This window comes from Pedobacter sp. KLB.chiD (genome assembly GCF_047040275.1).
In the GTDB taxonomy this organism is placed as follows: Bacteria; Bacteroidota; Bacteroidia; order Sphingobacteriales; family Sphingobacteriaceae; genus Pedobacter.
In genome coordinates, this window is the sequence record NZ_CP178207.1 from 3,805,100 (window position 1) to 4,035,785 (window position 230,686).

Here is a 230,686-nt window from a genome sequence, read left to right on the forward strand (position 1 = left end):
CGTGGGCAAAAGAAGTTCGGACCAATGATACCGTTACGGCCGATCAGTGATATGGAAAGCTCCAACCCACCGTTACTGTTTGATGCACGATTAAAAGAAGAAGTATTTACATCATAGCTTAATCCGAAAACCATATTCTTTAACTGTAAACCGACAAAAGCAATTGCAGCATCTTTATTACGATAGTTGCCCCCAAACAGAATATTAGCTGATGGATTAACGTTAAGCTGGGCATAAGCGCCTAGCAAAACTTCGTCTGTATTACCCTGATACATGAACATGGCATTGGGTACGATATCCAATAATTCTGAAGCCCTGATCCGTGCACCGCCATGCGCAGTAAAACGAACAGGAATGCGTGAATTTGTACCGGAGAAACGATCCATAGGCCTGGTTAAATGCGCTGCACTGGCACCCAAGAAAACATTCACATTCTTGTTCGGATCACCATCAAAGAACATAATACCTGCGTTTACATCAGGAACCAAAGATGATTGAGATGAAAGTGTTTCGCCGCTCATCATGCCACCATCATAACCCGAAATTGGATTAAACTGATTACCAAACCTGGCCTGAGAGAAATCGAAACTACGGTTAATGATACCGGCCTGTAAGCCAAAGCTCACCATCTGTAAACCCTCGGCACCAAACCTTAAACGGTACGAACCTGATACCAAAGCAGATAAGTAGTTAAAATCCAATTCTCCGGCCCTTTGGTTTAAAACAGTTGCGCCAAATGCGAAGTTCTTTTTCGGAGCCATATCAAATGATGCGCCACCGGTTAAAAAAGAGCTATTTAATGCGCTCCATTGTTGTTTAAAATTTACAGTTGCACGGTAATCACCATCTATTACCCCGGTTAAGGCCGGGTTGAGGTATAAGGGATTTGCATAATATTGTGAAAAATGGGGATCAGTTTGTGCAAAGGACTTAGCTGTAAACAGTAGCGATACCAGCACTGCAACATATATTTTTAAAGCCGATAGTATTTTCATGGTCTTTGATTTTATCTGTTTATTATTAATCCTCTTCTTATCTGATCAGCGTTACTGTACCTTTTCTCATGGATGTTGTTCCATTAGTAAAGGTGATATCAAACATGTACACATAAACGCCATTCGGTTGATTTACCCCTTTGAAAGTTCCATCCCATCCGTTTGCAACGTTATCTGACTGGAATATTAACTGACCCCATTGTGTGTAAATGCTCATTTTTGCACTTGATATGGTATTACCGTAGATTAAGAATACATCGTTTTTACCGTCATTATTTGGTGTAAATGCATTTGGTATATAAACCTGATCTCCAAAAGGATTAGCTGCTTTACCGGTTGCTGAACCATTTAAACTGGTCTGGCATTCGGTCTGACCTTTAGCTCTCACCAGGATGCTTACACTTTGATCTGGTTTCAGGCCTGTAACCAGGTAAGTTGTTCCGGTTGACCCGCTTGTTGGGTTAACCCAGGTTAAACCATTGTTCAAAGAAACCTCGTATGCCGTAGCGCCTGCCACCGCAGCCCATGCAAAGGTTACACTGTTTGATGTAGTAGTTTGTACAACTACTGCAGGTTTTTCTAATACCGGCAGTACAGTTACCGTAACAGCTGTTCTTGTTGCACTTGCACAGCCACCTGCCGCAATCGCTTCTACATAATAGATTGCGGTCGCATTTAAGTTCGGCGTGGTAAAGGTGATGCCTTCTGCCAACATTGTTCCGCCTGAGCTTGCAGCATACCATCTGTATACTAATCCGGCTACAGGATTATTTACAGTTAATATGGTTGAGTTACCTGCGCAAAGTGTTCCATTTGCTGTTGTTACCGATGCCGGAGCAACTGGTACTGGTAATGCAATTACATTCACAGGTGTTCTGGATGATGATACACAAGTTCCGTTTGCACCTTCAACATAGTAAGTAGTATTTGCGTTAACCACCGGCGTTGTAAAGTTTATACCTGTTCCAACTGGCGTTCCCCCTGCTGATGCGGTATACCAATTGTATGTAACACCTGCCTGAGGATTCGCAACCGTTAATATTGCTGAACTTCCTGTACAAACGCTAACTGATGTTGAAGCTACCGTTGGTATTGTTGGTTTTGTGTTGACCGGGACCGTTACTTTAACGCGGCCACCATTGTTGTTACAACCTCCTGTTCCAATGGCCAAAACATAGTAATCTGTGGTTGCTGATAAAGCTGTTGCAGCGAATGTTGTACCAGTGAACAGCAAATTACCACCAACCGCTGCGTTGTACCACTCGTAAGTAACACCTGCCTGAGCATTGGTTACAGTAAGTGTGGCTCCGTCACCTGCACATATACCTCCGTTTGGCGCTGATACTACCGGATTGTTTGGCAACGCATTTACATTTATCGCAACTACCCTTGCTGTTGCAGCGGTATTTTCACATTTGTTATCACCTTTAACTGTAACATAATAGGTTGCATTTGCTGTTAATACCGGTGTAGTAAATACCGCCCCGGTAAATACCACTGTATTTAAGGTAGCGTCGCTATACCAGGTAAATACCGGATTAGTAACTGTTGTGCTTGTAGCAGTTAATGTTGCTACTGTATTGGCACAAACTGATGTAGAACCGTTTAGGGTAATATCTGTTGCAGTGGCAACCTGATTAACTTTAATGGTTACCGCTACGGCATTGGCAGCTGTGTTTTCACATTTATTTGTTCCTTTAACGGTTACATAATAAGTGGTGGTAGCGGTTAATACCGGTGTGGTAAATATTGGTCCGGTAAAGGCCACACTGGTTAACGAAGCATCGTTGTACCAGGTAAATACCGGATTGGTTACGGTAGTTGAACCGGCGTTAATTACTGCTGTTCCTGATCCACATACCACTGTCGGTGTTGATAGCGTAATGTCAGCAGCTGTTGCACCCGCATTTACCATAACCGTAACCACTTTTGCATTTGCAACAGAACTTTCACATCTGTTATCACCTTTTACAGTTAGGTAATATTTAGTAGTTGCCGTTAATGCTGGCGTATTGAAAGTGGCTCCGGTAAATACAGGTGTTGTTAAAGCCGCATCGCTGTACCAGGTAAATACCGGATTGGTTACCGTTGTTGTGCTGGCTGTCAGACTTGCTGATGAGCCTGCGCAGATGGTTGCATCGCTCGCGGTAACATCCGTTGCCGAAGCTACCGGGTTAACGACAACATTTACAGATTTAGCTGTTACTGCGCTGTTTTCGCACTTATTATCGCCTTTAACCGTCACATAATAAGTGGTACTAGCGGTCAATGTTGATGTAGTAAATACCGCACCAACATAAGCTACGTCAGTTAAGGTTGCGTTGGTGTACCAGGTAAATACCGGATTGGTTACGGTTGCGCTGCTAGCAGTTAATACCGCTACAGATCCTCCGCAAATGTTAGTTGAGCCATTTACCACAATGTCTGTTGCAGTTGCTATTGGGCTAACCTTAATGGTAACAACTGCTGCGTTTGCGGCATTGTTTTCACATTTATCGGTTCCTTTAACAGTAACATAATAAGTGGTGGTAGTGGTTAATACCGGTGTGGTAAATATTGGTCCGGTAAAGGCCACACTCGTTAACGAAGCATCGTTGTACCAGGTAAATACCGGGTTGGTTACGGTTGTTGAACTGGCGTTGATTACTGCTGTACCCGATCCACATACCGAACCTGGTGTAGACAAAGAAATATCAGCAACTGTTGCAGCCTGGTTCACATTAACTATAACTACTTTAGCCGTAATACCTGAATTTTCACATTTGTTATCGCCTTTAACCGTAACATAATATTTAGTGTTTGCAGTTAATGTTGGTGTTACAAAAGAGGCACCCACATAAGCTACCGAAGTTAAAGCTGCGTCGTTATACCAGGTAAATATTGGATTGGTTACGGTTGTTGTGCTTGCTACCAGGGTAGTACCAGATCCTGAACAGATGGTTGCATCAGAAGCCGTAATATCAGCAGCGGTAGCCACCGGACTAACAGTAATGGTGATTACCCTTGCAGTACCAGGTGCATTCTCACATTTATTGTCACCTTTTACGGTTACATAATAGGTAGTGGTAGTATTTAATGGCGGTGTAGTAAATGTTGCACCAATGAAACTTACATTGGTTAAGGCAGCATCACTATACCAGGTAAATACCGGATTGGTTACAGTTGCCGAAGTTGCACTTAATACTGCCGACGAACCTGCGCAAGCTGTTGTGCTTCCGTTCAGTATAATATCCGTAGTGCTAGCCAATGGATTAACGGTAACGGTTACCGCTTTGGCGTCTGCTGCAGCATTTTCACATTTATTGGTCCCTTTAACACTTACGTAATAAGTTGTAGTAGCGGTTAAGCCGGTTACAGTGAAGGTTGGACCAGTAAATACCACGCTGGTTAACGAAGCATCACTGTACCAGGTAAATACTGGTTGCGTTACCGTAGTACTCGAAGCCATTAACATTACAGTAGAACCTGAACAGATCTGGGCATTACTCACTGCAATGTCTGCAGCGGTGGCAAAATCCTTAACGGTTACGGTAATTACCTTAGCGTTGGCTGGTGAATTTTCACATTTGTTATCACCCTTAACAGTTATATAATAGGTAGTGCTTGCATTTAATACCGGTGTGGTAAAGTTTGGACCTACGTAAGCTACTGCCGTTAAAGCAGCATCACTGTACCAGGTAAACACCGGATTAATTACTGTAGTTGTTGAGGCTGATAATGCCGCAGTTGATCCTTTACAGATTGAGGTATTTCCGCTTGCGGTAATGTCAGCATCTGTAGCAGCAGGATTAACGGTTATCGTAATAGATTTTGCAGTTGCTGCTGTGTTTTCACATTTGTTATCACCTTTAACCGTTACATAATAAGTGGTTGTTGCACTAAGCGTTGGCGTAACAAAACTCGCTCCGGTAAATGCTACCGTCGTCAAAGCAGCATCACTATACCAGGTAAATACCGGATTGGTTACCGTGGTACTTGTTGCATTTATGGTAACTGAAGCACCACCACAAACGGTACTTGTTCCAGCCAGGTTAATATCTGCCGGGGTAGCTACAGGATTTACCGTTATCGTAACCTCTTTTGCATTACCTGCTGTATTAGCACATTTATTTGTTCCACTTACTGTAACATAGTATTTGGTTGTTGCTGTTATGGCTGGTGTAGTAAATACTGCGCCTACAAAAGCGACCTGCGTTAAGGCCGCATCCGTGTACCAGGTAAATACCGGACTGGTTACGGTGGTACTGGCTGCTGTAAGCACTGCTGTACCAGAAGCGCATATTGATGTAGTTCCGGTCACGGTTACATCGGTAGGTAATGCCAATGGATTAACCGTAATGGAAACTTTTGTACGCGTTGAGTTTGAACAACCTGTTCCACTTACCGCTTCAACATAATAATCATATGTTCCTGCTGCAAGCGACGTAGAAGTAGTAAAACTACTGTTGTTGGTTACCAGCATATTTCCGGCTACCGCAGCATCGTACCAGTTATAAGTTACACCCGCAACGGACTGAACGCTTAAAGTAGCAGGTGAGCCAATACAAGTTGTAGCAGGGTTATTGGTTGAAAGAACCGGTGGTACTGGTGGTGTTAAAATGGTTACAGTTACTTTGGCTGCAGGAGTCTCACAACCATTTGCCGTAGCCGTTACTGAATAAGTATAGGTTCCGGCAGCTAAAGCAGGGTCTGTTGTGAAAGTTGCTCCGTCTTTACCTGCCTGGTAAGTTGCACCCAAATACCATTTGTACACTACACCTGCCTGTGGGTTTTGCACACTTAAGGTTGCAGAAGAACCTTGACAAACACTTACACTGCTTGTGGTAACGGTTGGCGTAGTGATTACCCTTTGGGCATAATCTAAGTTAACAGAGGTTAATGCGCCAAGAAGTCCTGAGTTTAACCTCAATTCCACACCGTCAAATCTGCTGGTTGGTACAAAAGTTAATATGGCCGACGTTCCGCCTGACAATAATTGTATGTTGATTAACGGATTAGCTATAGAAACCGCATCGTTATTGCTGGTAGTGCCTTGGAAGGTAGTTACGGTTAGGTTAGATAACACACCTGCTGAAAGTGATGTGCCAGGAGTGGTAATTTTCACTCTTAGTGTATCGCCAATATTTGATAAGCCTGTAAAACCAATCTGGTGATAAACAGAAGCACCTAATAAGCCCACCGGAATAACTAGGCTAGATCCGGTATTGATGTCGTTATCAACCGCAAAAGTTGGATTGAAAACTCCTGCCGATAAGGCTACACCGGTTACACCGGTTGTAACTGTTGCTGTAGCCGCCCCGCAAGGAGTAGTTACCGGGTTACCGTTAGGAATTACCGTAACCGTTACGGTTGCCCTGCTGGTTGCAGTACAGCCGCCCGGAATAGTTGCTTCTACATAATAAGTTGTGGTTGCACTTAATTGTGGCGTTACATAAGTTTCGCCGGTAAATACCGGAACCACACCATTTGCAGTAGTGTACCAGTTAATGGTTGCGCCTGCTGTACTCGAAGTTGCCTTCAATACGGCAACAGAACCTTCACTAATGGTAATTGATGGCGGCGTAATTACCGGAACATCGATCGTTCCCAATATGATTTTGGCCTCAGTTCTTGTTGATGGGCTACCGCAGCTGTTTACCGCCGCAACAAAGTAACTTCTATCTGCCGTAATTGATGGCGTGGTAAAATTGTCGCCAGTAAATAAGACGGTTGTTGAGGTGGCAGTATCGTACCAGTTATAGGTTGTACCTGCAATTGGATTTTTAACCTGGAGCGTAACTGATGTATTCGGACAAGTATTAACAGATGCTGAGAGTAGATCTGGTGCTACCGGTGCCGGACTTGTAGTTACATTAACGACTGTTTTGTAACTCACACACCCAGTTGCAGAAACTGCGGCAACATAGAATTTAGTATCGCCTGTTAACACCGGTGTAGTAAATATGATACCATCTTTACCGGTTAAATAGCTACCTGTGGCATCGTACCATCTGTAAGTTAAACTTGCCGATGGGTTGCTTACTTCAAGCTGTGCAGTTTGACCAACACAAGCGGTAACATTAGCTGATGCTACAGTAGGCGCAACCAAAATTCGCTGCGCGTAATTTAAGTTGATTGATGTTAAGGCACCTAATACACCTGAATTTAGCCTAACTTCTACCCCATCAAAAACATTGGTTGGAACAAAGGTGACTAAGGCCTGGGTATTACCACTTAACAATTGAACATTGAGCAAGTTATCATTTAATAATCTCGAATCACCATTACTGTTGGCGCCAACATAAGAAGTAATTGAAGCGTTTCCTAACAACGAAAGTGACAATAGTTTTCCTGGTGATGATACTAAAACGCGTACCGTATCTCCAACTTTAGATAGTGAACCAAAGCCAACTCTTTGATAAACAGAGGCACCAAGTGCTCCCACCGGCATAACCAATGAAGAAGCAGTTTGTGTATCATTATCAATAGCCAGTGTTGGATTAAACACACCTGATAATAAGGCTATACCTGTAACGCCACCAACTTGTGTTGTTGCTGCCTCGCATGGTACAGGGTTTGCAGATCCGTTTCCATCAACAGTAATGGTAATCTGAACACGGCTTGCTGATGTACAACCATTCGTAGAAACAGATTCTACATAATAAGTTGTAGTAGCCAACAATGGTGGTGTAACATAAGTAGCTCCCACATAAACAGGCGTAGTTGAGGTATTCGAAGTATACCAATTGAAAGTATCGCCAGGATCTGCCGAACTGGCTGTTAAAATTGCAGTTTGTCCGGCGCTTACTGTTGATGAACTTGCAGTTACAACAGGTAAAGCAGGACGGGGATTTACGGATACAGCTGCGGCGGCACGTGTAGCGCTTATGCAGTTCCCCTGAGCAGCCTCTACATAATAAGTGGTTGCTGCTGTTAATGATGGTGTTGAAAATACTTCGCCTGTAAAAACAAGGTTTCCTCCTGTCGCAGCATCATACCATTTATAGGTTACCGCAGCATCTGGGTTAGCAACAGATAAAGTTGCTGATGATCCCTCACAAACATTTGCAATGGCTGCCAATACCGGTGTTGGTAATGCTGGTGTTACCGTTACCGTTACCGGAATCCGGGTTGTATTAGGGCAACCGGCTTTGCTTACCTGAATATAATAAGTTGTAGTAGCTGATAAGGCTGGCGTGGTAAATGTTTCGCCAGTGGCCAATTGTGTACCACCTGTTGCTGCATCGTACCAGGCCAATGCTGTACCGCCGTTTGCCGTTGCAGTTAATGTTGCCGTGCTTCCTGCACAAATAGTTTGATTACCTGCAGTTACTGTTGGACCAGGATAAATTACAGTTGCCCCATAAACGTCTAAGCTGGTTAAAACGGTAGCTAACGCACCAAAACTAACCTGTACCCTATCGTATGTACCGCCCGCCAGTACAGTTGCGGCAAAACGATTACCCGATAAAAGTCGGAGATTTAATAATCCACCATTTAATTGTGCCGTTTTTACGACCGTAGTACCATTTAATACGGTAACAGTTATGTTGTTTAACAAACCTACGTCTGCCAAACCAGTAGGCAATGCTAAATCTAAACGAATACTATCTGTAGCTGTTCCAATCGTAGGGAAAATTAATTGCTGGTATCCCGATCCACCTACTCCTGCCGCTAGCGATATCCTGGTAAAGTTGTTAGGATCTGCATCGGTAGAGTTTCCCGCACCAGTTATACCACAGAGTAAACAGATTCCGTTAATTCCAGAGTTTTGCGCATTGGCTGCATTACATGCAGTACCGCCGCCATTATTTAATACTGTAACGGTTACCGGTACACGGTTCGCACTTTTACAACCGTTGGTATTTGTAGTTTCTACATAATATGTAGTGGTGGCAGATAGGGCCGGCGTTGTAAATGAAGTCCCGGCACCTACCTGTGTTCCTCCTGTGGCAGCATCATACCATTGAATGGTATTTCCAGCATCGGCCGTAGCCAATAATGTGGTAGACTGCCCCGCATTAATTACCTGGTTGTTAGTGGTTACCGTAGCCGCAGTTGCCGGTGGGTTAACCGAAACATTAACTGCAGTTCTCGGACTTACCGCAGTTCCGGATACTGCCTCAACGTAAAATACCGTTTGAGCATTTACTGCAGGAGTTACGAACACACCTGCGTTATTGGTCACCAATGGTGTACTTCCGGTAGAAGCATACCAGTTATAAGTTACACCAGACTGTAAATTGCTAACGCTCAAAGTGGCTGAACTTCCGGCACAAACTGTTGCTGCAGCAACTATAGGAGCATCAACCGTTACGGTTAAGCTGTAAGCAGTTGTTGCTTTGTTTCCGTTCGCATCTGTTGCAGTTAAAGAAATGGTAAAATTTCCACCTAAAGTTGGCGTTCCTGTAATTTCTCTTGTTGCCGTATTAAAGCTTAATCCAGGAGGAAGATTTGAGGCTAAATAAGTATATGGTGCTGTTCCACCTGTTACTGCTGGCAAAGTTTGCGCTGGATAAGGAGTCCCTACAACGCCGTTTGGTAAAGTCGCTCCTGGTAATGATAATACACCGATTACTTTAAGTGCATAATTATTACTGGCTGTTCTGCCTTCACTATCTGTAGCGGTAACACCGATTGAATAATTTCCTGCTTGCGTAGGCGTTCCTGAAATTGCTCTGGTTGTCGGATCAAAAGTTAATCCTGCCGGCAGATTGCTTCCTGCATAAGTGTAGGGCCCAACACCACCCGTTGCAGCTGGTAAGGTTTGCGTAGCATAAACTGTTCCTTCTGTCCCATCTGGCAAAGTTGCTGCTGGTAACAATAGAGGATCAACTACTACGATTGCATAATTATTGGTCACTGTTTTTCCATCAGCATCGGTCACCGTTACCGGTACCGTGAAAGTTCCGGACTGTGTAGGCGTACCCGTAATTTCTCTTGTAGCAGGGTTAAAAGTCAATCCCGGAGGAAGACCGGTTGCCGCATAAGTATAAGGACCTGTTCCACCAGTTGCAGACGGAATAGTTTGAGTAGGATAAATGGTACCGGTAGTTCCATTGGCTAAAGTTGCCGCAGGTAAAACCAATGGGTCGGTCACTTTGAGTGTGTAGCTGGCAGTAATCGTATTGCCATTGGCATCAGTTACCGTAACCGGAATGACGAAGGTTCCGATCTGAGTTGGCGTACCTGTAATTTCTCTCGTAGCAGGGTTAAAAGTCAATCCTGGAGGAACACCTGTAGCGGAATAGGTGTAAGGACCTGTTCCACCGGTTGCAGCTGGAATTCCATTAGTGGTATAAGCTGTACCCGTTATTCCATCAGGCAATGCTCCCGGAGCCAATGCCAAAGCTGGTGTTACAGTTAAAGTAAATGTTGCTGTTGTATTACAACCTTTTGTATCGGTTACTATAACATCGAATGTTGGGTTGCCTGTTGCAGTTGGTGTTCCGCTTAACAGACCACTTGTTGATAAAGTTAAGCCCGCAGGCAAAGAACTACCGGTTGCTAAGGCATAAGTATAGCCTGGTGTTCCACCGGTAGCTACCGGAAGTTGCTTAGTGTAAGGCGAAGCAATTGTTGCATTGGTTAAAATAGTACCTGCAAATACAATTGCCGGGTTAACGGTAATAACCACCGGTACCCTTGTGGCATTTGAACAATTTCCTTTACTGACCTGAACATAATAAGTAGTTGTAGCAGTTAACACAGGAGTAGTGAAGTTTGCACCTGTCCCCACCTGGTTTCCACCTGTTGGCGCATCGAACCAAGCTAAAGTAGTGCCGCCATTTGCAGTTGCACTCAATGTGGCCGTGCTTCCTGCACAGATAGACTGCGCACCGGCTATAAATGTCGGATTGGGATAAACTACTGTCGCGCCATAAATGTCGAGGCTGTTTAAAGCAGAAGCTAGTGCACCAAAGCTTACCTGAACCCTATCGTAAGTGCCACCTGCTAAAACAGTTGCTGCAAAACGGTTGCCTGACAAAAGTTGAAGACTTAATAATGCACTGTTTAATTGAACGGTTTTTACAACTGTGGTCCCGTTTAATACCGTAAGGGTTACATTATTTAAAAGGCCAGCATCAGCTAAACCTGTTGGTAAAGCCAGGTCTAAACGGATACTATCTGTAGCTACACCTGTAGATGGGAAAATCAATTGTTGATAGCCGGTTGCTGTAACCCCCACAGCAAGCGAAATCCGGGTGAAGTTATTTGCATCGGCATCAGTAGAATTGCCTGCGCCACTTACAGCACATAATAAACAGATTCCATTAATACCCGTATTTTGACTATTTGCGGCATTACAGGCAGTTGCCCCACCACCGTTAATCACCGTAACTGTAACCGGAACACGACTTGCACTTTTACAGCCGTTACTGCTTGTGGTTTCTATATAATAAGTTTTTGTTGCTGTTAAGGCTGGCGTGGTGAACGAAGTTCCCGCTCCAACCTGTGTACCTGCTGATGGGGCATCAAACCAGGCGATGGTATTTCCGGCATCAGCAGTAGCAGTTAACGTGGTAGTTTGTCCGGAATTGATAACCTGGTTATTTGTAGTTACGGTTGCTAAAGTTGCCGGTGGGTTAACGGAAACTGTAACCGATGTTCTAGAACTGGTTGCTGTTCCGGAAACAGCTTCTACATAGAATACAGTAGCCGAATTTACTGCCGGTGTTACATAAGTACCATTATTGCCAGTTACCAATGGCGTGCTTCCTGTTGATGCATACCAGTTATAAGTTACACCTGCCTGCAGATTACTGACTGTTAAAGTAGCCACGCTTCCGGTACATACTGTAGCTGAGGCCACAACCGGCGCATTTACGGTTACGGTTAAAGTGTAACTAGTCGTAGCCTTATTATTGTTAGCATCTGTAGCAGTTAATGAAATATTATAGGTACCACCCTGTGTTGGTGTTCCGCTAATTTCTCTTGTAGTTGGATTAAATGATAATCCCGGAGGAAGATTTGTCGCTGCATAGGTATAAGGAGACGTTCCACCTGTTACAGCCGGTAAAGTTTGTGGTAAGTAGGACGTACCCACAACCCCGTTAGGTAAAGTTTGTGTTGGTAAAGTTAAGGTACCATTTACTTTAACAGGATAATTGTTATTTGCTGTTTTACCCTGGCTATCGGTAACGGTAACAGCAATTACATAATTACCCGCCTGTGTTGGTGTACCGGTAATTTCTCTTGTGGTTGCGTTAAACGATAATCCAGCAGGAAGATTGGTACCGACATACGTATAAGGGCCAACACCACCGGTGGCAGCAGGTAAAATTTGCGTAGCATAAACTGCTCCTTCGGTTCCATCTGGCAAGGTTGCAGCAGGCAGTAATAAAGGATTGTTAATGTTAATGGTATAATTGGTAATTATCGTTTTCCCATCAGCATCAGTTACCGTAACGGGTATAGTATAAGAACCAACTGTTGTTGGCGTACCGGTAATGGCTCTGGTTGATGGATTAAAAGTTAAGCCTGGAGGAAGACCTGTTGCCGTATAAGTATAAGGTGTAGTTCCCCCCGTTGCGCTTGGTATAATCTGGGTAGTATAAACTGTTCCGGTAGTACCATCAGCTAAAGTTGCTGCCGGTAGTAATAAAGGATTGGTTACTTTTATGGTATAATTAGCAATTAGGGTATTGCCGTTTGCATCAACAACGGTAACTGGTACTGAATAGATTCCAGGCTGGGTGGGAGTTCCGGTAATTTCCCTTGTTGCTGGGTTAAAAGTTAAGCCCGGAGGAACACCTGTTGTAGTATAAGTGTATGGTCCTGTTCCACCGGTTGCAGCAGGAATGGTCTGGGTCGGATAAACAGTTCCTGTTAAACCATCAGGTAATGCAGCTGGCGTAAGAACCAATGCAGCTGTAACCGTTAAATTATAAGTTGCAGTTGCTTTGCAGCCTTTAGCATCAGTTGCAACTACAGAAAAAGTGTAGGTATTGGCCACCGTTGGCGTTCCGGTAATAGCACCTGCGGATGATAAACTTAAACCTGCCGGTAATGTACTACCTGCAGCCAAAGCATAGGTATACCCTGCGGTTCCGCCTGTAGCTACATCCAATTGTTTAGAATAGGCAAAACCCGGTGTGGCATTTGTTAATGTCGTGCCGTTAAAAATAATTTGTGGATTTACGGTAATTACAACGGGGATTCTTGCCGATTCGGCCGTACACCCTACCCTTCTTGCAGCCACATAATAAGTTTTGTTAGCTGTTAATGCCGGCGTAGTAAAAGTACCATTAAAAGCAACTGTTTGTAATGCGGCGCCGCCTTCTACCGCTTCATACCATCTCAATTCGTTAGTATTCGGCGTAGTAGCATTTAATGGCACCGTGCTATTGTAACAGGTAGCAATTGCCGTACTTGCCGGGGTTGGCCGGCCGGCAGAGCGGATTACACCATATAAATTAATGGTTTGTGTAAGGTTTAGGGCAACTACTGAACCCAGTGTAACCTTCACCCGATCGTATACTACATTGGCACCTGGAGAAAAAGGTATCGATACCGGCTGCCCGCTGTTGAGTAAGCCTAACAAGTCCAGGTTTAATAAACTTGCTGCCGAACCCGTGTATACCTGTGTACCGCCATTATAGGCCGTTATAGAAATATTCTGTAAAAGTCCTGCCGTTAGCAATGCAGGTGAAGCGCTGATCCTCAGATTAATATCATCGCCAGGATTTGACGGTGTTGCAAAATAGAAATTCTGGCTAATGGATGACCCCACGCCAAGTACCCCTAAACTCAGCTGAGAAAAATTATTTGGATCCGAATCAATTGCCCTTTCGCTGTTGATTACGCCAGAACTGCCCAGCTGTAAAGCATCAAGTGTAATTCCCGTTCCTTCGAATCCTGTAGCAAATGCCTGTGCACAAGGATCAGTGCCTGAAGTATAAAAAGCGTAATAAACCTTTGTATTATTGGCCACCGAAACCAGCAGTGCGTTGGTTACATCTCTAACAAATACCCTGTCATAAGCCTGTGTAGGCGTTATCGCAATATAAAAGAAACCATTTGCATCTTTTACCAACCGCAGATTATCTGAAGAAAACCCGTCGACGCTGTTACCGCCGGTTGGGGGAACTGCGGAAGCACCATTTCTGGCCCCTACCTGGAATGAATGGTTTCCAAGAACCACCGTTCCGCCAACATTAGCCAGTAAAGTACCTAAACTGCCACCTAACAACCTGTTCAGCACATCTGCATCAAAATCTATCCTGATATAAGATGTTATTCCTGCAGCAACAGCAGCCGGATATTTTAATTCCAGTTCTCCGTTATAGGCCCCTACTCCAACAGCAATTCCACCATAAGAATTAACAGTAGCAAAATTGTTATTATCTAAAGTTGCATTGGTTGCATTATCCACCCTGCTTTGTGCAGATACCGTGTTTGCAAAAATTTTAGTTTGCGCATACGATTTAGAGTAGAAGAGCGTTAATAGGATGATAACTGCAATACCGGAATTGCGGATGATCCATTTGCGGGATGATAAAGTAAGGGTTTTCATCATATCAGGCGTTATTTTAGTAGACATACTATGTACTAATGCTACTGCATGGTTAGTGTTCTTTCAGGCGCATTATATAATCATGACAAATCTAAATTTGAAATAGCTACCTATCTTATCCATTCCTATTCATTTTTATTCCGCCCCATTCATTCATTTTATTCATACCAGGCTTTCTGGGTGAATAGATTTCCTCAATTGTTAAATTATGATGACATTAGCGTAAGTCATCCCATCTGTTAATTCATGAATGCTAACGATCTCCTTATCGAACTCCGGAAATTTGTCCTCATAAAATCTGGTTTGAGAAATATCGACCCGGCTCATTGCAAGATTATTTCTGAATACGTCTATCAGGAAACTAAAAACTATGTAAGCGAAACAACGATCAAACGTTTTTTTGGCTTTGCAAACACCTTACATAAATTTTCTCTATTTACCTTAAATAGCCTTTCGCAATATATAGGTTATAACGATTGGGATTCATTTTGTAAGGACAAGGAAAATCAAACAAGCTCCGCTCAAAGCATCTGGCAGGATTTAAAGCTAAAGGCACATGCCATTACAGAAGTATCATTAATTGCCAAAAAAAACAATTCTGGTGTTCCGTTTAATACCACCGCCAACAGAAGTTTTTTTTATCCAGACTTTGATTATTTCTTAAAAAACAACTACCAGTTTACAACGGTAAGTGCACAGCCTGGACAGGGAAAATCGATACTGCTAGCCCATATGGTAGAGTATTTTTTCCTTTCAGAGAATGCCCTTTACAGAAACGATATTATTTTATTGATCAACTCTACCAGTCTTAATACCATTATCCAAAGCAGCGATACTTTAAAAGACTGGTTTTTAAGAGAATTCAAATTCGGAAGCCTTAGTGAGTTAATCAGTTTCTTTAAAAAAAATCCTGAAAAGCGGGAGGGCCGTTTTATTATCATTGTTGATGGCATTGATGAACATTTAGCCAAAAGCCATTATTTTAAAATATTTATCGACTTTTTATACAGCATAGAAGAAAACAGTTTTGTTAAACTCATATTTGGCCTGCGAACAGATACCTGGATTAATCTTCAGCCGGCCATTTATGGTTCTGCATCTTTAACTAAAACCTGGTATACGGGCTTATTTTATGATGAGGAAACCTTAAGTAACGTACCTCCATTAAATGTTGATGAGATACTCTACACTTTAAGCCATTTAGAAAATAAAATTATCAATCGGGCAGATGTAAGCCAGCCCCTTTTGACCCAATTTAAAACGCCTTTCTGGCTACAGGTTTATTTCAAGCTCAAAGATGAAAACCACCAACTTGAGCTAGATAATCCTTTATTATGTTATGAATTGATTAATTATTTTTTAGAAAAACGCGTATTCCTGGCAAAAAAAAGTACCGAAAAGATATTTCTGCTTAAAAAAATAAGTGAGTGCATTTCAGAAGGCAACAGGAAGTTAAGGGTTTCTAAAGAAAAAATCCTCAGCTACATCAATTGTTATCCCGATGCGTACGAAGAACTTTTGAATGCGGGCATTATCATTGAAGAAAAAAGGTTAAGCACAAGCATTCCTACAGAGATCGTCCGCTTTTTAAACAACGACATTTACACCTATTTTCTATTCATACAAATTACTGATAAATTTGACTACAAGCCTGATAAACAATTTTTCGAACACATCTTAAAAAGTTTCCCTGATCAAAGCCCCCAAAGAGACCATATCTTGAACTGGTCTATCAGATTTTGTATCAACCGCAACGAAATTGCTGCTTTAAAAAATATTTTTAAACTGCCATTTTCCAACCGCGAAAAAAACGGTGCATTCGATTTCATCTGTTATGTATCGAAGTACGAGCTTAGCAAACCCAATGGCAACTTTAATAAGTTGAGTATTGGTATAGATTTTATCGATATTATGGCTACAGGAAGAACCATGAGCAACCTGTACAGAGAAGCTATCCGAACCATTTCGGAGAACGTACTGAATGAAGATATCCAGATTATGCTGCATGTAATAGAATGCAATGTAAATCTTATTGATGTAGATAAAGTGGCATTAGCCAACACCATGCAGCTGCTTAAAAGGCATTATAAAAGATTAAACGAACTGTTCCCGATCAACCCCTATGATTTAATCCTTTATTTCTATAACAGCCTGAATAACAAACCCAATGAAAGTAAAAGCCTCGAAGATAAAATCATAAAACTTTGCAAGGAGATCGATCAGAGTATACCAAAGAAAAATGAAGAAATTACTTCTGCCGAAATACTTTCTTACCGATTGGTAGTAATCGCCTTATTTTCTCAAAAAAGTTATGCAGAATGCCACCGTTTTATTATGGCTATACTGCATAAGTATCCGAATATTTTTTATGTCAGACATTCGGTATTTTCTCCATTTTTATTGCTTCACCTAGGGCAAACCTATATTAAACTCAACTATTTTAAAAAAGCGCAGCGCATTATACAGTTCGTAAATAAAATTATCAGCAGCGACTATACCTACTATACCAATTTTATATTAGCCAGCTTTAATGTTTTTAAAGCAAACTTTTACAATGCCACCCATCATTATGAACAAGCACTTATAGAAACCAATATAGGTTTGGATATTACTAAAAAGAATAATTTTAAGGTGTTTGAAATAACCTTATTATTAAGTAAGATCGATATCCTGAAACATACCGAAGAATCAGAGGAAGTATCAAACGTAATTAAAGAACTGCTCAACTTTTTAACGGCCCATAAACTCTCTATGCCCGATTATTCTAACCTCAGCAGCCAGGAATTTGAGCATACCTTTAAGATTTTAAAATCTTACCGCCGGCACCAAAATCTATAACAGAGATTGTATTAAATCAGGTACGTCTATTTTTTATGAAGCGCAAAGCCTCTGCAAAACACGAGGCTTCATCCTATTTTTGAGCACTTAGCGTGGAGAGCCCCCGGTTTCTAGACCTGACAGCAGCCGAACACGAAGCGTAAAGGAGTAAGCGAATGGCGGGACTGAAAGTGCCGAGCACCAAAGCTCCATCATTTCCTTACCTTAAAACAATTATTTTTTAGAGCGCAAAGCCTGTGCAAAACAACAGGTTTCCCTCCCGTTTTACGCTTTTACGCTTCGCTGCCTCGCACCTCGTTGCTGCAGGGTAAAGCTTCAACCCCCGCCTGCAACGGGCAGGGGGGCTAAGTGGCTACTGAAGTATTCCGGTTTGAGGTTCCTCCAAGGGGCACAAACCCTGGTTCTTAAACCCGACAGCAGCGAACACGAAGTGCAACGGAGTAAAGCGAATGGCGGGACTAAAGCTGCCAGAAACTGTTAACCCCTTATTTCCTCATGCTAAATAGCCTTTTATATCCGGCTTGCAGCCTTCACAAATCGTAGAAGCATCCGCATTGTTAGCGTATGGCTATTTTATTAAGTTATAAAGCTCATCCAGTTTAGGCGAAAGTACAATTTCTATCCTTCTGTTTTTGCTTCTTCCATCTGCATTTGCGTTAGAGCCTAACGGCTGAAATTCTCCTTTACCTGTAGCCGTCATCCTTACACTTTCCACTTTTTCGTTTTCTGTCAGATAACGTACCACAGAAGTAGCTCTCAATACACTTAAATCCCAGTTATCTTTAATTTGTCCCAGGTTATTTATTTTCTGGTTATCGGTATGGCCCTCAACTGCTATATTAATTTCCGGCTGTTGTTTTAATACATTGGCCAACTGTGTTAAAGCCTGCTTACCTTTTTCATCAATAATGATACTTCCCGACGGGAATAAGAGTTTATCGGTTAGCGAAACATAAACCTTACCATTTTTGATTTCGACGGTTAAACCGCTTTTGGTAAATCCTAACAGGGCCTGTTGAAGTTTTTCTTTGAGTGAGTTGGTGGCTTCATCGCGTTTGCGCAGCACCTCTTCCACTTCTTTTAAACGTTTCTCGCGGGCAGCCAGATCTCCTGATAACTTGGTAATTTCAGATGAAGAATTGTTTTTAAGTTTTTTGTAGTTGGCATCAATGGTATTGTAACTATCCTGCAGGTCGCGAAGCTCTTCAGCCATTAACGTAGTATCCTTTTTCAATTGTGAAACCTCTTTTTCAAGATTTTCGATTTTGATTAAACTTTCATTAAACGCGGTATAAAGTGAGTCTTTACTTCCCAATAAGGCTTTATACTTTTTAGGAGATAATACCACGCAGGAAGTTAATGAAGAAAAAAAGAGGAGAATAGCAAAGGCAAGAAAGGTGTTTTTCATGTTTAAAATTTCAAGGGTTGGTATGTAGTAGCAAGTATCTAGTAATAAGTATTTAGTGGCAAGTATCTAGTAGCAAGTATCAAGATTGAGGCTTGTAAATTAATTTTGATAATTGGTTTATTTATTGGAAACTGACAACTGTACTGTCTACTGCTCTATCGCATTCCGTAAAAATGCAACTAAAGGTTGTACAGTTTTAAAAGAACTTATCAACTTATTAACGAGGTTTGGTTTTAAAAATTCTTCGTCATCGATTTTTTGAGTGGCTTCGAAGCTTTTCAGCTTTAAAAATTCGATGTTTGGGTCTGCAGGATCATAGCCTTTCGGCGCATTTTTAAGGGCATTATCAAAGCCCAGTTTAAAGTTTTTCTTAAAATCTTTTCCGTTAACAATTTCTTTAAAATCATCTATATTATAATCAATCTCCTGTCTGATCAATTTTAAATGCGGTGCTTCAGGCATCCAGTATCCGCCGGCGAGAAAACTTTTCCCAGGTTGGATATGCAGATAATAACCCGGCTCGTTGCCTCCTTTACTTTTTGCCGAAAACCAGATACCGAAATTATTTTTATAAGGATCTTTATTTTTACTGAAACGCACATCGCGATAAATGCGCAACAGACTTTTTTTAGGATCTGCCTCTGCTGAAAGCAATGGATCTACCTTAGCCAGCTCTGGGATGAGTATGGTTACCAATGCCAAAACATCAGCTTTTGCTGTTTCGTAAACCTCTTTATTAGCAGCAAACCATTCGCGGTTGTTATTTTCCGCTACGTTTTTTATAAACTGGAGAGTTTCTTTTTTTAGCATCATTTAGGGTTCATTGGTCATTAGTTCACTAGCCATTGGTTTAATGGCCCATACCTTTACGTTGTTTAAACATCGCCAAACGCTTATCGCTCACCGCTAAACCAATTGCTTCTTATCATAATACGGTTTGTATTTGATATTTGGCGATAGAACATGAAGCAATATTATCCTTGAATAACGGTAATTAAAGGGATACAGTACAAAACAGCCTGTAAAAATCACAATCAGGTAAGGCCAGAAAGTTTCATCGGTAAGCGGACCAAAAATTAAATAGGTCAGAAAACTTGTCAAAAGCATTTCAATCACATTCATGGCATAACTTACATACATGGCTGCATAAAAGTAACCCGGTTCAATTTCTATCCGCTGTGCGCAATGTCCGCAGATTTCTTTGGTGTGCTGAATGTTCCAGCCGTACATGCTGCCTGTAAAAATATCTCCCCTGCGGCAATGCGGGCATTTACAATGTACAATGGCATAGAGTTTTGAGGTCGTTTGGTCAGACATACTTTTAATTTAGATTAAAAGGTTCTTTCTTCATGTTGAGCTGAATATTCTTTTTACGGTATTTTTTGTACCACACCACGCCAACAATAACAGCCATTAAATAAGGAAGAGACAAAAGATACAATACACCTGTGTTTAAACCGGCAGTTTGTGTATTGCCATTTTTTACACCCTGTTCGGCATTAATGGTACACATGGAACATTGTGCATTAACATTGGGGCATATGGCAAAGGTAAATACCAATACAAACAGGATAAAAATTGCTTTTTTCTTCATGGTTTACAAATATAAGCATAAACGTATAGAGGGGTTTAAAAATTATGTCATAAAAAAAACCTCACTTTTTAGGGTGAGGTTTAAGTTAGGACGATTTTTGTTTTTATTGCAATGCCCCTGTAAAGGTAAATCCAGGATTTTCTACACTCTTAAACTGACCAAGCAAAGCTCCGGTAGTAGGGTGCGTAAAATAATCAATGGTAAAATTATTTGAATTTAACCGCTGGGTAGTTAATGGTACCATATCTCCAATAATCAAAGCAGCATTGCCTGTAGGTGTTCCGGCAGTAAACTTAAAAACTCCAGCTGTTGTTTTAGTATACGTGTATGGAAAATCAGCAACAAACCTGGATGTATTTTGGTAAATATCAACAGTAACTACCATGGTTTTTTGGATAGCGTTAAATTTGAAAGCCATCTTATCCAATCTTAATCTATATGGTCCTGCCAGCATTGACGCTGCAGCTGAGGCTCTTCTGGTTTGAAAATCAGTTGACCAACCTGGATAAGTAGTTCCATTTGGTACAACTATGGTGCTGTATTGAATACCAAGGATGGTATGTAACGGTAAGATCGGGGTTACCGAAGTTTTGATTTCAATACGCGTTCCATTAACTGTTGTAAAATAAACCTGCTTGGCTGCATCCCAGGTGAATTCACTGATGCTTTTACCTTTGTAAACCAATGGTTCTTTTAGCACAATCCCGGTAAGGGTGAAAGCAAAACCTGTAGAAGTTGTTTGTACCTCTCCGTTTTCTTCCCAAACCAAACTAAAAACCTTATTAATGTAATCAAAGGAAGTTTGAATCCTGGTTCCAGAATCATCAAGCTGGATATATAAATTTGGATTGGCATCCAGATAATTTACCTGTCTCACAATAGAATTCAATAATCCTTTTTCATTATATGATTTTTGTTCAGCCTGTGTGGCTTTTACTAAAATCAATTTACTTTTTAGCAATTTACCCGTCAGCATGATGGAATCGCCAGAAATTTTATCGAAAGTAAACTCAAAATCTGAATATACACCCCAACCGGCAGTACCGCCAAAGGTAGAAGGGTTAGGATCAGCTAATACATGCAGGTAACTATAAGTATCGAATGCCAGTGTAGGATTTTGAAGCGCTTTAACTTTATAGGTAGATTCCATAGACTCTTCAGCTGGATCATAATCTAAATCTGCGTACATGCTTACTTTGTTATCTTTACTGAAGTTAAGATAAAAAGAATAACCGCCACCGCCATCAGGATATAAAAATGCTTTCCAGCCAGTTGTACTTCCTGTTAACGCATTGGTATATTTGGTTACTGCTTCCGTAATCCGCTCTTCCGGTCTTTGTCCATCAACCAAAACCTCTTCTTTTTTACAAGCAGCAAATAAGGTTAAAGACAATAATGAATATAATAATATTTTTTTCATGTTGGTTTCTTTTAAATTAGTTGCCCATTGTTCCATAAAAGTATGAGTTGGCATTTGTGGTTTTATAGAATGCACCTAATGAACCCAGAAAGCCAATTTCTCCAGGAATAATCTGATTGATCCAGTTTGCCCTGAACGACCCTGTAGAAAAATAACTATTTACACCAGCCATCCTCGCATTAATTACACCCATGTTAGAATAAGTCGTGCCAGTTGGTTGAGTAGTCAATAGCGTAAATGTAGTAACACCAGTTGTAGTATTTAAGGCCATATTATAATCTGCATCTGCAAAGTATGTGGTAGTGCCGGCAGCGTTGGTAAATGTATATCTTAACGTCATCAAGTTATTCGCTTTAAATGTCATTGCAAAATCTTTCAAAACAAATCCCCCCGCTGTCATTGACGTTTTCGCGGCATTCCATAACCCCAAAAATTCTGCTGATTGGTTTGAATCTGTTGATGGGTTAGAATACAGTGTTGTATAACCCACACCTAAACCAATCATTCTTGAAAAAACAGGTGCAGAAACTTTAAACAATGCCAACTGTACTTCTTTTTGTAATTTGTAAAAATCAATATTGAATGCGGTTTTAAAGTAATCAACAACATATTGTTCTTTTTTCTTTAATTTCACTTGGGCATCAGCTGGTACGGTGGCAACAATACTATTGTATTGCACCCTGCCCATCATCAACATATTTGATGACTGCTCTGCAAAATCCTCAACAGGAGATACCCTTGCATACTGCGTAATAAATCCTAATGAATAGGCTTCAGATAATGGCCTTTGCGTCCAGTTGGCTTCATAACCGCCACGTGATACGGTTTGGTACTCAGTTGTAAAATCGACGGTCTGGTTTAGAATATGCGTATATTCATGCTGTATCACCTGAATCATTTGCTTCACGGATGAGATATTGGTTTTATCAAAAGAATTGATCACATAAAGCACAATTTTACGTCCGCCCTCTGCCGTACCCAAGGTAATCGAACCGTTGCTGTTATACTCGGCGCTACCAGCCAGTACAAACTGCCTTGGTGCAATACGCTTTATAAAATCTGCCCCACCAGCTGCTTCGTAAGGTTTAATCCATACATCGCGTACCATTTCCATGGCTGGAACCACCTGGTCTACCAGCGGTGGTGTAATATTTTTCCCCGATGGAAGCTCAAAACGGTCAAATCTATATTTGGTTTCGATATTATATGGATTCAGAAAATTCTGATCCAACCAAATGTCTGTAGAATTCTTATTTGTAATAATGTTCTGATCGATGGCATCTAGATTGGCATTTAATGTACCTTCTCTTTTGCAAGATGCCAGAATTGTAAGCGCGCACATTGCTACAATCCCCTTATTGAATATTTTTTTCATAACAATCATCTTAATTATCTTGGATTTTGTGCTACACCAGAAAGCGTAACTTGTGAAGGAAGCTGAAATAATTTACGGGGATCGTCTGCAGCGAGTGTAATCGTCTGAAATGAGCCGTTTACAGCAAAGATTTTGTGCTCTACAGGTAATTTATATCTCAGGATATCAAACCATCTCAAACCTTCCTGCGTAAATTCTTTCTTTTTAAAATCTAAAACAGTAGTAATTAGCCCGGCCTTAGGATCTGTTATACCATAATATGCAGCAATTTTAGCTAAAGTAACAGCATGTGTAGAGGGGTTATAGTTTAATATACGTGTACTGCAATACGTATTTAAATCAGCAAGTGCCAGGGCATTTTGTCCTAAAGCAGCATAAGCTTCAGCCCTGTTTAACAAGGTCTCATCAGCCGTTAACACAGGTACAATTGTATAGGGAAAACCAATAGTGGCATTAGGACTGGTTTTCACAAAGTACTCATTCCACTTTAGCATACTGTAATGTGGCTGACCATAATATGCTGATTTATAACACCAGCGTGCTCCTGTTACATTAGGCGTGAAAACTTCATTATTGATCACCTGGCCATAACCATAACGTGGGGTACGTGTTCTTGCCCATGATGATGCAGTTTCTATCAAAAGCAAAGTTGAAGGTTCAGATGCCTGCGTAAAATATACATACATTTCATCCAATGTATAGGTATTGTATCTGGTATTCCAAGGCCTTAAAATAGTAGCAAATGAATTTCCAGGCGAAACTGCACTTGCATATTCAATTACTTTCTCATAATTCTTTTTCAAAAGATAAAACCTAGCGGCAAATGCGTTAGCTGCTGCCACATTAAAATGGTATTTTTGTATTCTATAAGATGAGTTTTTAATAAGAGGCAGTCCTTCTAACAGATCTTTCTCAATGCTAGCATATACAGAGGCAACAGTACCTCTGCTATATTGACCAACCACAACCTTTTCAGGATCAGTCATATACGGAATTCCTGGCGAATCGTTACTGGTAGCAGGATCATAAACTTTAGAAAAAAGATTCACCAGCATAAAATGTGCATACGCTCTGGCCAGCAAGGCCTCTCCTTTGTACGGCAGAGCAGCATTACCAAAGTTATGGGTATTTATCGCTTCAAGTGCTGCGTTTGCCGCTGCTATGGCCTCATAAGCCGAATTCCAGTAATACGTTGGAGTATCAGTATCGTTATCATCATTATCCAACCAATAATAGGGCTGTGTAATGGTACGTGATTCGTTGCCGATCCCCGGTCCTTTATCTTCTACATTATCAGAAGAAGTTTCAGTAAAAGGAATATAATTTGCTTCTGGATAGGCACTGGTGAGCAGTTCTGCAACTTTTTCTACAGTATTTAATTGTGTTCTCTGATCAGGTGCTTTCTCCAAAAACTTTTTACATCCTGAAGTGGAGATGAGCGCCAATGCAAAGATTGATATATATAATTTTTTCATGATATAAAATTTAGAATCCAACTTTTAATGATAAAGTAAATTGACGTGGAATTGGCAATGCCACACCTCCAGACCCAAAAAACTCAGGATCCTGACCATTTAATTTTTTGTCAGAATAGATCAGGAATAAGTTGTTTCCAACGGCACTGATCGATGAATTTGTTAAGCCAAGTTTCTTTGTATACTTAGCTGGTATGTTATAACTTAAAATAATCTGTTTCATCCGCACAAAACCACCATCTGCAACACGCTCCGTTGAATAATTATAGTTATTGTAAGCATAGTTGCTACCAAAAGCCTGTGCTTCTAAAACATCTAATATAGATGGAACGTTGGTTTTCAGTTCATCACCCTGCATTTCCCAACGGCTTAAGAATGCTTTTGGCATAGCATCAAGATCACTATAGCTGGTTTTGAAAGATGGGGATAAGCGAACTTTGTTACCGGCAGCAAAAGTGATGAGTGCAGATAATGTAAAGTCCTTGTATTTAAAGGTATTAGAAAAACCTCCGGTATATTTTGGATCTACAGGCCCCTCATATTTAAGGTATTTAACCACATCGCTCTGTAAATAAACATCGCCGCTAACCTCGCCCTCGTCATTAATAAACCTAGGTGAACCGTTTTTTGGATCTAAACCCTGAAAATCAAGAGAGAATAAACCACGTTGCGCATAACCCTCTAAAGGACCACCATCTGCACCAATTAAACCAAAAATAGTTGGCTGATTTTTAAGATTGGTAATCTTATTTTTGTTGAATCCGAAAATAAGCTGTGTTGACCAGTTAAAATCTCTGGCTTTCAAAACCTTTGCCCCCAAAGAAGCCTCTATACCATCAGATTTCATATCGGCATAATTGGCAAATTTAACAGCTTCACCGCCTATACCACCATTTCTGAAAGCTCCGATCAAATCAAAACTCTTTCTTTTGTAAGCATCAACGGTTAAGGTTAACTTTTCATCAAACAAACCCAAATCTAAACCTACGTTCAACTCATTCAGTTTCTCGAAAGTAAGCTCAGAATTTTCTAAACCTGATATGTAAAGTTTAGTTTCTTTTTCTCCAAGATAAGGTCGGCGTGTACCCATGCTTTGTAAAACCAGACTTGAATTAGTTGCCGAACCCATGCTTGCCACTAAACCATAAGTAGCGCGCAGCGTAGCACGGTTTATAATTTTCTTGACCCTTTCACCCTGCATGAATTTTTCGGTATCGATGTTCCAGGCTCCCGAAACGTTCCAGGTTGGTAACCATCTTGCAGTTGGCGATTCTCCCAATAAGTTAGAACCATCGTAACGGCCTGTAGCATTGATACTATATTTACCTTTGTATGAGTAGGCTGCTCTCAATGAATAGTTTAAATAACGTTCATAGCGATAGCCCATGCTGTAGTAGTTAAAACCACTTTCTACATTCGATTTTACAATGTTAGGATCAATAAATGGAACTCCACCTTTATCATACTGATAACCGTAGCCATCAAATATTTTGTTCTGACGGTCGATATAGCGCATTTCCTGCGTGGCGAAAAAGTTTACCAAATGATCTTCATTAAACGTCTTATCATATTCTAAACTATTACGTACATAGTAATTTACAATATTATCGTCATTTGTTTTATAGAAACCGCCGTAAGGTAGAACAGAAACGGGCAGTGCATTGGGATCATCCGGATTGCGGTATAAAAATTTGTTATTTCCCCTGATGGTGGCATCATTTAGGCTTATACCAGCACGGTAAGCCTGGGCCATATTAGAGTTTTCGGTAATTTTATGTTCCTGACTTGTTTTTGCATAACGATAAGCACCGTCAAAAGCATATTTTAAGTCTTTTGTAATTTTATATTTTAAACCACCCTGTACTTTAAAATCTATTAAATTTAATTCCAGCGTATTGTTTTCCAGCTCGTTTAAGATATTGAAAGGTGCATAGTTTTGGGTAAAAAACTCTCGGTTACCATTTGCATCATAAGCGGTTAGGGTACGGCTTGTATTGAGTGCATAACTAAATGGATTGATATCAAAATCACGGTCGTATGTACCATACACCGGGTTTCCGTTTCTACCTAACGTACCTGGTGCTTTTTGATCACGGATAGAACCCTGGGTAATCAACTCTAAACTTAATTTATCGCTGATTTCGAAATTACCCCTGACATTTCCTGTAAAACGCTTTACATTATCTCCAACAGTCCAACCATTGTCCTGAAGATAACTTGTTGACGCATAAAATTTAGATTTTTGCGTTCCACTAGACACACTTAATGAGTGTTCCTGCATGAAAGATTGTTTAAACAAAATATCAAACCAATCCGTATTCGTATCAGCATAACGCTGCAAAAATTGCTTCTGACTCTGCGCATCATTTCTTAAAGCGTAAGTACCGGTTGCAGAATCATAAATATACATTTGATTGTACATTTTGGTAAAAACCCCACCATTGGCACTGCGTGAAGAGCTGGAGTGATTTAACCAACCTTTATTCTGCATTTCCAGATAAACATTCATCTGGTCAGCCGAATTAAGGATATCAAAGTTATTGTAAGAAGGTTTCATGTAACTTGAAAAGTTCCCGGTATAGGAGAAAACTGGTTTACCATCTGTATTTCTACCTTTTTTGGTGGTAATAATAACAACACCGTTCATTGCCCTCGCTCCATACTGTGCCGTTGCCGCTGCATCCTTTAAAATATTGAAACTTTCGATATCATCAGGGTTTAATCCTGCTACTGATGATCCAACTAAAGTTGACGGATCTCCAGTTGATAATTGTTCGTTAGAAATGTTTACCACATCCTCTAAGATGATACCATCTACCACCCATAAAGGTTTGTTGTCGCCCGAAATCGAGGTAGCACCACGTACACGGATTTTAGGTGCGGCTCCAAATGTTCCTGAAACGTTTTGTACCGAAACGCCGGCTACCCTTCCTTCAAGCATCCGGCTTACATCGGTAATACCATCTCGTTTTACATCTGATGCTTTTAAAGAAGTTGCTGCTCCAGTGAAAAGCTTTTTATTCAGATCCTGATAACCTGTTGATACAACGTTTACTTCTTTAAGTTGAGCTGCATCTTCCTCTAAAGTAACATTAATAGTTGTTTTCGTTCCTACCTCAACCTCAATTGTTTTATATCCAATATAGCTAAAAACCAAGGTAGCACCTTCTTTAACTGAGATCGTGAAATCTCCATTACCGCTCGTGGACACCGCGTTGGCAACTCCTTTTTCTCTTACACTTACTCCTGGTAATACTGCCCCATTTTTATCTCTCACTTTACCGGTTACCTTTACATTAGCAAAATAGCTCAGCATCTTATCGAATACCGATTTTTCTTTTAATGTAATCAGGATCGTTTTATCTTCAATAGCATAATTAAGGTCTCCACCTGCAACAATTTTGCCCATCACCTCTTCAATGGTTGAGTTATTAAAATCAACATTTAACGTGGTTGAAGTTTTAATTTTGTTGGTAGATAAAAGAACATCATAACCCGATTGTCTCCTTATCTCTTTAAAAACTCTTTCTAATGTTACATTTTTTTCTTTCAATGTAACCAATTGTCCGAATGAAGCTGCACTTACCTGCATTAACGAGGCCAGCAGAACAACCGTAATTAACTTCATCATGAGTAGCAATTTAGGTATGTAGCGTCGATGCGTACATAAAATTTCAATATAAATTTTGTACATTTAATAGTCTGTTTTTTTGTGCGAAGCGCAATGAAGTTTGGACGCATAATTGCGTTTCGCGGGTTATCCAAGAAATAATTGATTTTTAATCGATTCCGGTTTACGGAATAGCTAAACAGATATGAAAAGGGGTGTTACAAGCACTCCTTTTTTATGCGTTCAACTTTTGGATCGTCAGGAGTTTTGTCGAAGTTTATTCATGGTTGTTAGGTTATGGTTGATTAATTAGTTGCTTCTTATTTTATAGATAAAGGTTAGTTACTTCTTCATCTTTTTACTCGTTATTCTTTATACACAATCACTTTATTGTCCTTGATGTCAAAGCGAACCTGGCCGGTCTGCTCAAATTTTCTAAGCACTTTTGATATTTTTTCGAAGCGGCTTACCGTACCATAGTACATCACATCTTTGACTTCAGGATCGGCATATTCTATTTCTACATTATACCATCGGGCCACCTTGCGTAAAATGCTTTCCTGTTTTTCGTTGTTGAACATGAAATAACCCTTTTTCCAGGCAATGGCTTCATCCACATCTACTTCTTTTACATCTATGCCCGAATTGGTTACCAGCGATTGTTCTCCAGGCTTAAGCACTTCGCTTTCATTGTTATTTTTGTGAGAAACCCGCACACTACCTTCCAATAGCGTAGTTCTGGTTACCTTCTCATCCTTATAGCTATTAATATTAAAGTGAGTACCCAACACTTCAACAACCTGTTTATCGGTTTCTACAATAAAGGGGTGTACAGGATCTTTAGCTACTTCAAAATAAGCTTCCCCATCTACTTTAACCACACGCTGTTTTGCTGTACCAATGTTTAATGCATATTGAATGGAAGAGGCCGCATTTAACCAAACAGTAGAACCATCTGGCAACTTAATTTGCCATTCTCCACCGTTTGGGGTTGAAATGGTATTTAACCGATCATCGTTTACATTTTCAGATTCAGCAATATGGTACACCAACTGGCCGTCGTCAGTTTTGGTGATCGAGAAACCGGCTTCTTTTGCTACATCGCCTTTCATGGCGTCGGAAAGCGAGATTTTCCTCCCATCAGACAAGGTAAGAACAGCTTTATTTTTCCCGGGGGCTATATCGGTAGCAAAAACATGTTCTTTCTTCTTCTGCAGCGCATGGTAGGCCGTTAAAGAAAACACGGCAAATACCACGGCAGCGGCAGCCCATTTTAAGCTATTCATTAAAATCCGCCTCGGCGACCGCGTTGGTTTGTCTACCGTTAGAATTTTATGAAGAACCGGATTCCATTTTTCCTCATTAACATTAACTGCGTGTTCTTCTTCTGAGATAATCATTTTCACGATTTCATCAGAAAGTGACGACGTGCTGTTTTCTACCAAAAACAAAAGCTCCTCCTGTTCAGATTGATTTAAGTTTTTAGCGGTAAACTGCTTTAATAGATAATGTATACGTTCTTCCATAAAGATTCTGATACTAAGAAGCAACAAAAGAAAATTAGGACTATCGGAATACCATTTTTTTTTATTTTATTTTCAAAAAAACAGAAACAATTGGAAAAAAGAATACTATCCCATGCTGATCGAGGTGGGTACGGATGGATTTTAAAGCAATTACAAGGGCATTTTTCACTGTATTGGGTGAAATATTGAGGATTTCTGCAATTTCTGGTATAGTTTTACCATCACGCCTGCTCAGTTGGTATATATTTTTTCTTTGTTCAGGCAATTTATCTATAGCAACAGCAATAATTCTTGTCACTTCATTTAAATTAATAGTTTCTATAGTATTATTATGACTATCACGCTGTTTGGCCATAAATGCATCAACAACCCGTTCCTCTTTTAACTTTTTACGCAGATAGCTTAAACTTTCGTTAGCAACATATTTATATAGATAGGCTTTTACATTCTCTACTTCTGCCAGTTTATCACGATTTAGCCAGACCCTTAAAAATGCGTCCTGAATAATTTCTTCGGCGGCATCATCAGATTTTGTAAATTTTGAGGCAAAAATGTGGAGCACAGGAAGGTATTTGAAGAACAAAACAGAAAATGCTTGTTCATCTCCCTCCACGATTTTATCAATCAGGGTACGCTCTTTATCCACATTACTTACCGCCATAAAATAGTTTGTTAACCACCCTGTAATTATTTTGAAAGGGCTTATGATAGATTAAAAGATATGGAAAACTAAAACTATTTAGTTTAACTACAATACAACTTTATTATCAAATATACAGATTAGTAAATTTTGTGCACTAAAAAATGTATTAAAAAATAAAAGCCTTAATTTTAAGTTAAGGCTTCATTTATTTTTAAAAGGTCTCTTATTTAATTAGTATTGATAATATGGCGAGATCATCAAATAAACCACCACACCGGTTATGGCAACATAAAGCCATAAAGGAAATGTAATTCGTGCAATTTTTCTGTGACGATCGAAACGCTCGGCCAGCGCCCTCACATAAGTAACCAAAACCAAAGGGATAATGGCAATTGACAATAAGATATGGGTTAACAAAATAAAAAAGTAAGCATATTTTATCGCTCCATCTCCTCCAAATTTAGTTGAAGGTGTGGTCATATGATAGGCGATGTACATCACCAAAAACAATAAAGAGCAACCTATGGCTGTTTTCATCAAATTTTGGTGCAATTGTATCTTTCCATTTTTTATTGCCCAAACCGCAATAACCAAGAATACGGCAGTAATCCCGTTGATAGTGGCGTATATTGGCGGTAAAAAAGGCAGGGCAGGCGCATCAATCCCCAGATCTTTTAGCTTTACCACAAATAAAAAAGCTACTGCTACCGGTATAAAAACAGAGAGGATAATGATCCACTTGCTATATTTTTTCTCAATCGGGCTATTTTCCATGAGTTTTTTAATCTCTTTATTTTATTAACGCATATATAAATCTGAACTCAACGTGTAGACGGTGAACTCCGAACTTTCAACTCTAAATTAACTTATCGACCATCTTTAACATTTCTCAAATACTCGGCAATAAGCACTTTTATTTCATCCTCTAACCTGGCATTTGCCTCAGCATTATCGGCGTCGTAAATACCCCTTATCCGATGTAAGTGATCTATAAGCACTATTTTATTACTAAATATAAAGCTGCTTTTCCCTTTAGCTTCATTAGATACGACATCAAGTAATAAACCTTGCCTGATTAATGGATAAGTTTGCGCAGTATCTCCCGCCAAAACATCCCATTTACCTTCTCTGGCCTTAAAATCAGCAGCAATGTTTTTGAGCTTATTTACATCGGCCGGATCAACAGACAGGCTTACAAATTTAACCAGAGGTTTCTTTTCATAGCTATCGGAAAGTTGCCTGATGTATTGATTTGCCTGTTGGTTTCTGGCTCCGGCGTAGAATAAGTTTAGTACTACAATCTTATTCTCAAATGATTTCCAGTTGACGGTATCGTTGTGCTGGTTGATCAGTTTAAAATCAGGAACAACATGATAAATGGTATCTGGAATTTTCTTTCCCTTTACACTGTGGAAGGTAGTAGCCACTGTCTTTTTTCCAAAGATGGGTAAACTCTTATACCGGTTTTTTGCAAAATGTGGCAATAAGTAAAAAAACAAAAATCCCGGTATAGCTAAAATGCTTACCAGGATTAATACCTTTTTTATCGGGCTTCTTTTCATTAATGGTTCATCATGTGGATGTTTAAAAACCCACCTTCTATCAGCATTAAGACAATAAAGTAAATAATGAAAATGAACGATACTGTTAGGGCTAACTGTAGACCTAATTTCTCAAACTTTAAGTGCATGAAATAGGCTACAATATAAAATGCCTTTACCAAAGTTAATGCGATATAGATATAGTTACCTACATGTTGTGGAATATGTCCACCAGGGATAGCCCATAATGCGATGATAAATTCGATTGCGGTGATTAAAGTTAAAATACCTGCTACTTTCCAGATTTTTGCTTTATCCATTCCGGCATGTTCGCCATGCTCGTGTCCTTCTTCTAAATGCGAATGTTGTGACATGTTAAATATTTTTATAAATTGAAAATTAAACCAAATAGAAGAATGTAAATACAAACACCCATACTAAGTCTACAAAGTGCCAGTATAAACCCACTTTTTCAACCATTAAATAATGGCCTCTTTTTTCGAAAGTTCCATTGATCGTCATGATCAAAATTATCACATTAATCATAACACCACTAAATACGTGGAAACCGTGAAAACCAGTGATGGTAAAGAACAGGTTTGCAAACTGCTGTGCGGCAACTAAAGAAACAGGTCCGTCAAACAAGTGTTTCAATTCTTCAGCCGAAGGAATAGTTCCCCACCAGAAACCTTCATGATGCAGGTGTGTCCATTCTAAAGCCTGACAGCCTAAGAACATAAAACCAAAGATAATAGTAGCTACAAGCCAACCGATTACCTCTTTTTTTGCACGACGATGTCCAGCCTCAACTGCCATAACCATAGTTACAGAACTTAAGATCAGGATAAAGGTCATGATACCCACAAATACTAATGGTGCACCTGTATCTTTAATACCAGGAATAGATTGGAAAACCAAATCCGGATCTGGCCATGTTAATTTAGAAAAACGCTGAGCGCCATAGTAGATCAATAAAGATGAAAAAGTAAAAGCATCTGATAAAAGGAAAAACCACATCATGATTTTACCATATTCTACCGACCACGGAGAACGGCCACCATTCCATGGCCCGGTTTTAACTTGATCTAATTGTGATACTGCATTCATTTGGAAATAGTATAATAGTTTGTTAACAAATTTAACGGTTCAAAAGTAAAAAAACATACAGATATATCCATAATATATCTATAAAATGCCAAAAAATAGAAGCGATTTCCATTCTATACTGAACTTTGGCAACAGGCAGGCTTTTATAGCTACCGGCCAAAGCACTTATAATTAGCCCAACACCGGCAATAATGTGCAAAAGGTGCATACCAGATACTACGTAGATAAATGATATTGCGGCATTGTTTCCTACCAAAGTAGCTCCGGTTCGCACCATACTTCCCCAGGCATTAAACTGCATGATGCCAAAAGCAACAGCTAATATCACCGTAACCCAAAGCATGTTGCGCTGTAAGCTAAAATTAAGCTTCTTTAAAGCCCTGGAAGCTAACACCAGAGTGATGCTACTGGCCACGATAACCAAACTGGAGTAAATAAAGGCATCAGGTAATACTAAACCATGTCCTTTTCCTTTTGAGGCGGCAAACACCAGATAATAACTGGTAAAACCACCAAACATAATTGTTGATGATACGACAAATAACCAAACGATAAATTTTCGTGGTTTTGGGTCAAACGTATCCTGCATCTTTTCCATTGTTAGCACCATAAATTATTTTGCTATAAAATTTAATAATAAACCCAGCTGTACCGCGGGGATGTAAAAAAACGAACAGAACATCACTTTTTTAGCATCAGCCAGTTCTCTGCTCATTAAAAGTTTAAAAGCCAGCCAGCTAAAAATAAGTCCGGCTATTAAAGATAAACCTGCAATGTAATAACCGCCAAAACCATAAATGGTTGGCAATAAACTTACCGGAATTAAAATCAGCGTACTTAAAAAAGTTAAAAGTGCCGATATTCTATCTCTTTTCTTAGTGGGCAATAACCTAAAACCTGCCTTTTTATAATCGTCATCCAAAACCCATGCAATTGCCCAGAAGTGAGGAAACTGCCATACAAACTGAATTAGGAATAAAATAACAGCAATGTAATAATCAATTTCATGAAACATTTCGGCTTTTAAGCTCCCAAAAGCGGCCAGATAACCAATAAGCGGTGGCAAAGCCCCGGGTATTGCACCTACAAAAACGGCAATTGGCGATTTTCTCTTTAATGGTGTGTAGGCGAAGGCATATAACAAAATTGAAAATACCGATAACAAACCCGTTTCCAGATTTAAATGCCCCAACAGCCAGGTCCCTGAAAATGCCATGAAAACACCCAAAATCAATCCCTGCCCTGTAGTCATTCTACCTGCCGGCATCGGGCGGTCTTTGGTTCTGGACATTAATTTATCCAGATCTTTTTCAATAATCTCATTAAAGCAGTTTGCGGCAGCAGTTACTAAAAAACCACCAGCAATTAATATCAACCAGTTGCCCCAATCAATACTCGGGATATGGCCTCTGCCTACCTGCATTTTCTGCCCGATCAAAAAGGAGATCGACGCCGAAAGCACCACCGTAAACGATAGCCTGAATTTGATAAGTTTAGAAAAATCTGAAAGATATTGTTTCAATTTTCTTAAATATTATTGTTTATAGGTACTTGTTCTGTAAACCAACAAGTACAGGTAAAACTGTAAACTAAACAACAGCGTAGAAAACAAAATATGCAATGCCTGCGCTGCTGGCGGGAAAGCGATGTATGCCAAAGCTAAACCACTTAATAACTGAACAAAGAGCGTAACTAAAATAAACTTAGCAGTCAACAATGGAGCAGCTTTACCACTAAAACGATCAATAACCATTTTATAGACCACGCCGTTGGTAATAACTACCAATATGGCCAAATCGCGGTGATAAGAAAAGATACCTCCCACCCTCGAAATCCACGTTGCTTTTTCACCGTAGCCCAAAGATTTTGCAACTACATCTATGGCTTCTCTTACATCGGTGCCCAAAATAATCTGAACAATGCTCACCGCAAGTGTAAAGAATAAAAACCCTTTCAGCCATAATATTTTATACATAATTACCGAAGGCGCTTTATTGAGCTGTTTTGCGTAATTGTATGTGTAGATAGAAATGGCCAGGATAACCAGTGCTAAAAGCATATGTACCGTTACCACCCACTGTGCCAGATTAGTCGAAACTACTATAGATCCCAACCAGGCTTGATAACCTACCACGAAAATATTGAGTATGCTTAATACAATAATACGTTTAGCTGTTTTACGATAGGTAAAAGAATAAATGGCCGTAAGCAATAAGAAGATTCCAGCAGCTACGCCAGCCAAACGGTTCAGGTATTCAGTCCAGGTTTTGCCCGGATTGAATTCCTCTGGTATAGTAATGCTTTTATCATGTCTGATGCTGTCAGCAAGGGCTGCTTTACCCATACTTTCCAGATATCTGGCAAACTTTTCGTTCTTCTTTAACCTTCCAGCCACATACTTCTCCTTATAATCGGCAGGAAGTTGAGATACATGAGTTGGCGGAATGTAACGATCGAAACATTTTGGCCAATCCGGGCATCCCATGCCAGATCCGGTACTGCGAACAATACCTCCGGCAAGTACAACCAATAGCGTAACTATGATGGTTATAAGATTAATGCTAATGAAACGCTGTTCTGATCTGCTGACCATATATCTATTAAGATGAAAAGGGTATCCGGATAAGCAGAAACTTAATCAGATACCCCTTTAAAATTTTATGCTAAGCTTAAAACTAGCCTTTGTTTTCTGTAACAGGATTAGCTAATTCCCATTCTTGTTGAATTTTTTCTGCTTCCTCATTTCCCTCAAAATCGTGAGGTAAATTAGAGTTCATCGTTTGCGAGAAAGGAACAGTTTGAGGAATAAAATCTGCATCATGTCCTGGCTTGCTATAATCGTATGGCCATCTGTAAACTGTTGGGATTTCACCTGGCCAGTTACCGTGTAGGTGTTCAACAGGAGCGGTCCATTCTAAAGTATTCGATTCCCATGGATTCTGAGGAGCTACTTTTCCTTTAAAGATGGAATAAAAGAAGTTAAACAAAAACGCTACCTGAGCCAGAGCTGCCATAATAGCTGCCCAGGTTACAAATACGTTAACGGTTAACCACTTCTTCATAAATTCAAATTCGGTAAATGCATAGTAACGACGAGGTACACCATCTAAACCTAAGAAGTGAAGCGGGAAGAATACCAGGTAAGCTGCAATGAACGTTAACCAGAAGTGTAAGTATCCTAATTTGGCATTCATCATTCTACCGAACATTCTAGGGAACCAGTGATACACACCCGCAAGCATACCAAAAATTGCTGCAGATCCCATTACCAGGTGGAAGTGGGCAACAACAAAATATGTATCGTGTAAGTTAATATCTAAAGAAGCATTTCCTAAGAAGATACCGGTTAAACCACCAGAGATAAAGAATGAAACCAAACCGATAGCAAATAACATCGCCGGAGTGAAACGGATATTACCTCTCCATAATGTGGCCAAATAGTTAAATGTTTTTACTGCAGATGGTACCGCAATAATTAATGTGGTAATCATAAATACACCACCCAATAATGGGTTCATACCCGTTACAAACATATGGTGACCCCAAACGATAAACGATAATACGGTAATACCGATCAGAGAGTAAACCATGGCATGGTAACCAAAGATTGGTTTACGTGAGTTTACAGAAATAACCTCAGATGAGATACCCAATGCCGGCATGATTACGATGTAAACCTCAGGGTGACCTAAGAACCAGAACAAGTGTTGCCATAAGATCGGCGAACCACCTTCATTTGGTAAAATATCAGTACCCATCACAATATCTGACAAATAGAAACTGGTACCAAAACTACGGTCAAATACCATTAACACAACACCAGCTACAAGAACCGGGAAAGATAAGATACCTAAAATTGCAGTTAAAAAGAAAGCCCAAATGGTTAATGGCATTTTCCAAAGATCCATCCCTTTGGTACGCATATTCAAAATTGTACTCACGTAGTTGATACCACCCATTAAAGAGGAAGCTACGAAAAGTACCATACTGATTAACCACAACGTCATCCCTAAACCTGAACCCGGCATAGCCTTAGCCACTACAGATAATGGAGGATAAACCGTCCAACCACCTGATGCTGGTCCTGTTTGGATAAAGAATGATGACATCATGATCACACAAGCCATAAAGAAGAACCAGTATGAAAGCATGTTTAAGAATGGCGACGCCATATCTCTTGCACCTACCTGAAGTGGAATTAATAAATTACTAAAGGTACCACTTAATCCCGCGGTTAGTACAAAGAATACCATAATGGTACCATGAATGGTTACTAACGCCAGGTAAAAGTCAGGCTTGATACGACCTCCTTCAGCCCATTTACCTAAAAATGTTTCTAAGAAAGGGAAGTTCTGATCTGGCCATGCCAATTGAATACGGAATAAGATAGACAAGCCCATTGCAATTACCGCCATAATAATACCGGTAATCAAAAATTGCTTGGCAATCATTTTATGATCCATACTAAAGATGTACTTTGAAATCAAAGTCTCCTTATGATGCCCATGATCAGCGTGATCGTGATTGTGTTCGTCGTGTAATGCTATTGTTGACATAATTCGTTCGCTCCTGCTTAATATTATTTATTTAAAGCCATTTGGTTAGTTTTTACAGCTGCTGAATCTTTAGCTGCTGAGTCTGCTTCTGATTTTACAGGTGCAGGTGCCACTGGCAAATTAAATTGTTTTCTTAAATCGTCGTTTAAGTATGTTTTCTGTTCTGCAATCCAGGTTTTGTATTCAGCCTCCGATACTACCCGAACAACTTTTTGCATGTTATAATGACCTGATCCACAGATTTTAGCACATAAGAAAAGATAATTAAAGTTAGGATCGTTAGTTTCCTGCTGCATTTCTGCAGTTGTTTTTGTAGGTGTAAATTCAAATATAGTTCTCATACCTGGTACGGTATTTAACTGCACCCTAAAGTGTGGCATATAAAAACTGTGAATTACATCTTTACTGGTCAAGATAAGTTTAACTGGTTTGCCCACAGGAAGCACCATCTCATCTGCCATTTCATCATCACGGGAATTGACATCTTTAAAATCAATACCCAATGTATTGGTCGCTGTAGTTAACTTATAATTTTTGTTACCTACTATTCCATCAGCTCCAGGATAACGGATAGACCATTTAAATTGCTCCGAAGTAACTTCAATTTGTAATGGCTTATTATTTGGGTCTTCAACTTTGAAGAAGATAGATCTCCAGGTTAAGAAACCCATTAAAACCAAAACCGTTAACACTAAAGCCGGAACAATAGTCCAGATTTTTTCGATGGTATTATTGTGCGGATAGTAGTAAGCCTTTCTTTTTGCAGAATATTTATAGATGTAAGAAAATCCGAATAATAGGATGTGAGTCACTACAAATACAATAGTGGTAATGATTAACGTTAAGTTAAACATTCTGTCAATTTTCTTTCCATGCTCAGATGCTGCATCAGGAAGTAACATTGATCCATGTACTGTATATTCCCAATATACTCCATATAAACCGATCACCAGAAACAATGCAAACAAACTTGCATGTACCCTGTTCCAGTTGATACCAACAGGTTTACCTTGGGCTTCGCGGCTTAACTCATATACTTTTATTGCTTTACCAATAATGGCAATGAATAAGCATACCGCAAGGAAAACCAGAATATAAAATATTACCGATTTATAAACCTCGCCCATATCAACCTTCGGTGCCGCGGCAGCACCTGCTGCTGCATCTTGCGCAAATACGCTAGTGTTTGCAAAAACAGTAATCAATACTGCTAAAGCTGCGGTCGTTTTATTCGTTATAAACTTTCTTAAACTCATTTTCTTAAAAGTAGTACGCTGTACTGCTAATTATAATAATAATTAAATATTTGCTCTATCTTATCACCACTATAGTTGATGATGCAAACTTTCTTGTAATAATGGGTGATTCTTTGCAATTAAAGGCTTTTTGCTCAATGATGATAAAACCGTAAAGGTAAACAATCCCACGAAACCTAATGCAATACCGATTTCCACAATTCCAAAACCATTATGACCATCTTCAACCGCACCTGGCATAATCATTTGGTAATAATCTACCCAATGACCTAATAATACCACGATAGAAACGAATAATAATTTGGCATCGGTTCTTTTGTTATCCCTGTCCATTAATAATAATACCGGCGCTAAGAAATTCATGGCCAGGTTTAAGAAAAACCAGAACTTATAATATTCAAAACGTTTGTAGAAATATACAGTCTCTTCAGGCATATTGGCATAGTAGATCAATAAGAATTGCGCAAACCATACATAAGTCCAGAAGATAGAGAAACCGAAGATAAACTGGCCTAAATTGTGCAAGTGGCTATTGTTAACCCATTGCATATAACCTGCTCTTCTTAATAAAATCAGGATAACAGCAATTGTAGCTAAGCTGCTTACCCACATTGCGGCGAAGTTATACCAGCCAAACATGGTAGAGAACCAGTGTGCCTCTAACGACATGATCGTATCAAAAGCAAATACTGGCGTGGTAAAACCATAAATTACCAGGAAGATACAGGCATTTTTAAAGCTTTTTCTATATGAGTTTAAACCACCTGCCAAATCTTCGTTGTACGAAAATTTAACAAACATGATTGAAAATATACTGTAAACACCTAAGAATACCACTTGACGACCCAAGAAGAAAGGTACATTTAAAAATACCGATTTACCAGCAATAATGGCATCATAATTAGGGCTGTTTTGATCTGTTAATCCTTCAGCATGCCAGTGGTGATATAGGTTGTGTGAGAATAATCCTGCTGAAATAACCACTACTAGTATTACAGCTGCTATAGGCAAGGTTTTTGCCATAGCCTGTGGTACACGTAAAATTGATGCAGACCATCCTGCCTGCGCTACATATTGAACAGCCAGGAAAAATGTACCAGACATACAAACGCATGCAAAGTAATATGCCATAAGCAACAGGTTAGCAAAAGTACGTTCGTGCATTACTTTATCGCCAGCCAAAAAACCGAACAATACAGCTGCAATACCGATAACGATACCAACAATGCTTAACGTTTTTACTTTACCTGTAAACTCAAACTGTTCACTAAAATTAATATTGTGAGTTCCCATTTATATTTGCTTTACTATTGTCCTTTTTGTAATTGTTGAACATACATCACCACTTTCCAACGATCTGTTGGTGAGATTTGCGAAGCATGCGAGCCCATGTTATTTACACCGTATGTAATGGTATGATAGATTTTACCTGCGGTAAGGTCGACCATGTTACCACCTCTGGATGATGCACCGGTTTGATAAGCAGGTACACCACTAAATTTCTCAATTTTAACCAGATGGCCTTGTCCATCTCCTTTATCTCCGTGACAAGGGCTACAGAAAACGGTAAATAAGTGTTTACCCTGAGCCAGATTAACCGTATCAACCGGTAAAGGATTTACCATACTCACTCCTGCTGCTTCATATCCTTCTTTAGTATTAGGATACTCGTCATATTCGGTAAAACCAACTGGTTTTGTATGTGCAGGTGGTAACTGAGCAGTTTTACCATCTTTAAAATTTTTGTTTGGCTGATCCGGATTATAAGCAATCGGATCATACATGTTTCTGGCATATTCTAAGCCAGTACTGCGTTTATCTTTACAAGCAGAAAAGGTAGCTGCAAAAGCGATAGCTAAAAACGCTGTGTAAACAAATTTATTCTTATTCATAGCTAATGTACTTCCTTTCATTATACTTTATTTCTAAAGCACCTGCATCTTTTAATAATCCATCAATTACAGTATGTTCTGCATTGTCTTTTGCATCAACTGCAATTACAAAGCGATCATCAGTAGCACGTAAATCCATCACCCTTGGGGCCCTTCCTGGAAATAAGTGAGTAGATGCATAATAAGTTAACACCATACCGAAAGCACAGAATAATACGGTAAGCTCGAACATTATCGGAATAAAATCCGGCAATGCGAATGAGGGTTTACCACCTATGTTTACTCTCCAATCGATTACTGCGCAGAAATAAATCAAAGCGAATGCACAGCAAGTACCGGTAATACCAAAGCAAAATGCTGCGATATCGATTCTGGATCTCTTAATTCCTAATTTGGCTTCTATTCCGTGTATAGGCATCGGTGTATATACATCATAAATGCTGATGTTATTTTCCTGAAGCTTTTCGATGCCATGCATCATTTCGTCAGGATCGCCAAAGCTGCCTAAAATATATTTGATATCACTCATTGTTATATTTTTGCGTAATCTTCTTGTTTAACACTATCAAATTTTTCTAAAGACTCTATGTATTCAGCTACATATTCTTTATTCTCATGCCCTTCTTTAATCTGTTTCATTTTGGCTTGCTCACTTGCAGTTTTCAATAATAATTTAACCTCTGCAATAGCAATTGATGGCAATACCCTTAAGAACAATAAAAATAAGGTGAAGAATAAGCCGATCGAACCTACGAATACACTGATGTCAACCCAGGTTGGATAAAACATGGCCCAGCTTGATGGAATATAATCGCGGTGTAATGAAGTAACGATAATTACAAAACGCTCAAACCACATACCCACGTTTACTACGATTGATAAAATCCAGGTGGCTTTAATGCTCAAACGGATTTTTTTGAACCATAACAATTGTGGCGAAATTACGTTACAGGTCATCATCATCCAGTAAGACCACCAGTAAGGACCAGTAGACCTATTGATAAATGCATACTGCTCGTACTCTGAACCTGAATACCATGCGATAAAAAACTCAGTTAAATAAGCAACGCCTACGATTGATCCGGTTAAGATGATGATTTTATTCATCGACTCAATGTGGAACATGGTGATGTAGTTCTCTAAGCCCAATACCTTACGTGCAACCAATAATAAGGTTAATACCATCGCAAACCCTGAAAAGATCGCACCAGCCACGAAGTATGGCGGGAAGATGGTAGTATGCCAGCCTGGAATTACCGATGTGGCAAAGTCCATGGATACAATGGTGTGTACCGAAAGTACGAGTGGTGTAGATATACCCGCTAAGATCAACGACACCGCTTCGAAACGCTGCCAGGTTTTAACACTTCCGCTCCATCCAAAAGAAAAGATAGAATAAATTTTTCTGCGTGTACCTACCGCACGGTCGCGGATGGTTGCAATATCTGGTAATAAACCCGTGTACCAGAATAATAATGATACAGAGAAATAAGTGGAGATCGCAAACATATCCCATACCAGTGGTGAGTTAAAGTTTACCCAAAGTGATCCAAACTGATTTGGTAAAGGTAAAACCCAATAAGCTAACCAAGGACGGCCCATGTGAGATACCACATACGTTGCGGCACAGATAACGGCGAAAATGGTCATCGCCTCTGCCGACCGGTTGATGGAGTTACGCCAGTTCTGACGGAAGAGTAAAAGTACTGCTGAAATTAGTGTTCCGGCGTGACCGATACCTACCCACCATACGAAACCGGTGATATCCCAAGCCCAACCAACTGTTTTATTTAAGCCCCATGCACCGATACCATTCCAGAAAGTGTAACTAACAGCTACCACCCAAAGTAAAGCACCCAATGCTGAAACGATGAAACCAATCCACCAAGCCTTGTTAGGCTTATTTTCTACCGGCATTAAAATATCATCCGTAATTTTTGCATACGTGATATTATCGCCGGTAATTAATGGTTCTCTAAGTATTGATTCGTTATGTCCTGACATAATTTGTATTTTCTTTATACTAAAGCTTACGCTTGTACTGTTGTATCTGTATTTCTAATTTTTGTCATGTAGCCGATACCCGGTTTCACATTGATCTCTTCCAATACGTAGTAGATACGCTCAGAACGTAATGCTTTTGAAACCTCTGAATTTGGATCGTTTGCATCACCAAATACAATCGCATTTGCTGAACAAGCTTCCTGACAAGCCATTTTAATATCGCCATCTTTTAATGGACGTTTCTCCAGTTTAGCTTGTAATTTGCCACCTTGTATACGTTGAATACACATTGAGCATTTTTCCATAACCCCTCTCGAACGTGTAGTTACATCAGGATTTAAAACCAATTGGGTAAACTCGTTATTTAAATAGTTATCGAAACGAGAATCGTTCCAGTAGTTAAACCAGTTGAAACGACGTACTTTGTACGGACAGTTGTTAGCACAGTAACGTGTACCTACACAACGGTTATAAGCCATGTGGTTTAGGCCGTCACTTGAGTGAACAGTTGCCAATACCGGACAAACCGTTTCGCAAGGTGCATGATCACAGTGTTGGCACAACATCGGTTGGTGAACCACTGAAACATGATCTAAGTCTTCCAACTTAGCAATTTCTTTCTCTTTAGTTACATCACCATCTTTGGTTTCGTAGCTGTAATAACGGTCGATACGGATCCAGTGCATTTCACGGCGACGGCGAACCTCATCACGGCCTACAACAGGAATGTTGTTTTCGACGTTACAGGCAACAATACAAGAACCACAACCTGTACAGGCATTCAAATCGATTGCCATTACCCAGTTGTTACCTGGTTTTTCGTATTGATCCCAAAGATCATAATTTTTATGTTCACCTTTTTCGTTACCAGCTCCAGGATTTTTTAAGTACTCCTTAAAAGTAGCTTCTTTAATCACTGCACGGCCCTCGAAAGAGTGGTGAGTTTGTGTTTGAGCCAACTCATAATAACCACCTGTTGGGGTAATGGTTACATTTGTAGCATATTGCATGGTTCCGTTTACAAAAGAAACAAAAGGGAAAGCATTTTTACCTACATCGTTCCCTGCTTTACCCGCTTTGGTACGGCCATAACCTAATGCAATAGATGCAGTTCCCTGTGCTTGTCCTGGCTGGATTAAAACCGGAAGATCTACTGAATATCCGTTGCTTCCTTTAACCGAAACCACATCAAACTCTTTAACTTTTAATTTCTCTGCAGTTTTAGGCGCAAGGGCAACAAAGTTATCCCAGGTTACTTTTGATACCGGATCTGGCAACTCTTGCAAGAATGCATTATTGGCATTTTTACCATCGCGCATTGGTACGTTTTCGTAAACCTGTAATTCAATCTGATCGCCACCTCTAAAAGCTTTGCTGCTATTTGCGATTGAAGTAGCAACCTGAGCTAAAGATTGTGTGAATGAATAAGCACCAGCAGTTTTAGCAGTTGCCGTTACTACCCCCTTTTCTAAAACCTCTTCCCATTTTAAACCAACAGCTGGTAACATTTTGGCTTCCCAGTTGCTACGTACAAACTGATAGTAGTCTTTAACCGGCGCATCAGCCCATGTTAATAAACTTTCTTCAGCCTGGCGGCTGTTAAAAACAGGATTGATTGTTGGCTGAACGATAGAATAATAACCTTCATAAGCGTTTGCATCACCCCATGATTCCAAATAGTTATGGTTAATGGCAATCGCATCACAAGCCGTAGCGGTTTCATCTGCACGATCAGCAAATGAAATTTTAGCAGGCACCTTCGCTAATGCATCAGTAAATGCTTTTGTATTCGGAGCATCATAAACCGGATTAGTGTTCAAGAATAAAACAGCACCAACTTCACCACGGTTCATTTCAGCAACTAAGCCACTAAATTCGGCATCGTTACCTGCATATAAATAACAAGGATTATCTAAATCGATAGTCGTACCATAACTTCCGATAGCGGCATTAATGGCATTTACTAAAATTTGCGTAGAAACATCATTCGAACCACAAACGACAAGGCCTTTACCTTTAGCCTGTACCAATTCTTTAGCTACCAATTTAATTACTTTATCAGCAGTAGCATTGTTGCCCAATGTTCCCCCTGGTAAAGCATTACCGGTAATTGCATTATATAAAGCAATTAAAGCAGGTCCTTCTTCCGATAATTTAACCGGAACACGGGTATCTGCATTGGTACCTGTTAAGCTCATTCCACTTTCGAACTGAATGTGGCGGCTCATTTTTTTATTTTCTAGCGATTTGTAGTTACGGTTAGCGGTATATTGAGCCGTAAACTCTTCTCCGCTGATCCAGGTACCCAAGAAATCGGCACCGAAACTGACAATTAAATCGGCTTTATCAAAGTTATATTTTGGTAAAACTGCTTTACCGAAGCTGTTTTGGTTCGCCTGGATTATACCGGTATAAGAAACCGCATCGTACTGTACCAATCTGGTTGCAGGGTATTTTGCAATAAAAGCTGCAATAACGGCATTGGTTGACGGGCTGTTTACAGTTGATGACACCAAACGGATTTTCTTGCCACCTGCCTGTGCTTTTGCCAACTCACCTTTAACATAGCTATCGATTTTTGCCCAGGTAGTTTCTTCAACTTTTCCATCTTTTACTAAAGCCGGTGCTTTTAGTTTAGATACATCATACAAATCTAAAACCGAAGCCTGCGCTCTCGCATCGGTACCACGGAAAAATTGACCCGCATTTGGATTTGGTTCAATTTTAATCGGGCGGCCCTCTCTGGTTTTAACTAAAATACTCTGGCCATTAAAGCTCGAAGTATAATAGTTAGGAATACCCGGAGTAACCTCCTCAGGTTTTACCAGGTAAGGAATAGATTTATGAACAGGTGCAGTTTGACAGGCTGCTAACGTTACAGCACCTAAACCAAAACCTAACGCCTTTAAAAAGTCGCGGCGTGGGGTAACGGTACTTAACCCTGCTTCATTTAAAACATCTTCTATTGGAAGTGGCTCGGCGAATTCGTTTTTATTATTCTTAACAAAATCGGGGGTATTGTTGTACTCCTCTAAGCCTTTCCAGTATTTTTTGTTGCTTTCCATTTAAGCTATATTACTGTTTATTCGAACGTTCTTACTAAACTCTATCTATTAATAGTGGCATTTACCACACTCTAAACCACCCAATAACGCTGGTGTAATTTTCTCGCCTTTTTTAATCTTTTCGTGTGCCTCAATCACCTTAGCGTAGAAAGCATTGTTTTTCTGACCAGAAATATCTGTTTCCTTATGGCAGTTAATACACCATTTCATGGTTAACGGAGAATATTGGTAAATTTCTTCCATCGTATTAACCGGACCATGACAAGCGAAACATACAGGTTCTGTTGGCTGTAATCCTTTTGCTTTGCGGATGGCATCTTCTGCAACAACTACGTGCTGAGAGTGGTTGAAGTAAGCAAAATCAGGAAGATTGTGTACACGTACCCATTCCATTGGTTTGGCTTTACTTTCATCATATTTCTGTGTCTCCGGATCGTAACCTAAAGCATTATAGATTTTCTTGATCTCAGGAGAAACTTCACCATCATATTTATCTCTGGCCTGTACCGCTTTATGGCAGTTCATACAAACATTTAATGATGGGATAGATGCATTTTTAGATTTAAATGCGCCAGAGTGGCAATACTGACAATCAATCTGATTAATCCCCGCATGCAGTTCGTGAGAGAATTTAATAGGCTGAACCGGTTGGTAACCAGTATGAACACCGGTGTTCCACATGCCCATCCAACCGAATGAACCTAAACAGATGATTAAACACAAGATAAAGAACATGACAAATTTCTTGTTTTTGAACATCTTGCGCACCCCAACTTTTAATGGCACATCCTCTTCAATCTCGATACCTTGTTTCTGTAGGATCAAACGCTCCAGTAATTTAGAAGCACGGCCTAAGATTACCAAAATAACAATGGCCAATACAACAATGGCCACAATACCTGCGATTGATAAACCTGAAGTGCCCTGATCTTTAGCTAAAGTAGAAGAAGCGACACTTGGATCACCTGCCGGCTTAGGCTCGCCTTCTTTAATGTAAGCTAAGATATCTTTTACTTTGGTCTCATCTAACTCAGGAAAAGAGGTCATTGGTACTTTTCCATTCTCGTTAAAAAGTTTAACAGCTTCAGGATTACCGGAAGCTACCAGGCCTTGCGAATTTGGAATCCATTTTAAAAGGAACTCTTCCGAGTGACGATCACTGACACCCTTTAAGGCCGGACCAACTAATTTAGCATCTAATGCGTGGCACGAAGAACATTTAGCTTTGAAAAGCGTTCTTCCTTCTTTAGCATCCTGCGCATTTACGGTAGAAACCGCTATTACGGAAATTGCTGAAAATACGAATAACGACTTCCAAACGCTTTTTAAAATCATCGAGATATCTCTCATAATGAACACTTTATACTTATTTAATTTACTTTTTGTTGTGAAATTGATGCTGAACTAGGGGTAGCCCCACCAAAACTTGAACAAAAGTATAACTTATTAATAAATCCCATGACATAATAGTGACTTGAAATACAATTTATAATCATTCTAAACAAATGCCATTTCAAGCCATTCTGGCAATAAAAATGCCCATTTTTAAGATGTTATCTCCAATGGGCATACTAGAAACCAATTTGGTCTATTTATTTTTCTGATTATTGTTTTAATATCCAGGCAAACATTAACGGTGCTACAATTGTAGCATCACTTTCTACGATAAATTTTGGCGTATGGATATCCAGTTTACCCCAGGTAATCTTTTCGTTTGGTACAGCTCCGGAATAAGAACCATAAGAAGTGGTTGAATCAGAAATCTGGCAGAAATAACTCCAGAAGGGAATATTTTCCATTTCCATATCCTGATAAAGCATTGGCACTACACAGATTGGGAAATCGCCGGCAATACCGCCACCAATCTGAAAGAAACCAATTCCCTTACCCTCAGAGTTTTTAACATACCAGTCGGCAAGCCAGCCCATATACTCAATCCCGCTTTTCATTGTGGTTGCTTTAAATTCGTTTTTGATTACATAAGAAGCAAAAATGTTACCCATGGTTGAGTCTTCCCATCCCGGTACCACAATTGGCAAATTTTTCTCTGCCGCAGCCAACATCCACGAGTTTTTAGGATCGATTTCATAATATTGTTCCAAAACACCACTCAGCAGCATTTTATACATAAACTCATGTGGGAAATATCTTTCACCCGCATCATCTGCATCTTTCCAGATTTTGTGGATGTGTTTTTGTAAACGGCGGAAAGCTTCTTCTTCCGGAATACAGGTATCGGTAACACGGTTGTAATGGTTCTCTAAAAGATCCCATTCATCCTGCGGACTTAAATCGCGATAGTTCGGAACGCGTTTATAATGAGAATGTGCCACCAGATTCATAATATCTTCTTCAAGGTTTGCACCTGTACAAGAAATAATAGCCACTTTATCCTGGCGGATCATCTCTGCAAGTGAAATTCCCAATTCTGCAGTACTCATTGCACCAGCAAGTGTGATCATCATTTTACCACCTTCATCTAAATGCGTTTCGTATCCTTTAGCCGCATCCATCATTGCAGCAGCATTAAAATGGAGGTAATTACGCTCCATAAACTGAGATATCGGTCCTCTTGTATTGCTCATTTCGTTTTGTATTGTTTGCCGCAAAAATAGGTATTTAGGCCGAAAGCTGAAAACTTAAAAGCGTATAGCTTCTGGAGTATGGCGTTTGGCGCTTAGCGCATGGTGCCAATTAGCCGCTATAGATTAGCATATCATGCCCTCACGATTCGTCATCCTGAACCTCCGCCCGGCCGGTCGGACGGGTGTTTCAGCATTTTATTGAAAAAGCAACTGCGGCATATAAATGCAACAGTTCCCCAACTCGAGCGTCATCCTGAACTTGTTTCAGGATCTTTCACGGCAGATAAGCGATCACATCTTTTTTGGAAAGCAATGACAGTAGCTATTTTTAAAGTCAGCCCGGCTTTTTGGTACAAGTCCGCGGCTCGTGCCTCACCTGCGGGCTTTCCCCTACAATCCGGTTTAGGTGGCGGCGGGCATTGCATCAATTCCCGGCGATCGTCATCCTGAACAGAATAGAAGAATTCGTTTATCAAAAGTCGCTAGCAGTATACAAATGCAACAATCCCCCCAGGTCGTCATCCTGAGCGGAGTCGAAGGATCTATCATCCGAAGAGTTTATTATTATATTTTTTCGGAAAGCAGTTGCAGCAACCTTTATCAAAGTCAGCCCGGCTTTTTGATACAAGTCCGCGGCTCCTGCCTCACCTGCGGGCTTTCCCCAACAATCCGGTTTAGGCGGCGGCGGGCATTGCATCAATTCCCGGCGATCGTCATCCTGAACAGAATCGAAGGATCTATCATTAGAAAGGTAATGTAACCGGATCCAGTTTCCAAACTCAACATCAAGTTATTTATCTGAAACGGGCCAGAGACCCGCTCTCATTTCTGAATCCGTAAAGTCATTTGGAATTCTACGGACAGCAGGGATAATACACTTAAAATATATCTTTCCATTTAGCTCCTACGCCTATGCGTTTTTTTTACCCTTATTTAATACTGGATTAACATGCTCCATCTAATTTCGCGCATCCAATCCAATCAAATGAATAAAAAATTACTTTTTATAACCGCATTATATGCAGTTGCGGCCATTTCCTGTAAAAAAAACAAAGGAGAAGAAATTTCCGCTACAGTTAATTATCCTAACATGGCCGAAGTCAATTCGCCGGCTATACTTTTTACTACCGCCAGCGGCGTAAATGTATATAACGGGGGATTTGGTTCGGCCTTAGCTGCTGATCCGACAGAGCCAACTGTATTTTATATGCTTACCGATCGGGGTGCCAACGTAGGTGGGCAGGCATCAAACTCCATCATTATCGGCAAACCAGATTTTGCTCCACAGATTGGCAAGTTCAGACTCAAGGATGGTAAACTATATCTCGAACAAACCATAGAACTGAAAAATGCATCAGGAAACAAGTTAAATGGAATACCCAATCCCACTGGTATGGGTGCTACCGGAGAAACACCTTTTGATTTAAATGGCAATGCCATTAGTCCGAGTGCTGATGGAATTGATTCGGAAGGATTAGTTAGAGCGGCAGACGGTTCTTATTGGGTAAGTGATGAATATGGCCCTCACCTGGTACACTTTGATGCCAACGGAAAAACCCTTGAAAGAATCAATCCCTTCGGAAGTGGCACCGGCGGCCGTAAAATCCCAACCGTTTTTGCTAAAAGACGAGCCAACCGTGGCATGGAAGGCTTAAGCATAACGCCCGATGGCAAAACCCTCGTAGGCATCATGCAATCGCCAATGTATAATCCGTCAAAATCTGCGGTCTCCGGCTCAACGGTGATCAGAATCCTAACTTTTGATATTGCTACCGGAGATACCAAACAATTTGCCTACCTCATGGAAAGTGCTTCCTTAACCGGCGTAAGCGAAATTGTAGCCGTAAACAGTACCACTTTTTTAACCCTTGAGCGCGACGGTAATTACGGTATAGATCCCGGTAATACCGCTACACCGTTTAAAAAAGTATTCAAAATTGACATCAGCAAAGCCACAGATATTTCAGATGTGGCAAATGGCGAAAACGGAAAACTTTATGGAGGCAAAACCGTTGAGGAATTGTTAAATGCCAAAGGGCTCAGCGATGCCGGTATTGTACCGGTAAGCAAATCGCAGGTATTAGACCTGATTAAAGATTTACCAGGCTCCTATCCTCACGATAAAGCAGAAGGGCTGGCGTTATTGCCAGGAAACCTCCTGGTAATTTCCAATGATGATGATTTTGGCGTAGTAGATAATGGCGCCAGTGGATTTGCACAGAAGATTTTACCTGCTACAAAATCGGTAGACCGGAACAGGCTTTATTTCATTAAAGTAAACCTGTAAATACGATAAAACCGAGAAGTAAAAGGAGCGGAAGTGAAAACCCGCTCTTTTTTTTAATAGCCTGGGTATGGGTTTTCTGAATTCAGGGACAAAAGCAGCCGATCAAGAGAATAAAATGAGTAATTTGCGCCAATGAAAAAATATTATCTGGGCATTTTACTGGCGTTCGTTTCAGGAAGTTCTTTTGCGCAAATGAAACTGATCAGGAAAATGCTCTCGAACGAAAAGGATACCACACGTAAAGCCAGCTTTTTACCTTTGCCTGCTTTTGGATATAGTCAGGAAACCGGGTTCGAATTTGGTGTTGGCGCTATTTATTCTTTTTATATAGACCGTAAAGACACGCTGAACCGCAGTTCCAATTTTGCACTGAATACCACCTACTCTACCAAAAAGACAGCTAATTTTATGCTAAAGGGCGATATGTGGACTAAAGGGAATAAATACCATTTTATTGGGGATGTCCGTTTCAAAAACCAGCCCTTTAACTTTTATGGTATTGGCAACTATACCGCAAAATCAGATGAAAACAAATTAGATCAAAGGATTTTCAAAACACTTTTTGATGCCGAAATGAATACTTTGCCAAAGGCTTATACGGGTATCTCATTAGGTTTTGAGAACCATCATTTTATAGACAGGCAACCGGGCGGTATTTATTCCACTAACTCACAAATTCTAGATAGAGATGGTGGTGCTGTAGCCTGGATTGGTGCATCGCAAAGTTATGATACCCGCAATAGCAACAACTATCCAACCAAAGGTTTTTTCGGAAGGGCCACTTATCAATATGCGCCGGATTTTTTTGGCGGGGAAAATTTTAATGGCTCACAGATTAAGCTTGATCTCCGCGGTTTCTTCAGTATAGCTCCAAAGGTAGTGTTGGGTGTACAGGGCATTTATTATACCATACAAAGCAACAGCACACCATTTTATTTGTTGCAGCAATTGGGTAATGACCAAATGATGCGGGGCTATTACAGCGGCCGCTACCGGGATGAAAATTTAATGGCAGCACAAGCTGAAATCCGCTACCGTTTTATGGACCGTTTTGGTATTGTAGCTTTCGCAGGCACAGGCAAAGTATTTAGCAATGGTCAGTTTAATACTGATGGACTAAAACCTAATTATGGTTTTGGTGGTCGTTACTTTTTCGATCCGGCAAAAGGTTTAAGTGTACGGCTTGATTATGGTATTGGCGAAAAGTTACCCAATGAAAAACGCCAGGCAGGGTTTTACATCAGCTTAGCGGAAGCGTTTTAGGGGATGGATGAGGTAAGATGGAAAAGGGTTGATGGCATAGTGGCCTTAGCCTAGTATTCATCTTGAGCGGAGTCGAAGGATTTTTTAGCTACTGATCCACACAGATAGTTTATTGCCACGGAAACACCGAAAGCACGGAAAATGAAAATCTAATAAAAGATTAAAAATTTTCACCAAACAATCTGGCTTCCGAAGTTTTCAGATCCAGGTCAATACGATCAGCTTTAATCAGCCTAGCAATTTTATTTGAAGAAGCGGTAGCACCATTAGCCGAAATGGTATTATTTGTTCTGTTATAGGTAATTTTTGAACCATTAAGTTTATACCATTATAAACAACCATCGCGTCGCCAAATAAATAAATGATGCTTTTATCCCTGCTCATCTTAACAGAATCTTTAGCACGATATTCTACCTTCGCGTCGGCTAGGGATTAGTTGTTTGATTTTTGCGAGCATTCAGATTTTAGTTGGATTTATTTTTCTTCCGTTTAATACTATTTTTTTGTAGATTTCAGTTGATCCATTTCCTGTTTTAAATCGCCGATGGTACGATTTTGAATTTGGAGTTGGTCCTGCTGTTGTTTAATGGATTTGTGCTGATCAATCAGATGTAAAGTCAGTTCCTCAATTTTTTTCAACAGGATTTTGTTCATTTCACCCAGCAAAATACCATCCTTTTCAACAATTGCTGCTGCTGGCACACCGGGCAGGTGTTTATGGGCATTGATGTAATTTTCAGTTTCATCCAAATCGGGAAACTGATAACCCGCTTTAAAAACATAATCCGGCCAATCGCTGGTTTCCACTCTAATCTCTTTAGCCCTGATGTTGCCATTAACGGATAATAATTCTTTAGGTGTTGTAGTGCCAATTCCCACATTACCCCCGTTGATATAGCTGTTTCCATTGGTATTCAGGTAAACTACCTTATAACCCTGATGGCTTACGGCAAAACCATGTTCACCCGCTCCATTATGGGTCATCCACTCTAAGGTTCCATCCATAGGGGAATAGAGCTTTTTATCAGAGGCATTGAAATCAAAACCAATCCCACCCTTTACTGTTAATTTTTGATCAGGATTTTCGGTACCAATGCCTACATTGCCATCTGCAAGGTTCATTATCACGTTATTTCCAGCACCATTTATTCTTAGCGGTCTATTAGAACGAGATTGGATCCAGCTAAATCCTGTATTAACACCTATGCGAAGATTCGTTGAATTTGTATTTCCAATGATTAAAGACCCATCATCTGAATCCCGGGGAGGATCAACAATATGTAGTCTTGCACATGGTGCATCCGTGCCTATTCCTACATTCCCACCGTTGACATAGCTGTTTCCACTGGTATTTAAATAGATTACTTTGTTTCCTTGGTGGCTAACGGCAAAGCCATGTTCACCCGCTCCATTATGGGTCATCCATTCTAAGGTTCCATCCATGGGTGAATAGAGTTTTTTGTCTGAAGCATTAAAATCAAAACCAACCCCACCTTTAACGGTGAGTTTCTGGTCGGGTGTGGTGGTTCCGATCCCCACATTGCCATTAGTCGGAAAGGTATTCTGTGCCTGGACATTAATACCATAAGAAAATAAAATCAGAATAATCGATTGCGATAATTTCATATATGTTTATTTTAAGTTTGATTTGGTTTCCTTCTTTTCCAGTTCTTCTATTCTTTTCAACAGGCTTTGCATAACTTTATCCTTTTCGATCAGGTACAAAGTCAGCTCTTCAATTTTCTTTTGCTGCCGATTAAGCATATCCCCCAGCGCCAACCCCTGCTGCTCAATGTCTTTTGCTGCCGGAAACCCAGGCAGGCGTTTGTTATCCTTAATGTATTGCTCTACTTGCTGCAAACTTTCTAAAGGATAAGTTTCCTCGAATACATAATCCGGCCAATCGCTGGTTTCCACTCTAATCTCTTTCGCCCTGATGTTGCCATTTACCGAAAATTTGTATCCATGAGAAAGTGTTGTACCGATCATTACCTCGCCAGTTGAAGCAATCCGCATTCGTTCACTGGGGATAGCATTAAATGGATTCCACTCGTTACTGGTGTAAAATGCCAGATGAGCCTGTCCATATTGCGTAGGGCCTCCGGCATGTAATAGTTTGATGGCTGCCGCATGAGCGATGGAATAGTGTTTATAAAAGTTTATGCTGCCAATCACTTCATTATCAACCATAATCTCCGTGTATTTATCGGAAGCAATATTCATGGAAGGTATCCATTCTTTTATTTCCAGGTGTGAACGGGGTGTTGCCGTTCCTATTCCAACTTTTCCGGTATCAGGAAAGACATTCACTTGTGCATGCACATACTGAAGAAAAACAATCAGCATGGCTAGTAATATAAACTTTTTCATTTCCTTCGTTTGGTTTGATTTATTTCATTCTTTTGTACTTTTAATTGTTTTACTGATCAATCAGGTGTAAGGTCATCTCTTCGATCTTCTTTAGCAGCATCTTATTCATCTCCCCTGGTGATAGCTAAATTTGAATAGAAGAAATGACTTCGTCAACCTATTTTGACGAACGGGCATTTTCGAGTGATATTCTGGCCTTTTGGAGTGACGAAATTTTCGTAGTTTATAAAAATGAACAGGTAAAATGGGCCATAAACCTAAAAGTCATAACCATCGTCCGGACAAAAACCGATAGAAGATTTCCATTTTAAAGCGAGCCTGCTCCCGGTATGTAGTCACAGGAGCTTAACACCCCTGCCGTTGCAGGCGGACGATTTTTCATCGAACGCAGAAACGGGCGCGGAACTGAAGACCACCAAAAGAATTGATCTGTTCATTTCCTACTTTCAATGTGTTTTTTATTTGAAAACGAACGGCTTCCGGTTCTTGGCTGCTGTAGCCCCGCCATCCGCTTTACTTCGTTGCACTTCGTGTTCGCTGCTGTCAGGTTTATGACTGAACGGCCTGTTCCCGATAGGTAGCCAAAAAAGCTTGACCGCTGTAACTAAACCCGATCGAAGCGGGATGCGACCGATTTTTCATCGGCGCAGAAGCGGGAGCGGGACGGAAGCCCGCCAAAGGAACCGAACCCTTCATTTCCAAAAAACTTCTGTTATTGGCCGGAATAAATCTTTTAACGGCACCCTCTCCTGTTAATAATGATGTATTTTAAGGTCCTTCACTGCGTTCAGGATGACAGGCATAAAAGATTGCTCCACCTGGCAATGCTCTGGTTAAGATGGTGAATTGCTATTTGCTTAGCCCCGCCAATGCATTAATCGTTAATGCTACAATTACGGTATTAAAAATGAAAGCAATTAAACTGTGTAATAAAGAAAGTCTTCTGATTTCACGGGAAGAGATTTCCACATCCGAAACCTGGAAAGTCATGCCCAATACAAAGGAAAAATAAGCAAAATCGATAAAATCAGGTTCCTCGTCTCCCGGGAAATCAAGCCCGGAACCTTTCTGACTTTCGCTATCACCGTAATAAAGATGAGCATAGCGCATACAGAAGGTAGTATGCACCAGGAACCAAGACAGAAACATCCCAGATATTGCAGCTATAATATCAACAGGTTCTACATCTTTATTAATAAGCAATAAAATAACTGCCAGGAGTCCGGCGAAAGTGGAAATAAGCACAATGGCAAAAATTTCCCCGCGTGTTTCATCCTGCATCCGCGCCTTGAGATGCGTTTCTGCTACTGAAGTTTTAAAAAACAGATACCAGTGTAAAGAAATCAACATCAGACAAAAAATATCCCAACCCAACATCATATGTGTCAGTACACTTACTTTAAACAGCAGAGAACCCAGATAACCTGCAAGCCCAGCGATAAAACTTAAGACAAGAATATACAAGGCCGATTTTTTCTGTATGCCTGTTAACTTCACATCCAGTTTCATTGCTTGAATTTTAATTTAAAATGTTCTTTAGCCTGTCCCTTTTTGAAATACACCAAACCAATCCAAAACAAATCGATGGTCACGGTAACATCAGGATGGTTTTTAATTTCGGTCCAGGCCTCTTTCATACCTTTGCTCCAGTAAATATCGTCAAAAATGAGCAAGGAATTTTCGGTTACTTTTGGCAGGCACCATTTAAAATAATTCAAAGTAGCATCTTTACGGTGGTTTCCGTCGATGTAAACAAAATCGAGGCTAGGCTGTTGGGCAATAATATCGGGCAAAATTAAATCAAAATTCCCCACATGAAGTTGGATATTTTCTAAATTCAGGTCCCGGAAGTTTTTTCTGGCCACCTCCGCCGTTTGTGGACACCCCTCTATTGTAATTACCTGGGTTTGGGCGTCTGTTTTTGCCAGATAAGCAGTTGTAATGCCCAAACAAGTCCCCAATTCAATCACACTTTTAGCTTTGGTGTTCTTGGCCAGCCGATAAATAAGCTTGGCTAACTTTGGGCTTTTTAATGCATTTTTGGCAATCTGACTTACTTTCTTTGTTCGGTTTTTATTGAGGTGGGAACCCGCCCCAAGGTCGGTAACGGTAATGATGGAATCGTCATTAAAAAGTTTTTTTCGTTGATTCTCTATATTTTTATATTCGGATTTGTCACTAAAATCGTAAATTACCTCATCGGCGAGCTTATACACAAATGGCGAATGCGTTCCGTGCCGGCTCTTGGCTGTTAAACGGTGTTTAAGATAATCTGTAATAAATTGAAATAACATAATATTGCAAAAGTAATTAAACGCCGCAAACGTATGTATGTTTTATGGAAAATATAGCAGAGATAAGCGCTTTAGTTAAATTGTTGGACGATCCGGACGAGGAAGTGTACCAGCATGTGGAGAAAAAACTGCTTGAATATGGTGGTGAGGTCATCCATTATTTAGAAAATGCCTGGGAACAATCTTTCGACGGACTGATGCAGGAACGTATTGAAAACATTGTCCATCAAATCCAGTTTAAAACCGTTAAAGAAGATTTAAACCTCTGGTATTTAAGTGGTGCTTTCGATTTATTGCAGGGCGCTTTGATTATCAACCGTTACCAATACCCAGATTTAGACGAACAAAAGGTAATTAACCAAATTGAGGAGATCAAAAGGGAGATCTGGCTGGGTCTGCAATACGAAATGAGTTCTGTTGAGAAAGTAAAACTGATCAACCATGTTTTATATCAGCAGTATGGCTTTGGTGGCAATACCAAAAACCACCACGACCCGCAAAACTCCTATCTTAATCAGGTTTTAGAAAGCAAAAAAGGGAACCAGATTTCTTTGGCCATTATTTATTCTACCCTTGCCCAAAAGTTGGATCTGCCGGTTTATGGGATCAATTTGCCGCAGCACTTTATTTTAGGTTATATTGATGACAGCAAGCAGGAAGGTACCGAGTATGGTGTGCTTTTTTATATTAATGCTTTTAACAGGGGTAACATTTTTGGCAAACACGATGTAGACCAGTTTTTACGACAGCTTAACTTAGAAGCTTTGCCCGAATATTATAAACCATGCAGTAATACCGATATTATCCGCCGGGTAATCAGAAACCTGATTTCGGCTTATGAAAATGCCGGCGCGACCGAGAAAGTAGCTGAATTAAATGAACTCCAAAGCATTTTAGCAGAAGATAGCCAATAAAATCTCCCAACCCGTGTTCAAAATTATCAGTAGTCTGCCTGGAATTTGCCTTTTAATGCTTTTTATGCTTTTCGCTGGAAGTCTGAAGGCTCAAAAAATAGTTAAACCAAATGTTATTGCCTATTACACTGGTCAGGGCGGATCCGTTATTGATAGTTTTCCGATTGAGAAGATAAGTCATCTGATTTACAGTTTTGGACATTTAAAAGGTGACAGTTTAAACATCGCTTTAGCCAAAGATTCGGCTTTGATTTTTAAGATGGTGGAGTTGAAAAAACGTAAGCCTGATTTAAAGGTGATGATCGCTTTGGGTGGCTGGGGTGGTTGTGCTACTTGTTCGGAGATATTTAGCAGAAGTGACGGGCGAAAAACATTTGCTGAAACAACCAAATCGCTTCTGGATTTTTTTAAGGCTGACGGCATAGATATCGATTGGGAATATCCTGCCGTTTTGGGTTATCCCGGACACCGGTATACACCTAATGACAAGCATAACTTTACATTGTTGATAAAGGAACTAAGAAACAAACTCGGTAAAAAAGCAGAGATCAGCTTTGCGGCAGGCGGCACAAAAAACTGCATTGATTCCTGCTTTGAATGGGATAAGGTAATGCCTTTGGTAAACCGCGTAAATGTTATGAGTTACGATCTGGTAAGCGGGTATGCAACACAAAGCGGACACCATTCACCTTTGTATTCCACTCCTTCGCAAACTTTATCAGCAGATTATGCGGTAAAAGCTTTAATTGCTTTAGGAGTGCCTGCACAGAAAATTGCATTAGGTGCAGCATTTTATGCCCGTATTTTTGAAAACACTACAGATTCGGACCATGGATTATATCAGCCAACAAAATTTTTAAGAGGTGTTTCTTTTAAGGATTTCAGCAAACAGTTTTCAACCGAAAATGGCTATACCTATTATTGGGACGAGACAGCCAAAGCACCATATTATTATAACAAGAAAACGCGATATCTGGTAACCTTTGATGATCCTAAATCCATTTCATTAAAAACCAAATATGTAATTGATCAAAAATTAAATGGTATCATGTTCTGGGAATTAACAGATGATGCTTATCGCAATGGCTTACTGGATGTAATTGATAAAACAATAAATGATTATAAAGGATTATTGAAGAATTAACCCTGTTTATGTCAGAATCACATTCCACAAAAAGCCCGACCACAAATCTTGATCAGACTTTTCCCATATTTATTAAACCCTATTTACAGTTATAAACTAAACTTATTGTGGTTAAAGATGTATCATTTGCGCTTCCACCGTTATTGATATAGCTTTTGATCACAATAGATGTTGCATTCCCTTTATTATCAAAAACATAATTGAATTCCTGTGTATCAACACTAGACAGCTTATTAGAAGTTGTAACAGTTTTTTTGAGTACGTTTTTAGATATTTTTCCAAAATAGCTACCAGGTACATAATCTACAATGGCAGAAAGCGGATCGGCCATCTGGTATGCGTTTACTGCCACCTCTGCAGAGTATTCGTAAGTAATGGTCTCTACACTCCCATCTTCGGCATAGGTCACTTTCTCTTGTGTCAAATTACCACCTGTGTAGCTTAGTTCGGCAGTTGAATTCAAAACATTCCCTAAATAGCTTTTAACAACCGTTAGATAACCATCAGTATTATAGGTATAGGTTCTTGTTGCACTTACCCCCGGAAAAAAATCAGACATATAACTGGAAACAGCCCTACCATTTGCCAAGGTAAGTTCTGTTTTTTCGCCATTTTCCAGCGTACCTGTAATTTTATTAGCAGAATAAGTATAAGTCATGGTTTCCCCATCACTTGTTGCGCTGATTAGTCTACCAGATGCATCATATTTGTAGCTGATTTCAACCTCACCCAATGTACCAAAGTCGGTCTTTGAATTCATCAGCTGGCAGCCATTGCCATTAGGATTGGGCCTGGCATTCCAGTTAATTTCTTTTTTACAGCTTGCCATTGCAATGATCGCAACCAAGGCTACCATCGCATATTTAATTATTTTTTGCATTAAAATTTGTAGTTAAGAGGTTAAAATATCCTGCAAAGATATTAAAATTTCTCCTTTTTTAACCAGTTAGCCAACAAGTTAAACCAATCCACATCAGAAGTTTTGTTAATCAGGCCAAATCCATGTCCACCTTTTTCGTACAGGTAAATATCGGTATCAATATGATGTTGCTTTAGTGCTTCATTCATTAATATGCTGTTCTCGTAAGGAACAGTTTTATCGTCTTTGGCATGTACAAGGAAAACCGGAGGTGTTTTTTTGTTCACATTTTCATTGGCTGAAAAATAATGTTTCAAACTATCGGCAGGATTTGGTCCCAATAAATTTTTCATGGTACCGGTATGTACTGATTCTTCGAAACTGATGACGGGATAAATTAATGCAGCAAAATTCGGCCTCAGGCTTATATTTTCCGGGTCAGGAATTTTACGATCGTTATAATGCGCCACCAGAGTTGAAGCGAAATGCCCGCCAGCAGAGAAGCCCATAATCCCAATCTTATTAGCCTTAATCCCATATTGCTTTGCATTTTTTCGAACCAGATAAATGGCTTGCTGTGCATCCTGCAACGGGCCATAGGTTTTATCAACCATAATTTCATCGCTCGGCAAACGGTATTTCAACACGAAAGCAGTTACACCAATGGCATTAAAGCGTTTGGCAACATCAGTTCCCTCATGGCTGAAAGCTAAACCACTGTAACCGCCACCGGGACAAATAATTACTGCTGTTCCGGTGGCCATTTCCTTTGGCGCGATGAAAACCGTCATCGTTGGAACTGATACTTTAGTCACGTTCAGCGTGCCATTATTGCGCACTTCGGTATGTTCAACATAAGTTGCCGGCGTAGGTTTTGCACCTGGAATATCACCCTTGTACAATGGGATTACTTCCTGTGCACCTGAGTTTACAGCCATGAGTAATGTGGTGATTAAGATAAAGTACTTTGTCATTTTTATGAATTAAAATTCCATTAAATATGCCTTTAAAAAGTCGTTGATATCGCCATTTAAAACCGCATCGGGATTAGAGGTCTGGTAATTGGTTCGATGGTCTTTTACCCGTCGGTCGTCCAAAACATAACTTCTGATCTGAGAACCCCACTCTATCTTTTTCTTCGATCCTTCTACTGCGGCAATGGCTTCATTACGCTTACGTTCTTCTATTTCGAACAATTGCGACTTCAGCAAACGGATGGCATTTTCTTTATTCTGTAATTGCGAGCGCGATTCCTGGTTTTTGATGATAATGCCAGATGGTTTGTGGTACAAACGTACTGCAGTTTCAACCTTATTTACATTTTGTCCACCAGCACCGCCTGCCCTGAAGGTTTCAAATTCAATATCGGCGGGGTTGATATCAATTTGAATGGTATCGTCAACCAAAGGATAAACATATACGGAAGCAAAAGAAGTATGTCGCCTGGCATTCGAATCAAAAGGAGATATCCTCACTAAGCGATGAACACCGTTTTCGCCTTTGAGGTAGCCGTAAGAAAAATCGCCGTCAAACTGGAGGGTTACCGATTTAATACCTGCAATCTCCCCTTCCTGACTATCCTGTTCGGTAATTTTATAGCCGTTTTTCTCGCCCCACATCAGGTACATGCGCATCAGCATGTAAGCCCAGTCGCAACTTTCGGTACCACCGGCTCCGGCAGTAATCTGCATGACGGCCGAAAGCTGATCTTCTTTACTGCGGAGCATATTTTTAAGCTCAAGATCTTCTACAGCTTGTTTACCGATTTCGAACTGTTCTTTCATTTCAGCTTCCGAAGCATCTCCGGACTGAAAAAAATCAAACATCACGGCTGCATCCTCAACCGCATTATGGGTTTGGTTAAAGCCGTCAGTCCATTTCTTCTTTGAGCTTATTTCTGCCAGAATTTTTTCTGCTTTTTTCGGATCGTCCCAGAAATCGGGCGCCATGGTTAATTTTTCTTCTTCGCGGATGGCGTAAAGTAGCTCATCAACGTCAAAGATACCTCCTCAGAGACGCTACTCTGTCTCTTAAATCCTGAATCTGTTCTTTTGTCATGGAAACAAAGATAGGAAATCGCTTTGAGCATAGCACATGGCAGAAAGCGATTTAAATTAAAACTATCCGTCGACAGCCAATTGACTAAACTTATTTTCTGTAATCAATCAGATATGTTCAGGAATGAACCAAATTCTATTTCTTCATAGTCATATAATCCAGCGTGAGGTTGGAAAGTAATTTAACTCCTAATGCGAAACCACTTTCATCAAGGTAAAAATCGGGAGTATGATGGGATGGCGCCTTTAAAGGATCTTTACCTTTTGGCATACCACCTAAAAACACGAACAAGCCTGGTACCTTTTCCTGAAAGAAAGAAAAATCTTCGGCGCCAGTAACCGGCGGCTTTAACTTTACATGTGCTTTCCCTGCCGTTAGCTGCATACTGGGCAGCATTTTTTCGGTGAGTGCGATATTATTAAAGGTAACGGGATAATGGTTACTATATGGTATTTTCACTACTGCTGTTGCGCCGCCTGCCTCGGCTGTTTTAGTAGCAATGGTTTTGATCCGTTCGATAAACATGGCCTCATCTTCTTTGCTGAAATTGCGAACGGTCCCCAGCATTTCCACTTTTTCAGGTATGATATTCGACCTAACACCTCCATTAATGGCACCAATGGTAACTACCCCCGGGTTTTCGGTTACATTTAAATTGCGGCTAACAATGGTTTGCAGGTTATTGATAATCTGTGCTGAAACCACCACAGGATCGATACTGCTCCAGGGATAAGCGCCATGCGCCTGCCTACCCGTAACCGTAATCTTCATATCGTTTACAGCGGCCATGGTACCGCCAGGACGATAGGTTACATCACCAACTTCGGTTTGCGAATTGATATGAAGGCCGAAAATAACATCGACTTTAGGGTTTTCGAGCACCCCTTCTTTAATCATAAGCGCTGCTCCGCCTTCATCTCCCTCAGGTACACCTTCTTCCGCAGGTTGAAAAATAAATTTAACCGTGCCCGGTATATCTTTTTGCATAGCGGCCAACACTTCTGCTACGCCCATTAAAATCGCAACATGACTATCGTGTCCGCAGGCATGCATTACCCCAACCTCCTGACCATTATATTGTGTTTTTACTTTCGAGGCAAATGGAACATCAACCCGCTCGGTAACAGGCAAGCCATCCATATCAGCCCGCAGCGCCACAACAGGTCCGGGCTTACCCCCTTTTAATAGACCAACTACCCCTGTTTTAGCCACGCCTGTTTTTACCTGTATACCCAATGATTCTAAATGTTTTGCAATGATACCAGCCGTTCTCACTTCATTATTCCCAAGTTCAGGATGTTGATGAAAATCACGTCTCCAGGTAATTACTTTTTGCGCTATGGCGTCTGCTTTTTGGGAGACTAATGGCCGTAAATCTGATTTTTGAGCAAAAGCATTTAACGAGAGAATAAAAAAACCGATCAGGTATGTTTTTTTCATAAATGGGTAGTTTAGTTCAGGTGTTCTAAGCTAAACAAATTTATAGAAAGATCGAATAGTATAAAATGACAAAAGCCATCCTGATATAGAATGGCTTTCAAATAAATTTAAAAATCTAACCCTTTTTAAATACGATTATCCTTCTGCCATAAACATCGCAGGCCAAAACATCTCCGTTTGGCGCAACAGTTACATCTACTAAATTCAAAAATGAACCGGAACCTATTTTTTCTTGAATATCTCCATTCTCATCGGTTTTGATTATAACACTTTCGCCAGAATTGGCAATATAAATATTATCGCCAAAAGCACGTAGGCCAAAAAGGTAACCCTTTACGGCAAAAACTTTTAAGAATTTACCGTTCTTGTCAAAAACTTCAATACGATTATTCCTTGTATCTGAAACATAAATTTTGTTTTTGAAATAGCAGATACCAAATGGGGCATCAAAGTCCCCTTCTGCTTTTCCCTGCTTACCAAATTTCAGCAATAAATTTCCATTTTGATCATATTTTTTAATCCGATGATTCACTCCGTCAACAATCCAAATATTTTGTTCATCATCAAGTGTTAAACATTCTATATTACCAAAATTACTATCTCCTGTTCCGTAAGTACCCCATTCTCTAATTAATTGTTTGTTTGAGTTAAATATCTGAACATAACTACTACTCTGTGTTCGGGTAGCAACATAATTTCCATTATTAAAAAATGCTATGGCTCTGGCTGCCGATCCACTATAAAACTGCTCTATGAAACTGCCGGTAGCACTAAATTTTAATACCCTATTCAGTTCTTCATCACTTACATAAATATTTCCGGTTTTATCAACCTCAATGTGCATATTAAACTTAAATTGTGAAGCCCCATATCCTTCAGAACCAAAAGTAAGTGCTTTATAATAGTTGGACGCTGAAGTATAACCGAAATCTGCATCACTAAATCTACTAAAAGATTTTGCACTGTTATAGGTTCTTACCTTGTAAAAATTCTTGGTCAAGGATTTACTGATTGCTGTATCATCGAAGGTGGTATCGGCTAACTCTTTCAGTAAAGTATATTTCTGGGTTGTAACATCAAACTTGAATAATTGATATTTCTGAGCCAAAGGCATCGGTGTCCATGATACTGTAATGCGCGAACCATAAATACCTTTTGTTGCTTTTAAATTTATTGGACGATCAACATCAAGGGTATCAATAATTCTTAGCGTATCTATTTTAGTTACCCCTTCCTTTTCGCATGAAGAGAAAAAGAAACAAGAAAGAAACAGGCAGCAGGCGGCCAATAGCGAGAGCGATCTAAGCATATTTTTTATTTTTTTTCAAAGGTACTTATTTTAAAGTACGTAGACATAAGTATCTGAAATTCTCTATACAATTAAGTTTATTAATCATTATGTTTCGCTAGTCTGACGAAAGTAAGATTAATCGCTATCGAATTCCTCAATAACATCCCACATCGATTGTCATCCATTAGATCGATGAACAAACAGCATGGCAATATTATTTATATTGAAATTTCTTATCGATTTAGCACATTAAAAAGACCATTTTAAATTTTTGCTTTATTACTTTTACAAAAAAACAAAGATTATGTTACCTAAAATAAATTTCACCGAAACAGAGGCCTACAAATATTTGGCCGACCATTTTATAGATATTAATCAAAAAAGCATTAAAGATCTTTTTGCTGAAGATGCAGACCGTTTCAATAAGTTTTCTGTTTTTTTCGAAGATATCCTGTTGGATTATAGCAAGAACCGCATCAGCGATGAAACATTAGCACTCCTGATTCAGTTGGCTCGGGAGTGTAAATTGGATGAAGCCATTACATCAATGTACAATGGTGATAAAATTAATGAAACCGAAGACCGTTCCGTGCTTCATATAGCATTACGTAATTTAAGCAATGCCCCAATTTTAGTGGATGGTAAAGATGTGATGCCTGAGGTAAATGCTGTACTGGCCAAAATGGAGAAGTTTAGCAACAGCATCATCAGCGGTGAATGGAAAGGTTATACCGATAAAGCCATTACCGATGTGGTAAATATTGGTATCGGCGGATCAGATTTAGGCCCGGTAATGGTTACCGAAGCTTTAAAACACTATAAAAATCATTTAAATATTCACTTTGTTTCAAATATTGATGGTACTCATATTGCTGAAACTTTGGCCAACCTAAATCCTGAAACCACTTTATTTCTAGTCGCATCCAAAACGTTTACTACCCAAGAAACCATGACGAATGCACACTCTGCCCGTAGCTGGTTTTTAGAAAAAGGCGGAAAAGAAAGTGATATTGCCAAACACTTTGCCGCATTATCTACCAATGCTAAAGACGTTTCTGCTTTTGGTATCGATACGGAAAACATGTTCGAGTTTTGGGATTGGGTTGGCGGTCGTTACTCTTTATGGAGTGCTATCGGTTTGTCCATTTCGTTAAGTATAGGTTTCGAAAATTTCAGACAGCTACTGGCTGGTGCCCATGCAGTTGATAACCACTTCAGAACTGCGGAATTTGAAAGCAATCTTCCTGTGATATTAGGTTTACTAGGTGTATGGTACATTAATTTTTATAATGCAGAAACGCAGGTTATTTTACCTTACGACCAATACATGCACCGTTTTGCCGCTTATTTCCAGCAGGGCGATATGGAAAGTAATGGTAAACATGTGGATAGAAATGGTAATGAAGTTGATTATGAAACCGGACCGATTATCTGGGGCGAACCGGGCACAAATGGCCAACATGCCTTTTATCAGTTAATCCATCAGGGTACCAGGATTATTCCTGCTGATTTTATTGCGCCGGCACAAAGTTTAAATCCATTGGGTGATCATCATCCTATTTTATTATCAAATTTCTTTGCACAAACTGAAGCTTTAATGAACGGTAAAACTGAAGAAGAAGTAACAGCCGAATTAAAGAAAGAAGGCAAATCTGATACAGAAATTGAAAAAATTGCACCATTTAAAGTTTTTGAAGGTAATCGCCCAACCAACTCTATATTATTGAAAAAAGTAACCCCATACACCTTAGGCAGCTTAATAGCCATTTACGAACATAAAATATTTGTTCAGGGAATTATCTGGAACATTTTCAGTTTCGATCAATGGGGCGTAGAACTGGGTAAACAATTGGCTAAAAAGATTCTTCCCGAACTGGCGGGCAGCGAAAAAATTTCCAGCCATGATAGCTCTACCAATGGTTTAATTAACCAATATAAGGCCTGGAGATAAGCTTTTAATTAAATAATTTCCCCCGAAAGCCGTTCTGATGTAAAATCGGAACGGCTTTTATTTTTTCATCAAAGGGCAACCATTCCAGCTAAGGCTACGTAACGGTTAATATTTCGATTGCACCACAATCAAACATGGGGATATAGAGAAAATGAATCCATCAGCAATTTTAACCTTAATTACATAGCTATGAAAAAAACAAAAGCAATCTTTTTATCAGCCACAATTACGGCGCTACTTTTTGCCTGTTCTAAAAGACAGGCAGAAGAATTGAAACCAACAAACCCATCGGGTCCAATTGCTGTAACCACAGCCAATGTAACCTATAGTAATTTTGCCGGCGCACTTTTCCAAACCAAATGTAACAGCTGCCACGGTCCGAACGGGGCAATCAAATCAGTTTGGCTATTTAATGGCATAGCCTCCATTAAAAGTGATACCCGTGTAGCCAATAGTGTATTGGTTACGAAAACGATGCCCAAAGGAGGATCCTTAACCACAAGCGAAAGAGAACTGTTACAGGCATGGTTTGATAAGGGCATGCCAGAATAACCTATCAAGATAACGCCGGTTTTATTTAAACATAAACACATTACAGATGCAAAGATTATTCTTAACCCTAACAGCGCTATTGTTATGCACAGGCATAAAGGCGCAGATTTTGGTCAGTAAAAGCGTGAATTCCTCTTTTTTTTCTTCAACACCTTTAGAAGATATTGATGCCCAGAGCAAAACAGGCGCTTCGGCTCTTAATACCCAAACCAACGATATCATCTTCAAAATCAACAATACCTCTTTTCAGTTTAAGAAAAAACTGATGCAGGAACATTTTAATGAAAATTATATAGAAAGTGATAAGTTTCCTACTTCTGATTTTAAAGGAAAAATTATAGAGCAGATCGATTTTTCAAAACCCGGTACATACCCGGTTACGGTTAAGGGCAATCTGCAGATCCATGGCGTAACGAAAGCATATACCACAAAAGGATCACTCGTTGTTACCGCCGATGAAGTGAAAGCTACGTCTACATTCAACGTAAAACTGGCCGACCATGATATCAAAGTCCCAACGATCGTTTTTAAGCAGATTGCAGAAACCATTCAGGTGAAAGTAACCGCCATTTATCCATCCAAAAAATAAAATTATGAAATTTCATCTAAAATCTCTTTTATATCTGTTACTTATCCTGCTGCCTACACTGGTTTCTGCACAGGATTCGCTGGAGAACGCATTGCAGCTGCCTACCGAAAAAAGTAAGGTTAAGGCTACTTTTAAAGCACCCAAACTCATCAACATACAAACCAATGAAACCATTTATAAAAATGAGCTGGATTTTAGGGTAGATCACCGTTTTGGCGATATTGCAGGCAGTGCAGGTGGTACCAAAAACTTTTTTGGGCTCGACCAATCAACAGATATCCGAATCGGTTTTGAATACGGAATCAGCGATAGGCTATCCGTAGGCTTGGCAAGGGCAAAAGGAGCTGGTGTAGTAACACAGCTTTACGAAGGAAACCTGAAATACCGTTTGCTGGAGCAAAATACTGACGATGGAATACCAGTCGCGGTAACTTTATTCGGTAGTACTACCCTTTCAGCAGCGAAAGCTTCAACCGATCCTACAGCTGCAAATGCATTTGGCGGATTCAAAGACCGGTTAAACTATGTATTGCAGGCGGTGATTGCCCGTAAGTTTAACTCAAACTTTTCATTGCTGGTGATGCCATCCTATATACACCGTAATTTTACCGTTTTTGGCGATCAGAACGATATGTTTGCCTTATCTGTTGGCGGCCGTATCAAAATTACCAAACGCATGGCTTTTGTGGCAGATTATACCATTCCATTCAGGGATAAAAATAAGGAAGCTTATCTCGAAAGCACATTGGATACAAAATATTACAAAACGCTTGGTGCCGGACTTGAATTTGAAACCGGTGGGCATATTTTTCATCTTAATTTCACTAATGCCACCGCCATTCAGGAATCGCAGTTTATTACCGACACCAATACTTCCTGGCTTAAGGGACAATACCGCTGGGGTTTCAGTATAGCCAGAAGATTTTCATTGGATAAGAAAAAAGCGAAATAGACCGACTTTAATAAACTTCTTAAATTAAATGGCTGTATCATAAACAAATAGTCATCCTTGAACTGGTTAAAGAGCCTATTTTGGAATACCTGAGAGGTCATTTCAATAGGGCCAACCTTACAGATTCAAGGTGATTACAAATATGATACAGCCTGTATTTCAAGATGATGATTAAACCGTTACATTTTGTCCTTTAACATCAAAGGCATCTCGTAAACCTATTGCAAGTACGTTGAAGGCATAAACTGTAAACATAATGGCTAACCCGGGCAAAACAGCCAGATACGCTGCATCCATAATAATGTAGCCATAATGCTCTTTAATCATGCTTCCCCAGCTTGGCATGGGCGGTTGTGCACCAAAGCCCAAAAAGCTTAATCCGGTTTCCAGCAATATGGCCGATGCAAAATTAGATGAGGCCACAACCAGTATAGGCCCCGCAATGTTCGGCAATATATGCCTGATAATGGTTCTGGTTGTACTAAAACCCAGGGCCCTTGCTGCTTCTACAAATTCTACTTCTTTTAAAGCCATCACCTGCCCACGCACCAGTCTGGCCACATCTACCCAGGTTGATAAACCTACAGCAATAAAGATCTGCCAGAACCCTTTCCCCAGGGCAAATGAAATCGCAATAACGAGCAATAATGAAGGTAGCGACCAAACCACATTCATAAACCAGCTAATGGTAGCATCTATCCTGCCACCGAAATACCCGGCAATGGCCCCTAAACTCACCCCGATAAAAAGTGAAATAAGCACCGCCATCAAACCTACAGACAACGAAACACGGATGCCCAAAATCAGGCGGCTCATTAAATCGCGGCCATAAATATCTGTTCCCAGAATATAGGTGCGTGTATAGATGTTATTTTTTTCGAAGAGCGCTTGTGTTGATGCTGTTTTCGAAGGCAAAACACAACGAGGGCATAAGTCTTTTAAGGCATAAATGCTTTCTTTAGCTTTTTCATCCTCTCCTATGTACTCCTGCACAAAAACCGCATTGCCTTTTATCTTGTATGAGGTGATCGGAATGCTTTTAAACATAGGGGTTTGTCCATAGAGCATTCGCTCCAAAAGGTTAACCTCTTCTACCTTGGGATTTCGGCTGATGATTAAGAATGTAAAGCTGCTACCTGGTTTCTTTTTGTTTAACTGGAGCGTTTGTACATTTGCGTTTGGAGAATCATCGGGCATAATTAAATAGCCCAAAATTCCCATCAGCATCAACAGTAAGATAAAGATCAAACCGCCGAAGGCCAGCTTATTCCGTTTAAACTTTAACCATACTTTTTTTGACGGGCTATTATCCATTATCTAACCATTCTGCCTTTCCAGTTGTATTTTCCGCTGTTTCCGGCAATGCCGATGTACACCATGTAAATCACATGAAGCACATTTAAAACAGGTATTAAAATGAGTAAGTTGCGCCTTTTGGCAAACCCCGTTACATCCCATAAAAATAGTGTTTCTAAAACCATTTTAAACAACAATTGATAAAATGTAATGGCTAAAAAGCCCGGAATAAAAAGTCCTGTGATAAAATTTGCGAGAATAGAAAGGTTAAAGATCCAAATCAGCACGCCCAATACAATAATAGCCTTGTTTTTATAACGGGTACTTTTCGAAGCCCAGCGTTTGCGTTGCTGGATAAATGCACCCAGTGTCTCTTTTGCATGTGTATACACAATCGCTTCCCTGTTTTTGAGAAAACCGATTTGATCCGGGTATTTGGCCGCAATTTTATGCAATAGTAACTCATCATCGCCTGATGCCAGATCATCAATCCCCTGAAAGCCGCCAACTTCATAAAAGGTTGTTTTCTCGTAGGCCAGATTTGCACCGTTACAGGTTGATGGCTGTTTATTCCCGATAGTAGAAGCTCCCAAACCAATCAAATAAAGAAATTCTAAAGATTGCAACCGCTCAAAGAAACTCTTCTCCTGAAAATAAGCAACGGGCGAAGAAATCATTTTATAGTTTTTTTCTTCATACAGATTAACAATCGTAACCAACCAGTTTGGACCCATCCTGCAATCAGCATCTGTGGTAATAATCAGATCGCCAGTGCAGGTACCGATAGCCGTTTGTATGGCTTTCTTCTTGTACGAATTTAACGCCCGGTCTTCGTTTAACTTAATCAGTTTTACATTACGATTGGCATAACTTAACACGATTTCTGCTGTGCTATCCGTAGAATGGTCATCAATAATAATAATCTCCGTTAAAGCTTTAGGATATTGCTGAGCAATCAGATCATCAATCGTTTTATTGATGTTTGCTTCCTCATCCCTTGCGGCCACAATAATAGAAACTTTGGTTTGAGGATCGGATTTTTGTGGTATAAAATAGATCAGCTTATGCCATCCTCTTATAAAATTAAGCACCAACAACCCGTAAATTAAGGTGAGCGCCGCAGAAAAGAAACTAGTTAGATTTAAAATTTCCAAAAAAATTGAGTTTAAAAACGAAATAAGTGCCTAAGATAGCAGGAATTATAATATTAATGAGCCAAATACTGGCAGTACATGCAATAACCGCTACATGCTGATCGGTTACATGTTTAAATAGCTCAACCGCAGTAACACTTCTGATACCCACATCAAAAAGATCAAGTGAAGGCAATGCCGACTGTACCAAAAACAGCAGGCAGGTCATCATTATAATATCTCCATAATGCAGTCCCGGCACCAGCCATATAAATAAGATAAAATACTGAGAGCTAAATACCAGGTAACGGGCAAAACAGTAAGTAATAATTTTGAATAACTCCCTTTTTCTGTACCGGGCTAAAATGCTATAAAATTTCTTGTATTTCCTGGTGAATCTGAAGGATAATAAAATCCCGTTTAACCAGCGGATGTTAAAATAAAAGATCAGAAAAAAAAGACAAAAAATAACTGCAAAAAAAACCAGGGCAATAAACAGTACCCGATCAATAGGGATAAAGCGGTACACGAAAAAGCAAGCTGCAACAGCCCCAAAAATATTGGTTAATACCAATTGACCGATACTGCCCACACTCATGGCCACTATCCCTACAATTCTTCTTCGCGGGGAGAGGAAAAACACGCGGCCTCCATACTCACCTAACCTGTTGGGTGTAAAAATAGCCAATGTTAAACCACAAAAAACAGATTCTATGGCCCTGTAAAAGCCAATAGGCTCAATGTGGCTCATCAGGTATTTCCATTTGCCTGCCTCTAAAAACCAGTTTACAAACATCAGTAAGACTACCACACCGATTACAATGATAATTTCCAACTGAGGAATCCCCTTTAACAGGGTACTGAAATCATGAAGATTTTTATTGGCAACCAGTTTATGATAAATAAACCAAAAGGCAAATATTACAATTGCAACTTTGATAAAAAGTGATAATATTTTTTTTTGCCTGCCTGTCAAGATTCTATTTTTTATTTGCAAATATGCTTAATATTGCCGTAATGTTGAACGAAAAAAAGGAACGGGTAATTATGGGCATCGATCCGGGCACTGCGGTGATGGGTTATGGCGTAATTCTGGAGAAGGGTAATAAAACGGAACTGATTAGTTTAGGCGTGGTTAAAATGACTCATTTAGACGACCCTTTTCTTAAACTTCAACGCATATTTGAAAAAACGGTGGTATTGATGGAGCAATATAAACCTGATGTATTGGCCATAGAAGCTCCATTTTATGGTAAAAACATCCAGGTACTGTTAAAACTTGGCCGTGCACAGGGCATTGCCATTGCAGCCGCACTTTCCAGAAATGTACCTGTAACAGAGTATTCTCCAAGGAAGATTAAACAATCCATTACCGGTAGCGGAAACGCCACCAAAGAACAGGTAGCGGCGATGTTGCAACGTTTACTCAACTTTAAAGAAACACCCGAATTTTTAGATGCTACAGATGGATTGGCCGTGGCAGTTTGTCATTCCTTTCAGAAGATTACCGCAGGTGGTAAATCTAAAACCTATTCGGGCTGGGAATCTTTTGTAAGCGATAATAAAACAAAAGTGACCGGAATAAAAAAAGCAAATACCAGGCTAAAAGGTTAGTTTACAGTGCCTCAAACTGCCATTGCAAAACGGAAGCCTTGCACATGGTGAAAGAGTGAAGCAATCTTTCCGGGTAGAAAAAACAACGACATGGCCCGTGCATACACGAACCATGAAGAAATTTATACCTGATTATTTTAAAGATTTTTTGTGGCCAGTTCCCTGGTCATTTTATTCTTTCTGATACCATGTTTTATCACTAAAAACACCAGAATGACAGCCAATATTAACATCCAGAGGTTGGATATCGCAATAATAATCTCTTTAAAAATTGTCCAGCCATTTACTATACCCAGCCACAGCCTGTTGATAAATGCCGGGCGGTAATCATACAGATTGTCATTGGCAACGATCATCGTTTTTACCGTATTATCCTGATAAAAATTAAGGGTAATGGTACTGAACTTTACACGGTTATCCATCTGCATATTCGCGATTCTTTTATCTACATAATCATCTTTGATGTAAAGTGATGATTCTATGTTGGCACTTTTCTTCGAAGCTACCTGATTGATTTTTTCAATCGCATCAAGTCTATTCTGAGCCTTTAGTTTGTTGGCCAAATAAGCCATGCTCTGATCGTCCATCTTCATCGACTGATTATCTACAAAAACAGCCAGTTTTGAGACTATATTGGTAAAGTCATCCAGCTTATCTGACGGTATTTTAGCCACCAGATAACCCTGGGTGTGATAAGAAGTAATTTCTTTTAATGAATCTGTAGATTGTTTAATCTTATCGGTTTCCTGAATGGTACTTTCGATAGAGAATTCTGCAACAGTTCCGCCTTCTGCTTTAATGGTTTTGCTTAGCTGCTCTTTGGTATGTTGCACATCTTTAACCCTAAACCGCATATCGGCAGTTTTGATAATTTTCTCAGCGGCAGTACTATCTGCAGATTCCCTACTCAAGGGCTCCAGTGCTACAGTATCGGCACTTGCATATTTTTTATTTTCATTTTGGCAGCCAAAAATGGTTAAAACTATGGCTATAGCAATAATATTCCTTTTCATGATTGTGTGGTTCTAAATAAATAATCACTTTAAATATTTGCTTCAAATGGCCATTAGAAGTGCAGCGTTCTGGTTAGCTTTTAACGCTGTGTTTTTCCTTTAATACCAAAATTAGGTTTAGGTAACCCAATGCGATGTTTAGCATCGTTATAAAAGAGTTTAGATGGCTTTTCGTTAAGGATAACAAAGGTTAACTCCAGTAATGTAGACCTGACAAATGTGGGTGTTCAAAATTTATTTTATTTTTTCGGAAAGCAAATACAGAAGCCCCTGGGCTATAGCAGTCCCGCCATTTGCTTTAGCCCTGATGAAAAACCAGGGGCTGCCGCGGCTGTCGCCCGCCTGCACGGGCAGGGGTTTAACATAGAAAGGGCTGCCCAGGTAATCTAAACCTGACAGGAGCGGGCACGAACGCAGTGAAGTAAAGCGGATGGCAGGGCTTTCGCAACCGATGCCCACAGGAACCTGCTTTTCAAAAAAAAAATTGGATTTTCAACAACAACCTTTGATACCCCGAAACCATCTTATTTTTTGGAAAGCAAATACAGAAGCCCCTGGGTTATAGCAGTCCTGCCATTCGCTTTAGCCCTGATGAAAAACCAGGGGCTGCCGCGGCTGTCGCCCGCCTGCACGGGCAGGGGTTTAAGATAGAAAGGGCTGCCCAGGTAATCTAAACCTGACAGAAGCGGGCACGAACGCAGTGAAGTAAAGCGGATGGCAGGGCTTTCGCAACCGATGCCCACAGGAACCTGCTTTTCAAAAAAGAAAATTGGATTTTCAACAACAACTATTGATGCCCCAAAACTATCTTATTGTTCGGAAAGCAAATACAGAAGCCCCTGGGCTATAGCAGTCCCGCCATTTGCTTTAGCCCTGATGAAAAACCAGGGGCTGCCGCGGCTGTCGCCCGCCTGCACGGGCAGGGGTTTAAGATAGAAAGGGCTGCCCAGGTAATCTAAACCTGACAGGAGCGGGCACGAACGCAGTGAAGTAAAGCGGATGGCAGGGCTTTCGCAACCGATGCCCACAGGAACCTGCCTTTCAAAAAAAGAAAATGCCAATTTACTAAACCTTGCACGTTTTTGTTCAAAAACAAAAAAGCCGATCAAGTATATTCATGACCGGCTTTATATTTTGATAGTAGAACGCTTATGCGTCTAATATTTTGAATACACCTTTAATGGCAATAATTGCACCGATGAACAGAACAATCCAGGATGCTAATGAAACCTGCCACGAATCGTAAGCGAAACGTGCGTAAGTACCCACTATGCAAACCAGTACACCAAAAATCATCAATTTATAAATTCCTGGCTGGTTAGCCGTTTTCATACTTTCTGTATTGTGCTTTAATTCGTTGTTCTCCATAATGCTTATTTTTATGATGCAGCAAAAGTAATACTTATTGCTGAATATTTATAAAACTTAGAAACTTTTTAATCGCTCTAACCTTTGTTTCGCTTTATCTTTATCACTAAGTTTTTCACCCTGATATAAAGGCTTTTCCCAATCTCCGTACATCGGATTTGGCAACACAATATATTTTGTTCCAAATAGGTTCTGGCTGGCGTTTACCTGTTCGAAGGTATTTTTATTTTCGCGGTAAAAAATGTTGCTGAAATCGCTTAAATTATCGCCACATAACAATAGAATATGGTGCGTTGAGCTAATTTTTTGGCGACGTGGTTCTTTATTTGATGTTCCTTTCGAAACTATTAAATGTGCGTCATCTGCATAAGGAAAGCCAAAATGCTGCAGATTTTTTAATGTAGCTGTATAATCCTTTTCATCGCGGTTACTCACATAAAAAGTTTCGATATTTTTTGAGGCGGCAAATTTCAGAAAAGCCAATGCACCTGGAACGGTATCGGCCTGAGCCAGATTGGTCCATTCAGTCCAGTCTGCAGGTACATAACTCACCCCCTTTTTAATTTCGTGCCCCTGGAAAGCAGCATTATCTAAAACCGTTTCATCAATATCAACAATTACACAGTTTGGTTTTTTACTGGTATCGGCCCACAAAGCTTCTTTTAACGATAAGCGGGCAAAATTATAGGCCTGAAAACATAAGGCTCTGTATTCACCCGAAGTTTGTTGCCAAAGTACTGCATTGGTATAATCGCGGGCAGGATTTTGGGCTGCGGCAAAAAACGGAATGAGTGATAGGCTGATGAGGATGTATTTTTTCATGTATTAATATTATACAACAAAGATATGTTTAACCGTTCAAAAAAGTTCCCCTATCAGCTTTTGATATTACTAATGTTTCTACATCGGGGTAAGCATTTGTAAAAGTAAGCGGAATTTTATTTTTCCCTCTTTCGCTCCATTTAAATTCAACAGCCAAAAATTTCTCCTTAGTTTTTTCAATATAATCAATTTCCTGTTGTTGCGTAGTACGCCAGAAAAAGCATTCCGCTTCCATCTGGTTCTGGTGCAAAAACTTCATCCGTTCAGCAATCATATAATTTTCGAAAAGTGCGCCCACATCATTTCGATTGGCAAGGGGATTAAAATTCCTTGTGATGGCATTTATAATACCAGTATCATAAAAATAGATTTTCTTATTTTTTTTAATTTCATTGCGCACATTACCCGCAAAGGCTGGCAGGGTAAAAATAACAAATGATTTTTCGAGCAGACTGATGTATTTATCAACCGTTTTCTGATCAGCCTTTACCAATTGTGCCAACTCAGAAATGTTAACTTCGCTCCCAACCTGCAACGCCAGGGCCTTTACAATTTTTTCGAAAAGCAATGGCTTTTTAACATCCTCCAAAGTAAAGAGGTCGTTATATAGATAACTATCTGCAAGTAGTTTTAAATGTTCTTCTGCGTTCTGCGGATCGTTAATGATTTCTGGATAGGAGCCATAAATTAACCGCTGTTCCAACGACCGCTCTTCGGTAATAAAATCAGTTTCATTTACCAGCTCTGTGTATGAAAACGGCAAAAGCATCATTTCGTATTTTCTACCGGTTAGGGGCTCGTTTATTTTACCTGATAACTCAAACGCTGTTGAACCCGTAGCAATAACCTGAACCGGTTTAAAGCGATCTACAATAATTTTAATAAGTAAGCCTATATTGTTGATCCGTTGCGCCTCATCTATAAAAAGTACTTCGTAGCCTAACAGTATTTTAGCTATTTGTGCCGCATTAGGCTTAGCTAAAGTTTCACGTACATCAGCATCATCACCATTTAGGTATAAGGTCTTTTTATCAACCTTAGCCAATAACTGCTCTACAAAAGTAGTTTTGCCCGTTTGGCGTGGTCCAAAGATGATAAAGGCTTTCCCCTTAAAAAGCCTTTTAAAAGCATAATTCAACTGTTTACGAACAATCATAATAAAATAAGCCTGTACAAAAGTATAATTATTCTGGATTATAATCCATATAAAACATAATTATTTTGGATTACAATCCATAAATAACATAATTATTTTGGATTATAATGCTTACATATACAAAAAAACCTATTTCAGTTAAGAAATAGGCTGTTATATTTTGATATTAAATTCAGGATTATAGCTCCAAATGCCGATTTAATAATTATCCTTCAAGCGCTGCTGCACCACTTACAATCTCGGTTAACTCGGTTGTAATTGCTGCCTGACGTGCCTGGTTATATGAAAGTTTTAAAGCTTTTAATAACTCACCAGCGTTTTCAGTTGCTTTATCCATTGAGGTCATACGTGCACCATGCTCAGATGCGTGCGAATCCAACACGGCTTTGTATAACTGGATCTTAATTGATTTAGGGATTAGCTGCTCAACGATTTCCTCTTGCGAAGGTTCCAGAATATAATCAATGTTAGTGGTCCTTTTATCCGCTTTTGTTTCAGCTACCGGCTCTGCTTTTGGTAAAGGCAATAACTGTTCAGTTGTAATAAACTGTACGGCTGCATTTCTGAAACGGTTATACACCACTTCAACTTTATCGAATTCGCCTTTAACAAAACCAGCCATAATTGCATCCGTAATTTTAGTTACGTTTTCGAAAGTTAAGGCCGAAAAGATTTCATTATTGTTACCGATAACGTTGTATTTACGTTTCTCATAAAAATCCTGAGTTTTCTTACCAATAGAAATAATGCTCACATTACCTTTTTTCAACTGTTCGCTATATTTCTCAGCAATTAAATTATTGGCCGCTTTAATTACGTTCATGTTAAAAGCACCGGCCAAACCACGGTTGGATGATACCGTCACAATTAGAACCTTATTGGGCTCGCGCTCCTGAATAAAAGGTGATGAAGACCCCTCTAAACTTGCCGACAGATTACCTAAAATCTCTTTCAGTTTAGTTGCATAAGGACGTAAAGCGATAATTGCATTAGTAGCACGTTTCAACTTAGCCGCCGAAACCATTTTCATAGCTTTGGTGATCTGCTGTGTTGATTGTACCGATGCAATCCGGTTTCTTACTTCTTTTAAATTAGCCATTCTCTATTTAGATGTGAGATGTGAGATGTAAGATGTGAAACATTAAGTCCCCATCTCAAATCTCAAATCTCATGTCTCAAATCTTATTAATATTTACTTGAAATCTCTTTTGCTACGGTATCTAAAACACCCGTAATGCTGTCATCAAATTTACCAGCTTTTAATGCTGCTAAAGTTTCAGGGTGACGTAATTCCAATTGAGTTAAGAATTCCGTTTCAAATTCTTTTACCTTGTTAACCGGAACACTACGCATTAAGTTTTTAGTACCAGCGTAAACAATGGCAACCTGTTTCTCCACAGTGAATGGAGAGAACTGCGCCTGTTTTAACATTTCTACGTTACGTGCACCTTTATCCAATACCGATTTAGTTGCAGCGTCCAAATCAGAACCAAATTTAGAGAAAGCCTCTAACTCACGGTACTGGGCCTGATCTAACTTTAAAGTACCTGCTACCTTTTTCATCGATTTGATCTGTGCGTTACCACCCACACGTGATACTGAAATACCTACGTTGATTGCCGGACGGATACCAGAGTTGAATAAATTCGACTCTAAGAAAATCTGACCGTCAGTAATCGAAATTACGTTGGTAGGAATATAGGCAGAAACGTCTCCCGCTTGTGTTTCGATAATCGGAAGTGCCGTTAACGAACCACCACCTTTAACGATATGTTTAATCGACTCAGGTAAATCGTTCATATTTTTAGCGATATCGTCGTTAGCGTTGATTTTCGCAGCTCTTTCCAACAAACGACTGTGTAAGTAGAAAACGTCACCAGGATAAGCCTCACGGCCCGGTGGACGACGAAGTAATAAAGATACCTCACGGTAAGCCACAGCTTGTTTAGATAAATCATCATAAACAATTAACGCCGGTTTACCTGTATCACGGAAAAACTCACCAATTGCAGCACCCGCAAACGGAGCATAGAACTGCATTGGAGCAGGATCTGCAGCAGAAGCAGCCACAACAACAGTATACGGTAAAGCACCGTTTTCCTCTAGTGTACGTACAATGTTAGCTACTGTAGAGTTTTTCTGACCGATAGCTACATAGATACAGAATACAGGCTGGCCTGCTTCATAAAATTCTTTCTGGTTGATAATGGTATCAATACAAACAGCAGTTTTACCAATCTGACGGTCGCCGATCACCAACTCACGTTGACCACGACCGATTGGAATCATTGCATCGATTGCTTTAATACCAGTTTGCAAAGGCTCGTTTACCGGTTGACGGTAAATTACGCCTGGTGCTTTACGCTCTAAAGGCATTTCGTAAGTTTCACCCAAGATCGGACCTTTACCATCTAAAGGCTCACCTAAAGTGTTCACTACACGGCCAAGCATACCTTCACCAACTTTAATAGAGGCAATTTTTTTGGTACGTTTAATGGTATCACCTTCTTTAATCTCGTCAGAAGCACCTAAAAGTACCACACCAACGTTATCTTCTTCAAGGTTTAATACGATACCCTGAAGTCCGTTTGCAAATTCAACCAACTCTCCTGATTGAACTTTAGTTAAACCGTAAACGCGGGCAATACCGTCGCCTACTTGCAACACGGTACCAACTTCTTCCAGTTCGGTTTCTGATTTGAAGCCCGCCAATTGCTGTCTGATAATTGCCGATACTTCGTCTGGTCTTACCTCTACCATAATTTTACTTTATATCTTTTTATAAATGTTTAGTGCTTAGCGCATGGCGCCTGGCATTAATTCGCCATCCGCTTATCGCAATATTCTCTGTGTTTGGCGGTTTGCGTTTGGCGTTTTAACGCTATACGCTTATCGCCTAGCGCTTACTGCGCAAATTCTTTTTTAAGTTTACTTAACCCGCTGGCAATACTGGCATCAAATTGCTTATCGCCAACTTTTAATATGAAACCGCCAATTAATTTCCCGTTAACTTTTTCGTTAACAATCACCTGATTGGCACCCAATTCTTTTTTCACAATGGCAACAATCTGTTCCCTGGCTTCAGCGCTTAAAGCCGTAGCGGATATAACATCAGCAGTAACGATACCTTTAATCTGATTGTATTGTTGCACAAATTGTTTTGCAGTAGCAAATAAAATAGCTGAACGGCCTTTATTAACAACGGTTTTGAAGAAAGTGATGGTTAATTTCCCCACTTTATCGGCAAAAATACCGTTTAAAATTCCGGTCTTTTTATCTAAAGGTACAATCGGGTTATTTAATATCGCTTCCAGCTCAGGGGTTTCATCAACCACTTTTTCAAATAAGACCATATCGGTATAAGCATCTTGCAGTGCATTATTCTCAATGGCAAGATCTATCAGTGATTTGGCGTATCTGCTTGCAACTTTAATTTCTGACATATATTTAGGATTGGCGCTCAGCGTTCGGCGTTTGGCACGCTTAGCGCTTTACGCAATACGCTTAGTTTAATTCAACGTCTTTTAACAAGTTAGCTACTAAAGCTTCCTGTTTGGTTTTATCATCTAACTGGGTACGCAATACACGTTCAGCAATTTCTAATGATAAAGTAGAAACCTGATCTTTAACTTCGGCTAAAGCTGCTTTCTTTTGGTTTTCAATCTCGATTTTAGCTTTCTCGATTAATTTAGCACCTTCAACCTGGGCTTGTTTCTTAGCCTCATTTAAGATACTATCTTTTAAGGTTTTAGCTTCCTTTAAAATTTCGTCGCGCTCAGCACGGGCCTGTTGCATCAAATCCTGGTTCTGGCTGGTTAAACGGGCCATTTCCTGTTTGGCCAATTCTGCTTTGTTTAAAGCCTCATCAATGCTTTGCTCACGCTCGTGAATTGCACCTAAAATAGGTTTCCATGCAAATTTTCTAAGTAAGATCAATAAGCAGATGAATGCTAATGATGTCCAAAAAACCAATCCTATGCTTGGGGTTACTAATTCCATTTTTATCTAATTTTTAAAAACAATCTTTTAATAAGGCAGGGTAAATAACCAATCGTTAAATACCCAGCCTAATTTTTTCAGTGCTTATTAACCGTTTAAGCCTAATAATGCAACTACCACACCGAATAAAGCAGCACCCTCAATAAGGGCAGCAGCGATAATCATTGCAGTCTGAATTTTTGATGCAGCTTCTGGTTGACGAGCAATACCTTCCATTGCTTTACCACCTACTTGACCGATACCGATACCTGCACCGATTACTGCTAAACCGGCACCGATTGCCGCGATTGAACCTACCATAACTAATTTAATTTATATTAATTTGTAAAAAATAGTTTTCTGTTAATGATGTTCTTCTACTGCCATGCCAATAAACAAGGCAGTTAATAAGGTAAAAATAAAGGCTTGTAAAAATGCCACCAGTAATTCCAATACATCCATAAACAATACGAATGCAACTGAAACCGGGGCAATAGCCAATGTTTCGAAAATAAAGATTAAGGAAATTAAACTTAACACGATAATGTGTCCAGCGGTGATGTTTGCAAACAAACGCACCATCAAAGCGAAAGGCTTAGAAATAATACCGATTAACTCCACAGGAATCATGATCGGATATAACCAAAAAGGAACATCTGGTCTGAAAATATGTTTCCAATAGTATTTGTTACCATTGATGTTAACGATAATCAAGGTACCTAAGGCCATTACAAAAGTTAGGGCAATATTACCGGTAACGTTGGCACCACCTGGAAAAATTGGAATTAAACCGAACAAGTTGTTAAATAAGATAAAGAAAAATGTGGTCAACAAATAAGGCATAAACTTCGCATATTTATGACCAATGTTGGGCTTGGCAATATCATCTCTTACGAAGAGAACAACCGGCTCAATTAAAGACTGTAAACCTCTCGGTGCTTTACCGGCACGTTTTTTATAAGCTCCAGCTACTGAAATAAATACAATCAGGATAACTAGAATGGCTACAAACATTGCAGCAACGTTTTTAGTGATCGAAAAATCTAAAACAGACTTACTTGCTTCTTCATCCACTTTACCGTCAGCACCAACCACTTTGATATGATCCTCTTCTAAACGATAGTTATTGTATTTACCGTTATAGTCGTGCTCGCCGTGATGAAAATTACCTGATGAGAAAACCTCTAAACCGTTAGGTGTATATAAAATTACCGGAAGAGGCAATGACGTATGTCCCCAAAGATGCCACATGTGCGAATCGGCAATGTGTTCCATAATTACTTTGGTAGGCTCGAATTTTTCTTTACCATGACCGGCTTCAGGTCCGTGCTCGCCAGAAACCGCTTGAGCAGACTCGGCAACAGCACTATCAACAGGTACAACAGCGCTATCAACTTGAGCGAAAGTATCAATTTTGATAGATAAAAACGCGATTAAAAGCGTAAAAACAATAGTTAGCCTTTTAACTTTAGACACAAAAACTCGGTTACAATCCATTTATTGGCAGTTTTTTACTTTAAATTTTGGTGGCGCAAGTTACGTAACAAACAGTAAACTTCAAAGACCGTAAACAATAAATATAAAGAAAAAAAATTAAGCAGAAATACAGGCCCAATTCCCTTTGCTTTTATACTGTAAATCAACACAAAAGCCATACAAAAAATCATCTTCACCGCTATCGATCCCATAATAGCCATAACACCTACTTCAGGATCACGTTTTATACCAATATCAACCAATATGTAAGCGATATAGGTGATACCAGCCAAAAAGCCAAACATTACCCAAAAGTTGTTCACCAAAAGCTGTTGATCAGGAAATACCATAGGCAAAACGGCTATAACACCAATTAACAGGCCCACGAAAATGAAATAGATACTGGTAAATTTGGCTAGAGTCAAGGTATAATTTCTTAGCAGATAAAAACTTGTGCAAAGATAAGGTTTTTAAAATCAACTCGCTAGTACAGAATGATTAAATTGGTTAACCCGGCAGATAAATAGACTCACAACTCCGAATCTTAACTCCAAACTATCCTTTAGTAACCTGCTTAATAGCCTGGTAAAGTGCAATTCCAACACCGGCCAGCGCAAAGGCTGCAGTAATTAAATTGGTTTTGCTTTTTCGGTGTTCATCAATTTTGTAACCTATAAAAGTAAGCAGGCCTATGGTAGCGATCATCTGGAAACCAATGGCAGAATACTTTGCTGCTGCATTCACCTTTTTCTTTGTATCTTCTTCTTGCGGATTTTCCATTTTTTAATGCAATAATTAAATTAACTTTGAATAATTAAAATTTGTTGCCAAATAAAATATTTTTCTATATATATTGTTTATTATACATTACTTAAGAGATTTATCATACTTGAAAAATTACGCTAACAAAAACTTAAATCCCTTCCTCATCCTCATCAGTATTTTTATTTACGGCTGTGTTGCAAATAAAGATACTGCGGTAGATCGTAGGTTTCAGAACTTAACCGCAAAATACAATTACATCTATAACGCCAATGTTTTACTAAGCGAATACAATGAGAGTTTGCTGCAAAATTATGCCGACAATTACGAAAAGATCCTACCTGTTTATCTTGATCCTGAGCCACAGATAAATTTAGTACTCACACCTGGGGCCGCCAATAAACAGCTTGATGATGTAATTACCAAAGGACAAACCATTATCAACGATAAAAGTTTCAGTAACTACATTGACGATGCCTACATGCTTTTGGGCAAGGCGAATTACCTTAAAGGCAATTATTTTATCGCATCAGAATACTTTGATTATACGGCTAAAACCTATAACAGCGACCTGAATACCTTTATTATGGCCATGAACTGGAAAGCACGTAGCCAAATGGAACTCAACAATATGGTACTGGCCGATAAAATTATTGATACCATGCTGCGCGCTGCCGATCAATTAAAAAAAGACCTGGCCGAACCATTGGCCACAACTGCTCAGATGCGTATTTATCAAAAACGCTATAAAGAAGCCATCCTGTTTTTAGAATCGGCCATTGCTTTACCTGAAGAAAAACAGTTACGTATCCGTTGGCGTTTTATATTGGCTCAGTTACAGGAAAAAGAAAAAAATATCCAGGATGCTTATACCAATTTCACCAAAGTTGAGAAAAGCAATGCACCTTTTGAGATGTATTTTCATGCCAATTTAAACCGGATTAAACTGAGGGCCTTATTAAATGGAGAAAAACTTAATAAGGAACAGCAACTTTTGGCTTTATTGAAAGATGATAAAAACACCGATTATACTGATCAGATTTATTACCAGGTTGGGGAACTCTTCTCTGCCGAAGGAAACTTTGTAAAGGCAGAAGAGAACTACCATAAGTCGGTTTTAAAAAGCACCAGAAACCAAACGCAAAAAGCCCTATCTTATTTAAGAATTGCCGATTTAAACTTTAAGGAGTTTAACAACTATATCAAAGCAAAACTGTACTATGACAGTACCGTGATGATTTTGCCCAAAAACTTTCCTGATTACGATAATATTCTTAAAAAGGCAGATAACCTGCAATATTTAACCGACAGGTATACCATTATTGCCAAAGAAGACACTGCCCAGGCCATTGCCAAACTTCCGGCTGCCCAGCGTGAAGCTAAAGTTAAAGCTTATTTAACACCAAAGGTTGAAGTGGTTAGTACCGGTGGTGTACTGAACAACCAATTTTTAAATGATCCGGATTTTCCGAACAGAAGTTTAAATACGACAAACAATATCGCCGGCAACACCTTTTATTTTAATAATAATGCAGCAATCAGCAATGGCTTCGGCGATTTTAAAAAACGATGGGGAACCAGACAGTTGGAAGACAACTGGCGCCAGAGCATACGCTCATCTGCACAGGAAACCAACCAGGTTTTAGCCGGTGGAAAAGTAGCTACAGAAATTATACCTGCCAATGGACAAACCGACCCAACGGCCACAGACCAGACTTCCGTTGAAAAACAGTTTTTGGATGCTTTACCAACCACGCCAGCACTATTGGCCGCATCTGATCAGAAAATTATTGATGCTTATTTCGAAATCGCGAGCTTTTATCAGCAAGAATTGAATGATAAGCCGGAGGCAAATAAAATATATTTAGAACTGATCAAAAGATATCCGGATAATAATCATCTGGTTGCTATTTACTATAGTTTATACCTGAATTATAAAGGCATTGATGAAGTAAAATCTGACCAGTATAAGCAATTGGTACTGACCAGATTCCCGGAATCTAATTTTGCGAAAAATATTTTAGATCCATCGTACTCTGCCAAGCAAACACAGATGGAAAATATTGCCATCAACAATTACAATCTAACTTTTGATGCTTACTTAAAAAAAGATTATGCCAATGTGGTGAAACAGGCTGACGATAATATCACGGCTTTTCCCGAAAGTGATCTGGCACCACAATATGCTTACTTAAAAGCCATCGCTGTTGGACGTACAGCAAAGGTTGATCCGCTGCTTACCGAATTTAACCTGATTACCGAGCGCTATCCCAATGATAAAATTATTACGCCTTTGGTACGTGATCACTTAAAGTACATTGAGGCTAACCTCAACGAATTTAAGCAGCGCCCGGTAGCCCTGGTTGATTTTGATGCCAACGCGCCTCGTTTTATAAGCCAGGCCGCAACGGTTGCCATCCCAACAAAACCGCTACCAGTTGAAAATTCTGTAGCAAAAAACGCTGAACCAACTCCGGTAGTAAAACCAGTTGAGGTTAAACCAGTTGATCCAACCAAACCCGTTAGTATTTTCAGTACGGCAAAATCAGAAGAGTATTATTACGTGATAGATGTAGCCGATGCCACTTTAACCTTGAGTTCATCACGTTTTGGGATCGGTCAGTTTAACCGAGGAAATTACCCTGATAATGATCTGGAACATAAATTGGTCGAGTTGGATAACGACCAGTTGATTTACATTACCAGCTTTATCGATTTTGAGGATGCAAAACTTTACGAATCGAGCATTGTTGGTCAGTTAAAGAACATTATGAAAGTTCCTGCCAACCTGTATAAAGGCTTTATCATCAGCAAAGAAAACTTTGAAAAACTGACAGACAGGGCAAGGATAAACGAATATCTCGAGTTTTTAAGAGACAATTACAAATAAGCGAAGGTAAACGGCTAAGGCTTAAAGCGAAAGGGCTAACACCAAACCTTAAATTTGATTCTATAAAAAATTAATAAATTTGCATCCAAAATCGCCTATCCCGGTGTTTTGGAAAATAATAACACAAAATGAACAAATCCCTTTCTCCACAGGATACAAAAAGATACAGTTTACTCATTTGGAAATTATTGATTGGTGGAATTGCCCTCTTTGCCATTTTCATTTCGATGATTGGATTGGGGCTATTTGGTGCTCTACCCTCTTTCAGGGATATTGAGCATCCAAAAAGTAATCAGGCATCAGAAATTATTGCCGAAGATGGCCGTCCGTTAGGTACCTACTTTGTTCAAAACAGATCGAATGTTACTTATAAAGATATTTCTGAGAATGTAATCAATGGATTAATTGCAACAGAAGATACCCGGTTTAAAGAACATTCAGGCATAGATTTTAAACGCACATTTTCCATAATCGGTTATAACTTGATCGGTAAAAAACAAGGCGCCAGTACCATTACCCAACAGCTGGCTAAAAATCTTTTTCCACGCGAATCGAACCTCAATTTTTTCTCGCTGGTATTAACCAAGTTTAAAGAGTGGATTGTTGCTGTTAAACTGGAGCGCAACTATACCAAGGAAGAAATTATTACGATGTATTTAAATACAGTAGATTTTGGTAATCAGGCTTATGGGATTAAATCTGCAGCAAGGGTTTATTTCAATACCACCCCGGATAAGTTGAATTTAACGCAGGCTGCAACTCTGGTAGGTATGCAAAAAGGTATTACCATGTATTCACCCACCCGCCATCCTGAGCGCTCCAGGGAACGCAGAAATACGGTTATGGCCTTAATGGTAAAGGCTGACCTCTTAAGCCAATCAGAATTTGACGAACAAAAAGAAAAACCTTTAAACCTGCATTTCAATGCCGCAACTGTTAACGATGGTATTGCACCATACTTCCGTTCGGTATTGAAAAATGATATCAAAAACATTTTCCAGGAGCAATCCATTACCAAACCCGATGGCACACCATATGATTTAGACCGTGATGGTTTAAAAATTTATACCACCTTGAACTATGATATGCAGCTATATGCTGAGGAAGCACAAAAAGAATATATGAAAGTGCTACAGGCACAGTTTATTGCCAGTTGGAAAGGCAGAAATCCATTTAAGGATAAAACTTTGCAGATTGAACAGGGAATCAAACGGTCTGACCGTTATAAAGCATTAAAACTGGAAGGTAAATCGGATGAAGAAATTAAAAATGATTTCAACACCAAAACAGAGATGACCATTTTTACCTGGAAAGGCAATATCGATACGGTAATGAAACCGATAGATTCGGTACGTTATTACAAAATGTTACTCAGAAATGCGATGATGACCATGGACCCAACCAACGGACACGTTAAAGCATGGGTTGGTGGAATTAATTACGAGCACTTTAAATACGACCAGGTTAAAATGGGAACCCGCCAGGTAGGTTCAACAGCGAAACCATTTACCTACGCAGTAGCCATCGAAAATGGTTATTCGCCTTGTTATACGGTACCCAACGTTCCGGTAACGATTGAAGGTTATGGTGAGCCATGGACACCAAGAAACTCGGGGAAACCGCTACCCGGCAGCATTACCTTACAAAAAGCACTGGCCTACTCACAAAATTATGTTACGGCGTACTTAATGAAACAGGTTGGTCCGGTGGCCGTATCTACCTTGGCTACAAAAATGGGCATTCCTAATGTTCCGGCATTTCCATCCATTTGTTTGGGTACCTTCGATTCTTCTGTTTATAACATGGTGGGTGCATATGGTGCTTTTGCCAATAAAGGAATTTATACCAAACCCATTTATCTACTGAGAATTGAGGACAAAAATGGGGTAGTATTATTTTCTCAAAAGGAAATACCAAAACCGATTATGAGCGAGGAAGTGGCGTACGTAATGACACGGATGCTTAAAGGCGTGGTAACCAATGGAACAGGATCGAGATTAAACTATAAATATAAAGTGAATGCACCAATCGGAGCGAAAACCGGTACTACCCAAAATAACTCAGACGGTTGGTTTATGGCCATTACTCCACAGTTGGTAACCGGTATCTGGACAGGTTGTGAAGACAGGGCTTTCCACTTTATCAGTACCAATCAAGGTGAGGGGGCAAATACAGCACTCCCTATTTTTGCAGGCTTTATTAAAAGGGTATATGCCAATCCGGCGCTAAAAATTAGTCATGCTGATTTTGAGGCACCAAAATCTGGCGTTTCGATTACTTTCGATTGTAACCAATACCAGCAACAGGAAGAAGGTACGAGCGAACTGGACGAGAAGCTGGGATTTTAACCATCAACTTCTGCGTGAAGGATAGCAGCGGAAATCCTTTTGCTGCAATATTGAGCGTAGCAGAAACGCAGTAAAAGGATGCAACGGATAGCCTGAACCTTTTCCCGAACCTTCGGGATTGGGGCACGCCCAAATTATAAATACATTAAATCGGGGCATTCCATCGAAATTTCCCCTCCCGAATCCTATTTTTGTAATCATGAGCAGTTTCGACCATAAAACAGCATTAACCGCAATCCCACATAAACCCGGCGTGTACCAGTATTGGGATGCCGATGGAAAGCTCATGTACATTGGTAAGGCAAAAGACCTGCGTAACCGTGTAGGTTCTTATTTTAACAGCGATAGAAACCAGTTTAATGGCAAAACGAGGGTATTGGTATCCAAGATCCGGAAAATTACCTTTACCATTGTAGATACGGAGATTGATGCCTGGCTATTGGAAAACAGCCTGATCAAAAAGCATCAGCCCAAATTCAACATCAATTTAAAGGATGATAAAACCTATCCATGGATTATCGTAAAAAATGAAAATTTTCCGCGCATTTACTGGACACGTAAAGTGATAAAAGACGGCTCTACCTATTTTGGCCCTTATGGCTCTATCGGTATGATGCATACCATTTTGGATCTGATCAAAGAAACCTACCCTTTACGCACCTGTAACTTACCCCTGACCGAAAAAAATATAGATGAAGGCAAATTTAAAGTTTGCCTCGAATATCAGATCGGTAATTGTAAAGGCCCCTGCCAAAACTACCAGACCGAAGCCGATTACGATAAAAATATTGGCGAGATCAAGGAAATCCTGAACGGTAAAATCGGAAATGTCATCCGCGATGTTAAAGGCGTCATTAAATCGGCATCAGAAAACCTGAACTTCGAACTCGCGCATCAATACGCAAGGCGATTAGAAATCCTGGAAAAGTACCAGAGCAAATCGACGGTGGTAAACAGTGCCATTACGAATGTTGATGTGGTGAGCATCGCTTCAGACGAACGTTATGCTTTTGTGAACTACTTAAAGGTAATGAACGGAACCATTATCCAAACACAGACCATTGAGGTTAAAAAGCAGTTGGATGAAAGTGATGATGAGATTTTAACCTTAGCGATGTTGGAATTTAGAACCAAATTCAACAGCACCTCAAAAGAAATCATTGTTCCGTTTGAGCTTTCACTCGAAGACGAAAGTCTAAAATTCACCGTCCCGAAACTGGGTGAAAAGAAGAAACTTCTGGAGCTCTCGCAAAAGAATGTACTATTCTTTAAAAAAGAAAAGCTTAACCAATACGAAAAGTTAAATCCTGATTTACGCACCGATCGGATTTTGACCACCATGCAAAAAGATCTGCGTTTAACGCAGCTTCCAAAACACATCGAATGTTTTGATAACTCTAATTTTCAGGGGAAATATCCGGTTTCGGCGATTGTAGTGTTTAAAGATGCCAAACCATCCAAAAAAGACTACCGTCATTTTAATGTGAAAACGGTTGAAGGCCCCAACGATTTTGCAACCATGGAAGAAGCTGTTTTCCGTCGGTACAGAAGAATGTTGGACGAAAACCAAACCTTGCCTCAGCTCATCATTATTGATGGCGGTAAAGGGCAGCTTTCATCAGCTGTGAAGAGCTTAAAGTTATTGGGTATAGAGAACAAGGTAACGGTTATCGGTATTGCTAAGCGATTAGAAGAATTGTTCTATCCCGGTGATTCCTTCCCGCTATATTTAGACAAGAAATCAGAAACCTTAAAAGTAATACAGCAATTGCGGGATGAGGCGCACCGCTTCGGAATTACCTTTCACCGTAAAAAACGCGATCAGGGTACACTTAAAACCGAGCTTGAACAGATTGAAGGTATCGGCAAAACGACTGCGGACAAACTGTTGACCCATTTTAAATCGGTTAAAAAAATTAAAGATGCTACAGAAAAAGAACTTGCAGAAGTACTCAATAGAAAACAGATAATTGCCCTGCTTGCACATTTTAAAGAAGCGTAAATCCGTTATTAAAATAGATGCACCGGTAAAAATATTAACACTTTGTTAATCTTGATCGCATCTACTCAAATCCTTTTTTCCTACTTTAGGGCTGTTAATACGCTCCTAAAAACATCCCTATTTACATGAATAACAACATCTTGGTTGCCATAACCAAACTTCTGTTGGGCGTATGGTATTTTACCGAATCTGAAAGCCCTTTTAAGGCATCAGAAGCCGGTCTTGAAACTTATTGTATTTCGATTCCCATCTGAAAGCCATCGGATGGAGTAGGAAGTAACGAACCTACCTAAACAAAAAAGGCTCCGATTGTTATCGGAGCCTTTTTTATGAGATTAGTATTCCCAAAGACCTTGTTCGTAATCGAGAACAGATTTTTTTATCCTTTCTGATTCGTACAACCGCTGTTTAGGGTCTGCAATAATATCCCTGATCTTGTTATCACCGGGATTCGATTCTTTTACAATATAACTGCTAAACAAGCGGCGGATAAAGAAATCATCAAAACTTAATGACGATGCATCATTATTGGTATTGATCAAACGTTTCTTTGTCAAAATTTCTCTGGCTTCAGGATAGTATACCCAAAATACAGGCTGCCATTGTTTTGAAACTTCATTGTATTTTAATGGTGCAATACCTACAATCCGAGGTTCGAAAATAGAACGTTTGGTATCAAAAATCCAGTCTTCTTTTATTCTGAATTTCAAGAACAGTTCCGGGTTAAAATCATTAACGACCGTAGTAACGGTTCCGGTTTTATTATTCGAAACTTCTGCCGTTCCTAATGCAGACTTAGCTGCTGAGTCTGCAGACATTGGATTATTAAAAGCATCATCTTCGTTTAAGGCACTATCAATCGGAGAATATGCTGTTAGCTCCTCCTTTTTAATTGCCGCAATCAAAACATCAATCAATCTCGATTTAGGTGATTTTAAGACCGAATTAACCGTATCACGTAAATCAATCTCTCTCCATATCCGTTTTGCATAAAAAACATCCTCCTCTCTTACATCAGCCAAAGGAACCATTTCAGTACTGTCAATGTCTTTACGGGCATAGAAACCATCTTTAGGGGGAACCTTTAGTTTCTTTTTAGCTGTTTTAACAGGGGCTTTAACCGTATCAACTGCAGGAGCAGCAGCAACAGGCGCAGCTTTTTTGGGAGCTAACCTGGTTGGCTTTTTTTGTGCAAAAGCAAATGTGGTTAACAAAACTGAAATAGCAATACTTAAAATCCTTTTCATCTTCTTTTTATTTTACACTAAATGCCAACGAAGGTAAAATTCTTTGCCGCCCGTCAGGACCTACAGAAACAATATCTTCAAAAAACACCCTTGTTCCAGGAGTAATTGAGTTTATAGCGCCTTTAACTGCACCAGCAAAACTTCCGCCACTACCGGCAACAGTAACAGCATCAGAACGTGGTTTAATAACGGTTAATTTATAACGTTGTATTTTGAATTTAACATCGAAAGGAAAATCATCAAGATCTGCCTCAATCTCGGTTTCGCTCTTTAACTGAACCGAAGCAATATCACCACCTGCGCGTCCGCCAACCTTTGCCACCGGCGCCGGAATGGCTTTCACCCTGAACTTTTGTGAGCCCAAGCTAACGGTTTTACCCGCATTGTTGGCTGATACATTGATGGATACTTCCTGACCTACCATGCTGCCCGGAACATTGACATTGTAATTTCCATTACTACCAGACATCGAACCTCCTGAAATTGAAGCACGCACACTTTCTAATGGAAACCCGGCTGCCGAAACGGTAAAGGGATTGGCAATACCAGCATAAATAACATTCAGTTTGGTTGAAGAAACAGATGCCGACGGTTTCGCTACCTGATAAGTTTGTGGCTGCGTTTTGTATTCCTTTATCTGGCCATCAGTTTGGCGAACACGGATCGTACCTACCCAGGTAAACTGACCAACACTACCGGTACCACCTGAATAAGTTCCTTTGCCATCTTTAACGGATAATTTATTTCCATTAACAGTGATATCTGGAGTTGATCTCGAATCGCTGGCCGTTAAAAATACTTCAGCAGTATAAGGTTGACCTTGAATTACATAAGAAGTAGGTGCTACTGCAACTGCCGCAAACTGATCCAGATTAACTTGCGCCTTATCCATATTTCCGAACAGTTTCTTCACAACCTCTGCTTCAGCATTTTTAGTGTCTGCTTGCAGTTTGGTCAAAATGGTCATGGCAGCTGTCAATGGCGTTCCCTCACCAAAGTAAGTTTCCTGCCAGTTGCCCTTTCTTTTTCTTGCCGGGTCTTTAGCTTCAAGAGAGAAAGAAACATTTGTCCGATCTGCAGGATCTAACAAAGAGATCAATTTTTCTCTCGTCGCATTGATTCTCTTCTTTAACTCATCCGCTTTCTTTTGGTTAATCATGATATTCTGTGCAATATCCTGATTGGACCTATTTACCAGGTCTTCTGTTTCAGGATCAATTCCGTCTCCTGCCTGAGTAAGTTCTTTTTTAATGCTTTCAATATAGTTATTCAGTTCATCAGCCGCTTTCTGAGCTTGTTTAGCCTTATCATAAATAGGCTGAGCACGTGCCGGCTCTTCTTTCAACTTCGAATTTTCGAAGGCAGAAAACAACTGGTTAATACTTGTATTTACATTGTTTTTAGAAGTATCCAAACTATCGTTGATATTTTTGAATGCATCTAAAATGGTATCTGATACGTTTAAGGCAAGCATGGCCAACAATACCAAATACATGATATTGATCATCCGCTGCCTTGTTGTTTCTTTTCCGCCTGCCATGTTTAATGTAGCTTTTCTTTAAAAATTAAAAACTAAACAAATTATACACGTGGGCCGTTCATAGCCGATAGCATATTGCCATAAATTGCATTAAGCGATGATAGGTTTTTAGCCAGCTTATTCACCTCTTCTTTAAACTGCTTGGAATCTTCCATCGATTCGTTAAAGTTCTGCATGGTTAAAGATAAGTTTGAATAGAATTTGTTCATCGATTTTAGATGTGCACTTGAATCTTGTAATTCCAATTCATAAACTGCGTTTAAAGCCGATAAGTTCTTAGCCAAATTGTTAACCTGATCATGGTAAGCCTGAGAATCCACATTACTTTCGCCCATTGCTTTTAAATTAGCAGTTGCCTTTTCAAAAGATGCGCTCAGATTATCAAAACCGGCTGATGCGGTTTTAATTTTACCAGTTAATTCATTTGTTGCAGTAGATGCATCTGCAACACTCGAAATTGCCGCTACCTTATCACCGAACGTACGTAGACCTGTACCTAAACTTTCGATCAACTCCGGTCCAATTTTAGCATCTGATAACATTTTATCTAAAGCTGCCGTATTAGATGAAGCCACTGCGGCCACAGGCCTGGCCGAAGCTGTTGGTAATTCTCCTTTAAAATCTGCTTGTAATTCAGGATAAACTCTTTCCCATGCGGGTTCCGGTTCCGGTGGAAAGAAACCTGTTAAGAAGAACAATAAAGCCTCTACCCCTAAACCAACGCCTATAATTAAATTTGCCCATGATCCACCAAGGTGTGTAATTTTAAATAATGCTCCGATAATTACAATACTTGCTCCCCATGAAATCGCTACGTGTAACCAGCCTGGTTGTTTCTTTGATGCCATAAATTTGATGTTTTTCTTTAGTTTTTTAGTTTGATTGGTTTAACGTCTTAAATCGGTACCAGGGTAAGATGAAACGCATCTGAAGCCAATATATGACCTTTGCGTATCCTGATATTCATATGTTGATACTGCATTTTGCAGGAAATAGCCTGTATCTTTCCAAGAACCACCTTTTACCACTTTACGTTTTTTGTATTTGCTGTCATTTGCACCAGCATCATAAGTAAAGTTAGGGTTTAGGTCGTGTAACAGCGGACCAGCACCTTTATTATAAGCCGTAATAGTCCATTCCGATACGTTTCCGGCCATGTTGTACAAGCCATAATCATTAGGAAAATATGATCTGACACCAACTGTATAAATACCGCCATCGCTAGAATAATCCCCACGGCCAGGTTTAAAATTGGCTTGTAAACATCCTTTAGTATTTCTAATATAAGGACCGCCCCACGGATATTTTGTTTTGGTATTACCGCCCCTTGCGGCATATTCAAATTCTGTTTCTGCTGGCAACCTGTAGTCTGATCTAGATCCTGAAGGTAGTTTCCTTGATGTCGCAACACCATCGTACAACCTGGTTCTCCAGTGAGCGAAAGCTTTTGCCTGCTCCCAGCTTACCCCAACTACAGGATAATCATCGTAGGACGGGTGGTTATAATAACCACGCACCATCGGATCGTTTTGTGAATAAGAATAATCTGTTTTCCAAACCATGGTATCAGGATAGATAGCAACGGTATAACGATCGATATAGTCCTGGCGTTTGCTGTTTGGGTCTTTATGCCCGATAGCGGCCTTCTCCATATTTAATTCAGCATATGAATATTCGAATTTACGGACATCTAATTCCTTCTTCCCCGGAAGGGCATCCAGGCCAGAATAATACATACCGTCTAGTTGGCTCACTTGAGCCGCCGCTGCCCCCCTGCCTTTATTGCGCCAGATATTAACACCATTTGGACCAACCTTTTTCCAGTCGATGTATTTCTCTCCGCCAAGAGCTGTTGCGGCATTTCCTCTTGGAGTAATCATAAATTGTTGCGGGTTGCCCATCATCAAAATCGCAATCGAATCGCGCACCCAATTCGTAAACTGACGGTATTCCGCATTAGAAATCTCAGTCTGATCCATAAAGAATGCACTAATGGTAGTCATTCTGCTAGGTCCGTTCTGAGAAAATGTAATATCTTCGTCCGATCCTCCCAATGGTGTATGCCCTGGCGGAATATAAACCATTCCTAGTGGGATTCTATCATTTTTAAATTTTCGGTTATAAGCACCAACCAGCTCACCCTGGCCACCGTGGCCACAGCTTGCTAGCATTACAGTTATACCTACAATAGCTAGAAGGTAGATTTTCTTCATATTTTTAAGGTTGTGCAAAGCACGATTAGGAGCAATTTTATCAAAAATCACAGAAATTATCTATAAAAGCAAATATTTTACATTAAATCATCACTTAAAGGCAATTAAAGTTAGGTTAACAATTTTCCAACAGCCTTACAAGTTTTTCAACAACATGCGTAACTACTTAGTAAACAGTAAAGTTACGCATTTATTGTATTGACTTATAATAAATTATTCGTTGTGTTATTTATTAGATATTTTGATATAATTTTCAATGGCCATCGTCATCGACGGGACACCTGGGGTAGGAGCAGCAATATCTACGATCAGATCCATGTCTGTACAGGCCTTGCTGGTATTGGTTCCAAAAGCAGCAATACGGGTATTATTCTGTTTAAAATCGGGGAAATTTTTAAATAAAGACTGGATGCTTGAAGGACTAAAAAATGCAATAACGTCATAAAATACTTCAGCCAAATCAGACAAGTCGCTCACTACTGTTCTAAATAAAACTGCTGGAGTGAAATTATATCCACTTTTTTCCAAAAACTTCATCGTATCTTCGGTTGCCATATCAGAACAAGGATATAAAAACTTCTCGTTTGCATGTTTTTTTAACACTTCGGCTAAATCGGCTGCAGTTTGTTTACCAAAAAAGATCTTGCGCTTACGATACTGAATATACTTCTGCAGATATAAAGCGATCGTTTCGGATAAACAGAAATATTTCAATTCTGCGGGCACCTCATAACGCATTTCTTCGCAGATTCTAAAAAAATGATCTGCTGCATTTCGGCTGGTAAAAATCACAGCCGTAAAATCTGCCAGATTAATCTTATCCTTTCTGAAATCTCTTGCGGGTACACCTTCAACGTGGATAAAAGACCTGAAATCAACTTTTAAGTTGTGTTTTTTAGCCAAATCGTAGTAAGGAGATTTTTCTGTTTCAGGTTTTGGTAAAGTAACCAAAATACTTTTTACTTTGCGGATTCTAGAGTCGTTCTTTTCTTGCATTTTTCCTTTTTCCTGCTACAGTCCTATCGTTTTAATTAGTATAAGGACGGGACATATTTCGAGGGCGCAAAAGTACAAAAATAAATGCATTTTAGAAAACTTATTGTTAGAAAGTATGGTCACCCCTGCCCGTAGCAGCTGAAAGGCAAAAATAACGCCTAACAATAAGAAAGCCAATACGATATAAACTGAGCCATATTTAAGTGGTGATAGTGCAAAGGCAACCACTAAAGGAATAAACAGTAACGACGCGTTGAAGTAGCTGAGGTATAAAATTGAAATATATTCGCCTACCGGTTTCTGCACATTAAACAGGTAACCTAAAAAGCGCAATATCACTAATTTTAGCGCATAAAAAATAATAATGGTAATAGATATGCTAAAGAAAAACTTAAACCCGTCTTTAGCTTGATACATATCATTCCACTGTGCTACCAGAAAAAAGAACATCCCAAAAACGAAACCGAACTGCACAAAAAGCAACAAAAAAGGCCATGAACTAAACAGGTTATCTTCTTTATTGATATTATTCAGGATCCTGTTACTAAAAAATGCCTGAACAATTGCCGATAACTGCTTGGAAAAAGCATTTTTTAAAATGGCGAAGATGATCAGCATACCAAAAATAAAGCCTAGTAAACCTACGTTTCCCTTTGGAATTTTAGTGCCCAACTGATAAGGATTTGCTTTTTTCTTTAAATGCCGGTACTTATTTTGCCATGCCCATAAATCCAGTTTTGGAGAAAGATATTCCTTTTCAATAGTATCTAAAAGTGCGTTTTTATTAATTAAATGATCAGGAAGTACCCAGGTATGACGAATTAAGGAATCGGTAGAAAACCGCTGCCTGGCCAAAGTTGCCGAGTCGGGCCGGTATTTCCGATATTGGTATTGCTTCACGGCTACGCTATCTGTTTGAACAGGAATTTCCTGTGCTGCTAAAAAATTAGCAGACCATACAAACGCAAACAAAAAGAAAATAAATTTCGACATGCTGTAAATCAAAACTTCCGGTTGCAAAAGTAGTCGAATAATCAAGTTTTACCTAAAGAAAATAAGGAATGATGAATAACTTTGTTTAAGCCCCTTGTGCCTGCAGAATCATTGCTTCATCTTTATGACAATAAAGAAAAATTAACTTCACTATCTTTGCATGCAATGTCTGGTATCTATATCCATATCCCCTTTTGTAAAAAAGCCTGTCACTATTGCGATTTTCATTTCAGTACTTCTTTAAAATATGCTGATGAAATGGTAGAAGCCATTTGTAAGGAAATAAAAATGAAAAAAGACCGGACTAACGGACAGGTTGGGAGTATTTATTTAGGTGGAGGTACACCATCTATCCTGCCGGAAGCTGCACTGCAAAAGATTTTTGATGTGATTCACCATACGTTTTCGGTAAATGCCGGTGCAGAGATTACCATTGAAACCAATCCCGATGATTTAACAGCCCAGAAATTAAAGGAGCTGAAAAAGTTGCCCGTTAACCGCTTTAGTGTAGGAATCCAATCTTTTTATGATGAAGATCTGATCTGGATGAACCGGGCACACCAGGCCAAAGATGCTGAAGATTGTATCAAAAGAAGTCAGGATGCAGGTTTTGAGAACTTAACACTCGATTTGATTTATGGCTACCCTTTACTTACAGACCATAAATGGCTAAACAATATCCAAAAAGCAACCGAGCTTGAGGTACCCCATATTTCTGCCTATGCCCTAACGGTAGAACCCCGGACAGCTTTGGCCCATGCCATCAAAAACAAAAAACAAAGTCCCCCGAATGATAACCAAAGTGCGGCACAGTTTATAATGTTAATGAAAAAACTGGCAGATGCCGGATTCGAACACTACGAAATTTCGAATTTTGCCAAGCCGGGCCATTATGCCGTGCATAACACCAATTACTGGAAAGGTGTTGATTATATTGGCATCGGTCCATCTGCTCATGGTTTTAATGGCCAAAACCGGTACATGAACCCGGCAAACAACGCTTTGTATCTGGAAACTTTAGGACAAAACAAACTCCCTGAAGTTGTTGAGGAGCTGAGCTTAAACGACAGATTTAACGAATACATTATGACTTCGCTCAGAACCATGTGGGGGACTGATTTACAAAAAATAAATTACGATTTTGGAGTTGATTTTCTGGAAGAAACAAAACATAACCTTAAAAATTTTGAGGATAAAAACTGGCTGCTGATCGAAGGGGATAACATTTATTTAAGCCAGAATGGGAAATTATTTGCCGATCATATTGCCTCTGAACTGTTTATTGTTGAGAATGATTAAATAACCAATTACATATTTATGTCAAAAATTATCTGGATAACGGGCGCATCATCAGGTATTGGTGAAGCCCTGGCATATGAATATTTTAAAGCAGGTAACAAACTGATTATTTCAGGAAGAAACCGCGATGAATTGTTCCGCGTTAAAGGAAACTGCCAAAATTCCTTTAATGTCCATGTGTTACCATTCGATTTAAGCGAAACTGCTTTACTCGAAAACAAAGCTGCTGATGCCATCCGTATTTTTGGCAAGATCGACTTATTGATTAACAGTGGAGGTGTAAGCCAGCGGAGCCTGGCCTTAGCAACCAACCTGAAAACTGAACAACAAATTATGGACACCAATTTTTGGGGCACCGTTACACTCAGTAAAGCGGTTTTACCATCAATGATCGCTGCCGGCGGCGGCCAGATCGTTGCAATTAGTAGCCTGGTCGGAAAATTTGGCACGAAATTCCGCTCTGCATATGCCGCTTCAAAACATGCGTTGCATGGTTATTTAGATTCCCTCCGATCTGAAGTTTACGACAAAAATATCGACATCACGATCATCTGCCCGGGCTTTATCAAAACGAATGTCACCTACAATGCGCTTACCGGTGATGGTAATCCACTTAATATGATGGGCGAAGCTCACGAAAATGCCATGACACCTGCCGAATGTGCCAAACAAATCGTGCAGGCCGTTAACGACAAAAAAGAGGAAGTTTATATCGGCGGAAAAGAAACCAGGGCAGTATTATTGAAACGTTTTTTCCCAAAGATTTTCTCTAAAAAAGTGAGAACTGCGAAAGTGAATTAGGAAGCGGTTGGCGGCAAGCGTAATTAGCGAAAGCATCTTTTTCAACAAAAAAATAAATTAATAAACTGATAATCAATAACTTAAAAAATAATTTTTCATTTATAAAAACCAAGTATCTGTAAGCCGTCGTAAATGGAATCAAATAACAGAAACTTAAAAATTAGCAATGATGAAAAATTTAATCCTATCAGTTTTTGCCGTGATGACCATGGCATTTACCACTCAAGTTTACGCTCAGAAAAATCCAATGGTTGGTGGCACGGCAATGTATCCAACTAAAGATATTGTTGATAATGCAGTAAATTCAAAAGACCACACTACACTGGTAGCGGCCGTAAAAGCTGCAGGTTTAGTAGAAACTTTAAAAGGTGCTGGTCCTTTTACCGTTTTTGCGCCAACAAATGAGGCTTTCGACAAACTGCCTGCAGGAACTGTTGACAATTTGGTTAAACCAGAAAACAAAGCAACCCTTACCAAAATTTTAACTTACCATGTTGTTGCAGGCAAGATGGACAGCCAAGCAATTGCAAAGGCAATAAAAGCTGGCGGCGGCAAAGCAGAATTAACAACTGTTGAAGGAGGCAAACTTTGGGCCTGGATGAAAGGCAAAAAATTGGTGCTAAAAGATGAAAAAGGTGGAATGAGTACGGTTACCATTGCAGACGTTTACCAAAAAAATGGTGTAATCCACGTGGTTGATACTGTTTTAATGCCTAATTAACATTTAAGACATCCTTATTATTGGTAAGAACGTTCTGGCGAAAGGCAGAACGTTTTTATTTTTTAAACAGGTTATTCCAAATCGCCGGATACAGCATGATTTAGTTATTAATTTATTCATTTTGATTCTGTTACCGAATTAGCTGACATCTACAACCCTGACCTGCATCGAAGCGGAAAACTACGAAGTGAACCGGGCCCAAAGCGAGCGCACTGAGGCTAATTCATTTTTGGGGCTTTCCTGCTGGCCGACCACGAAGTAGCTGCAAGGTCATTGAAAATATTATTTCTACTTATAAAACAAATCCGATAGCTTTAGGATCAGTATGATGAATTGGTCAGGGACGGGATATTTAAGGGAAAGTATTTTAATAAATAATTATCAAGTTTGGTTTATTAAATACATTTATACCTTCTGACTTTTTTTGATGAATTGTCAGTCTTTTTTCAAGTTTTAGCTATTATAATGTGTAATATTTTTAACTATATAATTTTGCGCTATTAATAGTTTCTTAACATGAAATTCAATTTATCTCCCATAGATATAGTTGAAGATATATCTAAATCAGATTTCGAGCTGAACTATCTTAAACCACGCAAACCATTAGTTATAAAAAATATGGCTAAGAAATGGCCAGCTTATCAAAAATGGACGATGGAATACATGAAAGAAGTTGTAGGTGATAAAACTGTTCCACTTTACGACAGCTCTAAAGCTGATCCATCCAAGCCTATAAATGCATCTGCTGCCCAAATGAAATTTGGTGATTACATAGACTTGATTAAGGAAACGCCAACTGACCTGCGGATCTTTTTGTTCGATCCGATAAAGTTTGCGCCGAAGCTTCTGGAAGATTACGTTGCGCCCAAAGATTTAATGGGTGGTTTTTTAGATAGTTATCCTAATATGTTCTTTGGCGGTAAAGGTTCAGTAACCTTTTTACACTATGATATTGATTTGGCACACATTTTCCACACTCACTTTAATGGACGAAAACATGTAATCTTATTTGATTATAAATGGAAAGAACGTTTGTATCAAATTCCATATGCCACTTATGCCTTGGAAGATTATGATGTGGAAAACCCCGATTTTGATAAATTTCCGGCATTAAAGGGTGTTGAGGGTATCGAAGCCTTTTTGGAGCACGGCGATACCTTGTTTATGCCTACCGGTTACTGGCACTGGATGAAATACCTGGATGGGTCTTTCTCGATTAGCTTAAGGGCATGGGATAAAAGCTGGGGCGTGAAAGCAAAAAGCTTGTATAACTTAACTTTACAGCGTAAATTTGACGACTTTATGAAAGCAAACTATCGCGAAAAATACATGCAGTGGAAAGAAAAACTCGCCATTAAAAGGGCTAATAAAGCGTTGGAAAAAAATTTACCGAAATAACGAAAAGAATAAAGCTAACGATTAAGTAGGATGATGAGGTTCCGGCTCCAAACTCAATACTCCAAACACAGAACTCAAATATGCATTCCAATATTATAAAAATCCAAAAAGAAATAGCGCCACTCAGACAAGAGATTATTAACCATAAGGTTTATTCGGCAATTAGTGAAGTGGAAGATCTACGCACTTTTATGGAATATCATATTTTTGCGGTTTGGGATTTTATGTCGCTGCTAAAAGCATTGCAGATAAATTTAACCTGCACAAGCTTACCTTGGTTTCCGGTAGGAGACCCTGTTACCCGACAATTGATCAATGAGATTGTAGCTGGGGAAGAATCGGATGTGGATGCTAATGGAGACATAAAAAGTCACTTCGAGCTCTATCTCGATGCCATGGAACAATGTAACGCAAATACAAAATCTATCCATAGCTTTTTAGCGGAACTAAGAAATGGACAAAACTTTAATGATGCTTTCGAAATTGCAAGGGTACCAGCAAGTGCTAGAGATTTTGTTCTTGCTACTTTCGAAACCATTAACAGTGGAAAAACTTACCTACAGGCAGCGAGCTTTACCTTTGGTCGGGAGGATTTAATTCCAAACATGTTTTTTAGCATGGTAAATGACCTGAACAGCACCCAACCTGATCAGGTTTCGATCTTCAAATATTACTTAGAGCGCCATATAGAAGTAGATGGCGATCACCATAGCCATTTAGCACTCAGTATGACGGAGAAGCTTTGTGAAAAAGACGAAGCCTTTTGGATAGAAGCAGAAGAGACTGCAAAAAGGGCGCTACAAAAAAGAATAGACCTGTGGGATGCCGCGTATGCCGAAATTGTCAAAAATAAAGTTGGAGCTTAATTATTAAATTGTTAAGTATTCACTAATTTTAGATTACGTGATTTTAGTCACATTTACCTGTTTACAACAATTTTATAAAATAAAATTTACACATTTGTTGTTCGGCACAAATAACCGATTTTTAAGCTCATGAGTTTCATTTTAAAACCTGTTGATATCGTTGAGAGCATCACTCCCGAAGATTTTAAGAAAAATTATCTGAAAACTAAACGTCCGTTAGTCATCAGGGGCCTAACTAAAGACTGGCCTGCCAGAGAAAAATGGACTACTGAATATTTAAAGGAAATTGGCGGAGAGCTGGAAGTTCCGCTTTATGATAACTCTAAGGCAGATCCGTCTAAGCCAATTAATGCCGCTACCGCACACATGAAATTCGGCGATTATCTCGACCTGATCAAACGGGAGCCAACCGAACTGCGCATATTCTTTTTTAATCTGTTTAAAAAAGTGCCGAGTTTAATCAATGATGTAAAAATCCCCAAAGATTTAATGGGCGGTTTTATCGAAAGTATGCCTGCGATGTTTTTTGGCGGATCTAACTCCGTAACCTTTTTACATTACGACATCGATTTACCGCATATTTTCCATACCCACTTTGGTGGCAGAAAACACATTATCCTATTCGATTATAAATGGAAAGATAGATTGTATTGCCTTCCAAATGCAACTTATGCTTTGGAAGATTATGACGTGGCAAATCCTGATTTCAAAAAATTTCCGGCACTGAATGGTGTAGAAGGTTATGAAGTTTTCTTAGAACATGGCGATACTTTGTTTATGCCAACCGGTATGTGGCACTGGATGAAATACGTGGATGGTTCGTTCTCTTTAAGTTTAAGAGCTTGGGATCAATCGGTTACACGTAAAATAGCGAGCGTTTGGAGTTTATTTACCCATGGCGCCATTGACAGTTTGATTAAAATGACTTTCAAAGAAAAATATGCCCATTGGAGAGAGAAAAGAGCAGTTAAAATAGCTGAAAGGGCTTTAGCCAAAGGCAGACCATAGCGATTGGAAAAAATTAAATTCAACGGGGCATCGGTAAACGATAGCCCCGTTTTTTATTATTATTGCGGATAACAATAAGTGCATATTAAAATCAGATGATTAATGAATACCAACACACTTACCGAAAAACAAAAAATGCTGGCGGGTAAAGCTTACCAGGCGGGTGATGCAGAACTGGCTAGAGAAAGATTAAAAGCCCGCGAAATAGTCTATGAGTTTAATCACCTGGCTCCGAAATTGATTAAACAACGCAAGGAATTACTGAAAAGACTTTTCGGCAAAACAGAAAAGATGTTTTATGTAGAACCGCCATTCAGATGCGATTATGGTTACAATATTGAAATCGGTGATCATTTTTATGCCAATTTCAACCTTGTTATTTTAGATTGTGCAAAAGTAAGCATTGGCAATAACGTTTTTATTGCGCCAAATGTAGCCATTTATACTGCTGGGCATCCAATTCATGCTCATCTGCGTGATCAGGAATACGAATGGGCACAAGAAATCACCATTGGTAATAGTGTCTGGATCGGTGGGAACGTAGTCATTAATCCGGGCGTTACAATAGGATCAAACGTAGTAATCGGATCAGGGAGCATTGTAACCAGAGATATTCCAGACAATGTATTTGCTGCAGGAAACCCCTGCAGGATAATCCGCCAGTTAACAGACGCAGATAAAGATTACTATTACAAGGATTTTAAACTGGGAGAATAGAGAGTAGTGCCAATTTGTAACCGGGGATGCACGAGAATGGCGATTGTATTGCCATGAAAACTACTTCCTTTAGCATTTAAAATGCTAATCTCCCGAATCCCCATTACAAATAAGGAAGATACAGGTTATCCATCTAAAACAGATTTCTTGACTTCGTGTCACCCGGCCCGAAATGAGTACTCTGGGAGCGCTTCATTACCGGCAAGTTTGTTCACTCTTAGCCATTTTACATCCCACCTTTTCCGTAATTAGCTGCTATGATCTACAACCACTTTCCATTCTCCCTTAATTTTTTTAATCAATAAGGTGAAATACCCTTTAAGTTCATCCTTTTCCCGTTTAACATTCCAGCTGCCCAATACAAAAGCCAGATCGGGTTTTAAAAAATCGACTTTTTTTATACCAAATACCAAAAAGCCCATAGCGGCCTTATCAGGATAACCTCTTTTATAATTATCCAATGTTTTTTGCCAGCCGTAAGTGGGTCCGCTTTTACCTACAAAAAGTAAACTATCCGATTTTTCATAACCCTGCATAAAAGCTTCAACATCACCATTGTTCCAATCGGTACGCTGCTTTTCAAGTAGATTAAGTATAGCTTGCTTATCTTTTGCATGTTGAGCTAAAGCACTGAAAGAAATAAAAAACAATGCAATTAGAAGTATTTTTTTCATGATGATCTGGGTTAAGTTAAAAATTAAAGATATGAAACAAATTATTTTGTTCAATGGCTAAAAATTCTTTATTTACAACTCTATAAATCTGCTATGCAAAATAAAGTAATCACAATTGGCGAAATACTCTGGGACGTTTTTCCGGAAGGCAAAAAAGCCGGCGGCTCCAGCATGAATGTTGCCCTTAATTTACACAAACAAGGTATAGAAAGCCGCTTTATTAGCGCCATAGGCAAAGATGAAAACGGCAAAGAACTGGTCAATTTTTTAGCAGCCAATCATTTTGGGACGGATTTAATTCAGATTGATGATGAGTTACCCACCAGTACGGTTGTGGTGCAACTAGATGAAAACCATCAGGCTACATATACCATAAAACAACCCGTGGCATGGGATGATATCAAAATTACAGAGCAGAATATTACAGCCGTAAAACAGGCAGATGCATTGGTATATTGCAGTTTAACCTGCAGGGAAGAAAAATCTAAAGCAACCATCCTCAGGCTTTTGGAAAATGCCAAGATTAAAATATTCGACATCAACCTCCGCACGCCCTTTTATTCAAAAGAGTTGATCGGTGAGCTTTTGGCAAAAGCAGATATCTTAAAAATAAACGAAGACGAACTAGTCTGGGTAAAAGAATCCTTTGGGTTAACGGGTAATACTGAAGAACAACTGTTAAAACAGCTTTCTGTTCAGTTCAATATCGAAATCATCTGCCTTACACTTGGCGATAAGGGTGCCTGCGTATTAAATGATGGCAAATTATTTAAACATACAGGTTATAAAGTCCAGGTAGTGGATACGGTTGGTGCCGGCGATGCCTTTTTAGCCACCTTTATTGCCTGTTACCTGCAGGGTTATACCATGGAAAGCACTTTAGACAATGCCTGTAAGGTGGGTGCTTTTGTAGCCTCGCAACCAGGTGCAAACCCGGAGTACAACAAAAAAATCTACCACATGTCGCTTTAATAAACATTTTGCTTCCAGTTGTGAGTGAACAGTTGGCAATTTTCAGTTTGTAGTTTCCAATTTACCATACTTTGGTCTTTCAGCTATTACCTTTCTTGTTGCCGCCAAATATGACACCGCGCTTAAATTAATGCTAAGCGAAACTTTTATCTTCGATAAATCGTTAATACAAGCACATGAGAGGTTTTCGTTTTTCTGATTATAAGCCGGGCGATACGCCAAAGGGTGGGTTTGATGAGTTGCTGAAATTATTTAGCGAACTGCTGAATTATACAGCTGGGGATGCAGCAGAGGCTTTAAGCTGGCTGAACGAACTCGACAAACAATATAAGTTAACCAATAACGATTACGGTATTGGTAATTTTATCGACGACCTGAAAGATAAAGGCTACCTAACGGAAGACAATCAATCCGGAGCATTTAAAATTACAGCCAAAACAGAACAGACCATCCGCAAATCGGCCTTGGACGAAATTTTTGGCAAACTCAAAAAATCTGGTCGTGGTAATCATAACAGTAACCAATCTGGAATCGGCGAAGAAAAAAATGCCGACAGGCGGGAATATAATTTCGGTGATAGCTTGGATCAGATCGATATGACTGCTTCGATACAAAATGCACAGATTAACCATGGCATTGGCGATTTTACTTTAACCGATCGCGACCTGGAAGTAGAGGAAAAGGATTTTAAAACCTTAACTTCTACGGTGTTGATGATCGATATTTCGCACTCCATGATTCTATATGGTGAAGACCGGATTACACCAGCAAAAAAAGTGGCCATGGCCCTGGCCGAGCTGATTAAAACAAAATACCCAAAAGATACCTTAGATATTGTGGTTTTTGGAAATGATGCCTGGCCCATCAGTGTTAAAGACCTGCCTTATTTACAGGTTGGACCATACCACACCAATACTTATGCCGGATTAGAATTAGCTGCAGATTTACTTCGCCGAAGAAAAACCCATAATAAACAGATTTTCATGATAACAGACGGGAAACCAACCTGTTTAAAGGAAAATGGCAGATATTACAAAAACAGCATGGGACTGGATAGGAAAGTTATCAATAAAACCTTAAACATGGCGGCCCAATGTAAGCGGCTGAAGATTCCGATTACGACATTTATGATTGCAAAAGATCCTTACCTGCAGCAGTTTGTCCGGCAGTTTACAGAAATTAATGGTGGCAGGGCTTTTTATAGCTCTTTAAACGGCTTAGGCGAATACATTTTCGAAGATTATATTAAAAACAGAAGAAAAACAGTTAAGTAAGGATGGAGGTAGAAGATATTAGGCTTAAAGTAAAAACTATCGCCAATGCCTACCCCAATCAACCATAAAACACTAAAAAGAGGTATAGATTTATAGAAGAGGCTTGTACACTTTGCAAACCTTATCGCTTAAACCCTATGCCTTAAACCAATTTAAAAGATGCAAAACACAACATTAGGCCAGCTTAAAACCACAGGATATAAGTCGAGATCGGTAAAAGAAGAACTCAGGGAAAATCTGATTAAAGTTTTACGCGATAAAAAAACAGAGTTTGAAGGCATTATCGGCTATGATGAAACGGTAATCCCAGAGCTGCAAACAGCCATTTTATCTCGTCATAATATTTTACTTTTAGGTTTACGCGGACAGGCAAAAACGCGTATTGCCCGTTTAATGGTAAATTTATTGGAAGAGTACGTACCATATGTAGCCGGGAGTGAAATTTTTGATGATCCGTTAAATCCAATTTCCTGGTATGCCAAAAATGAAATTGCCACAAAGGGCGATGATACTGAAATTGCCTGGTTGCACCGAAGTGAAAGATATACCGAAAAATTGGCCACACCTGATGTTACCGTTGCTGATTTAATTGGCGATGTTGACCCTATCAAAGCTGCTACGCTGAAATTGACCTACAATGATGAGCGCGTAATCCACTTTGGTCTGATTCCACGTGCACACCGCAGTATATTTGTAATTAATGAGCTGCCCGATCTACAGGCCCGTATCCAGGTGGCGCTATTTAACATGCTGCAGGAAAAAGATATTCAGATCCGTGGTTTCAAACTGCGTTTACCACTGGATATCCAGTTTGTATTTACAGCAAATCCGGAAGATTATACCAACCGCGGAAGCATCGTTACACCACTAAAAGATAGGATTGAGAGCCAGATTTTGACCCACTACCCAAAAACGGTAGAAATTTCGCGTAAAATCACTTTCCAGGAGGCCAGATTAACTGCTGATCAACGAGCCAATATAGAGGCCGAGGGATTGGTGAAAGATTTAATAGAGCAAATTGCTTTTGAAGCCCGTAAGAGTGAATACATTGACCAAAAATCGGGTGTATCGGCCAGGTTAACCATCTCTGCTTATGAAAATCTGATCAGCACAGCCGAAAGAAGAATGCTGATCTCTGGCGAGAAAAACACTTTTGTACGTTTATCTGATTTTGCAGGAGTTATCCCGGCCATAACCGGTAAAATAGAATTGGTTTATGAAGGCGAACTTGAAGGCCCGGCGCATGTAGCGACAACGTTGATTGGCAAAGCCGTTAAAACCTTATTCGTACGTTATTTCCCCGATCCTGAAAAAGCAAAGAAAGCAAAAACGGCCAATCCGTATACCGAAGTAACTGAATGGTTTACCGACGGCAATCATGTTGATATTACGGATGTTTTAACCAATATGCAATATAAAAAGGCGCTGATGCTGGTACCAGGTTTATATGATCTGGTGAAAAAGTTTCATCCCAAGTTAAGTGAGAACCAAACTTTACTTTTAATGGAATTCGTATTACACGGTTTAGCTGAATATTCGCAATTGAGCAAAAACTTTTTGAATGGCGGCTTCGGCTTCTCCGATATGTTTGGCAGTTTATTCAATGCCGAATTTGACGAAGAAGAGGATGAAGACGACTTCAGATAATATTGAATTTATCTAATTTGATTAGCTTTGACAAATTCTTCGCTTGAAGGAGGATTTGCCAAAGCTTTTTATTTAAAAACCCGAATTACCTAATGGGAAGATTACCTTTCATCATTGCGGCCTGCATACTTATTACAGCCTTCGATATTTATTTCTTTAAAGCCATTGTTTCCGTTTTTAAATGGAAACCAAAAACAAAAAAAATCTTCGGTATTTTATACTGGAGTTATAGCATTCTGCTAATTATTGGCGTTTTTGCAGGAATTTACCTTAATCTTTTCCTTACGCTTAGAGCCATCATTTTAGTGGCTTTCTTTTTAACCGTAGCGTGTAAAATGGCGATGCTGCCATTTCTGATTCTGGATGATTTACGAAGATTATTCATTAAACTTTTCAGAAAAAAATCAAGAATAAAAGACCAGCCAATTAGCGGGGCAGAGCCAATATCACGTTCAGAATTCTTAGTTAAAGCAGGATTGGTAGCAGCAGCTGTTCCTTTAACTTCACTAAGCTGGGGAATAATTTCAGGCGCATACGACTACCAGGTGAGGCGCGTCAATTTAATCCTCCCTAACCTACCCAAAGCTTTTGATGGTATTACGATGGGACAGATTTCTGACATCCATTCTGGTAGCTTTTATAATAAAACAGCCGTGAAAGGTGGGGTAGAAATGTTATTGAAAGAGAAACCTGATTTTATTTTTTTCACAGGTGATTTGGTAAATAACCTTACCAACGAAGTAAAGGATTATCAGGATATATTTTCGAAAGTAAAAGCACCACTAGGTGTCTATTCCTCATTAGGGAATCACGATTACGGTGATTATTATTTCGGTAAGGAATCGTCTCCGGCCAAAGTAAAAAACCTGAAAGATATGGTTGATGTGCACAAAATAATGGGCTACAATCTTCTAATGAATGAAAACCGGAGATTAAAGGTAGATGGTGAAGAAATCGGGATTTTAGGCATTGAAAACTGGGGAATGGGTCGTTTTCCTAAATATGGAAAAATGGAACTCGCCGTTCAACATACGGATGATTTACCTGTAAAATTGTTATTAAGCCACGATCCTTCGCATTGGCGTGGAGAGGTTTTACAAAAATACCCACAAATAGATGCCATGTTCAGCGGCCACACGCATGGCATGCAGTTTGGCATACGTTTAAAAGAGATGCAATGGAGCCCGGTGCAATACATTTATAAAGAATGGGCTGGTTTGTATCAGGAACAAAAACAGCAACTTTATGTTAATGTAGGTTACGGCTTTTTAGGTTATCCGGGCAGGGTTGGTATTTTACCGGAGATTACGATATTCACCTTAAAGAGAGCATAGCTAATGTTGAATGAGAGCGTGATGGAATGAGAGAATAGGGCGATACGCCTGAACATTCTCTCATTCAAAACTCAATCATTTTCTTATCCGGCATTAAAGCGGTAACCTACCCCCCTAACGGTTTGCAACAACTGTGGATTATCAGGGTTCAGTTCTATCTTTTTACGCAAGCGTACAATATGCATATCAAGCGTTCTGGTATTGACATCAGAATTGTAGCCCCATACTACTAACATCAATTCATCACGATTGATTACTTTGCCCGGGTTGCGCAGAAAATAAAGGAGAATACGGTTTTCCAATATCGTTAATTCGATTTTCTTTCCATCTCTGAATAACGTGTGAATGTTTGGATGGTGTTCCATATTACCAAAACGATGGATCTCGGCCGAATCTTTATTCACGATAAATTTCACCTTGCTCTCCAACATCGCCACCAATACATCCATATTAAATGGTTTAGTGATATAATCAGATGCACCAAAATTATAGGCATCAATTTTATCTACATCCTGAGCCTTTGCGGTCATCATAATCACCAGGTTTTCGAAACCCTGTTTACGCACATGCTCACAAACCTCTGCACCCTGCTTACCTGGCATCATCCAATCCAATAAAACAATATCAGGCTGATCAGCTAAAATCATTCTTTCACCAGCTTCACCATCATTGGCTTCCATCACGGTATAACCTTCAGCCTTTAATCGGTGGGCTACCAGAAAACGAAGATTCTCATCATCTTCTACAATTAATATTTTTACTTCTTTAGACATTTATGTGTGTTTTAATGCGGTTGTGAGGTTGAAAAGTTTAAGGTTAAGTTTAACATTCCAACCTTTCAACGTTTGATATTTCAACTATTAAATTTAACTATTATAGGGCAGCACGATTTTAAACTCCGTACCACTTCCTACTTTACTTTTTACAGAGATTTCTCCTTCCATAAAGTTAACCAGTTCTTTGCAGAATGCCAAACCTAAGCCTACACTGCCCATTTGGTTATATTCATTCTGGATCCTGAAAAACTTCTTAAATATATTGTTTAATTCAGACGCAGCGATACCTATTCCTTTATCGGCAAAGCGAAAAACCAGTACCCCCTTTATCAGTTTTGCACTAATGTGCAGTTTTTTATGTTCTGGTTTTGAATATTTGTAAGCATTCTCTGCCAGGTTATCGAACAAACTTCCCATCAGTACCGGATCGGTAATAAAGGTTTTAAATCCGGCTACTTCATAAGTAATCTTAAAATCGGGATGTTTTAAGGTATGCGACTCAATTGTACTTTCGATAAAATCGACAATATTAACCTCTTCACGGTTGAGTTTAATGGCCTTATTTTCGATTTGTGTAAAAGCCAGTAATTTGTTCATTAAACCATTCAGTTTGTCGGCCTCTTCATCCAGTATCTTGCCATAGAGCTGCTGCTCCTTCTGGCTTAATGCGGCAGCACTTTTAATATTGTTTCCTGCAATCTTAATTACGCTAACGGGTGTTTTAAACTCATGTGTGAGGTTATTCACGAAATCGTACTGCAGCTTAAACATTTTACTGTTGATATTCAGGTTACGGTAAATCAGAAATGCAACCAGTAAAAGCACACCGTAAACCAGTAATAATACCAGGGCAATAGGCATGAAATAAATAAAAATTTCTTTCTTGATGTAAGATTTTGATGAAATGAGGTATAATTTAAAATCAGAAAATGGCCCTGGCAGGGCAATCTCGGTATTGATATTTTCATCTGAAGTATCTATCGGATCATAAGTTAAGGGTTCAATCCTGATTATTTGATATAATAATGGCCTGGTATTGATGATTTTGATTTGATGTGCATCAAGCTTAAAAACCATTATATCCTGTTGATATACCGGTGCCGGATTTAACTTCCGCCTGATCATATCTTTATATATCCTTAAATCTTCGCGGCGGGGAATATTTAAATAAGTGATTTTGTTTTCATTGGAATTAACGATAGAAAAGTTGGTAAACAACTCTTCTTGTGTGGGTACCGATGCGGTATCGAGATCTTCAACAAAAGTAGCCAGTTTTATGGCAATGGCATTAAAATCACTTCCCACGGTAAAAGATTTTGTATTATTTTCTGAGTACAGCTTTACCGAATCAGGCTTTACCCCTTTCCCAAACTGAAAAATCGATTTTGGCCCAATGCCCAGATGATTTGCATTGATCCCATCTTTCACAGGAACATTCTTCACTTCTGTATCGTAAAAAGTAACTTTGGAGATGAAAGGATATTTTAACATCACGGTATCTACAAACTTTGCTGCAGTAGAAGAATCCAAATAGCCGTTATAATAAGAAATCTCGGGCATTTTGTTCTGAAAAAAGTCATTGTACGGCTTAATACTCTGTTCCAGTACATTTACTTTCTCTGAGACAAAATCATTCTCTATCGTTTTTTTGCTATAATTAAAGGCAAGGAAAAGTGATAGGATAAAAAGAATGGAGATGAGTGTAATGAAAGTTACACCTAAGGTAAAGTTTTTACGGTAGCTGCTTTGTTTATCTAAGGCCATACCTATTTTTTACCAAGGTTTTCATTTAAAAACTCTTCCAAGGCTTTGTACAAAGCTGTCCTGCTCTGTTGACGTACCAAAGGGTCTGGTCCCTCCTCTTTTTCGATATAAGTAACCTGAACATTCCTTTTTTTAAGTTCTTTGATAAACTGCACGCCTTCTGCTACGTTAACACTAGGGTCTTTGGGATTTTGGGCAATAAAAACAGGTGATTTAAAGCGGTCTGCATGAAACACAGGTGAAGCAAAGCGCATATAATCGGTATCGGTTACCGGATTGCCTATAATTTCGTAATACATCTGCAATTTGGCCTTTAAAAACGGAGGGAAAGTTTTCAGGTAACTAAACAGGTTAATTACACCAGAATTTGATCCACCACATTTATAAAGTTCGGGATTTTTATACAAACAATTTAAAGCAATATAGCCCCCAAAACCATTACCATAAATGGCAATTTTTTTCGGATTGGCAATTTTCTCCTTGATCAGCCATTTTACCCCATCGTTAACATCATCCTGTATTTTATCGCTCCACTGTTTAAAACCTGCAGCATAAAATGATTTCCCGTAACCGGTAGAACCCCGGTAATTTACCTGCAAAACGGCATAGCCACGGTTGGCCAAAAACTGTACTTCCGCATTATAACCCCAGCTATTTCTTGATTTCGGTCCGTTATGCGGCACCACCACCACTGGTAAGTTAACCGCCTTTTTATTTTTAGGTAAAGTTAAATAACCATTAATGGTTAAACTATCCCGGCTTTTGAAGCTGATGGGCTTCATGGCACACATATCCCCCGGCTTAATAGAAGGACTTACATCAGTAAGCTTTTTAAGCTTCTGATCTGCGGCAGTATACAGATAATAAGAACCCGGATTTTTATCGGTAAAAGTCCGTATTACAAATACCTTATCCGTTTTATCCTTGTCCATAATTACCCATTCGGTACCAGGCAAAAGTGCATCTATCTTCGAATAAGCTATTTTTGTGCTATCATCAAGGTAAAATTTTTCTCTTTTCCAGGTTTCGCAGGTTGCAAAAAGCATTTTTTTCCGGAAACGGGAGTATGTTGCATCTACCACATTTAAGGTATCATTTGCAAAAAGCACCTCTTTTTCTTTCCCTTTTTTTAAATCAAGCGCTACTAGTGCGTTCTTATCGCGGTTAATGCTGGAAATGGCATAAAGTACATTAGGCTGATCTTCAGAAAATGCAATGGGCTGAAAAGTAGTTTCAAAATTATTGGTAATTACAGGCACAAAAGATTCATTTTCATTTTCGCGGTACAATAAGGTTTCGTTCACCCCATCACTGGCAACGGCAATTTTAAGTACACCTTTACTATCAGTCATCCATCTGGTGATATTGCCTGGATTTTTGGCCGCAATCTCCATTTTCCCGTTCCGTACATTCAAGCGATATACATCAAAAACCGTCGAATCACGTTTATTGGAAGCTACAATTATATATTTATCATCAATCAGCTGATCTTCTATTACCCTCAATCTGTTTTTCTCATTGGCACTCAATTGCACCTGCTTACTCCCATCTTTATTGATCACGAAAATATCTGACCTGCGTTCCTTAGATCCGTCTTCGGTATAATAAATCAGTTCATTATTACTGGTCCAGAAATGAAAACTGATATTCTTTCCGTTTAAATGGGTTAACTGAACACTATTTCCGGTGGCAATATCTTCAGCAAAAAGATCCAGTTTTTGATCATGAAGCTTTAAATAGGAAAGACTTTTCCCATCCGGAGAAATACGATAGTAGGCTTTATCCTGCGTTTTAAAAAAATCGTCTACGGGAATAGTATCATCTTCTGTGCCTTTGCAAGCCCAGATCAATGCGACCATCAACAATAGGGAAATCCTTTTAAGCATAAATAAATCCTTTACGGGAAGACAAAAATAAGTATCACAACAATTTAACAGCGATTTACACCAACAATGTTACTCATGTGATCAATAATAAGTATCGGTTCAATTTAGTATTTATAAAATATCTACAAAATAAAATACAGGTAACATTTAAAATACGTTTAATATCCATTATTGGTTTGGTTAACGATGTATTAAAAAGTTACATTTAAAACAGCTAATTTAGGATTTATGAACCGCTTGTTTTTCATCATATTTTTGTTGCTGTCGTTTGGAGCCAGTGCACAGACCTTTCGCCCTAATCAGCAGATTGCATCTGATGAAAGTAGTTTGGCTATCCAGTATTATCAGGATGGAGCATACGACAAGGCAGTGGTGTTACTGGAAAAACTTTATTCCGCCCCGAATAACGAAGTGTATTTTGATATTTACTTTAATGCACTGCTAAAATTGAAACGCTATGATGTGGCGGAAAAAGTAGTTAAAAAGGAAATCAAAAAAAATCCACAGAACGATATCTATCCAATCGCTTTGGGCAAGCTTTATCAGGAGAAAGGCGATATGCAGGCGGCCAATAAAATCTTTAATGATGTAATTGCTAAACTACCAAAAGAGGAATTTAAGATCAGAAATCTGGCCAATAGCTTTTACCGGTTCGAAAACTACGACTATGCCGTACAGACCTTTAAACAGGGCAGAAAACTATTTGGAGACGATCAGATGTTTGTTTTTGAATTATTAAACATCTATCGTTTTAAAAAAGATAAACCTATGCTGATGCAGGAATATCTGGATGCACTTGCAACCATGCCGCAGCTTTTACCACAGGCAGAAACCGTAATTTCTTCGGTTTTCGAAGATAAAAACGATTATCAAACCTTCCAGGCGGGCATTTTAAAAAAAATACAAAAAGCACCTGATGCCGAAGTTTACATCCAGTTACTCACCTGGAATTATATTCAACAACAGGAATTTGATATGGCACTACGCCAGCTTATCGCTTATGATAAACGCACCAAAGCTGACGGGGGGACTTTATTTAATGCCATTTATACCTTTGTTGATAATGGTGCTTACGAAACAGCGATTAAGGCTTACGATTATCTGCTCACTAAAGGAAAAGACAACCCCTATTATCTTCCTTCCAAAATAGAAATGCTGAATACCAGGTACAACCTTCGCACCAATGGGAAATATACCGTTGCAGACCTGGATCTGCTTGCGAAAGACTATCAGACACTATTGGATGAAAACGGGAAGAACAGGAATACGCTGTTTGCCATAAAAAAACTGGCCAACTTACAGGCTTACTATTTAAATCAACCCGGCAGTGCCGAAAAAGAGCTGGAAGAAGCCATAAAAATGCCTGGCATTAACGATCAGGACTTAGGGCAGCTAAAACTTGATTTAGGCGACATTTACATTTTAACCAACCAGCCCTGGGAAGCTTTTTTAGTATACGAGCAGGTGAGCAAACGGTTTGAAGGACAGCCTGTAGGAAATGAGGCCCGCTTCAGGAGCGCTAAACTTTCTTTTTATCAGGGAAATTTCGAGTACAGCAATAGCCAATGTTTGGTTTTAAAAGCGGCTACCTCACAATTGATAGCGAATGATGCATTGAACTTAAGTTTATTGATCAGCGATAACATCCAGACACCAGCCGATAGCAATGCCTTAAAAATGTATGCTGATGCAGAAATGCTTTTATTTAGAAACCTGCCCGAAAAAGCCATAAAAAAAATGGATAGCATTGCCATTGCTTACCCTCAAAATAGCTTAACTGATGCCATTATGATGAGTAAAGCGCGGATTTTTATTAAAGCAAACGATTTTCAAAAAGCGGCCGATATCTTAAAAAAGGTAACAGAAGAATTTAAAGACGGGATCTGGACAGATGATGCGCTATTCACCCTAGGCGACCTGTACGAAAAGAAACTGAATGATGTTGCACAGGCCAAAATATACTTCCAAAAACTGATTACGGATTATCCCGGCAGTATGTTCAGTGCTGACGCGAGAAAAAGATTTAGAAGTTTACGGGGAGACGGAGTTTAAAGGATTCAATGGTTCATTAGTCATTAGTTCAGTGGCAACTGCAAATTGAGAATTGGAAACTAAACTTTGGTTAATCGGTTAACTGAATTACAAACTGATTAATGGTTGATAGTTAATAGTCAAATCGGTTAAGTAAATGCAAACTGCCAGCAAATTAACTAATTCAACTTGCCCTAAACATATGTAGAGAATTGATATATAGTTGAAAGAATCAGTGCAAAAATATCAATAATCAAATTTCTTTTACCATGCGCCCTGTCTGAAGCGCATAACCAAAAACCTGTTCTCCATGAGCCAGTGCTTTTATGTTTCTTAAATAAGCTCCGATTAAATTAAGATGAAAACTATATTCATCAATTTTTAACATCTATATATTTATCTACCTTTGTTGTATGTTTTTATATAATGTTACGCTCATCCTCGAAGATGCAGCAGCCGAAGAATGGTTACAGTGGATGCAGGATGTTCATATTCCACAGGTTATGGCTACAGGTATGTTTGTGTCTAACCGTTTATTAAAAGTTGTCGATTCACCTAATGAAGGGGTAACTTACTGTTCACAATATGTTGTAGAAACATTAGATCAATACAATAAATACCAGGAAACCTTTGCTCCAGCTTTACAGGCCGAATTAAACGAAAGGTATAAAAACCGTTTTGTTGCCTACCGTAGCCTAATGGAATTTATTGCTTAGACTTCGGACTCCTGACTTATCTAAGCTTCTCGTTATTCTTATGCCTGTGGGCATCACGGATGCTTTTTTTCGCCAGGTTCTTTTCCAGAGCATCGGTGAGGTTAATACCGGTTTGATTGGCCAGGCAGATCAGCACAAACATTACATCGGCCATTTCATCGGCCAGGTTTACCTCTTCGTCGCTTTTTTTAAACGACTGCTCGCCATATTTACGGGCCATAATCCGGGCCACCTCCCCAACTTCTTCCATCAAAATGGCGGTGTTGGTTAGTTCATTAAAATAACGGATCCCTGTGGTTTTTATCCAGCTATCTACTGTTTCCTGTGCTTCGTTAATGGTCATTTTTTTCTGCTTCTATTTCTGATTTTATGATACCGGTAACTTCTTTTTTTGCGCCTTCCAGTAAAAAAACTGCCGCACCTTTTTCTCTGGCATAAGGATTTTTCAATTCGCCAATTTTAGTAATTTTATCAAATAATGGTTGCTCTCTCTTCCTTTGCGGATCTTCATCACCAGACCATTCAATTAAAATTAAATCTTTTACAGGCTTATCCATTTTAAACCAATACAGGTAATCGGCATTGTACGATAACGCATTGATATTTGTATACTTCGAATAATAATTAATTGCGCCTGCCTGTCCATAATTATCGGCACGTATCAATACGGAAGATTTATCTTTAACCTTTCCATAAGCGGTATCAACAAGTGCAGCCAGTTCTTTCCAGCCCTGCATATCTGCATAATCCTGAGGCAACTCATGGTTCTTTCCATCTTCCCAGCGTAATGCGCCTACCCGTTCGAACCTTTTATGACGGGCGATAATTTGCGAAGGACTGTAAACCGGCATCAAAAGTGGCAGCAGATAAATAAACGAACCTATGTTAAAAACAAACAACAATCCGGTTAATACATATTTTTTAGCTAAAACCCGACTTAAATAAACAGCACCAAAAGCCAGTAACACGGGATATAAGCCCAGGGCATAATAATCTTTTGCTTTAAAATAGCTAAATACGAGGAGGGTTATGATATAAGTAAAAATAATCCAGTTGTATTTCCGGAATTCTTTATAAAAAATTAAACTCCCGATCCCGGCCAAGAGGATAAAAATGGAACTGATAAAAAAGAGGAACTGCCCGATAAAAAAATCGATACGGTTTACATACACCAATTGGGTAGACTGCAGGGCCTTCATATGGATGAGAACCGGAAAGTGATGGCTAATCTGCCAGATCACATTAGGTGAAATCAAGAAAAGCGCCAATAAAATAGCCACATAAAGGCTTTTATCCGTAAATATTTTCCGGTTTGGTGTAATGATGATGGCAGGTAACAAACCAATGATCAAAAATAAAATATTATACTTATTTAAGAAACCCAGCGCTACAAAAACAGCAAAAGCATAAAGATATCTGGCTTCGTTTTTATCGAAATATTTTAACAGATAATGAAATATCGCTGTCCAGGCTAAAACATCAAAAGAATTTGGTTGGTACAGCGTATTTAACCTGAGCAGAGCAGAACAGATGCAAGCTACAGCAACCAGGCATTTGGCCAATAGGTTTCCTTTTAAAAAATCAACAATTTTCCAGCAAAACAATATGGTGCAGGCACCAAACAATGCAGGAATAAGCTTTACCATGAAATAGCTATTGCCAAAAGCTTTAATCAGCCACGAAAACAATGAAGTTAGTGGAGGAACAGAGGTAAAGCCTGCGTCAAGATGGTTTGCCTGATCTAAATGCAGGAATTCATCGCGATGTAATTCATAAACCGAATTAACCAGCATAAAAGATAAAACTACCTTCAAAATCAGAAAAGATACAAGAATAATGTATTCCGCCGGTTGTTTAGGATTTTGATCCTTCATGTCAACTTGAGTTCAAATTTTAATAGCTGGATTTAATCATGATCTGACGGTTTGTTGCTGGATTAGTTACACAAGGACTATTAAATTTCAATCATTCTTTATTTTTAGTGTCAATTATAATCGTAACCGGACCATCATTTAATAAAGCTATTTTCATATCGGCACCGAAAATCCCTGTTTTCACTTTTTTCCCCAATAACACCGAAAGTTTATCGATCATTTTCTCATAAAGCGGAATTGCTACATCCGGTCGGGCTGCCCTTGTAAAGCCCGGACGGTTTCCTTTTTTGGTAGAAGCAAATAAGGTAAACTGACTGATCAGTAGGATATCACCTCCAACATCGGCAAGCGCCTTGTTCATCAGTCCGCTTTCATCACTAAAAACACGCATACCGATAATTTTCTGCGCCAACCATTCTAAATCTTCTACAGTATCTGCATCTTCAATACCCAACAATACCAGAAAGCCATTTTGAATGGCACCTGTTATATTACCTTCAACCGTGCAACTGGCCTGTGTAACTCTTTGTAAAACTGCACGCATGTTATACTATTTTTGCTTAAATCTATTGTATGCGTAAGATAGGTATTTTAGTCGTTTTTGTAATTCTCTTCTTCGGGCGTAAACAAAAACGGCTTTTTCACGCTGCTTTTTTTATTGTGGAACGGATTACCTTAACAAAAAGAGACTTGTTATCTTAGCAATAAAACACTCCTCGGATATCGTATGTATCATAACTATTATCCTTATTATTTTACCCTAATGTGCTTGCCATTTTCCTAAATCCTAAACCCTACCACCTAATCAGCGCACTGGCCCAGGTAAAGCCAGATCCAAATGCGGCGAGGCAAACCAGATCGCCACCTTTGATTTTACCTGCCTCCCAGGCTTCGCATAAGGCAATGGGAACAGAAGCAGCCGTGGTATTGCCGTATTTTTGAATATTGTTAAACACCTGATCGTCATTTAATCCCAACAATTGCTGCACATACTGACTGATACGCAGGTTGGCCTGGTGCGGCACCAACAGATCGATGTCTTTTTCAGTTAAATGATTGGCCGCTAAAGCCTCTTTTATGACTTCTGGAAATTTCACTACCGCTTTTTTGAAAACCGAAGGCCCGTCCATATAAGGTAAAGCAGCCCCGCTTTCCAAAATTTCCTGGGTCATAAACAATCCGCCCAATTCCTGTTCCGGATAGGCTGGTTTATCCTTCAGCCATTTATTGGCATGAGACCCGGGATAGTACATGGCCAGGATTTCAGCATCCGCACCATCACTGTGTAAATGCGTACTCAAAATTCCTTTTCCGGTTTCATCTGTAGGCTGTAATACAACAGCACCTGCACCATCGCCAAAAATTACCGATACATTACGGCTACGGGTTTCGAAATCCATGGCGAAAGAATGTTTCTCGCTTCCTACCACCAGCACATTTTTATACATGCCGGTTTTCACAAACTGATCCGCTACTGAAAGCGCGTATACAAAGCCTGAACATTGATTCCGGATATCCAAAGCACCGATTTCGCCCATACCCATTTCCCGCTGCAACAATACGCCACATCCCGGAAAATAATAATCAGGACTTAACGTAGCGAAAACGATAAAATCGACATCTTTGGCGGTAATCCCGGCTCTTTCGATGGCAATTTTGGCCGCTTCAATACCCATGGTAGTAGTTGTTTCCTCATTACGATCGGCAAAACGACGTTCTTTAATCCCTGTACGCTCCTGGATCCACGCATCGTTTGTATCCATAAAACGGCTCAGATCATCATTGGTATACACATTTTTCGGAACGTAGTAACCTATTCCTGCAATTTTAGATTGGTGCATGCTCGTGTTTATATTAGTTGATTAACAAATGTATTAAAAGAGACGTAAGATGTATGAGGTAAGATGGAAAATGTAATGCAAAGTCCAAAAACTCTACGTCTATAGTCTAAAATAATCACAACCATCTTCCATTTAACATATTACATCTTACATAAAAATAGTTATTTTTGCACCATGTCTACAGAAACCAAAGAAGAGACCTTTACGCTCGAAGAGATTTTAACTTCCTTAAAAACCGTACATCGCCTTATTTTGTGGAATGATGATATCAATACTTTCGATCATGTGATTTATTGCATGATGAAGTATCTGGATTATAACGAATCGCAGGCCGAAAAAATTGCATGGAAAGTGCATAACGAAGGTAAATGCCCTGTTTTAGAAGGCTCTTTTACCGAAATGGAAGTATATCGTAAAATATTACAGCAAGAGGGCTTGACGGTTTCGGTTGATTAAAAGGATTATTTTTCTCGCGAACGCGCCTCGCAACATCGTCATTTCGAGCGGAGAGAAACGTAGTTGAGAAATCTATCTAGGCAGATCTCTCCCCGCCTGTACGGGCAGGCATTTCACTGCGTTTCAGTCGAGATGACGACTATTCCACAAAAATTAACTCTCCAATCCTTTTAAAACCGCAATTAATCCTGCCTGCGTAGTTTGGGTTTTATCTTTGGCATACCAGCCGTGAAGTTTTTCCGCCAAAATCGGCATCTCGGTGCTTTCTTTTCTCCACTCTTTTAAAAGTTCCTGTAAAATTTGTGGTCTCGGTCCCCAGGTTGCTAAAACCTGGTCTGCTGATTCATTCAAAACAATTAAAATTGGAATTGCTCTACCCCCATTGGTTAAATGCGCATCAATTAACGGGAGATTTTTGTCTCTAAGTACAAATTTCAGATCAATTTTACCTAACGAAGCCGTTGCGATTTTATTGAACATCGGAACAATCTGAGCAGCATCGCCACACCAGCCCTCGGTAATCACTAAAAACTTATAATTTTTTTCAAGGTGACCGATTACGGATACCAGTTCATCATTTAAGCTAATTGTTTTATCTACGCGGTTCATGCGCTGCACATTCATTTTAGTATAGTGCAGATCGTAAGCTACATCACCAGTGGCTTTTCCCTCCAGCAGAAGTTGATCAACCAATGCCCGGTAGGTTTGATAATCCATGCCCTGTTCGAAAATTTCGCGATAATTTATCATAAGATTTCTTAAAAGTACAGCGCAAAGGAAAGGAGAAATCAGTTGAAAATAATCATGATTTTGCAAGAAAGCGCAAGCGGGTGATTACACCGGTTTTGGGACGACACAGATTTTAGCTTTTCTCTTTCACCCTGTCATTCAGAACGCAGTGAAGAATCTCTTAATTGCGGTTAACAGGGCAACAAGAACATCACCCTGCTTTGTTGCAGTACCGGAGGTTAGATAAACGCGGTTGGAGTGAGCACGACTCCCGGTTTAAATATGGATTTATTGTTTTCCAATGGTTTCACCGGGGAGGAGTAAAACGGAAAACGGGGCTACCGGAACCGAAATGCACCGGAGCATGCTTTTCAAAAAAGTAAGCTTCACAAATTGTTGCTGATTAAACCGCCATCAACTTGGTTACGTGTTGCGTTAAGGCTACAAAATCAGCAACGGTTAACTGCTCGGCGCGTTTCTCAAAGTAGATATGGTTGTCCATTTTATCTTTTGGCATCACTGCAGAAACAGCATTGCGTAAGGTTTTTCTGCGCTGGTTAAAACCGGCCTTAACTACCCGCCAGAATAATTTTTCATCGCAGTCTAAAGTTTCCACCTCATTTCTGGTTAAACGGATCACTGCCGAGTGCACTTTTGGCGGTGGGTTAAAAGTACCTGGTTTAACCGTAAACAGGTATTCAATTTTATAATAAGCCTGCAGAAACACACTTAAAATACCATATTCTTTGCTGCCGGCCGGTGCCGCGCATCGCTGTGCCACCTCTTTTTGAAACATGCCCACCATTTCTACTACTTTATGGCGGTTATCTAAAATCTTAAATAAAATCTGCGATGAGATGTTGTAAGGAAAGTTACCGATGATGGCAAACTGAAATGGAAAAATAGCATCAAAATCGAGTTTTAAAAAATCGCCATTAATTAAACGATCGCCTAATTGCGGATACTTTTCGTTCAGAAAATGGAAAGATTCGGTATCGATATCAATCAGATAAGTTGTTAAATCCTGACGTTGCAGCAAAAAATCAGACAAGATTCCCATCCCTGGGCCTACTTCTAAAACCTGATCATACTGATCGGTATTCACCAAAGCCTCAACAATGCGGTTGGCAATGCCTTTATCGGTTAAAAAATGTTGCCCTAAATGTTTTTTTGCTTTTACTAAACTCATACCCCGTGCCCCTGAAGGGGATTTTAAAATTAAATTTGTGAGCAAAGATAGGCTTATTATTTCTTTGCAGATCAATCTGCGCGCATTGCGGTTTCATTTTTTTTAAAGGGTTTAAGCGAAAATCAGTAATTTGCGCTAAAATTTTCCGGTAATTATGAGCAATAAACTTAAAATTGGCATCAGTATAGGCGACGTAAACGGCATAGGTTTAGAGGTAATCATTAAAACATTATCCAACCCGGCCATTTTAAATTATTGTACTCCAGTTGTTTACGGACATACCAAGATTTCATCTTTTCATAGAAAAGCGAATAATCTGGGCGATTTCAGTTTTAATGTAGTTAGCCAGGCCAGCCAGGCGATGCCTAAAAAGGCTAACATGATCAATTGCTGGGAAGAAGATGTAAAAATCGAATTGGGCCAGGTTACGGCGACAGGTGGAAAATACGCGCTTTTATCATTAGAACGTGCAACGGCCGACCTTGTGAACGGCGATATTGATGCTTTGGTAACCGCCCCCATTAACAAACATAATATCCAGTCAGAAACTTTTTCCTTTCCGGGCCATACCGAGTATTTACAGGAAAAAAGCAGAAGTAAAGATGTGCTGATGTTTCTGATCAGCGAAAATTTGCGTGTTGGTGTGGTAACAGGCCATATGCCGGTAAAAGATGTTCCGGCGGCCATTACAAAAGATAAAATTATAAATAAATTAAAACTGATTAACGAAAGTTTAAAGAAAGACTTCTGGATCGAAAAACCAAAAATTGCTGTTCTGGGATTAAACCCACACGCCAGCGATAATGGCTTGTTGGGTACAGAAGAAGCTGAAATTATTTCGCCAGCCATTCAGGAAGCTTACGATAAAGGCATTATTTGTTTTGGTCCATACCCTGCTGATGGCTTTTTCGGTAACGGCAGCTACAAACAATTTGATGCCGTTTTAGCCATGTATCACGATCAAGGTTTAATTCCTTTTAAAACACTGGCTTTCCACAACGGCGTAAATTATACCGCTGGTTTAAACTTTGTGCGTACTTCTCCCGATCATGGAACAGGTTATGATATTGCAGGTAAAAATTTAGCTGATTCGACTTCGTTTACCGAAGCTTTGTTTTCGGCCATCCACATCGTTAAAAATCGTCGCGAGCAGGAGGAAATGCTGGGCAATCAATTGCGTTCAGGTGGAAAAGTAGTTGAAACGCAGTTTGATATAAAAGATGATGCGTCTTAAAGGTTTGAAGGCTGAAGGTATAAAGGTTGAGGGTTCTTAAAGAGCAGAAAGAGTAAAGCTTAAAGACCAAAGAATGGCATAGGTGCTCCTTTTTTTTTGCAAAGCAAGGCCTTGTGTTTCATCGGTTCTGAAAGCCCTGCCCGTACTGCAGGCGGGCGTTCCAATCTTTTTGGTGATTGCCTTATTAAGCTTGTCGAAGTACTGCAAAAAAAAGGATTTCACTGCTATCAGGTTTATTTTAGGTTAAATTGTGCTGTACACTAAAAAAATGAAACGCGTAAGAGCAAGCGGTCATATTCTCCCAATAATCATTACTGCCCAGTTTCCCTGCACTTATTTATAGTTTGCAAGCAATGGAATATTATCCTTAATTTGGAACGTATCATCAATAAAAAAATAAAATGAAATCACTATCACCCATCATAAAACCCGAAGAACTAACCTGGCTAAACCAGGATGATGAAATCGTCATTATCGATGCCAGTGCAGGATCAAAAGCCAGGTATGATGAACAACACTTAGCAGGAGCATTTTTTGCCGATGTAAACGAAGATTTAGCCAATATAGGCGATTTCGCCATTGGCGGACGCCATCCCCTACCAACTCCTGAGCAGTTTTCTGCTGTATTACAAAGGCTCGGGATTACCGAATATAGCCATGTTATCGTTTATGACGATAAAAACGGCGGTAACGCAGCAGCAAGGTTATGGTGGATGTTAAAGGCTATAGGCCATGAAAAAGTACAGGTAATTGATGGAGGCTTTCAGGCGGCTGTTAAAGCAGGTTTCCCAACCACTGATAAAGTAGAAATTCCAAAATCTGTTGCGCCTTACTTAGTAAAAACATGGGGTTTACCGCTGTCAGACCTTGATGAAGTGGAAAAAGTAGCCAAAACCGACGATTATATGGTGATTGATGTACGCGATGCCAATCGTTTTGCCGGCCTTACCGAGCCAATAGATTTAATCGCCGGACATATTCCCGGTGCCATCAACATTCCTTATACCGAGAATCTAGACGCATCTGGAGTTTTCCTGACTCCTGAAATATTAAAAGAAAAATACGAAGAAGCCTTGGCACATGTGAAGCCTGAAAATGTAATTGTACATTGTGGCTCAGGCATTACCGCTTGCCATACCCTTTTAGCTATGGATTATGCTGGTTTACCCATCCCGAAACTTTATGTTGGCTCCTGGAGTGAGTGGAGCAGAAACAATAAGGAAATGGTGCTGGCAAATCAGTAATTGTTAAATCAGGATACAAATTCCGACTAACGGACTAACTGGAAATCCTATAAGGCCTAAAAATCAAGAGTTAACATCAACAATTTTTAAAAAAACATTTTTAATCTAATATTTTATCCCTACATTTGCAGGCTAAAATTTTACAGTACTTTGAACCCATTAAAACAATTTTCATTACCGTTTACCGGCTTAAAATTGGGAACTCATCAGTTTGATTATGAGCTTGATGATCGCTTTTTTAACGCATTTGAGTATTCGTTAATTAAGAGTGGGAATTTAAGCGTAGACCTGGAACTTGAGAAACAAGAGACCATGTTACTGCTAAAATTCAAAGTTATCGGTACAGTTAATTTAGATTGCGATAAATGTTTATCTGAATTCCCATTGCCGATAAATCTTTATGAAAGGCAGATTGTAAAGTTTGCTGAAGATGAACTGGAAAGTGATGATGAAGAAATTATTTCGCTAAGCCGTAAAGAAACCGAGATTGATATATCCGGTCCTTTATACGAAATGATTAATGTTGCGGTACCTTATATCAAAAACTGCGAACAGGCAGGCAAAAATTGTGATCAGGAGATGATTGACCGTTTAAATCAGTTATCGATCGAAAACCAGGCTGAAGAAAATGAACAAACAAGCGACCCACGTTGGGAAGCCCTTAATAAGTTAAAAAAATAATTAGATTATACACCAATGGCACATCCAAAACGGAAAATCTCGAAACAGAGAAAAAATAAAAGAAGAACACACTATAAAGCTGTAACTCCTTCTTTGGCAACATGCTCGGCAACAGGTGCTATCCACGTACCTCACCGTGCTTACAACGTTGATGGTAACTTATACTACAACGGCAAACTGGTTATTGAAAATACTCAGATAGGGTAATTTTCTTAAAAAATTGTTTGTGTTTTCAGCGGCTTTAGTCATACCTTAGTCAACTGAAAATTCAGGATTACACCTGACTTAACACAAACAGATTTTTTCTATGAAAATAGGCCTCGACATAATGGGCGGAGACTATGCTCCCAAAGCAATTGTTTTGGGAGCAATAGCTGCTCATCAATCGCTTAACGCCGGAGAGCATTTAGTTCTTATTGGCGATACCGAACAGATTAAACCCATTCTTGCAGAAGAAGGTTTTAATCCGGATCATTTTGAATACGTTCATACTGATGAAGTAATTGGTATGGGCGAACATCCCACCAAAGCAATCGTTCAGAAACCAAATTCGAGCATAGCTGTTGGTTTTAACCTTTTAAAAGAAGGTAAAATCGATTCTTTTGCAAGTGCCGGTAACTCTGGAGCCATGCTGGTTGGCGCAGTCTTTAGCGTTAAAACCATTCCGGGCATTATCCGCCCTTGTTTATGTACAATTCTTCCGAAAATTAAAGGTGGCACAGGCCTGTTATTAGATGTAGGCGCAAATGCCGACTGTAAACCTGATATTTTATTACAATTTGGCGTTTTGGGCAGTTTGTATGCAGAAAATCTTTTGCAGATCAAGGATCCTAAAGTTGCCCTGATGAATATTGGTGAAGAAGATGAGAAAGGAAATATGCTAAGCATGGCTACTTTTCCGTTAATGAAAGAAACCAGCCTTTTCAACTTCGTCGGAAATGTGGAAGGCCGGGATTTATTTAACGATAAAGCCGATGTAATTGTTTGTGACGGTTTTACCGGAAATGTGATGCTAAAATTAGCCGAATCGTTTTACGTGCTTACCATCAAAAAGGGATTAAAAGATGAATTTTTCGATCGTTTTAATTATGAACAATATGGCGGAAGCCCAGTTCTAGGTGTTAATGCTCCTGTTGTTATCGGACATGGAATTTCCAGTCCGCTGGCTGTTAAAAATATGGTTCTACAATCCAGAGAAATGATTACTACCGGATTGGTAGAAAAAATTAGAATGGCATTTAAATAATTGATTAAAATTTTTAAAATGAGTAAAATTCACGCTGCTATCACAGCAGTAAATGGTTATGTCCCCGACTATGTGCTTACAAACGCAGAGTTAGAAACCATTGTTGACACTTCGGATGAATGGATTACCAGCAGAACGGGAATTAAAGAACGTAGAATTTTAAAAGGCGAAGGTTTAGGTACTTCCGATATGGCTGTTCATGCGGTAAACGGCCTGCTTAAAAAGAGAGGAATTGATGCAAAAGAAATTGAACTGATTATCTTTTGCACCACTACTCCGGATTTTACTTTCCCTGCAACAGCAAACGTTTTAGCGGATAAAGTTGGTGCTACCAATGCCTGGGGTTACGATTTACAGGCTGCTTGTTCTGGTTTTTTATTCGGTCTTTCTACCGGCGCATCATTTATCGAATCAGGAAGACATAAAAAAGTTCTGGTAGTTGGTGGCGATAAAATGTCGTCAATCATCAATTATGAAGACCGTACCACCTGCATCATTTTTGGAGATGGGTGTGGCTGCGCCTTACTGGAGCCAAATGAAGAAGGCTTGGGTATCCAGGATTCTATTTTAAGAACAGATGGTTCCGGAAGAGATTTTCTGGGCATGAGGGCGGGTGGTTCTGTTAAACCAGCTTCTCACGAGACCATTGATGCCAAAGAACATTTTGCCCACCAGGAAGGACCTACAGTATTTAAATTCGCTGTAACGAATATGGCCGATGTTGCTGCCGAAATTATGGAGCGCAACAGCTTAACTGCTGATGATGTAGCATGGCTGGTACCTCACCAGGCCAACAAACGCATTATTGATGCCACTGCTAACCGCATGGGGGTTACCACTGATAAGGTGATGATCAACATCGAACGTTACGGAAATACCACCAATGGAACCATCCCTTTGTGTTTATGGGAATGGGAAAGCAAGTTGAAAAAAGGCGATAACATCGTTTTAGCTGCATTTGGTGGCGGCTTTACCTGGGGCTCGGTGTATCTTAAGTGGGCTTACGACACTGAGTAATTGGATTGAGCGCCTGGAGTTGAGCGTTAATGAGTTGCTTGATAAATCATCACCACTATTAACTATCAATTATTAAACCATCAACCTTAAACGGTTGCAAAGAAAATAAAACAAAAAAAAGTATAACTTAGTTAATTCAATAAACACTATTTTTTACATAAAAGCCTAAAAAATGGATATCAAACAAATACAGGAACTGATTAAATTTGTTTCTCGTTCTGGAGTAAATGAAGTTGCTATTGAGCAAGAAAACTTCAAAATCACGATCAAAACAAACCAAGCACCGACAGTTGTGCATGCTACCGTACCACAGGCTCCGCTTGTACAGGCTGCAGCTCCTGTTGCCACAGCTCCTACTGCTCCTGCTGCAGCAACACCAGCTGTACCTGTTGCAGAAGACACATCAAAATATATTACGATCAAATCGCCAATGATCGGTACTTTTTACCGTTCAGCCAGCCCTGAAAAACCGATGTTTGTTAATGTTGGGGATGAAATCAGCGCAGGTAAAGTAGTTTGTATTATAGAGGCAATGAAGCTTTTCAACGAGATTGAAAGTGAAGTTTCAGGCAGAATCGTTAAAATATTAGTTGATAATGCATCGCCAGTAGAATACGACCAACCGTTATTTTTAGTAGAACCTATTTAGTTATTAATTACACAGATTAACTAGATAACACCGATTACAGCTGATTAGGGTGGTGATTATTTACCGGATAAATCTGTATAATCATTAAAATCGGTGTAATCAGAAAAGGTAAAATTATGTTTAAAAAAATACTTATTGCCAACAGGGGTGAAATCGCTTTGCGTATTATCCGTACCTGTAAGGAAATGGGCATCAAAACGGTTGCTGTTTATTCCACCGCAGATCGCGAGAGTTTGCACGTACGTTTTGCTGATGAGGCTGTTTGTATTGGCCCGCCACCTAGTAAAGATTCTTATTTAAATATTCCAAATATTATTTCTGCGGCAGAATTAACCAATGCGGATGCGATACACCCAGGTTATGGTTTCTTATCTGAAAACGCCAAATTTTCTAGCATCTGCCGCGAGTATAACATCAAATTTATTGGTGCTACGCCAGAGCAGATTAATGACATGGGTGACAAAGCCTCGGCTAAAGCAACCATGAAAAATGCCGGTGTTCCAACTATTCCAGGTTCGGAAGGTTTGCTTACCAGCGTTAAAGAGGGTATTGCAATTGCCAACGAGATGGGCTATCCGGTTATCCTTAAAGCAACTGCCGGTGGTGGTGGTCGCGGTATGCGTGTGGTTTGGAAAGATGAAGACTTCGAAAATGCCTGGGATAGCGCCCGTCAGGAATCTGGCGCAGCATTCGGCAATGATGGTTTATATTTAGAAAAATATATCGAAGATCCACGTCACATTGAAATTCAGGTGATTGGCGATCAGTTTGGCAAAGCCTGTCATTTATCAGAACGTGATTGTTCAATTCAACGCCGTCACCAAAAATTGGTTGAAGAATCGCCTTCGCCATTTATGACCGAAGAACTGCGTTTAAGAATGGGTGAGGCTGCCATTAAAGGTGCCATGGCTGTAAATTATGAAGGCGCAGGTACTATTGAGTTCCTGGTTGATAAACACCGTAATTTCTATTTCATGGAGATGAATACCCGTATCCAGGTAGAGCATCCGGTTACCGAAGAGGTCATCAACTTCGATTTAATTAAAGAACAGATAAAAGTTGCAGCCGGTATTCCGATTTCAGGTAAAAACTATACTCCTGAAATGCATGCAATTGAGTGCCGTATCAATGCCGAAGATCCGGCAAACAATTTCCGTCCTTCACCGGGCAGGATTACCAATTTCCACTCTCCGGGGGGGCATGGTGTTCGTGTAGATACACATGTTTACGCCGGGTATTCAATTCCTTCCAACTACGATTCAATGATCGCAAAATTAATCTGTGTGGCTCAAACCCGCGAAGAAGCCATTTGCACCATGGAACGTGCGCTAAGCGAATTTGTAATTGAAGGCATAAAAACCACCATTCCTTTTCATTTACAGTTGATGAAAGATCCTAATTTCAGGGCAGGAAATTTCACTACAAAGTTTATGGAAACCTTCGAGTTTTCGGAGTAATATAAACGATTATAAAAATTTAAATCCCATTTTGATAAAACAAAATGGGATTTTTCTTTGTCGGAGAATTAAATTTATTTCAGTGAATTTTATTTTCGGGGATGTGTTCAAGTAGAGTAGATTCAGAACTCAGAATTATCTATCAGGTCAGGAAGTTGAGCAAATCATAAGAATTTGCTCATTAAGTAGGCACTATCAATAATTAACATATTGATTTACACAATATGTTAAAGCATTTCTCATAATAACATAAACTATTTCTATATTTAACACGTAAATACCATTCTATTCAAATAGAATGGTATTTTTGTTTTCAACATGAGCGACATTAAAAAAACTTTACTTACAAAAGCTATCGGTCAAAAGAGCACCAATTTAGAGGCAGAAATGTCTTTTTTCGATCATCTGGATGTTCTCCGTAAACATTTAATCAGAGCCGTAATTGCCATCGCCGTTTTTACGGGTATCGCTTTTTACTTCAATGAAGAAATTCTGGATAAAATAATTTTTGGCCCCAAGAAACCTGATTTTTGGACCTATCGGATGATGTGTAAACTGGTAGAACATTTTCCGTCATTAGGTAAGGATATGTGTATTACCAAGATTAATGGTGAAATTATCAATACCGAAATGGCTGGCCAGTTTAACCTTCAGTTAAATGTTTGCGTAATGTGTGGTATCGTGGTGGGCTTCCCTTACTTATTATGGGAAATCTGGCGTTTTGTTAAACCTGCCCTACACGATAATGAGCGGAAATCGGCGAGTGGTTTTGTATTTTTCGCCTCTTTATTGTTCGTTATTGGTATCTTTTTCGGCTATTTTGTAGTTTGCCCTTTATCGGTTAATTTTTTAACCGGTTATACCGTTAGCGCTGAAATTAAAAATACTTTTACGGTTGATTCCTACCTGTCATCCGTGGCAACCCTTACCTTGGGTACAGGGATTATCTTTGAACTTCCGGTTATCATTTTCATTTTATCCAAACTTGGTTTAATGACCCCGAAACTGATGCGTGCGAGCAGAAGGTATGCCGCCGTAATTATTTTAATTATCGCTGCCATTGTAACACCTACACCAGATATCATGACGATGTTGATTGTAGCTACTCCATTATTCTTATTGTATGAACTGAGTATTTTTGTTTCGGCTTACATCGAAAGGAAGAAGAAAAAAGCCGAAGCTGCATTTTATGCAAACTAACAAAAACATTACGAACTGGATTCACAATTCTCTATACATTTGAAAATGTCTGATACAAAAATAAAAATTGCTATTGGCGCGGATCATGCCGGATTCGAATACAAAGAAATATTAAGAGATTTTTTGCAGGATTACGAAGTAAAAGATTTTGGTCCTTACTCTGCAGATTTGGTCGATTATCCTGATTTTGCACATCCTGTTGCCAGTGCTGTTGAAAACGGAGAATTTACCTACGGCATTTTACTTTGCGGCTCGGCCAATGGTGTGGCCATAACAGCCAACAAACATCAGGGTATAAGAGCAGGCCTCTGCTGGAAAAACGAAGTGGCTTCATTAGTACGCCTTCATAATAACGCTAACGTACTGTGTATCCCGGCCCGTTTTGTATCCGCAGATGAAGCCAAACAAATTACCGAAACCTTTTTAACCACGGCATTTGAAGGTGGCCGCCACCAGAATCGGGTGGAAAAAATTTCTTGCTAAACAGAACTCAACTAACTATTATCATTATGAATAAAAAGTTTTTAACCCTTGGTTTGGCTACACTTGTTACGGCAAGTTGTTTTAGCCAGATTAAACCATTACCCGCCAATAAAGACGCTATTAAATTTAGTAAGGCCATTAATCCTGATAATGCCTATAAGCACCTTTCAATTTTAGCATCTGATGAATATGAAGGCCGCGAAACAGGCACCAAAGGTGCCTGGATGGCTGCAGATTATATCCGCGATTATTTTAAATCAATTGGCTTAAAAGGTCCGGTTAATGGCAGTTATTTCCAGAAAATTAACCTGGTAAATGTTACTTTGAAAGAAAGTCATGTAACCGTTAACGGCCAACCAAAAGAATATCAGAAAGATTATGTTATTTCGCCAAGCTTAATCAGCGATAACGGCTTTACTTTTTCTACTGATCAGATTGTATTTGTTGGTTACGGGATCAAAAAAGACAGCTATAACGATTTTGCCGGAATTGATATTAAAGGCAAAGTGGTAATGATGTTTAACGGCGGCGATCCGACCATTAAACCAGGCACCCGTGTGGACAGGGCTGCTTACCGTGCCATGTTAGAAAGCAGGGCAAAATACTTTGCGGAGAACAATGTTAAAGCCATTATCCTGATCGATCCAGGTGTAGATAGAATTACCGAAAATACGAAACAGGCTCAAAATAACGGCCGTGTAATGGTCAAAACAAATGCCGCTATCGAGGCTCAAAAACAAAATGAAATACCACGCATTTCCATTTCTGTGGCCCTTGCGAACGATTTGTTAAAATCTGTCAACACCACTGCAGCTGATTTACAAAAGAAAATTATTGAAAGCCTTACGCCTGCTTCTCAGGTAGTAAATATTCCTTTTTCAGCAAGTGCCGCCAAAAACGAAGCATCGGTTAGGTGCGAAAACGTTTTGGGTTACTTAGAAGGTTCTGATCCCGTACTTAAGAAAGAAGTATTGATCTTGACCGGTCACTATGATCATATCGGTTTAGAAACTGATCCTAATGCGAAAGATAAAGTAAATAATGGCGCCGATGATGATGGATCAGGTACTACGGGTGTTTTATTAATGGCAAAAGCCTTTACCGATGCCAAAAAAGCAGGTAAAGGTCCTAAACGTAGTATATTATTTATGACTGTGGTTGGAGAAGAAAAAGGCCTTTGGGGTTCTGAATGGTATTCTGAGCATCCTGTTTTTCCGGTTGCCAACACCATTGCCGATTTAAATACCGATATGATCGGTCGTATAGGTGAAGAGTATCTGGGAAAACCAGATTCAGCAAACTACATCTATTCAGTAGGTTCGAGAATGTTAAGCAGCGATCTGGCTAATTTGAGTGAGCAGGTAAATGCCACTTATACCAAAATGAAACTGGATTATAAATATGATGATCCGAAAGATCCTGAGCAGATTTACTACCGCTCAGACCACTATAACTTTGCCAAATTAGGGATTCCGATTATCTTTTATTACGATGGAATGTTACAACAGGATTACCACAAACCTGGTGACGAGGTAAGTAAAATAAACTTTCCACTATTGGCAAAAAGAGCAAAATTAACCTACTTTACCGCATGGGAACTGGCAAACAGGCCTAAACGTCCGGCAGTAGACATGGATGGCAAAGGGAATCCAAAGAAATAATAAACAAAATATTCAGCCTCAACGATATGTTGGGGCTTTTTTATACACATTACTTTTGGTGCCTGCATAAATTCCTATCTTTGGTTTTAGATGAAGCAAAACTAAAAGTGGTTAATCTTCGTTACCCTATAATAAATTGCCATTGATGAAAACTGCCGAGGAATTTTTAGAGAAGTCTGATGAGAAAGCTTTCGATTTACCGCATCGTAAAACCATAAATTATAATATTGGTAAATACAATGCAGCAGTCGAACGCGGCTTATCGAAATTCGAAAACCTCGAGGCCTCTAAGAAAAAAGCACATGTGATCAAATGGCGGGTAATGGAAAACCTCGACAAATTCTTACCCGAATTTGAGTCAAATTTCCAGCGTCGTGGCGGTAAAGTAATCTGGGCAAACGATGCAGCAGAGGCCCAGCAGGAAATCCTCAATATCATTAAAAGAAACAATGGAAAAACGGTCATCAAATCTAAATCGATGACCACTGAAGAAATTCACCTGAACGATTTCCTGGAGCAGAATAATATTGAATCGCTGGAAAGTGATCTGGGCGAATACATCGTGCAGTTATTGGGCCAGGCTCCCTATCACATTGTAACTCCGGCCATGCACTTAAGTGCAACCGATATTGCACAGCTATTTCACGATAAATTTGGTACCCCGCTTGATGCCACGCCACCGCAGCTGGTGCAAAAAGCAAGGGAGCTCCTCAGAGATAAATACTTAAATGCTGATATTGGAATTAGTGGCGGTAATTTTCTGATTGCCGATACCGGAAGTATTGCCATCACCGAAAATGAAGGTAATGCCAGGTTAAGTACCACTTTCCCTAAAATACATATTGCCATTGTTGGTATCGAAAAGGTAATTCCGTCTATGGCAGACCTGGACCTCTTCTGGCCTTTACTGGCTTCGCACGGTACCGGACAAAACCTAACAGTTTACAACAGTATCCTGAGTGGTCCCCGCCAGCCAAATGAAACGGATGGACCTGAAGAAATGTACGTTATCCTGCTGGATAATGGACGCACCAATTTATTGGCGCAAAAGGATCAGCGACAAGGTTTGTACTGCATTCGTTGTGGTGCCTGTTTAAATGCCTGCCCGGTATATAAAAATATTGGCGGACATACCTATAATACCACCTACAGTGGCCCGATTGGCTCGGTAATTACGCCACATTTAAAGGGCATGGAAGAGTTTAAGCATTTGAGCTATGCTTCCAGTCTCTGCGGAAAATGCTCGGAAGTTTGTCCGGTAAAAATCGATATCCATAAAATGTTGTTGCTCAACCGAAGAGATGCTGCAGCTGGTCATGAAAACGGCAAACAGGAAGAAATAGGCTGGAGTATGTTCAGCAAGATGATGCAAAAACGCAAATGGATGGATTTCTTCGGCGGAAAGTTTAAAAACTTTATGCTCAAAACTTTTTTCAAAAAGAGTTGGGGCAAATACCGTGAAATGCCAAAAGTTGCCGATAAATCATTTGCCAAACAGTTTGAGGAAATGAGAAAGGAACGGGAATCTTAATCAGAAACCATTAGTCAAACAACCAAATATGCATTTTAACCGAAGAGATAAAGACGACGAATTCTTACTGAATTTATATAAAAAGCTGCTTTATCCCCGGATGGTGGAAGATAAAATGCTTAAATTACTACGGCAGGGACGTATAGGCAAATGGTTTTCAGGTATTGGACAGGAAGCCATTGCTGTTGGCAGTACAGTGGCTATGCAGCCTGAGGAATATATATTACCCATGCACCGCAATTTAGGCGTTTTTACCTCGCGTGATATTCCGCTAAAGAAATTAATGGCCCAATGGCAGGGCAAGTTGACCGGCTTTACCAAAGGCCGAGACCGCTCCTTTCATTTTGGCACACAAGATTATAAAATTATCGGGATGATTTCCCATCTGGGTCCGCAAATGGCGCTTGCCGACGGCATTGCCCTGGCTGATTTATTGGCCAATAAACAGCGTGCTACCCTGGTTTATACGGGTGAAGGTGCCACCAGTGAAGGCGATTTTCATGAAGCCGTAAATGTGGCGGCAGTCTGGGGCCTTCCGGTAATCTTTCTAATCGAGAATAACGGTTATGGACTGTCAACCCCAACAGCAGAGCAATACAGATGCAAAAATTTGGTTGATAAAGCGATTGGTTACGGCATCGAAGGACGGCAAATTGATGGCAACAACATTCTTGAAGTTTACGATACCATCAATCAGCTGGCCATGGAAATCAGAAAAGATCCCAGACCTGTTTTAGTTGAATGCATGACTTTCAGGATGCGTGGCCACGAAGAAGCATCAGGCACCAAATATGTTCCGCAAGAACTTTTTGATCAATGGGAGAAGAAAGATCCTTTAAATAATTACGAACGATATTTGACAGAGCAAGGTATTTTAAATGCAGATGCTGCAAAGGCTATTAAAGCTGAAATTAAGTCGGGTATTGAATTAGAAATTGAAGAAGCTTTTGACGAACCCGAACCAAATGCAGACGTCAAACAGGAAGAAGCAGACATGTACTTCCCTTATAAGCAGGAAGTTATCGAACCTCAACAGTCTGCTACTGAAAAACGATATCTGGATGCAATTAGCGATGCACTCGATCTCGCGATGCAAAAATACCCTAATCTGATTTTAATGGGACAAGATATTGCAGATTATGGCGGGGCTTTTAAAATTACAGATGGCTTTACAGCTAGATATGGTAAAGCCAGGGTTCGCAATACGCCTATTTGCGAATCGGCCATTGTTGGTGCGGGTTTGGGTCTGTCTATAAATGGTTATAAAGCCGTCGTAGAAATGCAGTTTGCCGATTTTGTAAGCGTTGGCTTTAACCAGATTGTAAACAATTTGGCCAAAACGCATTATCGCTGGGGGGAAAAAGCAGATGTGGTGATACGCATGCCTACTGGCGCTGGGACGGGAGCCGGACCTTTCCATTCTCAGAGCAACGAAGCCTGGTTTACCAAAACACCGGGTTTGAAAATAGTTTACCCCGCATTTCCGGAAGATGCAAAAGGATTGCTATTGGCCGCAATTGAAGATCCGAATCCGGTGATGTATTTCGAACATAAATATTTATACCGAAGTTTAACGGCGCCCGTTCCGGAGGGTTATTATACCACGGAAATTGGTAAAGCAGTTACATTGAAAACAGGGAGTAAGTTTACCATCATCACGTATGGTTTGGGCGTCCATTGGGCGCTGGATTACTTTAAAAATAACCCCGAAAGTGATTTCACATTAATTGATTTGAGAACCTTACAGCCCTGGGATCAGGAATCGGTTCGTGAAGCGGTAAAAGCAACTGGCAGGGTATTAATCTTGCACGAAGATACGCTGACCAACGGTTTCGGCGCTGAGATTTCGGCTTGGATTGGAGAGCATCTTTTTCATTATCTGGATGCTCCTGTAATGCGTTGTGCAAGTTTAGATACCGCTATTCCGATGAGCAAAGTACTGGAAGATGATTTTTTAGCTAAAGCCAGGCTGGCAACAACTATTGATAAATTATTAAAATACTAAGTCCTATTGTCATGCTGAATTTATTTCGGTATCTCTGACTAAGACCCTGAAATGAATCCAATAGTTTTCGGATTCGGGTGATGATGATTAAACATTAAAAACAAATGAGCACATTCAAAGTCGAAGGAAACATTGTCAATATCACAAAGCGAAATATTTTCTTTGGCGAAATAACGGTTGAGGCCGGAAAAATTAAATCGATTACCAGAATTTCGGAAGAACGCCCAGGCAGTACCTTCATTACTCCGGGTTTTATCGACAGCCATGTTCACATCGAAAGCAGCATGCTCATTCCGAGCGAATTTGCCCGTTTGGCTGTGGTACATGGTACCGTGGCTACCATCAGTGATCCGCATGAAATTGCCAATGTTTGCGGCATGGAAGGTGTTGAATTTATGATTGAAAACGGTAATACCGTACCGTTTAAATTCAATTTCGGTGCACCAAGCTGCGTACCGGCTACTACCTTTGAAACTGCAGGTGCCGAGTTAAACCACACCGATGTTAAAGCGCTTTTGGAACGCCCGGAGATTAAATACCTCAGTGAAATGATGAATTTTCCGGGCGTGCTGTATCAAGATAAAGAAGTTATAAAAAAGATTGCTGCTGCACACCAGCTTGGTAAACCTGTTGACGGGCACGCACCAGGCTTACGCGGCGATGCGGTCCAAAAATATATTGATGCAGGTATTTCTACCGATCACGAATGTTTTACTGCTGAAGAAGCACAGGATAAACTGCAGCGTGGCATGAAGATATTGATCCGTGAAGGCAGTGCCGCCAAAAATTTTGAGGCATTAGTTCATTTACTTCACGACTGGCCCGAAATGATGATGTTCTGCAGTGATGATAAACACCCAGATAGTTTAGTCGAAAGCCACATCAACGGAATTTGTGCCAGAGCCGTAGCTAAAGGAGTCGATGTTTTTAAGGTACTTCGCGCAGCTTGCATCAACCCGATTTTGCATTACAAACTGGACGTAGGTACTTTACAGGTAAATGATGATGCCGATTTTATTGTAATGGAAGATCTTGTTAATTTTAAGGTAAAACAAACCTATATAAATGGTCTTCTAACAGCAGAAAATGGTAAAATGGCAGGCAATTGGATCAACCATGTACCCGGCAAAGAATCGATTAATCATTTTGATTGCAGCACTAAAAAAGAAGAAGACTTCATTTTTAAGTACGCAGATCAGCAAGAAATTCCAGTGATTGAAGCCCTAGATGGCCAGTTGATTACCAATAAAATACAGGCAAAACCAAAGGTCGAAAATGGTAATATTGTTAGTGATGTAGCCAATGACATCCTCAAAATGGTGGTGGTTAACCGCTATCATGATGCGCCCATTGCCGTTTCCTTTGTTAAAAACTTTGGTTTAAAAAAGGGGGCAATTGCCTCTAGTGTGGCGCATGATAGTCATAACATTATTGCCGTTGGGGTTGATGATAGCAGTATCTGTACTGCTGTAAACCTGGTCATTAAAGAAACCGGTGGTGTGGTAGCTTTAGGCCATGGAAAAGAAGAAGTGTTGCCGCTGCCGGTTGGCGGCTTAATGAGTAACCATAATGGTTACGAGGTTGCTAAATGCTATACCGCTATCGATCAGTTTGCAAAAGATTTGGGTTCAACTCTTCTTGCTCCTTTTATGACACTTTCTTTTATGGCACTTTTGGTTATTCCACATTTGAAATTGAGCGATAAAGGGTTATTTGACGGGGATGAGTTTAAGTTTGTGTAATGATGTACCCTTAATTTCTTAGGATCTTAACAGTTAGTTGAAGATACCGAGACACCCTTACGGGCGGCCGCTGGATTTCGGCAGGAGGCTAGTTGATAAATTATTCCAACAAAAACACTTCAGCAAGCGGATTAAACAGGTAAACCCGTTTATCATCTAAACAAACACAACGATAACGTTTTCTGATCCGTTCGCCTTTGGTAAAACGCCGTCCGTCTTTGATTTTAAAGGTGGCATTGATTGGCAGTTGCTCTACGTGCAAGGTTTCGGTTGTATTGCTATCGTATTTTTTTAAGGCCCGCGATAAATGTAAGTCAGAACAGCTTGAAGCGGCTGGGTTAGACATATAGTTATCTATCGCCTGATGGATATCCTGAGGAAAAATATTCATATCAAAAAAAGGAACCATCATCCTTTGAAAGTTTTTTTTCCATTCGGTTCCGTGTGGCTTTACCTTATTCCTAAAATCATTCCAGGTTAATAAATGGGCAAATTCGTGTACTGTGGTTACCAGGAAAGCATAATGATTGAGGTTAAAATTAACTGAAATGCGATGGCCTTTACCGCGGAAAGGATGGCGATAATCACCTAGTTTGGTAGAACGTGTTTTAGCGATTTTAAACTCGCATTGAAAATAATCAATCCATTTGGCAATTAGCGGTGCCGCTGGTTCTGGCATGTATTGCGCTAAAACTTTAACCTTTTCCACGAATGCTAAGATAAATATTTTTAAATTTTAACCAGAAAAGGCTTAAAGTTTTATAATGAAAAAACAGATTTTACTCACAATTTTTAACCACAGAGCAGACGTAGTTTACATTAAAAAACAGCAATTATTTTAATAAACATTAACAATACGCTTTTAGATTGTTTGAGAGAGATTTAATAATGGTCGTCCTTTAGATTTGTTTTGAATATTTTATTAAGGAGAAGAAATTTCTACTTTGGAAAAAAAATATAATTCAGATTACCTAAAACGGTAGCGGCACATTAAAAGTTCGTCAAGGTTTTTATGCCTATGAGATGATGCAATCCGCTACCGTTTTTTCCCTTAGTGACCAGATAACAATTAGGGTATTCCCCATTATTAAGGACTAGGATCGATGGGGTAAAATTTAGGTAATCTTTACAAACATAAAAAATAACAGGATGATTGCCACTACAAAATTTTTTATCGGTATCGATGTTTCCAAACCGCACTTTGATGTTGCAATGATGGCTGTTTTGAACCATGTGAAACAGGAGATAACAACCGCACGGTTTGATAATACAGCTCCCGGCATAAAGCTGTTCGAGAAGTGGTTGAAATCGCAGAAAACCACATTTAATTCGGGCTCCTTGGTCGTTATGGAAAATACCGGGATTTATCACCGTTTGATATGGAGTTTCTGCAGCAGGATAAACCTGCCCATCCATATTGGCAATGCAGCCCCACATTAAATGGAGTTTCGGGATAGCCAGGGGGAAGAATGATAAGATAGACAGTATACGTTTATGCAACTATGCATTCAAGGAAGCGGATGAACTAAAGGCTACGGCTGGGCTTGATCCCGAACTGATGCTGCTAAAAGACCTGGTATCAGCGAGGACCAAATTGCTCAGGCAGAAGGCTGGTATCAGTGTATCGGTAAAAGAACTTGGCAATGTCAATGGAAAAGAGCATCAGAAACTGATTGAGAAAGCACTTAAAAGTGCAATTGAAGGTATTGCCAGATCAATCAGGGATGTTGAAGAACAGATCAAAAAAATTATCACGGGAAACCGGGATTTCAAGCAGAGCTATAAACTATTGATGAGTATCTCTGGAATAGGCCATGTTACAGCGGTATACCTAATCGGCTGTACGGGAAATTTTGCAGGCCGGCCGAGCGGTAAGGAACTGGCCTGTTACGCAGGAGTTGCACCATTTGAACAGACCAGCGGCATAAGCATCAAAGGCAAGCCAAAGGTTCACCGGATGGCCAATAAAGAGCTTAAAAGGCTATTGCACATGTGTGCATTATCCTTAATTCAGCACAATCAGAAATTCAAAGCGTACTATAATAGAAAAAAGGATGAAGGGAAGCATAGTATGAGCATAATTAATGCCATTAAAAACAAAATAGCATTAAGAATTGCTGCAGTTATAAAAAATCAAACCAGCTATAAAAATAATTATAATATAGCTGCTTAAAACTTGTTTTTATCATAACAATCATCTCGACTGGAACGCAGTGGAATGCCTGCCCGTACAGGCGGGGAGAGATCTATCTCAAGATAGATTTCTCGACTTCGTTGTACTCCGCTCGAAATGACGGCACTGTCTTTAACATCAGATCTTAGACCTAATCATCTAAACAAAACTACTCCTCTGATGGAAACAACGACGCCAGCACCATTTTGATCTCGCCGAAAGAATAATCTTTACCTAAAAACTCCCTGATGGTCGACATCGATTTTGTTTTCTGGCTTTCTACAGCGTCTGTAATATTCCTGATTTTATTGGGTTTAACCAGCTTTGTAACATCCAGTTGCTGCGTAGAAATATAATAAGCCAAATGGCCTTCAATGGTGCCGATAGACAGCCCCCGCTCCTTTGCAATTTCATCTAATGTTTTGCCGGCGTTATACCATTCAAAACTGATCAGTTTGGTATCAGGCTTTGGCTCTTTCTTTTTCTTTTCTGTTGCAGTTCTTACCTTTAGTGCCATACCTTTGAGGGTGATTGCCTTTTTCAATTGTGCTTCCCTCTCAACAGTGTTTAAAAGTGCATCGGTATCGGCCTTGCTAAACTCTTTGCCATCAATAATGGCTTCGAGCAACGCCTTACTTTTGTGGATTTTCTTTAACTGTTCATAAATCAAGATCTCCAGTTCAAGCAGTTCGGTCAGGTAAGTTTTAACCTGCTTTTCTTCCTTTATCGTTTCAATTTGTGCTAAAAATTTATCCGATACCTCTTTAATCAACGGGCTGAAATATTTGACCGCAGCCTGTACCCGCTTGGATACATTGAACAAAGTATGTTCGGTTTGTTGGGCAAACAAATTTTTAAGCTGATTGATAAAAGAATCGGCGGTTGCTGTAATTTTCTGGAAATCCTTATACAGATCCATTGTCCAGTCATCATAGCGTTGCTTGGTTGATTTAGCCTCACTTTTATCAAAAGTTTGCATGTGTTCCTTAAAATAATAGCGCACCATATTGAGATCAAAAGCCGATAGCAGATAGGTCTTGATAAAATCATAACTTTCGGCACTGATCTGCTGGTTGAGCGCTTCAGCAGGCTGCTTGGTTTTAGAAAAGTAATGGATGTTCTGGTCTTGCTGCAAACCACTTTCGCGCAGATGTGAGGTTAATACCAAACCATTAAGCGAGCGCAAACGCGAAAGTGCGACATAAGCCTGTCCGGGAGCGAAAGCATCTCCAATATCGATAATGGCTTTGTCGAAGGTTAAACCCTGACTTTTATGTACCGTAATGGCCCAGGCCAGTTTAATTGGATATTGCACAAAAGAACCGGCTACATTCTCTTCAATTTCATTTGTGGCTTCGTTCAGTTTATATTTTACGTTCTCCCAGGTATAAGGCGAAATCTGGATCACCGTTTTATCTTCAGGCAGTTCAATTTCCACCACACCTTTTTCAATATGGTGCACCACACCTATTTTACCATTATAATAACGTTTTTCGGCAGTCATATCGTTTTTAATAAACATAATCTGCGCACCAACCTTTAACTCCAGACTTTTTTCGTTGGGATAAGCGTATTCGTTAAATTCGCCGCTTACCTTAGCCTCAAAAAAGTACGATTTGGTTTTAAGCTGCATTAATCTTTCACGGTTAATGCTATCGGCCTTATGGTTATGTGTAGTTAAAGTGATGTAATTTTCATCAGCCGCAGGTTTAAAATCCCGGATAAAATGCTGTTGCAATAGTGCCGTATCCGCTGGCGTAATCTGGTTGTTCCGCAGGTTATTCAACAGGTCAATAAAAACAGCATCATCCTGGCGGTAAATTTTATCCAGCTCGATGTAAACCGGTGGATTATTCTGTAGTGCAAGTGCATCAAAAAAATAAATGCTTTTATAAAATCCGGCCATTACCCGCCATTCGTCGTTTTTAACCACGGGCGGCAACTGATGCAAATCGCCAATAAATAAAAGCTGTACACCTCCGAAAGGTACATTTTTACTCCTCCTGATGTAGCGTAGTGCGAAATCAATGGCATCCAGCATATCTGCCCGCAGCATACTTACCTCATCAATCACCAATAGTTCCAACTCCTGAATCAGGCGCCTTTTATTGCCCTGCATGTTTAAATGCTTGGCCAGCGTACGAGGCGTATTAAAGTTAAAGCTAATCTGCTGGTTGATGATATTTCCAGCCGCATCAGGGAAAAAAGCACCAAAAGGCAGCTGAAAAAGGGAATGTATGGTAACACCGGCAGCATTAATGGCCGCTATGCCTGTTGGTGCGCAAATAATCGCCTTTTTATGCGTAAGCTGAATCAGTTTCCGTAAAAAGGTCGTTTTACCTGTTCCCGCTTTTCCTGTTAAAAAAACGTGTTTAGAGGTATAATTCACAAATTTAGCCGCGATCTCAGCGGGCATAGAAGTTTCTTCTAATGTAGGCATCTGCAATAAAATTTTAGTTTGCTAAACAGGGAGGATAAATAAAGCTAAACATTTTAGCACAAAACTAAAGAATGATTAATGAGAAATTTTAATTTTAGGCTGATATTTTTAGTCTAGATCTTTAATTAATCCATTGTTTCTTAATTGGCGAATTCAAAAACCTTAATAGAATTACTACAGAATCTGCATAAACCTGACAGGAAACGGCAGCCTCCGATTTCTTCAATCGGAGCTATAGTGGATGGCAGGACTGTAATAACGGCAGTACCACTGTAAGTGCTTTTCAAATTTTTGCCCATACATAAAGCTATCAAACACAAAACAGTACAACAACCTAACAATTAATGATAAAGCTTTTTCTTATCTTTGCAGCCTGATGAAACAACAATATTCAAATCTTATCGCTGTTAAATTCCTTTAACAAGGTTTCATTATCTTTTATATCCAAAATTTTATTATGCTTAACCCTGAAATAGAAAAACGTAAAACCTTTGCCATTATTAGCCACCCCGATGCAGGAAAAACCACACTTACAGAAAAGTTTTTGCTCTTTGGCGGTGCCATCAATACGGCTGGTGCGGTAAAAAGAAACAAGGCCAACCAAAGCAATACTTCAGATTTTATGGAGATTGAAAAGCAGCGTGGGATCTCTGTTGCTACCTCGGTAATGGGTTTCGAATACAGTGGTAAACGTATCAACATCCTGGATACACCTGGTCACAAAGACTTTGCTGAAGATACTTACCGTACGCTATCTGCTGTTGATAGTGTGATTTTGGTGGTCGACTGTGTAAAGGGAGTGGAGGAACAGACCGAGAAGCTCATGTCTGTATGCCGAATGCGGAATACGCCTGTAATTATCTTCATCAACAAAATGGACCGGGAAGGTAAGGAAGCTTACGATTTATTGGATGAAATTGAAGAAAAACTAAACATCAGCCTTTGTCCGCTTTCATGGCCGATTGGACAGGGACATACTTTTAAAGGCGTTTATAGCATATATAATAAACATCTAAATTTATTCAATTCTGATAAAACCAAGGTAACAGATTCGGTTATTGCCGTTAATGACCTGAATGATCACTCGCTGCTGGATTACCTGAAAGAAAGCGAGATCAATACTTTAAAAGATGATGTTGAGCTGGTTGACGGTATTTATGGCAAGATTGATAAAGATTTATATACCGATGGTTTGGTAGCGCCTGTTTTTTTTGGAAGTGCGATCAATAATTTCGGAATTAAAGAGTTGCTCGATACTTTTATCGATATCGCGCCTAGTCCGAAACACCGGGAGGCTGAAGAGCGTGACGTATTGGTAGAAGAAAAAAACTTCAGTGGTTTTGTATTTAAAATTCACGCTAACTTAGATCCTAAACATCGTGACCGGATTGCCTTTTTGAGGATTTGCTCCGGCAAATTTGAACGCAATAAATTTTATTACCACACCCGTCAGGATAAAAAACTAAAATTCTCTAATCCGATGGATTTTATGGCCAACGAAAAAAGCATTGTGGAAGAAGCCTGGCCAGGTGATGTGGTTGGTTTGTACGATAGTGGTAATTTTAAGATTGGCGATACTTTAACCGAAGGTGAAAAACTGCAATTCAAAGGAATCCCGAGTTTTTCTCCGTCTATTTTTAAAGAGGTAGAAAACATGGATCCGATGCGTACCAAGCAATTGGAAAAAGGTATTGAGCAGTTAACAGACGAAGGGGTGGCGCAGTTATTTGTGATGCAGCCCGGCAACCGGAAAGTAATTGGTGCGGTAGGCGAGCTTCAGTTTGAGGTGATCAATTTCCGTTTAGAACATGAATATGGCGCAAAATGCCGTTTCCGCACGCTAAGTTATACCCGTTCGAGCTGGGTAACTTCAGCAGATAAAAAGAAACTGGACGAATTTGTAAAACGCAAGCAACAACACATCGGCTTTGATAAAGAGGCGAACCCTGTTTACCTGGCTGATAGTGAATATATGATCAATCTAACCAAACAGGATTATCCTGATATTGATTTCCATAAGACGAGCGAGTTTAAGAGCTAGTCCTCGTTGGGAGTCAATATATAGGCCGTCATTTCGAGCGAAGTAAAACGAAGTCGAGAAATCTATCTTTATAGATTTCTCCGTTCCGCCACCGATGAAAAACCGGCTGGCTTCAGTCGAAATGACGATCCTTCTACGCAGCCCGTCAATGATAACCTGTCGAAGGCCCTACCTTAAAACTGCTTGAGGCGTTTCGACAGGCTCAACGTGACAAACTATTATGTTGTTATTCCCTACTCAAATTCCAGATCTTTAAACGGCTTAAAGTACTTTTTCCGTCTTTTGAAAACACCGTAATTCCGGTTGCCTTTTCATCAGGAAAAATCATAGTCGAAATCACCTTTTCACCACCATTACCAAAAACTTCAAGCGATGATTGATCAATCAGGATCTGAATGTTCACTTTAGTCCCAACAGGATTTATTTTAGCGGTTTGAATGATGTTCTTATCGTTTTTAATGCCTCTTTCAGAACGCGAGCAATCTACATACAATTCATTTCTATCCGCCTCATAACCCACTTCAATCTCTTTAATCACTTTTCCCTGCCCATCCTTTAATTGAGCCAGCTTAAAGCCCGCATTTTTAACCTCATGCAGATCAAACTCTGCTTCAATCCAGTTTGCATTGGTAATTTCACCCAGTTTCAATTCGCCGTTAATAGCCAGATTCTGTTTGGATACTAGCCGGTTTTGGGCCAGTTTTTTAAGATTGCCTGCAATAACAGCACTCGGCTGCTGAAACAGTCTTACTCCATCGGGCGTAGTTTTTAAGGCTAAGTCTCTTGGAATAGACATCTGCCCTTTCCATGGAAAGGTTTCCTTACCACCCGGTTGCAACCAGCCCAAAAGGATGCGTTTATGGTTTGGTGCATTATTCCATGGAATGGCCGCATAAAATGAATCGCCATCATCTACCAGCAAAGTTAGCTCGCCATTATTCTCATTTTTAAAAGTTTTGCCGTCAAAATCACCTACAAAATACTGCATAGTGGGACCTTTTGGTCCAAAGAGTGAAATCATGAGTACCCATTTGATGTTGTTCTGATCTCCATCAACGGCCAGCGGAATGATGAAGGGGCATTCCCAACCACTGCCCTGGTTGCCCTGCTTACCAAAATCGCTCAGTATGTTCCAGTCTTTCAGGTTTTTGGAACCGTAAAACCTTACCTGATGCTCATCAACCATTGCTACCGTCATGATCCATTGTTTAGAAGCTTCATGCCACCATACATTCGGATCGCGGAAATCTTTTTTATTTAAATCGATAATCGGATTTTTCGCATAATTGGTAAAAGTTAAACCACCATCGTTACTATAGGCCATGTACTGCGATTCGTTACGTTGTTTAGGTAAATCAGCCGTATAAAAAGCCAGAATCGGTGCTTTACCCTTGCCCAAACCACTCACATTTTGTTTATCCAGAACTGCCGAACCTGAAAAAATCATGGTAGTGGTATCTTTGGTGATCTTCTCAGGGATGGCAACGGGCAGGTGTTCCCAGTTAACCAGATCTTTACTTTTTGCATGTCCCCAACTCATATGTCCCCATTTATTTTCGAACGGATTGTACTGGTAGTACAAATGGTATTCGCCATTTAGAAAAATTAATCCATTAGGATCATTAAGCCAATTGGTTGGGGCAGTAAAATGATAACTGGGCCGCCATTGCGGGGTAGCTTGCTGCGCAAATACGCCCGAAGAACAAGCCATCAGGATAGATAAGATATATTTAGTTCTGCTCATATTGGTTAGTAAGCCCTTAAAGTACAAATAAGAAACCAGATACTAAAACGTTTAACTCAATCACAATCCTCAAGACCCTGGCTCTTGTTTTTCCCCTGTTAGTTCATATTGTTTGTAGGTCTGTTCTAAACGGCGCTTAATTTTAGCAATCAGCAACCTTGGGGACCGCACTTTAACGCATTCACCAAAACCCAATATTTCGCGCTCCAGTTCATAATTCAGCACCACATCAATCCTGATCGTAGTCGTAATGGCATTTTTATTCAACACGATCTGCGAAGTATGCAAAGGTTTGGTGATGACATACGGGGCATGGTCGTTCGTAAATTCCAGAATAACTTTTTGCGGTCTGTCTCTTTCGCTCTTGGTTACCCCAATCAAATCATCATAATAGCGGTCGAAATCTACTCCTTCATAGGCAACAAAAGTTTCATTCGGCAATTCCTGAAATTCTACAATACGGTCTAAAGCCAGATTTAAAATCCCAGGCCTTTTTTTAGCCTTACAGATTAAAAACCAGCGGTTGCGGTATTCTTTTAAAAGGTATGGGTAATAAATGCCTTGCTGGGCCTGTTGCGCTTTGAACGATTTATATTCAATCAACAACGATCGTTTGTTTAAAACCGCCTGATAAAGCGGCGGAATACATTCCAGCCCCTTTACCAGCTTATTGCTTTCTAACTGGATATTGTTGCCACTCTGTTTGGTCGATTTATAAAGGTTATTTTCCAGACGGGCAATCATATCGCTCATTTCGTCGAAATAATTAAAAGCATTAAATTGCTTCAAAACCCCCACAATTTCTTTCATTTTATCTACATCAGCATGGTTAATGGGGGCCTTTGTAATACTAAAACCCGGATCTTCATAAGCATAAAACCGCTTGTCTTTTACCACTATAGGGGCATTGTAACCCAATTTATCGCTTCGCATCAGCTGAATGTCGGCCTGGATGGTGCGTTTGCTCACCCCGCTGGTTATTCCTTCCAGCTCGTAAAGCGTTTCGGCAACCTTTTCAATCAGGTCATCGAGCGTCCATTTGCGGAATCGGTTTCTCAAACAATCGTCGATGGTTTTGTAACGGATAAGGGCTAATTTATTGATGGCCATTTTATGGTTTTTAGGGTCAAAGTTAAAAATCCGGCGTTTTAGTCTATGCTAAAGATAACTATCTCTTCTCAACTACGCAATGTAATTGCGCAGTAAGTTTAAAAAGATACAAATTCTGGTGAAATTTAAATTTTATCAAACTAAATATCAAATAGTTAAATAAATTAAAACAAAATCTTGTCAACTGCGCAATTCCTCCGCGCAGTGTTGCTGGCATCTTTGTAATGTCGCCAGTCGATAATGAAGTTCTTTGAAAATATCAATAATAAAAAACTGATTTACAGCACAAATAAACTGTTTTAATAATACGCGCTCTCATGGGTACTACTCAATTTACGAATAGTACTTGATACGAAGCCCCTGTTCCGAATCTGCGGAACAGGGTTAACGGCAGCATTTAAGCAGTTTAGGTAAATCAGTACATAAAGAAATTCCGGTTAACAACCGGGATGGCAATACTACATCAAAACTGATCCCGGTTGCGGGTTTCTGTACAGCTCCAAAGTATTCGTGCAATTGCATGGAATATACTGATCAGGGTTGTGATAGTTTGTCTAAACACGTTGTGTGTCGTGGGTTCGAATCCCACTTCCGGAACAATCCGGAATAACTCAGAGGTTAGAGTAACAACCAAACATGCAGGTTCGAATCCTGCTTCCAACCATCACTTGGAATAGCTAATTGGTAAGCGTTTAGGACTCAAAATCCAAAACAAAAAAGAAGAGTAACTTTTCAAAATGCTCAAAAAAACTGCCTTGCAAAACCACATTCTGCTTAAGGGTTCATTTCTGTTCCTGACAAGCAAATTTGCTTTTTGCTTTGAAAATAAAGCGATAAATGAACTGATTTAAAAATCAAGTTATTTTAAACGTTAGGCCAAATCTCCGGATTCCGTATAACTGAAAAAATAATTTCATTCTTAAACACATCAGCATTCGATTTATTTCCGCAAATACCAGGTGAATGTGCTTTTACAAGGCTTTGTAAACAAAAAAATGAAATCATTATAAATCTTAACATCAAAAAACATGAAAAGAGTAACCATTAACACCAATGATGTTGGATTGGTGTTTAAAAAAGGAAAATTAAAAAAAGTATTAACCGCAGGAACTTACTGGTTAGGTTTTGGAGAAGAGATTACTTTGTACGATATGGGGAAAGAGTATTTTTTTACCCTTGCTGAATTGGAAGTGCTGCTCACAAACACTGCTTTTACCAGCCTGGTACATGTAGTAGATGTAGCCGATAATGAATTGGCCCTGGTTTACCGGAACGGAAATTTCAAAAGTGTTTTAACTGCAGGCAAACATGCCGTTTGGAAGGGTTTGTCTACATATCACTTTGTCAAAGTTGATTTGAGTAATACCAACATTGATGAGACGGTGGATAAAAATTTATTGGAAAAAGCTCCATTGTTAAATTATATCAGGGCTTATAAAGTGGAATCATTTGAAAAAGCCTTGCTATTTACAGACGGCAAATTTGAAAGGGTAATGGAAGCAGGAAATTATTTTTACTGGAAAAATGCCACAACGATTCAAGTTTTAAAAACCGATATGAGGCAATTGAATATGGAGATTACCGGACAAGAAATCTTGACTAAGGACAAAGCACAATTGAGGGTAAACTTCAGCATTCAATATAAAGTTGATGATATCATCAAAGCTCTATTGGAAAATAAAGATTTTGATAAGCAATTGTACATTACGATGCAATTGGCCTTAAGAGAATCAATTGGCTTAATGACTTTTGATGAACTGATGGAAAGTAAAGAGAGAATTGCCACACAAGTAGTGGATTTAACCTTGGCTAAAGCAGCCGATTTGGGTGTAATATTAATCACCTGCGGGGTTAAAGATATTATTTTGCCAGGTGATGTGAAAGAGATCATGAATCAGGTTTTAATTGCCGAAAAAAGGGCACAAGCCAATATCATTACCAGGAGAGAGGAAACGGCCTCGACCAGAAGTTTATTGAATACTGCCAAATTGATGGAAGACAATAACATGTTATATAAATTGAAAGAGATGGAGTATGTGGAGAAAATCGCAGAGAAAATCAATAACATCAGCTTATCGGGCAGTGGACAAATTGTGGATCAATTGAAGCAAATCTTCGTAAAATAAATTAAATTTAGAAGCCCCTCGGCCAGGTGAATGTTGCCTGCCGGGGATTAATTAAAAATGAATGAAAACCACCATCATAAACAAACTTGCTGAAATAGAACGGTCAAATGAGATCAAGATGTTATTCGCCTGCGAATCAGGAAGCCGCGGATGGGAATTTCCATCACCAGACAGCGATTTTGACGTTCGGTTTATTTATGTACGCCCGATTAACCACTATCTTTCCGTTTCGGACAAAGATGATCAGTTGGGTTTTCCGATCAACGATGAACTTGATATTTACGGTTGGGATTTAAAAAAGGTGCTGAAACTAATCCGAAAATCGAATACTACACCTTTCGAGTGGCTACAATCGCCCATTGTGTATAGAGAACAAGATCATTTCAGAAATGAATTATGGACATTATGCCAGTCGTATTTTAATAAAAAAACAAATATCAACCACTATTTAGGAATAGCACATAGCGCATTGGAAACGATAATCAATGGCAACGAAATCAAGATTAAAAAGCTTTTTTACGTACTCCGCCCTTTGCTTTCTGCAAAGTGGTGTTTAGAGAAAAATGCAATTGCACCTATGACAATCGGACCACTCTTAACCCTAATGCCAGAACATCTTCAACTTTTGGTTAAAGATCTGATTGCATTAAAATCTAATTCTGCTGAGGCTTTTATCATCAAAATAGAACCTGATTTACTTAGGTATATAGATGATGAATTTAAAAACTGTGCTGAAAAGACTAAAGATATCCAAAACGAAAGTTTTGAAACCGAAATGCTTGACCGCTTTTTCAGACATACGATAAGCTATTATGACAATTAAAGATTTGAAAGATCAAAACCTGCTTTTATTCGAGTGTTTAAGTGGCAGTAAAGCTTACGGATTGGATACGCCGCAGTCGGATACTGATATTAAAGGGATATATTATATGCCAAAAGATATGTTCTTTGGCCTGAGGTATATCCCGCAAATCAGCAACGAGAGCAATGATGAGGTTTATTATGAAATTGGTCGTTTTGTAGAACTACTAATAAAGAATAACCCGAATATCCTGGAGATTTTAGCAACACCTGAAGACTGCATTTTGTATAAGCATCCGGTAATGAAGAAATTAAATATTACGATGTTCTTATCTAAATTATGTAAAGATACATTTGGCGGATATGCTTTAACCCAGATCAGAAAGGCAAAAGGATTAAATAAAAAAATATTAAATCCAATGCCTAAAACCCGGAAAACAGTATTGGATTTTTGCTTTATCACAGTAAACTACTCATCCGTAAGAGCGAAAACCTGGTTTACAAAAAACAGCATTTCGCAAGCGGATTGTGGATTGTCAAAAATTCCCAATGTTAAAGAACTTTATGCCTTGTTTCATGATGCGGAGAAGAAATTGCATTATAAAGGCATTGCGAACAAAGAAGCGGCAAATGATGTTTCTGTCTCCTCAATTCCTGCAGGAGAACATGAGATTGCCTATTTATTCTTCAATAAAGATAGCTATTCGCCTTATTGCAAGGAATATAATGAATATTGCGAATGGGTAGAAAAACGAAATGAGGATCGGTATAATTTAAATAAAAACCATGGTAAGGATTATGATGCGAAAAACATGATGCATACCATCAGACTGTTACAAGTGGCACTTGAAATTGTTCGCGATGGAGAGTTAAATGTAAAAAGGCAAAACCGTGACGAGTTGCTCATGATTAAGAGAGGGGAACTCGATTACGATAATGTATTAAAAAAAGCAGAAGTTCTGATGGAAAAAATTGAACAGGAAACGGTTAAAAGTAAGCTTATGGATAAACCAGATGCAAGCCTGATAGAATCTTTACTTGTTGAGATGAGAACAGAACTCTATGCTATTAAAAAATAAAAAAAAATGAAAAACAATATAACAGGAAAAGACCTGATTGAAACAGGTTATACCGAAGGAAAAATACTGGGCATGGCTTTGGATATTTTGAAGGAAAACTTTGCAGATACCGAAGAAAAAGAATTGCTGGCCCTATTTAAAAAAGTAAAAGATTACCCGGAAAGTTTTTTGGATGATCCGGTTTTAAATACATTGGCAACAGCCATGATTGAAGAAGCAAATACTCCAAAAGACGAAACCATCGCGCTCGTAAATGAGGCGAAACCCTATGCGGTATTTGGCCCTGATTATATTGAAGAAGGTGCGAGAAACCAAATGGATATTGCCATGAAACTGCCGGTAGCCATAGCGGGCGCTTTAATGCCTGATGCACACCAGGGTTATGGCCTGCCTATAGGCGGTGTATTGGCTACCAAAAATGCCATTATCCCATACGGTGTAGGCGTTGATATTGGTTGCCGGATGGCGTTGAGCATTTTCGATATCCCAGAGAAACATTATTTTGGTAAAGATGCCATGTACAAGCGGGAACTGATTGCTTTTACCAAATTCGGAGCAGGCAGAGAGTTTAGGGGTTTGGAAAGAGCCGAACACGAAGTATTGGATAGTGAGGCTTTTAATTCAACTACTTTCCTTAAGAATTTACATGGGAAAGCCTGGGCACAATTGGGTACATCAGGTGGGGGTAACCATTTTGTAGAATGGGGGATTATTGATTTTGCCGAACGCGATGAGGTTTTAAATATAGATAGGGGCCGTTATGTGGCTTTGTTAACCCACTCCGGTTCACGTGGTTTAGGTGCTACCATTGCCGGTCATTATACCAAACTGGCCAAAGATATTTGTAAACTTCCGAGAGAGGCTGCAAATCTGGCTTATTTGGATTTAAATACCGCCGAAGGACAAGAATATTGGATTGCCATGAACTTGGCTGGTGATTATGCCTCTGCCTGTCATGAGGTAATCCATAAAAGATTGACCAAGGCCATTGGAGCAAAGGTTTTAGCCAAGGTAGAGAACCACCACAATTTTGCCTGGAAAGAACTGATCGATGGAGAGGAAGTAATTGTTCACCGTAAAGGGGCTACGCCAGCCGGCAAGGGTGTAATGGGGATTATCCCCGGCAGCATGACTGCGCCAGGATTTTTGGTGAGAGGAAAGGGAGAAACCAGTGCAATCAATTCAGCATCGCATGGTGCCGGCAGACAAATGAGCAGGACGAAAGCGATTCAATCCATCACCAAATCAGATATGAAGGCAATTTTGAAAGACCACAACGTGACCTTAATTGGTGCAGGTTTAGATGAAGCGCCAATGGCTTATAAAGACATCCATAAAGTAATGGCCGCACAAACCGATCTGGTTGATGTAGTGGCTAAATTCGAGCCCAGAATGGTGAGAATGGCTGATGATGGAAGCAGGGAGGATTAGTTTGGAGTCTTGAAAGCATCCAATTAGAGGAGTCGTCATCTCGACTGAAGCGCAGCGAAATGGAGAGATCTACAATAGATTTCCCGACTGCGTTGCACTGCGCTCGAAATGACGATCAAAACAAAACCCCTCTCCAAATTGAAGAGGGGTTTTATAATTTATAAATAAGTATCTATTTCAACTTACTTAAAGCTGTTTTAATTCTCGGTAACATGTCTTTAATATCCTGTAAAGTACAAGCGCCTACCGATGCCCTGAACCAAGGCATACTGTGTTCGTTTCCGAAAGCTGAGAATGGCACCAATGCAGCGCCGGCTTCCTTAATTAAATAGAAATTCACATCAGCACTATCTTTTAAAAGCTGACCATCTTCGGTCGTTTTACCGATGTAGTCAATTTTAATCGTAAGGTAAATGGCGCCCATCGGTTCAACCGCATCTACATTAAATCCTTCGGCCTTTAGATCATTAAAACCATTGTAAAGTGCGTTTAAGCTATCCTGGATCTGCGCTTTGAAGCTGGTCAAGAATGTATCAACCTGAGGCTTATTGTTAAAATAGTTTGACATGGCCACCTGTTCTGCTTTTGGTGCCCAGGCACCCATGTGGCCAACAAGCGCTTTCATCCGGTTTACAATATCCTCCGGACCAAATCCCCAGCCTACACGTACACCTGTTGCAGCCAGGCATTTAGAACTGCCATCCACAAAAATGGTAAACTCACGCATTGCCGGACGTAATGAAACCGGATTTACATGCACTTTACCAAAAGTTAAAAGTGAATAAATCTGATCATACATCAGGTACAATGGTTTTTCATCTGCTCCTCTGGTTGCATTTTCCTCCAAAACGGCATCACAAATCTCAGCCAAAGCATCAGCATCGAACATCGTACCTGTGGGATTTAAAGGTGAGCATAATGCTAATAAAGTAGCGCCTTTTAAATGTGGTTTTAACTGTGCGGCTGTTGGCATAAAATGATGCGCTGCATCGGTTTCAACTGCAATGGCATTTGCTGATGTTAGATGGCAATAGTGGTTATTATTCCACGATGGAGCCGGAAACACTACCGTATCACCCGGATCAATCAGGGCCAGAAAAGTAGCATAAATTAAAGGACGTGAACCACCTGAAACCAGAATACTGTTGGTATTATAGTCTAAACCAAACCTATCTTTCAACAATTCCGAAACCGTTTCGCGTAACGGCAAAACACCATCAGCAGGAGGATAATTGGTTTGATTGGCGTTGTAAGCCTCCACAATGCCGGCTTTTAACTCGGTCGGTATAGGGTAAATATTTGAATCGAAATCGCCAATGGTCAGGTTAGCAATTGATGCGCCTTTGCGCTTCATTTCGTTAACTTCGTTACCAATTTTTATAATTTCTGAACCAATTAAGGAATTGGCTATTACTGAAACTTTCATATTATGCTATTAAATCTGCTATTGCTTTATTCACCTTCTCGAAACCAAATTGTGCTAAAACAGCGTTCATGGTATCCGTAATTTGCTCGTTGCAAAGGTTGCCTATGCTGCCTTCGTGGGTATGGTGTATTTGGCTCGATGGTGCAAAAGTACCACTTTCAATCTGTTCGCCAACTATTTTGTAAGCTTCTCTAAACGGTACGCCCTGTAGCGCAAGCTCATTTACTACTTCAACGCTAAAGAGGTAATCGTATTTTTTATCCCGTAAGATATCATCCTTTATAGTGATGTTCCGGAACATAAATGTGGCGATTTCCAAACATTCGTTAAGCGAAGTAATGGCCGGGAAAAGATTTTCCTTTAACAACTGCAAATCGCGGTGATAGCCGGATGGCAGGTTGGTAATCATCATCGCAATTTCATTCGGCAAAGCCTGAATTTTATTGCAACGGGAACGGATCAGCTCAAAAACATCAGGATTCTTTTTATGTGGCATAATGCTCGAACCTGTGGTGAGCTCAGGCGGAAAACTAATGAACCCGAAATTCTGGTTGATAAAAAGGCAAACATCCATCGCCATTTTGGCAAGCGTTGCTGCTACAGCACTCATGGCCTGGGCCAAAATCCTTTCGGTTTTACCACGGCCCATCTGTGCATAAACCACATTATAGTTTAGGCTTTCGAAACCCAATAGTTTAGTGGTTAAAGTTCTGTTCAAGGGGAATGATGAACCATAGCCCGCTGCCGAACCTAATGGATTTTTATTGGTAATTTTCCAGGCGGCCAGCATCAGTTCCATATCATCAGCAAGACTTTCGGCATAAGCACCAAACCACAAACCAAAAGATGATGGCATGGCAATTTGCAGGTGCGTATACCCTGGCAATAATTTATCTTTATGGGTATTACTCAGTTCGATCAATTGGTTAAAGAAGATGGAAGCCTGATTAACCATATCTTCAATGCAGGCACGGAAAAAAAGCTTTAAATCGACCAAAACCTGATCGTTACGTGAACGGCCACTGTGGATTTTTTTACCCGCTTCGCCTATTCGTTGTGTAAGCAACCATTCTACCTGCGAATGAACATCTTCAACGGTATCTTCGATGGTAAAGTTTCCCGCTTCGATTTCAGCGTAAATATTTTTAAGCTCCTGCTGAACGGTTTTCAGCTCATCAGTGGTTAGCAGTTTAATGGATTCCAACATTTGCGTGTGAGCCAAAGACCCCAATACGTCAAATTTTGCCATTTGTAAATCCAGTTCACGATCTTGCCCAACCGTAAAGCGCTCCACAAATTTATCTACATCAATATTTTTTTGCCAAATCTTCATTTTAATTTATTTAACCGCAAAGAGCGCCAGACTTTTCGCAAGCACGCTAAGCTATTCTATTTTCTACTAAAGCGTTCACTGAGTTTTCACAAAGCATACCAGGCATTCAAACATTCAAGTTAGGCACCCAAAGCTTGCCTTCAACCTTAAAACCCTCAACCTTGAACCACTGGTTTCAACATATTCACATACCCTTCTACTCCTTCTGCAACCTCCCGTACATACAAAAATTCATCGGCCATGTGCGAGCGACCAGAAAAACCTGGACCAACTTTTACTGAAGGAATATCCAGCAAAGCCTGATCGGAGGTAGTTGGAGAACCATAAGTTGTTCTGCCCAGCGCAACACCGGCCTGAACAACCGGATGGTTTTTATCTATTGATGAAGGTTTTAAACGGATAGACCTCGGAGTGACATCACAATCTACGTTTGCGCGAATAATTTCCAATACCTCTTCATTGGTATAAGCATCCGTTACCCGTACATCAACCGTAAAAGTACAATTAGCGGGCACTACATTATGCTGCGAACCTGCATTGATAATGGTTACCGTCATTTTTAACGGACCAAAAACTTCCGATACCTTAGGGAACTGGTAGTTCCTGAACCATTCTATATCTTTCAATGCCTTATAAATGGCATTCTCCCCTTCTTCGCGGGCCGCATGCCCTGCTTTACCGTGCGATACACAATCCAATACCAGCAAGCCACGTTCAGCAATGGCCAGGTTCATTTCAGTAGGTTCGCCTACAATACCAAACTCAAGCTCGCCTAAATCAGGCAATACCAGCTCCAGACCATTATTACCTGAAATTTCTTCCTCTGCGGTAGCGGCCAAACAGATATTATATTTTAAATTTTCCTGATCGTAGTAGTACAAAAATGTGCCGATTAACGAAACCAGACAGCCACCAGCATCATTACTCCCCAGGCCAAAAAGCTTATCTCCTTCAATTGCGGCATCGTATGGATCGCGGGTATAACCCGAGTTCGGTTTAACCGTATCGTGATGTGAGTTTAACAATAAAGTTGGCTTATTAGCATCAAAATGCTTGTTATAAGCCCAAACATTATTCATCTTACGCTGGGTTTTGATCCCTCTCTCTTCCAGAAACTGCGCAATTAAATTAGCTGTCCGGTCTTCTTCTTTACTAAAAGACTGGATACGGATCAATTGCCGCAATAAATCCAGACTTTCCTTTTGTATATTTTCTAGCAACATAGTATCAAGTACTTAGCGTGAAGCATTAGGATAGCGTTAAAACCCTACACCTTCTACCTCACACCTTTAACCTTCTTTTGTGTACAAATTTCCTGCTTTTAAAGCCGAAAGTTTAATGCCTTTTATCAATGATGAACTAAAACCATTATGCTCCATTTCATTTAAGCCGGCAATGGTACAACCTTTTGGCGAAGTTACCTTATCTATTTCTGATTCCGGGTGTGTTCCATGTAATAAAAGTAAATCTGCCGCGCCTTTAGCCGTTTGAACAGCCATCTTTAAAGCCTCATCAGCATGGAAACCAATTTCTACACCACCTTGCGAGGCAGCCCTGATTGCCCTCAAGAAAAAAGCAATACCGCAAGCACAAAGTGCTGTTGCGGAGGTCATCAGATCTTCATTAATTTTTACTACAGATCCAACAGTTTCGAACATTTTGGTCACATCAGCGATATTTTCTGTTGAAGCATTATCGCTCGCCATGCAGGTCATCGATTGACCAATGGCAATTGCCGTATTTGGCATTACACGTACTACTTCAACACCCTCCCCTAGTTTTTCCCTAACAGCAGCACAGCTCACCCCCGATATTACCGAAATCACCAGGTGTTTAGCCTGAACAACGGAAGTTTGAATTTCATCTAAAACCGTATCTAATTGCTGGGGCAGAACGGCCAGAATTACCACATCAGCATCAATCACCGCCTGTTTATTGTTATTGCTAACTTTAAAACCAGCTTCGGCAAAAGACTTTAAATGATCGGTATTTCTTCGGGTAAGGGTAATGTCGGCAGCCTGGGCAAAATTGGCTTTAACCAATCCTTTAGCTAAAGATAAACCGATATTTCCACTACCAATGATGGCTATTTTTTTATTCATGTTGATTATAGTTTGTTTCAGATTGTTAATACAGCTTTTTCGTTTTCCGGAAAGCAATTTCAGTAAGGCCATTTAAAGGCAGTTCCTGCTATCCGCTTTACTTCGCTGCGCTCCGTGTTCGCTACTATCAGGTTTATAGGGCAATAACAGTATATTATCGGTTAATTTCCATGCAACGTCTCACCCTCTACCTTCAACCTTACTGCCTTCCGCCTTATTTCAGCATTTTGGTACCAAAAGCCCCGCTAGCCAATTCAGCCAGTTCATCTGCTTTTCCAATATACACCGCCGAAACGCCTTTTTTAATCGCTTCGAAAGCATTATGCAGCTTAGGGATCATTCCACCTGCTACCGTTCCATCAGCCTTTAAATTCTCAAAATCAACTGCTTTAATTTCCCTCACCACAGAACCATCATCATTTACATCCTTTAATACACCTTTTTTCTCAAAGCAATATACCAATCGTGTTTCGTATAATGCCGACATGGCTACCGCAACTGAAGATGCAATTGTATCGGCATTAGTGTTTAACAACTGGGTTTCTCCATCATGGGTAATTGCGCATAAAACGGGAACCAGTCCTGCTTTTAACAAACTGTCTAATGTAACCGAAGCAACTGAATTTTCATCTAAATCGCCAACAAAACCATAATCGATATCTTTAACCGGGCGTTTTTTCGCTTTAATAATATTTCCGTCTGCACCCGTTAAACCGATGGCATTGCTACCTTTCGCCTGCAACTGTGCAACCATATTTTTATTGATTAGTCCGGCGTAAACCATGGTTACAATCCGCAAAGTTTCGATATCGGTAATCCGCCTGCCGTCAACCATTTTGGCTTCGATACCCAGCGATTCGCCTAGTTCGGTTGCAATTTTTCCACCGCCGTGTACTAAAATTTTATCTCCGGGCAATGCCGTAAAATCCAGTAAAAACCGGTGCAGGTTTTCTGAATGATCAATTACATTTCCACCTATTTTTATGATTGTGAGTTGTTTCATTTTATTGAGCTTAAAGCTTAAAGCAAAATGCTGAAAGCTTTGGTCTTTTAGCTTTAGTCTTTCTTTTCTGCTTTACAATTCCTCCAGCATGGCTTTAATTACTGCCTGTGCTGCCCATAAACGGTTTCCTGCTTCGTGAATCACCAATGAATTTGGACCATCTAAAATCTCAGAAGATAATTCCAGATCGCGTCGAACAGGTAAACAATGCATAACTTTTGCGTTGTTGGTAAATTTAAGCTTTTCGTTATTCATCATCCATCCGTCAGGGTAGGTTAACACCTTACCGTATTCTTTATAGCTGCTCCAGTTTTTCACGTACACATAATCGGCACCAGCCAGGGCTTCTTCTAAATGATATTCAATTTTAGCGCCTGGTGTAAAATCTTCTGACAGTTCATAGCCTTCTGGCTGGGCAATCGTGAAATCGATCATACCTTCTACCTGAGCTTTGCACATCCACTCGGCAAATGAATTTGGCACAGCCTGCGGTAAGGCCTTAACATGTGGCGCCCAAGCTAAAACTACTTTAGGTTTGCGACCATCTGGTTGTTTGTTCCAGGTTTCATGAATGGTAATGATATCGGCAAAACTCTGCAAAGGGTGGCGGGTTGCACTCTCCAAACTCACCACCGGCACTGCACAATATTTTACAAATTTGTTAAAAAAATCTTCACTGTAATCTTCCTCACGGTTATTCAATTTCGGGAAAGACCGCAGTCCCAAAATATCACAATACTGGCCCATCACTGCAGCAGCTTCGCGGATGTGTTCCACAGTAGAACCATTCATCACTACACCATCCTGAGTTTCCAAAGCCCAGCCCTCTTTATCCAGGTTCATGACCATTACATTCATCCCTAAATTTAAGGCTGCTTTCTGCGTGCTTAAACGGGTGCGTAAGCTGGGGTTCATAAAAACCAAACCCAGGGTTTTGTTCTTACCTAAATGCTGATATGAATAAGGATTGGCCTTCAATGCCAATGCATCATTAACAAATTGTTTGATGCTCGGAACGTCATGTACGGAAGTGAAAAGTTTCATTTTTAATCTAAATTAATTATCCCGATCCGTCACCCTAAACTTGTTTCAGGGCCTCTTCAACAAGAGATGCTGAAATAAATTCAGTATGACGAATGAACTGATACACAATAGCTATTTTACTAATTTTTTAAACGCATCCAAAAACTCATCTGCATGCGCTTTGGTTAAATTTAACGCCGGAAGCAAACGGATTACGTTAGGTTTTGCCTCGCCGGTAAAGATAAAGTGCTTAAACAAAAGCTCTTTTTTAACATGAGCCAGTTCTTCTGGTAATTCGATACCAATCATTAAACCACGGCCACGAACCTCTTTTACCTGCTCAAATTTCTTTAATTCGGCAATTAAATAGGTTCCGATTTCTTCGGCGTTTTTCATCAGGTTATCCTGCTTCATAACTTCAAGCACAGCTAAAGCCGCCGCACAGGCCAAGTGGTTACCGCCAAAGGTTGTACCCAATTCGCCGTGCCAAGGTTTAAATTTAGGTGCAATAGCAATTCCGGCCACCGGAAACCCGTTGCCCATTCCTTTTGCCATGGTATACACATCGGCTTCTACACCCGCCCAATCGTGCGAATAAAATAAACCTGTTCTGCCATAACCACATTGTACGGAATCAGCAATATAAACCGCATTGTACTCATCGCATAGCGAACGGATTTTTTGCAGGAAACTTTTCGATGCTTCTTTAATTCCACCAACACCTTGTATACCTTCAATAATTACCGCACAAATTTCGTTACCCTGCGCTTTAAAAGTTGCTTCTAAAGCCACCTCATTATTATGCGGCAAAAAAATTACATTTTCGGTCTGGTTAACCGGCGCTACAATTTTAGGGTTATCGGTTACTGCAACGGCTAAAGAGGTGCGGCCATGAAAAGCACCATTAAAAGCGATTACCTTTTTTCTGCCGTTGTAAAATGAAGCGAGTTTAAGTGCATTTTCGTTTGCTTCTGCTCCTGAATTACATAAAAATAATTGAAAATCCTTTTTGCCCGATACTTCGCCCAGTTTCTCGGCCAGTTGTACCTGCAGAGGAATTTTAACCGAATTGGAATAAAAACCTACTTTGTTTAACTGATCGGTTAAACGGTTTACATAATGCGGATGGGTATGCCCAATTGAAATTACAGCGTGTCCGCCGTATAAATCTAAATATTGCTGTCCGTTAGCATCCCAAACATTGCTGCCGGCTGCTTTGGTAATTTCTATATCATTAAGTGGGTAAACGTCGAATAGTTGCATATTTTTAATAAGGTTTGAAGGTTGAGGGCGGGAAGGTAGAAGGTTGATGTTCTCTAACCTTTTCCACCGTTTCTCAAAAATTTAATAAATGCGATTAACATCGCCTTAATTTCATTAACGCTTTTATTTACGGCTTCGTAAACTTCCAAACTGACGTAAGCTAAGTCGCGAAGGAGAATAAAAGCATATTCTATTTCTTTGGTAGAGCCAAGTGCGTTATCAAGATAATGGACAAAATCCTTATCTGTGTTTTTACCACTTCCTTCTACAATATTTAGAGGTATTGAATAGGCGGCCCGCCGAATTTGTTGGGTTAAAGCAAATTTTTCTTCAACAGGCATGATAGGTAGGATTTCCTTATAAACCTGCAAAGTAAATAAGTGAGCCTTTTTCCAAACATCTAATTTTTGATAATCTCTCATAACTCATAAATATTTTGTATCCCTGCACCCAGGCCTTCCAGCCTTCAAACCTCCAGCCTTCCGCCTAGAAATTAGCAGCTTTAAGCTTCAAGCCGGCATCTTCCTTCAGTCCAAACATTAAGTTCATATTCTGAACCGCTTGTCCGCTGGCACCTTTTAACAGGTTATCAATAATGCTGATGATAAATAATTTATTGCCATGTTTTTCTACGTGCACCAGCGCTTTATTGGTATTTACCACCTGTTTTAAATCAACATTTCGCCGGCTTACATGGGTAAAAGGGTGATCGCTATAATAATCTTCGTAAATAGTTTGGGCTTCTTCTAAAGTTAAATCACTTTCCATATACATGGCCGCTAAAATACCCCGGGTAAAGGCACCTCGCTGCGGAATGAAATTTAAAGCATCGGCCAGCGAAGGTTGTAACTGCAATAAACTTTCACTAATCTCATTCAAATGCTGGTGTTCAAATGCTTTATAAATAGAGAGGTTATTGTTTCTCCAACTAAAATGAGAAGTTGTGGCTAAGCTCTGACCTGCACCTGTAGAACCGGTAGTGGCATTAATGTGCACTTCTTTCTGAATTAACCCTTTAGCAGCCAATGGCAATAAACCCAATTGAATACAGGTTGCAAAACAACCCGGGTTAGCTATGTTGCCTGCTGATTTAATTTTATCACGGTTCAGTTCTGGTAATCCATAAACAAATTCGCGGTTTTCGAATTTAGCTTTTTCTTTCAACCTGAAATCCTGAGATAAATCGATGATTTTAATACTTTCGCTGATTGGATTGGCAGCTAAAAACTTATTCGCATCGCCATGACCAACGCACAGGAAAAGCACATCAATATCTTGTGAAATGTCGCTTACAAATCTTAAATCTGTATCACCGATTAAATCGGTATGCACATCAGAAATTAAATTCCCAGCATTACTTGTGCTGTTTACAAAAGCAATTTCAACGTTTGGATGGTTAACCAGAATACGGAGCATTTCGCCTCCGGTATAACCTGCCCCACCAATTATTCCTGCTTTAATCATTGTTTTTAAGGTTTAGGGTATAGGGATTAAGGTGTAGGGAACGGGCGTATTAACCTTACGCCTTTTTACCCTAAACCTTAACCCTCGAGGCTATGCCTCATTATTTACTTTATGCCAGATCATTACCTGGTTACCGAATATTTTAGAGAAACCTTTTACATCTTCACCGCTCCAGGCGTTGTTCATTTCGCCGTAGCTGCCAAATTTGTTGCTCATCAAATCGTGGTCAGATTCAATACCTATAATCTGAAAGCGGTAGGGCAATAACTCAACAAAAACCTTTCCGCTCACAAATTTCTGTGTATCGGCCAAAAATGCCTCAATATTCCGCATAATCGGATCATGGAACTGACCTTCATGCAACCAGTTACCATAAAAAGAAGACAGTTGTTCTTTCCAGCTTAACTGCCATTTAGTTAAAGTATGTTTTTCTAACGTGTGGTGGGCTTTGATAATAATTACCGGGCCCGCAGCCTCGAAACCCACTCGGCCTTTAATACCGATAATGGTATCGCCCACATGGATATCGCGACCAATACCGAAAGGTTGGGCAATGGCCTGTAATTTTTGGATGGCTTTTACCGGGGGCAATTTTTCGCCATCAAGCGCTACCAGTTCACCTTTTTCGAAAGTAAGTTCAATTTTACGCGATCCGGTTTCTGAAACCTGGGTTGGCCATGCACTTTCTGGTAAGGTTTCGTTAGAGGTTAACGTTTCTTTACCCCCTACCGAAGTACCCCATAAACCTTTATTGATTGAATATCTCGCTTTTTCGGCACTATATTCAACACCATGACCGGCTAAATATTCAATTTCCGCTTCGCGTGACAACTTCAGATCACGGATTGGCGTAATAATTTCGACACCAGGAATCAGGATATTAAAAATCATATCGAAACGAACCTGATCGTTACCTGCTCCTGTACTGCCATGTGCCACATAATCAGCACCAATTTTCTTTACATAATTAGCAATTGCAGTAGCCTGACTTACACGTTCTGCACTCACAGAAAGCGGGTATGTTGCATTTTTTAACACATTGCCGAAAATCAGGTATTTAATACAGTCGTCATAATAGCCTTCTGTTTCATCCACCACTGCGTGCGATTTTACCCCTAAAGCGTAAGCCCTTTTCTCAATTTCCTGCAACTCCTCATCAGAAAAACCACCGGTATTTACAATCACCGAGTGAACTTCCAATCCACGGTCTTTCGCCAGATAAATACAACAAAATGAGGTATCTAATCCTCCGCTAAATGCTAAAACAACTTTTTTCATGCTATTTAAATAAAAGGGTAAATAAAAATAAAAGGGCTTTTAAGCCAGTTTTGGGCTTTTGTTTAACAACCAAACGTTGTTTGATGCGCATAAAGCGCTCATATAATTTGGGTTTTTTCTGCAGTTCTTCGGCAAACTGCTTGGCTACTTCGTGTTTCTTTTCGGCAGGATCGTAAAGCATGGCGGTACACATGCAGTTTTTACGCTCCTTCATTTTTAAAATTTCGAAGTTTACGCAGCTCTGGCAGCCTTTCCAAAATTCTTCGTCCTGGGTAAGTTCGCTGTAGGTTACTGGTTCATAGCCCAAGTCTGAATTTATTTTCATTACGGCCAAACCCGTTGTTAAACCAAATATTTTTGCTTTGGGATACAACCTTCTTGATAGACCGAAAATTTCATTTTTAATGGCTTTAGCCAATCCGGCCTTACGGTATTTCGGACTTACGACCAAGCCACTGTTGGCTACAAATTGTCCGTGACTCCAGGTTTCGATATAGCAAAATCCTGCCCATGAGCCATCTTTGTGGAAAGCAATAACCGATTTGCCCTCTTGCATCTTATTAGAGATGTATTCTGGCGAACGCTTTGCGATACCTGTACCACGTGCTTTCGCAGATTCGGCCATCTCGGTTACAATTTCTTCTGCAAATACACGATGTTCAGGAAGTGCGACCTGCACTATAAATTCGTTAATATCCATTCGTTTTCTAACGAAAAATTATAAGTATTCTTGTTAATTGGGTTTTTAGAGAGGATCAATTCCTCGTTATGTTTAGTTGAGTACTAAATACGTGGAGTGAAATTTTGCCGGCTTGTGGGATAAAAAAACACGGATTGAAAATGATTAATAAACAAACCTCTTCCCGACACTGTTTGTGCGGTGGAAACTGAAAGTTTATGTAAAATTTGTTTAATCATTTCTTGCGTATTAAAACGGCTTTAACTCTATTGAGGTGCAAAGGTTTAAATAAAAATCGAGTTACGCAATAATATTGTATTTTTTTTATGTTAAGCTTTCTATTTTATTGGATTAATCTGACTTACGTTAGTGCTTAATCCTCTGAAAAACATGCAGATTTTACATTTTAGTTTATCGGTTCAATACTCAATTTTCAGCGCTTTTAACAAAAGATACTAAACTTTAACATCTGCTTAACATCATTTAACATCTTCAAATAGTGTTTAAACCCAATATTTACATGCCTGTAGCGAATACCGCCTGGTTATCGTTTTATGGGTACTCCTTAACTATTAAATCAAATTTTAACTATATGACTAATTTTAAACCATTTCATTTCAAACCGATCTTTTTATTTGTGTTGATTGCTGTTACAGCGCTAACTTCATGTAAAAAAACCGAAACTGTAGATCCTACCATATCGTATTTAAGGGTAATTAATGCATCTCCATCTTTGGCCACTTACAATGCTTATTTTAATGGTAATATGGTCAATTCGGTAGCTTTGCCATTTGGAGGCGCTATTAGTTATCTTTCATCTGCTGCCGGCACTTACAGTTTAAAATTTACAACAGCCAGCAGTGCAGAGAGCTTATTAACCAAAAACATTAATTTGAATGCAAGTACCTATTACTCCACTTATTTGATTAATAAACCTGGTGCATTAGATGTTTATACCATCAGTGATGATCTAGCTATCCCATCAACAGATAAAGCCTACATCCGTTTTATCAACTTATCGCCTGATGCCCCTGCGCTAGACCTGGCCAAAACCAGTGCAACTACTTCGTTGGTTACCAATAAAGCCTATAAAAATACAAGTGGCTTCATTGCGGTAGATGCCGGAACGTATACATTGGACGCAAAGGACACTTCATCAGGCACAGTCAAAGCTACTTCGCAGAGCACCAGCTTTACGGCAGGTTATCATTATGATGTTATTTGTGGTGGTTTGGTAACACCTGCAAATGATACGGAACGACCATTGAGTTTACAGGTTATGATGATCAAATAACAGAAATAGCATTCAGCTCTTATGAAAAACGGCAATTTTCGATATGAAAACTGCCGTTTTTGATTTGTATTAAAGTAAGGAAGTATGTTCCCGTTAAGATGGGAGGAATGATTCTCTATTTTTTAGTTACATCAGGGAATTTAACCTCCACAACATAAGTACCCTCCATTTTGAGTCTCCAAGACCATCTTGGGTTTACAGAAAAACCAGGAGATGATGGAAAGCCATCGATAGTTGCAAATTGGCTGGGAATACGATAATACATTAAATATCCCCAATCTGTAGTTGACGTTACATATTTGGTTAACGGGAATGGAGCAATCTCAAAATCACAGATCATCGCTGTATCAGTTTTGATCACAGGATTAAACTTAGCATAGTTTTCAAAAACCGGACGGTCTCCTCGTTGTATAATCTCTCCGGCTTTCGGATTAAATACTTTTCCGTTTTTATCCACCATTTTCAAAATCGCCCTCGCGCCTAAAGATGAAATTTTCGTACAGGTGATGGTAGGTCTTCTCATCGGCGTTACGGAGCCATCAGCATCGTTAAATGCGTTAGCTACGTTATCAGTAATCTCGAATAGATCATCTATTGTTGGCTCTACCACATTGATCGTTGCCAGCTTAGGAAATAACTTAGTTCCTGTTCCGTTGCTCATTTCTACGTCGAATACATATCTTCCCAATGGTAAAAATCCAGAAGCCCTATTAAACGTTAATTGGCCACTCAACTCATTAAATTCCATCGGCTTCCTTTTTACCACCTCCCTTTTCTTATTTAGCAGCTCAAGGGTAACATCTGTTTCAGGATCAAAATTAGCCCCCGTTTTAAAAACAGTAATTTCATATTCTTTAGAGAATTCTGCAGGTGCAGGAGAACCATCTTCTTTTCTTAAATTGAGCAATTTATAGGTAAAAGGTGGTGTCGAACCATCTGCATTAATTCTATCCGATTGAAAAAGAGGCAAGCCTCTCTTCGCATAGATATTGTTGTCTTTATATCGGATGGCATCACTTAGAAAGCCATTTTGTATTTTTTTACATGCTACTACGCCCAACAAGAGTAATAAGCCTAAAATATATTTCATTTTCATAATTAATCGCGATTAAATTAATTGCCCAAAGATTGCGCATTAAAAAATAGCCTGTGGTATCCATTTAATACATGAACAATACCGTTGGTAGTAACAATTCCTGATGTCTGGCAGTCCACAGCCTTGTCTTTTTGTGAATCTGGAATGGTACTTTGATCCGCCTCCTGGTCATCACGGGTTCCGATCACTTTCGTATAAGTTACATAGTCTACATAATTAAGATACTGTGTATATTCATAAGAACGTCTCAACTTGATTAAATATTGAACATTTGGAATGGAACCCAATAAACTATTATAAAGCTTACCACCAACCGTCATCTGGTCCCTGTTGATCTTGCCCGCAAATAAATAGGTCTTCAATGAATCATTTAATTCCTGTGCCGGAATATCTTTGATACCGAAGTCAAAGTTTTCTGTTCCAAGCTGGATCGATTTCTGATATTTTTTAGCTTTTACATACTCAGCTATGCCATAATTTGTAGTTGCAAAAAGGGTTACATTGCCATTTACCACATCCTTTAAACCTGCCCTATCTATCACTTTTACTAAAGAATCGAAATTGCGGTTAGACTTTAGGTAATCGTAAGTACTCAAGTTTACGTTGGGATTACTTGGGCCACCATCCCTTTTATAATCATTTTTTTTACAGGCTGTTAGTGCCAGTAATATCAATGAAAGATATGCTAATATATTATTTTTCATATTTTTTAATCTCTAATAAAAACAACTTATACTTTACCCAACCAAAACGGTGTTTGTTTCAATAACGGATTGTTTCTAAACAATGCTGGGTCTACCGGCCAATAAAAACCTTCCCTTCTGAACCTGCTTTCGGTAAGCCAATCTACAATGAGTCCGTACCTTCTGGTCCTGAGCAAATCATAAAACAAATGACCCTCGAGGTACATTTCTTTACCACGCTCATAAGCATATTCATCCATTACCTGACTTACAGAACTTCCAGCCGGAATTAATACCGGATTTGGGTCATTTCTTTTTCTAAAATCATTGATAATACCAATAGCTGTCGCTGCATCCTTTTTGTAAAGTGCAATTTCTGCCTGAAGTAGTTTCATGTCACTCAGTCTGAAAATGATAATGTTGTTACTGAGATAAGGGTCTAATTTTTGGCCAGGATTTCTGTAACTTACATTACTGTATTTTACACACATTGGTCTATTCGGATTAGTGAGGTCAAATCCCTTTTTGTAACGGATATCGGTAGTGGTTTCGAAATGGTCATTAAGATATACAGGGGTTGTATAAAAACGTGGGTTGTTTCCATAACCTCTAATATAATTTTCATTTAAAAAATATGAGCCTATAGAAAAATTAGAACCTTCCAACGTATTCTCGCTAATGTTTATTTCAAAGATTCCTTCCGAAGAACGGCCAATAAAAGTGTTTTTATAATTAGCTGTATCTGCTAAAGCATACCCCCCTTTGCTAATCAAAGTGTTGATGGTGGTATCAGCACTGTTCACATCAGTCAAATTAGGTGCATCTACAGAAACATCAGACATGGTTGCTCTCCAAAGATATAAATGGGCTAAGAGGGCATATGCCGAGCCTTTATTTGCAGTAACCTTTGCGTCGCCGGAACTGGTGTAATTCCAGCTTAATAGATTAATGGCTTTTTTACAATCGCTTTCAATTAACTTCATCACCTCCGATTTCGGACTTCTTGGCAATTGTGGTGCATTGATCGGATCGTCATAAGCTTCTGTAACCAATGGTACATCACCCCATACCCTTACCATCATAAAGTAACTTAATGCACGAAGGAAATAGGCCTGACCAATTGCTGAATTCCGGAATTGTGCAGGATCGTCTTCAGCAGACAATTGCGTATCGTTCATGGCATTCACTTTCTTCAAAATCAGATTGGACATGGCAATACTTTTATAATACAGGCTATAATTTGCAAGCGTATTAAGGTTGTATTGAAAGGTAAAATCTCCATCCTGAATTCCTTCTAAACCATCTCCGGAATACTGGATCGTAAAATAGTTTTTGGCGATAGCATCACCATACATAAAGTAACGATTGTTTTTACTGGTAATCGCACTACGCATCATGGCATAATTACCGGCGAGAGCACTTCTTACATCCTTAGATGATTGCCAGAAGGTTTGCTCGTAAGGTGCATCCTTAGGTTCCTCATATAATAATTTTTTACAGGAACTTAGGGTAACCGCCGTAGCCACTGCGATAAGTACACCGATTTTTGTGATTATATTTTTCATTTATTTGACGATATTAAAATTGAACTTGTACACCTAAAGTATATTTTCTTGGAATAGGATATCCATTTCCATTATACTCCCCATATCCGTTTACGGCTTCAGCATCAGGTAATTTTTTTGATTGCTGGAACATATATACGTTATCAGCAATCGCGTATAATCTCACCTGACTTAAACCCAGTTTTCTTACGATTCTAGGACTAAAGTCATAACCTAAATTGATACTTTTGATCCTTGCATAACCACCTTTTTCAAGAAAGAAGGTTTGTGCACCGGTATAATAATAACGATAAGTACCCAAATCAAATTTCGCATACTCTGCCTGGTCACCAGGATTTTTCCAGATGTTTAAACGATCCAAATCCGGTGTAGAAAAACTGGCAAAATTATATACTGCATTGGCATCCTGAGAGTTTGCAAAACGATCCGAATCAAATAAGTTTAAGACGTCACGTTTGAAAGTGAATGTTACAAAAATCCCCAAAGAGAAATTTTTGTAAGAAAAGTTATTGGTCCAGCCACCGGTAAAACGTGGGTTAGGATCGCCAATTGGACCTTTATCCGGATTGATACCATCATTAAAGATATCCACAAAATAATCTCCATCCAGATCGGCCAGATAAAAATCACCAGGACTAAATGTACCGTTACTGTTTCTGTACCGCTCTCCGGTGTAAGGATTCTGCGGAATATCTGCTGAAGTAGAAAACACACCTTTTGTACGGTATAAATAGAACGCATTGATCGGACTTCCTACAGAAAGCACGTGGGTTTTATCAAATCGGTCTCCACTCAAAATAATGTCACGACCACCATTTGGCAAAGTCATGATCTGATTTTTGTTGTAAGAGATGTTAAAAGAGCTATTCCATTTAAACTCTTTACGGATAGGATTAGCCGTTAAGGTTAACTCCATACCTGCATTGCGTACTGAAAATGCATTGGTATAAGCATTGTCATAACCTGAAGTAACCGGCAAATCAACATTGAAAAGCTTTTGTTTTACTTCTTTATTATATACATCGAAAGAAAGGGCATATTTACCGTTATCGATTTCCAAATCGGTACCGATATTCCATTGTGTAGATTTCTCCCAGCTTAAATCCCTTTGTGCTACACCGTTTATGAAATTAGGCGTAATAGCAGTAACTCCGTTGTAAGAAGTAGCCCCGTTAACGCCATAGAATACACCATTAGCCATCCCGTTTCCTAAAAACCCACCATTATTAACTAAATATTTGTTGTATTGCACATAGGCATTTCTTTTATCCTCATTCCCTGTAGCACCATAACTTCCTCTGATTTTGATGAGTGTAAAAGGGTTACTGGATAAGTTTTTCATAAAGTTTTCTTCTGAAAGAAGCCATCCTGCTGAAACGGAAGGGAACACGCCATATTTATTATTTTCTCCAAAACCAGATGAACCGTCAGTTCTGATCGTTCCGGATAGAAGGTACTTGCCATCATAATCATAATTAAAACGGCCATAGTAAGCTACTAATCCATGTGCGATGTAGCTTGAATAAGCAGAAATATTTTGCTGTTTAAAACCGGTAACTGTCTGAACATAATCTGATGCCCCACCATAACCTGATGCCTGGGTAGATTGAAACAAGTTATACTCTATATCCTGACCCGCTACAGCACTAAAAGAATGTTTTTTAATGGCACCATTATAAGCCAGATAATTCGATGTTCTTAACCCAATTGCACTGGATGAGAAACTGGAAGAACTGTTGCCAAAACCGTTATTCAACAAACTACTCATACTTACATCCCTACGGGTATTGTCATTCGTGTAAGAAGATTGTGAATTTAAAGTAAAATGTTTATTAAACTCATATGTTAAGTTTAGATTGGCCCCAAATTGATTTGACACATTTCGGTTCAGGTTTTCACCGTCTTTACTTACGAAATAATCCAGTTTTTCAGGAGATATATTAAAGAACGAGGAAGGCAAATTCCCTGAACCGACTTTGGTAGGCTTAGATGGATCATTTGGATCTTCATTTCCCCTACCTCTGCTGGCACTTGAATAATAAAATATAGGGTTGATCATTAATTTTTTATTCATCGCTCTGGAAGTAAGGTTTAGGCGTGTGGTATACCGTTTAAAACCTGTTCCTTTTATAATACCATCTTCATCATAGTAACCTCCACTAAAACGATAAGTTGTTCCGTTATCGGTTCCACCGCTTATACTCAGGTTATTATCATTTATTTTACCTGTCTGATAAAATAAATCCTGCCAATCGGTATGGCCATTGAATGCCGGATTTAAGCTATCAGTAAGGATATAAGGCAATTGTACACGCTGATCGTAACTAAGCTGTCTTTGAAGCACTTCCATTTTTTGCCTGCGTTCCGTAGTACCCATGGTTGCCTGCCTTAAGTTAGGGCGTTGTACCATGCCATAATAAGAATTAAAGGTTACTCTCGTATCGCCACCGGTACCTTTTTTGGTTGTAATTAAAATTACACCATTGGCTGCTCTCGAACCATAAATAGCCGCTGCAGAGGCATCTTTTAATACGTCAATAGATTCAATGTCATTCGGATTTAGACCAGCCATATAGTTGGTACCTGTACCTGTACCTGGCGGTACATAATCATCAGAAGATTGAGGAACACCATCCACCACATAAAGCGGTGATCTCACTACGTTAAACTGATCATAACTCGTGCTACCTGTCGAGTTACCCCTTACCGATACCGTAGGTGCCACACCTGGCTGGCCAGTAAAGTTCTGAACGTTCACTCCGGATAAACGGCCCTGTAATAACTGATCAAAACTTGCCGCGGGTAAGTTAGCGAGTTCTTTACCAGAAATACTTGAAATTGCCGCAGTGGTTTTTTTTCTGGTAATTTTTTGGTAACCAATAGTAACCACCTCGTTGAGTGTATTATTATCCTCTTCCAAAGAAAAATTTACCGTACCGCTTGCGGATACCGGTTTTTCAAGCGAACGATAACCCACTATCCTCGCCATGATAATGGCATTATCTTTTTGTACTGTTAAGGTAAACTTTCCCTCAGCATTGGTGGCAGTACCGTTCTTGGTACCCTTTTCAATGATTGAAACCCCGGGAATTGGTTTTTTGTCCTGATCTACAACTGTTCCCTTGATGGTTTTCTGGGCGAAAGCCAGCCAGGGGATAAGTAGAAAAAACAATGTTGCTTTTAAAATTTTTACATAGCAATGTTTTGTAGAAGTTTTTTCCATTGATGTCTAGTTAGTTTAGTTTAATAATATTTTAAAAGTATCAACATTTTTACCTGGTGGTTAACAACTTTTTAGCTAAATAAACCCATATTTTAACTTAAAAATTTAACATTAATTAACCTTTACTTTTAGAACATCACACTTTTACAATTAAAAAAGTGCCTCTACGTGATGCTAATGGCTATTTTTAAGAAAATAAGTCTTATTTTAATCCTTTTTCGGAATACCTCTGGCTAATTAATTAGCAATCAAATTTTGATAGGCGATATAGAAAAAATGTCTCAATCGTACACGCTAAAACGATAAACTAATGTTTTAGTAAATCAGTATTTTCCAGGATGGGAAAGCTGCCTAAATACCTGCAGATTTGCCCAATTTAGAATAATTCAAAATAATTTGGATTATATGATTTTGTGATGTTATTTTGCGACTGTTTAGATTTAATCCAAATAAACATCAAAATGTTCAAGATCAAATTATACAGTTTTACTTTACTATTTACTTTTATCAATATACTTTGCTTTGCTCAACAATCTGCAACAATTAGGGGTACGGTTACTACATCTGATGGAAAAACAGCCGCATATATTTCGGTAGGCTTGAAAGGGAAAGGCCTTGGAAACATGACCAATGATCAAGGTATCTTCGAAATACCAAGAGTTAAACCGGGTTCGTATATTTTACGCGTATCAGGCGTTGGCATCCAGAGCATCGAAAAATCGGTTACCATCACTGCGGGAGAAAACAAAACAGTTGATTTTGTGATCAGCCAGAATTCGAACCAACTCCATGAGGTGAATATCAATAAAGGCAAAGCCAATAAATATAACGTCCAAAAAAGCGATTACGTAGCTAAAATGCCGATCAGCAATCTGGAAAACCCTCAGGTTTATACCACCATTACCAAAGAAACATTTAATGATCAATTGATCTTTTCTGTTGATGATGCTACCCGTAACGCAGTTGGTATTCAAAAAATGTGGGAATCAACCGGACGTGGCGGTGATGGTGGCGCATATTACGCATCAAGGGGCTTTATCGTACAATCGAAACTGAGAAATGGAATTGCTGGTAATGTAACCAGCCGTAACGATGCAGCCAACATAGAAAGTGTTGAAGTTATTAAAGGTCCATCAGCCACTTTATTTGGCAGCACCTTAACCTCTTATGGAGGTTTAATTAACCGCATCACTAAAAAGCCTTTCGAAGGTTTGGGCGGAGAGGTTACCTATTCGACAGGTAGCTACGATTTAAACAGGTTAAGTACCGATTTTAATTTTCCTGTTGATAAAACCAACCATATTTATGCCCGTATCAACGCATCTTATAACTATAAAGGCTCTTTTCAGCAAAACGTATTTGACAGGGGTTTCTTTGTGGCACCAAGCTTGGCCTACAGGGTAAACGATAAGTTGGATTTTACATTCGATGCTGAAATCGCAAATGGTAGTAACACCTTAAAACCATTTGTTTTCTTCTATTTTCCGGTAAAAGACCTCGGTTTTGATCGGGCTGATCAGGCTGGTATACCTTACGATAAATCGTTTACAGGTGATGTGATGAAGCAAAAATACAACAGTACAACTTTCTTCGGCCTGGCCAATTATAAATTTAACGAAAACTGGTCATCACACACCAGTTTTTCATCCAGCTATAGTTTTTCTAATGGCCGCGGCACTTACCTGTTCTTAGTTCCAAACAACTATCCGCCATTAGGCAACCCAGCTGCTACACCAGGTGCCGACTTCATTTCAAGGGCAGATCAATCAACTGATAACAGTAAACTTTACAACTACGAAATTCAACAAAATTTTAACGGCACTTTCAACCTGGGATCAATGAAGAACAGGCTGGTTTTAGGTTTGGATTATTTACGTCAAAATTCCGATCAATTGTTTTATGGAATCGATAGTTTCGATTTAACCAATAAAAACGGCACGGGCAGCAATTATAATAATTTCACAGAGTTCAATTTGGCAGCCGTTTATGCAGCAAATACCTATTCCAAATATCCCATTAATTTTAAATCGAATACTTATAGTGCCTATGCCTCTGATGTAATTAACCTAACCGACAGGTTAATTGCTTCAGCTGCCATTCGGGTAGACCGTTTTGATAATAAAGGTAATTCTGACCGCTCAGGTTCGGCCCCAAAAGGAGCTTATAAACAAACCGTTTTCTCACCAAAATTTGGTTTGGTATTTCAACCTGTTAAAGATCAGTTATCATTGTTTGCCAATTATCAAAATGGATTTAACAATCTTAACGGTATAGATTATAAAGGCGACGCATTTAAGCCCGAGCAAGCCAATCAGATAGAAGGCGGTGTTAAAAGTAATCTGTTTAATGGTAAGTTAACCGGATCGGTATCTTATTATTATATCAAAGTGAAAGATATTGTAAGGGGCTACAATGGCGATCCCGCTAATCCAAATGCACAGATTCAGGATGGAAACAAAATCAGCAAGGGTATTGAAGCTGAAATTGTAGCCAATCCTTTAAATGGTTTAAACATTATTGCGGGTTTTGCTTATAACGATAACCGCTTGGAAAATGCATCTCCGGATGTTGAAGGAAGACGTGATGCCTATTCAGCTGCGCCTTATTCTGCAAACTTATGGATCAGTTACAAGTTTGCTGCAGGTCCGTTTAGGGGCTTTGGTTTAGGTGCGGGTGGTAATTATGCCAGCGATAACAAAATTGTAAACAGCGTAAGCCAGGGCGTATTTATCTTACCTGCCTACGAAGTTTTTAATGCTTCCGTATTTTATGATCATCCAAGGTTCAGGATCGGAGCAAAAGTTGACAACTTGACCGATCAGAAATATTGGACAGGTTATAGTACCATGAATCCACAGGATTTAAGAACCTTTACCGGAAGTGTTACCTACAAATTCTAATAAAATCCGATAATTATTTAAGATAACTGTTTAAGATGAATAAAATCAAAACCATTGGCTTAACGTTCCTTCTCTCTATTTTAAGTATTTTTTCTTTTGCACAACAATTTGGAACCATAAAAGGTAAGGTATCTACTTCTAACGGAAAACCTGCAGCTTTTATCTCCATCGGACTAAAAGGGAAAGGGTTAGGTGCTACATCTGATGAAGATGGTTCATATACAATCAATAGGGTTAAGGCCGGCACCTATACCATCAAAGCATCGGCTGTGGGTATCGATCCATCAGAAAAAAACGTCACCATTACCGCCGGTCAAACCCTCCAGGTCGATTTCACATTGAAAGAGAACGACCAGGTACTGGAAGAAGTAATCGTTGCCGGCATCAATAAAAAATATAAAGTAAGTTTACCATCTGCAACACTTCGGTTGAACGAGCCATTGTTGGAAGCACCTCAAAACATTCAAATTGTAAGCAATCAAATCATTAAAGACCAACAGATTATCAGCATGAGTGATGGTCTGATCAGAAATGTGAGTGGCGCGGTTCGTTTAGAGCACTGGGGCGATCTGTATACCAATATTTTGATGCGTGGCTCGCAGATTCAGGCCATGCGTAATGGCTTTAATGTAGTTTCTTCCTATTGGGGTCCGCTTACCGAAGATATGAGCTTTGTTGATCATATCGAATTTGTGAAAGGTCCGGCCGGCTTTATGCTGGGCAACGGCGATCCGAGCGGAATGTACAATGTAGTAACCAAAAAACCCACTGGCTTAAATCAGGGTGAAGTTTCCTTTACTGCCGGCAGTTTCGATATGTATCGTACGGCTATAGATTTCGATCGCAAGTTAACTGCCGACGGTAAATTTTTATTTAGATTGAATGCTGCTGCCCAGAACAAAGGTTCATTCAGACCTTACGAAAAAAACGACCGTTATAGTTTTGCGCCTGTTTTAAGCTATCAGATTACACCTAGCACTAAACTAACAGCAGAATACACTTTACAAAATGCTAAAATGACCGAAGTAGGCTCGTATTACATTTTTAACACTGCCGGATATGCTACTTTACCGCGTTCGTTTACCTTAACTCAACCAGGTGTGCCACCAACCAGAATTAATGACCATAGCATCACGTTAAACCTCACTCAGCAATTGGGACAGAACTGGCGATTGACTGCACAGTCCGCATATTACAAATACCTGCAAACCGGCACCAGCTCATGGCCATCGGCTGTAAATACCAATGGTACCGTGATCCGGAATGTGGGCATTTGGGACGCTGAAAGTTCGATGAAATTAGGACAGTTATTTGTAAACGGAACGGTTAAAACCGGAGGTATTGTACACCGTATTTTAGCAGGTTTTGATGGCGGCAAGAAAAATTATATAGCCGATTGGGGCCAGTCGCATAATTTGGATCTGGCCAGTTCCCCTTTTAATTTATACCATCCCGACTATGGTTTCCCATCGAACGGCTATCCTCAATTTGATCGCATTACGCCTTTATCGGAAAGGGCACTTGCCGCGGGTGGTTTAATGGATCAGAAATACCTGAGTGGATATGTTCAGGATGAACTGGGTTTCTTTAATAACATCGTTCGATTAACCCTTGCCGGCCGTTACACCTATGTGAGTCAATCGGCATGGGGTGGTGCTCCCGATAAGGCCAAACAAGTCACCCCACGGGTTGGTTTAAGCGTTTCCGTTGATAAAAACACCTCTGTTTACGCAGTTTACGACGAAGCTTTTACGCCTCAAACAGGTTTTTTCCGTGATGGTTCTACCGCAAAACCGATAACTGGTGATAATAAGGAATTCGGCATCAAAAAAGACTGGTTTAATGGCAGCTGGAATACCACCTTATCGGTATACAGAATCACCAAAAAAAATGAAATCACTTCCGATCCTTATAACAAAGCCGGAGAAACTTACAGCATTGTAATCGGCGAAAAAAGGGCACAAGGTATAGAGTTTGATATCCGTGGCGAATTGGCAAAAGGTTTAAATCTAATTGCAAACTATGCATACACCGACGGTAAAGTTACCAAAGTGGCCGATGGCGTCACAGGCGTTTTTGTCGGCCAGGTGGTACCAGGTTTTTCTAAACACACCAGCAATGCCTGGTTAACCTATACCTTACAAAATGGCGCACTTAAAGGCGCAGGCATTTCTGGCGGCTTTACTTATTTAGCCGGAAGAGCGATAGGCACTTATAGCGGAGAAAATTCAAACGAAAACCTCCCCGATTATTTCAAACTTGATGGTGGCCTATTTTGGGGAAACAAAAAGCTAAAAATAACAGCCAATGCATTTAACATTTTAGACAAGTATTTATATAGCGGCGCTTACTATACCAATTACTGGAATGCGCCTGACTATAATCAGCCTGTTTATTCATGGCAAGCGGAAGCGCCGAGAAACTACCGAGTAAGTGTAGCTTACAAATTTTAATTAAACCCCGTCAGCAGCAACTGGATCAGATCAGTTGCTGCTGATTAAAAACCGAAAACATGAAAACTAAAATCTCATTATTGGCCTTGTTCCTTGCCTTTAGCATCTCGAATGTATTGGCACACGCCTTATGGATAGAAACTGCTTCGATGGGCAAAAAAGGACAGCCACAGGATGTAAAAGTATTTTTTGGAGAATACGAAAGCAACGAGCCGGATACCGCAGCAAAATGGTTCAGCAATTTGAAAGACTTTAAATTGGTTCTAACGGCGCCTAATGGCACTACTAAAGTTTTAACGGCTTCGCCGGATGTACTTTTTTACAAAGCCAGTTTTACACCAGACCAGGATGGTACTTATAAGATTTCTATTGTACATGAAGTCGCTTCCGTTTATGAAAAGGCAAAAATAGAATACTACGCTTTTGCCGATGTTGCTGTTGGTACCTCAAAAGTTAACACCACTTTTCCGGCTGGGGCTGTTTTAACCATCAGGCCAGTTAAACACGGTTTAAAAGCCGGAGAAACGGCCATTCATGAGGTGATTTATCATAACAAACCTTTTGCGAACCAAAAATTAACCGTTGTTGGTCCAGATAAAAAAGGCCAACCCACCAAAACCGATGTGCAGGGTAAATTTATCTTTAAACCTGCTGCGAGAGGGAATTACTTTCTTGAAGCCTTTACTGAAGATAAAATACCCGGCAAACTCAACGGACAGGATTACGAAAAAACCTGGCATTTGGTAACCTACACTACCGAAGTGAAGTAACTACCAGATCAACTCAAATTTCTCGAACAATTGGCGGCAAAAACGTCAATTGTTCTTATATTAAATCAAGCTTAATGTCGCCAGCAAAACCTTTACAGAAAAAAACTAAGAAATCGCGGATCAGAAGAATCAGTGATTGGCTGCACTTGTGGTTGGGCATCATATCAGGCCTCGTGGTTTTTCATTTGGGCATTACCGGCTGTATTTTTGCCTTTCAGAAAGAGATTACCGAGTTGATCCATAGAAAAGAGCTTTTTGTTGAGGTACCGGCCAATAAAAAAACAATTCCTTTAAGTACGTTAAAGGTTATAGCCGAAAAAGCCTTGGGCGAAAAAAAGAAGATAACTTTCATGTCGAGCTATACCCAGCCCGACCGCGCCTGGGAGTTTGGCACTTATAAGCCTGGTAATCCTAAAGCATTCTGGTATTTCGACGCGATAGATTATTACGATATCGTATGGATCAACCCCTACACGGGCAAGGTTACGTGGGTTTCCGATTATAAATACGAATTCTTCAGCATCATTAAAATGTTGCACTGGAGTTTTCTGATCAACCATCCCATCGGACAACAGATTATCGGTTGGAGTACCCTTATTTTTGTTTTTCTTTTGATCTCGGGTATCGTGATGTGGTGGCCTAAAAACCTTAAAAAATCAAACTTCGATAAAAGTTTCAAAATTAAATGGAAAGCCAAATTTAAACGCATCAACTATGATATGCACAATGTACTTGGTTTTTATGTAATGATTATTTGCCTGATGCTGGCCCTAACCGGTCTGGTGTGGGCTTTCAAATGGTTTCAGGCCACCGTATATGTGGTGGCATCAGGAAGTACCAGCCCACCAAAAGCAATAATAGCCAAATCAGATTCGACCCAAACCATTAAAGCCATTCCTTTTGATGTGGCTTTCGAAACCGCGCAAAAGGTGTTCAAAAATGCAGAACGCATTGGGATGTCGCCAGCCGAGGGAGGTTCAGCAAGCATTTATGCAACGGGTTATAAAGGCGAAGAAACTTATTGGAATTTCGATGTTCTGGTGTTTGATCAGTATACCGGAAAATTGCTCGCCCGTAAAAATCAAAGTGATAAAAATGCGGGTGAGGCAGTTATCGGGATGAATTATGATATCCATGTTGGTGCTATTTTAGGGCTTCCCGGGAAAATAATGGCATTTTTTGCGAGTTTGATAGCTGCAAGTTTACCTATAACCGGATTTATCATTTGGTGGGGCAAAAAGAAAAAGAAGAAAAATAACGCAGCTCCGGAAAATTAACCCTAATCTAACTCACTATAAAAATGAAACTATTAAACCTAATCTTAGTATTAATCGGTTTAATGCCAGCTAATACTCATGCACAGACTGAAACAGATTCTCCGGAAGAAAAACTGGAAAAGGACAGAAAAGCAATAAAATCATTAGCAGGTTTTTATCAAGTGAGTTTTAACTATGCTGAAGTTAGCTCGCCAGATCCCAATTACCAATTCAGCAAACCTTACGAAAACCATGGTAATGAATGGGCCGAAATTATTGTTGACGAACCTAAGAGAATTGTAATACAGCACATGTTGGCTATCAATGATACCACAATAATTAAACATTGGCGCCAGGACTGGACATATGAAGATACCGATATCATACTTTATAAAGAAGGTAATACGTGGAAAAAAGGCAGTTTGACGCCAGCCGATGTGAAAGGCAGATGGACACAAAAAGTGTATCAGGTTGATGACAGTCCGCGGTACCAGGGTTATGGAACCTGGAGCCATGTGGGCGGGCATGACGCCTGGCAAAGTGAAACCGATTCTCCGTTACCCAGAAGAGAATCGACCGTACGTAAAGATTATAATGTATTAAACCGTGGCAGCAGAATTACCCTTACCAAAAACGGCTGGATGTTTGAGCAGGACAATAAAAAGATTATACGCACGGCCAGTGGCGATAAGCTGTTAGCTATTGAAAAAGGTTACGAGGAATTTTCCAGAATAGAACCTGAAATTTTCGCCTTTGCACAAAAATGGTGGGCCAGCCAAAAATCTTACTGGGCAGATGTTCGTAGCGTTTGGGGCGATATCACCGGATCTCAAAACACCTTTAAATTACAGACCATGGCCAATGGCAAATTGCTTTACGAAACACTTTTTAGCTTAGGCGACCAGTCTATCAAAGAAAAATGGACGGCAGAGCAGAACAAAGAAAAAATTAAAACTGCTTTACAGCCTTATCTGGTGAAGTAAAAAAGATTCATTCATGCCCAGCAGTTTTTAATCCCCCTAAAGAATTTTTGCCTGCCTGGATGATAAATCCGGATCAACAATTACTTTATTTTAGTAAATTCCGTCATGAAAAAATTTGGTTTCTTCATCTTCCTGTTTTGCGCCTTTAACAGCTTTGCACAAGATTCTACTTATACCAGAGGGATCATCAATACGCTTACCTCAAAAACTTTCTGGGGCAGGGGCTATACCAAAGATGGGATGAAAAAAGCGGCCGACTATATTGAAGATGCCTATCAAAAAATTGGCTTATTGCCAATGGGTACAGCATATAAACAGACCTTTAATTTTCCCGTGAACACCTTTCCCGGCAAAATGATGGTAGCCATTAACGGCAAAAAACTCATTCCAGGTAAAGATTTTATTATAAATAATGAAAGTCCGGGCATTAAACAAAAAGCCAGGTTAAAACAAATCGATAGCCTTAATTATCAGGCTACGCCTTCATTCATTATTTCACTAAAAGATAAACTTACCTGGTCTGTAGCAACCGAAGTTGGAGAGTTAACCACCATACAACTCAATAAAAAAAACTTTACTGCCATTCCAAAAGAAATCAGCGCTGATATTGAAAACAAGTTTATTCCCAATTTTCAGGCAGCCAATATTTGTGGTTGGGTTAAAGGAACTAAATATCCTGATTCATTGTTAATGATTACCGCACATTACGATCACTTAGGTGGTATGGGTGCTGATACCTATTTCCCAGGTGCAAATGATAATGCAGCCGGGGTGGCTACCCTGTTAAGTTTAGCCAAATATTACGCCGCCAATCCCCAACCCTATTCTATTGGTTTTATCTGTTTTGCAGCTGAAGAAGCAGGGTTATTAGGATCAGCATATTTTGTAGAAAATCCATTGGTTCCCCTAAATAAAATCAAATTCCTCCTCAACCTCGACCTTGTTGGAACAGGCGAAGCCGGAATCACCGTCGTGAATGCATCTGTTTACCCCAAAGCTTTCGCGCAGCTTAATGAAATTAACAATGAACATCATTACATTTCCAAAATTAATTCGAGAGGCAAAGCAGCCAATAGCGATCATTATTTTTTTACGGAAAAAGGTGTTCCTACATTCTTCATTTACACTCAAGGCGGTCCCTCTGCCTATCATGATATATATGACAGACCGGAAAACTTACCGCTTACCAAATACCAAGATCTGTTTAAACTAATTGTTGGTTTTAATCAAAAATTGATGGAATAACTACGTTTTTTAGGACGAAAACCATAAACCGCTATGCAAACACTTTATTCTGTATCCTCAGTTTACTCATCTCCTTTTTGCCGATTGGGATAATATTACAAACGTTTGGGATAACTAAATTTAGCATTAGGACCTGCAAACTCATCTTTGAATCAAACAAAAACGAAACAAAGTTATGAGAACCTTGCAAAAATTTATCCTTGCATTACTACTGCTTGTGGCATTTACAGTTAAACTGAATGCCCAGAATCAAATCGAAATTGTTATAGTAGGCTCCGCCCACGACAATTCTAAATCGACCATAAATTTTCAGTCTATCATTGATAAGCTTAAAAACTTTAAGCCCGATATGGTTTTTGGCGAATACCTGCCAAAAGAAGATTATGCTAAACTGGAAAAAAATAACTGGGCAGTAGAAGCTTTTAAAAAAGGACACGATTACATCGAAAAACTAAATCCGGAAACGCCTAAAAATATTCCAGCGCTGATTAAAAAACAGCAAAAAGCACTCTCTTCTTTCGCATACTATCATAAAACGCGTATGAATTTAGCAGTCAACTATGCTAAAAATTGGGATAGAGGCAATACTGATTATCAAATCTTTGTGCTGGAGAATTATATGAAACAGAATTTTGGCAAAGAAGAATTAGCCACCTATAATAAGATGTTTGGCGGTACAGATTCATTGAAAAAGATAGGTTTTTACAGACCGGGAAGCGAATACAGCAAAATTTATTTTCCTCTTGTTTACCAGCTAAAACAAGATCAGATCTACAGTATGGATTGCCAAACTTACGATAAACCCTGGGGTGAGGCCTGGGCTAAAACAGATTCTTTGTATAAAATTTTAATGGACAAAGCGAAATCAGATAGTAGCTCGCAGGAGGCCGCTACCGTTAAAGCCATAGAAAAATACTGGTCTTACAGTAAAGATGAAGCAAAAGTATTCAATACGGACCCTTACGCAGGTATGAATACGGTAAAATATGGCATTTTGGATGAAGCCTGGAACTTTTATGGCGGGCCTCACTTTTATGGCTATGCGGGTTTCCCAACTGAAACGGTAAAAGCAATGATTGCACAATGGAACCTGAGAAACGAAGGGATGTGTAAAAACATCATCGATCAGGCAAAAGCAAAAAAAGCAAAAAGGGTAGTGGTAGGTGTTGGTGCATCGCACCGGAAATGGATGGAAGAAATTTTGGCTAAAAACCCGGCTGTAAAAATTATTAATTATAACGACCTCCACTAAATTTTATGCCCCCCGCGGTCTGTGTCCCCCACAGACTGCGATAGGCATAAATTCATATGAGTACAGCAAAGACCATGGAAATACAAAAAAGTTAGGCCTTTAATGTAAGTTTCACCAGATACTGATCTTCACCATCATCAAAAATCAATTCAGTATCCCATCCTGTTTCTTTCGAAATCTGTTTAATGGTTTCTTCATCTATATAAATCCAGTTGAACCAATTGCCTTTTTCTCCTTTATATTCATATTGGTAAGATACCTCACCATAATATTGATTTTGTGGTTTAGGCAGATCTTCATATAGATAAGCAATATCAGATGAATCGAAAATAACCTGCCCGTCGGGGTTGATCAGGTCTTTTAATTTAATCAGAAAGTTCCTAAAACCGGGCAAAGTTCCTGTCAAACCGATACCGTTCATAAGCATGATGATGGTATCAAATTTCTCCTGATAATTAAAAATATCCTGTACGAATGCTTTTTTTACTCCACGATCTTTCATAATATTCACCGCGGCCTCCGAAATATCAATAGCTGTAACATCGATATTGAAGGCTTGTAGCAGCAATGCATGACTGCCCACACCTGCACCGATATCCAATACCTTGCCAGTACACATATGCAAAGCCTGAAGCTCTAAAACCGGCATATCTTCATCATCACGAAAGAAAAATTCAAGCGGCATTTCTTCTGGTTCTCCGTAAGAATTGTGTAACCAGAGGATATCTGCCTCGCCCGTTCTGTAAATATCTGTTAGCGCTTTACCAAAAACATCCATAGCGCAAAGATAGAGAAAATGGGAGATGTATAATCAATGATGGAAAAGGGAATACGGGAGATGAAAAAGGGCAAGGGTGAATTTTATGTTGAAGTAAAAGTTCGTCGGGATTTGTAATCCCGTTTAAGCGCCGGGGGATTCGCAATCCAGAAACATATAAAAGGTCCGGATGATAAATCCAGACCAATAACTTTCATAACAATTTTATGCTAACTCATACACCTGATGGTATTCTGGTATGGCTACATGTTTGAAACCCCGGTCTTTCAATTTCGTAGCGAAATTTTGCTGTACTTCGTACTCGCCATGAACCAGAAACAACTGTTTTACCTTAGCTGGATCCTGGCCTGATAAAAAGTGTAATAAATCTTCATAATCACCGTGTGCACTCATCGATTTTATGGATTGTACTTCGGCTTTAACTTCGTATTCCCCGCGGAAAATTTCAACTACTTTCTGTCCGGCAATCAATTTTCCGCCGAGCGAGTTCGGTTCACAATACCCTACCATTAAAATGGTGTTTTTCTGGTTACTGATATTGTTTCTGATGTGATGCCTTACCCGGCCTGCCTCTGCCATACCTGATGCAGAAATAATTACACAAGGCCTTGGATCAGCATTTAAGCCTTTAGACTCTTCTACACTTTCGATAAAACGCAAACCTTTAAAACCAAAGATATCATGATCTACCTTTAGCATTTCTTTAACCCCATTATTGTATACTTCAGGGTGGTTCCTGAGAATTTCGGTTGCTTTGGATGATAAAGGACTATCTACATAATAGGGAACATCAGGCAATTTACCTTTCAGCTCTAAGCCATTTAAAGCATAAAGGAGTTCCTGCGTACGGCCAACGGCAAAAGCCGGAATAATTACTTTTCCTTTTTTGATGTTACAGGTATTGTTGATAATCTCTAAAAGCGTGTTTTCGATCGGATCAAGATCTTTATGTAGCGAATCGCCATAGGTTGATTCCATTAAGATATAGTCAGCCTGATCAAATTGCTGTGGACTCTTCAAAAGCAAGTCGCTATAACGGCCTACATCGCCAGAAAAGGTAATACGGGTAGCTTTTCGCTCTTCAGTAATGGTAAGATGTACTGCAGCACTCCCTAAAATATGGCCTGCATCGGTAAATTTCAGGCGAATCCCTTCTTCAATCTCAAAATCCTCCTCATATTCCACAATTTTCATCTGGCCAACCGTTTTGGTAACGTCTTCCTCCGTGTAAAGCGCTTCCTCCATTTCTTCGCCTTCGTGAAGATTACGGTTAGCATATTCAGCATCCTGCATCTGGATTTTAGCAGAATCCATCATCAAAATGCGGGCGAGGTCCATTGTGGCTGCGGTACAAAAAATCTTTCCTTCAAATCCTTCAGCAACCAGTTTTGGCAATAAGCCGCAATGATCTATATGAGCGTGTGATAAAATGAGGTAGGTAATTTTTTTGGGATCAAAACCAAAATAATCGTTTAATTTATCGGTAACATGGCCCATCCCCTGGAACAAACCACAATCTAATAAAATCTGGGTGCCGTTTTTTAAGGTAATAAGGTGCTTACTTCCCGTAACCGTACGGGCAGCACCATGAAAAGCAATGTTCATCAAAATATTGGTTAGAGGACTTATAGCTAAAAATGCCGGATATTTCCGGCACTTTAAATTCTTTATACATTTATTTCTGCTACTTTATCTTTAACCTTATCGGCAACACTTGTGGCTTTATCTGCCAAACCTGCTAATTTATCTTTTGAAGCATCTAAAAGATCAGCAAAAAAATCTGATACTTTATTTTTCAGATCGCTGGTTGAATCTGATGATAATGCTAATGCGATGGTTGCACCTAATGCTGCTCCGGCTAATACGCCTACTATGATTTTTGTTTCTTTTTTCATGGTCTTAGTGATTTACTTATTAAACATAATTAACCCACAGGTGTTTTTATTTTTTTTATCTTACAAAAACCAATCCATAATGAAGCGAATATTTTTTATAGACTTAGACAATACCATTTATTTTACCAGGCAGAACGAAGAACAGTTGATGGGCGAATTATACCGCTTCCTAGAAAAGTTGGATTTAGGAATTAGCCGGGAAGATTTTCAATTAGCGAAAAAGGACATGTTGAGGACGCCTTTTCTAAAAGTAGCTCAAAAATATCGTTTTAATGAAAAAGTGATGCCGGATGTGATTTCCTACCTCCAAAACAGATCTGTAACCCAAGCGCTAAAACCGAGTGATGATTACCACTATATTAAAAGCTTAACCGGCAGAAAATTTATTGTAACAGCAGGTTTCCCAAAACAACAGCAATCGAAGGTAAAAATGTTGGGCATAGCCGATGATTTTGAAGAAGTACATGTGGTAGATGTTTCGACCACCAATAAAAAAGAAACTTTTGAAATGCTGATCGATCAACATCAACTTAACAAAGATGATATTTTAATTATCGGCGATGATGCCGAATCGGAAATCAAATTTGGCCTGGAACTGGGGATAACCACTTTTTTGCTGGATCCCGAAAACCTGCACCCTAATGCTGAAAGTACTTTTAAAGGAAGTGATTTAAGTAGTCTTCACGCAGTAGCGGGGCAGTAATAAAACGAAGATCGTCATCTCGACTGGAACGCAGTGGAATGCCTGCCCGTACAGGCGGGGAGAGATCTATCTTAATAGATTTCTCGACTTCGTTGCACTTCGCTCGAAATGACGTTAACTTTATTAAAATTACCGCATAAAAAAGTCCCGATGAAAATCGGGACTTTCCATTTTATCCTCTACCACCTCTTGATGGTCTTCCACCTTCACCACCTCTTTCACCGCCACCACCTCGTTGCTGCGGAGCCTCCATCCTTCTCTGTTCTTGTCGCTGTTGCATTTGCTGGTTACGCTGCTGCTGCATTTGTGCATCTCGCTGAGCTCTTTCCTGCTGTTGTTGCTGAGCTTGTTGCGCACGTTGCTGTTGCATCTGCTCATTACGTTGTTGCTGAACTTGTGCATCCCGCTGCGCTCTTTCTTGTTGTTGCTGCAGAGCTTGCTGCGCACGTTGCTGTTGCATTTGCTCATTACGCTGTATTCTTTCCTGTTGTTGCTGCTGGGCTTGTTGTACCCGCTGCTGTTGCATCTGCTCGTTACGTTGCGCTCTTTGTTGTTCCATTTGCATACGTCGATCATCCTGTCCACGCTGTGGTTGCATATCACGTTGGTTACGTTGTTGATCTACACCCATGCGGTCTTGATTACGTTGCTGTCTTGCCTGATCCCAACGCTGCTGATCCTGACCACGAACTGCATTATCTGGTCTGTTCGCATTATCAATTCCATTGGCACCACCACGGCTAATACGTCCGTTCACATCTCTATTGTAAGCCCCGCCCCTGTTATCTGGCTGATTGTTATTATCCCGGCCTACATTACGGTTATCTCTTGATCCAAAACGGTTGTCGTTATTGCCTGGGTTACCGCCTCTTTGCTCGCGGTTAGTATATCCTTCGTTTCTCCCGCCTCTGCTGATCCCAGCATTACCTTGTTCAAATCTCCTTGGCGCAGCATTGCGGTTGTCTACAGCTGCATTACGTTCAGGTCTTGGTCTGTAGATCGAAACCTCTCTACCACCAATCCGGCTTGCACCAGGTCTTGAGCTTTCGGCATAACGATATACCGTTACATCCCTGTTAGTTGCCCTCCTGATATCTTCAACCCTTGGCCCGCCATAATAGGTTCTTCTGTTATATACATAAGTATTATTGATAATGGTGGTATTACGGATATACACATTATTGCGGCCATAATCATATCTAGGAAAAGAATTGATATAAATATTTCGCTGCGGGATAAAGTTCCAGCAGAATTCTGGCACCACATAACGGCGGCCAAAGCTCAAATGAATACTGATGCTGGGTGCCATAGGAGCCCATCCGTAATAGCCATCACCACTTCTCCAATCAACCCAGGCTGGCCCCCAATTGGTATCAGGTAACCAGATCCATTGCCGGTAACTGTTAATTACCCAACGGCCGTAGTGGAAAGGTGCCCAGCCCCAATCGTAATTGGAAACCCAGGTATTACCATACTCAGTCATGGCCCAACGTCCATTGGTATAATACGGACGGAATTCACTTTGATCTACATCCGGGCGCCAAACGTAGCCGTATTGCGGATCTTGTATCCAGGTGCCATATGGCGAAAGCTCATCGTAAAAAGTCTGTAAAGAGATGTTGCCGGTACTGTAACCATCAGACTGGTAATCATTTTGGTAGTCTTGTGCCCTGACAAGGGTTGTGGTTCCGGCAAGGAGCGAAAATAGCCCCAGCACAAGTGCCGTAGATTTCAGTGTTTTCATTTGTGTGTTTTATTTTAATAACCTAATGTGTGTGTATCAATTAGAGAACCAAAAATGCTGAAGGTTTAATATGCTAGCATAGTTTTTATATTTTCGTTCAAATATTGCCATATAAGGCATATTTAACTAATATTTAACGTTTTACACGAAGTTTAATTGTGCAGAAAAGAAGTCAGTTAAAAATAAAATTTGCTACACCTTTGCTTACAAAAGAGATTATATTGCCGGCTGTACAAGCTTTAGAACTTAAATTCTATTTATTGTGCGTATTTTTGTAGCATGCAAAAAGGCACCCTATACCTTATTCCCGTACCATTGGCCGAAGAGGTAGCACATAAAACATTTACCCCTTATCTGGTTCACACCATTAACCAGATTGACAACTACATTGTAGAAAACAGTAAAACTGCACGTCGTTTTTTAAAAGAGGCAGGTTTAAAAACACCACAGAAAGATTTAATTGTTCACGATTATGGTAAACATAACCGAACAGATTTGGGGCAGTTTTTTGGGGAGCTTAACGCCGGAAAAGACGTTGGTTTAATGAGCGAAGCTGGCTGCCCTGGTATTGCCGATCCTGGGGCGGATATAGTTGCCGAAGCTCATAAGCGCGGTATAAAGGTAGTGCCGTTGGTTGGGCCAAGCTCCATTTTACTGGCTTTAATGGCCTCTGGTTTTAATGGACAAAGTTTCGTTTTCTGGGGCTATTTACCTATTGATAAAGAACAACGCACAAAGCGAATTAAAGACCTGGATTTATCGGCCAGCCGTTATAAACAAACACAGATATTTATTGAAACACCTTTTCGCAATAACCAGCTTTTTGAAGAAGTGTTGAAAAGCTGCAAACCCAACACGCAGCTTTGTGTAGCCAGTAACCTTACCGCAGCAGATGAATTTATTAAAACACAAAGTGTTTACAACTGGCGCAAAGAGGAGATAGATTTACATAAAAAGCCGACTATATTTTTGCTGTACTAAATGGTTCGATAGTTCACAGGACCATGGTATTAATGAATAATAGTTTAATGGTTTATCGCCAAATCGTGAATGCGAGAAGGCTTTTCAGCCGAAGAAATAACCCCTATTACCAATGGGTTATCGCGAACCCGTTAACTAAGAACTTTGAAAAAATCAAAACATATCTAACTTTCCGTTGGTTATCATTATAGCGCTCTGCAACATGGTTTTACCAAAATTATAGCGTTATGAAAAATACAGGAACACCAAAAAACAATCCAACGGTTCAGGGCAGTTCAATAGCCGACCGCGCTAACCACGATGTTAAAACGGATAAAAAAATCCAGGGTATTACAAATGGGGGCGGACAACGGTCCGATCAGACTTCAAACAAAGATAACCAGAGGAAGTACGACAATAAGAAATAAAAAAAAGGTGAGGATCCCAGCTGATCTTCACCTTTTTTGTTGCTTTTTCATATTCGCCCTTAATCCATAGGATGCGAAGGATAATACCCATCGGTGGAAATAATGTAGATGGCACCTTCTACCGACGGGAGTTTAGGCAATGCAAAATTTGACATACCATCGCCACCATACTTTGTTTTGAGGATAGAAAACAACTTGATATTTTTACTTACAGATAGCAACGAGCCGTCGCATATCGCAAATCCCTCTGGCGCATAATCACCAGCAAAAAGGGTTATCGCCCCTAGCATCGAATTCATAACATGTTTATTTAGTTATTCAATACTACTAAAAAAACAACATGATTTTTTATATCAAATGTTTAAAACCTGATATATCTCTAAAAAGATAGCATGCAATACAAACAATACTTAATCTATCAAATCAGGTTTTCTTATAAATTTTAAAACACAATAAAGTGGGGCTTAGGTAGACGAAGAATTGCTGCTATTTCCGTTTTATAGCAAATTGCAGAGAAATGTAGTTCATCAGCACAAGCCTTTGTAGATAAACGGGATGGAAGCGGCATCGTCCGATTTAAGCACTATTTTTTGTTTTTGTTATAGTGTGCTTGCTTGTTTCACAGGTTTCATCGGAGATATAGCGAACAGCCCGGCCGGAGCCTCCCGATAAACTGCTGCAGTACCTTTCCAAATTATTAATCCAGCATTTTAGCTAACTGAAACTTTTATTACGATATCCTGTTCATTTATGCAATTTCTTTCTTGTTAAGATAAAAGCAACAACTAATTAGCTGCCGACCAACTTATTCCATAATAACCATGAGCCATTAGATTTTTAGAATGCTTATTCTTTAGCTAAAGCAATGATGTCTTTACCTTCCAGAGTCCGTCTTTCATCATGATGGTTCAAAGTATTGATCATCGCCTGCCCAAGCTCGGCCATGGTACAAAAACCATTGGGGTATATCGCCCTACCAATTGGAAATAACCAGTTGATGTATTTATAGAATTGATGTGCGTATTTTTGTCCTGGTAAGGGCTTAATAAAGCCGGGGCGGAAGTTAAAAACCTGTTCGAAAGGTAATTCTGCCAAATCTCTTTCTGTTTTGCCCTTAACCTGCGCCCATTTCAAACGACCATGCTCATTCGTTCCACCACCAGAAACATAACAAAAAGTCATATTATTGTTGCTCAATGTTTGCGCTATATGCATGGTAAGCGTATAAGTCATTTTATAATAGGTATCCTGATCAACGCCTATTGAACTAATTCCTAAACAAAAGAAACAGGCATGATAACCTGTTAACAGATTCTCAATGCCTGAAAAATCAAAAAAATCAGTATGAATAATCTCCTTTAATTTGGGATGTATATAACCGCAAGGCTTACGGTTGATTACCAGGATATGATCAATTTCAGAACTGTTTAAGCATTGCATCAATACACCTTCTCCAACCATTCCGGTTGCGCCGGTAATAATTATATTATGCTGATTTCTGGTTTTCCCCATATGAAGTTATTTTATTTAATAATCAAAACGAAGATAAGTGAACCTTTGTTTGCCAATAAAACTGTTGATTTCTTTTTCGCTATTGTTAAGGTAGCAAGAGGATAATTAGTTATATTTATTTAAATAGCGATATGATGATGAGACAAAACCTGTCCGGCATTAAGATAATGCTGCTTACCTGCCTATTATTTATTTCCAGCCGGTTATTTGCGCAAAACGAATTAAGTCCGAGGCAAACCTATCCGGATTTATTTGAGCAAGTTCAGATGGCAAGAATCTACCCAGACAGTAAGTCTTTTACAGATGCCATCCCCAAGAAGAGTCCATCAACAATCATGAAGGCATATAACGCTTTAAAAAACAAACAAAATTTTGATTTGAAAGCCTTCGTAAATGAGTATTTTCATATGCCCGAAAACCATCATGCGGCTTACCAATCTGACATAGGCGCAGGTATAGAAAAACACCTCGACACCTTATGGACTGTTTTAAAAAGAAATCCTGATACGGCTTCTACCTACCAAACATCATTATTGCCATTGCCGAAACCCTATATTGTTCCCGGTGGCCGGTTCAGGGAAATTTATTATTGGGATTCGTACTTTACCATGCTTGGACTGCAAAAAGCCGGCAGAACAAAAACCATAAAAGATATGGTTGATAATTTCGCTTATCTCATCAATAAATATGGCTTTATCCCCAATGGAAACCGCACGTACTATCTAACACGTTCGCAGCCACCATTTTTTGCGGCTATGGTTCAATTGCTTGTCCAGCATAATAAAGATGTTAAACTTGCAGATTATAAGGATGTGCTTGAAAAAGAATATCAATTCTGGATGAAAGGTGCCAGCCAATTGGGTAATGGCAAAGCTATAAACCATGTGGTGAAGCTTCCTGACGGTACTATTTTAAACCGATACTATGATACTAGCGATCAGCCCAGGGAAGAATCGTACCTGGAAGATTTTGAAGCCGCCAAATTAACCAAACAGGCTCCGTCCACTTTTTTAAGAAATGTACGTGCAGCTGCAGAATCGGGTTGGGATTTTAGCAGCAGGTGGTTTGCCGATGGTAAAAGTTATAACCAGATTATCACTACAGATCTGCTTCCCGTTGATTTAAATACTTTGTTATATAATCTCGAAACGGCCATTGCCAAAGCAAATAGCGAAGCAGGCAACAAAACAAAAGCTGATTTATTTACCCAAAAAGCCAGGATGCGTAAAACCGCGATCCTGAAATATTTCTGGAACAAAAAACAAGGCTTTTTTACCGATTATAATTGGAAAAACCGATCATTTTCTAATCAGCTTACGTTAGCAGCCGCATTTCCGCTGTATTTTAAATTGGCGACACCAGTACAGGCCAAAGCGGTGAAAGATAAACTGGAAAGAAACTTTCTTAAAAGAGGTGGTTTAATTACCACATTAACCACTACAAAAGAGCAATGGGATGCACCAAATGCATGGGCACCACTGCAATATATCAGCATTGCGGGATTGCGCAATTATGGATACCATCAACTGGCCGATACGATTAGTACCAGGTGGATAAACCTTAATATTTCAGTATTTAAAGAAACCGGGAAATTGATGGAGAAATACAATGTGATACAACCTAACAGTAAAGGTGGTGGCGGAGAATATCCACTACAGGATGGATTTGGCTGGACAAACGGTGTACTGTTAAAGTTGATGGAAAAATAGTTAATCACATGTTTCTTTGTAAAACTTAGAAAGAAACAGAGGCTGAACCAAAAACAGACAGGATAATATGCTAATGGTTGCAGCCTCTATTAAAGAATATTAAATTTTAATACCCAGGATTTTGTATCAGATTAGGATTACCCAATTGATTATCCGGAATAGGGAAAAGCAGATATTTCGCTTCGCTTGCAGGTTTTTCCTGCCATGCAGTGAGGAATTTTCCAAAACGGATTAAGTCTTGCCTTCTAAAACTTTCCCAATATAGTTCACGGCCGCGTTCATCCAGCAGGATATCCAAGTTCAGGCTTGGTAAAATTGAAGCACCCCTTACCGTCCTGATCGAATTTACAATGGTTAAAGCAGCTGCTGTTTGCGACGTCCTTAACTGTGCTTCAGCTTTCATCAATAATACATCAGCGTAACGGAAGTAAACCCAATCATTATCGGGTTTTCTTGAACCTGCATTCGCATAGTCTATCGGGTATTTAATTACCCTAATGCCTGCGACCTCCAGGTGGTTCGGATCACGCTCAATAATTGATACTTCTGGTGTGAAAGCTAAAGGATTACCTTTTCTGTCTTTTAAGGCTACTCCGTTTTGGTTTACCTGCTGGCCAACCAAAAAGCCAACCCTTATGCCAGCAACATTGGTTTGTCCGGCATAGGATCCTCCTCTTCTTTTATCGGCAGCTTCAAATTTATTGTAGAAGTTTGATAAGGTTGAAAAACCATTGTAACCACTTGGGTCCTGGTTATAGTGTGTGGTACACTTCCATTGCCCATCTAAATCGCTCCCACTTACACCCCCTAAATTTTGTGCGGTAAAAATATTTTCGGTTGAAAGCACATCGTTTGTTGGCGCAAAATTATCGAAATAGTTTGGGGTGAGTACATAACCGCCTGCTGCTATTTCATCAGCGAGTGAAATTACCTTAGCCATATCAGCAGCATCAAAAGTTGGCGTGCTACGGTTTAAAAAAGCACCTTTGTTGAGGTAAATTTTCATTAACAATGTTCTGGCGGCATTTTTATTGGCCACATTTGCAGGACCAACCGGCAGATCGGGGATAATAGCATTTAATTCGCTGATTAAATAGGCAATTTCGTCTGCAGCATTCCGAACACGCGATGGTTTGGTTACACCTTCTCCCGGATCACGGTACGGAACCTGCCCCCAGCCATCCAAAATTGAAAACTGGGCAAATGCACGTAAGAAACGTGCCTGTGCGGCCTGAACAGCATTCGGACTGGCATTTAAAACACTGGTAGCTACATAAGAAATGCTGTTTAAATCCCTGAACACATCCGAAATCCGGGTATGATCGGGCGCCCATTTATGCAAATGCAGTGCCCGCCAGGCACCATTATCGTCCCAATCGCCTGCACGCGTAGGCACTATAATTTCATCTGAGGTTACCTCCTGCAGCGCAGACCAATTCCATGGTGCCTGGTAAGGGCCAATCATGGCGGCATAAGTGGCGCCCAATACCCCTGCAACATTATTGGATGATACTGCGCCACTACCAACCTGGCCATTCAGGTTTTCATCCAGCTTGGTACAACCAGAAAAACTTAAGGCAACTATAGCGAAAGTGAAAATATATTTATTTTTCATGTGATTATAGTTAAAAGATTAAAGAGAAAAATTAACACCAAAATTGAAGGTTCTTGCCGTTGGATAAGCCGTATAATCGATACCTGCTGAAGGAACCCCACTTACACTTTTGTTTACATTTACCTCCGGATCAAAACCGGTATATTTTGTAATTACAAATAGGTTTTGGCCATTCACATAAACATTAAGCGACTTTATCGATTTACCAATATTGCCAATGTTATAGTTAAGTGTGGCATTGGCCAATTTTAGGTAATCACCTTTTTCGATATATCTTGATGAGGCAGCGATCGGATTGGCAAGCGACTCTTGTATGGGTGAATTAATCAAAGCGGCAGAGATATTGCGCTGGGCACCCAGATTGGATATGGCCAGCACCGAGTTTGCGGTGTTGTTATAAATATCCTGTCCAAACGCACCGTTAAAGTTTGCTGTTAGCGAGAACTTTTTATACCTTAAATTTGTACTTAAACCCAAAATTACTTTTGGATTGGGATTACCTACGTAATAAGCGGTAAAACCATCATCGGTATATTTCGAAAATCCATTCGCATCTAAACCATTATATTGGCGGGTAACCATGGCAAAAAGCGGCAGACCGTTTTGGATCACCTCGGTGGTTACACCGCTCAACCCCTGCCCGTTTAAAGAGCCTGTTTTGATAATGCCATTAATATTCTGCACTTTATTGTTGATAAAAGTAGCATTACCTCCTAAAGACCAGGTTAGGTTATCCTGATCGATAATGGTACCATTTAAGGTCAGCTCCAGCCCTTTATTGATGATCTGGCCCGGTAAATTTACCCATGTTGGAACATTGCCCCCAACTGCCGGAGAAAATGCAATCTGCGGGAACAATAGATCTTTTGTTGTTTTATTGAAATAATCGATTGATCCGGTTAACCTGTTTTTAAACAAGCCAAAATCGATCCCCACATTGGCCTGTTTGTCTGACTGCCATTTTAAATCGGCATTTTCATTATTGATCGGCGTTAAAATTGGCGAACCATTTGCATTTCCAAAATCGTAACGGAGCTGCGCAGAACCTGAAGGAAAATCCTGGTTACCGGTTTTACCATAACCAACGCGCAATTTTAAAAGATCAAGCCATCGAACATCAGACATAAAGCTTTCTTTTCTGATATCCCAGGCGGCGGCAAAAGAAGGAAAATAACCATAACGGTTTGATTTACCGAATTTGGTAGAACCATCGGCCCTAAATGTAGCCGTTAAAATATACCTGTTATCATAATTGAAAATAGCCCTTGCAAAATACGACTGTAATTGTGTTGTAGGATTGTTGAAGGTAGAAAATGTACGGTTAGCCGGGGCTGTGGTCTGAAAAGCATCAGTATAATCGGCGGCTATATCACCAAAACCCGTCGCCGTATTGGTTGCGCCTTTATTGATGAAGTTAGAATATTCGTAACCCAAAATGGCGTTCAGATTCAGCTTTCTAACAATTTCCTTATTAAAATTTAAGGTGTTAGTAAATTGTTGCGTAATCAACTCATTGTTGGAATAACTCGCATAACCGCCAAGGAAAGTTCCTGATGGCTGTATACCCTGCAGGTTTAAAGTACTCCTGGTAGAAGCCCTTCTGATACCTGTGCTATAATTTACACTGGCCAGCATGCGATACTCCAGCCAGGGTGTAATTTTGTAATAAGGCGAAACACTTCCTAAAATGGTAGAAACTTTCGATTTATCGCTATTTGCGGCTAAAGCAGCCAAAGGATTGATGGTGGTAGAACCGTAATCTATAAATAAACTGCCATCGGGATTGTAAAAAGATTGAGTAGGGTTCCATGATAGTGCCTGCGAAATCAAACTCCCTGTAAAACCGGCATCGGTAGTTATCGGCGCTACACTTTCGAGATACTGATTACTGATCATATTCACATCCAAACCCAGCTTTTTGCTCTCCAGGAATTTAAAATTGCCGTTGAACCCGGCACTATATTTTTTAAAATCCGTCGTTTTGATAATCCCCTGCTGATCCTGATAACCCAACGAGGCACGGAAAGTATTGCCATTGGTGCCACCGCTGATGCCAACCGAATAATTTTGGTTATAAGCAGTACGGGTAATGGCGTCCAATGCGTCAACACTGGCACCAAAATTACCGGTATTAAGGTTATATTTCGATAATGCCGCACGATACTCATCACCCGTTAATACATCAACTTTTCTGGCAATATTGCTGATCCCTGCCGAGGCACTGACATCAATTTTAGTTTCTCCAGATTTTCCTCTTTTTGTGGTAATCAACACCACACCGTAAGCAGCACGCGAGCCATAAATTGCCGTAGCTGATGCATCTTTCAAAATCTCCATCGATTCGATATCTGCCGGATTGATAAAGTTTAAAGGGTTTCCATCAGGGGCTGTTCCGATACCGGCGCTGGCAGATGGCCTTGCCGATCGTCCATCAAGCGCTACTCCATCCACCACATAAAGGGGCTGTCCGGTTCCGGTAATGGCAGAGTTACCCCTGATGCGAACAGTAGATGCACCACCTGGCTGACCGCTGTTATTGATCATCTGTACGCCAGCAACCTTACCCTGTATCAGCTGATCGGGAGCATTTAACGGCCCTTTGTTAAAATCTTTGGCTGATACCGTTGTTGCCGCTCCCGTCAGGTCATTTTTTCTTACGGATGCATAGCCAACAACCACAACAGCCTCTAAATTATTCAGCGAACTTAAGGTGATGTTGAGCAAGGTTTGATTATTGATGTTTACTGTTTGTGATTCATAGCCCACAAAACTTACTGTTAACCTGGATGTTCCGGATGGAGCGGTGATCTGATATTTTCCCTCCACATCGCTCTGGGTTCTGGAATTGGTACCGGTTACCTGTATAGTTGCGCCTGCCAGGGGCGTTTTATCGCTATCATATATTATACCTTTTACAGTAATCTGGGCAAAGGCAGCTGTGCTAAACAAGAGCATCAGGAGGCTTAGGCCTAGCAGTTTCTTTAATGAATACAATTTCTGTTTTAGGGATAAAACAGACCAATTGCCTGGTAAAGTAATGTTCATAATGGATTTAATTAATTGGTTAGAAAATAGGAGCATTTAATGGGTAAACTTTTAAGATCAGGGTGGTATATATTTCATCATTTCTGTTTTAAATTTGGGTTTAGTTGATTATTTATAAAGTGGATGGGGTTTTTCTATTTTTTTCCTGGCAATTAATAATGCATTATCCATACTTTCCTCAATGGATTTACCCTGTATAAAATAAGTAAGGAAACCCGCCCAAAAGGCATCTCCGGCACCGGTTACGCCAATTACCGATTCAACCTGGAGCGCCGGTTTATACTGCCATTGATGGTTTTGTGCCTTAAACCAAACACCATCTTTACCGCAGGTAAGGCATATCACTTTTGCTTTGAAATGATTTAACCATTGCATGGCCTGTTCCATATCCAGTTGCAGACCGGTAAAACGTTCCAGATCATCCGTACTTATTTTTAGTAGTATATTTAGCCTGCTTAGCATTCTGAATATATCTTGTCCATCATCCCCATTCCATATGGATGGCGCATAATTCCAGTCAACCGATAAATATTTACCTAGTTGATGGGCCTTTTCGAAAGCATGTAGAATATTGCTCCGTGCCGGTTCTTTGCTCAATGCGAAAGCAGTAGTATGCAGGATACCGCAGGCCGCAATGATGTTTTCATCCATCCTTTTAATGATCATATCGGCGCTTCGGTAAGCGATAAAATCGGGTGTTCCAGAGTTTTTACCCACCAATACAATGCTGGTTTTTTCGTCAGAAGTACGGCTTATATAGGTATCAGCTATCCCAACAGATTTTAATTCACGAATGAGATAAGTACCCAGATTATCGTTACCTACCGTAGCAATAAGTTCAGCATCAACACCTAACCATTTTAAATTGGCACATAAGTTGGCTGAGCTTCCGCCCTGGCTGACCAGAAAACGTGATGGCGATGCAAGAGATTCTATATTGCCCTCTGATATGATGTCAGCAAGGAGCTCTCCTACTACTAAAACTTTTGCTATATTTTTCACAGGTCTTAGAATTTAAATGTAAAGAGTTTAGTAAATGCATTATTTTTAATCGCTTGCTCGGCAATTACAGCTCCCGCAGCACTCCATGTACAATTAGGGATGCCACAGGGCGATTGATTGATACCGTTAAGGCACTCATTAAATAAATCGCCGCTGCTGTTGGCACGATGGATATCAGCAGTAATTTTAAGCGCCATTTCATACTCCTGGTGATGATTTAATGAAGCAGCAAGCCAGCCGTTCCAAACTGGCCATAGGCCGCCGTTATGAAAATAACCGGGTTTGTTGCGGAACGAGTAGGCATAGTTATGTTTCAGTTCCTGCATATCTGCGTCACTATATTCAATTGTTGGATAAAAAGAAGGAATCAAATCCTGGTTATCGTTGTACAGCGTTTTTAGGTAGGCTATGGTATTGCTGGTTTGTTCTCTGTTGCCTATACCGAGCAGTAGACAAAAGGTATTGGCCTGCAGATCAAAATAATGATAAACCCTGGCCGGATTAAAGCCCATTAACCAAAAATGCGGAGAAACTGCCTCTAACTGATGGATAAGATGAGGCGAATAAAGCTGCTTTTGCGATTCGCTTTTCCAATAATTTAATTGTATCGCATTGTTGATGTTCAGCGCTTTTTCGCTCCAACTCTCATTCCCTGTTAAGGTTGATGCCAGTCTTAATGCCCAAAACCGCAAAAGCTGATCGAAAAGAACATATCCATGCTGAATATATTCATCTGCCCAATCTCCACTCTGCGGAACATAAATTAAATGTTTACCATTAAATTCCCAGGCATCCATTGCACTAAAGCATCGCCCGATTTGATGTACATATTTTTCCCAGAGCGAATTGTCGCCTGTTAAAATAGTATAGGCCGATAAACCAATCACTGCCCAAGATGGGTTATCGGCCCGGCCTGATGTGCCTCCAAAACTTACCGATCCATCGCTGGGCGAAACGTTGGAAGGCATAAAACCGCTTTCGTGCTGGTGGTTAAAAATGGTTTCGATAGTTGATTTGGCAGTACTTATAAGTGCTTTGTTACCGCTTAACAAAGCCGCTATGCTTGTAATTACTCCATCCCTCGTCCAAACCCGTTTATAATTGTCATGTTCCTCTACTGCAGCCACAAAACCGGAAGGTGTTGATGCCCGGGCCATCAGTTTTAGTGCCTGCTCATATCCGTTTTGATTAACCATTGGTATTACCTCCTATATCACGCTTGCTGATCAGTGAAACCATTATGCCTGCTGCTATAATCAATCCACCGGCAAACAGTATAGCATTTTCGGGCTTATGGCCTAAAAAATACCGGTATACATATTTAAAAGTGATGGTTTCTAAAAGCATGGGCAGCACAATAAACATGTTGAGAATACCCATAAAAATGCCGGTTTTTGCTTTCGGTATACTACCGGCAAGCATGGCATAAGGTGTACCCATCATGCTCGCCCAGGCAATGCCCAAACCAATAATGGGTATCAACAACAAAGCTTTAGTGTGGATTAGCGGCAAACAAGCCAAACAAACACCTCCTGTTAATAAACTGGTGAGGTGAACTTTCTTCGCTGTTATTTTCCTGGCGAAATAAGCAAGTGGAAAAGCAACAATGAAGGTAACCACATTATAGCCGCCATTTACGGTCCCGGTTAAAAGCTGGGCCGAAGCAAAACCATCAGCTGCTGCATTACTGGTATTGTAAATGGTTTTTGCCAAACAAAGGGTTACAAACTGCCAGTACACAAACATGCCATACCAGTTAAAAAGGTAAACCAGGCCAAGTTTTTTCATTGTTGTAGGCATTACCTTAAAGGCCTCAATAATATCTTTAAAAATATTGATAACACCCCCGGGCATTGCTTTAACTTTTTTAATTTCTTCAGGGCTTAACGGAGTTTCCTTTGTGGTAAAACAGCTGTACATGATAGAGCCGATGGATACCAGCCCACCGATAAAAAATGCCGCGTAAGTGGTATACGGAATGTTGTTGCCACTGCGAGAATGTATGCCTATTAAACCTGCAGCAATTAAAATACCCGGAGTAAGATTAGCAAGCGTAATACCCAGGCCGGTAAAAAAACTTTGTGTTAAAAAACCGAGTGCGTGCTGCTCTGACGGGAGCTTATCACTAACAAAGGCACGGTAGGGCTCCATGGTAATGTTGTTGCCCGCATCCAGTATCCATAAAATTCCGGCAGCCATCCATATCGAACTACTGTAGGGCATGGCAAACAAACAAATACTGCATATAATGGCCCCAATTAAAAAATATGGTCTTCGCCGTCCAAATTTACTTGTCGTTTTATCGCTCATGGCACCTACTATCGGCTGAATAATCAGTCCGGTCATTGGTCCTGCGAGGTTTAGCAGTGGAATCTGATCTGCATTTGCCCCCAGATAGGAATAAATTGGAGTCATGTTGGTTTGTTGCAGACCAAAACTATACTGTATACCGAAAAAACCCAGGTTCATGGCTATGATTGAACTGAAATTCAGTTTCACTGCCGATGAGATACCCTTGTGTTTTTCTGCTTGTGCAATTATCATATCAGGCCCTTTTAAGTTGATAAACAATAGCCTGCCAAGGCTTCAGATTTAATTTATTGTTTGCAATGCCCACTGTTCCGCTGTAGTTGTTGATGAGTTGTTTTGCAGAAAGCGTATTGATAACTTTATCCAGCTGATAGGTGACTTCGAGTTTAGAAAAATTTAACACAACCAAAACTTTTTCCTTACCCAGGCTGCGTGTATAACAGTAGATACTGGGATTTTTAAGATCGAAAACCTGGTAACTGCCATAAACCAATACCGGGAATGCTTTACGCAAGGCCACTATCTTTTTAAAATAAGCAAGCTCACTTGCCGGATTTTTTTCCTCATCAGCTACATTTACTTCTTTATAATTTTGGTTTACTTTAATCCATGGTGTTCCGGTGGTAAAACCTGCATTTAATGTTGTATCCCACTGAAATGGGGTGCGTGTATTATCCCTCGAAATGAATTTCTGTTTATCCATAAAAGCCGGCAGATCCTCGTTTTTGGCCTTTGCATTTTTGTAAGCGTTTATGGTTGCGATATCGCGATAATCTTCAATCTTGTCAAACCTGATGTTGGTCATACCCAATTCATCTCCATTAAAATAATAGGGCGTACCACGCATGGTCATAATCAGTGTGGTTAATAGTTTAGAAGATGCCGTCTTAAATGCTTTGCTGTCATTACCATATTTACTCACCATGCGGGGAACATCATGGTTACCCAGAAATATGGCGAGCCAGCCTTCGTTCGCAAACGAATGGTCCCATTTGGTAAATGTCCTTTTCAGATCCGGCAGTTTATAACCTTTGGGATCGTTCCCGATATCCATGATCTCAAAATGGTAAGCCATATTTAACTCCTGCCGGTCTGCATCAACCAGCGAATGTGCATCGGCTAAGGTACTTCCCGCACCTTCCGCAACCGTCATAACATTGTACTTACTTAAAACGGTACGGTTCATTTCCTTTAAATATTGATGGAGGTGTGGTCCCATTCCATAATATTTAATGATGTTTTTTTCGTAGCCTTCGGGATATTTTTTCCAGGTGGTATCTTTCGAAACATATTGGAATGCGTCCATCCTTAAACCATCAATCCCTTTATCAAGCCAAAACTTCATGATACCATATACTTCTCGGCGGAGTTTTTCATTTTCCCAATTTAAATCGGGCTGTTTTTGCGAAAAGTAATGGAGATAATAAGATTTGGTTAAAGGCTCGTATTTCCAGGCATCGTTATTTACATCAAAAAAGCTGTAACGGGGTGTGGGTTTTCCTTTTTCTGCCGGCCACCAGTGATAATAATTATGGTAAGGACTATTGCGCGAAGACCTGGCCCGTTTAAACCATTCATGTTCATCACTACTGTGGTTTAGCACCATATCAAGCACCAGCTTGATCTTTCTTTCATGAAGGCCACTAAGCAATTCATCAAAATCCTGCATAGTGCCAAATTCTTTCATGATACTACGGTAATCACTAATATCATAGCCATTATCATCATTTGGCGAAGCAAATATCGGGTTAAGCCATACCACATCAATCCCGAGACTTTTTAAATAATCCAGTTTTGAAATAATCCCACGTAAATCACCCACACCATCTCCGTCGCTATCTTTAAAACTCCGTGGATAAATCTGATACACTACAGCTTCCTTCCACCAGGCCGGCTTGTTCGTTTCGCTGTATACATTATTATTAGAAACAGGCTGCGTATAGCCCGCACTGAAATAGCAAAGAAGACTTAAAATGACAAATGGTTTCAGGGATCTCATATTTTTCGATAACAACATGGCAGTTCCCAAATGAACAGGCTACCTACAGGTTGTGCTTTAGTTTAATATTTGGTTAATGTAATTGCGAATTGGCAATGCTGAAAATTTAGTTCTACATGCTTCATCTGTTTAATGATATGAAGATAGGTTTATAAAAGATTTAAAACCATACAAACTAAATAATTATGACCGCAAACGTTTGCGGAAACATTTGCGAAAATGTTTGTTGTGGAAAACTTATATTTGGGTAACCAAATATTAAACCATGAAACAGAACGCAACTTTAAAAAAAATTGCAGAAAGGTTAAACGTAAGTATATCGACAGTTTCCAGGGCACTGAAAAACCATCCAGACATTTCAGAGGAAACCAAAAAGAAGATAAATGAGTTAGCCACATTGCTGGAGTACGATCCTAATCCCTATGCAGTTAACCTTCGTACACATAGCAGCAAGGAGTTTGCCGTGGTTGTACCAAGTTTATCAAACTTTTTTTACCATTCATTTATCAGTGCAATTGAAGAAGATGCACGCATTGATGGTTATACCGTAATTATCTACCGTTCGGCTAACGATCCGGTGATTGAACAGGAAATCTTAAAAAGCTGCAGACACAAAAGGGTTTCGGGAATATTTATTGCCATAACTTCCGGAACAAAAGAAATAGAACCTTTCCTTAAATTGGATTTACAGGGGATTCCGGTTGTTTTTTTTGACAAGGTACCAAAATACGAATCCTGTAACAAAATCTGCGTTGGAGATGCACATGCGGCAACCATTGCGGCGAATGAAATATTAAAAAAGGGAATTACAAATGTCCTGGCTATTTTTGGTGATAAAAATATGTCGATTACGCAGGTAAGGCTGCAAAAATTCATCGAAATTGTTTCAGGTTACGTAGAATTTAAGGCTGTACATGCCAACAATTCGGAAGAAGCAGAGCAAACTGCCCTATCAATGATCCCCGGATTTGGGAAAAAACGTTTTGCTGTTTTTTGTATGAGTGATGAGATTTTGGTGGGGGCAATGAAAGCCATCCAGCGGATGGGCCTGAAAGCGCCGGCCGACCTTGGAGTAATCAGCATCAGTGATGGAATGATCCCTTCACTTTTTTATCCTGAAATTACCTATGCCGAAACCAGTGGCTTTAAACTGGGCAAACTGGCCTTTGGCAGAATGATGAGATGTATTGCCGGAAGCTCTTTTGCACAAACCATTATTGATGAATCTATATTGATCGAAGGCGGATCTATATAATCACTTGAAATCAGCGGCTGTGTTCTTACTAAAAACAACACAGCCGCTAAAAAATTATCTTATCAATGAGCCTTTCATCTGGTAATCTTTGGGCGGTTCTGCGCCCAGAAGATGTTGAACAAAATAATCCCAGCGGCGCCGCATCATATATGGCGAGTAGGCACCATAACCATGTGCACTGTTTGGAAAAATAACCAGGTCGAAAGATTTATTGGCTTTTTCCAATGCCTCTACAACCAGAAGTGTATTGTAAGGTGGTACATTATCGTCCATCATACCATGCACCAACATTAGTTTTCCTTTTAAATTTTTAGCATAGTTCTGGTTGGCCTGTGCTTCATAATCCGAATTTTCTACCAAACCATTATAGCGCTCGCCCCAGTCGTCCTCATAGTTTCTATTATCATGATTACCTGATTCGGAAATGCCTACCTTGAAAAAATCAGGATAACGGAACATCGCAGCAGCAGTGGCAAAACCTCCGCCCGAATGTCCCCAGATGCCTACCCTGTTGGTATCGATAGGATACTTTGCGGAAAGCTGTCTGATGGCTGCAATCTGATCGGGCAAGGTATTCTCGGCCATATTGCCATAACTCATATCATGAAAACTTTTAGAGCGGTCAGGATTACTGGTCCCTTCAATCACCACCACAATAAAGCCCAGCTCGGCCAAAGCCTGGTGATCGCCACGCGAGGCAATGAAGGCCCAACTGCCTACACTACCGCCCTGCGGACCTGGATAAATATAATCGATAACCGGATATTTTTGATTGGCATCCATTTTTGTTGGCGTAAAAACCAGGCCATAAATATCAGTTTTACCATCTTTGGCTTTTACCGAAACCGCTGTGGGTGCTTTCCAGCCTGTAGCAGTTAACCTGGATACATCTGTTTTTTCTAACGTATTGATCAGTTTACCTTTGATACTTCTTAAAACGGTAACGGCAGGAACATCAGGCTGCGAGTAACTATCTACAAAATATTCGAAAGATGGCGAAAATACAACCTGGTGATTGCCAACTTCTGGGGTTAAAAGAGTTAAATTCTTCCCATCGAAACCAATTTTATACAGGTAACTAAAATAAGGATTACCTTTTTCCCTGCCATTGGCAAAGAAATAAAGTGTACGTGTCTTTTCGTCAACCTTAATTAAACGGGTAACCACAAAATCACCTTTTGTAATCTGGTTTTTCAATTTTCCGTTGGTCGAGTCATACAAATACAGATGTCCCCAGTTATCCCTTTCCGAATACCAGATGATTTCTTTTGATGCAGGAAGATAACGCCAGTTAATGGCGCCCTGACCAGATTCGTACTGTGTTTTTACGGTTTCTTCGAAAACTTCGCGAACGGCACCTGTTGTGGCATTGGCTATACGGAACTTTTCATTTTTATGATCGCGGGAAGTAGACACAAATGCCACTTCCGTACCATCACTTTTCCAATCAATATCATCAAAAGTACCGCTGCTTGAAATATCATCGCTCAAAGTTGCGCGATGCGGATCAGCAGGAATATGAAGTGAAATTACCTTTGGATTTTCTACATCGATGATCACCCTTCTGATCGTCGCGATCTGTTTATCACCTGGTAAAGGATATTTCCAGGCTTTTAATACCGGTGCGCCAACATTAGTAGTTACCAGGTACATATCTTTTGAATTTCTTTGATCCTGCTGAAAGGTAGCTATTTTTTTCGAATCAGGCGACCAGCGCAAAATTGGCGCATCGCTATGTTTCCAACCTGCATTATCGGTTGCATAACCATAATCTTTAATGCCATCAGTAGTTAACCGGGTTAATTTTCCGCTGGCTAACTCTTTAACAAAAAGGTTATAATCCTGAATTAAAATGACTTTTTTCCCATCGGGAGAAAGAACTTCATTCCGGCTGGCCCCACGGCGTGATGGTGCTGCACCGCCTTTATAATCGGTAGTTAAAGTTTTTGTATTCTTTACCGGATCTACCAGAAAAGTTTGTTCTGTATCATTGCTTTTAGTGCTGTACCAAAATTTATCGCCCTCCAGCCAGTTTGGTTGCACGTTGGCATGATCGATGTACTTTGCGGTATTGTAGCCCATAAAACTTTCCGCTCTCTCGTAATCTTTAACGGTTAAAGCTTTCTGTTGAGCATCTGCTGTAATGGCCAAAGTACAAGCCACTACGGTAAGCCAATATTTATTCATCATGTTAGTTAATCTTGCGATAAAAATAAGACTGTTTTAGCAAATGATTGGTATTAATCGTGATACAAAATTAACAGGCTTTCATCCCGGCGAAAAGCGCAAACGTTATCCTTACAACCAAACAAATTTATACCATGAAAAAATTCTTTCCTTGATTTGCTTACAAACTTCAGGGATTTGCATACATCTGTACGATTTGGCTTGCTGATCTTTGAATTATGGAAATAAAACAAATGGCATTGGGCAGCCAGGGTTTGGTGGTACCAATAATCGGACTAGGGTGTATGGGCATGACGGGTTTTGAAGAAGGACACATGTACGGCCCTGCAGATGAACAGGAAGCCATCGCAACGATTCACCGTTCGCTGGAGTTGGGTGGCAATTTTTTAGATACTGCCGATCTGTACGGACCGCTGAAAAACGAACAGCTTATCGCTAAAGCCATCAGCGGTAAACGCGACCAGTATATTTTGGCCACCAAATTTGGTTGGGAAATCGACGACAATAATAAAGTAACCTGGGCCATTAACGGTAAAAAAAATTATGTAAAGAAATCTTTGGAGCGTTCATTAAGGAACCTGAATACCGATTACATCGACCTGTATTACCTGCACCGCCTGGATAAAAATACACCGATTGAGGAAACAGTTGAAGCCATGGCCGAGCTGGTTGCAGCCGGTAAAATAGGTTATATTGGCCTGTCGGAGGTATCGTCTGAAACGGTTAGACGGGCGCACGCCGTGCATCCGGTTACCGCCGTACAAAGCGAGTATTCTTTATTTGAACGAACTGTGGAAGAACGAGGGGTATTAACCACATTAAGTGAACTGAGTATCGGCTTCGTAGCTTATTCGCCACTGGGCCGTGGTTTTTTATCCGGGCAGATCAAAAGCATTGAAGACTTGCCGGAAAACGATTTTCGCAGAGCGATTCCACGTTTCCAGGGCGAAATGTTTAATAAGAACATGGAGTTAGTTAAAGCGATTGAAGACATGGCGAAGGCAAAAAACGTCACTTCTTCACAGCTGGCTTTAGCCTGGATCATGAGCAAAGGGATTTTACCGATTCCGGGAACGAAACGCAGAAAGTATTTGGAACAAAACATAGCAGCAACTAAAATTGAGTTGACAGCGGCGGATCTTTCACAACTGGAAAGTATCGTTCCATTGGGTACAGATACCGGTGCACCCTACGATGAGTTTAGTATGGGCTTAATTGATTAATTTTGTTTATGAATGCCATTAACTCCATATCAGAATTTCATCGTTTACTGTCTTTACCGGAACCCCGCCACCCTCTGGTGAGCGTGATCAACCTGGCAGAAAGTGTTTTTTTGGAAGATGAAATCTGGAAAGGTTTTGTTAACCGCTTTTATTGCGTAGCGCTTAAACGCGAAGCTAAGGGTAAAATCAGGTATGGGCAGCAGCATTATGATTATGATAAAGGCGTATTGAGTTTTACCGCACCCAACCAGGTGCAACAACTGGACCTGCAAAATATGGAATGTGGGTCTGGTTATCTGCTGATCTTCCATCCGGACTTTCTGTTACAGCATCCTTTAGCGAACAGCATTCATCAATATGGATTTTTCGATTACGCAGTTAACGAGGCCTTACACTTGTCGGCAGAGGAAGAAGATGACCTGATCACGATTCTCCATAAAATTGATAAGGAGTGCCAGCATATTGATAAGCATACTCAAGAAATTATTCTTACGCAGATTGAGAGCCTGTTAAAATATTCCAACCGTTTTTACGAGCGGCAGTTTTTAACCCGCAAAAATAATAATCTAACTCTTTTAACCAGGTTTGAACAATTGGTAGATGACTACTTTAACAGCGAGGTAAACAGTTTACTCACGGTACACCATATTGCAACACAGATGAACCTGTCGCCGAACTACCTGAGCGACCTGCTTCGGATTCATACCGGACAGAACACACAGCAGCACATTCATGAAAAACTGATTGCAAAAGCCAAAGAAAAGCTTTCCACTACTAATCTTTCAGTTAGCGAGATCGCCTATGCCCTGGGTTTTGAGCATGCGCAATCCTTTAGCACGCTTTTCAAAAAGAAGACCAATTTATCGCCGCTGGAATTTCGGCAGGGTTTTAATTGATTTGCGGTACTAAACCGTATCAAAGAATATTCTCTTCGAAATCGGAATTCAACATCATTATTCCAGCACTAAGCCGACTCATACAGATGAATACTCCTAAGATTAATAATATGATTCTCTAAACGACTATGTAGATGCCCAACAAACAAAATCTTCATGCAATGCCTACAATTTATCTTGCGTTTTGTAAGTTGATTTAAGTGATTCAATAAATAAGTAACTCTTTATGCTCACTATCTTAGTGGAAAATATATCTTTCGCTGCATTTTTATAGCGAGTTTTTCATTGAACTCTTTTAAGTCAAATTTACTGCTTTCATATTCTGATTGAACCGTTTCTTTGGCTCTCTGTAAACTTTCTTCATCTTTCCATATCGCTATTGTCATTACTGAGAGGTTATCTGCACCATCTTTTTGTATGATAACATCATCCCTCACAAATCCATCTAGTTTTTTGATTAGATCTCTATTATAATCAAGTCTCTCTTTGAACGAAACGAAGGATATTTGGGGAACTAAAAATTCATCAATAAAATAAACTTCATTACGATTGCTAAGCTTTTTTTCAAGAAAATCTTTTGAAATAGCTCCTAATTGTAAGAAAAACTCTAATTTATCTGGTTTAGCCGTGTTACCGATTATTTTGCCATTTTTCAGTTCATATATGCTTATACCGCCTATTATGACTTTTTTATTTGTCGCCTCTATATTTTGATAATCATGTCGGTGTGTCCCTGTCCAATCATATATCGTAATTAATTTACCTGAATCCTCAAATATTTCTTTTATTTTAAATTTTATATCCGGAAATGCTTCAAAGAGTAATTTGTTGGAATTATTAAATTCCTTTACATAACTTTTATCCACAAATTCCTCTATCTGTTCTATTTTCTTTTGATTTAAAATCATCTCATACATATTTATGATCAATTCTTTATTCTTTCCCATATCATTGTTTTTAACTTGCGCATTACCTGTCTGGAAGATTGCAAAAAAGAAAAACAGGCAACCAACAGTTTTTTTTGCTTGGTATCATCATATTTTTAAGACAAGTTTAGGGATCATAAAAATCTAATTCTTGTAAAAAATCATTGATTTAGCAAAAAGTATCCGGTGATTTATAGAATTCTAATGGTGTAACTCCGGTAAATAATTTAAAAGATTTGTTGAAATGTGACTGGTCATAAAAACCATTGTTAAGCGCTACCCGGACTAAAGAATCAGTTAATGGTTTCGTGGTAATGATTTTCAGTTGAATAATAGAAGAAAATTGCTTAGGAGAAGAGCCAACAGCTTTTCTAAACCTTTTTTCAAAAGCGTCTTGGCTGAGATATAGATCGTCAGCCAATTTTTTTATTTTTATAGCGCCATTTGAAGAATATATTTTCTCTATTGCTGTTGATATTAAAATATCATTCTTATATCTTAAAAGATTTGATAGTAAAAAGTTTTCAACTGTTATAATTCTTTGGATATTGTTTTTCGCTTTAGCTAACTGTTCTACTATAATTGCTATCTTTTGTTTTTCAAAGAAATTGTCAAGGGAAACACTTTCTCCAAAAAGTTCATCAATAGGATGGTCAAAAAATGCTTTTGCGCCGGTTTCCGTAAATAAAATAATAAAGGTCGCAGATTCATTCAAATAATGAATAACTCGAGCCGACTTTCTCAAGCCTGTAATAGTTGAATCAGGTAAATTTTCCTGCTTATTCTTATACATATAACTTGTTTGCCCCCTGTAACGAAGGGCAACAGCTATGGAAGTATCAGGTAAAACGATATTTGTCATTTCTTCCTGGCTTTCAATAATTCTAAATGCCCGAATAAAAGGACGTAGGGTATCTGTAGGTATAAAATTTTCTATTGTCATCGTTGCCGAGGTTAAAACTTAAATATAACTTCCCTAAAAAAATTAACGAATAAGCACGATACAAACACTTACAATCTGATGCCTAACGGTTCCCAATGAGATATTTAAGATAAAAATATCATAAAAATCATATCATTTCTCATCTATTATTGAGCAAAAAATCCCAACAAAATGAATAATCCATAATGCTAGATGTATGCAACCTATTGATGAGTCCGGAGAAATGACCGTACTCTTTGCAGGATTTTAAGTGACTATCTGGGGTGATTGATGTACTTAGCGTTGGCTGGCCAATTAGATGAAACCGTATAGTTTTTAATTCTGATCCCTGGCAGATCAATTTTTCACAGCGTCCGAACTTTGGCTGTAACAAAATTTAGCCCCAAATGGAAATTGATGAACACGATTTTTCGCATTGGATGCGCAAGATTGTGGAACGATTTGACATTCTCTTCAAATTGAATGTACATTAAAGCAATTTTATTTTTAATTTAAAAAGCGCCACGATTAGGCCACTATTTAAAACTTCTTTCAAAATCAACTTTTTACTATCCTTTTACCTGTTGCGGAGAGAGAGGGATTCGAACCCTCGATACCGTTGCCAGTATACAAACTTTCCAGGCTTGCTCTTTCGACCACTCAGACACCTCTCCGTATTGGATTGCAAAAATATATTTTTTATTGGTAAAAAAAATGCTCCCGGTTAAAATCGGGAGCATTTTTACATATGAGATCAGAAATTAATCTATAACTGTAATTTTTAACATATTGGTTTTACCTTTCGCTTCGATTGGAATAGCTGCAGTATTGATGATGATATCACCTTGTTTAACCAATTTTTTACTTTTTAAGAATTCGTTTACCTCAATAATGGTATTATCGGTACTTTCCCAATTATCGTAATAGAAACCTCTTACCCCCCAAAGTAAACTTACCGCGTTTAACAATGCCCTGTTACTGGTAAAAATAAAGGTTAGGGCTTCCGGACGGTGACTTGAAATTTCGAAAGCAGTATAACCGCTTAAAGTCATGGATACAATACCAACTGCATTGGTTTGTTTCGCCAGGAAACAAGCAGAGTCGCAAATCGCATCACTTAAAAAAGACGGAGATTTCGGTTTTAAAAACTTATCAGGATGGAAAGGATAGTTGTTTTCTTCGATGTTCTGGATAATTTTCTGCATCGTTTCGATTACGATCAGCGGGAACTCTCCAACCGAGGTTTCACCACTTAACATTACCGCATCAGCACCGTCTAAAACAGAGTTGGCCACATCATTCACCTCCGCACGTGTTGGGCGGGGTGTGGTGATCATACTTTCTAACATTTGGGTAGCTACAATTACCGGTTTAGAAGCTGCTCTGCATTTTGCAACAATCATTTTCTGTAACAATGGAACTTCTTCCATCGGGCATTCCACACCTAAATCGCCACGGGCAACCATAATACCATCAGTTGCAGCAATAATTTCGTCAATATTGGCGATAGCCTCCGGTTTTTCGATTTTAGCAATTACACGGGCAGTTTTACCACGCTCCGCAATAATCTTTTTAAGTTCGATAATATCTTCTGCCTTACGTACGAAAGATAAACCGATCCACTCTACATCGTTTTCTAAAACAAACTCTAGGTTTTCGCGGTCTTCCGGAGTTAAAGAAGGAATAGACACTTTTGTATTTGGCAGGTTAACACCTTTTCTCGAGGTTAAAATTCCACCATGAACAACCTCGCAAACTACTTCATCCTTTAAATTGGTAGAAATCACTTTCATCTGAAGCTTTCCATCATCCAAAAGTATAATTTCGCCGGCCTGAACATCCTGAGGGAAGTTTTGGTAAGTAATATAAATACGTTCTTCGTTCCCGATACATTCATTCGTTGTAATTACGGTAGTAGTTCCGTTGATCAGGTTGATGCCACCTTCCTTTACTAAACCAATACGGATTTTAGGGCCCTGTAAATCGGCAAGAATACCTACGTTATAGTCGTATTTTTTGTTTAAATCGCGGATGGTATCCAAAACCGCTTGATGATCTGCCTGTGATCCGTGTGAAAAATTTAAACGGCAAACATCCAAACCTGCGTTAAACATACTATATAATACATCTGGTTTTGCTGATGCAGGCCCAAGCGTGGCAACTATTTTAGTTCTCGAATGAAAAGGTTTCATTTATTAATTGATTTTAGGAATGCAGTTTAAAGAAAGCATAATTATTATCTAAAATAATCAAACTGCATTAAATTTTATATATTTTGTTTTTTTGTTCCTTGTTTGTAACTGCCAAATATAGTGTATTTAATACACCATGTATATAATTTTTATATTACCAAATTTTCGCGGCTCTTTAATTTTGTCGGATCAATCTTTGCAGCCACTTGTATATCAGGCAGTTTATTCAATCCGTTAATTAAATAATCCAAATCTTCCTTATCGATAAATTCTTTTATGATAATAAAAAAATCTACTTTGCTCATCTCCGGAATGAGAAAGCCATCGCTACTTTTATTGCAGATTAAATAGTATTCTACTTCACCTTGCTCTACAAAAAAGTAATACTTAGAGAAGGACCAGGCGGGTTCATCGATATTGAAAAATATTTCGTGATCCTCGATTTTTTCAAATTGTGTATTTAGCCGGGTATTAATTTTGTGGCAAAGCACATAGTCTTTTAGGGGTGCTGTAATCGCAATCAGTGTAAAATCAAGGTCTAAGGTAAGTTTTAGGTAAGTCTTATTCAAAGCGAAATAAATTATTTACAGAACGAAATTAAAAAACTAATTCTATATTCGCTGTGTTATTGAGGTACCAAAATTACGTATCGAAATAAAAACATTTGAAAATTGTAAGAATTTATTTTTCTTTGCACAGAATTATTTAACCATTAAATTATAAAATTATGTCTGATATTGCTTCAAGAGTTAAGGCTATTATCGTAGAAAAACTAGGTGTTGACGAAAGCGAAGTTACGCCAGAGGCTTCATTCACCAACGATTTAGGTGCAGATTCTTTAGATACCGTAGAATTGATTATGGAATTTGAAAAAGAATTCAATGTAGCTATTCCTGATGATCAGGCTGAAACCATCGGTACAGTTGGCCAAGCAATTGCTTATTTGGAAAAAAACGTTAAATAGAATTACGCTTTTTCAGTATAAATGGAATTAAAAAGAGTAGTAGTAACAGGGTTGGGTGCGCTCACTCCTATAGGCAATAATGTTCCCGATTTTTGGGAAGGGTTGACTAACGGGGTGAGTGGCGCTGCTCCTATTAAAGGTTTTGACACTGAAAAATTCAAAACCAAATTCGCATGCGAGGTTAAAAATTTTAATCCTGAAGACTTTTTGGAGAAAAAAGAAGCCCGCAAGCTAGATCCGTTTGTACAATATGCTCTTGTAGCAACAGATGAGGCTGTAAAGGATGGTAATTTTGATTTTGAAAAATTAGATACCAACCGGATAGGTGTAATCTGGGGTGCGGGCATAGGTGGGTTGAAAACTTTCCTGGATGAAATTTCGAATTTTGCCAAGGGAGATGGTACGCCAAGATACAATCCATTCTTTATTCCTAAAATGATCGTAGATATTGCTCCAGGCCATATTTCGATTAAATACGGCCTGCGTGGGCCAAATTTTGCAACTGTTTCGGCTTGCGCTTCTTCAACAAACGCCATGATTGATGCCTTTAACTATATCCGCTTGGGTATGGCTGATGTAATTATCAGCGGTGGTTCTGAAGCAATCATCAATGAGGCAGGTATGGGTGGTTTTAATGCCATGCATGCCCTGTCAACACGTAATGAAGATCCGGCAACAGCATCACGCCCTTTTGATAAAGACCGGGACGGCTTCGTAGCCGGTGAAGGTGCGGGAACCATTATTTTAGAAGAACTTGAACACGCTAAGGCAAGAGGTGCAAAAATTTATGCAGAACTTGTTGGCGGTGGAATGAGTGCTGATGCCAATCACATCACAGCACCACACCCTGAAGGTTTAGGCGCCAGAATGGTAATGACCAATGCATTAAAAGATGCTGGTTTAACAACGGCTGATATAGATTATATCAATGTACATGGTACTTCTACACCACTTGGTGATATTAGTGAAACCAAAGCAATTGGTACATTATTTGGTGAAGATGCTTATCGTTTAAACATTAGTTCAACCAAATCAATGACCGGCCACCTTTTGGGTGCCGCTGGAGCTGTTGAAGCTATTGCAGCAATTCTTGCTGTTAAAAACGATATCGTTCCTCCAACAATCAATCACTTTACAGACGATCCTGCATTTGATCCTAAATTGAATTTTACTTTTAACAAAGCTCAAAAACGTACTGTTAGAGCTGCTTTAAGTAATACATTCGGTTTTGGTGGCCATAATGCTTCTGTTATTTTCAAGAAATACGAAGATTAATTAGAACAGCATTGGTATATAATTTTGTATGCTAATTAAAAATAGATAACTTAGTTAAATATGCTAATTAGCCGTTAATTGTGTTATTTATTTAATGCCGATATTAAAATTATATAAACTCTATCTTTCTCCTGATAAGGAGTTTGTTAAAAAGCTGAAAAATATTTTAGGCTTTGTTCCAGGTAATGTTACGCTTTATAGAATGGCGTTCAGACACCGTTCTGCGGCAAAAATTCTAAAAAATGGAAGTAGGAGCAGCAATGAGCGTCTGGAATTTTTGGGCGATGCAGTTCTGGGTTCGGTAATAGCAGAACTGCTCTTTAAACATTATCCCTACAAAGAAGAAGGTTTTTTAACCGAAATGCGTTCAAAAATTGTGAATCGGGCCAATTTAAATCAATTGGCTAGAAAAATTGGTTTTGATAAGCTTATCCAGTTTGATCAGCGTTCCGTTAGCATCCAAACCAAACACAATTCTATGCTGGGTGATGCTTTCGAAGCTATCGTTGGCGCCATTTACATGGATAAGGGATATAATTTTACCAAAGAGTTTTTATTGCGCAGAATTGTAAAACCACATATCGATATCCATACCCTCGAACTCACTGAAACCAATTTTAAAAGTAAATTAATTGAATGGTGCCAGCGCCATGGTAAAGATGTACTGTTCGAACTGGCTGAAAACGGTGAAGGCGAAAGCACTAAATTATTCACTATCAGTGCGGTAGTAGAAGGCGAAAAAGTGGGTACGGGCAGAGATTATAATAAGAAAAATGCAGAAAAACTCGCCGCAGAGAAAGCTTGTGAAGTATTAAGTATCTAAGGTTTACCGGTCACTGGGTAACTCCCAACTACTTAACTGACTCCAACTCCAAACTCCAAACTCCCAACTCCAAACTCGCTTATTGACTCCCGACTGGGACTAAAACTACTTTCCTTTCCCCAGCGTATCAATAAATTTCTTAGAAGATTCTTTAATATATTTGATATAATCGTAACTGTTCCAGTACTGTGCTTTATCAAATTCAGGCCGACAATTGAGCATATATCTTTCTAAAGTATCGCCTCTTAATTCGGTATTATTTTTTATCATGCTCTGATTAAAGTATACATCAATCTGCGATTGTTTAATCTCATTATCGGCATACCGGCTAAATCTCCTTGCGTTTTTAGGATCAGTACCAAAGAGGTTATAAAGTGCGTTTAAAGGACTAAATATAGCTGATAACAGAGTCGTTTTACCGCCATTGTAAACGCCTTTATTTTTAAACTCTCTCTTAATTTCATTAAGATCTTGCTGTTTAGTATTTCCCCGAATGGTTACATCAGCTAAAGTGGTACTTCCCCTAACGAGATAAATGACCAGATCCTTTTCACTGCCCACCGCTACACGCTGATCAATCAGGTCTCTCTTGGTTACCAGAAGTGTATCGCCAATTCTGGCTTTTAACTGGAACATGCCAATATCGTTACTGCCAACCCCTATTCCTGTACGCAGATTCGTAATTTCTGATAATGCAATTCTGACATTTGAACCTTTCTCAATAACCACACCTTTCACAATAAAGTCTTGTGCCTTTGCCAAAAAGCTTATTACGGTAAAAACAAAGAGTGTAAAGGCGAATTTAAAGTTTCTCATGCTATGCTAATTTGTGTGCTTTAAAGTATCGGTATATTTTTTAGCCGACTCTTTAATGTATTTAACCGCGTCATAATTGCTCCAATTAAGGGTCATGTTACGCGTTGGGTAGTAATCAAGAAGAAATTTGTCGAGGTCTTTACCGGTTAATGTCGTATTATCCGAAACTAAACTTTTATTAAAAAACTTATCTACTTCGATCAAACTTAATTCCTTTTTATAATAACGGTTAAATTTACGCGCTCTTGCTGGTGTTTTTCCAAAAAGTTCATAAAAAAATGTTAATGGACTACCACCAAGAGGATTTAATAAAATTAATGGCGGTTTACCAGCAAAAAAAGAACCATTGTGTTTTAAATCCCGCTTTATATCTTCCATCTCTTGTTTCCTGGTCTGCCCTTTAACTGTCACTTCTGCTAGCATGGTGCTTCCCCTAACCAAAAAAACAACCAGGTCATCATCTGTTTTAACAACAATTTTTTGATCGTTGAGGTTTTTTTTCTGAATGAAAAGCGTGTCGCCTATTCTGGCATTTAACTGAAACATGCCAATATCGTTACTCGTTGTACCCATTTTACTGCGCAGGTTAATCACATTAGCCAGGGCGATCCGCACATTAGAACCTTTTTCAATCACCACACCTTTCAGCACAAAATTCTGGGCATTCAGTTTTACGCCATGTGTTAAAATGACGAGTAAAAGAATAATTTTCAAATGCTTCATTATATTAAATTGGCAAGTTAATGATTAGCATAGTGTAGATCAGATTCTATTTCAATAGCAGGTAGGCTTTGTTGTATCTTTCCCCTGTTAATTTATGTCTTAACCAGAAAATCACAAGCTTTTTCGTTTGAAAATTTTTCTATCTATAATTTTGTAAAAATAAGATTTGTTCAGGATGTAAACTGTTAAATAAACGTTAATCCTATGAAAAAACTACGGTCGGTTTTATCTACTATTTCGCGAGGGTATTTTTTTTGCTCCTGCTCATCATCGCCTTTTATCATCAGCACATGAGTTTTTGTGGATGATGTTCACTCCCGTCAGATTTAAGGATAGAGGTTCTGCACCATATAGGCCACAGCCCTGCCGAAAATAGCCGTACTGTATACCTAAACCTGATCCGATACCCATCGGATAAAATGAAAAGCCCACAGCAGCGAGGACTTGTAATGAAAAGCAGGGCTGCAACTTGACCATTACTATTATTTCGCCTTTCAGCTTAAAACCCTATCTTTGCGCATGATAAAATCCATGACAGGATACGGCTTAGCAACAGCCGATTATGCAAATGCAAAGTATAGTGTCGAAATCAAATCGCTCAACAGTAAGTTCCTGGAGCTAAATTTAAAATATCCTAAAGCTTTTTCTGATAAAGAGTTGATCCTGCGCAACATCTGCAGCAAAGATATCGAACGGGGAAAGGTAAGCTTAAGCATCACGATAGAACGCACCAATGGTGAAGTTACCGGTGCTACCATTAATACCGCTTTACTAAGCCACTACTACCAGCAGCTTGTTGCTGTTAATAATGAATTGAGTGCAGACAGTAGCAATCTGCTACAAACCGCCCTAACCTTTCCTGATGTAATTACTTACAAAGAAGAAAGTGTTAGCGAAGATGAATGGAACCATCTATACCAGATCTTTACTGAAGCCCTGGCCAACTTTAACCAGTTCAGGGAAGATGAAGGTGCTGTTTTAAAGTCGGATTTGGAACTGCGCATTAAAAACATCCTTTCGTACTTTAAATCGGTGGAAGAACTTGAACCTAAAAGGATTTCGGCCATACGCGATAAATTTAACCAGTTTTTAGAAGATGCGGTGGGTAAGGTAAATATTGATCAAAACCGTTTTGAACAGGAATTGATCTACTACATCGATAAAATTGATATTACGGAAGAAAAAACACGTTTAAAAAGCCATTGCTATTATTTCTTACAAACTTTGGCAAGTAAAGAAGCAAACGGCAAAAAGATGGGTTTCATTTCGCAGGAAATAGGTAGAGAAATTAATACCATGGGCGCTAAAGCGAACGATGCTCAAATGCAGCAATTTGTGGTAGGAATGAAGGAAGAACTAGAAAAGATAAAAGAACAATTACTAAATGTGTTGTAATGTTTGAACGTTGTTAAGTTGCAATGTTTATAAGCAACCTTTCAACCTTTAACTTTCAACCCTACAATAATATTAAGGCATGCAAGGCAAATTAATCATATTTTCAGCACCATCAGGAGCAGGTAAAACCACCATAGTACACCATTTATTAAAGAAATTTCCTGAACTGAGCTTTTCTATTTCTGCAACTACCCGCGAATTAAGGGGTGACGAAACACATGAAAACGATTACTATTTTATTACGAAAGAAGAGTTTTTACACAAAGTTGCCCGCCAGGAATTTGTAGAGTTTGAAGAAGTTTATAACGGCACCTTTTATGGTACTTTACGCTCAGAAATAGAACGCATCTGGAATGAAGGCAAACATGTGATTTTCGATATTGATGTTGAAGGTGGCATCCGATTAAAAAGAAAGTACGAAAACGACGCCTTAGCTATTTTTGTTCAGCCGCCATCATTAGCGGTGCTAAAAGAGCGTTTGAGCGGCCGCGGAACCGACAGTCCTGAAAAATTACAGGAACGTTTTATCAAAGCCGAAAAAGAATTGCTATATGCGGATAAATTTGATGTGATCTTAAAAAATTACGATTTGGCCACTGCTTGCGCCGAAGCAGAGCAATTGGTGGGGGATTTTTTAAAAAAGTAGTTTCTTAAGCGGGCAGAAATCTTTATATTTGATTGATGACTGATATTCAATTATATAGCCAAATATCTTCATTGCCTTCATATCTGAAGAAGCAAGTGTCTGATTTTGTCTTATCTCTAAAGAAAAAATCGAAAGCAAGTAAAAAACTAAAAGAAAGGCAATTTGGTTATGCTAAAGATTTTTTTAAAATGTCTGCCGATTTCGACGAGCCATTAGAAGACTTTAAAGATTATATGTGATGCAGCTTCTGTTAGATACGCATACATTTATATGGTTCATAAATGGAGATTCGTCTTTGCCAAAGAAGATAATTGATGAAATCAAAAACCTAAAAAATGAATGTTTTATCAGTATGGCAAGCATTTGGGAAATTGCGATAAAATGTAAATTAAACAAGCTTTTTTTAAATGCAGACTTCGATAAAATTTTAGACTTTCTAGATCAAAATCAAATAGAAATATTACCAATATCATTCAACCATCTTATTAAACTGAATGAATTAGATTTCCATCATCGTGACCCTTTTGATCGAATTCTAATTGCTCAAGGCATCTCGGAAAATCTAACTATTTTAACAAAGGACCAAAACTTTAGCTTTTATGAGACTAAAATGTATTGGTAAACTAATCATCTGATAAATCCATCATTGCGAACCATAGCGGCGAAAAAAGAGAACAAGGTTGAAGCTATCTTATCACTGATTAGATTGCTTAGGATCACTGAATCAGCATCGCAATGAAGATTTTATAAATACTGAAAACCTATAAACATGAAAACCGGTCTTTTCTTCGGTTCTTACAACCCTATCCATACAGGGCATTTAATTATTGCCAATTATATGGCTAACCATACCGAATTGGATGAGGTATGGCTGGTGGTTTCTCCACACAACCCATTAAAGGATAAAAGCGGTCTGACTAACATGTATGATCGGTTGGAAATGGCCAGGTTAGCTACTGAAAATGCAGAGCATATCCGTGTTAGTGATATTGAATTTGCATTACCGCAGCCTTCATATACCATAGATACCCTAACCTATCTCCACGAAAAATATCCGGAAAAGGAATTTGTACTGATTATGGGTGCTGATAACCTGGTATCTTTAAAAAAATGGAAAAACTATGAGGTACTGTTAAAAAACTATCATATTTATGTCTATCCCCGTCCGGGAGCGAATGTGAATGAATGGGAAAATCACCCCTCCATTACTTTTACAAAAACCCCTTTAATGGAAATTTCGTCAACATTTATCCGCAAAGCCATTAAAGAGAAAAAAAGTGTACAGTTTTTTTTGCCCGATAAAGTAATCGACTTTATTGAAGGCAAAGGGATGTACAGATCTTAATCTGCAGCATAACTTTTTTTAAACTTACTGTATTAAATTGATTAGTTGGACGGATTTTTGTTTAATACGGCTTTGGTTTATTAATTTAGCTAACCTGATACAACAAAATAAGTGAAAAAAAATCTTTTTATACTCATTGCCCTTTGTGGAACTGCGTTTTCTGGCAGCGCACAACAAAAATCCTATTTAGAAATGTTAGCCAACCAACCCAAATGGGTCGATTCGGTTTTTAACAAACTCAACCGCAGGGAGCGTATTGCACAGATGTTCTTTGTGCGTGCCCATACCAATTTAGGTCAAAAATATACCGATTCGGTTGGCCAGGTAATTAAACGCGAACAACTGGGTGGGGTGATCTTTTTCCAGGGAGGTCCAGTAAGACAAGCTCTTGCCACCAATGCCTATCAGAAACTGAGCAGAGTACCACTGATCGTGGCAAATGATGGGGAATGGGGCCTTGGCATGCGTTTAGACAGTACCATTTCTTATCCTTACCAAATGACTTTGGGTGCTATCCAGAACAGAGAACTTTTATATAAAATGGGTTTGGAAGTGGCTAAAGATTATAAACGGATGGGAATGCAGATGAACCTCGCCCCGGATGCGGATATTAACAATAATCCAAAAAACCCGGTAATTAACTATCGTTCTTTCGGCGAAAACAAATATAATGTGACGAACAAAGTTGCATCTTATATGAAAGGCATGCAGGATGGTGGCTTATTAACAACACTGAAACACTTTCCTGGCCATGGCGACACTGATGTAGATTCACATTACGATTTGCCACAGCTTACATTTTCTGCCACACGCTTGGACACTTTAGAAATGTATCCATTTAAAGAACTGATTAAACAGGGAGCGTCTGGCGTAATGATTGCACACATGAACATTCCTTCTTTGGATAACACCCCGAATTTACCTTCTACCCTCTCTAAGCCTATTGTTACTGGTATTTTAAAACAGAAATTAGGCTTTAAAGGGTTGATTATTTCGGATGCCATGGATATGAAAGGTGTAGTGAAATACTTTAAAAATGGCGAGGCTGATCTGATGGGGATCATTGCAGGCAATGATATCATAGAACTTTCAGAAAACAGCGATAGGGCCATTAAACTGGTACGTAAAGCAGTAAGGCATAATCGTGTAAGTATGGCTGAAATTGACCAAAGCGTACGAAAAATATTAACGGCAAAGTATTGGGCCGGGCTGGCAAAACGCGATACCATTGTAACCAAAGGCATTATTGCAGGGGTTAACCGCAATGCAAGCAATGCCTTGGTACAGGAACTGGCAAATGCATCGGTAACGCTGCTCAAAGGTAAAGATTATATTAAACGGCTGATCCCGATCAGAAGAACCGCAATTATCAGTATTGGCGTACCTTCCGTAACTACTTTTCAGAAAGAGATATCAAAAGGTTATTACAACTCTGTTTATTACGTATTGGATAAAGATGCCAGTGCCGCCCAAATTTCAAATATAGCCCGTGAAATCAGTGCTTTTGATCAGGTAATTGTGGGCATTCATGATAGCAGATCAAGGCCAGCCAATAATATACCGCTGAATGCCGGTGTAAAGAATTTTATTAAAGAACTGTCGACTAAGAATGCTGTTTTTGCCTTATTTGCCAACCCATATAACCTAACGGGCTTATCCGGATTAGAAAATAGCAAAGGTCTGGTTGTCGCCTATCAAAAAGAAGATTTTATGCAGATTTCAGCTGCTGCTGTAATTAATAACCGCATAGTACCAACAGGTAAGTTACCCGTGAGTGTGGCTCCGTTTTATAAATTTGGTGATGGACTTTAATTGTTAACCCATAAAACAAAAATAGATATTTATCACAGAGGGCAGTTTTACATTGAATAGTTCCCGGGTCTTTCAGCTTTAGCCTTTGGCCTTTAAGCTTTTCCTAAAACAATTTCACCATCAAAATGATTATGTAATATAAAACCTTAAAGTTATGATAGATCCGGAAGACGACAATTACTCAAACGATCCTAACGATGCTTTACGCAGAGAGGATGATGTAGAAAATATCAGTGAAATTAGTGGTGATGATACCAGCATTGAACACGATAAAGATCTGCTGGAGCAAGCCGATGAAGCTTCAAGAGCATCTTATGAATTAAACCTTGATGACGAGGTGGATGAAGATGAGCTAGACGATTAATAAGAAAGCCGTTCCAATCTTACATTAGAACGGCTTTTCATTCTTTTAAGCTAATTACCATACACCCTAATCCTAAGACCTTAACTCTAACTTGGCTTTGACTTTATAAGTTTCAGGATCAACAGCTGCCTTTGTCCAGCCCTTTAAAAATGAGGTAATTTTCTTTACATCATGTCCTACTTTCTTTTTACCGTTAGCACCAACTTCCTCCGTTTCTAAATAAGACGAATTTTCGATGTGTAATACTTTACCTTTTCCGTCAAGAATTAAGAATACCGGAAAACCAAAACGTTGAGGATAGCCTAAACCAGCCAGAACATTTTCGTTTTTATTTTCAGGACTATAATTAACCAACACCGTCTCAAAGTTATCATCGATGTATTTTTTTAACGTCGCTGTGCTATCCACCAGATGATGAAAGGCGATACACCAGCTGCACCAGTTACCGCCAACCTGTAACAACACATGTTTATTTTCTTTAGCTGCTTTTGCAACTGCAACGGCAATATCCGATTTAGCATCTGCCTGTGGGTTATAAATATGAACGCCTTCTTTTTTTACCTGACTAAAAGCCGCAGTAGAAATCAATACAGCAGTTAATAAAATGACTAATTTTTTCATTTTTTTTAAATAATATTCAAATGTAGTAAAGTCTAGTATTATTGTAGATTATTCGCAAATTCTTTACAGAGCAGAAACATTCATTGGTCATTAACATAACTTGTTTTTATCGAAAGGTTTAAACCTGTTTGAGTTTTTCCATTGTCACATTTACATTGCCCATTTTACATTTAACTATCTTTGTATCCAAATGGATTTCTTAGATATACATACCCATAAAGTGGCTACTCAAACTGGTGTGATCAGCATTCAAAGCCTGTCGTTAACCCAGGATATCTTTTTAGCGATGCCGAAAACGAAACCCATTTCGGTTGGGTTACATCCATGGTTTGCCAAAATTGACCATCTCGACCAGCAGATGAAATATCTAAGTGTTGTAGCCAATCAAACCAATGTAAAACAGATTGGAGAATGTGGTTTAGATCGCTTAAGGGGCGAAAACCTGGAGAATCAGATTAAAATTCTGGAAAAGCAGATTGAATTGGCAGAAAAAGTCAAAAAACCTTTGATTTTACATTGTGTTAAATGTTTCGCGGAATTAATTGCGCTTAAAGACCAGTTGAAAGTTAAAGTACCCATGATCATTCACGGCTTTAATAAAAACGAAGAACTTGGCAAACAGCTATTGGATAAGGGATTTTTACTCTCCTTTGGTTTGACGGTGTTGAAGGAAAACTCTGGCGCAGCAAAACTGATTAAAAATACCAATAGTTTTTTCCTGGAAACAGACGACGCTGATATTTCAATTGAGGAAATTTACGGAGCAGCAGCCATTTTAAAAAATTGTAGTGTAGATGAACTCAAAGCTCGTATTTTTACCGACTGGATTAAACTGAACAATTAGCCAGGAAGACACAGAAAATTTTTACTTTTTAGTTAAATATAAAAAACGAACCATCGCATTATAAGACAAGGTGAAATCTGTGTCCATCCTTTTCAGCTGTGGTTAAATATAAAAATTGATATGTCTGATGTTAGCTGGCTTTCGCGCTCTGCCCTGCTTGTAGGTAATGATGGAATAGATAAACTCCAATCCAAACATGTTCTCGTAGTCGGCTTAGGCGGAGTGGGTTCTTTTGCCGCCGAATTTATCTGCCGTTCAGGAATTGGTGAAATGACCATTGTTGATGGTGATGTAGTTGACCCCACCAACCGGAACAGGCAGCTACCTGCTTTGGCCACCAATCATGGTGTCAGCAAGGCTGCAATTATGCAGGAACGTTTATTGTCTATCAATCCCGAATTAAAACTGCATGTAGTGAACACCTTTCTTACGCCAGAGAAATGCAGGGAAATTTTAGAAGCCGGTTTCGATTATATTATGGATTGTATTGATAGTGTAATGCCTAAAATTACATTATTAGGAACGGCATTGGAAAAAAACATCCCCATTGTAAGTTCAATGGGCGCAGGTGGTAAGATGGATCCCACACGTTTAAGAATTACCTTGCTGCCTGAGACTTATCAATGTGTTTTTGCCAGTTATGTGCGTAAGCGGCTGAATAAACTTGCCAATGCGGCAAAAATAAAAGCTGTTTTCTCCACAGAAGAAATGGATAAAAATTCTATGATCATGACCGATGGAAGCAACTTCAAACGCTCGGCTTATGGTACAGTTTCCTATCTGCCAGCAGCATTTGGCGGCGTATGTGCTTCGGTAGTGATCCGCGATTTACTTGGGCTTCCTATTGAAATGGCCGAACGGCCTGCAAGGATCAGCCATAAAACATTAGCCAAAAAGAAGAAAAAACCGTAAACAGGTGTATTGTTGATATCATGATTTCGGAAAAATTTTAAATTGTTGTAAGTTTAAATTTCCGAGAAATATCACATTATGCCCCAGCCCCTCAAAATTCTTCAAGCCTCAGCAGGTTCAGGTAAGACGTTTAGTTTAACCGCACATTACCTCACACTGCTTTTTAGCGGCGATAACAAATACCGCGAAATTTTGGCCGTAACCTTTACCAATAAGGCAACAGAGGAAATGAAAACCAGAATACTGGAAGTATTACTTGGACTGGCAAAAGGTGATCTGTCAAAAAAAATCGACGACTATCGGAAACTAATTCTTAACGCCTATCCGATATTAAGCTCACAGGAGTTACAGATCAAAGCAGATAAAATATACCGTAAAATTCTGCATGACTACAGCCGTTTTTCTGTAAGCACCATTGATGGTTTTGTCCAGAAAGTAATCAGGGGTTTTGCTTTTGAGCTAGGCCTAAACGCCGATTATAATTTAGAGATGAATTATGATAAGGTGAAAGATGATCTGGTAAACAAACTGGATGAGGCCTTAGATCACAACAAGCAGCTGTTACAATGGATTATCGATCTGGCCATTGAACGCATTAGCGACAATAAAAGCTGGAACTATAAATTCGAACTTTATAACCTGATCGGCGAAATATTTTCTGAACGTTTTCAGATTTTTGAAGATGCGGTAAACGCTCTTGGTTTGGAAAACATCGACGAATTATTTAAAAAATACATCAGCCTTACTAAGGCAGAAATCAAAAGCTTTGAGGAAGAACTGGTTTCGCTGGCAACAGAAGCAAACGAAGCTCTGAATGTAACCGGGGTAGAAACCGAACACCTGAAAGGGAAATCCAGAAGTCCGCTGGCTAAAATTATTCTCGTTGCCAGGGGTGATTTTTCAAAGATCGAACCTCTTTTCAATCTGATTGATCAACCCGATGAATGGTTTCAGAAAAATGCAAATTTCCCTGAAGCTTTTGATACGGTAAATCCGATACTAAAAAAGTTAAAAACGCACTATTTAACACATTTACCCAACTACAGTCTGGCTATTGCCTTCAATAAAAACCTTTATTATTTGAGGTTGATGCAGGAAATCGCTATGCTTTTGAAAGAATACAGGGCGGAAAACGATAACCTGCTGATCAGTGATGCACAAAAGCTGATTTCAGGAATTACCGAAGATGCCGGAGACAACCCTTCTTTTATCTGGGAAAAAGTAGGCAACCGTTACCGCAATTTTTTGTTCGATGAATTTCAGGATACTTCTACCAGTCAGTGGGGCAGCTTTAAGTCTCTATTGACTAATGCAATGGCCACACCGAGCCAGGATCTGATTGACCACCTGATTGTTGGCGACACCAAGCAATCTATTTACCGCTGGCGTAATGGCGATTGGAACATCCTGCATAAATATGCCAAATTAGATGTTGGTGCAGAAAATGTATTGGAAGAAAGTTTAGCCGAGAATTATCGTAGTGCCGAAAACATCATCACTTTCAATAATTTCCTTTACAAGGCTATTCCCTTAACCTTGCAGAACGAATTGAATGAAAACCTGGCCACCAAACCCGAAAGCATTTCCAGATGGTGGCTAGAACAAAATTACCAGCAGATTATTACCGATATTTATGGTAGCTCTACACAAAACTTTGCAACCAATACCCTAAAAGGCGGAACCATAAAAATCAAAAAATTCGGCAAAGATCATGCACCGGATGAAGCTCGTTTTACCGAAACTGTTTTTAGGGATATTGCATTAGATGATATTGTTAATGAAATAAACTATCTCAGAAACGAACAGCAATATGCACTAAAAGATATTGCCATTTTGGTTCGATCGAACAGTGAAGCTTTACTGACGGTTAAAAAATTAATGGAGCATAACTTACCCGTTTTATCTGGCGATGCGCTATTGATTTCGAATAACTCGGCCATACAGCTCATCATTAACACATTAAAAGTATTGATCGGTTTAGAAGCACAAACAGCATTATACAAGGCCAACTGTATAGCCCTCTACCATGCGCTGCACAACAAGGACATAGATGCCAGTTATTACCTCAACCTGACCAATAAACCTTTAAGCACGCTTACTGCCGTTTTACCGGTTACTTTGTGCGAAAACTGGCAAAGTTGGTTACAGCTTCCCCTACCCGAGCTGGTAGAAATATTGATTGAAAGTTACGGATTAAAAAGTCTCATCACCAACTTACCCTACCTGCTTGCTTTTAGAGATTTGACAGCCTCTGCCGCCAAACTGGGCGAAAAAGGTATCCTTTCATTTTTAACCTGGTGGGAAGAAGATGGTATTAAAAAATCATTACCATCGCCGGAAGGTGCCGATGCCATACAGATTATTACCATTCACAAATCGAAAGGTTTAGCTTTCAGGGCTGTTTTTGTGCCTTTCTGTAATTGGGAAATTAAGGGTAAACCTAATGGCACTTTCTGGGTGTCTTCAGAAGAAACGGTTTATAGTGAGCTAAAAGGCATTCCATTAAAATACAATGAAGCACTGGCCGATTCAGCAATTGCAAAAGCCTATTACGAAGAGTTGCTTTACAATAACATGGATGCATTAAATATGCTCTATGTAGCCACTACACGATCCAAAGATTATCTTTACATAGCTACCATGGCCAAAAAGGAATTGAAATTATCCAACATGGGCGATGCAATCAATTTCACTTTTGATGAGCAGTTTGATGAAAACGGCGTGTACGAAATTGTAGAACCTGTAACAATTGAAAATAAGATGGAAGATTCGAATTTTATCAACCTCGATAGTTATCCAACTACAACGCGCTTATCCGAACTTTACATCCCTTCAGAAGACAAACACTTGAAACATTTAGTGAATATTGAAAAATCAGGTAGAAAAGGCTCTTTACTGCACGATATCCTGGCCAGCGCCAGTACACAAAAAGAAGTTGATGATTACACCTCCAACCTGGTTTTGCAAGGCATTATCCAGGAGGAAGAAAAGCAGAAATTAATTTCATCCGCACTTGAAGTACTGGAACACCCCGAATTAAAAGAGATTTTAGGTAAGGCCAGCGAAAGCATTGTAGAAAAAAACATTATCGATGCCAGTGGAAAACTGCACCGTCCTGATCGGGTTTTGATTAATGCCGATGAAGTGATAATACTTGACTATAAATTTACCATCGAGGAGAGCGACAAACACATTGAACAGGTCAATAATTACAGAATTTTACTTTCAGAGATGGGTTACCAAAATATCAAAACCTATCTCTTCTATGCAGTTAAAGGCAAATTGAAATTAGTTTAATATGCAGATGAAACCATTTTTACAGGAAGTTGCCGAAGATTTAGTTGCCCGGTTTGATAACCAGTTGGAAAACTGCGCCATCGTTTTCAATAATAAACGGCCATCGGCCTATTTACAGAAACACTTTGCAGATATCATTGGTAAACCATTTTTCAGTCCTGCATTTTTTACCATACAAGAGTTCTTTGCCAGTTCTACCAGTTATAAAATAGCCGATTTTTACCTGCAGTTTTTTACTTTGCACCGCATTTATAATCAACTGCTTGCTGAAGAAAAATTAGAAACCATTTCGAGCCATAAGTTTTTTCCTTTAGCAAAAATCATCTTAAGCGATTTTAATCAGATTGATGCCGATTTGGTTGATGCAGAAAAATTATACCGAGATCTGGAAGATATATCGGTCATCAATAAAGATTTCGATTATTTAAGTGCAGAGCAATATGAGTTTCTTGCCCAATTCTGGACTTCTTACTCTGAAGGAAAACATAAAAAACAGCAGGAACTTTTTATCAAGATGTGGCGCAGGATGCCGAAACTTTACCATAAATACCACGCAACACTTAAAGCGCAAGGCTATTTAACCAATGGTTCCGTTTATCGGTATCTGGCTGATGATATCACCCGTCATCAGGGATTCATTTCGAATTTTGATAAGGGAAAGATCATTTTTGTTGGATTTAATGCTTTGAGCAGTGCCGAAGCCAAAATATTTACCCAGCTACAGGAAGCTGGTAAAGCTTTGTTTTACTTCGATGCCGATCCATATTATTTAGACGATATTTCGCAGGAAGCAGGCTTGTTCCTCCGTAAAAACATCAGTCAACTCGGTTTGAAGAATGAATTTGCCGACCAGGAAAGTTTAATGAAATCGGCCCCGCACCAGGTAAAAGTTTTTAAGGTTCAGGGGCAATCTGCACAGGCTAAAATCCTGAACAATATTTTAGCAGAAGATTATACTGCAGCCGAAACTGTTGGAAAAACAGTGGTGGTTTT

187 protein-coding genes and 2 tRNA genes (2 of these 189 cut by a window edge) are annotated in these 230,686 nt (G+C 39.5%); 79 read left to right on the plus strand and 110 right to left on the minus strand.

Annotation, left to right across the window (positions count from 1 at the left end):
* Nucleotides 1–995 carry the 5' portion of a PorP/SprF family type IX secretion system membrane protein gene (locus tag ACK1I8_RS15595; RefSeq protein WP_412466251.1) on the minus strand. Its footprint begins 7 nt before the window's first position, so the window shows 995 of its 1,002 coding nt (coding positions 1–995); the start codon lies at nt 993–995; the stop codon falls past the left edge of the window.
* A gap of 37 nt (nt 996–1,032) precedes the next feature.
* Complete coding sequence (locus tag ACK1I8_RS15600; protein ID WP_412466252.1) at nt 1,033–14,493, minus strand: putative Ig domain-containing protein; 13,461 nt, start codon at nt 14,491–14,493, stop codon at nt 1,033–1,035.
* Nucleotides 14,494–14,736: 243 nt separating this feature from the next.
* On the opposite strand from ACK1I8_RS15600, the gene ACK1I8_RS15605 reads away from it, so the two are divergent.
* Nucleotides 14,737–17,328 carry a hypothetical protein gene (locus tag ACK1I8_RS15605; RefSeq protein WP_412466253.1) on the plus strand — a complete coding sequence of 864 codons (2,592 nt, stop codon included), beginning with the start codon at nt 14,737–14,739 and terminating at the stop codon, nt 17,326–17,328.
* A gap of 568 nt (nt 17,329–17,896) precedes the next feature.
* Here ACK1I8_RS15605 and ACK1I8_RS15610 read toward each other — a convergent pair.
* From ACK1I8_RS15610 to ACK1I8_RS15735, 26 genes are all read right to left on the minus strand, one after another.
* A complete protein-coding gene (locus ACK1I8_RS15610; protein ID WP_412466254.1) occupies nt 17,897–18,736 on the minus strand; it encodes an OmpA family protein in 840 nt (279 codons plus the stop codon).
* 147 nt (nt 18,737–18,883) lie between these two features.
* Complete coding sequence (locus ACK1I8_RS15615; protein ID WP_412466255.1) at nt 18,884–19,549, minus strand: DUF2461 domain-containing protein; 666 nt, start codon at nt 19,547–19,549, stop codon at nt 18,884–18,886.
* Between the two features lie 93 nt (nt 19,550–19,642).
* Nucleotides 19,643–20,053, minus strand: a complete 411-nt coding sequence (locus ACK1I8_RS15620) for a DUF983 domain-containing protein (protein WP_412466256.1) — start codon at nt 20,051–20,053, stop codon at nt 19,643–19,645.
* Nucleotides 20,054–20,057: 4 nt separating this feature from the next.
* Nucleotides 20,058–20,330, minus strand: a complete 273-nt coding sequence (locus ACK1I8_RS15625) for a hypothetical protein (protein ID WP_412466257.1) — start codon at nt 20,328–20,330, stop codon at nt 20,058–20,060.
* A gap of 103 nt (nt 20,331–20,433) precedes the next feature.
* Nucleotides 20,434–21,750, minus strand: coding sequence for a DUF4302 domain-containing protein (locus ACK1I8_RS15630; RefSeq protein WP_412466258.1), 1,317 nt, complete (start codon nt 21,748–21,750; stop codon nt 20,434–20,436).
* 16 nt (nt 21,751–21,766) lie between these two features.
* Nucleotides 21,767–23,125, minus strand: coding sequence for a putative zinc-binding metallopeptidase (locus ACK1I8_RS15635; RefSeq protein WP_412466259.1), 1,359 nt, complete (start codon nt 23,123–23,125; stop codon nt 21,767–21,769).
* A 14-nt stretch (nt 23,126–23,139) separates the two neighbouring features.
* Entirely contained in the window at nt 23,140–24,600 is a 1,461-nt protein-coding gene (locus ACK1I8_RS15640; RefSeq protein WP_412466260.1) for a RagB/SusD family nutrient uptake outer membrane protein, read from the minus strand.
* 10 nt (nt 24,601–24,610) lie between these two features.
* Nucleotides 24,611–28,231, minus strand: a complete 3,621-nt coding sequence (locus ACK1I8_RS15645) for a SusC/RagA family TonB-linked outer membrane protein (RefSeq protein WP_412466261.1) — start codon at nt 28,229–28,231, stop codon at nt 24,611–24,613.
* Nucleotides 28,232–28,575: 344 nt separating this feature from the next.
* Nucleotides 28,576–29,736: a FecR family protein gene (locus ACK1I8_RS15650; protein WP_412466262.1), complete on the minus strand. Its 1,161-nt coding sequence runs from the start codon at nt 29,734–29,736 to the stop codon at nt 28,576–28,578.
* A gap of 61 nt (nt 29,737–29,797) precedes the next feature.
* Nucleotides 29,798–30,382: an RNA polymerase sigma-70 factor gene (locus ACK1I8_RS15655; protein ID WP_412466263.1), complete on the minus strand. Its 585-nt coding sequence runs from the start codon at nt 30,380–30,382 to the stop codon at nt 29,798–29,800.
* A 228-nt stretch (nt 30,383–30,610) separates the two neighbouring features.
* Nucleotides 30,611–31,153 carry a DUF420 domain-containing protein gene (locus ACK1I8_RS15660; protein ID WP_412466264.1) on the minus strand — a complete coding sequence of 181 codons (543 nt, stop codon included), beginning with the start codon at nt 31,151–31,153 and terminating at the stop codon, nt 30,611–30,613.
* 92 nt (nt 31,154–31,245) lie between these two features.
* A complete protein-coding gene (locus ACK1I8_RS15665) occupies nt 31,246–31,941 on the minus strand; it encodes an SCO family protein (protein ID WP_412466265.1) in 696 nt (231 codons plus the stop codon).
* On the minus strand, nt 31,941–32,294 hold the full coding sequence (locus ACK1I8_RS15670) for a cytochrome C oxidase subunit IV family protein (protein ID WP_090498434.1): 354 nt from the start codon (nt 32,292–32,294) through the stop codon (nt 31,941–31,943). The genes ACK1I8_RS15665 and ACK1I8_RS15670 overlap by 1 nt, the downstream gene beginning before the upstream one ends.
* A 25-nt stretch (nt 32,295–32,319) precedes the next feature.
* Entirely contained in the window at nt 32,320–33,027 is a 708-nt protein-coding gene (locus ACK1I8_RS15675) for a cytochrome c oxidase subunit 3 (RefSeq protein ID WP_293790239.1), read from the minus strand.
* A 31-nt stretch (nt 33,028–33,058) separates the two neighbouring features.
* Complete coding sequence (locus tag ACK1I8_RS15680) at nt 33,059–33,625, minus strand: heme-copper oxidase subunit III (protein WP_412466266.1); 567 nt, start codon at nt 33,623–33,625, stop codon at nt 33,059–33,061.
* 15 nt (nt 33,626–33,640) lie between these two features.
* Nucleotides 33,641–34,549, minus strand: a complete 909-nt coding sequence (cyoE, locus tag ACK1I8_RS15685) for a heme o synthase (RefSeq protein ID WP_412466267.1) — start codon at nt 34,547–34,549, stop codon at nt 33,641–33,643.
* A gap of 12 nt (nt 34,550–34,561) precedes the next feature.
* A complete protein-coding gene (locus tag ACK1I8_RS15690; RefSeq protein WP_412466268.1) occupies nt 34,562–35,620 on the minus strand; it encodes a COX15/CtaA family protein in 1,059 nt (352 codons plus the stop codon).
* Nucleotides 35,621–35,702: 82 nt separating this feature from the next.
* Nucleotides 35,703–37,583 carry a cbb3-type cytochrome c oxidase subunit I gene (locus ACK1I8_RS15695; protein WP_412466269.1) on the minus strand — a complete coding sequence of 627 codons (1,881 nt, stop codon included), beginning with the start codon at nt 37,581–37,583 and terminating at the stop codon, nt 35,703–35,705.
* 23 nt (nt 37,584–37,606) lie between these two features.
* Nucleotides 37,607–38,839: a cytochrome c oxidase subunit II gene (locus ACK1I8_RS15700; protein WP_412466270.1), complete on the minus strand. Its 1,233-nt coding sequence runs from the start codon at nt 38,837–38,839 to the stop codon at nt 37,607–37,609.
* 69 nt (nt 38,840–38,908) lie between these two features.
* Entirely contained in the window at nt 38,909–40,132 is a 1,224-nt protein-coding gene (locus tag ACK1I8_RS15705; protein WP_412466271.1) for a quinol:cytochrome C oxidoreductase, read from the minus strand.
* Nucleotides 40,133–40,146: 14 nt separating this feature from the next.
* Entirely contained in the window at nt 40,147–40,752 is a 606-nt protein-coding gene (locus ACK1I8_RS15710) for a cytochrome c (protein WP_335319746.1), read from the minus strand.
* Nucleotides 40,724–41,260, minus strand: a complete 537-nt coding sequence (locus tag ACK1I8_RS15715) for a DUF3341 domain-containing protein (protein ID WP_412466272.1) — start codon at nt 41,258–41,260, stop codon at nt 40,724–40,726. Before ACK1I8_RS15715 ends, ACK1I8_RS15710 begins: the two co-directional genes overlap by 29 nt.
* Before the next feature lie 2 nt (nt 41,261–41,262).
* A complete protein-coding gene (gene nrfD / locus ACK1I8_RS15720) occupies nt 41,263–42,735 on the minus strand; it encodes an NrfD/PsrC family molybdoenzyme membrane anchor subunit (RefSeq protein ID WP_293790261.1) in 1,473 nt (490 codons plus the stop codon).
* Between the two features lie 26 nt (nt 42,736–42,761).
* Entirely contained in the window at nt 42,762–45,800 is a 3,039-nt protein-coding gene (locus tag ACK1I8_RS15725) for a TAT-variant-translocated molybdopterin oxidoreductase (protein ID WP_412466273.1), read from the minus strand.
* Nucleotides 45,801–45,848: 48 nt separating this feature from the next.
* Nucleotides 45,849–47,150 (minus strand): c-type cytochrome, encoded by a 1,302-nt coding sequence (locus ACK1I8_RS15730; protein WP_335319744.1) that lies wholly within the window; start codon nt 47,148–47,150, stop codon nt 45,849–45,851.
* A 254-nt stretch (nt 47,151–47,404) separates the two neighbouring features.
* Nucleotides 47,405–48,385, minus strand: a complete 981-nt coding sequence (locus ACK1I8_RS15735; RefSeq protein ID WP_039471440.1) for a deoxyhypusine synthase family protein — start codon at nt 48,383–48,385, stop codon at nt 47,405–47,407.
* A 985-nt stretch (nt 48,386–49,370) separates the two neighbouring features.
* On the opposite strand from ACK1I8_RS15735, the gene ACK1I8_RS15740 reads away from it, so the two are divergent.
* Nucleotides 49,371–50,672 (plus strand): esterase-like activity of phytase family protein, encoded by a 1,302-nt coding sequence (locus ACK1I8_RS15740; protein ID WP_412466274.1) that lies wholly within the window; start codon nt 49,371–49,373, stop codon nt 50,670–50,672.
* Between the two features lie 132 nt (nt 50,673–50,804).
* Nucleotides 50,805–51,935 carry a polymerase gene (locus ACK1I8_RS15745; protein ID WP_412466275.1) on the plus strand — a complete coding sequence of 377 codons (1,131 nt, stop codon included), beginning with the start codon at nt 50,805–50,807 and terminating at the stop codon, nt 51,933–51,935.
* Between the two features lie 495 nt (nt 51,936–52,430).
* Here the strand turns inward: ACK1I8_RS15745 and ACK1I8_RS15750 are convergent, their stop codons facing one another.
* From ACK1I8_RS15750 to ACK1I8_RS15765, 4 genes are all read right to left on the minus strand, one after another.
* Nucleotides 52,431–53,561: a hypothetical protein gene (locus tag ACK1I8_RS15750; protein ID WP_412466276.1), complete on the minus strand. Its 1,131-nt coding sequence runs from the start codon at nt 53,559–53,561 to the stop codon at nt 52,431–52,433.
* Nucleotides 53,562–53,567: 6 nt separating this feature from the next.
* Nucleotides 53,568–54,305 carry a hypothetical protein gene (locus tag ACK1I8_RS15755; RefSeq protein ID WP_412466277.1) on the minus strand — a complete coding sequence of 246 codons (738 nt, stop codon included), beginning with the start codon at nt 54,303–54,305 and terminating at the stop codon, nt 53,568–53,570.
* An 849-nt stretch (nt 54,306–55,154) separates the two neighbouring features.
* Complete coding sequence (locus ACK1I8_RS15760) at nt 55,155–55,814, minus strand: DUF1345 domain-containing protein (protein WP_412466278.1); 660 nt, start codon at nt 55,812–55,814, stop codon at nt 55,155–55,157.
* Nucleotides 55,811–56,599, minus strand: coding sequence for an O-methyltransferase (locus ACK1I8_RS15765; RefSeq protein ID WP_412466279.1), 789 nt, complete (start codon nt 56,597–56,599; stop codon nt 55,811–55,813). Before ACK1I8_RS15765 ends, ACK1I8_RS15760 begins: the two co-directional genes overlap by 4 nt.
* 44 nt (nt 56,600–56,643) lie before the next feature.
* Here ACK1I8_RS15765 and ACK1I8_RS15770 point away from each other — a divergent pair, with 44 nt between their 5' ends.
* The gene (locus tag ACK1I8_RS15770; RefSeq protein ID WP_412466280.1) at nt 56,644–57,513 is read left to right on the plus strand and encodes a transglutaminase-like domain-containing protein; all 870 of its coding nucleotides are present in this window, start codon (nt 56,644–56,646) and stop codon (nt 57,511–57,513) included.
* 64 nt (nt 57,514–57,577) lie between these two features.
* A complete protein-coding gene (locus tag ACK1I8_RS15775; RefSeq protein ID WP_412466281.1) occupies nt 57,578–58,657 on the plus strand; it encodes a glycoside hydrolase family 18 protein in 1,080 nt (359 codons plus the stop codon).
* Between the two features lie 79 nt (nt 58,658–58,736).
* On the opposite strand, the gene ACK1I8_RS15780 is transcribed toward ACK1I8_RS15775, so the two are convergent.
* From ACK1I8_RS15780 to ACK1I8_RS15800, 5 genes are all read right to left on the minus strand, one after another.
* Nucleotides 58,737–59,537, minus strand: coding sequence for a hypothetical protein (locus tag ACK1I8_RS15780; protein WP_412466282.1), 801 nt, complete (start codon nt 59,535–59,537; stop codon nt 58,737–58,739).
* A 41-nt stretch (nt 59,538–59,578) separates the two neighbouring features.
* A complete protein-coding gene (locus ACK1I8_RS15785; protein ID WP_412466283.1) occupies nt 59,579–60,490 on the minus strand; it encodes an alpha/beta hydrolase in 912 nt (303 codons plus the stop codon).
* 9 nt (nt 60,491–60,499) lie between these two features.
* Nucleotides 60,500–61,574 (minus strand): peptide chain release factor 2 gene (gene prfB / locus ACK1I8_RS15790; RefSeq protein ID WP_412466284.1). Its coding sequence is split into 2 segments (ribosomal slippage): nt 60,500–61,513 and nt 61,515–61,574, totalling 1,074 coding nucleotides; the frame shifts between segments, so codons are not numbered across the junction.
* Nucleotides 61,575–61,709: 135 nt separating this feature from the next.
* Nucleotides 61,710–63,014: an amidohydrolase gene (locus tag ACK1I8_RS15795; protein ID WP_412466285.1), complete on the minus strand. Its 1,305-nt coding sequence runs from the start codon at nt 63,012–63,014 to the stop codon at nt 61,710–61,712.
* 115 nt (nt 63,015–63,129) lie between these two features.
* Nucleotides 63,130–64,323, minus strand: a complete 1,194-nt coding sequence (locus ACK1I8_RS15800) for a hypothetical protein (protein WP_412466286.1) — start codon at nt 64,321–64,323, stop codon at nt 63,130–63,132.
* Between the two features lie 286 nt (nt 64,324–64,609).
* On the opposite strand from ACK1I8_RS15800, the gene pgi reads away from it, so the two are divergent.
* The 4 genes from pgi (at nt 64,610) to ACK1I8_RS15820 (ending at nt 68,349) form a co-directional block, all read left to right on the plus strand.
* Nucleotides 64,610–66,256, plus strand: coding sequence for a glucose-6-phosphate isomerase (pgi, locus tag ACK1I8_RS15805; RefSeq protein WP_412466287.1), 1,647 nt, complete (start codon nt 64,610–64,612; stop codon nt 66,254–66,256).
* Between the two features lie 189 nt (nt 66,257–66,445).
* A complete protein-coding gene (locus ACK1I8_RS15810) occupies nt 66,446–66,808 on the plus strand; it encodes a hypothetical protein (RefSeq protein WP_412466288.1) in 363 nt (120 codons plus the stop codon).
* A 46-nt stretch (nt 66,809–66,854) separates the two neighbouring features.
* Nucleotides 66,855–67,397 carry a YceI family protein gene (locus tag ACK1I8_RS15815; protein WP_412466289.1) on the plus strand — a complete coding sequence of 181 codons (543 nt, stop codon included), beginning with the start codon at nt 66,855–66,857 and terminating at the stop codon, nt 67,395–67,397.
* 4 nt (nt 67,398–67,401) lie between these two features.
* Nucleotides 67,402–68,349, plus strand: coding sequence for a DUF5777 family beta-barrel protein (locus ACK1I8_RS15820; RefSeq protein WP_412466290.1), 948 nt, complete (start codon nt 67,402–67,404; stop codon nt 68,347–68,349).
* A 171-nt stretch (nt 68,350–68,520) separates the two neighbouring features.
* On the opposite strand, the gene ACK1I8_RS15825 is transcribed toward ACK1I8_RS15820, so the two are convergent.
* Genes ACK1I8_RS15825 through ACK1I8_RS15835 form a run of 3 tightly spaced genes read right to left on the minus strand, consistent with a single transcriptional unit; the run spans nt 68,521 to nt 71,754 of the window.
* The gene (locus tag ACK1I8_RS15825; RefSeq protein ID WP_412466291.1) at nt 68,521–69,663 is read right to left on the minus strand and encodes an ABC transporter permease; all 1,143 of its coding nucleotides are present in this window, start codon (nt 69,661–69,663) and stop codon (nt 68,521–68,523) included.
* On the minus strand, nt 69,663–70,799 hold the full coding sequence (locus tag ACK1I8_RS15830) for a glycosyltransferase family 2 protein (protein ID WP_412466292.1): 1,137 nt from the start codon (nt 70,797–70,799) through the stop codon (nt 69,663–69,665). The genes ACK1I8_RS15825 and ACK1I8_RS15830 overlap by 1 nt, the downstream gene beginning before the upstream one ends.
* Entirely contained in the window at nt 70,777–71,754 is a 978-nt protein-coding gene (locus tag ACK1I8_RS15835) for a lysylphosphatidylglycerol synthase domain-containing protein (protein WP_412466293.1), read from the minus strand. The genes ACK1I8_RS15830 and ACK1I8_RS15835 overlap by 23 nt, the downstream gene beginning before the upstream one ends.
* Nucleotides 71,755–71,795: 41 nt before the next feature.
* Between ACK1I8_RS15835 and ruvC the strand changes: the two genes are divergently transcribed.
* Nucleotides 71,796–72,392, plus strand: coding sequence for a crossover junction endodeoxyribonuclease RuvC (gene ruvC, locus ACK1I8_RS15840; protein ID WP_412466294.1), 597 nt, complete (start codon nt 71,796–71,798; stop codon nt 72,390–72,392).
* A gap of 137 nt (nt 72,393–72,529) precedes the next feature.
* Here the strand turns inward: ruvC and ACK1I8_RS15845 are convergent, their stop codons facing one another.
* From ACK1I8_RS15845 to ACK1I8_RS15905, 13 genes are all read right to left on the minus strand, one after another.
* Entirely contained in the window at nt 72,530–73,405 is an 876-nt protein-coding gene (locus ACK1I8_RS15845; RefSeq protein WP_412466295.1) for a DUF4349 domain-containing protein, read from the minus strand.
* A gap of 809 nt (nt 73,406–74,214) precedes the next feature.
* Nucleotides 74,215–74,514, minus strand: a complete 300-nt coding sequence (locus ACK1I8_RS15850; protein ID WP_412466296.1) for a hypothetical protein — start codon at nt 74,512–74,514, stop codon at nt 74,215–74,217.
* Nucleotides 74,515–74,554: 40 nt separating this feature from the next.
* Nucleotides 74,555–74,773, minus strand: coding sequence for a hypothetical protein (locus ACK1I8_RS15855; RefSeq protein ID WP_090983263.1), 219 nt, complete (start codon nt 74,771–74,773; stop codon nt 74,555–74,557).
* 57 nt (nt 74,774–74,830) lie between these two features.
* Entirely contained in the window at nt 74,831–75,595 is a 765-nt protein-coding gene (locus ACK1I8_RS15860; RefSeq protein ID WP_412466297.1) for a 5'-nucleotidase, lipoprotein e(P4) family, read from the minus strand.
* Nucleotides 75,596–75,623: 28 nt separating this feature from the next.
* Nucleotides 75,624–76,751: an ATP-binding protein gene (locus ACK1I8_RS15865; protein WP_412466298.1), complete on the minus strand. Its 1,128-nt coding sequence runs from the start codon at nt 76,749–76,751 to the stop codon at nt 75,624–75,626.
* A 205-nt stretch (nt 76,752–76,956) separates the two neighbouring features.
* Nucleotides 76,957–77,850 carry an ATP synthase F1 subunit gamma gene (atpG, locus tag ACK1I8_RS15870; protein WP_412466299.1) on the minus strand — a complete coding sequence of 298 codons (894 nt, stop codon included), beginning with the start codon at nt 77,848–77,850 and terminating at the stop codon, nt 76,957–76,959.
* 86 nt (nt 77,851–77,936) lie between these two features.
* The gene (atpA, locus tag ACK1I8_RS15875; RefSeq protein WP_167297190.1) at nt 77,937–79,511 is read right to left on the minus strand and encodes a F0F1 ATP synthase subunit alpha; all 1,575 of its coding nucleotides are present in this window, start codon (nt 79,509–79,511) and stop codon (nt 77,937–77,939) included.
* A gap of 143 nt (nt 79,512–79,654) precedes the next feature.
* Nucleotides 79,655–80,194, minus strand: coding sequence for an ATP synthase F1 subunit delta (gene atpH / locus ACK1I8_RS15880; RefSeq protein ID WP_412466300.1), 540 nt, complete (start codon nt 80,192–80,194; stop codon nt 79,655–79,657).
* 61 nt (nt 80,195–80,255) lie between these two features.
* Nucleotides 80,256–80,750: a F0F1 ATP synthase subunit B gene (locus ACK1I8_RS15885; protein ID WP_090983248.1), complete on the minus strand. Its 495-nt coding sequence runs from the start codon at nt 80,748–80,750 to the stop codon at nt 80,256–80,258.
* Nucleotides 80,751–80,837: 87 nt separating this feature from the next.
* A complete protein-coding gene (atpE, locus tag ACK1I8_RS15890) occupies nt 80,838–81,050 on the minus strand; it encodes an ATP synthase F0 subunit C (RefSeq protein ID WP_025144011.1) in 213 nt (70 codons plus the stop codon).
* A 42-nt stretch (nt 81,051–81,092) separates the two neighbouring features.
* Nucleotides 81,093–82,226 carry a F0F1 ATP synthase subunit A gene (gene atpB, locus ACK1I8_RS15895; protein WP_412466301.1) on the minus strand — a complete coding sequence of 378 codons (1,134 nt, stop codon included), beginning with the start codon at nt 82,224–82,226 and terminating at the stop codon, nt 81,093–81,095.
* A gap of 14 nt (nt 82,227–82,240) precedes the next feature.
* Nucleotides 82,241–82,630: a hypothetical protein gene (locus ACK1I8_RS15900; protein WP_412466302.1), complete on the minus strand. Its 390-nt coding sequence runs from the start codon at nt 82,628–82,630 to the stop codon at nt 82,241–82,243.
* 130 nt (nt 82,631–82,760) lie between these two features.
* A complete protein-coding gene (locus ACK1I8_RS15905; RefSeq protein ID WP_412466303.1) occupies nt 82,761–82,985 on the minus strand; it encodes an AtpZ/AtpI family protein in 225 nt (74 codons plus the stop codon).
* Between the two features lie 109 nt (nt 82,986–83,094).
* On the opposite strand from ACK1I8_RS15905, the gene ACK1I8_RS15910 reads away from it, so the two are divergent.
* The 4 genes from ACK1I8_RS15910 (at nt 83,095) to ACK1I8_RS15925 (ending at nt 90,461) form a co-directional block, all read left to right on the plus strand.
* Nucleotides 83,095–85,857, plus strand: a complete 2,763-nt coding sequence (locus tag ACK1I8_RS15910; RefSeq protein WP_412466304.1) for a gliding motility protein — start codon at nt 83,095–83,097, stop codon at nt 85,855–85,857.
* Between the two features lie 128 nt (nt 85,858–85,985).
* Nucleotides 85,986–88,205, plus strand: coding sequence for a transglycosylase domain-containing protein (locus ACK1I8_RS15915; RefSeq protein WP_412466305.1), 2,220 nt, complete (start codon nt 85,986–85,988; stop codon nt 88,203–88,205).
* Between the two features lie 199 nt (nt 88,206–88,404).
* Entirely contained in the window at nt 88,405–90,207 is a 1,803-nt protein-coding gene (uvrC, locus tag ACK1I8_RS15920) for an excinuclease ABC subunit UvrC (protein ID WP_412466306.1), read from the plus strand.
* 125 nt (nt 90,208–90,332) lie between these two features.
* A complete protein-coding gene (locus tag ACK1I8_RS15925; protein ID WP_412466307.1) occupies nt 90,333–90,461 on the plus strand; it encodes a hypothetical protein in 129 nt (42 codons plus the stop codon).
* Nucleotides 90,462–90,542: 81 nt separating this feature from the next.
* Here ACK1I8_RS15925 and gldN read toward each other — a convergent pair whose 3' ends face one another.
* From gldN to ACK1I8_RS15955, 6 genes are all read right to left on the minus strand, one after another.
* On the minus strand, nt 90,543–91,454 hold the full coding sequence (gene gldN / locus ACK1I8_RS15930; protein WP_412466308.1) for a gliding motility protein GldN: 912 nt from the start codon (nt 91,452–91,454) through the stop codon (nt 90,543–90,545).
* A gap of 7 nt (nt 91,455–91,461) precedes the next feature.
* Complete coding sequence (gene gldM, locus ACK1I8_RS15935) at nt 91,462–92,994, minus strand: gliding motility protein GldM (RefSeq protein WP_412466309.1); 1,533 nt, start codon at nt 92,992–92,994, stop codon at nt 91,462–91,464.
* A 41-nt stretch (nt 92,995–93,035) separates the two neighbouring features.
* Nucleotides 93,036–93,842, minus strand: a complete 807-nt coding sequence (gldL, locus tag ACK1I8_RS15940; protein ID WP_412466310.1) for a gliding motility protein GldL — start codon at nt 93,840–93,842, stop codon at nt 93,036–93,038.
* Between the two features lie 39 nt (nt 93,843–93,881).
* Complete coding sequence (locus ACK1I8_RS15945; protein WP_412466311.1) at nt 93,882–95,207, minus strand: SUMF1/EgtB/PvdO family nonheme iron enzyme; 1,326 nt, start codon at nt 95,205–95,207, stop codon at nt 93,882–93,884.
* A gap of 225 nt (nt 95,208–95,432) precedes the next feature.
* Nucleotides 95,433–96,203, minus strand: coding sequence for a uroporphyrinogen-III synthase (locus ACK1I8_RS15950; RefSeq protein ID WP_029274186.1), 771 nt, complete (start codon nt 96,201–96,203; stop codon nt 95,433–95,435).
* A gap of 15 nt (nt 96,204–96,218) precedes the next feature.
* A complete protein-coding gene (locus ACK1I8_RS15955) occupies nt 96,219–97,196 on the minus strand; it encodes a DUF4271 domain-containing protein (RefSeq protein WP_412466312.1) in 978 nt (325 codons plus the stop codon).
* A gap of 165 nt (nt 97,197–97,361) precedes the next feature.
* On the opposite strand from ACK1I8_RS15955, the gene hemW reads away from it, so the two are divergent.
* The 7 genes from hemW to ACK1I8_RS15990 all read left to right on the plus strand — a co-directional run bounded on the left by hemW (nt 97,362) and on the right by ACK1I8_RS15990 (nt 104,006).
* Nucleotides 97,362–98,495, plus strand: coding sequence for a radical SAM family heme chaperone HemW (gene hemW / locus ACK1I8_RS15960; RefSeq protein ID WP_412469380.1), 1,134 nt, complete (start codon nt 97,362–97,364; stop codon nt 98,493–98,495).
* 18 nt (nt 98,496–98,513) lie between these two features.
* Nucleotides 98,514–99,296 carry an SDR family oxidoreductase gene (locus ACK1I8_RS15965; RefSeq protein WP_412466313.1) on the plus strand — a complete coding sequence of 261 codons (783 nt, stop codon included), beginning with the start codon at nt 98,514–98,516 and terminating at the stop codon, nt 99,294–99,296.
* A 169-nt stretch (nt 99,297–99,465) separates the two neighbouring features.
* Complete coding sequence (locus ACK1I8_RS15970; RefSeq protein ID WP_412469381.1) at nt 99,466–100,017, plus strand: fasciclin domain-containing protein; 552 nt, start codon at nt 99,466–99,468, stop codon at nt 100,015–100,017.
* A gap of 516 nt (nt 100,018–100,533) precedes the next feature.
* A complete protein-coding gene (locus ACK1I8_RS15975) occupies nt 100,534–101,415 on the plus strand; it encodes a cupin-like domain-containing protein (RefSeq protein WP_412466314.1) in 882 nt (293 codons plus the stop codon).
* A gap of 80 nt (nt 101,416–101,495) precedes the next feature.
* On the plus strand, nt 101,496–102,281 hold the full coding sequence (locus ACK1I8_RS15980; protein ID WP_412466315.1) for a DUF3050 domain-containing protein: 786 nt from the start codon (nt 101,496–101,498) through the stop codon (nt 102,279–102,281).
* A gap of 129 nt (nt 102,282–102,410) precedes the next feature.
* Nucleotides 102,411–103,289 (plus strand): cupin-like domain-containing protein, encoded by an 879-nt coding sequence (locus ACK1I8_RS15985; RefSeq protein ID WP_412466316.1) that lies wholly within the window; start codon nt 102,411–102,413, stop codon nt 103,287–103,289.
* Between the two features lie 102 nt (nt 103,290–103,391).
* Entirely contained in the window at nt 103,392–104,006 is a 615-nt protein-coding gene (locus ACK1I8_RS15990) for a sugar O-acetyltransferase (protein WP_412466317.1), read from the plus strand.
* Nucleotides 104,007–104,254: 248 nt separating this feature from the next.
* Here the strand turns inward: ACK1I8_RS15990 and ACK1I8_RS15995 are convergent, their stop codons facing one another.
* Nucleotides 104,255–104,680: a YybH family protein gene (locus ACK1I8_RS15995; RefSeq protein ID WP_412466318.1), complete on the minus strand. Its 426-nt coding sequence runs from the start codon at nt 104,678–104,680 to the stop codon at nt 104,255–104,257.
* 93 nt (nt 104,681–104,773) lie between these two features.
* Here ACK1I8_RS15995 and ACK1I8_RS16000 point away from each other — a divergent pair, with 93 nt between their 5' ends.
* From ACK1I8_RS16000 to ACK1I8_RS16015, 4 genes are all read left to right on the plus strand, one after another.
* Complete coding sequence (locus ACK1I8_RS16000; RefSeq protein ID WP_412466319.1) at nt 104,774–105,652, plus strand: carbohydrate kinase family protein; 879 nt, start codon at nt 104,774–104,776, stop codon at nt 105,650–105,652.
* A gap of 176 nt (nt 105,653–105,828) precedes the next feature.
* Entirely contained in the window at nt 105,829–106,926 is a 1,098-nt protein-coding gene (locus ACK1I8_RS16005) for a vWA domain-containing protein (RefSeq protein WP_412466320.1), read from the plus strand.
* A 159-nt stretch (nt 106,927–107,085) separates the two neighbouring features.
* Nucleotides 107,086–108,573, plus strand: coding sequence for a magnesium chelatase (locus tag ACK1I8_RS16010; RefSeq protein WP_412466321.1), 1,488 nt, complete (start codon nt 107,086–107,088; stop codon nt 108,571–108,573).
* A gap of 92 nt (nt 108,574–108,665) precedes the next feature.
* Nucleotides 108,666–109,907, plus strand: coding sequence for a metallophosphoesterase (locus ACK1I8_RS16015; protein ID WP_412466322.1), 1,242 nt, complete (start codon nt 108,666–108,668; stop codon nt 109,905–109,907).
* Nucleotides 109,908–109,990: 83 nt separating this feature from the next.
* Here the strand turns inward: ACK1I8_RS16015 and ACK1I8_RS16020 are convergent, their stop codons facing one another.
* The 3 genes from ACK1I8_RS16020 to ACK1I8_RS16030 form a co-directional block, all read right to left on the minus strand.
* Entirely contained in the window at nt 109,991–110,680 is a 690-nt protein-coding gene (locus ACK1I8_RS16020) for a response regulator transcription factor (protein WP_412466323.1), read from the minus strand.
* A gap of 93 nt (nt 110,681–110,773) precedes the next feature.
* On the minus strand, nt 110,774–112,447 hold the full coding sequence (locus ACK1I8_RS16025; RefSeq protein ID WP_412466324.1) for a sensor histidine kinase: 1,674 nt from the start codon (nt 112,445–112,447) through the stop codon (nt 110,774–110,776).
* Between the two features lie 2 nt (nt 112,448–112,449).
* Nucleotides 112,450–114,333, minus strand: coding sequence for a S9 family peptidase (locus ACK1I8_RS16030; RefSeq protein WP_412466325.1), 1,884 nt, complete (start codon nt 114,331–114,333; stop codon nt 112,450–112,452).
* A 228-nt stretch (nt 114,334–114,561) separates the two neighbouring features.
* Between ACK1I8_RS16030 and ACK1I8_RS16035 the strand changes: the two genes are divergently transcribed.
* Nucleotides 114,562–116,385, plus strand: coding sequence for a tetratricopeptide repeat protein (locus ACK1I8_RS16035; RefSeq protein WP_412466326.1), 1,824 nt, complete (start codon nt 114,562–114,564; stop codon nt 116,383–116,385).
* Between the two features lie 232 nt (nt 116,386–116,617).
* Here ACK1I8_RS16035 and ACK1I8_RS16040 read toward each other — a convergent pair whose 3' ends face one another.
* A complete protein-coding gene (locus tag ACK1I8_RS16040) occupies nt 116,618–116,752 on the minus strand; it encodes a hypothetical protein (protein ID WP_412466327.1) in 135 nt (44 codons plus the stop codon).
* 25 nt (nt 116,753–116,777) lie between these two features.
* On the opposite strand from ACK1I8_RS16040, the gene ACK1I8_RS16045 reads away from it, so the two are divergent.
* Nucleotides 116,778–117,080: a DUF4286 family protein gene (locus ACK1I8_RS16045; protein ID WP_412466328.1), complete on the plus strand. Its 303-nt coding sequence runs from the start codon at nt 116,778–116,780 to the stop codon at nt 117,078–117,080.
* 16 nt (nt 117,081–117,096) lie between these two features.
* Here ACK1I8_RS16045 and ACK1I8_RS16050 read toward each other — a convergent pair whose 3' ends face one another.
* The 4 genes from ACK1I8_RS16050 to ACK1I8_RS16065 form a co-directional block, all read right to left on the minus strand.
* Nucleotides 117,097–117,423, minus strand: a complete 327-nt coding sequence (locus ACK1I8_RS16050; protein WP_412466329.1) for a nucleotide pyrophosphohydrolase — start codon at nt 117,421–117,423, stop codon at nt 117,097–117,099.
* On the minus strand, nt 117,413–118,954 hold the full coding sequence (locus ACK1I8_RS16055; RefSeq protein WP_412466330.1) for a glycosyltransferase family 39 protein: 1,542 nt from the start codon (nt 118,952–118,954) through the stop codon (nt 117,413–117,415). Before ACK1I8_RS16055 ends, ACK1I8_RS16050 begins: the two co-directional genes overlap by 11 nt.
* Nucleotides 118,955–119,045: 91 nt before the next feature.
* Nucleotides 119,046–119,498 (minus strand): D-aminoacyl-tRNA deacylase, encoded by a 453-nt coding sequence (dtd, locus tag ACK1I8_RS16060; RefSeq protein WP_412466331.1) that lies wholly within the window; start codon nt 119,496–119,498, stop codon nt 119,046–119,048.
* A gap of 250 nt (nt 119,499–119,748) precedes the next feature.
* Nucleotides 119,749–120,795 (minus strand): 3-oxoacyl-ACP synthase III family protein, encoded by a 1,047-nt coding sequence (locus ACK1I8_RS16065; protein WP_412466332.1) that lies wholly within the window; start codon nt 120,793–120,795, stop codon nt 119,749–119,751.
* Nucleotides 120,796–120,969: 174 nt separating this feature from the next.
* Here ACK1I8_RS16065 and ACK1I8_RS16070 point away from each other — a divergent pair, with 174 nt between their 5' ends.
* Nucleotides 120,970–121,251 (plus strand): ATP-dependent Clp protease adaptor ClpS, encoded by a 282-nt coding sequence (locus ACK1I8_RS16070; protein ID WP_025143968.1) that lies wholly within the window; start codon nt 120,970–120,972, stop codon nt 121,249–121,251.
* A gap of 153 nt (nt 121,252–121,404) precedes the next feature.
* Here the strand turns inward: ACK1I8_RS16070 and ACK1I8_RS16075 are convergent, their stop codons facing one another.
* Nucleotides 121,405–122,001, minus strand: coding sequence for a thioredoxin family protein (locus tag ACK1I8_RS16075; protein ID WP_412466333.1), 597 nt, complete (start codon nt 121,999–122,001; stop codon nt 121,405–121,407).
* 382 nt (nt 122,002–122,383) lie between these two features.
* Entirely contained in the window at nt 122,384–123,169 is a 786-nt protein-coding gene (gene rsmA / locus ACK1I8_RS16080) for a 16S rRNA (adenine(1518)-N(6)/adenine(1519)-N(6))-dimethyltransferase RsmA (RefSeq protein WP_412466334.1), read from the minus strand.
* A gap of 154 nt (nt 123,170–123,323) precedes the next feature.
* Between rsmA and pdxA the strand changes: the two genes are divergently transcribed.
* The 14 genes from pdxA to ade all read left to right on the plus strand — a co-directional run bounded on the left by pdxA (nt 123,324) and on the right by ade (nt 139,319).
* Nucleotides 123,324–124,403 carry a 4-hydroxythreonine-4-phosphate dehydrogenase PdxA gene (gene pdxA / locus ACK1I8_RS16085; protein WP_412466335.1) on the plus strand — a complete coding sequence of 360 codons (1,080 nt, stop codon included), beginning with the start codon at nt 123,324–123,326 and terminating at the stop codon, nt 124,401–124,403.
* A gap of 401 nt (nt 124,404–124,804) precedes the next feature.
* Complete coding sequence (locus ACK1I8_RS16090; protein ID WP_412466336.1) at nt 124,805–125,647, plus strand: sulfurtransferase; 843 nt, start codon at nt 124,805–124,807, stop codon at nt 125,645–125,647.
* A 150-nt stretch (nt 125,648–125,797) separates the two neighbouring features.
* Nucleotides 125,798–126,328, plus strand: coding sequence for a YceD family protein (locus ACK1I8_RS16095; RefSeq protein WP_412466337.1), 531 nt, complete (start codon nt 125,798–125,800; stop codon nt 126,326–126,328).
* Between the two features lie 15 nt (nt 126,329–126,343).
* On the plus strand, nt 126,344–126,535 hold the full coding sequence (gene rpmF / locus ACK1I8_RS16100) for a 50S ribosomal protein L32 (protein ID WP_025143959.1): 192 nt from the start codon (nt 126,344–126,346) through the stop codon (nt 126,533–126,535).
* 100 nt (nt 126,536–126,635) lie between these two features.
* Nucleotides 126,636–127,574: a phosphate acyltransferase PlsX gene (plsX, locus tag ACK1I8_RS16105; protein WP_412466338.1), complete on the plus strand. Its 939-nt coding sequence runs from the start codon at nt 126,636–126,638 to the stop codon at nt 127,572–127,574.
* Between the two features lie 18 nt (nt 127,575–127,592).
* Nucleotides 127,593–128,591 (plus strand): beta-ketoacyl-ACP synthase III, encoded by a 999-nt coding sequence (locus ACK1I8_RS16110; protein ID WP_412466339.1) that lies wholly within the window; start codon nt 127,593–127,595, stop codon nt 128,589–128,591.
* 172 nt (nt 128,592–128,763) lie between these two features.
* Nucleotides 128,764–129,240 (plus strand): acetyl-CoA carboxylase biotin carboxyl carrier protein, encoded by a 477-nt coding sequence (gene accB, locus ACK1I8_RS16115; RefSeq protein WP_293790062.1) that lies wholly within the window; start codon nt 128,764–128,766, stop codon nt 129,238–129,240.
* A 116-nt stretch (nt 129,241–129,356) separates the two neighbouring features.
* A complete protein-coding gene (accC, locus tag ACK1I8_RS16120) occupies nt 129,357–130,697 on the plus strand; it encodes an acetyl-CoA carboxylase biotin carboxylase subunit (RefSeq protein WP_412466340.1) in 1,341 nt (446 codons plus the stop codon).
* A 318-nt stretch (nt 130,698–131,015) separates the two neighbouring features.
* Nucleotides 131,016–131,897: a twin-arginine translocase subunit TatC gene (gene tatC, locus ACK1I8_RS16125; protein ID WP_412466341.1), complete on the plus strand. Its 882-nt coding sequence runs from the start codon at nt 131,016–131,018 to the stop codon at nt 131,895–131,897.
* A 45-nt stretch (nt 131,898–131,942) separates the two neighbouring features.
* A complete protein-coding gene (rpiB, locus tag ACK1I8_RS16130; protein ID WP_412466342.1) occupies nt 131,943–132,380 on the plus strand; it encodes a ribose 5-phosphate isomerase B in 438 nt (145 codons plus the stop codon).
* Between the two features lie 26 nt (nt 132,381–132,406).
* Nucleotides 132,407–134,041, plus strand: a complete 1,635-nt coding sequence (locus ACK1I8_RS16135; protein WP_412466343.1) for a M28 family peptidase — start codon at nt 132,407–132,409, stop codon at nt 134,039–134,041.
* Nucleotides 134,042–134,183: 142 nt separating this feature from the next.
* A complete protein-coding gene (locus ACK1I8_RS16140; RefSeq protein WP_412466344.1) occupies nt 134,184–135,572 on the plus strand; it encodes a LutB/LldF family L-lactate oxidation iron-sulfur protein in 1,389 nt (462 codons plus the stop codon).
* Between the two features lie 28 nt (nt 135,573–135,600).
* Nucleotides 135,601–137,577 carry a thiamine pyrophosphate-dependent enzyme gene (locus tag ACK1I8_RS16145; RefSeq protein ID WP_412466345.1) on the plus strand — a complete coding sequence of 659 codons (1,977 nt, stop codon included), beginning with the start codon at nt 135,601–135,603 and terminating at the stop codon, nt 137,575–137,577.
* 104 nt (nt 137,578–137,681) lie between these two features.
* On the plus strand, nt 137,682–139,319 hold the full coding sequence (ade, locus tag ACK1I8_RS16150; RefSeq protein WP_412466346.1) for an adenine deaminase: 1,638 nt from the start codon (nt 137,682–137,684) through the stop codon (nt 139,317–139,319).
* 100 nt (nt 139,320–139,419) lie between these two features.
* Here ade and ACK1I8_RS16155 read toward each other — a convergent pair whose 3' ends face one another.
* On the minus strand, nt 139,420–140,028 hold the full coding sequence (locus ACK1I8_RS16155) for a SprT-like domain-containing protein (RefSeq protein ID WP_412466347.1): 609 nt from the start codon (nt 140,026–140,028) through the stop codon (nt 139,420–139,422).
* A 440-nt stretch (nt 140,029–140,468) separates the two neighbouring features.
* Between ACK1I8_RS16155 and ACK1I8_RS16160 the strand changes: the two genes are divergently transcribed.
* Nucleotides 140,469–140,759: an IS110 family transposase gene (locus ACK1I8_RS16160; RefSeq protein WP_412466348.1), complete on the plus strand. Its 291-nt coding sequence runs from the start codon at nt 140,469–140,471 to the stop codon at nt 140,757–140,759.
* On the plus strand, nt 140,743–141,492 hold the full coding sequence (locus tag ACK1I8_RS16165) for an IS110 family transposase (RefSeq protein WP_412466349.1): 750 nt from the start codon (nt 140,743–140,745) through the stop codon (nt 141,490–141,492). Before ACK1I8_RS16160 ends, ACK1I8_RS16165 begins: the two co-directional genes overlap by 17 nt.
* 169 nt (nt 141,493–141,661) lie before the next feature.
* Here ACK1I8_RS16165 and ACK1I8_RS16170 read toward each other — a convergent pair whose 3' ends face one another.
* Entirely contained in the window at nt 141,662–143,932 is a 2,271-nt protein-coding gene (locus tag ACK1I8_RS16170) for a helix-turn-helix domain-containing protein (protein ID WP_412466350.1), read from the minus strand.
* A gap of 457 nt (nt 143,933–144,389) precedes the next feature.
* Here ACK1I8_RS16170 and ACK1I8_RS16175 point away from each other — a divergent pair, with 457 nt between their 5' ends.
* Nucleotides 144,390–145,973 (plus strand): peptide chain release factor 3, encoded by a 1,584-nt coding sequence (locus ACK1I8_RS16175; protein WP_412466351.1) that lies wholly within the window; start codon nt 144,390–144,392, stop codon nt 145,971–145,973.
* A 226-nt stretch (nt 145,974–146,199) separates the two neighbouring features.
* On the opposite strand, the gene ACK1I8_RS16180 is transcribed toward ACK1I8_RS16175, so the two are convergent.
* Together ACK1I8_RS16180 and ACK1I8_RS16185 are read right to left on the minus strand one after the other, a co-directional pair.
* Nucleotides 146,200–147,717: a glycoside hydrolase family 32 protein gene (locus ACK1I8_RS16180; RefSeq protein WP_412466352.1), complete on the minus strand. Its 1,518-nt coding sequence runs from the start codon at nt 147,715–147,717 to the stop codon at nt 146,200–146,202.
* A gap of 69 nt (nt 147,718–147,786) precedes the next feature.
* Nucleotides 147,787–148,827 (minus strand): helix-turn-helix transcriptional regulator, encoded by a 1,041-nt coding sequence (locus ACK1I8_RS16185; RefSeq protein ID WP_412466353.1) that lies wholly within the window; start codon nt 148,825–148,827, stop codon nt 147,787–147,789.
* 602 nt (nt 148,828–149,429) lie between these two features.
* Here ACK1I8_RS16185 and ACK1I8_RS16190 point away from each other — a divergent pair.
* The 5 genes from ACK1I8_RS16190 (at nt 149,430) to ACK1I8_RS16210 (ending at nt 154,264) form a co-directional block, all read left to right on the plus strand.
* A tRNA-OTHER gene (locus tag ACK1I8_RS16190) sits at nt 149,430–149,491 on the plus strand.
* 364 nt (nt 149,492–149,855) lie between these two features.
* Complete coding sequence (locus ACK1I8_RS16195) at nt 149,856–150,953, plus strand: slipin family protein (RefSeq protein ID WP_412466354.1); 1,098 nt, start codon at nt 149,856–149,858, stop codon at nt 150,951–150,953.
* A 61-nt stretch (nt 150,954–151,014) separates the two neighbouring features.
* The gene (locus ACK1I8_RS16200; protein WP_412466355.1) at nt 151,015–151,776 is read left to right on the plus strand and encodes a DNA polymerase beta superfamily protein; all 762 of its coding nucleotides are present in this window, start codon (nt 151,015–151,017) and stop codon (nt 151,774–151,776) included.
* Complete coding sequence (locus ACK1I8_RS16205; RefSeq protein ID WP_412466356.1) at nt 151,766–152,833, plus strand: DNA polymerase beta superfamily protein; 1,068 nt, start codon at nt 151,766–151,768, stop codon at nt 152,831–152,833. The genes ACK1I8_RS16200 and ACK1I8_RS16205 overlap by 11 nt, the downstream gene beginning before the upstream one ends.
* A 6-nt stretch (nt 152,834–152,839) precedes the next feature.
* Entirely contained in the window at nt 152,840–154,264 is a 1,425-nt protein-coding gene (locus ACK1I8_RS16210; RefSeq protein WP_412466357.1) for an RtcB family protein, read from the plus strand.
* 172 nt (nt 154,265–154,436) lie between these two features.
* Here ACK1I8_RS16210 and ACK1I8_RS16215 read toward each other — a convergent pair whose 3' ends face one another.
* The 11 genes from ACK1I8_RS16215 to ACK1I8_RS16265 form a co-directional block, all read right to left on the minus strand.
* Entirely contained in the window at nt 154,437–155,690 is a 1,254-nt protein-coding gene (locus ACK1I8_RS16215; RefSeq protein WP_412466358.1) for a pyridoxal phosphate-dependent aminotransferase, read from the minus strand.
* 1 nt (nt 155,691) lies between these two features.
* Nucleotides 155,692–157,023 (minus strand): argininosuccinate lyase, encoded by a 1,332-nt coding sequence (argH, locus tag ACK1I8_RS16220; protein ID WP_412466359.1) that lies wholly within the window; start codon nt 157,021–157,023, stop codon nt 155,692–155,694.
* A gap of 155 nt (nt 157,024–157,178) precedes the next feature.
* Nucleotides 157,179–158,246, minus strand: coding sequence for a M20 family metallo-hydrolase (locus tag ACK1I8_RS16225; RefSeq protein ID WP_412466360.1), 1,068 nt, complete (start codon nt 158,244–158,246; stop codon nt 157,179–157,181).
* Nucleotides 158,247–158,312: 66 nt separating this feature from the next.
* Nucleotides 158,313–159,125, minus strand: a complete 813-nt coding sequence (gene proC / locus ACK1I8_RS16230) for a pyrroline-5-carboxylate reductase (protein WP_412466361.1) — start codon at nt 159,123–159,125, stop codon at nt 158,313–158,315.
* A gap of 214 nt (nt 159,126–159,339) precedes the next feature.
* Entirely contained in the window at nt 159,340–160,128 is a 789-nt protein-coding gene (argB, locus tag ACK1I8_RS16235) for an acetylglutamate kinase (protein WP_412466362.1), read from the minus strand.
* A 72-nt stretch (nt 160,129–160,200) separates the two neighbouring features.
* Nucleotides 160,201–161,172: an acetylornithine carbamoyltransferase gene (locus ACK1I8_RS16240; protein WP_412466363.1), complete on the minus strand. Its 972-nt coding sequence runs from the start codon at nt 161,170–161,172 to the stop codon at nt 160,201–160,203.
* 111 nt (nt 161,173–161,283) lie between these two features.
* A complete protein-coding gene (locus ACK1I8_RS16245; protein ID WP_412466364.1) occupies nt 161,284–162,414 on the minus strand; it encodes an aspartate aminotransferase family protein in 1,131 nt (376 codons plus the stop codon).
* 53 nt (nt 162,415–162,467) lie between these two features.
* Nucleotides 162,468–162,836, minus strand: coding sequence for a four helix bundle protein (locus tag ACK1I8_RS16250; protein WP_145857302.1), 369 nt, complete (start codon nt 162,834–162,836; stop codon nt 162,468–162,470).
* Nucleotides 162,837–162,900: 64 nt separating this feature from the next.
* Nucleotides 162,901–163,878, minus strand: a complete 978-nt coding sequence (gene argC / locus ACK1I8_RS16255; protein ID WP_412466365.1) for an N-acetyl-gamma-glutamyl-phosphate reductase — start codon at nt 163,876–163,878, stop codon at nt 162,901–162,903.
* A gap of 90 nt (nt 163,879–163,968) precedes the next feature.
* Nucleotides 163,969–165,156: an argininosuccinate synthase gene (gene argG, locus ACK1I8_RS16260; protein WP_412466366.1), complete on the minus strand. Its 1,188-nt coding sequence runs from the start codon at nt 165,154–165,156 to the stop codon at nt 163,969–163,971.
* Between the two features lies 1 nt (nt 165,157).
* On the minus strand, nt 165,158–165,856 hold the full coding sequence (locus ACK1I8_RS16265) for a GNAT family N-acetyltransferase (protein WP_134204214.1): 699 nt from the start codon (nt 165,854–165,856) through the stop codon (nt 165,158–165,160).
* A 571-nt stretch (nt 165,857–166,427) separates the two neighbouring features.
* On the opposite strand from ACK1I8_RS16265, the gene ACK1I8_RS16270 reads away from it, so the two are divergent.
* A complete protein-coding gene (locus ACK1I8_RS16270; protein WP_412466367.1) occupies nt 166,428–167,129 on the plus strand; it encodes a DUF4397 domain-containing protein in 702 nt (233 codons plus the stop codon).
* A 115-nt stretch (nt 167,130–167,244) separates the two neighbouring features.
* Here ACK1I8_RS16270 and ACK1I8_RS16275 read toward each other — a convergent pair whose 3' ends face one another.
* Genes ACK1I8_RS16275 through ACK1I8_RS16290 form a run of 4 tightly spaced genes read right to left on the minus strand, consistent with a single transcriptional unit; the run spans nt 167,245 to nt 173,696 of the window.
* Nucleotides 167,245–168,225, minus strand: coding sequence for a DUF5007 domain-containing protein (locus ACK1I8_RS16275; RefSeq protein WP_412466368.1), 981 nt, complete (start codon nt 168,223–168,225; stop codon nt 167,245–167,247).
* Between the two features lie 17 nt (nt 168,226–168,242).
* Nucleotides 168,243–168,929: a hypothetical protein gene (locus tag ACK1I8_RS16280; RefSeq protein WP_412466369.1), complete on the minus strand. Its 687-nt coding sequence runs from the start codon at nt 168,927–168,929 to the stop codon at nt 168,243–168,245.
* A 26-nt stretch (nt 168,930–168,955) separates the two neighbouring features.
* On the minus strand, nt 168,956–170,473 hold the full coding sequence (locus tag ACK1I8_RS16285) for a RagB/SusD family nutrient uptake outer membrane protein (protein ID WP_412466370.1): 1,518 nt from the start codon (nt 170,471–170,473) through the stop codon (nt 168,956–168,958).
* A gap of 13 nt (nt 170,474–170,486) precedes the next feature.
* Nucleotides 170,487–173,696 carry a SusC/RagA family TonB-linked outer membrane protein gene (locus ACK1I8_RS16290; protein WP_412466371.1) on the minus strand — a complete coding sequence of 1,070 codons (3,210 nt, stop codon included), beginning with the start codon at nt 173,694–173,696 and terminating at the stop codon, nt 170,487–170,489.
* Between the two features lie 461 nt (nt 173,697–174,157).
* On the opposite strand from ACK1I8_RS16290, the gene ACK1I8_RS16295 reads away from it, so the two are divergent.
* The 7 genes from ACK1I8_RS16295 to ACK1I8_RS16325 all read left to right on the plus strand — a co-directional run bounded on the left by ACK1I8_RS16295 (nt 174,158) and on the right by ACK1I8_RS16325 (nt 184,555).
* Entirely contained in the window at nt 174,158–176,596 is a 2,439-nt protein-coding gene (locus ACK1I8_RS16295) for a TonB-dependent siderophore receptor (protein WP_412466372.1), read from the plus strand.
* 35 nt (nt 176,597–176,631) lie between these two features.
* Entirely contained in the window at nt 176,632–179,049 is a 2,418-nt protein-coding gene (locus ACK1I8_RS16300; RefSeq protein WP_412466373.1) for a TonB-dependent siderophore receptor, read from the plus strand.
* A 59-nt stretch (nt 179,050–179,108) separates the two neighbouring features.
* Nucleotides 179,109–179,819, plus strand: coding sequence for a DUF4198 domain-containing protein (locus ACK1I8_RS16305; protein ID WP_412466374.1), 711 nt, complete (start codon nt 179,109–179,111; stop codon nt 179,817–179,819).
* Between the two features lie 74 nt (nt 179,820–179,893).
* Nucleotides 179,894–181,096 (plus strand): PepSY-associated TM helix domain-containing protein, encoded by a 1,203-nt coding sequence (locus tag ACK1I8_RS16310; protein WP_412466375.1) that lies wholly within the window; start codon nt 179,894–179,896, stop codon nt 181,094–181,096.
* A 23-nt stretch (nt 181,097–181,119) separates the two neighbouring features.
* Nucleotides 181,120–182,058 (plus strand): DUF6607 family protein, encoded by a 939-nt coding sequence (locus ACK1I8_RS16315; protein ID WP_412466376.1) that lies wholly within the window; start codon nt 181,120–181,122, stop codon nt 182,056–182,058.
* 105 nt (nt 182,059–182,163) lie between these two features.
* On the plus strand, nt 182,164–183,303 hold the full coding sequence (locus ACK1I8_RS16320) for a M28 family metallopeptidase (protein WP_412466377.1): 1,140 nt from the start codon (nt 182,164–182,166) through the stop codon (nt 183,301–183,303).
* A 175-nt stretch (nt 183,304–183,478) separates the two neighbouring features.
* The gene (locus ACK1I8_RS16325) at nt 183,479–184,555 is read left to right on the plus strand and encodes a DUF5694 domain-containing protein (RefSeq protein WP_412466378.1); all 1,077 of its coding nucleotides are present in this window, start codon (nt 183,479–183,481) and stop codon (nt 184,553–184,555) included.
* 91 nt (nt 184,556–184,646) lie between these two features.
* On the opposite strand, the gene ACK1I8_RS16330 is transcribed toward ACK1I8_RS16325, so the two are convergent.
* From ACK1I8_RS16330 to ACK1I8_RS16340, 3 genes are all read right to left on the minus strand, one after another.
* The gene (locus tag ACK1I8_RS16330) at nt 184,647–185,333 is read right to left on the minus strand and encodes a class I SAM-dependent methyltransferase (protein ID WP_412466379.1); all 687 of its coding nucleotides are present in this window, start codon (nt 185,331–185,333) and stop codon (nt 184,647–184,649) included.
* Between the two features lie 204 nt (nt 185,334–185,537).
* Nucleotides 185,538–186,938 carry an MBL fold metallo-hydrolase RNA specificity domain-containing protein gene (locus ACK1I8_RS16335; RefSeq protein WP_412466380.1) on the minus strand — a complete coding sequence of 467 codons (1,401 nt, stop codon included), beginning with the start codon at nt 186,936–186,938 and terminating at the stop codon, nt 185,538–185,540.
* Nucleotides 186,939–187,000: 62 nt separating this feature from the next.
* Nucleotides 187,001–187,228: a YtxH domain-containing protein gene (locus ACK1I8_RS16340; protein WP_412466381.1), complete on the minus strand. Its 228-nt coding sequence runs from the start codon at nt 187,226–187,228 to the stop codon at nt 187,001–187,003.
* Between the two features lie 79 nt (nt 187,229–187,307).
* Here ACK1I8_RS16340 and ACK1I8_RS16345 point away from each other — a divergent pair, with 79 nt between their 5' ends.
* Nucleotides 187,308–187,931 (plus strand): HAD family hydrolase, encoded by a 624-nt coding sequence (locus tag ACK1I8_RS16345; protein ID WP_412466382.1) that lies wholly within the window; start codon nt 187,308–187,310, stop codon nt 187,929–187,931.
* Nucleotides 187,932–188,103: 172 nt separating this feature from the next.
* Here ACK1I8_RS16345 and ACK1I8_RS16350 read toward each other — a convergent pair whose 3' ends face one another.
* Nucleotides 188,104–189,675, minus strand: a complete 1,572-nt coding sequence (locus ACK1I8_RS16350) for a DUF6600 domain-containing protein (protein ID WP_412466383.1) — start codon at nt 189,673–189,675, stop codon at nt 188,104–188,106.
* Nucleotides 189,676–189,954: 279 nt separating this feature from the next.
* Here ACK1I8_RS16350 and ACK1I8_RS16355 point away from each other — a divergent pair, with 279 nt between their 5' ends.
* Together ACK1I8_RS16355 and ACK1I8_RS16360 are read left to right on the plus strand one after the other, a co-directional pair.
* Entirely contained in the window at nt 189,955–190,656 is a 702-nt protein-coding gene (locus tag ACK1I8_RS16355; protein WP_412466384.1) for an SAM-dependent methyltransferase, read from the plus strand.
* Nucleotides 190,657–190,883: 227 nt separating this feature from the next.
* The gene (locus ACK1I8_RS16360) at nt 190,884–191,063 is read left to right on the plus strand and encodes a hypothetical protein (protein ID WP_090765130.1); all 180 of its coding nucleotides are present in this window, start codon (nt 190,884–190,886) and stop codon (nt 191,061–191,063) included.
* A 59-nt stretch (nt 191,064–191,122) separates the two neighbouring features.
* Here the strand turns inward: ACK1I8_RS16360 and ACK1I8_RS16365 are convergent, their stop codons facing one another.
* The gene (locus ACK1I8_RS16365; protein ID WP_412466385.1) at nt 191,123–191,362 is read right to left on the minus strand and encodes a phage tail protein; all 240 of its coding nucleotides are present in this window, start codon (nt 191,360–191,362) and stop codon (nt 191,123–191,125) included.
* Between the two features lie 547 nt (nt 191,363–191,909).
* The gene (locus ACK1I8_RS16370; RefSeq protein ID WP_412466386.1) at nt 191,910–192,575 is read right to left on the minus strand and encodes an NAD-dependent epimerase/dehydratase family protein; all 666 of its coding nucleotides are present in this window, start codon (nt 192,573–192,575) and stop codon (nt 191,910–191,912) included.
* Nucleotides 192,576–192,742: 167 nt separating this feature from the next.
* Here ACK1I8_RS16370 and treF point away from each other — a divergent pair, with 167 nt between their 5' ends.
* Nucleotides 192,743–194,284, plus strand: coding sequence for an alpha,alpha-trehalase TreF (treF, locus tag ACK1I8_RS16375; RefSeq protein WP_412469382.1), 1,542 nt, complete (start codon nt 192,743–192,745; stop codon nt 194,282–194,284).
* A 106-nt stretch (nt 194,285–194,390) separates the two neighbouring features.
* Here the strand turns inward: treF and ACK1I8_RS16380 are convergent, their stop codons facing one another.
* The 6 genes from ACK1I8_RS16380 to ACK1I8_RS16405 all read right to left on the minus strand — a co-directional run bounded on the left by ACK1I8_RS16380 (nt 194,391) and on the right by ACK1I8_RS16405 (nt 204,255).
* Nucleotides 194,391–195,899: a RagB/SusD family nutrient uptake outer membrane protein gene (locus ACK1I8_RS16380; RefSeq protein WP_412466387.1), complete on the minus strand. Its 1,509-nt coding sequence runs from the start codon at nt 195,897–195,899 to the stop codon at nt 194,391–194,393.
* A gap of 18 nt (nt 195,900–195,917) precedes the next feature.
* Complete coding sequence (locus ACK1I8_RS16385; protein ID WP_412466388.1) at nt 195,918–198,944, minus strand: SusC/RagA family TonB-linked outer membrane protein; 3,027 nt, start codon at nt 198,942–198,944, stop codon at nt 195,918–195,920.
* Nucleotides 198,945–199,052: 108 nt separating this feature from the next.
* The gene (locus tag ACK1I8_RS16390) at nt 199,053–199,946 is read right to left on the minus strand and encodes a carbohydrate kinase family protein (protein ID WP_412466389.1); all 894 of its coding nucleotides are present in this window, start codon (nt 199,944–199,946) and stop codon (nt 199,053–199,055) included.
* Nucleotides 199,947–199,951: 5 nt separating this feature from the next.
* Nucleotides 199,952–201,142: a glycoside hydrolase 100 family protein gene (locus tag ACK1I8_RS16395; protein ID WP_412466390.1), complete on the minus strand. Its 1,191-nt coding sequence runs from the start codon at nt 201,140–201,142 to the stop codon at nt 199,952–199,954.
* A complete protein-coding gene (locus ACK1I8_RS16400) occupies nt 201,135–202,490 on the minus strand; it encodes an MFS transporter (protein WP_412466391.1) in 1,356 nt (451 codons plus the stop codon). The genes ACK1I8_RS16395 and ACK1I8_RS16400 overlap by 8 nt, the downstream gene beginning before the upstream one ends.
* A gap of 1 nt (nt 202,491) precedes the next feature.
* A complete protein-coding gene (locus ACK1I8_RS16405) occupies nt 202,492–204,255 on the minus strand; it encodes a glycoside hydrolase family 13 protein (protein ID WP_412466392.1) in 1,764 nt (587 codons plus the stop codon).
* A 265-nt stretch (nt 204,256–204,520) separates the two neighbouring features.
* Here ACK1I8_RS16405 and ACK1I8_RS16410 point away from each other — a divergent pair, with 265 nt between their 5' ends.
* Nucleotides 204,521–205,510, plus strand: a complete 990-nt coding sequence (locus ACK1I8_RS16410; RefSeq protein WP_412466393.1) for a LacI family DNA-binding transcriptional regulator — start codon at nt 204,521–204,523, stop codon at nt 205,508–205,510.
* A 54-nt stretch (nt 205,511–205,564) separates the two neighbouring features.
* Here the strand turns inward: ACK1I8_RS16410 and ACK1I8_RS16415 are convergent, their stop codons facing one another.
* Nucleotides 205,565–207,700 carry a DPP IV N-terminal domain-containing protein gene (locus ACK1I8_RS16415; RefSeq protein ID WP_412466394.1) on the minus strand — a complete coding sequence of 712 codons (2,136 nt, stop codon included), beginning with the start codon at nt 207,698–207,700 and terminating at the stop codon, nt 205,565–205,567.
* Between the two features lie 215 nt (nt 207,701–207,915).
* On the opposite strand from ACK1I8_RS16415, the gene ACK1I8_RS16420 reads away from it, so the two are divergent.
* Nucleotides 207,916–208,920, plus strand: a complete 1,005-nt coding sequence (locus ACK1I8_RS16420) for an aldo/keto reductase (RefSeq protein ID WP_412466395.1) — start codon at nt 207,916–207,918, stop codon at nt 208,918–208,920.
* Nucleotides 208,921–208,928: 8 nt separating this feature from the next.
* Nucleotides 208,929–209,816 (plus strand): helix-turn-helix domain-containing protein, encoded by an 888-nt coding sequence (locus ACK1I8_RS16425; RefSeq protein WP_412466396.1) that lies wholly within the window; start codon nt 208,929–208,931, stop codon nt 209,814–209,816.
* A 233-nt stretch (nt 209,817–210,049) separates the two neighbouring features.
* Here the strand turns inward: ACK1I8_RS16425 and ACK1I8_RS16430 are convergent, their stop codons facing one another.
* From ACK1I8_RS16430 to ACK1I8_RS16450, 5 genes are all read right to left on the minus strand, one after another.
* On the minus strand, nt 210,050–210,763 hold the full coding sequence (locus tag ACK1I8_RS16430) for an ester cyclase (protein WP_412466397.1): 714 nt from the start codon (nt 210,761–210,763) through the stop codon (nt 210,050–210,052).
* A gap of 148 nt (nt 210,764–210,911) precedes the next feature.
* Nucleotides 210,912–211,685 (minus strand): helix-turn-helix domain-containing protein, encoded by a 774-nt coding sequence (locus ACK1I8_RS16435; protein ID WP_412466398.1) that lies wholly within the window; start codon nt 211,683–211,685, stop codon nt 210,912–210,914.
* A gap of 566 nt (nt 211,686–212,251) precedes the next feature.
* Nucleotides 212,252–212,338 (minus strand) — tRNA-Ser (locus ACK1I8_RS16440).
* A gap of 87 nt (nt 212,339–212,425) precedes the next feature.
* The gene (gene pyk / locus ACK1I8_RS16445; protein WP_412466399.1) at nt 212,426–213,856 is read right to left on the minus strand and encodes a pyruvate kinase; all 1,431 of its coding nucleotides are present in this window, start codon (nt 213,854–213,856) and stop codon (nt 212,426–212,428) included.
* Between the two features lie 149 nt (nt 213,857–214,005).
* Entirely contained in the window at nt 214,006–214,425 is a 420-nt protein-coding gene (locus ACK1I8_RS16450) for an IPExxxVDY family protein (RefSeq protein WP_090984244.1), read from the minus strand.
* 158 nt (nt 214,426–214,583) lie between these two features.
* On the opposite strand from ACK1I8_RS16450, the gene ACK1I8_RS16455 reads away from it, so the two are divergent.
* The 3 genes from ACK1I8_RS16455 to rnc all read left to right on the plus strand — a co-directional run bounded on the left by ACK1I8_RS16455 (nt 214,584) and on the right by rnc (nt 216,918).
* A complete protein-coding gene (locus ACK1I8_RS16455) occupies nt 214,584–214,820 on the plus strand; it encodes an acyl carrier protein (protein WP_008508386.1) in 237 nt (78 codons plus the stop codon).
* Between the two features lie 21 nt (nt 214,821–214,841).
* Nucleotides 214,842–216,095 carry a beta-ketoacyl-ACP synthase II gene (gene fabF / locus ACK1I8_RS16460; RefSeq protein ID WP_412466400.1) on the plus strand — a complete coding sequence of 418 codons (1,254 nt, stop codon included), beginning with the start codon at nt 214,842–214,844 and terminating at the stop codon, nt 216,093–216,095.
* Between the two features lie 94 nt (nt 216,096–216,189).
* A complete protein-coding gene (rnc, locus tag ACK1I8_RS16465) occupies nt 216,190–216,918 on the plus strand; it encodes a ribonuclease III (protein ID WP_412466401.1) in 729 nt (242 codons plus the stop codon).
* 105 nt (nt 216,919–217,023) lie between these two features.
* Here the strand turns inward: rnc and ACK1I8_RS16470 are convergent, their stop codons facing one another.
* Both ACK1I8_RS16470 and ACK1I8_RS16475 read right to left on the minus strand, forming a co-directional pair.
* Nucleotides 217,024–217,734, minus strand: coding sequence for a hypothetical protein (locus ACK1I8_RS16470; RefSeq protein WP_412466402.1), 711 nt, complete (start codon nt 217,732–217,734; stop codon nt 217,024–217,026).
* A gap of 6 nt (nt 217,735–217,740) precedes the next feature.
* The gene (locus ACK1I8_RS16475) at nt 217,741–218,457 is read right to left on the minus strand and encodes a hypothetical protein (protein ID WP_412466403.1); all 717 of its coding nucleotides are present in this window, start codon (nt 218,455–218,457) and stop codon (nt 217,741–217,743) included.
* 531 nt (nt 218,458–218,988) lie between these two features.
* Here ACK1I8_RS16475 and ACK1I8_RS16480 point away from each other — a divergent pair.
* From ACK1I8_RS16480 to ACK1I8_RS16510, 7 genes are all read left to right on the plus strand, one after another.
* Complete coding sequence (locus tag ACK1I8_RS16480) at nt 218,989–219,852, plus strand: YicC/YloC family endoribonuclease (RefSeq protein WP_412469383.1); 864 nt, start codon at nt 218,989–218,991, stop codon at nt 219,850–219,852.
* A 79-nt stretch (nt 219,853–219,931) separates the two neighbouring features.
* A complete protein-coding gene (gmk, locus tag ACK1I8_RS16485; RefSeq protein WP_412466404.1) occupies nt 219,932–220,498 on the plus strand; it encodes a guanylate kinase in 567 nt (188 codons plus the stop codon).
* Between the two features lie 35 nt (nt 220,499–220,533).
* Complete coding sequence (locus ACK1I8_RS16490; RefSeq protein ID WP_412466405.1) at nt 220,534–220,737, plus strand: DUF2281 domain-containing protein; 204 nt, start codon at nt 220,534–220,536, stop codon at nt 220,735–220,737.
* Nucleotides 220,737–221,120: a type II toxin-antitoxin system VapC family toxin gene (locus ACK1I8_RS16495; RefSeq protein ID WP_412466406.1), complete on the plus strand. Its 384-nt coding sequence runs from the start codon at nt 220,737–220,739 to the stop codon at nt 221,118–221,120. The genes ACK1I8_RS16490 and ACK1I8_RS16495 overlap by 1 nt, the downstream gene beginning before the upstream one ends.
* Nucleotides 221,121–221,267: 147 nt before the next feature.
* Nucleotides 221,268–221,843 (plus strand): nicotinate (nicotinamide) nucleotide adenylyltransferase, encoded by a 576-nt coding sequence (nadD, locus tag ACK1I8_RS16500; RefSeq protein WP_412466407.1) that lies wholly within the window; start codon nt 221,268–221,270, stop codon nt 221,841–221,843.
* Nucleotides 221,844–222,035: 192 nt separating this feature from the next.
* Entirely contained in the window at nt 222,036–223,655 is a 1,620-nt protein-coding gene (locus ACK1I8_RS16505) for a glycoside hydrolase family 3 protein (protein WP_412469384.1), read from the plus strand.
* 154 nt (nt 223,656–223,809) lie between these two features.
* Nucleotides 223,810–224,019: a hypothetical protein gene (locus ACK1I8_RS16510; RefSeq protein WP_412466408.1), complete on the plus strand. Its 210-nt coding sequence runs from the start codon at nt 223,810–223,812 to the stop codon at nt 224,017–224,019.
* Nucleotides 224,020–224,091: 72 nt separating this feature from the next.
* On the opposite strand, the gene ACK1I8_RS16515 is transcribed toward ACK1I8_RS16510, so the two are convergent.
* Nucleotides 224,092–224,640 carry a thioredoxin family protein gene (locus ACK1I8_RS16515; RefSeq protein WP_412466409.1) on the minus strand — a complete coding sequence of 183 codons (549 nt, stop codon included), beginning with the start codon at nt 224,638–224,640 and terminating at the stop codon, nt 224,092–224,094.
* 100 nt (nt 224,641–224,740) lie between these two features.
* Between ACK1I8_RS16515 and ACK1I8_RS16520 the strand changes: the two genes are divergently transcribed.
* From ACK1I8_RS16520 to ACK1I8_RS16535, 4 genes are all read left to right on the plus strand, one after another.
* Nucleotides 224,741–225,484, plus strand: coding sequence for a TatD family hydrolase (locus ACK1I8_RS16520; RefSeq protein ID WP_412466410.1), 744 nt, complete (start codon nt 224,741–224,743; stop codon nt 225,482–225,484).
* A gap of 120 nt (nt 225,485–225,604) precedes the next feature.
* A complete protein-coding gene (locus ACK1I8_RS16525; protein ID WP_412466411.1) occupies nt 225,605–226,396 on the plus strand; it encodes a ThiF family adenylyltransferase in 792 nt (263 codons plus the stop codon).
* Nucleotides 226,397–226,474: 78 nt separating this feature from the next.
* A complete protein-coding gene (locus tag ACK1I8_RS16530) occupies nt 226,475–229,693 on the plus strand; it encodes a UvrD-helicase domain-containing protein (protein WP_412466412.1) in 3,219 nt (1,072 codons plus the stop codon).
* A gap of 7 nt (nt 229,694–229,700) precedes the next feature.
* Nucleotides 229,701–230,686, plus strand: the start of a protein-coding gene (locus ACK1I8_RS16535) for a PD-(D/E)XK nuclease family protein (protein ID WP_412466413.1). It continues 1,870 nt past the right edge of the window; only the first 986 of its 2,856 coding nucleotides appear in the window; the start codon lies at nt 229,701–229,703; its stop codon lies off the right edge, out of view.

Coding starts and splice junctions, on each gene's coding strand:
- ACK1I8_RS15600 (WP_412466252.1), bottom strand. CDS start 14,493: ATGATGAAAACCCTTACTTTATCATCCCGCAAATGGATCATCCGCAAT.
- ACK1I8_RS15605 (WP_412466253.1), top strand. CDS start 14,737: ATGAATGCTAACGATCTCCTTATCGAACTCCGGAAATTTGTCCTCATA.
- ACK1I8_RS15610 (WP_412466254.1), bottom strand. CDS start 18,736: ATGAAAAACACCTTTCTTGCCTTTGCTATTCTCCTCTTTTTTTCTTCA.
- ACK1I8_RS15615 (WP_412466255.1), bottom strand. CDS start 19,549: ATGATGCTAAAAAAAGAAACTCTCCAGTTTATAAAAAACGTAGCGGAA.
- ACK1I8_RS15620 (WP_412466256.1), bottom strand. CDS start 20,053: ATGTCTGACCAAACGACCTCAAAACTCTATGCCATTGTACATTGTAAA.
- ACK1I8_RS15625 (WP_412466257.1), bottom strand. CDS start 20,330: ATGAAGAAAAAAGCAATTTTTATCCTGTTTGTATTGGTATTTACCTTT.
- ACK1I8_RS15630 (WP_412466258.1), bottom strand. CDS start 21,750: ATGAAAAAAATATTATTATATTCATTATTGTCTTTAACCTTATTTGCT.
- ACK1I8_RS15635 (WP_412466259.1), bottom strand. CDS start 23,125: ATGAAAAAAATATTCAATAAGGGGATTGTAGCAATGTGCGCGCTTACA.
- ACK1I8_RS15640 (WP_412466260.1), bottom strand. CDS start 24,600: ATGAAAAAATTATATATATCAATCTTTGCATTGGCGCTCATCTCCACT.
- ACK1I8_RS15645 (WP_412466261.1), bottom strand. CDS start 28,231: ATGATGAAGTTAATTACGGTTGTTCTGCTGGCCTCGTTAATGCAGGTA.
- ACK1I8_RS15650 (WP_412466262.1), bottom strand. CDS start 29,736: ATGGAAGAACGTATACATTATCTATTAAAGCAGTTTACCGCTAAAAAC.
- ACK1I8_RS15660 (WP_412466264.1), bottom strand. CDS start 31,153: ATGGAAAATAGCCCGATTGAGAAAAAATATAGCAAGTGGATCATTATC.
- ACK1I8_RS15665 (WP_412466265.1), bottom strand. CDS start 31,941: ATGAAAAGAAGCCCGATAAAAAAGGTATTAATCCTGGTAAGCATTTTA.
- ACK1I8_RS15670 (WP_090498434.1), bottom strand. CDS start 32,294: ATGTCACAACATTCGCATTTAGAAGAAGGACACGAGCATGGCGAACAT.
- ACK1I8_RS15675 (WP_293790239.1), bottom strand. CDS start 33,027: ATGAATGCAGTATCACAATTAGATCAAGTTAAAACCGGGCCATGGAAT.
- ACK1I8_RS15680 (WP_412466266.1), bottom strand. CDS start 33,625: ATGGAAAAGATGCAGGATACGTTTGACCCAAAACCACGAAAATTTATC.
- ACK1I8_RS15690 (WP_412466268.1), bottom strand. CDS start 35,620: ATGGTCAGCAGATCAGAACAGCGTTTCATTAGCATTAATCTTATAACC.
- ACK1I8_RS15695 (WP_412466269.1), bottom strand. CDS start 37,583: ATGTCAACAATAGCATTACACGACGAACACAATCACGATCACGCTGAT.
- ACK1I8_RS15700 (WP_412466270.1), bottom strand. CDS start 38,839: ATGAGTTTAAGAAAGTTTATAACGAATAAAACGACCGCAGCTTTAGCA.
- ACK1I8_RS15705 (WP_412466271.1), bottom strand. CDS start 40,132: ATGGGAACTCACAATATTAATTTTAGTGAACAGTTTGAGTTTACAGGT.
- ACK1I8_RS15710 (WP_335319746.1), bottom strand. CDS start 40,752: ATGAAAGGAAGTACATTAGCTATGAATAAGAATAAATTTGTTTACACA.
- ACK1I8_RS15715 (WP_412466272.1), bottom strand. CDS start 41,260: ATGAGTGATATCAAATATATTTTAGGCAGCTTTGGCGATCCTGACGAA.
- nrfD (WP_293790261.1), bottom strand. CDS start 42,735: ATGTCAGGACATAACGAATCAATACTTAGAGAACCATTAATTACCGGC.
- ACK1I8_RS15725 (WP_412466273.1), bottom strand. CDS start 45,800: ATGGAAAGCAACAAAAAATACTGGAAAGGCTTAGAGGAGTACAACAAT.
- ACK1I8_RS15730 (WP_335319744.1), bottom strand. CDS start 47,150: ATGAGAGATATCTCGATGATTTTAAAAAGCGTTTGGAAGTCGTTATTC.
- ACK1I8_RS15735 (WP_039471440.1), bottom strand. CDS start 48,385: ATGAGCAATACAAGAGGACCGATATCTCAGTTTATGGAGCGTAATTAC.
- ACK1I8_RS15740 (WP_412466274.1), top strand. CDS start 49,371: ATGAATAAAAAATTACTTTTTATAACCGCATTATATGCAGTTGCGGCC.
- ACK1I8_RS15745 (WP_412466275.1), top strand. CDS start 50,805: ATGAAAAAATATTATCTGGGCATTTTACTGGCGTTCGTTTCAGGAAGT.
- ACK1I8_RS15750 (WP_412466276.1), bottom strand. CDS start 53,561: ATGAAATTATCGCAATCGATTATTCTGATTTTATTTTCTTATGGTATT.
- ACK1I8_RS15755 (WP_412466277.1), bottom strand. CDS start 54,305: ATGAAAAAGTTTATATTACTAGCCATGCTGATTGTTTTTCTTCAGTAT.
- ACK1I8_RS15760 (WP_412466278.1), bottom strand. CDS start 55,814: ATGAAACTGGATGTGAAGTTAACAGGCATACAGAAAAAATCGGCCTTG.
- ACK1I8_RS15765 (WP_412466279.1), bottom strand. CDS start 56,599: ATGTTATTTCAATTTATTACAGATTATCTTAAACACCGTTTAACAGCC.
- ACK1I8_RS15770 (WP_412466280.1), top strand. CDS start 56,644: ATGGAAAATATAGCAGAGATAAGCGCTTTAGTTAAATTGTTGGACGAT.
- ACK1I8_RS15775 (WP_412466281.1), top strand. CDS start 57,578: ATGCTTTTCGCTGGAAGTCTGAAGGCTCAAAAAATAGTTAAACCAAAT.
- ACK1I8_RS15780 (WP_412466282.1), bottom strand. CDS start 59,537: ATGCAAAAAATAATTAAATATGCGATGGTAGCCTTGGTTGCGATCATT.
- ACK1I8_RS15785 (WP_412466283.1), bottom strand. CDS start 60,490: ATGACAAAGTACTTTATCTTAATCACCACATTACTCATGGCTGTAAAC.
- ACK1I8_RS15795 (WP_412466285.1), bottom strand. CDS start 63,014: ATGAAAAAAACATACCTGATCGGTTTTTTTATTCTCTCGTTAAATGCT.
- ACK1I8_RS15800 (WP_412466286.1), bottom strand. CDS start 64,323: ATGCTTAGATCGCTCTCGCTATTGGCCGCCTGCTGCCTGTTTCTTTCT.
- pgi (WP_412466287.1), top strand. CDS start 64,610: ATGTTACCTAAAATAAATTTCACCGAAACAGAGGCCTACAAATATTTG.
- ACK1I8_RS15810 (WP_412466288.1), top strand. CDS start 66,446: ATGAAAAAAACAAAAGCAATCTTTTTATCAGCCACAATTACGGCGCTA.
- ACK1I8_RS15815 (WP_412466289.1), top strand. CDS start 66,855: ATGCAAAGATTATTCTTAACCCTAACAGCGCTATTGTTATGCACAGGC.
- ACK1I8_RS15820 (WP_412466290.1), top strand. CDS start 67,402: ATGAAATTTCATCTAAAATCTCTTTTATATCTGTTACTTATCCTGCTG.
- ACK1I8_RS15825 (WP_412466291.1), bottom strand. CDS start 69,663: ATGGATAATAGCCCGTCAAAAAAAGTATGGTTAAAGTTTAAACGGAAT.
- ruvC (WP_412466294.1), top strand. CDS start 71,796: ATGTTGAACGAAAAAAAGGAACGGGTAATTATGGGCATCGATCCGGGC.
- ACK1I8_RS15845 (WP_412466295.1), bottom strand. CDS start 73,405: ATGAAAAGGAATATTATTGCTATAGCCATAGTTTTAACCATTTTTGGC.
- ACK1I8_RS15855 (WP_090983263.1), bottom strand. CDS start 74,773: ATGGAGAACAACGAATTAAAGCACAATACAGAAAGTATGAAAACGGCT.
- ACK1I8_RS15860 (WP_412466297.1), bottom strand. CDS start 75,595: ATGAAAAAATACATCCTCATCAGCCTATCACTCATTCCGTTTTTTGCC.
- ACK1I8_RS15865 (WP_412466298.1), bottom strand. CDS start 76,751: ATGATTGTTCGTAAACAGTTGAATTATGCTTTTAAAAGGCTTTTTAAG.
- atpG (WP_412466299.1), bottom strand. CDS start 77,850: ATGGCTAATTTAAAAGAAGTAAGAAACCGGATTGCATCGGTACAATCA.
- atpA (WP_167297190.1), bottom strand. CDS start 79,511: ATGGTAGAGGTAAGACCAGACGAAGTATCGGCAATTATCAGACAGCAA.
- atpH (WP_412466300.1), bottom strand. CDS start 80,194: ATGTCAGAAATTAAAGTTGCAAGCAGATACGCCAAATCACTGATAGAT.
- ACK1I8_RS15885 (WP_090983248.1), bottom strand. CDS start 80,750: ATGGAATTAGTAACCCCAAGCATAGGATTGGTTTTTTGGACATCATTA.
- atpE (WP_025144011.1), bottom strand. CDS start 81,050: ATGGTAGGTTCAATCGCGGCAATCGGTGCCGGTTTAGCAGTAATCGGT.
- atpB (WP_412466301.1), bottom strand. CDS start 82,226: ATGGATTGTAACCGAGTTTTTGTGTCTAAAGTTAAAAGGCTAACTATT.
- ACK1I8_RS15905 (WP_412466303.1), bottom strand. CDS start 82,985: ATGGAAAATCCGCAAGAAGAAGATACAAAGAAAAAGGTGAATGCAGCA.
- ACK1I8_RS15915 (WP_412466305.1), top strand. CDS start 85,986: ATGAACAAATCCCTTTCTCCACAGGATACAAAAAGATACAGTTTACTC.
- uvrC (WP_412466306.1), top strand. CDS start 88,405: ATGAGCAGTTTCGACCATAAAACAGCATTAACCGCAATCCCACATAAA.
- ACK1I8_RS15925 (WP_412466307.1), top strand. CDS start 90,333: ATGAATAACAACATCTTGGTTGCCATAACCAAACTTCTGTTGGGCGTA.
- gldN (WP_412466308.1), bottom strand. CDS start 91,454: ATGAAAAGGATTTTAAGTATTGCTATTTCAGTTTTGTTAACCACATTT.
- gldM (WP_412466309.1), bottom strand. CDS start 92,994: ATGGCAGGCGGAAAAGAAACAACAAGGCAGCGGATGATCAATATCATG.
- gldL (WP_412466310.1), bottom strand. CDS start 93,842: ATGGCATCAAAGAAACAACCAGGCTGGTTACACGTAGCGATTTCATGG.
- ACK1I8_RS15945 (WP_412466311.1), bottom strand. CDS start 95,207: ATGAAGAAAATCTACCTTCTAGCTATTGTAGGTATAACTGTAATGCTA.
- ACK1I8_RS15950 (WP_029274186.1), bottom strand. CDS start 96,203: ATGCAAGAAAAGAACGACTCTAGAATCCGCAAAGTAAAAAGTATTTTG.
- ACK1I8_RS15955 (WP_412466312.1), bottom strand. CDS start 97,196: ATGTCGAAATTTATTTTCTTTTTGTTTGCGTTTGTATGGTCTGCTAAT.
- hemW (WP_412469380.1), top strand. CDS start 97,362: ATGTCTGGTATCTATATCCATATCCCCTTTTGTAAAAAAGCCTGTCAC.
- ACK1I8_RS15965 (WP_412466313.1), top strand. CDS start 98,514: ATGTCAAAAATTATCTGGATAACGGGCGCATCATCAGGTATTGGTGAA.
- ACK1I8_RS15970 (WP_412469381.1), top strand. CDS start 99,466: ATGAAAAATTTAATCCTATCAGTTTTTGCCGTGATGACCATGGCATTT.
- ACK1I8_RS15975 (WP_412466314.1), top strand. CDS start 100,534: ATGAAATTCAATTTATCTCCCATAGATATAGTTGAAGATATATCTAAA.
- ACK1I8_RS15980 (WP_412466315.1), top strand. CDS start 101,496: ATGCATTCCAATATTATAAAAATCCAAAAAGAAATAGCGCCACTCAGA.
- ACK1I8_RS15985 (WP_412466316.1), top strand. CDS start 102,411: ATGAGTTTCATTTTAAAACCTGTTGATATCGTTGAGAGCATCACTCCC.
- ACK1I8_RS15990 (WP_412466317.1), top strand. CDS start 103,392: ATGAATACCAACACACTTACCGAAAAACAAAAAATGCTGGCGGGTAAA.
- ACK1I8_RS15995 (WP_412466318.1), bottom strand. CDS start 104,680: ATGAAAAAAATACTTCTAATTGCATTGTTTTTTATTTCTTTCAGTGCT.
- ACK1I8_RS16000 (WP_412466319.1), top strand. CDS start 104,774: ATGCAAAATAAAGTAATCACAATTGGCGAAATACTCTGGGACGTTTTT.
- ACK1I8_RS16005 (WP_412466320.1), top strand. CDS start 105,829: ATGAGAGGTTTTCGTTTTTCTGATTATAAGCCGGGCGATACGCCAAAG.
- ACK1I8_RS16010 (WP_412466321.1), top strand. CDS start 107,086: ATGCAAAACACAACATTAGGCCAGCTTAAAACCACAGGATATAAGTCG.
- ACK1I8_RS16015 (WP_412466322.1), top strand. CDS start 108,666: ATGGGAAGATTACCTTTCATCATTGCGGCCTGCATACTTATTACAGCC.
- ACK1I8_RS16020 (WP_412466323.1), bottom strand. CDS start 110,680: ATGTCTAAAGAAGTAAAAATATTAATTGTAGAAGATGATGAGAATCTT.
- ACK1I8_RS16025 (WP_412466324.1), bottom strand. CDS start 112,447: ATGGCCTTAGATAAACAAAGCAGCTACCGTAAAAACTTTACCTTAGGT.
- ACK1I8_RS16030 (WP_412466325.1), bottom strand. CDS start 114,333: ATGCTTAAAAGGATTTCCCTATTGTTGATGGTCGCATTGATCTGGGCT.
- ACK1I8_RS16035 (WP_412466326.1), top strand. CDS start 114,562: ATGAACCGCTTGTTTTTCATCATATTTTTGTTGCTGTCGTTTGGAGCC.
- ACK1I8_RS16040 (WP_412466327.1), bottom strand. CDS start 116,752: ATGTTAAAAATTGATGAATATAGTTTTCATCTTAATTTAATCGGAGCT.
- ACK1I8_RS16045 (WP_412466328.1), top strand. CDS start 116,778: ATGTTTTTATATAATGTTACGCTCATCCTCGAAGATGCAGCAGCCGAA.
- ACK1I8_RS16050 (WP_412466329.1), bottom strand. CDS start 117,423: ATGACCATTAACGAAGCACAGGAAACAGTAGATAGCTGGATAAAAACC.
- ACK1I8_RS16055 (WP_412466330.1), bottom strand. CDS start 118,954: ATGAAGGATCAAAATCCTAAACAACCGGCGGAATACATTATTCTTGTA.
- dtd (WP_412466331.1), bottom strand. CDS start 119,498: ATGCGTGCAGTTTTACAAAGAGTTACACAGGCCAGTTGCACGGTTGAA.
- ACK1I8_RS16065 (WP_412466332.1), bottom strand. CDS start 120,795: ATGCACCAATCTAAAATTGCAGGAATAGGTTACTACGTTCCGAAAAAT.
- ACK1I8_RS16070 (WP_025143968.1), top strand. CDS start 120,970: ATGTCTACAGAAACCAAAGAAGAGACCTTTACGCTCGAAGAGATTTTA.
- ACK1I8_RS16075 (WP_412466333.1), bottom strand. CDS start 122,001: ATGATAAATTATCGCGAAATTTTCGAACAGGGCATGGATTATCAAACC.
- rsmA (WP_412466334.1), bottom strand. CDS start 123,169: ATGAGTTTAGTAAAAGCAAAAAAACATTTAGGGCAACATTTTTTAACC.
- pdxA (WP_412466335.1), top strand. CDS start 123,324: ATGAGCAATAAACTTAAAATTGGCATCAGTATAGGCGACGTAAACGGC.
- ACK1I8_RS16090 (WP_412466336.1), top strand. CDS start 124,805: ATGAAATCACTATCACCCATCATAAAACCCGAAGAACTAACCTGGCTA.
- rpmF (WP_025143959.1), top strand. CDS start 126,344: ATGGCACATCCAAAACGGAAAATCTCGAAACAGAGAAAAAATAAAAGA.
- plsX (WP_412466338.1), top strand. CDS start 126,636: ATGAAAATAGGCCTCGACATAATGGGCGGAGACTATGCTCCCAAAGCA.
- ACK1I8_RS16110 (WP_412466339.1), top strand. CDS start 127,593: ATGAGTAAAATTCACGCTGCTATCACAGCAGTAAATGGTTATGTCCCC.
- accB (WP_293790062.1), top strand. CDS start 128,764: ATGGATATCAAACAAATACAGGAACTGATTAAATTTGTTTCTCGTTCT.
- accC (WP_412466340.1), top strand. CDS start 129,357: ATGTTTAAAAAAATACTTATTGCCAACAGGGGTGAAATCGCTTTGCGT.
- tatC (WP_412466341.1), top strand. CDS start 131,016: ATGAGCGACATTAAAAAAACTTTACTTACAAAAGCTATCGGTCAAAAG.
- rpiB (WP_412466342.1), top strand. CDS start 131,943: ATGTCTGATACAAAAATAAAAATTGCTATTGGCGCGGATCATGCCGGA.
- ACK1I8_RS16135 (WP_412466343.1), top strand. CDS start 132,407: ATGAATAAAAAGTTTTTAACCCTTGGTTTGGCTACACTTGTTACGGCA.
- ACK1I8_RS16145 (WP_412466345.1), top strand. CDS start 135,601: ATGCATTTTAACCGAAGAGATAAAGACGACGAATTCTTACTGAATTTA.
- ade (WP_412466346.1), top strand. CDS start 137,682: ATGAGCACATTCAAAGTCGAAGGAAACATTGTCAATATCACAAAGCGA.
- ACK1I8_RS16160 (WP_412466348.1), top strand. CDS start 140,469: ATGATTGCCACTACAAAATTTTTTATCGGTATCGATGTTTCCAAACCG.
- ACK1I8_RS16165 (WP_412466349.1), top strand. CDS start 140,743: ATGCAGCCCCACATTAAATGGAGTTTCGGGATAGCCAGGGGGAAGAAT.
- ACK1I8_RS16170 (WP_412466350.1), bottom strand. CDS start 143,932: ATGCCTACATTAGAAGAAACTTCTATGCCCGCTGAGATCGCGGCTAAA.
- ACK1I8_RS16175 (WP_412466351.1), top strand. CDS start 144,390: ATGCTTAACCCTGAAATAGAAAAACGTAAAACCTTTGCCATTATTAGC.
- ACK1I8_RS16180 (WP_412466352.1), bottom strand. CDS start 147,717: ATGAGCAGAACTAAATATATCTTATCTATCCTGATGGCTTGTTCTTCG.
- ACK1I8_RS16185 (WP_412466353.1), bottom strand. CDS start 148,827: ATGGCCATCAATAAATTAGCCCTTATCCGTTACAAAACCATCGACGAT.
- ACK1I8_RS16195 (WP_412466354.1), top strand. CDS start 149,856: ATGAAAAGAGTAACCATTAACACCAATGATGTTGGATTGGTGTTTAAA.
- ACK1I8_RS16200 (WP_412466355.1), top strand. CDS start 151,015: ATGAAAACCACCATCATAAACAAACTTGCTGAAATAGAACGGTCAAAT.
- ACK1I8_RS16205 (WP_412466356.1), top strand. CDS start 151,766: ATGACAATTAAAGATTTGAAAGATCAAAACCTGCTTTTATTCGAGTGT.
- ACK1I8_RS16210 (WP_412466357.1), top strand. CDS start 152,840: ATGAAAAACAATATAACAGGAAAAGACCTGATTGAAACAGGTTATACC.
- ACK1I8_RS16215 (WP_412466358.1), bottom strand. CDS start 155,690: ATGAAAGTTTCAGTAATAGCCAATTCCTTAATTGGTTCAGAAATTATA.
- argH (WP_412466359.1), bottom strand. CDS start 157,023: ATGAAGATTTGGCAAAAAAATATTGATGTAGATAAATTTGTGGAGCGC.
- ACK1I8_RS16225 (WP_412466360.1), bottom strand. CDS start 158,246: ATGTTGCTAGAAAATATACAAAAGGAAAGTCTGGATTTATTGCGGCAA.
- proC (WP_412466361.1), bottom strand. CDS start 159,125: ATGAATAAAAAAATAGCCATCATTGGTAGTGGAAATATCGGTTTATCT.
- argB (WP_412466362.1), bottom strand. CDS start 160,128: ATGAAACAACTCACAATCATAAAAATAGGTGGAAATGTAATTGATCAT.
- ACK1I8_RS16240 (WP_412466363.1), bottom strand. CDS start 161,172: ATGAAACTTTTCACTTCCGTACATGACGTTCCGAGCATCAAACAATTT.
- ACK1I8_RS16245 (WP_412466364.1), bottom strand. CDS start 162,414: ATGCAACTATTCGACGTTTACCCACTTAATGATATAGAAATTACCAAA.
- ACK1I8_RS16250 (WP_145857302.1), bottom strand. CDS start 162,836: ATGAGAGATTATCAAAAATTAGATGTTTGGAAAAAGGCTCACTTATTT.
- argC (WP_412466365.1), bottom strand. CDS start 163,878: ATGATTAAAGCAGGAATAATTGGTGGGGCAGGTTATACCGGAGGCGAA.
- argG (WP_412466366.1), bottom strand. CDS start 165,156: ATGAAAAAAGTTGTTTTAGCATTTAGCGGAGGATTAGATACCTCATTT.
- ACK1I8_RS16265 (WP_134204214.1), bottom strand. CDS start 165,856: ATGGATATTAACGAATTTATAGTGCAGGTCGCACTTCCTGAACATCGT.
- ACK1I8_RS16270 (WP_412466367.1), top strand. CDS start 166,428: ATGACTAATTTTAAACCATTTCATTTCAAACCGATCTTTTTATTTGTG.
- ACK1I8_RS16275 (WP_412466368.1), bottom strand. CDS start 168,225: ATGAAAATGAAATATATTTTAGGCTTATTACTCTTGTTGGGCGTAGTA.
- ACK1I8_RS16280 (WP_412466369.1), bottom strand. CDS start 168,929: ATGAAAAATAATATATTAGCATATCTTTCATTGATATTACTGGCACTA.
- ACK1I8_RS16285 (WP_412466370.1), bottom strand. CDS start 170,473: ATGAAAAATATAATCACAAAAATCGGTGTACTTATCGCAGTGGCTACG.
- ACK1I8_RS16290 (WP_412466371.1), bottom strand. CDS start 173,696: ATGGAAAAAACTTCTACAAAACATTGCTATGTAAAAATTTTAAAAGCA.
- ACK1I8_RS16295 (WP_412466372.1), top strand. CDS start 174,158: ATGTTCAAGATCAAATTATACAGTTTTACTTTACTATTTACTTTTATC.
- ACK1I8_RS16300 (WP_412466373.1), top strand. CDS start 176,632: ATGAATAAAATCAAAACCATTGGCTTAACGTTCCTTCTCTCTATTTTA.
- ACK1I8_RS16305 (WP_412466374.1), top strand. CDS start 179,109: ATGAAAACTAAAATCTCATTATTGGCCTTGTTCCTTGCCTTTAGCATC.
- ACK1I8_RS16310 (WP_412466375.1), top strand. CDS start 179,894: ATGTCGCCAGCAAAACCTTTACAGAAAAAAACTAAGAAATCGCGGATC.
- ACK1I8_RS16315 (WP_412466376.1), top strand. CDS start 181,120: ATGAAACTATTAAACCTAATCTTAGTATTAATCGGTTTAATGCCAGCT.
- ACK1I8_RS16320 (WP_412466377.1), top strand. CDS start 182,164: ATGAAAAAATTTGGTTTCTTCATCTTCCTGTTTTGCGCCTTTAACAGC.
- ACK1I8_RS16325 (WP_412466378.1), top strand. CDS start 183,479: ATGAGAACCTTGCAAAAATTTATCCTTGCATTACTACTGCTTGTGGCA.
- ACK1I8_RS16330 (WP_412466379.1), bottom strand. CDS start 185,333: ATGGATGTTTTTGGTAAAGCGCTAACAGATATTTACAGAACGGGCGAG.
- ACK1I8_RS16335 (WP_412466380.1), bottom strand. CDS start 186,938: ATGAACATTGCTTTTCATGGTGCTGCCCGTACGGTTACGGGAAGTAAG.
- ACK1I8_RS16340 (WP_412466381.1), bottom strand. CDS start 187,228: ATGAAAAAAGAAACAAAAATCATAGTAGGCGTATTAGCCGGAGCAGCA.
- ACK1I8_RS16345 (WP_412466382.1), top strand. CDS start 187,308: ATGAAGCGAATATTTTTTATAGACTTAGACAATACCATTTATTTTACC.
- ACK1I8_RS16350 (WP_412466383.1), bottom strand. CDS start 189,675: ATGAAAACACTGAAATCTACGGCACTTGTGCTGGGGCTATTTTCGCTC.
- ACK1I8_RS16355 (WP_412466384.1), top strand. CDS start 189,955: ATGCAAAAAGGCACCCTATACCTTATTCCCGTACCATTGGCCGAAGAG.
- ACK1I8_RS16360 (WP_090765130.1), top strand. CDS start 190,884: ATGAAAAATACAGGAACACCAAAAAACAATCCAACGGTTCAGGGCAGT.
- ACK1I8_RS16365 (WP_412466385.1), bottom strand. CDS start 191,362: ATGAATTCGATGCTAGGGGCGATAACCCTTTTTGCTGGTGATTATGCG.
- ACK1I8_RS16370 (WP_412466386.1), bottom strand. CDS start 192,575: ATGGGGAAAACCAGAAATCAGCATAATATAATTATTACCGGCGCAACC.
- treF (WP_412469382.1), top strand. CDS start 192,743: ATGCTGCTTACCTGCCTATTATTTATTTCCAGCCGGTTATTTGCGCAA.
- ACK1I8_RS16380 (WP_412466387.1), bottom strand. CDS start 195,899: ATGAAAAATAAATATATTTTCACTTTCGCTATAGTTGCCTTAAGTTTT.
- ACK1I8_RS16385 (WP_412466388.1), bottom strand. CDS start 198,944: ATGAACATTACTTTACCAGGCAATTGGTCTGTTTTATCCCTAAAACAG.
- ACK1I8_RS16395 (WP_412466390.1), bottom strand. CDS start 201,142: ATGGTTAATCAAAACGGATATGAGCAGGCACTAAAACTGATGGCCCGG.
- ACK1I8_RS16400 (WP_412466391.1), bottom strand. CDS start 202,490: ATGATAATTGCACAAGCAGAAAAACACAAGGGTATCTCATCGGCAGTG.
- ACK1I8_RS16405 (WP_412466392.1), bottom strand. CDS start 204,255: ATGAGATCCCTGAAACCATTTGTCATTTTAAGTCTTCTTTGCTATTTC.
- ACK1I8_RS16410 (WP_412466393.1), top strand. CDS start 204,521: ATGAAACAGAACGCAACTTTAAAAAAAATTGCAGAAAGGTTAAACGTA.
- ACK1I8_RS16415 (WP_412466394.1), bottom strand. CDS start 207,700: ATGATGAATAAATATTGGCTTACCGTAGTGGCTTGTACTTTGGCCATT.
- ACK1I8_RS16420 (WP_412466395.1), top strand. CDS start 207,916: ATGGAAATAAAACAAATGGCATTGGGCAGCCAGGGTTTGGTGGTACCA.
- ACK1I8_RS16425 (WP_412466396.1), top strand. CDS start 208,929: ATGAATGCCATTAACTCCATATCAGAATTTCATCGTTTACTGTCTTTA.
- ACK1I8_RS16430 (WP_412466397.1), bottom strand. CDS start 210,763: ATGGGAAAGAATAAAGAATTGATCATAAATATGTATGAGATGATTTTA.
- ACK1I8_RS16435 (WP_412466398.1), bottom strand. CDS start 211,685: ATGACAATAGAAAATTTTATACCTACAGATACCCTACGTCCTTTTATT.
- pyk (WP_412466399.1), bottom strand. CDS start 213,856: ATGAAACCTTTTCATTCGAGAACTAAAATAGTTGCCACGCTTGGGCCT.
- ACK1I8_RS16455 (WP_008508386.1), top strand. CDS start 214,584: ATGTCTGATATTGCTTCAAGAGTTAAGGCTATTATCGTAGAAAAACTA.
- fabF (WP_412466400.1), top strand. CDS start 214,842: ATGGAATTAAAAAGAGTAGTAGTAACAGGGTTGGGTGCGCTCACTCCT.
- rnc (WP_412466401.1), top strand. CDS start 216,190: ATGCCGATATTAAAATTATATAAACTCTATCTTTCTCCTGATAAGGAG.
- ACK1I8_RS16470 (WP_412466402.1), bottom strand. CDS start 217,734: ATGAGAAACTTTAAATTCGCCTTTACACTCTTTGTTTTTACCGTAATA.
- ACK1I8_RS16475 (WP_412466403.1), bottom strand. CDS start 218,457: ATGAAGCATTTGAAAATTATTCTTTTACTCGTCATTTTAACACATGGC.
- ACK1I8_RS16480 (WP_412469383.1), top strand. CDS start 218,989: ATGACAGGATACGGCTTAGCAACAGCCGATTATGCAAATGCAAAGTAT.
- gmk (WP_412466404.1), top strand. CDS start 219,932: ATGCAAGGCAAATTAATCATATTTTCAGCACCATCAGGAGCAGGTAAA.
- ACK1I8_RS16490 (WP_412466405.1), top strand. CDS start 220,534: ATGACTGATATTCAATTATATAGCCAAATATCTTCATTGCCTTCATAT.
- ACK1I8_RS16495 (WP_412466406.1), top strand. CDS start 220,737: ATGCAGCTTCTGTTAGATACGCATACATTTATATGGTTCATAAATGGA.
- nadD (WP_412466407.1), top strand. CDS start 221,268: ATGAAAACCGGTCTTTTCTTCGGTTCTTACAACCCTATCCATACAGGG.
- ACK1I8_RS16505 (WP_412469384.1), top strand. CDS start 222,036: ATGTTAGCCAACCAACCCAAATGGGTCGATTCGGTTTTTAACAAACTC.
- ACK1I8_RS16510 (WP_412466408.1), top strand. CDS start 223,810: ATGATAGATCCGGAAGACGACAATTACTCAAACGATCCTAACGATGCT.
- ACK1I8_RS16515 (WP_412466409.1), bottom strand. CDS start 224,640: ATGAAAAAATTAGTCATTTTATTAACTGCTGTATTGATTTCTACTGCG.
- ACK1I8_RS16525 (WP_412466411.1), top strand. CDS start 225,605: ATGTCTGATGTTAGCTGGCTTTCGCGCTCTGCCCTGCTTGTAGGTAAT.
- ACK1I8_RS16530 (WP_412466412.1), top strand. CDS start 226,475: ATGCCCCAGCCCCTCAAAATTCTTCAAGCCTCAGCAGGTTCAGGTAAG.